The organism is Rugamonas sp. GW822-FHT03B10 (assembly GCF_058801745.1).
Window position 1 is genome coordinate 1 of sequence record NZ_JBXANP010000004.1, and the last position, 221,109, is coordinate 221,109.

Consider the following 221,109-nt stretch of genomic DNA (forward strand, 5'->3'; position numbering starts at 1 on the left):
GCCGGGAAGTTTTCGCTCTCGCCGATGTAGTGTTATCGACTCCTGATAATTGGTGCAGTCGTCTTCTGAAAATGACAGCCCCGATGCACGCCTATACCCCTGTAGATGTCGAACATTCAGTTCAACTATCTACATCCATGAAAGGGTATGAAATGGCAGTAATCGGATATGCTCGGGTCAGCACTGTCGAACAGACGCTAGACCTGCAGAAGGATGCGCTCACCGCCGCCGACGTAGTGTGCCTCTACGAGGAGAAGGCCTGTGGCAAGACGGCCGACAGGCCCGAGCTAGCGCAATGTCTCAAAGCATTGCGCGAGGGTGATACGCTTGTGGTTTGGCGCCTCGACCGCCTTGGCAGGAACCTGAAGGACTTGGTGCAAATCGTCGCTGACTTGGAAGCGCGCGGCGTGAAATTCAAATCGCTGACCGAATCGATTGATACCACCGGTCCAGCAGGCAAGCTCGTCTTCCATATGTTTGCAGCTCTCGCCCAGTTCGAGAGGGAACTGGTCAGAGAGCGAACGCTGGCGGGCCTGGTGGCAGCGAGAGCTCGGGGCCGCAACGGCGGCAGGCCGCCCGTTCTAAGAGCAAGTGAACAACGTATAGCACTTGCCATGATGAAGAATCGGGAAATGTCGGTTGCGGCAATAGCTGAGCACTTGGGCGTATCACGCTCAACGTTGTACAACCTGCAGAAAGACCGCAACCAGGCTAGCGGTCGCGGTTAACGCCCTATTCCGGCGGCGGTGTCGCCGCCGTGAAGTAAGCGCAAAAGGTCACGCCGGCGCCCAACCCTTTGCCTGTTCTTTCGACTCCAATTGCAACTTCTTAATTACGTCTTTGACGTCTTCCCCAGTCATGTTGGCGACTAAGAAGCCAATTCGCTTCGCCCCCTTCGCGGTGACGACGAAGGGGATGTCGCCCAGTCCCCACACGCTGTAATTTCGATTCTCTAACGCGTACTCGGCCTTCTTGGACGCCGGCTTGAGGTAGCCGCGATGAACCAGGCTGAGAATCCCAGACTCAGTCATGACGTCGCATTCGCGCGAATCGAAGGTCCGGAACGAGAACAGCCTATTGCTGAAGGCCCGGCTGTTGTAAGTCCCTTCCAAGCACATCAAGCCCAACACAAGCGCTTCCATTGGTGGCAAGGTCTCCGCCTCATCCGTGCCGGAATGCGCTTCAACTTTATTGGTGAAGTAAAGGCTCATCATCATTTTCAGGAATTGAGCGTTCGGGTTTGGTTTGGACTTGGTAGCCATGTTCGTAGGTCGAAAAAGAAAAACCCCATTTTACTATTGCCACACGGAAATCAACATATACTCAAGTCATGGAAGCAATTAACGATGCATGGTGGCAATTTTGTGGCTTCGGGCGGCGATTGCCCTGCGGTCGAAAAAGTGGTGGCAATTAGGTGGCAATTTTCAATTAATCTGCCACCAAACTGTAACGGCGCGGCGATTTTGGCACCGATTTGCGAATATTTTGGCGCTTGGCGATGCCTGCAAGCGCCAAAAATTACGTAAATTTCAGCCAGAGATGGCGGCCAATCGGACATGACGTTAGCGAGCTATTACCTCTGAGCAATATGCTAGACTTTAACGCTCAACAACCACCAGAGGGACGTTATGAGCAATACAATTTTTGGCTTACTTCAACAACACGCCCAGCCAAAAGGCGGAGTCTACGACGGATTGCGCATTCGCACGAAGAGCGGTGCCGAGTACGAAGGCTCTCTCGTCCACTGGAACTCCCTAAATACACCAAACCTGATTTGCATCACAGGTGAAATGGGACGACAAACCTTCGTAGAGCGCGAGTCGCTTGAATCGGTCACGGTCATCAATCCGGCACGCTAGCCCCAAGTGCTTTCTTGAGCACAAGGCCGGCGCTAATGCCGGCCTTTCCTTTCGTTAAAACAGGCTATCGGTCGCGGTCGCGTCCCAGTTACAGATCACCAGCTCCTTACTGGTTTCCGGCTGGCCATGGGTGTTAGATACGCTGTATTTGATGTCCAGGCCCAGCATATGCAGTCCGCTAAAAGCCTCGCGGATCGCCGGGTGGTCGTTGATCGACACCATCACCTTACCCTTACAGGTGCGCATGAACTCAGCCATCTGCACATACTCACCGAACGGGAAATCCACGCCATAGCCCTCGGTCTCCCAGTATGGCGGATCACAGTAGAAGAACGTGTGTGGCCGGTCATAGCGCTTCATGCAGTCCAGCCAGGTAAGGTTTTCCACATAGGTGCCGGACAGGCGCAAGTGCGCGGCACTTAACGCCTCTTCGATCCGGCACAGGTTGATCGGCGACCCGGTTGTCGCCGTGCCGAAGTTCTGGCCGCTGACCTTGCCGCCGAAGGCATGCTGCTGCAAGTAGTAGAAGCGCGCGGCGCGCTGGATATCGGTCAAGGTGCGCGTGTCGGTCAGCTGCTGCCATTTGAACACCTGGCGGCTGCTGATGGCCCACTTGAACTGCCGGACAAACTCCTCCAGGTGGTGCTGCACAACGCGGTAGAGGTTGATCAGATCGCCATTGATGTCGTTGATGACCTCGGTCGCGGCCGGGAACGGCCGCAGGAAGTACAGCGCCGCGCCGCCACAGAACACCTCGACGTAGCATTCGTGCTTAGGGAACAGTGGGATCAGCTTGTCGGCCAGGCGACGCTTGCCGCCGAGCCAGGGAATGATGGGGTTGGTCACTGCTTGGAACTCCATGTGGCGCTCGGTGGCGCTCTGGATCGGTGCTCGTGGCCCTCAGTTGATTTAAGACGTTGCAGCGCGGGCATTTGATATTGAGCCGGCTGTAGACGCCTTCACCTAACTTCTTGTGGCAGTTGCCACACCTGATTTCCTGCATTTAACGCCCCTGTGCTAAGATTCCGCCCCTCTGCAGAGTGGTGGAGCCTTGGTTTGTGCGCAGGTACTGACTGCAATCGAACGGTCGGCGGGGTGTTGACGCACCGCGCCGGCCGCTCCGTTCAAACTTCAACCGTTAAAACGTCGTTGGCTGTGCCACGCCGCGCGTCAGCGCCATGAAGCCTTGCTGCAGGTTGGTCGCGCCGATACTGATCCAGCGCTGGTCAAGCCCTTGCACCGCCTTCAGTTCGTCGACCAGCTGGCCAATGGCCGCGCCTGCTTCCTTCACCTTGTTCATCGCAGCAATTTCTTCGGCCGAAAGATCGCGATAGCCCTTGATCATCTTGTGCTGATTTTCCATGTTGCTCCTATAGGTTGGTACTGCGTTAAATCCCCGCCGACCGCGTACAGTGGTCGGGGTCAAGCTTGTCCAGCAGACGGCACAGCAGGCACCAGGTACGCCGCCCCTCGCGGCGCCCACGGTTTGCTCGGCTGGAAATGGTCTCGGTGTCGGCTCCGCCGGTTGTGGCATTGCCCACGCGGTCATAGGCGACGATGATGCGCCAAGCGCGCTGGCTTCCGACAACAATGGCTGTCAGCATCCAAAGCGAGGCGAACAGGTGCGCGACTTGACATGCCAAAAACAAGATTAAAAGCGTTATTCGGCGCACGGTTTTCCCTTATTGGATGATGCCCGTGAGGATCTGCGCCGGCCGATCCGCCGCGATCAGATTCTTCCCTGCCAGATAGGCCAGCGCCTCTTGGGTGGACTCCAGGCCCAGGTCAACAAACGTCAAGCGCGGATCGTTAACAATCTCGAAGAAGTCCTTAACAATAGGGTCTTCACTTGCCTTGATTGCGACACGCTCCTGTACTTTAAAGAGCAGCTTGAATTGAACTGGGCTGACCTTCGGCGCTTCCAGCTGATTAGCGGATGCCGTATTTTCGGCCGGCGGCAAGATGACCGTCCAATTGCCGGCGCCATCCACCTCACTACCCGGAGTCACATCATCCGGGCAAATTGAGAAAAGTTCAGCTACTTCCGAGTGGAAGCAATCGGTGATGACTACACCTGACGGAGGACAAAAAATCTCCATCACAGTGCCGTTTTCGATTCGTGCATATTTAGTCATGATTACCACTCCACAATAACAAGTCCGTCACCGCCAGATTGGGCACCAGCCGCAGCTCCACCGCCGCCACCACCACCAATTCCGCCACCGCCTTGACAAGTGCCTGCGGTATTTACGCCACCGCCACCGCCACCGATGCCACCAAAACCCGACCCTGTCGAAGTGCCGCCGGAACCGCCGCCACCGATGCCGCCGTTATAACCACTTCCGCCAGCACCGCCGCCGGTGAAACCGTCAAATGGGAAACGAATAACGGCGTTGATGGGATTCGAGGCGCCATTGGCACTGCTCGCGATATTGCCGATAATATCTGGCGCCCCTCTGCCAGTTGAATCAGGAAGCCCAAATGGAGACCCTCCAGCAGAGCTGTTTATACCGGTTAGGTCTCCGCCTCCTACGCCACCTCCGCCACTGAGCGAGTACGCTGCGCTTTTTCCACCATCCCCGAGCTGTGATCCTGCTCCACCGCCACCGCTGCCAGAAGATGCACCCGAAGCGCCGCCGCTTGCCTGGAAGGTGCCACCAGTTCCTGTCCCGCCAGTGGCCGAGGTAGCGCCGGTTTGCCCACCACCACCTCCAGTTGCACTGATCAATGCCCCGAACGATGAACTTCCTCCTGCAACGCCGCCGTTGACGGGGCCGCCAGCACCTACGGTGACCGTATAAGGAGTGCTTGGCGCGACGCTGAAGACACCGTGGGCGTACCCACCGCCGCCACCGCCGGTTCCGCTTGGCTTTCCACTGCCACCGGCACCGACTACCCTGACACGAATAGAGGTGATGCCAGCGGGGATGGTGAAAGTTCCGCTTTTCTGGAATACGCGCCAAAGACCATTGCCGAATTCCCCCATATATCCGGGAGGGGTGAGCTTGGTCCCAGTTGTCGTCGGAACGTTAAACGTCGGGGAAACATTTACGGTTTGTTGCGTTACCTGGCCCATTGTTTTCTCCTTACATACCGTGGGCGCGAACGCTCACGTTGGCTGTATCGCTACGCGCCCACACCTTTTCACCGGACGAGCATACTAATCCGGTGTCCTCAAGAATCCCGTTAGCGGCAACGCTAACGTCATAATCGACATAGTCAGTGGCTGCGGGGGCGCCGCCCGTGCCGATGGAGAGGCGCACCTTGACGACGGTAGCGTTTCTGTTCGCGAACCGGACATTGAATGTCTGGATGGTAGCTGCCGTGAACAGCAGCGTGTCAGCGCCACCAGCTGGAAGGTCGGCAGAGCCAAGTTTTCCTGTTGCCATTTAGATTTGCCCCATAAAGTAGAGTTGAGTGGAAGAAGTAACGGAAGCAGCTGCAAGCGCTTGCGCTTGTGCAAGCGTCACTGCGTGCTGCGATTGGGTTGCTGTGCCAACTTGCAGGGCGCCTCCGGTACAGCCAAGAAGCACCCAGGAATTGAGGGACGCGTTCCACATCACCTCGACCTCGCCACCAGTGACGATCTCTCCGCCCTGGAGAGCTGCATGTGCGCCGCCGACGATGGGCTTGGCGGCCATTGCGTTCGGTGCAAATGTGGTCGCACCAATGTTGCTCGCGGATGCCTTGAACGTGAGAATCATTCCATCGGTGAGCGTGGTGACGGCCGGTGTGTAGTTGGCTGCGTGCGCGTTGGCGGTGCCACTGCCAGCCGCATACACATTGCTGGAGTTCTGTACGCTGACCTTCGTGGCAGCATCGTCCATTTGATATTTAACGTTGACGCCATCACAGGCCACTGAATCGAGCGCGCCCTGGGAGATCAGGACGCCACTACCACCAGAGGCATAGCAGCCCACAGTGAAATTTCCGGTGGTTGCGTTGACAACGATCCACCGGCCGAATGCTGCAGGGACGATCAGGCTGGCGTTGCTGGTCAAGGCGCCCGTGACAACGATAAATCCGGGAGCAAGCTGCGCGGCGCTCAGGATGGTCGTGCCGCCGGTCGTGACCACATTCACGGAAGAGTTGTTTATCACCGATCGGATGCCGCCTAACAGCTGGTTGGACTGCCCAGCGTCTAAAGCAACGCCGGCCGCCGCGATGACGCTGACGATTTCCTCCTGAACGGAATTGAGCCACTGTGCTGTCACCACCGTGCCCTGAATGCCGTTAAACGGATCACCGTCGTGGAACAGCTGGTCTGATGAATTAATCCGCTGCATATCAATCTTCCAAATCTACAAATGAATAAGCCGCTTTGACGCTGTCCAGCCAAGCAAGCACCTGGCTGCGATCTGCGGAGGAAATGATCTGGCCGTTGCGCCGCAAACGGACACGCCAGTACCAACTGACCGCCGACGGGTTGTAGAGGCGGTCACCGCCAGCGTTCAAGCCAGCGAAGAAGCCGCGCGGCTCGTCGATGATGACGGTGTAGCCCGCCTGTTCCAGAAGCGCCTGGAAGTATGGTTTGGACATGCCACCCGTTTGCAACACCTTGGCCGTCAACCGGGCCTGGCGCTCCGGGATCGTCGTTGCGGACATCAAGCCCTGATCCGGCAGGCCGTAGACCCGTTCCCAATCGTCCAACAGTTGAACCGTAGTACGCGGGTCCATTTCCAGCAGCAGGTTGTTCGCCGCGTCCTGGACCAGGTCCAACTGGCGCGCCTCGGCGGCCAGGTCGCTGCTGAGCACTGGCGCCGCACGGTCGTAGGCATCCTGCGGCAGCAACAGCTTCAGGAAGTTGAGGTGCAGGCTCACGACAACACCACCGTGCCAAGTGCCGCCATCTGGACACTTGTCGCATCCACCACTGGCACCACCGAGGCACCAGGACTGGTCAGGTTGACGTCGGTAACACCTGGCACGTCGGTGATGATGGCCAGGACGCGGCTGCGCAGCACACCTTCCCCCGGCGCAAGGCCGGCAATGTATGCGGCCAGCGCGCTCTGCACGGTAGCCTGAACGTTCGCCAGCACCGTCCCCGGCAGCAGCGTGACCGTTGCCACGACATTGACCACCAGCAGCGTCGGTGTCAGCACCTGGCAGTCTCCGCCGGCCGGGTTGACGCTCTCGATGTAGGCTTTAACGGTGTTCTGCAGCGCTTGGGGTGCGGGCACGCCATTGGACAGGATGGCGATGTCCGTCGTGCCTAGGCCGCGCCGCAGCGGATAGCACCAGGCGGACGTTACGCCAGGCACTTCCATGGCCCAGCGCCGGTAGTCGTACTTATTGCCGCCAGCCGGCGGATGACGGAGCCTGTCCAGCAGCCGGCTAAGCAAGGATGTCGTGGTTTCGGTGTCCGTGCCGGCCAGCATCGTGACGACGGCCGCCGTGGAGGACACGCCAGCCGGCGCACTGGTCAAGGTCAGGGCCGTTTCGGCGGCCTGGTTGCCGGCGCTGCCGCTGGTGCTGGCCTGGGCTGCGAGGACCAGCGTGCCGTCGGCCGCGACATTGCCGAAGGACGTTGTGACGTAAGCCTGGCCGTCCAACGCCTTGCATTCGACGCCGGCATTGACCGCGCTGCCCGGCGCGCCAGTGAACGAAATGCTTCCCATGGCTGCGGTCGCTGGCTTGAGCGCCATCCCATAGAGCGAGGCATATTGCAGCAGCACGTCGTCGTCCGAGGTGTCCGGCATGATCTGCCGCCCGACCCAGGAAAGATTTTCGTACAGCCCCTCCACCGCTGCGGCGACCGCGTTGGCGCGCATGCGGAAGTCCGAGTCGGCGCCAACGGCCGCTTGTGGGTTTTGGTTCACGATGTCGCGCAGTATGTCGTCGCGGATCTGCTCGAATGTTCTTGCGATATATGGCATAGGGTTCCTGATCAGATGACTTTGAGTGCGTGCTGGAAGGTCTGCACTTCGCCCGAGGCCGCCGTGACCTGGATGGCCAGCAGCACCCGGCCGGCGCCTGTGCCGTCCTTGATCCTGCTGACCCCGATCTCGATATCCGTGGCGCGGCCGTCGTCGATCAGCGGCTGAAGCGCGGTTTTGGCATACTGCTTGGCCAGAACGCTGTAGCGCGCCATATCCTTCTCGCGCTCCAATTCGTGCAGGCGGCTGCCGAGGGTTGGATCGGCCCAGTAGCTGCCCAGTGGAACCACTAGGCGCAGATAGACCGCATTGGCCAGGCCGGCCATCGGATCGCGTACCGGCGATCCCTGCAGCAGCTGGTAATCGCTGACCGAAGGTGAAATGAAGATGTCCATCACATCACCTGGTCAGGTGTCGGCGAGGTGCCGTGGTGGTGGGCGTTGTAAGTGGCTCGCATGCCGGCCATCGACTTGCCGCCATGGTCCTTGATGTCGCCCTGGGCAACCAGGTCGCCCTGTATCGCTGCTGCGCCTTGCACCGACGCATTGCCCTTGGTGCTGAGGTTGCCGTCGTTGTCGATGTTGCCATCCACATTGAGGTTGCCGGTCATATGCACCAGTTCGGTCTCCATCGTGATCGAAGGCGTGTCCGTGATCTTGATGGGTAGGCCGGCGCCTTTCACGACGATGCCCTGGCGCGTTAAAACAACCTGTTGCCCCAGGTCGTCATAGATCGCGACCTCGCCGTTCTTCAGCCCTTTGAGTCGATACTGGGTATGCTCGGTGGCGATGACGATGCCATGCGCGGTCTTGCCGCCGATGGGCAGCACGATCAGCTGGGTACCGGCCAGCGGGACGGACGTAAAGCCGTAGTGCTGGACCAGCTCATTGTCCTGCAGCTGTTCGCCGGCCATGGCGTCGGCCTGCACCAGCTGGATGGGCGTGGTCGTGGCGATGTTCGTCAACACAGCGCGAAACGCGGTGCGGACGCGGCCCAGCGCCTTGTTGATCGCCCGGTTGATCAATTCACTGCTCATTTAACGTCCTCGAAAGTAATCACGTCGCCGGTCAGCTCATTACGGCCGCGGCGATGCTTGTTCTTGTGGGGATGGGCGGCAACGACCCACACGCCGTCTTCCTTGAGCGTCAGCTCGGTGGTCGTCCCGTATCCCCGGCTGCGCAGGAATTTGCGCGCCATCAGGAAGAACACGCCGTCGAGGTCGAGCAGATCGGATTTGATCCGCACGCGCTGGCCAGGTTGCCAGAGCTTGCCGTCGCCCGCCTCACCTGGTGCGTTGATACGATGCCCCTGGACGGTCGCTCGCACCTCGAAGCCCTTGAGGCGGGAATCGCCCATGAGCTTGGATGCGCGTTCATTGCAAAGCTGGGTGCTGTCGGTTTCATGGTCGACCACAATCTTCGGGCGTGGCCAGGTCACGCCGGTATCCTTGGCCGATCCTCGCAGGTTGTGCTTGCCGCCTTCTTCCTGGGTCGCATGCGTTTGGCCGAGCACAATGATTTCCGAGTACCGGTCGGCGACGTTGTCGGTGCGCTCCATCAGCTCAACGTTGCTGCCGTCCGCGTCGCAGACCAGAACGGCGACCGGAGGCGTCGAATAGTCGGGGCCGCCAACGACCAGCGTGCCGTCTGGATCGAACCATGGCCACAGTCCCTCCGCCTCGGCGGCGTTGCGCAGTATTTCCCAAGCAGTGTCGCCAGGCTCGACATTGATTTTCTCTCGCGTCACGCCACTGGCCGTCGTTTGAAGCCGCACCTTGCTGATGCCGAGCGGGCGGACAATCGATGTGACGATCTCGCGCAGCGTGCTCATCTTGCGTACAAACACAGGCGCCGAGCAGTCCACCAGTTGGGCTGCCATGTCCCGGCCGGCCAGCTGGTAGCTGCGCCCTGTCTTGCGGACAGCCTGCTTGATGTTGTCGATCCGCCCGGTCAGCACGACGTCGTCGCCGACGCTCACCTCGATCTGGGCGCCGGCCACCACGTTCGCCGGCAGCTTCTGATCGCGTGCCGCGATGGTGAACTGCCAGGCATCGGCCGGAATCAGTAGGTCGGAGTCGATCTCGTAGGCTTCCCACGTGCTATGCGCCTGGCCGCCGATCTTGAGGGAGACAACCTCGTCGTCGCGGTGCACGTTATTTTGCGTAGGCATTGAGCTTGTCTCCAGCGTTAAGTCCGTTCGGGCGGCGCAGGTTGTTCAAACGCAGCAGCTCAAGCGCGCGGCCGTGGTCCCCGTACCAGTTGTGTGCCAGCAGGCGCAGCGGCACGGGTGCCTCGACTGGTTTAACGATCAGCGCCGGGCGGGCATTGATCACGGCGCGACCGGATTCCTGCGCGGTGAGGGCGAGCGTCTTGAGCGGCTCCGTGATTGGCCTGGCCTGCTCTACGGTGTAGCGTGCGCGTACCTGTGCAACCGCATCGTTGATCGCCGCCCGGACCGTACTGACCATCTGCTCTACCTGATACGGCGTCAGACGCGGCGTGGCCGATTCCGACGCCAGCACGATGGCCAGCACCCGCGCCTTAACGATGGCGCGTTGGCACGCCACGTGCGCGGTCAGCAGCTGGGAGTCCGCCCGACTGTCGGCAGGCGAAACGGGATAGACGGACGAAGCCGGAACGGTGTAGGCCGGAGCGGCGCCAGGAGTACCAGGCAGCTGGCCGGCACCACTACTGGCCGGCACAAACACTGTCGAACTTGCCTGCGTAGCCTCCCAAGCGAGGTAGTTCGCCGGGCTGTTGGTGGTGCTCGAAACCACCGGCAGCAGGGAGTCGGACGACAGCAGACGGTCGACCTGGTTGAACGCTTTGTTGGCGAAGTTCTGCAGCGACTCCACCTCCAGGGGGATCTGGTCGACCAGCGCCTGACACAGCGCGGTGACGTCCGTGACGAAGCCCAGCACGTCCCGGATGGGATCGGTGATCGACGTCAGCACGCCGTGAACCTGGTTGTTGAGGGTCAGCAGGAATGTGACGGCCTGTTGGCGCAATGCGCTGATACGGCTGAGGGCGCTCATTGAGCCGGCGTCAGCCAGGCTGGTCAATTCGCCGCAGCCGTTGGTCAACTGCTCGCTGGCGCCTTCCTCCACGTCGTCGGCCGCATCGTCGATGGCGTCCGCCTTCTGGCTCGACAGTGCGCGGTCGAAGAAGGGCGCGGCGGTGACGGACTCCTCGAATTCAATGGTGATGGTGCAGGAATCCGGCGACTCCGCCAGGTGCGCGATGCGATAGCTCGACACCTGCATCGACTCCATGCGGCCGAATACAGGGTGCACCAGCGGGCCGGCGCCGCGCTGGTCAAGCACCTGCAGGAAGTTCTGCAGCTGGCTTTCGTAGTCATCCCCATAGACGATGGCGCGCACCGATGTCGTGCGGTCGTCCCGGCCCATGTCCTCGACGTCCGAGCCGTCCACATAGGGGTAGGAGTGACGGGCAAGCGAGCGCGTAACGCCGTCGTCGACGGACAGCATGTCGAATTCGACGCCACGGAAGCTGGCAGGTAGGAGATTGTCGGCCCAAGTCATGAGCGCAGCTTACGCGCGCGCATGACCGCCAATAAGGTGGATGGTGTTCGGGGGGAGCCTATCTCCCCCTATGGGAATAGGCTATTTCCGCAGTGCTTCGCGCTGCAGCCGGTTGTCAATCTCGGCCGCGATGTTGCCGTTCTCGACCGTCACGCGGACGTCGACGGGGATCGGCTTTTTGGTCAGTTCGTCCATGGCCTGCTTGTTGTGCTCGGACATCTTGTCGAACATCGCCGCCAGCTTCTCGCCGCCCCAGCTGCCGATGGCGCCGCCGATCATCATGCCAGGCACAGCGCCCACGCCGCCGAACAGGCCGCCGATGGCGCCACCTATCGCCGAGCCGGCAAATCCACCCACCGTGCTGCCGGCCACCCGCTTATATTCCTTGCGCTTGGTGTCGGCATCCATGTCACCGTCCGCCGCGATCATGCCGCCTTCGATCAGGCCCATGGTCAGCGCAACCGGGCCGCCTACCTTCATAGCACCCTTCATACCGCCCAGGAAGCTGCCGATCTTTCCTAAAGGCGGCTGGCCGGCGCTGGCAGGTGTTCGGCCGCGATTATTTGGCGGGGAAGCGGGGGTGTCCGGCGCACCGCCCTTCGGCGGCATGCGCTCGCGCTTGCCCTCCAGGATCTCCTTGGGCGAGAGCATGGAGGACGGGAAGTTCGTGACAAACACGCGCTGCACGCCCATGGCGCCGGCCAGCCCGCCCATGGCACCTTCGGCGACGCCGCCAGCCTTGCCAGCCGCGCCATTCTTCAGCCTGGCGTAGCCCAGCTTGCCGGCGAGCAGAGCGCCCGCACCGGCCAGCAGCGCCGTGCCCATGTTCTCGCTGGCCCAGCTGGTGACGCTGGCCGCCACCGAGGTAAAGCCAACTGCGGGCTTGCCGAGCGCAACCTTCTGCCGCTCGATTTCCGCGCCCTTGATCTTGCCTGGGTTTGACTGTCGCATTTCGACCAGGTTCTGCTTGAGCTGGCCGCTTTCCTTGGCGGCCTCGCCGCGCTTGACCATGGCCAGGAGGTTCGGGTCGGCGTCGGTGTCCTTCGCTTCCAGGGCGCGCATCATCTCAATCCAGAACATCCTGGTGTGCTGCTCTCGGAAACCGGCTTCGCCCAGCTTGAACGGATTGTCCAGCCCCTTCTGTTTCATCGCCTTCGCCAGGGCCACGATGCCTTCAACGCCGTCCTGGCCTTTGAAATGGCCCTGCTTGTCGAAGAAGCTCTTGAGGTCGATGCCCACATGCTTCAAGCCTTTAACGTAGTGCGGCGACGTCAAATCGGACAGGCCGTGCTCGGCCATCACCGTCACCTCGGACGGCGTCTGGACGGTGGCGTTGCGCATCAGGCGTTGCGTCAGCGCGCCCAGCAGGTTCAGACCACCCTCGCCACGCAGGCCAACGTTCTGGCCGGCGTTGAGCAGCAGCGGCGCCTGGCGGGCCATGTCCTTGGTCTCAAACCGGCCGCTGGTGGCGTGGTAATACAGCATGTCCAGCATCTGCGGAACGCGGTCTTCCTTGATGTTGCTCTTGGTGACCATGTCGAACACCATGTCGGCGATCTCGCCTGCAGGCGCCTCGAACACCTGGGCGGCGTTGGCCACGGCCGGCGCCAGTTTCTGGATCTGCTCGTTCTTCAAGCCCGCGTTGGCGAAGCGCTGGTGCATCTGCAGCACTTCCAGCGGACTGTTGAGCGAGTCCTTGGAGAGGTCCAGGGATGCCTTGCGCATCTGCGCCAGTTCCTTCGTGGTGGCCTGGGCGTTAAATTTAATCTTGAGCAGCGTGCGTTCGAATTCCAGGTTGTCGTCGATCACCGACTTGAGCGTGTTGGCGCCGACCATGGCGCCGTATGCGCCAGCGACCTGAGAGACGACACCGAAGCCGTTCATAGAAGCATGCACCTCGCGCGCCTTGCTGCTCAGCTCGGACAGCGCCTGGCGACCGCGCGCGCCCAGTTCGGTGAATTTGCGGCGGGCGCCGTCGATGCCGGCACCGAGTTCGCCGACACGGCGCTTGACTTCGCCAAGACCGCCACTCACGGCACTGCCGTTAAACATCATGGTCAGGGAGATCTGCAGGTTCCTGGACATCGTCGTGCTTTCTTGAAGCTGGCCGGGCTACGCGCAGCTGCGCGCGCCGGCCTGGTTAGGTGACCTAATTTGAGGATTGTGTACGGCGCCGGGTGCTGCGGAACCGACTGCGGGTGACGCCATTCTCGTCCTCGCCCTGGTCCGCGCCAGCATTCGCGGCCGCCTCGGCCAGCTCATCGCGCTCGGCGATGAGCATGGCCAGCAGGTAAAGCCATTCGCCCTGGGTCAGCTGGTTGGCTGGCTTGCCAAAGACAAAATAAGCCTTTTCAGCGTTACCGTACTTAAATCGTTCAATGAGGTCACCACGGGCTTTTTTTTGACTTCCTCCAGGAGGGCGGCGAACTCTTCTTCCGGCATGGTCTCTTCCCTGGGGGCGCATTGGCGTTCATGCTCCAGGTACTGCCCGATCAGGTAGGCTTTCTGGTCGCGGGAGAACGTGGAGCGGACGTTGTCCACCGCCTTGGCCACCCGCTCACCGCTATCCGGGTCCACCAGGGCGCGGAACAGCAGCTGGGACGACTTCTCGTGCTCGAAGGCTTCCGCCGACTCGGTGGCGAACTGGACGCCCTTGGCCTTCATGAACGCGAGCGTGGCCAGATCGGCGTCCAGGTAGTCCTGGTCGTTCAGGATGCGCAGGCCGAGCTTAACGCCGCCGAGTTCGATCGTCTTGAAGGTGCTGCCGCTAGCTTTCAGCTGTGCGAGGATGTCGGTCATTCAAACACCTTGCGCAGTGCGACCATGGTCAGGTCCTGTTTGGCTTCGCCGTCGACCTTGTACTTGCGGCCCACTTCCGTGGTAAAGCAGTCCAGGTAGGAGGTCCGCTGGCCCCCGCCCACCGGGTAGATGGTGATTTTGGCGCCGACGATGTTCGCCCAGTCCAGGTCGCCCGTCAGCGGGATCATGGCCGACACCTTCAGCTCAATGTCGCTGATGCCCTTGGTGTAGCCGCGTGCGCGGCCGGTCTTGTTCATCGACTTAACGACCTTGCGGCCGGTCTTTTCGGTGGTGTCGACGGTTTCGATATCGACTTCAACGCCGTCGACCTCCATAACGATCACCCCTTGATATTCTACGAGTGCCATAAGTGCTCCTATTGTGATTGAGACGGTTTCTACTTGCGCCAGGCGTTACAGGATCAGGTCGATCCGGCCGCCAAAGACGTGCAGGCCGTTGACGACGTCCGTCGGGATCTTGGCGTCCAGGCGATTCGGGTCTTGCGTATCGCGCTCCACGATCAGGCCGGACTTCCACAGGTCGACGTTCTCCAGGATTTCCAGCTCCTCCAGCTGGAGCATCACCGCCAGCAGTTCGGAGCGCACCTTGTCCGGCGTGCGGGCCGACAGCTTGTCGCGCGGGAAGCGAAGGGCGATGCGGTCGCGCATGGCTTTGCGGGTGTAGTCCAGGGTACGGATCGTGGTGATGTCGAGCAGCGAGATGTCCGGCACGCCGTTGGCGTCGAGCGTGTAGGTGGTCACCGCGCGTACAACCTGCACCTTATCGCCTGGGCCGACCTCGAAGGGGGTCACGCCGTTGGCCAGCGCGCTTTCCTGCTCGGCACGCGACAGGCGGTTGGCCAGCGGGATGATGCCGATGCCGCCCAGGGCCAGCGTATTGAGCGGACGCGCAGGATCTTCCTCGGACGCCATGAGCGCGGCATACGCCGCCGCCACCTCGAACGGCAGCGACAGGGTCGAAGGGACCAGACCCAGCAAGATCCGGCCGCTGTTGATGCTCGGCGCCAGGGTCGTCGCCTGTGCCAGCGTGCCGGTGTGGCCAGCGGTCGCGGTGGCGCCGCGCTGCTCCAGCGCGCCGGACACGCTGTCCAGGTGCGTGCGCAGCGCCTGCAGGTTGGTGACGTCGTTAAACGCCGAGGCGATGATGGTATGGCCGGCAGTGAAGACAATGGCCAGCGTTGCCGCGATGGTCGGATCGGTGGCGCCATTGGCCATGGCGACGACCGCAGCGGCGATGCCGGCGGCGCCGGTGGCCACCACCGAGGTCTTGATCTGGTTGCCCAGGGTGCCCTTATTCTTGGCGGTCAGCGTGACCACCCCGACCGCTGCAGCGGCCGTGACCGGCAGGTCGGGCCGGGCCGTGACGGCGGCGACGATGGCCGCCGCCACAATGGTGGGCGTGTCGGCGACGGCGACGGCTACGTTGACGACATCGTTGCCGATGGCGACGGCCAGCGTGCCTGGCGAGGTGGCAGCGCCGGTAATGGTGATGGTGCCAGTCGCGGCGACGGCGCCGCCGGCATCGTCCACGGCGATTGCCTGGACCGACATGCCCGGATAGGTACTGATGGCGGCCGAGGCCATCATGTGCAACTGGGAGCCGTAGCCGAAGTATTTGCCGGCGTCGGCATCGTTGAAAACATCGGTCAGCACGCCGGCCAGCACCTGGCCAGTGGCGGTACGTTGGCCGATCAGCAGCACCTTCTGGCTGTTCGCCGACAGGGTGCGGACCGCCAGGGCAGTGTTAAATTCAAAGTACTTGCCAGGCTTGCGGATGGAAGCCGGAATGGTGGAGAACGAAACGTTAGGGCTGGACATGCTTAGGCTCCCGTGGTGTTGGTGGAGGCGCCTTTCGGCGCTTTCTTACCGGCTGGTGCTGCGGCCGGATCGGTGTCGGAATCTTCCGCCAGCGGCGTTTCTGCAGGCGCGACCGGATCAGGCTGCTGCACCAGGTCGCCGTCCGCCAGGCGCCGCTGGTAGTAGGCGGAATCGGGCACCGCGACCGACTCGGCGTCATTGATGTAGGTGCGCGGCTTGTCTTCCATCGGAACGGTCAGGCCGGGGGCGGCTTGTACTTGCAACATCTTCATTGGTCCTCCTTGGTGAATGTGAATCGTCAGCCTTGCAGCGTGACCAGGTCGCTGGCGTCGGGATTGTCGTCGCCAGGCTTGAGGTTGTAGTTCAGGCCGACCCGCAGGAAGTCGACCTCATCGTCCGTCGGCTTGGTCACGACGTACTTGGTGTGCCATTCCTGAGCGAAGACGGCCAGGCCGTTGCTGCGCAGCCTGGTGTTGTAGAGCGTGCGCACCGCGCCGGGACGCAAGTAGTCGATCGCCAGTCCGAGATCCTGCATCAGTAGCAGGCTCTCAACGTCCTGCAGGATGGTATAGACGCCGACTTCGCCGGCAGGCCCGTCGTGCCGCGTCGTCCGCTCGCTGCGAACGCTGCGTGCGCCGCACATCACCGCGAAGGTTGCCGACTTCAGGAAGCGGTTCTCGCCTGCCTGTACCGGCTTTCCCGCGCCGGCAAACGTCACCCACACGGCGGGCAGGACGCGCACCACGTCGAACGTGTCATCGTCGAACTGTCCGCCGTAGCTCTCCACCGAGCGCAGATAGCGCATGCCGGCCGCCGTCTTGATCCGGTCGATGATGGCGGTCTCGATGTCTGCGATCATTCGTATCCACTCATGGAGTCGCAGGTGACGCGGCGCCGGCCGGCGCTGGTGCGCACGACCGGGCCGTTCTCTGCGGCGGCGCCGACAGTGCCGCCGGCCACGTCGATGCCCAGGCTCAAATCGCCTCGGCCGACCAGCGTTAAATACTTGATCGCCTGGTGATAGCGGTTCTGAATGTCGTCGGTGCAGGTCACATCCGTGCCGGTGAGGCGATAGCGCGCAATGTCGCAGGCGTAGCCGACCAGGAGTGCCGGTACAACGGCGAACGGCAAGGTGTAGCGCCCGGCCAGGTAGCCGCTGATCTCGGCGTCGGCGGCCGTCAGCGCCTGCTGCAGGACCACGTTATCAATCGCCCCCGTGAGGTCGCGGTCGGTGATCGCGACAACTTCGCGGGCGCCGAAGCGCGTGACCATGTCGGAGCTGGTGGCGAACATTGCGTCAGGCCGTGGTGGTGTCGCCGTCGTCGGCAATGGCGCCGACCTTCAACAGCGGGGCGGCGGTTTCGTCGTCCAGGTCAATCGGCTCGCCAGGCTCGTACAGCTGCTGGTCGTGGTTGACCGCATTGACAACGGTATAGGTTTTAACGCCGGACGATGCGTCGTTGTCCAGGTTCGCTGCGGCGTTGCTGTTGGTGCTGGGGGTGCCTTTTTTCGTGGCCATGATCGGTTCCAGTGCTGTAGTTGGTGTGACCCAACCTGGACTGTCCAGGCTGGGAACGGTGTTCCGGGCTACCGTTACGGGATGATGTTCTGGAAGAAGTAGCCCACGTCCGGCGCGCAGATCACTTCCTTGACCGACTCGCCGCAGCGGATGCGCACACCGCCGCGCAGGCCGCTTTTCGGCTCCGGGATGTCGCCGGCGATGCGGGTGCCGAATTGCGCGGTGAAGCCGTAGGTCGGTTGGCCGGTCATGGCCGCTTCGGTGTTGGAGTAGATCAGCGCGGCATGCTTGCCCCAGGTGCGGTTGTAGGCGGCTGGCTGGCCTTTGCGCGCCGTGTTCACGAATGCCGAGCCGATGCAGATTTCTTCCAGCTCCAGCAGTTCGGCCAGCTGCTCGCGCGAGATCGTACCGGCGCTCTGCTGCGACTTGTAGACGGCCTGCACGACCTTCGGGTGCTGGCGCAGCGCGGTCCAGCCGGCGCGGCCGATGACCAGCTTGTTGGGACGTACCAGCGGGGTATCCAGCGCGGCCAGCAGCGCGTTCAGCGGGTTGCTGTTGACGTAGTCGCTCCACTGCGAGGTGCCTGCCAGGGTCTGCTGCTGGCCGGCCAGGTAGTTGGCTGCGTTAAATACCGTGTTGGCCACGCGCACTTCGCGGTCCAGCAGGATCAGGTTCGACAGCAGCATGGTGCTGATCTGTTTCGGATCAATCGGGCCGCCCGATGCCGGCTTGGGCATTTCATCGAACGCCTGGATCTCGCTGTTCGGGATCAGGTCGTCCAGGCCGTAGTCGGCGCATTCGTCGGGTACGGGCGTGCCGCCGAAGTCCACCATGTTCGGCTCGGATTTGCGGCCGACCTTGGTTTGCGGCACGGTGTAGCCCTGGGTGGCGTCGTACTTGGTATAGGTGAACTTCATCCCGGTCGGGACACGCGGCAGCACCGCGTCGGCGATCAGCGAGTCCGCCTTGTTGGTATAGGCAATCGAAATTGCGGACAAGGTCGGGTTGATAGGAAATGCAGTGGTGGACATGAAGTCTCCTGGTAAAAAGCGTTAAAGAATCGTCTTCAATCGGTGCTGGGAGCGGCGCGGCCTTAGCCCTGGATCTGGCCGATGGACTGCATGAAGCGGATGATGTCGCCGGCAGCGGTCGCGGTTTCGAGGGTGCGCCCGGCGACGGAGGCGTTCACGCCTGCGGCCGGCGCCGCGACGATGGCGCGGCCGACGGCGTCCGAGGTGATGAACGAGCCGCGCGGGATGGCGGCGCCGGCCTCGACGTAGGCGACCTCGGCCAACTGGACGTCGCAGCGCTCATTGATGGCCGGGCCGATGTCCATGGTGGTGCCAATGATGAAGTCGGTGGACGCCGTGGCCACGGTGATGCGGTCGTCGGCGCTGCCCGGCTTGACCAGGCGGAAGGGAGGGATGGCCACGTCGGCGACGTAGTTCTTGGCCAGCTGCATGTTCGACATATATATGTGCTCCTGTGGATAAGTAAGGGGGTCAGGTGCGTGCGGTGACGCGGCTGACGGCTTCGGCGATGCTGATGGTGCGGCCGGCGCGCTGCTCGCTCTCCTGGAACTCGGTGGCCCGGGAGGCGATCACGCTCGGGTCTTCCAGATCCTTGCCGCCGGTACGGTCACGACCCAGTTCGCCGAACTCGACGATCTTCGGCTGGGCGGACAGCAGGGCTTTCACGGCGTCGACCATGGGCAACTGGCACGCCTTGCCGTCTTCCGAGAAGTCGATGCGGGAGTCCGAGCCGGCGCCGGTGATCGCAGCCAAGCCGTTCAGTACCGACGCGGCGTTGTCCTTCTGGGCCGGATGCAGCTTGCCGGCGGTTACCAGCTGCTCGCAGAACGAGGCGTTGGCTTGTTCCAGCTGGGCCTGCTCATGCTTGGCCAGCGCCGCTTCGCGCTTTGCGATGTCGTCCTGCGATGCCTTCAGTTGGGCGTTTTCCGCCTGCAAGGCGTCGATTTGCTCTTTCGTCAGAGACATGGGTGCTCCTGTGGTTGGTTGGGTGGTGGGGTCGGAAAATGCCGGCGCAGCGGTCTGCTCGGCGGTGTCGGATTCGGAGACTTCCTCGGCGGCGCGCTGCAACTGGTCGATCTGCCAGTTCGGGATCAGCTGGTCAGCCTTGTCGGCGCCGTCCTTGCCGATCACGTATTCGCGCAGGGAACGGAACATGCCGGCCAGGGACTGCCAGGCATAGCTCTGCTCGCTGAACTCGAACGACACGACCTTCTCATCGGCCTCGTTGAACTCGGGCGAGCGCAGCCCTTTGACTGCGGGCGGCTGCGCGCCCAGGAAGCCGACATGGCGCAGGTAATAGACACCCGGCACGGGATTGCTTGGCGAGTCGGGGGCGTAGAAGCTGGCCGAAATCTTCTTGAAGCGGCCGGCGCCGACCAGTTCGGCGAAGGCCGGGTCGATCTGCTGCGGTTCGGCATTCAAGGCGCCATCGGCGAACGACAGCGCCTTGACCCAGCCGTATGCGGGCAGATCGTGACGGGGATGCCCGACCACGATAGGCGCCTCATGCACAGCCGGGTCATACGCCGCGACAGTGGCCGCGACGTCCGATTCGGAGAAGTTGTGGGCATCGCCGCTGGCGGCGATGTGCTGGCCGGGTTTGAATATTTGGATAGGTTTCATGACGCCCATTGTGGGCATCGCGACCTATATAGATAAGGCGGATCAGGTTCGGGGGGAGTGTTCCTGGTGCGCTTTTTAGTCTAGCCGAGATGGGCTTTCGGTGGCAAGGAGGATGTCGCGTCGCCAGTGCGGCGCCAGCTTTGCATTCCGCTTCGATTTGGACCGCGTTAAACCCCCGTTAAGAACGGCGACGCGAAATTTTTGGTAGACAGGCATGGGGACGGGGCAAAAAAGGCTCTCCGGGCCGCACAGCTTTTTGCGCTCCTACCCCTGGATCAGGGAACTCAGGAAAGCGCTGACATCGGCCTCGATTGAGGTCGCAGCTTCAGGCTGCAGTTCGCCGTTGTGGTCGATGGGTAGGAACGGCCGCGCCGGTATTTTCGATCCTGGGTGGTTCACCTTCTTGACGACCCGCCCGTTGAAGGCGAGCGCCTGCTTGTTCTTCGGTAGGATCACATGCGGGCGGGTCTGGCCGCCCAGCTGGTGGATCGCGGCATAGACCACGTTGGTGCCGATGGTGACGCTGCTGTCTGTATGCGTGGCGGCGATGGAGTCGCGCAGCCGGCCGCTGTCCTGCAGGATCATTCCGCCTTTGCGGCGCTCGGACGGGTTTGTCAGGCCCAGCCAGCCTGGCCGGCCTTGCGCGAGGAAATTCTGCGCAGTGACGCTGGTCAGCGTGGCGCCGACCGTTGCCATCAATTCAGCAGGCCGCGTCAACCTTGCAATCGCATCGGCCAACAACGTTTCCGCCTGGCGGGAATCCACTTTGATGTCTAGCATACTGAATTGTCCTATAATTAGTTACGCCAGCCGTCGGAATCCTTCCGAACCCTTCCGCGCATGCGGTTGATGAGGTCTAGCGGGGGGGGATCCCCCGCGACTGGCCCCTATCTCAATCGCTTCAGCCGACTCCGTACTTCCCGATTGGCCTTGCTGTCGTCAGTCCTGAACAGTGTTAAAAAAAAGTTTTCCATGCCGTCCTGGGTTCGCTTTAACGCGGCCCTGTACAGCACGCCGTCGCGCGCCAGGTATACCAGACGCGCATCGCCTTGTTGGTAGACCTCGCCCTGGTCGAGGATGTCCGGGATCTTCTGGTAGTCCTCCAGCGTGACCTCCGGGTGCTTGTCGACGTGGGCGGCCAGCGATGCCGGCGACAGGTACACGGTCTGGGTCTTGGTGCCAATGGCCAGCATGTCCTGGGGCCGCAGCACCCCTACCGGGAAGTTCTCAGCGGACTGGCCGGCGAAGAAGCGCTCGAACGCCGGACCTTTTAACGCCCCACGTACATATTGCCGCGCCACCTGGTAGTTATATTTGTCCAGCTGCGGCTGGTAGGCCGCGAGCGCCACATTGCTATTCCAGCCCGGATCGGTACGGAAAGATCGCTCCATGCCTGGCAGACGCAGCTGCGTGACGGTGGCCGTGCCGGCGGCCGGGTTCCGGGTGGACACCGGCACCTCGACCTGACTGCTATGCCCCTTCGAGTAGGACACGGTATAGCCCTGGGCCTTCAGGTCGGCCGGCGACAGGTTGATGACCGTGCAGCGGCAGCGGAAACCGTTGGGAGGCCAGATCGTCTGCCAGATCGGATCATCATGGCGGAAAACCCGGCCATGAAGCGAACGGTGCGCCGGGCGCGTGCGACTGTCCAGGATGGCCGTATACATCCAGTACGGGTGCGACGCCGTCGTGCGGGCGAATTGCTGGTATTTGCCGGCCATGTAGGCGGTGCGCACGTTGGTGTCGAATATGAGCTGCAGACGCCGGGGCGAGCCGTACTGGATCGGGCGGGTCGAGTTCGGGTACATGGCCGTGATTTCGCCTGTGGTCGGGTCCACGGCCTTGCCCCACCATCCCTTTTGCTGCAGCAGCGGCGTCAGCCGCTCCTGGAACTGCCTGATCGTGGTACCGTCCGCCACCGCCGCCACCATGGCGTCGTGAATGTCCTGCAGCACGTCCAGCTTTTGGCAGTTGGCCACCGTGAAGGTACGCGCGTGCGCCTCCTGCCATACCTCCTGCCAGCCGCCGCTGGTCTGCAATCCCTTCGCCTGCAGGAACGAAATGGCGCGCTCGGGAGGCAGGCTGAAGGCGACGCGCAAGTCGGCAGACTTCATTTGGCGGTGCCCTCGGGCGCATCTGCTGCCTCACCCAGCACCTGGGAGACGAACTCGGCCTGGCCAAGCAGCTCGGTCAGCTTGTCGGTGTCCATCATCGGGTAGGCTTCGGCGATGACGTTAAAGGCGTCCTCGAACGAACTGGACTTGTTTAACGCTTCGATCAGTGGGCGCAGCAGCGTTTCCGCCAGCGACTGCAGCTTGCCGCTGCCATCGGCGATGGTCGTCGTCAGCGCCCCCTCAAGGGCGATCTGGCCGGCCAGGCGCTGCAGGTCGCTCTCCGCGAATTCCGCGTCCTTACTGGCCGGTAGCAAAATGCCCTCCATGGGCTTTTCGGCCACCGGAACGGCCTCCCATTCGCCGCCGTAGGTTTCATGCACGTACTTGAGCGTCGGCCGATAACCGATGTCAAAGATGTTCTTGTCGCGCTCCGACTTCGCCTTCAGGTCGGCAGGCTCCTCGACGATGCGTGAGATCCGGGGCACGCCCGCGCCCGGCATGTTCAGCTCGACCAGCCACTTGGCCAGGGTCGCGTTGAGCGTGTCCGACAGCAGATCCGCGTCGGCCTTGACCAGCTCGATCCGCACTTCCTTCTTGGTGATGGCAGCCGCCGCCAGTGCGCCACCCGCCTTGCCGCCGCCGCTGTCGCCCAGCACGATCTCCTCGATCTGTTCGTCCATGTAGCGCGCCATGCGCTCATAGGCGTCGCTGCTACCAGAGCGCGCGGCTTCCAGGAAGGCGACCGCCATGTTTTCCGGGATCGCGATGGCCGTATCTTGGGCGATGGACTCCAGCGCCTCCATCAGGGCGTCGATATCGGCGGCCGGTGCACCGGAAGGATGCTTGCCCACGGCGGTCGGGCTGGCGAACTTGTCCAGGAACACCATCCAGCTGGAGATGTTCTGGCGCTTGAAGAACGCTGGCCAGAACAACCTGGTGCCCAGGCCCAGGCCGAACGGGCTACCATCCTTGCCGCCGTAGCTGTGGACGATGAACTTGCGGTCGGGCAGCGCTTCGCCGATCATGAGATTTTCCCAGGTGAGCATGCGCAGCTTGTAATCGAGGTCGAAGGTGAAGCGGCGGGCGTTGCGCGGAATGACGCGGCCGATCACATACTCGGCGCCGTCCAGCGCCCAGATGATCTCGCCAACCGAGAAGCCCTTCAGGATGGCGTCCAGGGCGTTAAGCGTGACGGTGTCGAAATTGATGCGCGCCAGGTTGCGCTTGACCATGTCGGCCGCCGCCACATCGCGCGCGCCACTGCTGGCCGGGTCCACCTGCCATGGGCGGCCGATCACGGCCAGCTTGCGCTTCTGCATCGACGAGAACACCTTGGCGTCGCGTTCGATCTCGTCGTAGATCTTCAGGCCCTTGTTGCCGCCGCGCTGCAGCAGCGTGTCGTCCGTCTGCCGAAGAACGGAAGTGAAGAAGGGGTGGGTGATATCGCGCTGTACGGTGGCGATGACACTGGTGAGGGCTTGCTTGTCGGGTGTGCTCATTGTGGTTCCTGTGGGGGTTTAACGCTGGCTGGCGCGCCAGGCGTTAGCCGTTGACATAGTCGGACATGGATGAGCCGGCGCGGCGCCGGCCGCTCGACCGGTGCTCGAATCCGCCCAGGCGCGACACGAAGGCCATCCAGAGCATGTGCAGCGCGTCCGGGCCATCGTCATGGTCGGCCTTGGGGAAGTGGCGCAGCTGCTCGATGAGCGTGTTCTGCGAGCTGTGGACGCGGATCAGGCCATTGGCCATGTGCGGCTGCAGCGACTCGATGCGCAACAGCTTGTCGGCGTGCGGCGTCACCGCCACGGCCGGTACGGGGATGCCGCGCGCGGCGCTGCGTTTGATCAGCTCGGTGCGTAGGAACTCCTGGAACTGCACCGTTTCGATCACCCAGGTCAGGCAGTTGTACTCCTGCTGCAGCGCAATCACGTCCTCGATGATGCGATCCGGCAGGCGCTTGGCGATCCTGGCCTCGACCACATCCAGTACCCCCGTGACGCGGTTGCCGCCGCCGATGAGGATGGCGGACGGGTCACGCGACGCGCCGGCCTTTCCCAGGGAGGGATCGCAGGCGCCATAGAAGACCCATTCGTCCAGGCGGTTGACCCAGAACTGGATGCAGTTGGCGAACGGGGCGTCCTCGCCGCTGACGGGGTCGTTCTGCTGTTCGGAGTCGAACGCGGCTTTGCCGTCGCGGGCACGCTTGACCATCAGCTTGTAGAGGGTCGTTCCGCCTGGCCAGCAGATTTTTGCGCCTTCGTCCATGTCCCGCTTTTTCGCCTGGTAGAACGCCTGGGCGACTTCCTCGCCGTCGTTCAGCAGCATTTCGGTCCAGCGGTCCCACAGGTCCATCCTGGATGGCCACTGCTCGATGGCGCGGAACTTGATGCCGCGCCAGAGCTTGTTTGAGATGAGCCGGGACAGAACCGAGTCGTAGTGCAGGATCGTGCCGATGATGAACACGTCCAGGCTGTCGTCGGCGTAGCCTAGCGACAGCAGGCTCTTTAACACCCACGTCATCAGCTTGTCGCGCTGCTCAGGACTGCGCACGTTCTCGTCGTTTTCCAGGTCATCGCCGATGACCAGGTCGGGCCGGTACGGGCCATGGCGTCGACCGCGGATCTTCTTGCCCGAGCCGAACACCTCGACCTTGACGTCGTTGGCAGTGACGATCACGCCGACCTGCCATACGCGTCCCTGGCCCGTCGCCTCCGGGAAGTCCAGCAGCAGGCGGGGATTGAACTCCAGCTCGGCCTTGATGGCTTCGAGCATGGGCAGCGCCTGGTCGAGCGCGTCCATGACGATCAGCGGGTACTTCTTACGGCCGGTGACGATGCACCACAGCGTGCCGATCTGCGTGATGATGGTCGACTTGGCATGGCCACGCGGCGCGGCGACGGCGTCGTGATCGCCGATGTCGTTGTCCACCACGGCCTGGAAGCGGTCGAACAAGTAGTCGTGGACCGTCGCGGGATCGTGCTTGATGTAGTGCGGGAAATAGGTTTGCGCGAAGCTGCGGAACGAGGCGAAGGCCGCTTTGCGACGCACCTGGATCTGGCTCGGGTCCGGATCGAAGCCGTCGCACTCGGCCTCGATGGCCATGCGCATGCCGCTGGCCAGCGCCGCCAGTTCGGCGAGAAAGTCCTTTTTTGTCAGCTTGGCCATGGCTTATCCGTATGACTTGGCCAGCTCGTCGCCGAATGGCTCCAGCAGCTCGGCGAACGCGCTGGCGTGCTGCGGGTAGCGCTGGCGCACGAAGCTGGCCAGCTTTTGCACCACGTCCATGGCGGTGGCCAGCTCCGAGGTTTCGGGCAGGATGCGCTTGGAGGCCGCGACGGTCTTGTTAAAGGCATCGGCCAGGCTGGCGAGCAGTTGCACTTTAACGCCGGGGTTGAGATCGGCGCTGCGGGTAATTTCGTCCATGCTGGACTGGTATTGCGTGACCAGACCGGCCAGCATTTGCCGGCCGATGTCCTCGATGCTGCCACCGGCCATCAGCTGGGCGGCCTGGGCCTTCTCCCAGTCGTCGCCGACTTGGGCGGCTTGCGCTTTCCAGCGGCTGGCAGTGCCATACGACACGCCGCACTTTAACGCCGCCACCTCCAGGGACAGGCGGTCGAAGACGTAGGCGCGGCGGACCTTGTCGCGTACTTCCGGTGGATGCGCCATGCGTTACAGGCCCAGCTTGATCTTGGCGGCCATCACACCAACGGCCGCGATGGCGCCGGACAGGCCGCCTGCCGCAGCACCGTACATGACGGCCTGCTTTTTAACGTCTGCCAGCTGGGCGTCGATACCGTCCACCTTCTGGTCGATCTTGCGCAGCAGGCGCAGCTCCTCGCTGACTTCCTGGTTGGCGTTGTTCTGGGATGCGGTCATGGCTTATCGGCTTTCGTATCAAGTTTGTCGTAAATGCGGTCTACCTTGCGGTTCAGTTCGTGCATGACCTCCATCATCTCCAGTCGGCCATTGCTTATGTCCGACTTCGGCGCGAAGTCGCGCGTGCACTGAAGCTGGTAAGCGTGGAACTCGTCGGCCAGTTCCTTGTGGGACTTCTTGGCGCTGTCCAGATCGGTCTGCAGGCGGGTGATCCACAAGCGTATGAAGAAGCCCAGGCACAGCACCCCGATGCTGAACACGCCAGCGATGATCTGGGCGCCAGCGAGGTCAACGCTCATAGAAAGCCTTCTCGCGCTGCGTCTGGCACTCGACGCAGAACTGGCACCCTGGCATGGCCTGGCGGCGCTTGAGCGGGATTGGCTCGTCGCAGTCGGCGCATTCCACGGCACTATCGGCTGCCGTCAATTTGGCCAGGCCGGCACGATTGCGCTGCGCTGCCAGCGCCACCGCACGGTCTTGCTCTTCCTGCTCGGATGCACGGTCGAAAATGTCAGTCATCTTGTTTAACGGTAGGGGTTGGGGATGGCGCCGGCAGAGGCGCGAACCAATCGATCAGGTTTTGGAGGCGCTGGCGGCAGACGCCGTACTGCTCCTTGGCGACGATTGCCCAGCCGGCGACGTCGGCGTCGGTGGCGGCTTCTTCTTCGCCGTCGACGTCGGGATCGGTGGAAGCGGCGGCATCGGCTGACGCAGATCCGACGACGGTTGCGGGCAGGCCGCCAGGTGCGCTTCCTGCATCGGCGTTGAGCAGGCGGACAGCAGCAGCGGTAAGGCAAGCACGGCCAGTGGTAAGCGGTTTAACAGCACGGCGTTTCTCCTCGGAGAGTTGATGGAGTTGATCCTCGGTGTCGTGGAGCTTGCGCTCCAGCTGGTCAGAGCGCGCGGCAGCGACCTGGAGCCGGGACAAGGCGGCCGCGTCCGTTGCGGCGTGTGCCTGGGCGGTTGCCACCTGCAGGCTGCTCAGGTCGTCCTTGACGTTGTCGCGCTTCCAGCTTTCAAACGCACCACCGGCCAGCAGGCCAACTAGGAAGATCGCGGCGCAGAGGATGGCCTCGGCAACACGGCCAGGTGTATCGGTCATACGCCCTCCTGGACAACGCGCCGCCCCCAGCCGCTGTAGATCGGCTGCAGCTGGATCAGGATGCGTTTGGGATAGCCGAGGTTTTCGGCGCAGTGCATTGCCGCACGGCTGGCCCGACCGCAGGCCGCGTCGATGTCCACGCGGCGCGTCGACCCGGCGAGCGCCGCCTCGCGTTGCCAATGCCCCAGGCCACCGTTAAACGAACGGTCGGCGGCCCACAGGCGGTCGAACTCGCTGGCGCCGTGGACGCGGTCGTAGAGCCAGCGGTCGTAGCCGACCAGGGCGCGCATCGACCACACCGGGTTGCTGGGCTGGCAGTCTGCCGCCGAAAGAGCGTTGAGGTTGCACCACCAGGTAGCCGTGGCCGGCATGAACTGCCCCATGCCGCGCGCGCCGACCTTGGAGACTGCATTGGGATTCCAGCCGCTCTCCTGGTGGATCTGCGCCGCGAAGGCAGGGATCGGTGCGTCCAGGCCCCATACGGCATGCGCGGCGCGGGTCAGGTCGCCACGATATGCCAGTGCGGCGCGAGAAGGTGCCACCACTTCGGCGGCAGATGCTGGCAACGGAACCGCCATGCACAAAGTCAGGGCGCATGCCAGGCTGGCCAGCGCCGCCTTCATCCAATGCGAAGTGTGGCGGCGCATATTAGGCTCCCAGGCCCACGGCGATCATTGCGGCGGCCACAATCAGCGCGCGGCGGACCATCGAGACAGCAAACAGCATATCGTTTGGCGGCTCTGGATGATCGTCGAAAACCAGCGGCGTCTCGCTCGACGACATGGCGGTCGATTCGCTGCCCAGGAAGGAATCCGGCCGGGCGTAAGGGAACAGGCTACGGTCGAGCCAGTAACCGACCACGCCGGCAATGGCGATCAGGCTGATCTTGTAGATGCTGACCGGCAGCTGCTGCGGCGCCAGCTGGTAGATCACCGCGCACAGTGCGATGGCGATCAGCCACCATTCAATCATGCGTGGGGTTTTGCTCGACAGCCAGGTGCGAGCAGCTTTGACTGCGGTGGAGAAGCGCCAGGCGGCGCCGATGATGAACAGCAGGACCAACAACCAGAGGATGAATTTCATGACGCTCCTTGCGTGTGTGTAAAGGTGGAAACGAGTCGGGAGGAAACGTTGCCAGCTTACGCACGCGCGCGGAGTTGATTAAGGGGGTACGGGTTCGGGGGGAACCTTGGAAAGCAAAACGCCCCGAACGGGGCGAGGTGGGAATTAGAACAATGCGGCCTGGCGGTCTTCCTGCGATGCGCCGCATTCCGCAAGTATCTTCTGGATTGCGCGCTCTGTCATCAGATATTCTAAGGCCAATTGGCGCAGGGTTTTACCTTTAACGAATTTTTCGGCGATGTCGCGGTTACGCACCACGCGCAGCGCGCCGGCCGCGCGCGGGATGTCAAAGTGGTCCATCCCGCCAAACTCGGCTGCCAACTTGAGCGCCAGCTCGAAACCGATCATCTTGGCCAGGATATGGTCTGGCGTCATATTGACCGGCACATAGAGACGCACGCCGCCGTAGTTGCGCACCAGGAGCAGCGTCGCCTGCAGGCCGACGATGCCGGCGATCTGGCGCAGCTGCTGCGGCAAGTCTTCCAGCCGGACTTGTTCGGCGTGCAGTTCGATCTTCATGGCTACTCCCTTCCGTGGCGCCGCGCGTCGTAAGTCAATGCGGCGATGATTTTTAACAGGTCGGCCGGCTCGCACCAGTCGATCCGTTCGATGTTGCAGATGCGCTTGGCCATCGCGTCGGCGTAGGCCCAAGGCCGGCCGGCGGTGGCCAACTGCGCCTCGATCTTGCTGATGTAGCGCTGGCGCGGCGCCGCGACGGCGGGCTTGGCCCGGCCCGCCGTCTTGGCGACCACCTTGAAGCCGATCTTCTTGAAATGGTCGATCAGCGCTTTGCGGCCGGCGCCGTTCAGCTGGGCCGAGCTGGTCTTGCCCGTGACGGCGAGCAGGATGCTGCGGTAGTCGTCGTCTTCCAGCGCCAGAGCTTTCTTGGCCACGTGGATCATCGCCAGTTCGCTCTTGCGCGCTGCATCTGTCTTTACTGCTGGCATGGCTGTCCCTTCCGACCGTTGGGGTAGCGCCGCTCCATGTAGCAGGCCCGGCACGTGTTGTCGATGCCGTCACCGCCTTGTCTGGCGAAGAAGAACTCGGAGTCGGCCGGCCAGTAGTCGTTACAGCCGGAGCAGCGTTTGTACAGCTCGCCTTCCTGATACTGATACTTGCCGGTGACCAGTCCGGTGACCATCAGCATGGCCGATGGCGCAGCTGGTTTGTATTGAGCGCTCGTCATGGAGCCGAACTCAGGCAGTCAACGCAGGGTCTGCTTCGCTAGCCGCGCTGGCCGCGCGGATCGCCGCCGCCTCGTCCTTGTCAGCGACCGCGACCGAGTCACACACCTTGCAGAGGTGATTGATGGCTGCACGGCCAGAACTCCAGTCGGGCAAGTACACGGTGACCGAGCCGCTGAAGTATTCATGCTTGGCGACGTACCGCTTGCCGAGTTCCTTTTCAAGCTGCTTGCGTTTGGTCGGGCTGACATTGGGCCGCACAGACTTGCGCAGGAACTTGGCCTCAGGTGCCGGATCTTTTCCCCGGCACCAGGTGCCCTTAAAAAATCCGTTCACGTAGGTAGTCACCCGGTAGGAGAGCGCCTTGTAGCACTCCACTCGCAGCGACACCAGATTGCCGTCGCACATGAGATCGACGCTGCCCCATGGCCCGGACAACTTGCTGGCCAGTTCGTCCTTTTGCTCTTTGCTTAATTTCATTTTTTCCTCTCGGCTGCTCATCAGTACCAGGCAACCACGCCTGGCAGACCGCCCCGTTGTGGGGCCGGTTTCGCATTGGTCCGTCAGGCGACGGCACGTAGTATCATTTGGCGTTAAATTCTTCGAACAAACTAAAAATGGATAAGACGGAAGATTCGTTATTGATGCTTGAGGCTAAGATTCGGCTACTACAAGACCAATCAGATGCACAGACCCTTGTGATTGCTTGGCTGTTGCGCCGACTGGATAGAACCGCACCGCATAATAAGGACCGGCCTAGCCGCCGTTTCCTTCAGGACCAGATCCAGGCGATTTCCGACGATCCGAAATACGCTGAATATGTTGCCGAACTCGAAGCTCTCGCTGAGCATTACGACGGTTTCGTTGCTCATCCAGATATGTCACATCCAAATAAGTCGGAGTGACTTCCGGGCTTACGTTTGATTGTTCTTTACGTCGCTTTTTCATATCGTTTTTCTCCTGGCTGCTCATCAGTGCCAGGCAACCACGCCTGGCATACTGGATCACCTACTCCGTGATCCAGTTTCGCTTTAGGAATTAGTGAGCGCGTTTTCAACGCCCGAGAGTGCGGCTGCGATACCCTCATCACTACCGACCGCATAGTGGTTCGCCGACCGGCCGCAGAATGGGCAGTAGCTGGCGATGCATGGCATCTCCTTGCCCTTGGCGCTGCTGAAGCCCTTTCCCGTACCACGGACGACAAACGGGATGTTGATGGTGCTGCGCAGACCCATGTCTTCGGTCATTTGCATGCCAGTTGCCTGGCACTCGACACGGATGTTGTCGCCGGCTTTAGCCACGATGAACGGCGCAGCCGCCAAGTTGGCTTCGATTTTTTTAATGCAGTCGCAATTCATTTAATCCCCCGCCATGTCGAGGGTGATAGGACGGTACTTTCCGGACTCGCCGACCCGCTCGTAAATCCTGACGTAGCTCTTGCTGCCGGCCACCTGCAGGGCGTCGCCGATGGCGGTCATGGCGCTTTGCCATTCTTCGTCCTGGATCGGCAGGCGGCGCAGGCCGAGGACACGGCCGGTATTGATGTTGCCGGACTTGTCGACCTGGAAGGCGTCGTTGATCAGTACCTTGATTTCCGGCGTCGATCCCTCGCTCCAGCGCTGCAGGCACGCATCGATTAACGCCTTGGCCGCCTGCAGGCGTTCGTCGAAGACCAGCGTCTCCTGGATGGCGCGGATGACCTTGTAGTGACCGTCGTAGGACACCAGGCTGACGTTACCTTTCTCACCGCCGATCTTGACGTCGTACTCCTCGGCGGACATGGACACGAAGGCGGCGATATCGGCAAAGAAACTGGTCTTCGCTGCCGAGATCTGCTCGGCCAGCGCGTTGGCCTTGGCGACGATCTCCAGCACCAGGGAGTCGCGCGCTAGGTCAATTGGGCGGATCATCGACAGCGGCACCAGGCGGCCCTGGGCATCCTTCTTGTATTCTTCGGTTGGGGTTGCAGTGTTCATGAATTCTCTTTCGGCGGTAGTTGATGGATTAGGCTGCTTGTGCGGCGGACGACTCGGCCAACCAGGTGGCGTATACGCAGCCCTTCTTGTAGTCCTGGGCACCGCCCTTGTGCTCGGCGCGCAGCATGTACTTGATGACGTTTCCCTTCAGGAAGCCACGGAACTCCTCGGGCGTCAGCTTCGCGCGGAGGACGTCGATCACCTCGATGCCGCCCGAGGTGTAGTGGGCTGGCGAATGGACTGGATCGCCGGCCGATACCGACGCCGTTTCGTCGGCCGGCGCAGTTTCCGCCGGCTTGTCGGTGGCGCGCGTTTGCGTCCCCGTCGATGCGGCGGATCGGTCCGGGATGCAGTACACGTCGTCGATACGGACCACCTTGCCGCTTTTGATTTGCGGCTTGAGGTACTGCTCGATGGAGTACTTTTTAACGAGGCCCATCACGTTCATCAATGTTGCCCGGTCAGTGGGACCGTTCAGCACCAGGTAGTCCATAGCGATGGTCGACTTGCTGCGGCCCGCACTCGCATGGATTTTGGGCGCGGCCGGCGCCGTGGGAGCAGCGGCGACTGGCGCCGTGTGCGCGTGTGCCAGAGCTTCCGATTTAACGGTGACCACCGGTTCCTGCTTGTCCGCGCCCTGCTGGACAACGCCAGCCCAGCTGTAGGTCTTCGTTGGAAGACCGTTTGCTCCCGTGCCGTCGTCGGCCTGAATCACATCTTCGCGCACTGCCTGCGCCAGGATGCTCTCGACGATATCCATGTCGAGGTCGATCAGGTCGCTGATCTGCACGCTGCGAATGCCAGGCCGCTGCTTCACCAGCTCCAGCACTTTGTTTTTGTAGTTGCTCATGTTGACGCCTTTCGATGTGGGTTTAACTGTGATTAATGCGTGGCAGCCGGTGCTGGCGCCGCGACCTTGACCTGAACACGTGCGGCGATGAACTCGTCCATCAATCCCGCCAGCTCGGCGCCGCCGTTCAGATGCGCCACAGTCAGCTTGCTGAGCCATTGCGCCATGTCGCAGACGGTTTCCTCCATCGCCTTGCGCTCGGCCAGAGCGCCGCTAAGCGCAACCTCCATCAGCTCGTAGGTCGGCTGCTGTCCGGCCTCCAGCGCGGTGACCAGGTCCTGCTTCCAATTGCTGCTCATACGATCTCCTTATTAATTTGACGAAGTGCTGATTCCAGGGCTGCTTTCCGGATGGCGATGTATTGGCCGCGCTGGAAATACAGGTCCTGCGCGGCATGGCGGCCGTAGTCCACCGCCAGCATGAATTCCGCGACGGCGCGGCGGCGTTGTACTTCCAGACGGCGCAGCTGCCAGCGGACCACTGCGGCGCGCGCTTTCAAAAAAGTTTGACTAATATTCATCACGCCTCCTGTGCGTTAAACGTTAATGGCTGCCGCAGGTTGAGATTCGGTGGCGATCTGCGGTGCGCCGACCTCGGGAAGCGGCAGGGTGACCTTGTCGATGATGCCGGCCTGCTGCACAGGTTCGACAGGCTTTGAAATCACGATGGGCTGAGCCTGGGCCGGCGCCGCTGCTGGAACAGGCCGGGGCTTGTGGCTGCATTGCTGGCAGGCCTGCCAGTGCATCATCTGGAGCGGGTTATGGGTCGGTGCAGCGCACAGGGCATGTTCGCGGCAGTAGGCCGTGCCCACGTTGGTTCCGTTGTATGGGCATGGCAGCTGCTCGTAGGCGCGCCGGAATTCACGCTCGAAATTAACGGTGCTTGCCTTTCCCTTGCCGTACTCCCCCAGGCCGTTCATCACGGCCGACAAGGTAGACCGGCTGACGTCCATCTTTTCAGCCACGCGGGTCTTGTTGCTGGCGTTGACTTCGCGCTCCAGCGCCTTGAACCAATCCGATTCCATGTACTTACAAAACTTCATCTTCCGCTCCCTTTTCTTCAATCCACACCACACGGTTCCAATTCGGGTCATACACCTGCTTGGTGCGCTGGATCATCGGCGCCCTGGGGCCGCTCTCCATCTCGCGCTTTAGGCGGTAGCGGGCCAGCGCGGCACGTTTCCCATACACCGCCGGTTGCTCGCAGTCCAGGTAGCCGGCCGATGCCAACATCAGGACGTAGGTCTTGGCGGTCAGTTCCGGTACCACCTGGTTGGTGGTGCTGGCGAACGAGGCCAGCTCGCGGTAGTTGAAGGTCTGCCCCTTTAACACCCGCCGCAACGTGCCCCACATCGCCTCGTTGATGCCGCCCTGGACGATGACCTCGCCGGTCTTGGTGACGCGCGGCGCTTCAACGCCGTTGTCGCGCACCAGGCTGTAAGTGAAGCGCTGGCAGATACGGCCGACTGGTTCCTTGCCCACTACCACGACAAACCCCGCTTTACAGAGGGCCTTGACGTAGTCTTGGGCAATGCTGTCCGACACCTTCGCCGCGTGGGCGAGCTGTGCCTGGGTGAACCCTTCGCGAATCTTGCGGATCGCTTCCCATACCCGTTGGCGTGGCGGCTTGCCGCCTCGCATTTCCTGCTCGATAGGCTTTCTCGACATGCTCAGATTTTCCTTTTTGGGTGGGTGGCGGAAGGCAACGCGATCTTCTGCAGGGCGGCGAGGCTGATGCTGTCCATGCCCTGCGTTAAACAGGTTTCGTGGATCACGTTCAGGCACTTGGCCACCGACGAGATCGACCCCTTGGCGAAGGCCGTCAGCGCGCTCAGCGCGGCCGGCTCAAAGTCGATGCCAGGGCTGTAGATCGGTGCCAGCTTGGCCGTATCGTCGACCGTGGCATCCGCTGCCTCGGCCCAGGCTGAGACGCGGCGATACAGCTGCTTGAAGTCGGGGCGCGAGAGTTCGCTCGGCAGCTTCTCCTCGCCGACCAGCAGAATCGGGCATTGGGTGCTGTCGAAGATGGCGCGGGTGATCTGCGCCAGCACCGGGCGTTCGATGGCGCGGTTGAATTCATCCAGGATCAGCGTGCGGCGCGACGCGGCCAGCTGGCTGGTCACCATGTCGAACAAGTCCGGGATCGTGCAGCTCTTGTCGTGGTCGACCTTCATCTCGTCCAGGATCTTCTGGAGGAAGGTTTTCTTGGTCCACACCGGCTGCATCTGCACGAAGTAGGCGCGGGTCTCCATGGCCAGCACGTTGCTGGAGAAAGTCTTGCCCCAGCCCGATGGGCCATACAGCACGCCGATGCCGTCCATACCGACGCGGCGGTTGCTCAGCTGGTCGAGGGTGGTGGCGACCAGGTCAAACGTGGCTATGGCCGCGACGCCGCCCTTGGGGCGCGCCGGATTGGCCAGCTTGTCTTTTATCGAGAGGTTGCTCATAGTCGTTCCGTTTCAGTGTGGTTAGTTGGTCATGGACAGCACGGCGGCTACCGTGCTTTGTCCTTCTTGCATTGCCAGGTGCCGCTTGTAGAGCGACCGATGCTCGGATGTCTGCGGGTACGAGCCGTACCAGCGGTTGAGTTTTGCGTCGTCGAGATTGCCTCCCTCCTTCAACAGTTGATCGATCGCCAGCCACTTCTGGAAGCGCGCCTGTGGCGTTTCCGGTATGGCGATGACGTTGCTTTCCTCGGCCGGCTCCGCGCGCGCGGCCGGCGGGGTCCAGACTTGTTGGGTTTCCGATGCATCCAGCGGCACCAATTCCAGTTCGCGTTCGTTTGCCCATTTCTGGCGCAGCATGTCGATGCCGTCCGTGATGGTTACGCGCTCCATGACTTCCAGTGCTGGCATGCCTTTGCGCTCCGCATGGGCCTCGTCGAGCTTTACCTCAAGGCGTTTGACCTTGCTGGCCTCGCGCTTGTCGCGGGCTTTTTCCACGAAGGACTGCGGCATGTAGTCGCGCACGTTGGCGTCCAGCTCGGCGGTGCAGATCAGCCGGCCGTCGTCGGAATAGACCCAAATCGTTTGAGGGTCATGCAGGTCGTACGCCACCCGCAGCCGGTCGCCATGGAACTCCTCCAGGGCGGCGTTAAAGTAGCGGTTGGTGAACAGCTCGATCTCGCAGCGGCGGACCATGCGGGTGGTCTGCGGCCGGAACAGCGGGCGGGCGTCTTCCTCGGTGATTCGCTCCGGGACGAAGCCGTTGGCCTCGGCCAGCGCCCAGGCTTCGTCCGGCGACATGCGGCGGCGCCGGCCTGTGACCTGGTCCACCACCTTGGGCAGCGAGCGGTGTGGCTTGGCGTTGTAAGCTGCCGCCTTCTCGGCGCAGAATTCCAGGAACAGATGCCAAGGCATCAGCGGCGTCGCGGTGGCCTCGCCGGTCTTCCTCGCCAGCGCCTTGCGTGACATCTTGAATACCTGCTGTTTGGCCTGGCGGTCCATGTCGCGGCCGATGTAGCCTTGCACTTCTTTCGCCGCGTCCACCCAGATCGTCTTGTGCAGGCGCTCGATCACACCACGCGCCTGTGAGTTGTAGGGGAGGCTGTGAACCATGTCGGTGCCGAGGCGCGACAGCAGGCCGGTGGCGGTGTCGTTCATCATCTGGTTGACATAGCCCGAGCCGTTATCGACGTAGAGAATGGCTGGAATGCCGCCCGTTAAAGCCGAGACGCGGATCGCGTCCAGTACCGCCAGTGAGCTTTCAGCGAGGTCAACCGACCAGCCGATCAGGCGGCGCGTGGCGATGTCCACCACCGAGGTGATCTCCGGACGGAATGGGCGGCCGTGGAACGGGTGCTGCACCTCAGCGTCGAAACAATGGCCGTCGGCGCTGTAGATGTCCGACGGCAGCAGCTTGTCGAAGGCGCGGCGGATGAATTTCTTGATGGTCTTCAGCTCGCGGTCACCCATGCGGCCGTGCTGCAGCGCGACGGCACCGACCTTGTCCAGGAAGCGTCGCACCTGGTGGATACTCGGCAGGTCATCCTGATAGGTGGCGGCGAACTGGCGATATGCATGCTCCACCGTTGGCTTTTCGGGGCGCTGGTAGAACGCCATGAAGGCAGGTGCCCAAGCCGGCACGGTCATGTCGGCCGCGCGCTTCTTCGGCACCAGGGCACCACCCTTGTTGTAGTCGACGAAGCGCGCCAGGCTGCGCTCCGATGGCAGGCCGTCCGGGCTTTGGCGACCGCGTGCGTCCCTAGCCAGCTTGAGCATGGCCACCAGCTGCGGGCTGGCCTCGCCTTGGCGGGCCAGTACCAGCAGGTGGCGTGCGGCTTTCTTTAACGGGTAGCCGGTGCGGCCCATGATGGCGTTTAACGCTTCCAGTACACCCTTGCGTGCATCGCCGACGAGACTCTGCGCTTCCGTGTGGGCGACGGTCGCCTGGCTCAGTGGCATCGGCAGCGCTTGGGAGGGAACCGATGCTACAAGCTGCTGAGTGGCGCGGGCCTTGATGGCATCAAGGGTCGCAGCTGGCGGCATGAATTCCCTGCGTGTTCCGCCGACTCCTTTAGTCTCCACGTATTGCCACCCCTCTCGGGTAGCCTTGGCGAGCGCCTTGCCCTTGCTGGTTGGTATGCCAGGCAATTGCATGGACGCCAGTTCAGCTGCGCTGTAGTAGGTCTTAGAAATCACCTGAATCATTTTCTGACCTCGAACAGATCCAACTCTGGAGTGCCGGTTTTGAGCACGTTACTGCGTTGGTACGCTAGTTGGGTCAGTGTTCCTGTCAGGGCGGCCACGGTTTCATCCATGGCATCGCCGCGTTGATAGAAGCGAGCGAGCAAAGCCATCGCTTCGGCAAACGTGCATTGCACTTCAGATAGTTCCGTTACGCCAGCCTTTTTGCCGGCCGGGATGGCGACAACGACCTTGTCACCGCGCGCCAAGCACAGGTACTCGCTTACAAACGACGCGCCGCAGAAATCTTCAAACTGCCGGACCCGGTTTAACGGTATGGACGTATCCGAGAGCCAGCGATACAGTGTTTTCGCCTCCACGCCCATTAGGTCAGCCAATACCTTCACCGGCCGCCTGTTCTTTTCTGTCGAAAATTCGACGCATAACTCCATCGCCTCGCCGATGCTGCCTGGACGTACCGATTTCCATTGCCGATTTCGCATTGTCGTTTTTCTCCCTTCGAGAATCGCTTGAGTGGTTTTTGAAAGTGTTTCGCTCTAAGCTTTAACCCAATGCAGCGGCGTTAAGTGCGGAATGGTTGGCGGTGGAAAGTGTGGCGGAGCGTGCCAAAACAGGCGTAAAATTACGCTTTGCATAACGCTCCGGCCAGATATCCTCTGGCTTCATTTCGAGGGCAGCAGCGATGATTCGCTCTGCCTTAGCGTATGGTGCGTCCAAAGCTGACTTGAGCGTTCCAGGGCTCAGTTCGTTTTGACGCGACAGCTCACGCAGGGACCAGCCCCGTTTATGGAGGGCTGCTACAACGTCCGCCCGATGCCAATCAGCTTGGGCGGGTTTTTTTAACAGATTCGATACGCTCATGAGTAACCCCTATCAAGTAAGTACTAGAGCGTATCTTAAAGCGTGCCTAAGTGTGCCGTCAAGGAAGAATTGAGGGAACGCTTGATATTTTTCACCACCAAGCGAACCGTGTTATCAAGTCTTTGATTCTTAATGGTATTTATAAGTGTTTCTCTGTCTTGTTTAGGGAACGCTTTTGGGAACGCTCTCGACGGAGTAAGTGTGCCGATGACAAAACAATACTCAGCGTCAGAAATTGCGGCGATGAAGTTGCCGGGATTGCCGGCCACCAAGGCGCGTGTAATCCAGCGCGCAACAGCGGAAGGGTGGCCCTACGAGGAAGTGAAGGGTGTTGGCGGAACCAGGCGGATGTATTCTGTGCCGGCAAAATACCTGACGCCGGAAGGCACGTCGCTGGCTGCTCCGGCCGTAGCGAAGGTTATCGGCGCTATCGCGGCCGGTTCATCCAAGGTCGATCCAACGAAGCTGGAGCTTGCGATTCGTGCCTTAAGCGAGTGGGAGGTGGAGCGAAACGTTAAAGTCGACAGTGCCCGTAGGCCTGCGGTTATTGCCATTCTCTACGACTACTTGCAGAGCGCGGAATTCGAAGGTCAGGGCGAGGAGGCAATGGCGATGGTTTTAAGGGCGCTTGGATAGAATTGGATAGAATTGCCGCGTAGGAACGAGGCTACACTTGTTGCTTTTTATTAATATAATTTTCATTTATGAAACAACAAGAAAACGTACTACGAGCATTGAAGGGCGTCCTTGACGCAGCGGTCACAAGTGGCAATGAGATTCGACGGGCGTGCTGCACCTGGCTATCTGGCGCAGAGCGGGGGGAGTCCGCAAACGACGCGGTATTTCGACTTTATCCCGGCGACTGCCAACCGAAAGCCCGTCGTTATCGCGTCAAAAACAGCGCAAAAGTGATCGGAAGCATGCTGTTTTTCCTCAGTCGGTGCCAAAAGGCTGCCGACATCGAAACTAGCCGCCTGACCGCATGGTTGCTGGGTTCCAGGGCTTTTGTAGCCCTGATTCCCGGTGCCAATTCGATGACTCCCCCACACAAACGTGCAAATATAAGAAAATTTGATTTTTCCTAAGTCATTGATTTATAATGACTTACCCATTAACTGGGGTACGGTAATACACGAGGTTTGCCCGTTCGGGACGTAGAGGCCGGAGGTTCGAATCCTCTCACCCCGACCACAGAATTCCTCAAAAAAACAGCGGGCTGAGAGCCCGCTTTTTTGTTGGTCGACCGCGTTACGGCCAACCCGTGGCGCCGGCTGCGGAGAATTGCCATCTACGCCAGCAACAACCAGGCTATCAGCGCCGACAACACAAGAAACGGGAACGAGTAGAGGTGGAAGCGCAGCCACAAATGGCGCTCGGGCGTCATGCGCAACGCGATGATGTTGGCCAGCGAACCGATCGCGAGCCCGAAGCCACCCGCGTTGACGCCGTAGGCGATCACCTTGTACGCCGTTGAATACTGCACCAGCAGGATGGTCGCCGGCACGTTGCTGATGATCTGGGAGCCGAGCAAGGCGGTCAGGAACAGCTTCAGCTGCGTGAGTTGCGGGATCCCTTCGACCCACGTCTGCATGAACGGCATCTGCGACAGCAGGCGGATGTCGACAAACATGAGCATGAAAATCAGGATCAGGCACCAGTCGACTTTGGCGATGATCTCCCTGCAGAACAGCAGGACCGCGATCCCCACGCCAACCAGGCCCCAGCCGGGATGTCCCAGTTCCACCGCGACCAGGAACGCGGCATAGAGCAATGCGCAGGTCCGCAGCAGCGCGATCCGGTAGGACGTGGCGTCGTCCTTCAGCTCCGCGTGGATCGCTTGCTTCGGGAAGCACACCCACGTTGCCAGCAGCAACAGCGCGAAGACCGCCAGTGCGAGCGGCGCCATTTGCCACGTGAAGTCGGCGAAGGACAAATGCGAGCGCTGCCACAACAGGATGTTCTGCGGGTTGCCGATCGGGGTGAGCAATGAGCCGGCATTGACCGCCAACGCCTCAAAGATGACCAGCCGGCCAACCGGCAAGTTGCTGATACCGGTCAGGCCGACCGTCAGGGGCACGACGACGAACAGCGCGATGTCGTTGGTGAGCACGGTGGACAGCAAGGTCGACGCGCAGACGAGGAAGATCGCCAGCGCGCGTTCCTGTCGCAGGCGGTTGATGATGACCCGGCCCAGGTGTTCCAGATAGCCGCTGGCCTCGATCCCCGTGGTCAGTAACAACATCCCGGCGAGCGTCGCGATGGTGTTCCAGTCGACCCACGCCGGATAGTCGGCGAATGGGTGCGGCGACACGATGGACAGGACGATGGCGACCACCAGCAGGACGTGCATCATGCGGTCGCGGAGAAATGGTTTGCCGATCTGGCTGATGAAAGATGGGGTGCTGACTGGTGCGGTAATCTCAGGCATGGGGACTTTCTGGCATATAGAAGGCGCGCTTTCGGCACGCACTTGACGCATGATATCAGGCATGTTGAGGGCGAAGCGCTGGACGCGATGCGCGCCGTCTGTGTTTGAAGATGGACGCCGGGCAAATTTCCCGGTGGTTTTATGGCATCATCGCCGCACCCGCCACTTCCCGCCCCGTCCATGCCCGCCAGCTCACAGCCGCGCCCCCTCGACCTCAAGCGCCAGCTGCTGCTGCGGGTCAGCCTGTTCGCCCTGCTGGTGCTGCTGCTCAGCACCACCGTGGCCTTGCTCGAGGCGCGCCACCGCGTGCGCAGCGACATCGAGCGCACCGGCCATGTCATCGGCCAGCTCATCAGCGACGCCGTCGGGCGCAGCGACAACGCCTACAGCCGCCCGCTGGCCGCCTCCGACCTCGACCTGGCGCCCCTGCAGCCGATCGGCAAGCTGGTCAATTTTTGCCTGAGCCTGACCGACATTTATTCGCACCAGGTCGGCCAACGCTGTTTCGCCGGGACGACGCAACTGCCCGCCATACTGGACCGCATGATGCGCGCCGTCATCGGCGCGGACGCGGTCTACCAGGGCCCGGTCGGGCGCTTCCCCGGCATCACCGTCGGCCAGTTGACCGTCACGCCGAACTACGGGCGCGAGCTGCTGGACCTGGCCGGCAAGCTGGCCCAGTTGCTGGCGCTGACGGCCATGCTCCTGCTGTTGAGCTTCTTCGTCTACCGCCCCGTGCACAAGGCGCTGGCGCCGTCGGCCGACATCCTCGACACGCTGGGCCGGATGGAGGCCGGCGACCTGCGCGCGCGCATGCCGGCCTTCGCGCTGATCGAACTGAACCGCATCGGCGCGGCGTTCAACCACCTGGTCGACCGGCTCGAGCACACCATCCGCAGCCAGCAGCGTCTGGCGCACCGGCTGCTATCCGTGCGCGAGGAGGAACGGGCCCACCTCGCGCGCGAACTGCACGACGAATTCGGCCAATACCTGGCCTCGCTCAACGCCGAGGCGGCCTTCGCGCGCGAACTGGCGCAGGAGGGCGTGCCGGCGTTGCTGCCGTGCGCCGAGTCGATCGGCAAGACCAGCGGCCACATGATGGAAGTGCTGCAGCAGATCCTGCACCGGCTGCGCCCCAGCGGCCTGACGGAATTCGGCCTGCGGCCCAGCCTGCAGCAACTGATCGATGGCTGGAACGCGCGCTGCCGGGGGCGCACCGTGTTCACGCTGGACGCCGATGGCGCCCCGGCCGACCTGCCCGACGATGTCGCCGTCAGCATCTACCGCATCGTCCAGGAGAGCATCACCAACGCCGTGCGCCATGGCCACGCCACCAGGGTCGCCGTGACGCTGCGCCCGGACCACCCCGGCCTGCAACTGGAAATCCGCGACGACGGCCAGGGCGGCGCACAGCGCCCGGCGCCGCGCACGGCGGACCGCGGCGCCGGCGGCTACGGCCTGCTGGCCATGGAGGAGCGGGTACTGGCGCTGGGCGGCACGCTCCGGGTCCGGCCTGCGGAAGTCGGTGGCACGGTGGTCGGCGTGGCGCTGCCGCTGGCGGGACCGGACGGTACGTGCGTGAGCCCGGACGCGGGGACGCGCGTGTGCGCGGAGGCGCCATGATCCGCATCCTGCTGGTCGACGACCACGCCGTGGTGCGCGAAGGCTACCGCCGCCTGCTGGAACGGCGCCCCGACCTGTGCGTCGAGGCCGAAGCCGGCAGCGCGGAGGAAGCGCTGCAGCGCCTGCGCGGCGGGGAGCTCGAAGTCGACGTCATCGTGCTCGACCTGTCGCTGCCCGGCATGGGCGGTATCGAACTGATCCAGCGCATCGCCCAGCGCCAGCCGCAGGCGCGCATGCTGGCGTTCAGCATGCACCGCGATCCGCTGTTCGCGGCCCAGGCCTTGCGCGCCGGCGCGCTCGGCTATGTCACCAAGAGCAGCAGTCCCGATATCCTGATCGACGCCATCTACCGCATCGCGCGCGGCGAGAAGGTGCTGAGCCCCGACATCGCGCCGGACATCGCATTGAGCCTGCTGGGGCGCGACAGCAACCCGCTGGCCGAACTGAGTCCCCGCGAATTCGAGATCCTGCGCCTGCTGCTCGACGGCCAGGGCGCCGAACAGATCGGCAACACGCTCAGCATCAGCCCCAAGACGGTGCAGAACGGCCACTACCAGATCAAGGCCAAGCTCGGCGTGAAGTCGGACATCGAACTGACCCGGCTGGCCGTCAAGCTCAAGCTGATCGCCTGAGCGCCTGAGCGCACGCCGCCGCGATGGCGGCGGCGATTCCTTCCCGCGTCAGCCCGGCACGGCCGCCAACTGTGCCTGGTGCAGCTCGACCAGCATCGGGAACGTCACCGTCCCGATCGGATTGGCGGCGTCGTCGAGCAGCTCGTACAGCACGTCATCATCGGCCGGCCGGATGCTGAAGGCGATCACCACGTCCTGCTCGCCGCCGCCCTCCCGGTGCGGCAGTTCGCTGGCCGGCGACACGGTGTAGCTGCCGGCCGGGCGGATCTCGCGCAGGCTGCCGTCCGTCTCGTACAGCCGGTGTTCGCCCTGCAGCACCAGCGTGTGATTCAGCGCGCGGTGGCGGTGCAGCACGATCTGTCCGCGCGCGGGCAGCTTGAACAGCACATCGGCGATCCGGCTTTGGGTGTCGACCTGCAAGATGCTGTAGTAGAAGGCGGGCACGAATTCACCGAAGCGGGTCCATTGGATGGCGTGGTCGTCGAAGGGGCGGGTAGTCATCTGCATTATCTCCATGAAGTTGTGGGCAATTGCCGCCTGCATTACAACGCGGCACCGCCCTGCCCCGCCAGAGCGCTCTGCCCGCGCCGGCACGGGTGTTTTGCCCGCCACGGCCGCCCGCGCCCGCCGGGCAAGTTGCCCTCCTGGCGCCGGGCGGAATGCCGTAGCCGCCACCGTGGCGCGCCTTCTACGATGGATGCCATGGACGTGCAATCCCGCACGCCATGACATCCGAGGGGGCGACATCATGAAAAAAATCGTGCAGCTTGGCCTGCTGGCCATCGGCCTGAGCGCCGGCCACGCATACTGCGGCGACAACCGCTTTTGCGGCGGACAAGTCCAGCAGACCGGCGTGCCGGCCGACCTGGCCCACGTGGTCGGCGATCAGACCATCGAATACGCCGTGGACCACCCCGCCAGCGCGGTGGTGTGCAGCGCCGGCTACGAGGCGGCGAAGTGCGGCGACTTCGAATCGGCCCACCAGATTTTCGACAAGTGCATCGCCGCAGGCTATGTCGGCGCCATGGTGTGGAAGGCGTCCGCGCTGGAAAGCGGCGCCGGCGGCCGGACGCCCGATCCGGCCGCCGCCGCCGCCCTGGTGCGCCGCGCGGCCATGAGCGGCGACACCCCATACGCGACGCTGGCCAAGCTGGACTACGCCCGCATCCTGTTGCGCGGCAAAGGCGTGCCCAGGAACGAGGCCGAGGCGCGCACGTGGCTGGAGGCGGCCGCGCAGGCCGGCAACCAGGACGCGCTCGACATGCTGCGCAGCTGGCCGCCCGGCACGGCGCGCTGACGGACCGGGGCCGCACCGATTTCGTGCATTCCTGTTGGCATGCTTCTTGATAGAGAGTAGATGTGCATTCAACAGGGACGGTTCAACATGACGAGCTTCTTCAATGAAATGACCGCTGACGGACTGGCGCACACGGCCAGCGCCGGCATACGTGAACACTACCGCGAGTTCTGCGACTGGCTGCAGCGCCAGTCCGCCGACAGCATCGAGCGCAAGAAGGCCGAGGCCGACCTCACCTTCCGCCGGGTCGGCATCACCTTCGCCGTCTATGGCGACGATGCCGGCACCGAGCGGCTGATCCCCTTCGACACCATCCCGCGCATCATCCCGGCGGCCGAATGGCAGCAACTGCAGACCGGACTGGCGCAGCGGGTGAAGGCGCTCAACATGTTCGTGCACGATATCTACCACGCGCAGAACATCGTCAAGGCCGGCGTGATCCCGGCCGAGCAGATCTACCGCAACGCGCAGTACCGGCCCGAGATGCAGGGTGTGGACGTGGCCTCCGACATCTACGCCCACATCGCCGGGGTCGACATCGTGCGCGCCGGCCAGGGCGAGTTCTACGCGTTGGAGGACAATCTGCGCGTGCCGTCGGGCGTGTCGTACATGCTGGAGGACCGCAAGATGATGATGCGGCTGTTCCCCGAACTGTTCGCCCGCAACCGCATCGCGCCGGTCGACCATTACCCCGACCTGCTGCTCGACAACCTGCGCTCGGTCGCGCCCATGGGCGTGAACGATCCGACCGTGGTCGTGATGACGCCGGGCATGCACAACTCGGCCTATTTCGAGCATGCGTTCCTGGCCCAGCAGATGGGCGTGGAGCTGGTCGAGGGCAAGGACCTGTTCGTCAGCGCCAACACCGTGTTCATGCGCACCACGCGCGGCCCGCGCCGGGTCGACGTCATCTACCGGCGCCTGGACGACGACTTCCTCGACCCGCTCGCCTTCCGCGCCGATTCCTCGCTGGGCGTGCCGGGGCTGCTGTCGGTGTACCGCGCCGGCCGCGTCACGCTGGCCAACGCCATCGGCACCGGCGTGGCGGACGACAAGTCGATCTACCCCTTCGTGCCCGACATGATCCGCTTCTACCTGTCGGAGGAGCCGGTGCTGAACAACGTGCCGACCTACCAGTGCCGCCGCAAGGAGGACCTGGCCTACACCTTGGCCCACCTGCCCGAGCTGGTGGTCAAGGAGGTCCATGGCGCGGGCGGCTACGGCATGCTGGTCGGGCCGGCCGCGAGCAAGGCGCAGATCGAGGACTTCCGCCAGCGGCTGCTGGCGCGGCCGGACGGCTACATCGCCCAGCCGACGCTGGCGCTGTCGGCCTGCCCGACCTACGTCGAGCGCGGCATCGCGCCGCGCCACATCGACCTGCGCCCGTTCGTCCTGTCCGGCAAGACCATCTCGATGGTGCCGGGCGGCCTGACCCGCGTGGCGCTGCAGGAGGGCTCGCTGGTGGTGAACTCGTCGCAGGGCGGCGGCACCAAGGACACCTGGGTATTGGAACGTTAAGGAGACATCATGCTGAGCCGCACCGCCGACCACCTGTTCTGGATGGCGCGCTACACCGAGCGCGCCGAAAACACCGCCCGCATGCTCGATGTGAACGTGCAGACGTCCATGCTGCCGCAGTCAGACGCGGAGAACGCCCAGGGCTGGCGCGCCCTGCTGGGCATCTCGGAATTGCAGCACGCCTTCGACCACAAGCACCGCTCGCTGGCGGCGCGCGAGGTCATCGACTTCATGGTGCGCGATCCGGACAACCCGTCCTCCATCGTGGCCTGCCTGACCCAGGCCCGCGAGAACGGGCGCGCCGTGCGCGGCACGCTGACCACGGAGGTGTGGGAGATCCAGAACCAGACCTGGCTCGATATGCAGAAGCGCCTCGACAGCGATCTGCTGACGACCGACCCCTGCAAGTTCTTCGAATGGGTCAAGTACCGTTCGCACCTGTCGCGCGGGGTCGCGCTCGGCACCATGCTGCGCGACGAGGCGGCGCACTTCATCCGCCTCGGCACGTTCCTGGAGCGGGCCGACAACACCGCGCGCATCCTGGACGTGAAGTACCACAGCGGCGCCAAGGAGCACGGCGAAGGCCTGAGCCAGCGCGACTTCTATTACTGGGGCGCGCTGCTGCGCTCCGTGTCCGGCTTCGAGATCTACCGCAAGGTCTACCGCGACGTGATCACGCCGGCGCGCATCGCCGAGCTGCTGATGCTGCGCGCCGACATGCCACGCTCGCTGCTGGCCTGCATGGACGAGGTGGTGCAGCACCTGCACGCCGTGCGCAACGACGTGTCGGCCGACACCGAGCGCTTCGCCGGCCGCCTGCGCGCGCAACTGCAATTCGCCAACATCGACGACATCCTCGCCGCCGGCCTGCACGACACGCTGACCGAGTTCCTGGCCGACGTCTACGAACTGGGCAATCGCGTCAGCCGCGACTTCCTGGTGCCGTTGGCGGCCTGACCGAAAGCCGAGCCTATGCAACTGACGATACGCCACGAGACGCGCTACAGCTACACCACGCCGTTGGCCTACACCATCCAGCAGCTGCACCTGACGCCGCGCGTCGAGCCGCAGCAGCAGGCGCTGTCCTGGCACATCGCCATGCCGGGCCATGTGCACGCCTACACGGACGCCTTTGGCAACCTGTCGCACATGATGACGCTCGACAGCGCGCACCAGGCGCTGTCCATCGTCGCCTGCGGCACGGTCGAGACCACGGCGCCCGACCGCGGCCGCGTGCCGACCGGCGACGCGCTGTCGCCGCTGATCTTCACCGTGCCGACCGCGCGCACCGCCGCCACCCCCGGCATCCGGGAGCTGGCGGCATCGTGCCTGCCGGACGGCGCGGCCAGGACGCGCCACCTGATGTCGCTGGCCGAGCACATCTTTGGTGCGGTCCGGTATCAAAGCGGTGCGACGGCGGTCGACACCACGGCCAGCGACGCGCTCGCGCTGGGCCAGGGGGTGTGCCAGGACCACGCCCACCTGTTCCTGGCCTGCTGCCACGCCCAGGGCATCCCGGCGCGCTACGTGTCCGGCTACATCGACCCCGAGCACCGCGAGCACGCCGCCAGCCACGCCTGGGTCGACGCCTGGGTCGAGGACAAGGATTACAGCGGCTGGGTCAGCATCGACGTCACCCACGCCCGGCTGATGACGGACGCCTACTGCCGCCTGGCCGTCGGGCGCGACTACGACGGCGCGGCGCCCGTGCGCGGCGTGCGCTGCGGCGGCGGCACCGAGGCGCTGAGCGTCGACGTGCAGATCATCCCCCAATGAGCGGGTTTGAAATGACCACCCTTTTTGAGAAGAATCCCGAACCATGACTTATTGCGTGGGCATGCGCCTGAACGACGGGCTGGTGTTTCTCTCCGACTCGCGCACCAATGCCGGTGTCGACCAGGTCGGCACCTTCCGCAAAATGAGCGTGTTCGAGATACCCGGCGAGCGCGTGATGGTGATGATGACGGCCGGGAACCTGTCGATTTCGCAATCGGTCCGCCAGTTGGTGACGGAGCTGCGCGCCGACGATGGCCACAGCATCTGGAACGCGCCCACCATGCACGAGGCCGCGCGCCTGCTCGGGCAGGCCGTGCGCCAGGTGCATGCGCGCGACGCCACGGCGCTGGCCGAATTCGGCATCGAGTTCAACGTCAGCATCATCTTCGGCGGCCAGATCGGCGACGAGCGCTGCCGCCTGTTCCAGATCTACTCGGCCGGCAATTTCATCGAGTCACACGATGAGAACCCCTGTTTCCAGATCGGCGAGGCCAAGTACGGCAAACCCATCATCGACCGCGTGGTGACGCCGGCCACGACGCTGGACGACGCCGCCAAGTGCGCCCTGATCTCGATGGACTCCACGCTGCGCTCCAACATCTCCGTGGGCCTGCCGCTGGACCTGCTGGTCTACGGCAGCGGCGAGCTGGCCGTGACCCGGTTCGTCACCATCGACGAGCACAACCAGTATTTCCAGATGATCCGCAACACGTGGGGGCGGCAGATCAAAAGCGTGTTCGACGGCATCGACAATCCGGTGTGGAGCGCCGCGGCGGCGCCGTTCGCCGTCACGGTGCGCTGTGCCGGTACGCCCCCGGCGGACTGCCCGTCCAGCGCTTGAACGCGCGCTGGAAGGCGGCGCTGTCGGTGAAGCCCAGTTCCTGCGCCAGCGCCGCCAGCGCCACCGTGCTGGTGTTCAGGCGGTCGATCGCCAGGTCGCGCCGCAGTTCGTCCTTCAAGGCCTGGAACGACGTGCCCTCCGCAGCCAGCCGCCGTTGCAGCGTGGACGTCGCCACGTGCAGCGCGGCGGCCGTGGCGGCGAGGTCGGACCACGCGGGCTGCGTCGCCTGCAGATGCCCGCGCACCCGTGCGTTGGCCGATTCCTCGCCGCGCCGGGGCACGATGATCTGCGCCTGCGCGTCGGCCAGGAAGGCGCGCAGCGCGGCCTCGTCGCGCCGCACGGGGCTTTTCAGGCGGGCCGCGTCGAACCAGCAGGCCGACTGCGGCTGGCCGAAACGCACCGGCGCCGGGAACACCTTGTCGTAGCTGTCGATGTGGGCTGGGCAGGCGAACGCGAAATCGAAGCGGGCCGCCGGCAACTGGCCGCCGGCCAGCCACGCGAACAGGCGCCAGAACACGCGCAACAGCATCTCGTCGAGAAAATCCGGCCGCGCCGCGGCGGGGCCGAGGAAGCGCAGGGCCAGCCCGGCCAACGCCCCGTCGCGCGCGGGCTCCACCAGCACGTCGTCCTGCACCAGCCGGAACGTGCGGGCCACGCGGCGCATGGCCGTCTCCAGATCGGACGCGCCGAGGGCCGAACGCGCCATCAGGGCGAAACTGCCGCGCTTGAGCGGCCGTGACAGGAAACCGAGACTTTCGTCGTCGAGCCGCTCGATCAGCGCGCGGTACAGGGCGATGTACTGGGTCGCCGTCACGCGGGCGCCGGCTTGCGCCAGCAGCGCCGGGGCGATGCCGGCGTCGGCAAGGCAGGCGTCGCACGGCTTGCCGCGCGCGCGCACGCCGGCAAGCATGCCGTGCACCAGGGCGATGGGGACGGTGGCTGGAAGTGGCGGCATGGGGATCGGTGGGTGTCGTGGATAGAGGTCTTTTGCCATCACATCGGCGCGAGCTGCCATTGTTCGTGCGGCCGGCCGATTCTACTATGCGAAACCTGAACAGGACAAAACCCGCCCGGTCGTGCGCAAGCCAACTGGCGGGTGACTTTACGGACGGTATATGGACTTGATGAATGTAAAACGACGAGAATTTCTGATCGCGGCCGGCGCCACCCTCGGCGCGTCGCTGCTGTCGGCCTGCGGCGAGGATGCCAACGCGGGCGACACGGCCGACAATGGCGGCGCCGGGCCGGCCACGTCCGGCAAGATCATCGTGATCGGCGCGGGCATGGCCGGCCTGGCGGCGGCGCGCAAGCTGCGCGACGCGGGCAAGGACGTCCTCGTGCTCGAAGCGCGCGACCGCCTGGGCGGCCGCATCCTCACGTCGCAGAAGTGGGGCGACGCCAGCGTGGACCTGGGCGCCACCTGGATCCACGGCGCCGGGCCGGACAACCCCATCGCCGCCTTGGCCAGCAAGATCGGCGCGCGCCTGGCGAGCGCCGGGCTGGACAACGATCAAGCGTTCGACACCGACGGCACCAGGCTGGGCGCCGCCGCGACGGCGCAGATCGACACGCTGCGCACGTCGATCAAGGCGGCGCTGGCGGCGGCGCAGAAGGCCGACGCGGACGTGTCGGTGCAGGACGCGGTGCGCAATGGCCTCGGCTACGCGAACCGCCCGGCCGCCGACCGCAACCGCATCGACTTCCTGGTCAACACCACCATCGAGCATGAATACGGCGGCGAGGCGAACCGGCTCTCCAGCTACTGGTACGACAGCGGCGCGTCCTTCAGCGGCGACGACGCGCTGTTCCTGGACGGCTACCATGTGCTGATCGAGCATCTGGCGCAGGGATTGGACGTGCGCCTGGGCCAGGTGGTCAACCGGATCGACTGGTCGGCCAATGGCGACGCCACCGTGACGACGGGCGCGGGCACGTTCACGGCCCAGCGGGTGGTGGTGACGCTGCCGCTGGGCGTGCTGCAAGCGGGCGCCGTGGCGTTCTCCCCCGCCCTGCCCGTCGCCAAGCGGGCCGCGATCGCCGAGCTGGGCGTGGGCCTGCTCAACAAATGCTGCCTGCGCTTCCCGACCGCGTTCTGGGACACGCAGACGGACTGGCTCAATTACGTGCCCGACGGCGGCCACTACGGCCAGTGGGCGGAGTGGGTCAGCCTCGCGCGCCCCGCCGGCCAGCCGATACTGCTCGGCTTCAACGCCGCCGCCTTCGGCCGCGAGCTGGAAACCTGGAGCGACGGCGACATCGTGGCCAGCGCCATGGCCACGCTGCGCACCATGTACGGCCAGGCCATCCCGGAGCCGGTCGATGCGCTCATCACCCGCTGGGGCGCCGACCCCTACGCGCGCGGGGCGTACTCATGCAACGTGCTGGGCTCGACGCCGGGCATGCGCGCCGACCTGGCCGGCAACGTCAACGGCCGCCTGTTCTTCGCGGGTGAGGCCACCGAAAGCCAGTACTACCAGACCGTGCATGGCGCCTATTTGTCCGGCACGCGGGCGGCGGGGGAAATCCTCGCGCTGTGAAGCGCGCGCCGCCCGGCCCCGGGCGCGACACTTACCGCAGCTTGGGATTGAGCGTGTAGGTGCCGGTGATGCTGGCCTCGGCCAGCACATGGCCGGCGATCGCGCGGCGCACGGCCTGGCCGTCCATGGGACTGGTCTTCGGCAGCACGGGAATGTCGAGCGCATACAGCGTGAACACGTAATGGTGCAGCAGCGTGTCGTTCCACGGCGGGCACGGGCCGTCGTAGCCGTGGTAGTCGCCGCCCATCTCGCCGTCGCCGGCGAACCAGCCCGTGTAGTCGTTCACGCCATGGGCCATGCCATGCGGCGCGGCCGGGCCGGACTTGCCGCGCGGCGTGACGCGGTCGCTGTGGCTGCCGGCCGCGATCTCGCGCACGCCGGCGGGAATGTCGAGCAGCAGCCAGTGGAAGAAATCGACGCGCGGCAGGCTGGCCGGCACCTCGCGGCCTTCCTGGTTGACGTCGTCGCCACGGCTGGGCACGTCGGGATCGTGGCAGATCAGGACGAACGATTGCGTGCCGGCCGGCACCTCGCTCCACGCGAGCTGCGGATTGCGGTTGCTGGACAGCTTGATATGGCTGGCAGGGTCCATCACGGCGAACGCGCATTCGCCGGGGATGGGCTGTTGATCGGAGAAGCTGGTGCTGGTCAGTTTCATGGCGGGCCCACCTTTGCGGAATAATCGGATGTGATCCGAAAATTATAGCGCCTGGCGCCCCGCCTCAGGGTTTGTAGATGCCGGTGCCGAGGCAGAAATCATCGACCTTGACGACGTAGCTCTGCTTGGCTTCGACCGTGTTGGTGACGGGGTTGGGCCACTTGTAGTTGACCCAGCCCTTGCCCTCCTTGGAGTTGCAGGTCTTGAAGATCTCGCGGATCAGGTAGACGCCGTCCGCGTCGCGCATCTCCGACAGGTCCTTGCCGACGATCTTGGGATTCTTGCCATGCACCAGCTGGCCGGCCGTCACTTGCCTGGCGTTGAACATGAACAGGTACAGGTCGCCCTTCTTGTTGATGTCGCTGGTCGAGTTGAACGGGCTGGTCAGCGTGTTGAACTCGGTGATCGACTTCTCGGGGCCGTTCTTCTTCAGGTAATCGATGGCCTTGTTCACCAGCGCCACCGCGTCCTCGGCGTTGCTGCGCTCGACCGCGTGCGCCGGCAGCTGCCAGGCCGTGGCCAGCAAGGCCGTGGCCGCCACCTTCGCCATCATCCACTTGTTCATGTCATTCTCCCTGGTCCGCCGTCTGCGGCTATCGTTATGAAACCATGCTAAGCGGGTTCGCCGGACGCGTCAATGCAAAGTCGCCGGCCACGCCGCGCCTGTTGCGGCCGGCGCCAGTGATTTTCCATGAGGAAATAAAAAATACCAATAGTTGTCAAATTGATGCTACAGTAGACCCCATCCCCATCACCACCCGTCCCGACACGGCGGCCCGCGCCGAACGCAACGCCCATGCTGAGCCTGCACACCAACATGGCCTCGCTGTCCGCCCACGCCGCGCTTGGCCGCGCCCAGGGCGCGATGGCGCTCGCCGCCACCCGGCTGGGCACGGGCACGCGCATCAACTCGGCCATGGACGACGCCGCCGGGCTGCAGATCGCCACCCGTCTGGCCGCGCAGAGTCACGGCATGGCGGCGGCCGTGAGCAACCTGCAGAAGTCGCTGTCCCTGCTGCAGACGGCCGAGGGCGCGCTCGATGAGAGCGGCGCCATGTTGATCCGCATGAAGGACCTGGCCACGCAGGCCGCCGACGGCTCGTCCTCGGCGGCCGACCGCACCGCGCTGCAGGCGGAGTTCGCCGCGCTGAGCCACGAATTGAGCCATGTCTCCAACGGCACCACCTTCGGCGGCAGCAAGCTGCTGCTGGGCGACACGACGGCCGAGAAGGCCGCCGTCGCGGCCAGCGCCGCGACCGCCGCCGCCACCGCCGCCAGCGCCGCCGGCGCCCTGGCCACGACGCAGAACACCTACAACAACGCGCTCGCCAACGACCAGGCCAACTCCACCCCGGCCACCCGGGCCGCGCTGGCGGCCGCCGGCAACGCCGTCGCCAGCGCCACCAGCCTGGCCAACGCGACCGGGGCCGCCGCCACCGACGCCCAGACCTACGCCGCCGCCGTGGCGGCGGCGACCAGGGTCGATGGGGTGTTTTCCAAGCCGGTGCGCTTCCAGATCGGCGCCTCGACCGGCGAAACCATGACGGTCGACCTGACCACGCCGCTGGGCGCCATGCACGCGGCCCTGCACGCCGCTTCGTCGGTCTACGACACGTTCGGCATCCAGCGCAACGGCGACGGCGCCGACCTGCTGCTGGCCAGCACCGCATCGACCGCCATCGACAAGCTGCAGGACGCGATCGACGCCGTCGCCGGCGTGCGCGCCCTGCTGGGCGCGACCGCCAACCGGATGACCCATGTGCAGGACAACCTGGCGCACGCGCAGTTCGACACCGCCGTCGCCCGCGGCCGCATCGTCGGCACCGACTACGCCCAGGCGAGCGCCGACCTGCTGTCGAACCAAATGCTCATGCAGGCCGGCGGCGCCGTGCTGCGCCAGTCCAACGGCATCTCGGCGATGCTGATGTCGCTGCTGGGCTGACGCGCCCGCGCGCGCCGCGCGCGCGGCCGGCCCGGGTCCGTCGGACCGTCAGCGCGCCTTGGCCGGCATGTAGCGCCGCAGTTCCATCTTGCCGATCTGGGTCCGGTGCACCTCGTCCGGGCCGTCGGCCAGGCGCAGCGAGCGCGCGCCCGCGTAGGCCGGCGCCAGGAACGGGTCGGCCATGCCGGCGCCGCCGTGGACCTGGATCGCCCAGTCGATCACCTGGCACGCCATGTTGGGCGCGGCCACCTTGATCATGGCGATCTCCTTGGCCGCCACCTTGTTGCCCACCGTGTCCATCAGGTGCGCCGCGTTGAGCACCAGGAAGCGCGCCTGGTCGATCAGGATGCGGGCCTCGGCGATGCGCTCCAGCGTCACGCCCTGCTGCGCCAGCGGCTTGCCGAACGCGACCCGGCTCACGCTGCGCCGGCACATGTGCTCGAGCGCGCGCTCGGCCAGGCCGATCAGACGCATGCAGTGGTGGATGCGGCCCGGTCCCAGGCGGCCCTGGGCGATCTCGAAACCACGGCCCTCGCCCAGCAGCAGGTTGGACGCCGGCACGCGCACGTTCTCGAACACGATCTCGCTGTGGCCGTGCGGCGCGTCGTCGAAGCCGAACACGGGCAGTTGGCGCACGATGGTCACGCCGGGCGTGTCGCGCGGCACGATGATCATCGACTGCTGCTTGTGGCGGTCTGGGTTGTCGGGATCGGTCTTGCCCATGAAGATGAACACCTGGCAGCGCGGATCGCCGCCGCCGGACGACCACCATTTGCGGCCGTTGATCACATACTCGTCGCCGTCGCGCACGATGCTCGACTCGATGTTGGTGGCGTCGGACGAGGCCACGGCCGGTTCCGTCATGGCGAAGCAGGAGCGGATGCGGCCGTCGAGCAGGGGCTTCAGCCATTGCTCCTGGTGGGCCGGGGTGCCGTAGCGGGCCAGCACCTCCATGTTGCCGGTGTCGGGCGCCGAGCAGTTGAACACCTCGGCCGACCACAGCACGCGGCCCATGATCTCGCACAGCGGCGCGTATTCGAGGTTGGTCAGGCCGGCGCCCAGTTCGGACTCGGGCAGGAACAGGTTCCACAGGCCGGCCTCGCGCGCCTTGACCTTGAGGTCCTCGATCACGCGGGTGGGGATCCACGCGTTGCCGGCGGCGCGGTTGGCTTCCACCTCGGCGTAGTAGGCCGGTTCGGCCGGATACACGTGTTGTTCCATGAAGGCCGTCAGGCGGGCCTGGAGCTGCTGTACTTTCGGGCTGTATGCGAAATCCATGTCGGGTTCCTGGTTAGATGTAGGTGATGGCGCCGGCTTCGCCCAGCCATTCCAGATGGGCGTAGTTGTTCAGGGAGCTCAGGCTGATCTGGCCCGGCGTGTGGCGCAGCCGCGTGACGGCGCCGTTGGCCAGGCTCCAGTTGAGCGTGACGACCTGCTGGTCGGGCAGGCCAAGCAGATGCTGGGTCAGGGCCGCGATCACGCCGCCCGAGGTGAACACGATGCTGGCCTGCGACGGCGCGTCGGCGCCGGCCGCGAGCTGGGCCGCGTCGGCCTGGGCCGCCACGCGCACCAGCGCGTCCACGCAGCGCTGGCGGAACTGGGGCCAGCTCTCCACATAATCGTCGGCGTGCTGGCCGCCCATCCAGCGCAGCATGGCCTGCTCGAACAGGTCGCGGAACGCCAGCTGCGGCTGCGGCGATCGCGCCAGCAGGCGCTTGAACGCCTCGGTGTCGCCGAACTCGGGGCAGTGGCGCCGCAGCACCTGGTGGTGGTCGAATTCGGCGAAGTCGGTGTCGGTGCGCCATTCCGTCTCGTGCAGCAGGGCCTTGGGCAGCTCGGCCAGGCAGGTGTCGGCGCTCTGGCGGTGGCGCTGCATGCCGCCCACGACGACGCGGTGGAAACCCTGGCGCGTGTTGGCGAACCATTGGCCCAGCAGGCGCACCTGTTCGAATCCCAGTTCGGACAGCTGGTCGTAATTGGCGCTGCCGAATGACGCCTGGCCGTGGCGCACCAGATAAATTGTTCCCATGTCGTCCGCTCGTTCGTTTCAGAATAAGACACAGCTTACCGCCGCGCCTATAATTCATCAAATGAATAGTATTAATCGTCCTGTATAAATATCATGCATATATCCCGTGTCGACCTCAATCTGTTCATCGTGTTCGAAGCCATCTACGCCGAGGGCAGCCTCACGCGCGCCAGCCTCAAGATGAACCTCACGCAGCCGGCCATCAGCCACGCGCTGGGCCGTTTGCGCCAGCTGTTCGACGACCCGCTGTTCGAGCGCCAGGGCCACGTGATGGTGCCCACGCCGCTGGCGCGCTCCATCATCGAGCCGGTGCGGCAGGCGCTGCGCGGCTTCGAGGTCACGCTGAACGGGGTGGAACGCTTCGACCCGGCCAGCAGCGAGCGCACGTTCTCGGTGGCGCTGCGCGACGTGCTGGAGGCCAGCGTGCTGCCGCCGCTGATGGCCGAGCTGGCGCACGGCGCGCCGTCGGTGGGGCTGAACGCGCTGCAGGTGGGGCGGCGCGAACTCGAGAGCGAACTGGCGGCCGGCACGCTGGACGCGGCCATCGACATCCTGCTGCCGCTGTCGGCCGACATCCGCCACACGCGGCTGGTGCGCGACAACACGGTGGTGCTGGTGCGGCGCGACCATCCGCTGGTGCGAGGCGGGACGCTGGACATGGACACCTATCTGAAGCTCGAGCACATCATGGCCAGCTCGCGCCGGCGCGGGCCGGGGCTGGAGGATTTCGAGTTGAGCCGCATGGGGCTGCAGCGGCGCATCCGTCTGCGCTGCCAGCACTACTTCTCGGCCTGCCGCGTGGTCAGCCAGACCGACCTCGCGCTGACCATCCCGGAGCGGCTGGCGCAGGTGGTGAACCAGCAGTTCGACAACCAGATCCTGCCCTTCCCGCTCGCCATGCCATCGCTCGACATCTACCTGTACTGGCACGCCAACGTGGACAACGACCCGGCCAACGTGTGGCTGCGCGAGCGGTTGACGGCGGTGACGGCGACCTTGCCCGGCTAGGTCGCCATAAACCGGGGTCAGGTCATGCCATCACGCAACCACGCACATTGCGTGGTTGCGTGATGGCATGACCTGACCCCGGTTTTTCAGCAGCCGGCGGCGCCGCTGGACAGGCGTTGGACGGCGGCGCTGATGGCGTCGGCCAGCCGGCCGACCGCGCGGCGGTGGCCTTCCACCAGCGCGTCGTAGCCCGGCCCGACCTGCTCTTTCAGTTCGCTGCGGCAGGTCAGCACCTTGGGGCTGCCGGCCAGCCGCACGCTCCACACGGCGTCCAGCAGGGCGTACTGGCCCGGCGCCGATTCGAAGCGCTGCACGCTGGTGCTGATGCGGTAGATGGCCGCGTGCTCGGGCGTGGGCGTGCGGAACACGTCGATCGCGTGCAGCCGCGCCGTCAATGCCAGCGACAACGCTTGTCCCAGCTCGGGCCCCAGCGGCGCGGCCCACCGTTCCTGCTCCAGCAAATCGACGCGCCCCGCGCCGGTGCTCACCACCAGCTGGCTGCGCGCCACTTGCGGCGGCACGCTGGGCGCGAGCACTTCGATGAAGTACGGGGCGGCGGTGCTGCTGCTTCCGGCGGCGGCGGTGCTGCTGCTTCCGGCGGCGTCGCCGCTGCCGTTGTCGGCGGCGGTCCCCTGCTGTGCAACCGGCAGTCCGCTGCTCAAACTGTAGAAATGCTCGGGCGGCGCGCTGGCGCAGCCAGCCAGCGCCATCATCGATGCCAGCGCCAGCGCGCCTTGCGTGGCGTACGTCCGCATGGCCGATGGCGGCGCGGCGTTCAGGCGCCGCGCGGGGGACGTGGACCTCATTTGCGTTCTCCTTGTTTGCCCCGGATCAGCGCCTCGGGATGGCGCTCCAGGTAGTCCGACAGCGCGTTCAGCGATTGCAGCGTCTGCGTCAACTGCTGCAGCGCTTCGCGCAGGTCGGACTGCACCGGCGAGTCCTTTTGCAGCAGCACTTCGGCCGTGCCGAAGGTCTGGCGCGCCGCGCCCAGCGTCTGCTTCATTTCCGGCATCAGCTGCGCGTCCACCTGCTTGAACAGGGTGTCGGCGCTCTTGAGCGTGTCGCGCAGGTTGGCGCCGATCTCCGCGAATGGCACCTGGTCGAGCTTGTGGGCGATGCTGGCGATCTGGGTCTGCAGTTCGTCCAGGCTGTTGGGCACGGTCGGCATCACCATCGGGTACTGGCCCATGTCCAGCTTCACGTCGGGCGCTTTCGGGAAGAAGTCGAGCGCCACATACAGCTGGCCGGTCAGCAGATTCCCCGTGCGCAGCTGGGCGCGCAGGCCACGGCTCACCATGCGCTCCAGCACGACCTGGCCGGCGTTGCGGTCGGGGTCCGCCGCCATCGCCTGCTGGAAGCGCTTGCCCAGCCGTTCGGGATACATGTCCACCGTGACGGGCATGCGGAAGCTCTTCTTGGCCGGGTCGTATTCGACGCCGACCGAGCGCACCTCGCCCAGCACGATGCCGCGGAAGTCCACCGCCGCCCCCGGCGACAGCCCACGCAGGGACTGGTCGAAATACAGCACGGTGGTGATCGGCAGGCCGTCCGGCTCGCGCATGGCGCTGGCCTGGTCCGGCGCCAGCAGGAAGTTGGCGCCGGGCGGCGCCTCCGCCTCCGGCTTCTGTCCGCTGATCGATTCGAAGGCGAGGCCGCCCACCAGCAGCGCCGTCAGCGACTGCGTGTTGAGCTTGAAGCCGTTCGAGTCGAGCCGCACGTCCACGCCGCTGGCATGCCACCAGCGCGTGTTCTGGCCCACGTAACGGTCGTACGGCGCGTTGACGAACACCGTCATGCTCACGCCGCGCCCCTTGTCGTCCAGGTCGAAGCCGATCACCTGGCCGACCTGGATGCGGCGGTAGAACACGGGCGAGCCGACATCGATCGAGCCGAGGCTCTCGCCGTGCAGCGTGAACTGGCGGCCTTTCTGGTCGCCCGTCACCTGCGGCACGCGCTCCAGTCCCGTGAATTCGTCGCGGGTGACGGCCGACTTGCCGGCGTCCACGCCGATGTAGGCGCCCGACAGCAGCGTGCCCAGCCCCGACACGCCGCTCGCGCCCACGCGCGGGCGCACCACCCAGAAGCGCGTGTCCTCGGCCGTGAAGCGCCTGGCCTCCTTGCTCATGTCGATCGTCACCAGCACCTTGGACAGGTCGGGCGACAAGGAGATGGTGCGCACCAGGCCGATGTCGACGTCCTTGTATTTGACCTTGGTCTTGCCCGGCTCCAGCCCGTCGCCCGTGCGGAAGCTGACCACCACGGTGGGGCCCTGGTCCAGTATCGACTTGACCACCAGCGTGGCGCCGATCAGCGCGGCCAGCAGCGGCACCAGCCACACCAGCGACGGCAACCAGCGGCTGGCCTTTTCCACCACGGGCGCCGGCAGGTGGACGGCGCTCCCCTCGCCTTCAGGGCCTGTTTCTTCCATCGGTTTCTCCATTCGCTCCAAGATGATCCCATATCAGGCGCGGGTCGAACTGCATGGACGCCAGCATGGTCAGCACCACCACCGCGCAGAAGGCCAGCGCGCCGGGGCCGGCCGTGATCACGGCCAGCGCCTGGAAGCGCACCAGCGCCACCGTCAGCGTGATGACGAAGATGTCGAGCATCGACCAGCGCCCCACCAGCTCGACCAGCCGGTACAAGACGGTGCGCTGCAGGGGCCGCCAGCGCGAGCGGCGCTGCGCCGTCCACGCCAGCAGCGACAGCGCGGCCAGCTTCAGCACCGGCACCACGATGCTGGCGATGAAGATGATGGCCGCCAGCGCCGGCGAGCCGCTGTGCCAGAAGTAGATCACGCCGCTGATGATGGTGTCGTCCTGCTTGCCGAACAGGGAGTGCGTGACCATCACGGGCAGCACGTTGGCCGGGATGTAGAGGATGGCGGCGGCCAGCAGCAGCGCCCAGGTGCGGGCCACGCTGTCGGGCCGGCGCCGGTGCAGGACGGCGCCGCAGCGCGGGCAGCGCTGCTGTTCTTGTCGATGTTGGTGCTGATGCGGATATTGGTGCCGGTCCACGCACACCAGCCCGCACGCGTGGCAGGTGAGCGCGGGCGCGCGTCCGGCCAGCACGGGCGCCGGCGCCGGCAGCGCGGCGCCGCGCGCGCGGGCCTGTTCGTCGGCCAGGTTCCACAGGATGCGCGGGTCGAACGCGGTGACGATGGCCAGCATCAGCGTGAGCGCGCCGAAGGCGAACAGGCCGGGCCGGGGCTCGACCTGGGCCAGGCTGGTCATCTTGACGACGGTGATCAGGATGCCGATCATCAGCACCTCCGTCATGCCCAAGTGGCGCGCGGCGCGCACGGCGCGCAGCAGCCGGTGCAGGCCGGGTGGATGCAGGCCGGCGCGCAGGCTCAGGGTGACGTACAGCAGGCTGCCCAGCTCCACGGCCGGCAGCAGCATGGTGCACAGGAACACGATGGCCGCCACCACTTGCATGTTCTCGTTCCACAGCACGTGGATGGCGCCCAGCAGCGTGGCGCTGGCGCGCTGGCCGTTCACTTCGAGCGCGACGATGGGGGACAGTTGGGCGATGAGGAAGGTGAACGCGGCGCCGAGCACCAGGGCCGCCATGCGGTTGGCGTCGGAGCCGACGCCGCGGTAGAGGACGGAGCGGCAGCGCACGCAGCGCGCCTTCTGGCGCGGCGCGAGCGGGGGCCGGCGATGCAGCTTGCCGCAGTCATGACAGCTGATCAGTTCGTATCTATGCACGGTCACTCTCAGGCTGAGTCCAGCATGCATGATACGACAAGCGGCCGCGCCGTGGCGCGTCGCCGATTGGGCTGATCCCTCCCGACGCGCGCCGCCGTGTTACGCGGCCAGGAAATCGAACAGCGTCATGGCCACCACCTTGGTCGCCTTGCGCAAGTCCTCCAGCAGCAGCCGTTCGTCCGCCTTCTTGGCGTTCGACTCGGGCACGGTGCGCGGGCCGGCGCCGTACAGCACGGCCGGGATGCCCTGCTCGCCGTACAGGCGCGCATCGGCGTACAAGGGCGTGCCCTGGGCCGGGATGTCCTCGCCGATCACGGTCTTGGCGTTCTGCTGCAGCCTGGCCACAAGCTGTTCGCCGCCGGGCAGCGGACGCAGCGCGTGCGACAGCAGCAGGCGCTTGATCTCGACGCGGATGCCCGGTTCGCCGCGCACGGCGTCCTCGATCAGTGCGCGCACCTGGGCCTCCACCACCACCGGGTCTTCCTCGGGGATCATGCGGCGGTCCAGCTTCATCACCACCTTGCCGGGCACCACGTTGGTGTTGGTGCCGCCGTCGATGCGGCCCACGAGGATGGTGGGCGAGTCGATGCCGGGCACCTTGGATTTGACCTTCTTCAGTTCCGGCAGCTGGCCGTAGATGGCGTTGAGGATTTTGGTGGCCGCCTGCAGCGCGTCGTGGCCCGTCTCGGGCATGGCGCCGTGGCCGGACTTGCCGTGCACGGTGATCTCCAGTTGCAGGCAGGCGTTGTGCGCGGTGACGATGTTGTAGCTGAAGCCGGCGGCGATCACGACATCGGGCTTGGTCAGCTTTTGCTGCAGCAGCCAGCCCGGCCCCAGCAGGCCACCGAATTCCTCGTCATACGTGAAGTGCAATTCCAGCCCGCCCTTGAGCGGCACACCCAGCGCTTCGAGCGCGCGCACGGCGAAGATGTAGGTGGCGAAGTCGCACTTGGAGACGGCGGCCGCGCGGCCGTAGATGTAGCCGTTGTCGATCACACCGCCATACGGTGGATAGGTCCAGTTGTCGCCGGGCGGCACCACGTCGCCGTGCGCGTTCAGCGCCACGGTCGGGCCGCCCGGCTGGTAGGGCCGGCGCACGATCAGGTTGGTGATGGTTTCCATGCCGTAGTCGCGCACCACCTGCTCGGGCACGGCGTGCTTTTCCGCCTGCCAGCCGTAGGCCTTGACCAGTTCCGCCACCATGTCCGCATGGGGCGCGTTGTTGCCGGGCGGGGTGTCGGTCGGCACGCGCAGCACCTGCTGCAGCACGCCCACTTCCTCGTCGAAATGGGCGTCGATCCAGGCCGCCAGTTGTTCCTTTTGATTGCTCATCCCATTGTTCTCCTTGATGTTGGGGCGCGCTTACTTGGCGCCGGATTCGTACCAGGCCGCGATGGTGGCCCGCTCCGCGTCCGTCATATTGGTCAGGTTCCCGATCGGCATGGCCTTGAGCTGGACGGCCTGCTTGTAGATCTTCTCGGCGCTCTGGCGGATTTGCTGGTCGGTGTCGAGCACCATGCCCAGCGGCGCCGTGGCGAAGCCGGGCTGGGTGGGATGGGCCGAGTGGCAAGCCACGCAGCGCTGGGCGATGATGGCTTCGACCTTCTGGAAGGCGGCCGCCGGATCGGCCGACGGCGCCACGGCCACCGGCGCGGGCGGCGCGATGGCGACGGCAACGCCCAGCAGCAGGGCCACGCCGGCCACCGGGTAGCGCCACTCCACGCGGCCCTTGTGGCGCAGGTTGAAGAAGTGGCGGATCAACACGCCGGCCGCCATGATGAAGGCCAGCACCAGCCAGGCGTGGTCGTTCCGGTAGGTCATCGCGTAGTGGTTGCTGATCATGATGAACAGCACCGGCAGCGTGAAGTAGTTGTTGTGGACGCTGCGCTGCTTGGCCTTCTGGCCGTGCTTGGGGTCGGGCAGGCCGCCGGCCTGCATGGCCTCGACCATCTTGCGCTGGCCGGGAATGATCAGCATCAGCACGTTGCCGACCATGATGGTGCCGATCAGCGCGCCGACGTGGATGTAGGCCGCGCGTCCGCTCAGCACATGGGTCAGGCCGTAGGCCGCGGCGACGATCAGCGCGAAGATGACGATCCCGAACGGCAGCTCGCGCTGGCCCAGCGGCGAGCGGCACAACAGGTCGTACACGGTCCAGCCCACGACCAGCGTGCCGATGCCGATGCCGACCGCCTGCCAGCTGCCGATGTCGGCCACCTGCTTGTCGATCATCATGGCCTGGGCGTTGAAGTAGTAGGCGATGGTGAGCAGCGCGATGCCCGACAGCCAGGTGGTGTAGGCCTCCCATTTGAACCAGTGCAGTTCCTTGGGCAGTTCGGCCGGCGCCACCAGGTATTTTTGCGGGTTGTAGAAGCCGCCGCCATGGACGGCCCACAGTTCGCCGGACACGCCCTTCTTCGCCAGATCGGAACCCGGCGCGGGCGGGCGGATCGAATTATCGAGCCACACGAAATAAAACGAGGCACCGATCCAGGCGATGCCGGTGATGATGTGCAGCCAGCGCACGATCAGGTTGAGCCACTCGAGGCCATACGGGATCAGGTAGGCAAATGCGTCCATGCGTTCCTTGGGTAAGAGAAGTGGCGAATTTACAGAAGATAGTCGTATTTGGTTCCGGCAACATGAAGATTAGAGTATATTTAACATATCACCAAACATATATCGCACCATGCCCGCCTTGCCGCAACACCTGGACCTGCATTTGATCCGCATTCTCTATATGTTGCTGGTGGAGAAGAACGTGTCGCGCGTGGCGCTCAAGCTCAATCAACCGCAACCGTCGATTTCCGCCTCGCTGCGCAAGCTGCGCGAACTGACGGGCGACCCGCTGCTGGTGCGCGGCGCGCGCGGCATGGTGCCGACCCAGCACGGCGAGAGCCTGCTGGCGCCGGCCAAGCGCATCCTCGACGAGACGGAGAATCTGTTCGTCAAGAAGACGCCGTTCGTGCCGCAGGAGGAAGCGCGCGTGTTCCACATCGCCGCGCCCGATTATCTGGACAGCCAGTTCCTGCCCAATGTGGTGGCCCTGCTGCGGCGCGGCTCGCCGCTAAGCCGCATCAAGATCCACAGCCTGGGGCCCGGTTCCGACTACATCCGCCTGCTGTCGGACGGGGACATGGATCTGGTGATCGCCAACTGGGACGAGCCGCCCGAGCACCTGCACATGTCCAAGCTGTTCGAGGACCCGATCATCTGCGCCATGCGGGCCGACTGTCCGTACGCGATGCGCACCGGCAGCGAGGACATGACGCTGTCCGATTACCTGAACCTGCCGCACGTGCGGCCCACGCAGATGCTGCCCGGCTACCACGGCGTGATCGACTCTTACCTGGACGCGCAGGGCATGCAGCGCAATGTGATGGTGGAATCGGCCTACTTCGGGCTGATCCCCTACATGCTGACGCAGACCGATCTGGTGCTGACCACGGGCCGCCAGTTCTTGCGCTATTACGAGCGCAATCTGCCGCTCAAGACGTTCACCGTGCCCGTCAAATTCCCGGCCATGCGCTTCTACCAGTTGTGGCATGAGCGCGTGCACCAGGCGCCCGAGCACAAATGGCTGCGCGACCAGGTCAGCGCAGCGGCCCGCACGCTGCAGAAGTAAGCGGCGCTTATCAGCCACCGCATATAACCGCCACGCCTCCGGCACAATTTTTCTGGCGCGCGATGCGTCGGCGCGACACTGCTGTCCGTCGTTTTCGGTTAGGGCGCGCGATGGCGATGCGGTTAGTCGCACTTGCCGCGCAGTTTGGCCACGGCCACGAACGGCAATGCCAGCAGACCGAAGAAGACGTAGGTGGGCTGGAACTTCAAGCCGTCCGGGTGGAGGCAGCTTGGGATTTGGGCCTGGTCGAAGGCGGACGACAGGATGTCGGCTTCCGCACTACCACGGTACACCACACCGCCCGGCGCCACGCCCGGCTGCATCTGCTTGTTGGCCACTGCTTGCCGCTCGGCGGCAGCCTGGCGGTCGGCTTCCACCAGGGTTTCATGGATCGCTTCATGGATGACGGCTTCGGTCAATGGCGGATGGCTGGCGGCGAGTGCGGGCGCAAATGGATCAGCGGCGCTTGATACAGCGGCCTGCGCGGATGCGGATGCGGGCGGGGAGATTGGTGGCGGCACGGCACAGGCCGCGCTACTGAAAGCGGCCAGGGTGATAACGGCACAGACTTGAGCCAGACGTCGCATAGGGATCGGGAACACGCTAGGCCGCGCGACGGCGCCGCGCACACGAGCCATTTTTCACTATATATGCCGGCCACACAGCAGTTATCAAAAATAACACACTGTTACAATCCCCCCGTATCCGCCGGCACCACACGAGACATGCGGTTTCATAATAATGCTTATTGGAAAGATCAATTGGCTTTGCTTGTCGCGATGCAGCATAATTTATCTGTCTCCTCCAACTCCGTAAGAAGAATTGGATTTAGCCCGCCACCATGGCGGGTTTTTTTTTGTTCGTCGTCGCGCTCACGCGCGCCCGGTAGCGGCCAGACCAGACTCCACCAGATATACAATCTAAAAATAATGCTTATTGGAAATATAAATTGGCCACGCTTGCCGCGACGCAGCATAATGCAACTGTCTCCTCCAACTCCCTAAGAAGAATTGGATTTAACCCGCCCTCGGCGGGTTTTTTTTTGTCCAGTCATCAATCAAGGTACTGCTGCGGAGCGGCAGGCTCCGTGTGGATTCCATTCGATGTCTCCTTCTCGTTCGGCCATGCGGACGCAAAAAAGCCCGCGCATCTTGCGATGGGCGGGCGTTGCGCGGGCCACGGGTAAGTTAGCCAGCGGTGCGGGCGTTGTGCTTCTTGCGGTAGATCTTGTTGCTGCTGTGGTCCAGTTCCTTGTTCAGGTGGGCGCGTTCCTGGCGCGTCACCTTGCCGTCGGCCTCGGCCTTCACCTTGTCGGCCTCGATCTTCGCTTCGCGCTTCTGCAGATTCGCCGTTTCCTTGCCCGTCAGCTGGCCGCTGTTGATGCCCTGGTCGATGCGCATCTCCTGGCGTTCCTGGCGGGCGTCGATTTTCGGGGTGGCCGTGTTCTGGGCGAAAGCCGGCGCGATCAAGGTGGCCAGGGCAGCGGTCAACAGCACTTTATTGATCTTCATGTTCGTATCCTCTATCGTCGGGGTTGCGGGCAACGCGCCCATGCACACTCTAACGAAACACCGGCCGAACGGTGTACCGCCCAGCTGTAAGGGATGTAACGAGATGCTACGCCGCGCAGCCCCACCGCTAGCCGGCCACACCCGCCCGCTCCAGCATCGCGTGCAGCAGCACATTGCAGCCGGCCTCCAGATGCTCGGTCTTGGCGTCCTCGATCTCGTTGTGGCTGATGCCGTCCTTGCACGGGACGAAGATCATGCCGGCCGGCGCCACGCGCGCCGCGTAGATCGCATCGTGCCCTGCGCCGGACACCACGTCCATGGTCGAATACCCGAGCTTCTCCGTGGCCTTGCGCACGGCCCCCACGCAATCGGGATGGAACGGGCATGGCGGATAGTAGGACACGCGCTCGATCGTGATCCCCAACCCAGTCTCGCTGCGCGTGCGCTCGACGAAGGCCAGCATCTCCTCGTGCATGGCGGTGAGCAGCGCTTCGTTCTCGTTGCGCAGGTCGATGCTGAATTTGACTTCGCCCGGAATCACATTGCGGCTGTTGGGGAACACCTGCACCATGCCCACCGTGCCGCGTCCGTATGGCGGATAACGGTTGGCGATGGCCACCACCTCCTGCATGATCTTCGTGGCCACCTGCAGCGCGTCCTTGCGCAGCCCCATGGGCGTGGGGCCGGCGTGCGCCTCCATGCCGGTCACCACGCAGTCGTACCAGCTCAGGCCCATCACGGCCGGCACCACGCCGATCACCTTGTCGGCATCCTCCAGCACCGGCCCCTGTTCGATGTGGGCTTCAAAGTACGCGCCGATCGGATGCCGGCCCGGCACCTCGCTGCCCTTGTAGCCGATCCGTTCCAGTTCCTCGCCCACCGACTTGCCTTCCACGTCGCGCGCCGCGTAGGCCGTCTCCAGCGTGAAGGCGCCGCAGAACACACCGGAGCCCATCATCACGGGCACGAAGCGCGAGCCTTCCTCGTTGGTCCAGAACGCGACTTCGATCGGCGCCTCGGTCTCGATATTCAAGTCGTTCAGCGTGCGCACCACTTCCAGCCCTGCCAGCACGCCGTAGTTGCCATCGAACTTGCCGCCCGTCGGTTGGGTGTCGATATGGCTGCCCGTGACCACCGGCGGCAACGCGTTGTTGCGGCCGGCGCGGCGCATGAAGACGTTGCCGATCTGGTCCACCGTGACCGACAAGCCGGCGGCCTTGCCCCAGCCGACCACCAGATCGCGCCCCTGCCGGTCCAGGTCCGTCAGCGTCAGGCGCTTGACGCCGCCCTTCGGTGTGGCGCCGATACGCGCCAGTTCCATCAGCGCCGCCCACAGGCGTTCGCCATTGATACGCAATTCGCTCCGCAGTTCACTCCGCAGTTCGCTCATCTCTCGCTCCCCGATCAAGACTTGGCCGACACCGGCACAAAGGCCGGCCGCTCCACATAACGTCCCGCGCCCTCCTCCGCCGTCAGCACGCCACGGTCGAACACCACCTTGCCGGCGGCCAGCGTGGTGCTGGGGATGCCGCGCACGGTGCGCCCTTCAAACACGTTGAAGCCGCCCTTGGCGTGCTGGGTTTTGGCGCTGATGGTGCGCGTGCCTTCCGGATCCCACACCACGATGTCGGCGTCCGAACCCACCGCGATCACGCCCTTGCGCGGATACATGTTGAAAATCTGGGCCGCGTTGGCCGACGTCACGCGCACGAATTCGGACGGCGTCAAACGGCCCGTGTTCACGCCCGCGTCCCACACCACGGCCATGCGCTCCTCCACGCCGCCGCAGCCGTTGGGGATCTTGGTGAAGTCGTCCTTGCCGGCCGCCTTTTGGGCGGCGCAGAAGGTGCAGTGGTCGGTGGCCGTCGTATGCAGATTGCCTCCCTGCAGACCGTGCCACAGGGCGGCTTGATGGTGCTTGCTGCGGAATGGTGGGCTCATCACGTGGCCGGCCGCGAACTCGGGGTCGGCGCTGCGGTAGACGCTGTCGTCGATCACCAGGTGGCCGGCCAGCGCCTCGCCATACACGCGCTGGCCGTTGGCGCGCGCCCGCGCGATGGCTTCCAGCGATTCGGCGCACGATACGTGCACGATGTAGAGCGGCGTGTTGAGCACCCCGGCGATGGTGATGGCGCGGTTGGCCGCCTCCGCCTCCACGGCCGGCGGGCGCGATAGCGGGTGCGACGACGGTCCCGTCAAGCCCTGACGCAGCAAATCCTGCTGCAGCTGGAACACCAGTTCGCCGTTCTCCGCGTGCACGGTGGGAATGGCGCCCAGTTCCAGCGCGCGCCGGAAGCTGTTCACCAGCGTCTCGTCGTCGGCCATGATGGCGTTCTTGTAGGCCATGAAGTGCTTGAAGCTGTTCACCCCATGGTCGCGCACCAGGATGCCCATTTCCTCGCGCACGCTGTCGTCCCACCAGGTGACGGCCACGTGGAAAGTGTAGTCGCCGGCCGCCTTCTGGGCCCAACCGCGCCAGGTGTGGAACGCCTCCAGCAAGGATTGCTTCGGACTGGGGATGACGAAGTCCATGATGGTGGTGGTGCCGCCGGCCAGCCCGGCCGCCGTGCCGGTGAAGAAGTCGTCCTGGGTGACGGTGCCCATGAACGGCAGGTTCATGTGGGTGTGCGTGTCTATCCCGCCCGGCATCACGTACTGGCCGCGCGCGTCGATCACGCGCGCCGAATGGGGCGCTTCCAGGTTCTCGCCGACGGCGACGATCTTGTCGCCGTAGGTCATCACATCGGCACGGAACGCGCGGTCCGCGTTGACGACCGTGCCGCCGCGAATAATCATGGTCATAGGATGGTCCTCTCCGTTATGGCTGGGCCGCCGCGCGCATGGCCGGCAGCGCCTTGCCTTTCATCAGCACACCATACACCAGCGCCGAAATGGCGATGCCGACGAACCAGGCGTAGGTGTAGATGGTCTTGAAGCCGTCCGCCACGCCAGGGAAGGAGGTCGGGAAGGCCGCGTTCAAAAAGCCGGGGATGTTGGGCAGCACGCCGACCACGAAGGCCACCAGCGCCGCCGTGTTCCAGCCGTTGCCGTAGGAGTAGCTGCCGTCCTCGCGGTACAGCTGCGGCACGTCCAGTTCCGTTTTTCGCACCAGGTAGTAGTCGATGATCAGGATGCCGGCGATAGGGCCCAGCAGCGCGGAATAGCCGATCAGCCAGGTGAAGATGTAGCCCTGGGTCGATTCCAGTATCTTCCACGGCATCATCAGGATCGCGATCGAGGCCGTGATGTAGCCGCCCGTCTTGTACGAGATCAGCTTGGGCGCCAGCGAGGAGAAGTCGTAGGCCGGGCCCACCAGGTTGGCCGCCAGGTTCACGCTGACCGTGTCGATCAAGAGGATCAGCAGCGCCACCAGCACCGCCACGCCGGTCATGCGGCTGGCCACGTCGACCGGGTCCCAGATCGCCTTGCCGTACAAGACCACGGTGGCCGAGGTGACGATCACCGCCATCATGGCCAACAATCCCATGGGCACGGGCAGGCCGACCGACTGGCCGAGGATCTGGTCGCGCTGCGAGCGGGCGAAGCGGGTGAAGTCGGGGATGTTGAGCGCCAGCGTGGCCCAGAAGCCCACCATGGCCGTCAGCGAGGGCCAGAACGCGGACCAGAACTGGCCGGCCTTCTTGCCCCCCGCCACGAACTGCGACGGCGCCGACAGCAGGTCGCCGAAGCCGCCGGCCTTGTTGTAGACCCATCCCAGCAGCACGAAGCAGATCAGGATCTTGAGCGGCGCCGTGTAGGTCTCCAGTTTGCGGATCGCGTCCATGCCGTGCACGATGTACCAGAACTGGATGCCCCAGAAGGCCAGGAAGCACGCCAGCTGCGCGCCGTTGATGCCGAGACCCGCCAGCCTCGCGCCGCCGATCTCGCCGCCCATCATCACGCCCAGCAGCGTGTAGATCATCTGGCCGCCGAACCAGGTCTGGATGCCGTACCAGCCGCAGGCCACGATGGCGCGCATCAGCGCCGGCAGCCGCGCGCCGCTGGTGCCGAACGAGGACCGGGCCAGCACGGCGTACGGGATGCCGTACTTGGTGCCGGCGTGGCCGATGGCCAGCATCGGCAGCAGCACGATGGCGTTGGCCAGGAACACGGTCAGCACGGCCTGCCAGCCGGACATGCCGCCTTCGATCAGACTGGCCGACAGGGTGTAGGCCGGGATGCACATCACCATGCCCACCCACAGCGCGGCGAAGTGGTACCAGCGCCAGGTGCGTTGCGCCGCCGAGGTGGGCGCCAGGTCTTCATTCCACAGTTGCGTGCTGCCAGTCGGTTCTTCTCTCACGTTGCTCTCTCCTAGGGTTGATGACGGATCCGGCCCGGCCACCTGCGCGCGTCAGATGGCCGGGCCAGTGTATCCCAGTCTTTGCAATTTTTATACCTAACCCTGTCACCGCTGCGAACTAGTCCTGCGCCACCTCCGCCGCCGGCTCCTGTGCTGCGCCTTGTACCGCGCTTTGTGCTGCGCCTTGGACCGACTCTGCGCGCGGGTTGCGCGGGTCCTGGGTCCAGTTCATGTACGGTTTGCCCGTCTTCTGCGGCACCATCGTGATGCAGCCCTGCACCGGACAAGTGATTTCGCACAGGTTGCAGCCCACGCACTCCTCCTTGATCACCTCGTAGCGGCGCCCGCCTTGCTGGTCGATCAGCTGCGCGATCGACTGGTGCGACGTGTCCTCGCACGCCACGTAGCAGCGGCCGCACTGGATGCAATCGTCCTGGTTGATCTGGGCGATCACCTGGTAATTCATGTCCAGGTATTTCCAGTCCGTCGTGTTGGGCACGGCCTTGCCGGAGAATTCGCTGATGCTACGGTAGCCCTTCTCGTCCATCCAGCGCGACAGCCCGTCCTTCATCTCCTCGACGATGCGGAAGCCGTGCAGCATGGCCGCCGTGCACACCTGCACCGAACCGGCGCCGAGCGCGATGAACTCGGCCGCGTCGCGCCAGTTGCCGATGCCGCCGATGCCGGAGATGGGCAGGCCCGCCGTGGCCGGGTCGCGCGCGATCTCGGCCACCATGTTGAGCGCGATCGGCTTGACGGCCGTGCCGCAATAACCGCCGTGCGTGCTGGCCCCGCCCACGGCGGGGAAGGCCACCATACTGTCCAGGTCCAGGTGGGTGATGGAGTTGATCGTGTTGATCAGCGAGACGGCGTCCGCCCCGCCCTCCTTCGCGGCGCGGGCCGGCCCGCGGATGTCGGTGATGTTGGGCGTGAGCTTGACGATCACGGGCAGCTTCGAGTGCTTCTTGCACCAGCTGGTGACCATGCGCACGTACTCGGGCACCTGGCCCACGGCCGCGCCCATGCCGCGCTCGGGCATGCCGTGCGGGCAGCCGAAATTGAGTTCGATGCCGTCCGCGCCCGTCGCCTCCACCAGCGGCAGGATATCGGCCCACGCCTGCTCCTCGCACGGCAGCATCAACGACACGATCAGCGCGCGGTCCGGCCAGGCCTTCTTGACCTCGGTGATCTCGCGCAGGTTGATCTCCAGCGCGCGGTCGGTGATCAGCTCGATGTTGTTAAAGCCGATCACCTCGCGGTTCTTGCCGTAGTGGGCCGAATAGCGCGACGACACGTTGACAGCCGGCGGATCCTCGCCCAGCGTCTTCCACACCACGCCGCCCCAGCCGGCCTCGAAGGCGCGCACCACGTTGTAGGCCTTGTCGGTCGGCGGCGCGGACGCCAGCCAGAACGGATTGGGCGACTTGATGCCGCAGAATTCGATGCTCAGATCAGCCATGATGCAGCTCCTTGGTCGACGCCTTGGTCGATAACAGGTCGTGGTGGATGGCCAGCGCCGCCAGCTTGCCATGCTGGACGGCCTGCACCGTCAGGTCCTGCCCCGGCGCCACGCAGTCGCCGCCGGCGTAGATGCGCGGCAGGATGGTGCGGAACTGCTCGTCCACGTGGATCTTGTCGCCGTCGCGCTGCAGCGTTTTCGCCAGCGGATCGCCGATGCTGTCCGGGTCCATGCTCTGGCCGATGGCCTTGAAGATGGCGTCGGCCGCGATCTCGAACGTCTCGCCGGTGCCGGCCAGCCGGCCGTTGTTGAGCGCCGTCTTCTCGAAGCGCATGCCGCGCACGCGGCCCGCCTCGTCCAGCAGCACCTGCTGCGGCTGGGCCCAGGTGCGCATGCGGACCTGGTTCTCCTTGGCGATGTGCTGCTCGTGGCCGGTGGCGCTCATGGCGTCGAAGCCGCGCCGGTACACCAGCGTCACCTCCTCCGCGCCCAGCCGCTGGATCTGCACGGCCATGTCGATGGCCGTGTTGCCGGCGCCGATCACGATGGCGCGCGCCGGCACCGGCAGCTGCGACAGATCGTCGGCCTGGCGCAGCGCGGCGATGTAGTCGACGGCCGCCAACAGGCCCGGCGCGTCCTCGCCCGTCAGGCCCAGCCGGCGGCTGGCGCCCAGGCCCAGGCCGAGGAACACGGCGTCGTACTGGGCCTGCAAATCCTTCAGCTGCACGTTGCCGCCCAACGTATGGCCATGGCGGATCTCGATGCCGCCTATGCCGAGCAGGAACGCCACCTCCTTCTGCGCGAAGTCGTCCGTCAGCTTGTATTTGGCGATGCCGTATTCATTGAGGCCGCCCGGCTTTTCCCTGGCTTCGTAGATGACGACGTCGTTGCCCAGCATGGCCAGCCGGTGCGCGCACGACAGCCCGGCCGGCCCGGCGCCCACCACGGCGATCCTGCGGCCCGTGGCCGGCGCGCGCTGGAATGGATGCTGGGTGAACGTCATGTGGTCGATCGCGTAGCGCTGCAGCAGGCCGATTTTGACGGACTGGCCTTCGGCGTCGTGGTTGCGCACGCAGGCGTCCTCGCACAGGATCTCGGTCGGGCACACGCGCGCGCAGCTGCCGCCCAGGATGTTCTGTTTGAGGATGCCAGCGGCCGCGCCGTTCACATTGCCTTCGTGAATATTGCGGATGAAGCTGGCCACGTCGATCTCGGACGGGCAGATGCGCGAGCACGGCGCATCGTAGCAATACAGGCAGCGCGCGCTTTCAATGGCCGCCTGGCGCGCGTTGAGCGCCGGCGCCAGGTCGGTGAACTGCTCGGCCAGCGCGCTGCCCGATTGCCGGGACAGCGGCATGTACTTCAGGGATTCGATCATCATTGCACAATTCCTGACTTGGCTGGTTGACGGGACGCTTGAACCTCTGACCACTGATAAACGTGAGCACCCCGATAAACGTGAGCAGCACGTCGTTCCCGCCTGCGCGCGAACGACGGCCACTCTACTCTCGCTTCGACGGCTACTTCGACGACTCCTACTTCATCTGCGGGAACGAGAATTCCACGCCGGCGCTGGCCGTGTTCGGCCAGCGCTGCATCACGGCCTTGTGGCGCGTGTAGAAACGCACGCCCTCCGGGCCGTAGGCGTGATGGTCGCCGAACAGGCTGCGCTTCCATCCGCCGAAACTGTTGAAGGCCATGGGCACCGGCAGCGGCACGTTCACCCCCACCATGCCGACCTGGATCTGGCGCACGAACTCGCGCGCCACGCCGCCGTCGCGCGTGTAGATGGCCACGCCGTTGCCATACTCGTTGCGGTTGATCAGGGCCACGGCCTGGCCCACGTCGGGTGCGCGCAGCACGCACAGCACGGGGCCGAAGATCTCCTCCTTGTAGATGCTCATGTCCGGCGTCACATGGTCGAACAGCGTGCCGCCCACGAAGAAGCCGTTTTCGCGCCCGGCCACGTGGTAGTTACGGCCATCGACCACCAGCGTGGCACCCTGCTCCTGGCCTTCTCCGATCAGCTTCTCGATGCGCTCCTTGGCCGCGCGCGACACCACCGGGCCCATTTCCGCGCCGGCCGCCATCCCGTCGGCTATCTTGAGGGCGGCCGTGCGTTTGGCCAGCGCGCCGATCAGCTTGTCGCCGGCGTCGCCCACGGCCACCACCACCGAGATGGCCATGCAGCGTTCGCCGGCCGAACCGTAGGCCGCGCCCATCAGCGCGTCGATGGCCATATCCATGTCCGCGTCCGGCATCACCACCATGTGGTTCTTGGCCCCGCCCAGCGCCTGCACCCGCTTGCCGCTGGCGCAGCCACGCGCGTAGATGTATTCGGCGATCGGCGTGGAGCCGACGAAGCTGACGGCCTGCACCACCGGATGGTCGAGCAGCGCGTCCACCGTCACCTTGTCACCCTGCACCACGTTGAACACGCCATCCGGCAAACCGGCCTCCTTGAGCAGGCGCGCATGCAGCAGCGACGGCGACGGGTCGCGCTCGGACGGCTTGAGCACGAAGGTGTTGCCGCAGGCCAGGGCGACGGGGAACATCCACATCGGCACCATCACGGGGAAGTTGAACGGCGTGATGCCGGCCACCACGCCCAGCGCCTGGCGCATCGACCAGGCGTCGATGCCGCGCGAAATCTGGTCCGTGAATTCGCCCTTGAGCAGTTGCGGGATGCCGACGGCGAATTCCACCATCTCGATGCCGCGCGCCACCTCGCCCTGGGCGTCGGCGAAGGTCTTGCCGTGCTCGCGCGTGAGCATGGCCGCGAATTCGTCCGTATGCTGCTGGCACAGCTGCAGATACTTGAACAGCACGCGGGCGCGCGCCAGCGGCGGCGTGGCCGACCACGCGGGGAAGGCGGCGGCGGCGGCGGCGACGGCCGCATCCACTTCCTGCGCCGTGCCCAGCGCCACGCGCGCCACCGGCTCGCCCAAGGCCGGGTTGTACACGTCCGCATAACGGCCGCTGGTGGTGTCGGCCTTGGCGCCGTTGATGTAATGGGTGATGGTGTCGAGCATGGTCATGATGTTCCGTTCAGTTCAAGTCAGGTTGGGTCGCGCTCAGCCCAGCAGGCTGTCCGCTTCGACATAGTGGTAGCCGAGGCCATGCGCCACCGCCTCGTAGGTGACGTGGCCGTGGCAGACGTTCAGGCCGTTCTTCAAATGGGGGTTGGCGCGCAGCGCCTTCTGCCAGCCCTTGTCGGCCAGCGCCAGCGCGTGGCCGATGGTGGCGTTGTTGAGCGCGAAGGTGGAGGTGCGCGCCACCGCGCCCGGCATGTTGGCCACGCAGTAGTGCACCACGCCGTCCACCATGAAGGTGGGCTGCTCGTGGGTGGTCGGATGCGAGGTCTCGAAGCAGCCACCCTGGTCGATGGCCACGTCCACCACCACGGCGCCCTGCTTCATGTGCGAGATCATGGCCGCCGTCACCAGCTTGGGCGCGGCCGCGCCGGGCACCAGCACGCCACCCACCACGAGGTCGGCGTCCAGCACCGCCTCCTCCACCGTGTGCGCGTTCGAGTACATGGTGCTGACGCGGTTGCCGTAGATGAGGTCGAGCTGGCGCAGGCGATCGATGTTCTTGTCGAGGATGGTCACGCGCGCGCCGATGCCGACCGCCATCTGCAGCGCGTTGGTGCCGACCACGCCGGCGCCGATGATGGCGATGTGGCCGGGCGCCACGCCGGGCACGCCGCCCAGCAGCAAGCCCATGCCGCCCTTGGACTTCTCCAGGTGGGCGGCGCCGGCCTGGATCGCCATGCGGCCGGCCACCTCGCTCATGGGGGCCAGCAGCGGCAGGCCGCCATTGGGGCCGGTGATGGTTTCGTAGGCGATGCAGACGGCGCCGGAGGCGACCAGCGCGCGCGTCTGCTCCGGGTCAGGGGCCAGGTGCAGATAGGTGTACAGGATCTGGTCGCGGCGCAGCATCGCGCATTCCTCCGGCTGCGGCTCCTTCACCTTGACGATCATCTCGGCCCGCGCGAAGATCTCCGCCGCCGAGTCGAGGATGGTCGCGCCCGCGCCCTCGTACATCCCGTCGGTCAGGCCGATGGCGACGCCGGCGTTCCGCTGCACCAGCACCTGGTGGCCGCGCAACACCAGTTCGCGCACGCTGGCCGGCGTCAGGCCCACGCGCGACTCCTGGTTCTTGATCTCCTTCGGTACGCCTACTAGCATGCTGTTCTCCTCGCTGTTATTGGAAGAAGTACCACCACCGGGGTCAGGTCATGCGAATCGGAAACCGGGGGCGGCCCGCTGTCGTCATTGCGCTCGCTGCAAACCGGGGTCTGACCCCTTGCCCCGCTGCAAACCGGGGTCTGACCCCTTGCCCCCGCTTGCCCCGCTGCAAACCGGGGTCAGACCCCTTACCCCCGGGGTCAGACCCCTTACACCTTGCTCCCGTTGCCGCGTCAGGCCAACTCTTTCAGCACCTTGGCCAGCTTGCCGAACAACTCGTCGATGTGTTTTTTCTCCAGCACCAGCGGCGGCGACAGGGCGATGATGTCGCCCGTGGTGCGTATCAGCACGCCGTCCGCGAACGCCTTCTTGAACGCGTCGAACGCGCGCGCGCCCGGCTTGCCAGCGATCGGCTCCAGTTCGATGCCGGCGATCAGGCCGATGGTGCGGATGTCGATCACGTGCGGCAGGCCGCGCAGCGAATGCACGGCGTCCTCCCAGTACGACTGCAGGCTGGCCGCGTGCTCGACGATCCGCTGTTCGCGGAACACCTCCAGCGTGGCCAGCGAGGCGGCGCAGGCCAGCGGGTGGCCGGAATAGGTGTAGCCGTGGAACAGTTCGATGCCGGCCGGCGCCTGCATGAAGGCCTCGTACAGGAAGGGCTTGGTGAACACGGCGCCCATTGGCACCACGCCGTTGGTCAGGCCCTTGGCCGTCGTCATCAGGTCCGGCTCCACGTCGAAGTAGTCGGCCGCGAACGGCGTCGTCAGGCGGCCGAAGCCCGTGATCACTTCGTCGAAGATCAGCAGGATGCCGTGCTTGGTGCACAGTTCGCGCAGGCGCTTCAGGTAGCCCTTGGGCGGGATCAGCACGCCGGTCGATCCGGCCACCGGCTCCACGATCACGGCCGCGATGGTGGACGCGTCGTGCAGCGCGACGATGCGTTCCAGCTCGTCGGCCAGGTGGGCGCCGTATTCGGGCTCGCCGCGCGTGAACGCGTTCTTTTCCAGATTGTGCGTGTGCGGCAGGTGGTCCACGTAGGGCAGCATGGCGCCATACGGCTTGCGGTTGCCGGCGATGCCGCCCACCGAGATGCCGCCGAAGCCGACGCCGTGGTAGCCGCGCTCGCGGCCGATCAGCCGGGTGCGCGTGCCCTCGCCGCGCGCGCGGTGGTAGGCCAGCGCGATCTTAAGCGCCGTGTCCACCGCCTCGGAACCGGAGTTGGTGTAGAACACGTGGCCGAAGCGGTGGTTGGTGTACTCCATCAGCCGTTCGGCCAGGTCGAAGGCGGCCGGGTGGCCCATCTGGAAGGTGGGCGCGAAATCGAGCTGGCCGATCATCTCGCGCACGGCGGCCACGATCTTGGGCTGCGCGTGGCCGCATGGGACGCACCACAGGCCGGCCGTGCCGTCCAGGATGGTGTTGCCGTCCACGTCCTTGTAGTACATGCCTTCGGCCGACACCAGCAGCCGTGGATGGACCTTGAAATCGCGGTTGTTCGTGAATGGCATCCAGAAGGACGCCATGGATGCCGGGCGGGTTTCATTCATGTCTGACTCCAGTTGCGTGGGACGACGCCGCGCTGCGCGCGCATCGTAAAAATAATTTACCAGTTGGCAAAATGATGATGCAATAATAGACAGCGCAATAACTATGGCACAGATACACAAATATCAAAACGCGCCAACCGTACAGGCGGCAAAAACACTACAGTTTTGTTCGGCGCAACATGAAGGAGAACATGGATGGGGGACGCGGACACTGCGCCCGATCAGCACCCGGCCACGCCGCCCGGCAACGGCTGGCCCGTGGTGGCCATTGCGCGCGGCGGCAAGGGCAGCCTGGTGGACCAGATCGTGGCCGCCATCAGCGCCCTGGTGGGCCGGCGCGAGTTGCGCGTGGGCACCAAAATGCCGTCCGTGCGGCAATTCGCCAAGTGTAATGGTGTCAGCACCTTCACTGTGGTGGAGGCCTACGACCGGCTCGTGACGCTGGGCCTGCTTTCCTCGCGGCGCGGCTCCGGCTACTTCCTGGCCCGCCAGGACGTGCCGGCCGCGCTGCTGCCGGCGCCGTTCCACCCGACCCCGGCCGCCATCGACGCGCTCACGCCGGAACTGTACTCGGGCATGTCGGACGCGCTGCCGGTGGGCGCCGGCTGGCTGCCGCCCGAGTGGTATGGCGAGGATACCATCCTCGACGCCGTGCGCCACGCCATGCGCATCCCGGCCAACCGGCTGCGCGGCTACGGCCATCCGCTGGGTTTCCCCACGCTGCGCCAGCACATGGCCGCCACGCTGAGCGAGGACCTGGTCGCGGTCGAGCCGGAGCAGATCCTGCTCACCCACGGCGCCACCCACGCGTTCGACCTGATCCTGCGCACGCTGACCAAGCCGGGGGACACGGTGCTGGTCGAGGACCCCGGCTACAGCAACCTGCTGTCGCTGATCCGCCACCACGGCTGTGTGGCCGTCGGCATCGCGCGCGGCGAACAGGGGCTGGACATGGAGCAGCTGGCGGCCCAGGCCAGGGCCACCCAGCCCAAGCTCATGTTCGTCAACACGGCCCTGCAAAACCCGCTCGGCACCTCGCTCAGCGCGGCCCAGGCCCACCGCCTGCTGGCCCTGGCCGAGCAATTCGACTTCTGGCTGGTGGAGGACGACATCTACCGCGAGCTGGCGCCGCGCGGCGAGGCGTCGCTGGCGGCCATGGACGGGCTGCGGCGCGTGATCCGGGTCGGCAGCTTCTCCAAGACGCTGTCGCCGGTGCTGCGGGTGGGCTCGATCTGCGCCTCGTCCTCGCTGCTGCCCGAACTGCTGCGGGTGAAGATGCTGGCCGGCCTCACCACGTCCGAGATCAACGAGCGCGCCGTGTACCACGCCATCACGGCGCGCCCCTACAAGCGCATGGTGGAACGGCTGGTCGCCCAGCTCGACGCCGGGCGCGAGCGCACCATGGTCCTGCTGCGCGAGGCGGGCATGGCGCCGCTGGCGCGCCCGCGCGGCGGCATGTTCGTCAGCGCCGGCTGGCCGGACGCGCCCACGCCGGAGTGGAACGGCAAGGTGGTGGCCGAACTGGCGCTGAAGGCCGGCATCCTGCTCTCGCCCAACGACTTTTTCCTGCTGCGCCCCGCCGAGACGATCTGGTTCCGCTTCAACGCGGCCTACGCCGACCGCCCGCAACTGCTGCAATTCCTGCGCTCGATACGCCCGAGCTGAAAGACGCCACCATGCCGAACCCCAAACCAACGACCAGCCCCGCGCCCCGCCACAGCCGGCGCGCCCTCAACCGCGACCGACTGGAGGCCGACATCGCCGCCGAAGCCGTGCGCGTGTTCGCCGAATGCGGCTACGAAGGCACCTCGATCGCCACCGTGGCCGAGAACGCGGGCCTGTCCAAGCAGAACCTGATGTACTACTTCCCGTCCAAGCAGGCCCTGTACCAGCGCGTGCTCGACAACGTGCTCGACGAATGGCTGGAGCGCATGGAGAACCTGGCCGACCCCGGCCAGGAGCCGCAGGACGTGCTGCGCGCCTACGTGCAGGCCAAGCTGCGCTTCTCGCGCGAGCAGCCATGGGCCTCGCGCGTGTACGCGATGGAGGTGATCGGCGGCGCGCCCCTGTACGGCGCCCAGATCCAGAACCGCGTGGTGCCGTTGCTGCGCAAGGATATCGACGTGTTCGAGCACTGGATCGCGGCCGGCAAGATCGCCCCCATCAACGCCACCCACCTGCTGTTCGCGATCTGGGCCATGACCCAGTCCTACGCCGACTTCTCGACCCAGATGGCGCTGGTGCTCGGTCGCAAGCAGCTGACCCGCAAGGATTTCGACGACGCGGAAAAGCTGATCGTGGACATGGTGCTGGCCGCCATCCGGGTGCCGCCGGCCGCCGTGCCGCCGCCGGCCGTGGCCAGTCCCGGCTAAACTGCTCCTTTCACAACGTTGACCGCCATGCCCGTGTTCGAACCCATCCCCCTGCAAACGCCGCGCCTGACCCTGCGCTTCCTGGAACCGTACGACGCCGACGCCCTGTTCGCCATCTACGCCGACCCGCGGGCGATGCGCTACTGGAGTTGCGCGCCGTGGCGCGAACTGGGCCAGGCCGCCAGCCACATCACCACCTCGCGCCAGCATTACGAAAGCGGCGAATCGCTGCGCCTCGCCGTCACGCTGGCCGCCAGCGGGGAGTTGATCGGCACGGCCACGCTGTACAGCTTCCACCGCGCCAACCGGCGCTGCGAGATCGGCTACATGCTGTCGCGCGCGCACTGGGGCCAGCGCTACATGCCCGAAGCGCTGGCGGCACTGATCGACTACGGCTTCGACCAGCTCGACCTGCACCGCATCGAAGCCGACCTGCATCCGGAAAACGGGGCCTCGGCCACCATCCTGGAACGGCTGCATTTCCGCCAGGAGGGTCGGCTGCGCGAGCGCTGGTTCGTGGACGGCGAACTGTCCGACAGCGTGATCTACGGTCTGCTGCGCGGCGACTGGCAGGCCGCACGAGGCAACGACACCCGCGGTAGACCAGGGTCAGACCCGAGGGTCAGACCCTAACGCCCCTGACGCCAGGCGCGGGCGAGCCGGCGCGCCATTCATCGCGCGTTGCCGCAGGCCATGCCCCGCTACGCGCAATTGGTCGGATAGCGCTGTCGCCGCCGCCCCGGCTGCACTACATTGACGTCATCGGCCATCTTTCAGAAGGAGTTGCCAGATGAGTAAAATGACCCGCCAGAGCGTGCTCGACGTCCTCAACGAAGTGGGCACGGCCTTCCTGCATACGGCACGTTACGGCGCGCGCACGCTGCAGCGCATGTCGTGGCCGGCGCTGCTGCTGGCCTGCGTCCTGATGGCCATGATCCTGACCCTGCTGCCGCTGGCGCTGCTGCTGTTCACGGCCTTCCTGCTGCTCAAGCTGGCCGTGGGCGCCTGCCTCCTCGAACGCCACAACAAGGCCCGGCCGCCGGAGCGCCATCCGTGACGGCGGCCAAGCGCGCCCCGGGCCGCGTGCTGGGCTTCCTGCGCGAACTGGGCGACACGGCCAGCGCCCTGTGGTGGCGCTTTTTCGACTGGCTGGCCCAGGTGGCATGGCGCAAGCTGATCATCATCTGGGTGCTGGTGCTGCTGCTGGACCTGACCCCGTTCGGCCAGCCCGAGCAGGCGCTGGCCTTCATACTGGCCTCGTTCGGGCTCAAGGTGCTGGCCGGCGGCAAGCGCAAGGCGGAGCTGGAGGCGCGCCAGGCCTCGGCCCACGCGGGCGAGGAGACGCTGGAACGACGGCTGGTGGAGGCCCGGCTGGCGGCCCTGCAAGCGCAGGTCGAACCGCACTTCCTGTTCAACACCCTGGCCCTGATCGGCCAGCTGATCGAAACCGATCCGCCCGAGGCGGCCCGCATCCACGCCCACCTGATCGACTACCTGCGCGCCACCCTGCCGCAGATGCGCGCCAAGGGCAACGGCACGCTGGGCCGGCAGCTCGACATGGCGCGCGCCTACCTGGCCATCATGCAGGCGCGCATGAAGGCGCGGCTGGCCGTGTCGATCGACGTGCCGGCCGAATTCCACAGCGCCAGCTTCCCGCCCATGATGCTGCAGATCCTGATCGAGAACGCCATCAAGCACGGGCTGGAACCGAAGATCGAAGGCGGCCGCATCGACATCCGCGCCAGCGTCACGGGCCAGCAGCTGCAGGTGGACGTGATCGACGACGGCGTGGGCTTTTCGGCGCACGCGGGCGACGGCATGGGCCTGGCCAATGTGCGCGAACGGCTGCAACTGCTGTACGGCCCGCGCGCCGAACTGGTGATCGAGGCGCCGTTGACGGGCGGCGCGCGCGCCACGATACGGCTGCCGTACGCGCCCGACATCTTCGCCAGGGGGCCGGCATGAATCCGCAACTGCGCGCCACGGCGCTGATCGCCGACGACGAGGACGCCATGCGCGACCAGCTGCGTACGCGCCTGCGCGAGGCGTGGCCGGCGCTGGAGATCGTGGCCGAGGCGGCCAACGGCATCGAGGCCGTGGCGCTGGCCGGCCAGCACCAGCCCGACATCGTGTTCCTCGACATCCGCATGCCGGGCCTGTCGGGCATCGAGGCGGCCCGCATGCTGTTCAACCGCTGCCACCTGGTGTTCGTGACGGCCTACGACCAGTACGCGATCGAAGCGTTCGAACAGGGCGCGCTCGACTACGTGCTCAAGCCGGCCGGCGGCGAACGGCTGAAAACCACGTGCGCCCGCTTGCAGACGCGGCTGGGCAGCCAGCCGGCCAACATCGAGCAGCAATTGACGGCCCTGCTGCGCGGCCAGCACGGCGGCAAAGCGGGAGGGAAACCCGAGTACCTGCGCTGGATCCAGGCCGTGGTGGGCAGCAGCCTGCGCATGATCAGCACGCGCGAAGTGCTGTTCTTCCGGGCCGACGAGAAATACACGCGGGTGCAGACGCCGCAGTCCGAAGTGCTGATCCGTAAAACGCTGAAGGAACTGGCCGACGAGCTCGACCCCGACGAGTTCTGGCGCATCCATCGCTCCACGCTGGTGCGCGTGGACGCCATCGAGGAAGTCACGCGCGACTTGCGCGGCCGGCAGATGGTGCGTGTACGCAACTTTCCCGAATTGCTGGAAGTGAGCCGGGGCCACGCCCACCTGTTCCAGCAGATGTGACCGCGCGCCGGTTGTGGCGGCGCCCCCGCTGGTCTATATTGGAGCCAGCCACCGGGTTCACCGCCCAATCGCCGTCCATCTGAGCGATATCAACACGGCCCCCACGCGGGCCGGCCGAGGCGAACCCCCTGGGCCTGGTCACGATCGAAGCAGTTCCACACCAGATTGGGAGAGCACCATGTCCACGATACCGAAGGCCACCAAGGCCACCGTCATCCCCTGCATGCGCTACCGCGACGCGCCGGCCGCCATCGAATGGCTGTGCGACACGTTCGGCTTTGTCAAACAACTGGTGGTGCCCAACGACGACGGCACCATCGCCCATGCCCAGCTTTCGTACGGCAACGGCATGATCATGCTGAGCTCCGTGTTCGACACGGAATATGGCCGCCTGATCCGGCAACCGTCCGACAAGGACAAGGCCGTCACGCAAAGCGCCTACCTGATCGTCAACGACGCCGACCTCGTGTACGGCCGCGCGCTCGAAGCGGGCGCCCACATCCTGCTCGACATCAAGGACGAGGACTACGGCGGACGCGGCTTCACCTGCCGCGACCCGGAAGGCCACCTGTGGAGCATCGGCACCTACGATCCATGGCAGGGTTGAGGGCGAGGCGGGCGCACCGGCGCGCGCGACGCGCGTCCGGCGCGGAACTCAGCCCAGCGCCGCGACCAGCGCCGCGTCGGCCACCTGCGTGGGGCGGATGCGGATCACGTCGCGGTACAGCGGCGGCAAGCCCGCGCACAGGGCGGCCAGCGCGTCCGCGTCCATGCGCGCACGCACATACTGGAACTGGGCCGGATTGGCCGGCGGCAGCGGGCCTTCCATGGTCGAGCCATACGCGCCCAGCTCCATGAAACTGAGGGCGCTCCCGTCCGGCCCCTGCGCGAACACGAAGGTGCCGTCCCTGGGATGACCGAGGTACTGGCGCACCTCGTCGCGCTGGTTCGGCGTGGCGTCGGCCATCAACTGGTGGCGCAGGCGCGCGTAGGCGCGCGTGGTCTCCATGAACGCCGTGCGGATGCCGGACCCGCCCCGGCTGCCGGGCAGGCAAAGCAGCAGGTTGCCGAACGCGTCGAGCAGCGCCACGGCGTCGCCCGCGCCGCCGCGCGCGCGGTCCTCGTCCATGGCGCGCCGCAGATAGGGGGCCAGGTCGGCGTCCGGCTGCTGCGGCGTGCAGCGGTAGGTGAGCGCGTCGGGATAGACGGCCTTGAGCGCGCGCACGATCGCATGGTCGGGCGCCAGCGTGGCCGGGCACTTGAGCTGCGCCTGCGGCAGATCCGTGTTGAACAGCGCCGTCACCTCCTCCTCGGTGGCCTCGAACACGAGCGAGCACAAAGCCTGGGTCGGTTCCGACACGGTCTTGCCGATGAAGAAGGGCTTGGTCGCCGCGCCCGTGGCGGGGCGCGCATACTGCGACGATCCCAGCACGGCCGGGTAGCTGAACGTGGCGCCGGCCTGTGCGCGCAACGGCGCCGGCAGCGACGGGAAGGTGGCGCTGGCGTCGAAGTTGATGCCGGCCTGCCGGTCCGGCGCGGCCGCCACCACGTTGAAGCCGGCGGCCAGGATGGCGCCGCTGCACATGCAGCACGGATCGAGCGAGGTGACGATGGTGATGTCGTGCGGCGCGGGCAGTTCCCTGCCCTTCGCCAGTTCCGAGAAATACCAGTCGACCAGCTGGCGTTCGCCGTGGGCCGTGGGATCGTAGACCAGGCCGTTGCGGATCACGTTGTTATGCACCGACATCAGCACCGCGCCGTGCTGGTCGAGCATCACCCCGCCCACGCCGAACGTGCCCTGGGTTTTGGCCGCGATGGCCTCGGCCGCCGCGATGGCGACGGCAGCCTGCACGTCGACGGTTTTCCTGAGCGCCAAGATGCTTACTTCTTTTTCAGGTCGGCGCCGCCGAAGGCGTTGGGCAGCTGGGCCGCCGCCGTCGTCTCGAACACGTCGCCCTTCAGGTTGCTCAGCACCACAGGCAGCTCGTTGCCGCCCAATTCCAGGATCACCTGGCGGCAGGCGCCGCACGGGGCGATGGGGCCGTCCGTCTCGCCGATCACGGCCAGCTTGTCGAAGTCGCCGGGCTGGTAGCCATGCGCGAAGGCGCTGAAGAAGGCCGTGCGCTCGGCGCAGTTGCACAGGCCATAGGACGCGTTCTCCACGTTACAGCCGTGGAACACGCGGCCGTCGTGGCACAGCAGCGCCGCGCCCACCTTGAAGTTCGAGTATGGCGTGTAAGCCTTGAGGCGCGCAGCGGCCGCCTCGGCGATCAATTGTTCGTTGTTCATCAGCATTCTCTCAATTGGGGACGTAACACAATATCGCGGCAAGCGCCGAAAACCAGGGTCAGACCCAAGGGTCAGACCCTTTAGCTGCGTTTGCATCTAATTGTGTTACGTCCCGGTTTTTATTGCGGGCGGATCGCGCGGTAGATCACGGGGTTGGCGGCCGGCGCGGCGTCGGCGATATGATACGCGGCCTGGATCTCACGCACCGCTTGCTGGGCCGCCGCTTCCGTGCGCGCGTGCACCATGGCCAGCGGCTGGCCCGCTTCGATGCGCTCGCCCAGTCCCGCCAGTTCCGTCAGGCCGACGGCGAAGTCGATGCCGTCGCTCGGACGACGGCGGCCGCCACCGAGGCTGACCACGGCCAGGCCGATGCCACGGCAGTCGGTGCCGGCCGCGTAGCCGGCCTTGGGCGCCGGCACGGGCACCACGATAGGCGCGCGCTCCAGGTGACGGTCCGGATTTTCCAGCAGGTCGGCCGGGCCGCCCAGCGCCACCACCATGCGTGCGAAACGGCTGGCCGCTTCACCACTGTCGAGCGCCGCCTGCAGTTTGGCGCGCGCCGCCGTCTCGTCGGCGGCCAGGCCGCCCAGCACCAGCATCTCGGCGCACAGCGCCATCGTCACCTCGTGCAGGCGCGCGGGACGCGCGCGGCCCGTCAGGTAGTCCATCGCGCCGCGCACTTCGAGCGCGTTGCCGGCGTAGGGCGCCAGCGATTCGTTCATGTCCGTCAGGATGGCCGAAGTGCGCATGCCGGCGCCATTGCCGACCGTGACGATGCTCTGCGCCAGCTCCAGCGATTTCTCGTAGGTCGGCATGAAGGCGCCGCTGCCCACCTTGACGTCCATCACCAGCGCGTCCAGCCCGGCCGACAGCTTCTTCGACAGGATGGAGCCGGTGATCATGGCCACCGATTCCACCGTGGCCGTGACGTCGCGAATCGAATAGAAGCGCTTGTCGGACGGCGCCAGCGAGGAGGTCTGGCCGATGATGGCCACGCCCACCTCGCGCACCACCTGGCGGAAGCGCGCGTTGTCGGGCACCGTGCAGTAGCCGGGGATGGCGTCGAACTTGTCGAGCGTGCCGCCGGTGTGGCCGAGGCCGCGGCCGGAGATCATGGGCACGTAGCCGCCGCACGCGGCGATCATGGGGCCGAGCAGCAGCGACACCACGTCGCCCACGCCGCCGGTGGAGTGCTTGTCCAGCACGGGGCCGGGCAGGTTCAGCGAGCGCCATTCCAGCACTTCGCCCGAGTCGCGCATGGCCAGCGTGAAGGCCACGCGCTCGTCCATGGTCATGTCGTTGAAGAACACGGCCATGGCCAGCGCGGCGATCTGCCCTTCGCTGACGCTGCCGTCCGTGATGCCGCGCACGAAGAACTGAATCTCCTCGGCGCTCAGCGCGCCGCCATCACGCTTTTTGCGGATGATCTCTTGGGTTAAAAACATGCGATGCTCCGCTTGAAAAATCATTGTTCTGAAAGTGGGGCCGGTGGCCGCCATCTTGTCCTGCGTGGCCGGTTGTCGGTCGCCGGTGTCGCACAGGCCTTAAACCAGGGTCAGACCCAAGGGTCAGACCCTTTCGCTTCCGCCGCTTAGACGCCGTATGGGATCCAGATGTTCTTCACCTGCGACGCGTGCGCGAGGACGGCGCGGCCACCTGCCTGGGCCGCGCTGTACCAGTCGCGTCCCCTGACGCCGCCCACCCAGGTGCGCTTGAGCGTGCCGGCCGACAGGCGCTCCACTTCGGCGCAGCCTTCCGCCGAGCCGTCGTGGCGCCACACGGCGTCGATGTCGGCGTGGGTGGCCAGCGTGCGCGCCAGTTCGTCGGCGCTGCCGGTGACGATGTTGACCACACCGCCCGGCAGGTCGGACGTGTCGAACACCTGGTACATGTCGGTGGCCGACAGCGGATGCGCTTCCGACGGCACCACCACCACACGGTTGCCCAGCGCGATGGCCGGCGCCACCAGCGAAATGAAGCCCAGCAGCGGCGCCTCGTTCGGGCACACGATGCCGATCACGCCCACCGGCTCGTTGAGCGCCACGGTGATGCCGTGCATCGGCGGCTGGTGCGCCTGGCCGTCGTACTTGTCGGCCCACGCGGCGTAGTAGAACAGGCGCTCGATGGCGGCCTGCACTTCGCGCTCGGGATTTTTGGCGCCCGTCATGGCGGCTATGCGGGCCGCGAATTCTTCGCCGCGCGCGGCCAGATTCTCGGCGATGTAGTACAGCACCTGGGCGCGGTTGTGCGCCGTGGCCTTGGTCCAGCCGCCGGCCTTGTGGGCCGCTTCCACGGCGTTGCGGATGTCCTTGCGGTTGCCCTCGCCCACCTCGGCCAGCAGCTCGCCGTTGGCGCCGTGGATGGCGCGGCTGTAGGCGCCGTCGGGGCGCGCCTGCTTGCCGCCGATGTACAGCTTGGCCGTGCGGTCGATGCCGAACGGGCTGTCTTGCGGGGCCGACGCGTTTGCTTTGGCGTTGGCCTTGGCCTGCGCTTCCACCAGCGGTGCGGCCGGGCGCGCGTCCTCCGACAGCGCCGTCAGGTATTCGTACATGCCTTCGCGGCCACCCTCGCGGCCGAAGCCCGATTCGCGGTAGCCGCCGAAGCCGCACGCGGCGTCGAACTGGTTGGCGGTGTTGATCCACACCACGCCGGCCTTGATCTGCGGCGCCACGTCCAGCGCCAGGCTGATGTTCTCGGTCCACACGCACGAGGCCAGGCCGTACACGGTGTTGTTGGCCAGTTGGACCGCCTCGGGCGGGGTGCGGAAGCTCATCGCCACCAGCACCGGGCCGAAGATTTCAGCCTGGGCCACGGCGGCCGCCGTGGAGGCGCCCGTGATCAGCGTGGGCGGGAACCAGGAGCCGTCAGCCGGCAGTTCGCAGGCCGGCTGATAGATGGTGCAGCCCTCGGCGCGGGCCGATTCCACCAGACCAGCGATGCGCTGGCGCTGCACCGGGTCCACCAGCGCGCCGATGTCGATCGACTTGTCGAGCGGGGAACCGAGCGTCAGCTTGTCCATGCGGGCACGCAGCTTGGCCAGGAATTTGGCCTCGACCGATTCCTGCACCAGCAGGCGCGAACCGGCGCAGCACACCTGCCCCTGGTTGAACCAGATCGAATCGACCAAGCCTTCCACGGCCGCATCCAGATCGGCGTCCTCGAACACGATGAACGGCGATTTGCCGCCCAGTTCCAGCGACAGCTTCTTGCCGCTGCCTGCCGTGGCCACGCGGATCGCGCGGCCCACTTCCGTCGATCCCGTGAAGGCGATCTTGTCGATGCCGGGATGCTTGACGATGGCCTCGCCCACGCGGCCGTCGCCGGTGACGATGTTGACCACGCCGGCCGGCACGCCGGCCTGCACGCACAGTTCGGCGAACAGCATGGCCGTCAGCGGCGTGAACTCGGCCGGCTTGAAGACGACGGTGTTACCGGCCGCCATGGCGGGCGCGATTTTCCAGGCCAGCATCAGCAGCGGGAAGTTCCACGGCACGATCTGGCCCACCACGCCCACGGCGCGGTAGTCGGCGAATTCCTCGGCCTGCAGCTGGGCCCAGCCGGCGTGGTAGTAGAAATGACGCGCGGCCAGCGGCAGGTCGACGTCGCGCGTTTCGCGGATGGTCTTGCCGTTGTCCAGCGTTTCGAGCACGGCGAACAGGCGCGCGTGCTTTTGCAGCAGCCGCGCCAGCGCGTACATCACGCGCGCGCGGCCATGGCCGCCCAGCGCCTGCCAGCCCGGCTGGGCGCGGCGGGCGGCGGCCACGGCGCGCTCCACGTCCGCGTCCGTGGCCTGGGTCAGGTCGGCCAGCTTGCCGCCGTCGGCCGGGTTGGCCGAGGCGAACAACTCACCCGGTTCGCTCCAGGCGTTGTCGATGAACAGGCCGAAGGTGCGGCCGCGCTGTTCCAGCCAGGCTTGCGCTTCCTTGGTGCTCTCGGGTGCTGGGCCGTATTCCATGGTGTTGAGAATCTCGTTAATAGTGGGCATGACGAATCCGTTGTGATCTTAGGGTTGCGCGTGGCGGTGGGCGGCCGAGTAAGCACCGGTGACGTAGTGCTCGATCTGGCGCTCGATGTCCGTCAACAGGCTGGACGCGCCGATGCGGAACAGGTGCGGCTGCAGCCATTCGTTGCCCAGTTCTTCCTTCATCAGCGTCAGGTACTGCAGCGCGGCCTTGGCCGTGCTCACGCCGCCGGCCGGCTTGTAGCCGATCTTGAAGCCGGTCTGCTCATGGTAGTCGCGGATCGCGCGCACCATCGTCAACGAAACGGGGATGGTGGCGTTGACGGGCTCTTTGCCGGTGGAGGTCTTGATGAAGTCCGCGCCCGCCATCATGCACACCCACGAGGCCTTGGCCACGTTCTCCAGCGTGACCAGTTCGCCCGTGGCCAGGATGGCCTTCACGTGCGCTTCGCCGCAAGCCTGACGGTAGGCCACCATCTCGTCGTACAGCGCCTGCCAGTTCCCCGTCAGCACGTGCTGGCGCGTGATCACGATGTCGATCTCGGAGGCGCCGGCGGCCACCGACAGTTCGATCTCGCGCACCTTGGTCTCCAGGCTGGTCAGGCCGGCCGGGAAGCCGGTGGAGACGGCGGCGATCGGCAGGCGGCCCTGCAGCACCTGCGCGGCCGGCTTGATCATCTCGTGGTAGACGCACACGGCGCCGGTCGTCAGCGGGTAATCCTGCAAGCCCATGGCCTGCACCAGGTCGGCGCGCAGCGGGCGCAGCGCCTTGCGGCACAGGCGCTCGACGCGGCCCGGCGTGTCGTCGCCCGACAGCGTGGTCAGGTCGATCAGGCCGATGGCCTTGACCAGCCACGCGGCCTGGTATTCCTTCTTGACCGTGCGGCGGTTGGCCAGGCTGGCCGCGCGGCGGTCGGCGGCGGCCTTGTTGATGTGGATGTGGTTGATCCAGCCCAGGTCGAGGGGGACCGCTTCGTTGCGCTTGAAGCCGGGGACAGTGCTCATAACAGGTTGCTTCCGTTCGAAAGAGGTTGGACGCCGAGGTGGTTGGCCACGGTCTGGCCGATGTCGGAGAAGGATTCGGAGATGCCCAGCGCGCGCGGCTGCACGCCGGGGCCGAAGAAGATCATCGGGATGTGTTCGCGCGTGTGGTCCGAGCCGGTCCAGGTGGGGTCGCAGCCATGGTCGGCCGTCACCACCACCAGGTCGCCCTCGCGCAGCTTGGCCATGAACTCGGGCAGGCGCGCATCCATCTCGTGCAGCGCGTTCGAGTAGCCGGCCACGTCGCGGCGGTGGCCGAAGGCCTGGTCGAAGTCGACGAAGTTGACGAAGGTGAGCGCGCCGTCGCCGGCCTCGTCGGCCACCTTCAGCAGCGCGTCGAACAGGGCCATGTTGTCGGCGCCCTTGACCACGCGCGACACGCCCTGCGCGGCGAAGATGTCGCTGATCTTACCGAGCGCGATCACCTCGCCGCCGCCGTCCTTCACGTGGTCCAGCAGCGTGGGCGCGGGCGGCGCGACGGCGTAATCGTGGCGGTTGGTGGTGCGCGTGTACTTGCCGTTGGCGCCCACGAACGGGCGCGCGATCACGCGGCCGATGTTGTACGGTTCGACCAGCTTGAAGGCGATCTCGCACAGCTCGTACAGGCGTTCGAGGCCGAACGACTCCTCGTGCGCGGCGATCTGCAGCACCGAGTCGGCCGAGGTGTAGATGATCGGTTTGCCAGTGGCCACGTGCTCGTCGCCGTGCTTGTTGATGATCTCCGTGCCGGAGGCGTGGCAGTCGCCCAAGAAACCGGGCACCTTGCCCAGTTCCCGCAGGCGGGCCGTCAGCTCGGACGGGAACGAGGGCACGGTGCGGGGGAAGTAGCCCCAGTCGAATTCCACCGGCACGCCGGCGATCTCCCAGTGGCCGCTCTGGGTGTCCTTGCCGGTCGAGCGCTCGCGGGCGGCGCCGTAGGCGGCCGTGAAACCGTCGCGCTGGTTGAAGCCCTCGGCCCACTGGCCGCAGGCCGTGTGGGCGGCGGCGGCCAGGCCCAGTTTTTCCAGCGTCGGCATGTTCATCGGGGTGCCGGCCTTGGCGGCCCAGGCGGCGATGTGGCCGAAGGTGTTGGCGCCGGTATCGTTGTACTTGGCGGCGTCCGGCGTGGCGCCGAGGCCGAAGGAATCCAGCAGGAGGATAAATGCGCGTTTCATGATGTGCTCCGGGACGGCTAAGACTAAGTGTTCAGTGTAGGCCCATGGCCCAAAAAACAAAGGGGCGGACCAGGCCGCCCCACAGGGATTTACGCTTGCGGCGTTTTCGCCACGTTGGCCAGGAAGCCCAGTATCAGCTCGATCAGCGACTTGGCGCCCACGGCCGCGTATTTCAGCGTCTGCTCGTGCGACAGCGGGAACGGCGACAGCCCCTCGGCCAGATTGGTGATGACGGACACGCCCACCACCTTCAGGCCGCAATGGCGGGCCGACACCACTTCCGGCACCACCGACATGCCCACCACGTCGGCGCCCAGCGTCTTGAAGGCGCGGATCTCGGCAGGGGTCTCGAAGTTCGGGCCGGCGTAGGCGATGTACACGCCTTCGTGGATGGTGATGCTCTTTTCGGCGGCCGTCGCCTGCAGCAGCTTGCGCAGGTCGGCGTCGTAGGCGTTGGCCATGCTGAAGAAGCGCGGGCCGAAACGCTCGTCGTTCGGGCCGATCATCGGCGTGCCGGGCAGGTAGTTGATGTGGTCGGTCAGCGCCACCAGCGAGCCGGCGTCCACTTCCGTGCGCAGCGAACCGGCCGCGTTGGTCACGAACAGCATCTCGCAGCCGAGCAGCTTCATGGTGCGCACGGCCGACGTCATCACGCCCAGGCCATAGCCTTCGTACACGTGGCCGCGGCCTTTCATGCACACCACCGACACGCCGGCCAGCGTGCCGATCACCAGTTCGCCGGCGTGGCCGTGCACGGTGCTGATGGGGAAACCGGGCAGTTCATCGTAGCTGATGGTCACCGCGTCCGTCATCTGTTCGGCCAGCACGCCGAGGCCCGAACCGAGGATCATCGCGATGCGCGGCTTGAAGTCGGCCGGGATGCGCGCGCGCACGATGGCGGCGGCCTGGAATGGGGAATTATTAGACATGGATATCCTCGTTTTTATCTGTCGTGATCGGTAATGTTCGGAATGGTCGATGCTGTGTTGCCCTGCGCGCGCAGCGCAGTCTGGCCGGGCGCCGGGCGCCGCTACAACAACTACGGGTGATGCGGATGTGTTGCGGGTACAAAGTTGCGGATCAAAACTGGTTGAACGACACTATGCCTGATCGTTATATGTATGGCAAATACCATTTTTCTTCATCATTTATATACGCAATGAATAAATAGGCGCGATTCGGAGCCTGCACAATTGACAGGCAGAAAACATTTGTTTAGGATTGAAAACAAAAGTTTAACGCCACGGCCATGACGGAACCCTCGAAAAAGGAACAGCTGTACCAGCTGATCCGCGCCAACCCCTTCATCTCCCAGCAGGACCTGGCCATCGAGCTGCGCCTGTCGCGGTCGGCCGTGGCCGGTCATATCGCGGGCCTGATCCGCGAACGCCGGCTGCTGGGCCGGGCCTACGTGCTGCCCGACAAACGCCCCATCGTCTGCATCGGCGCGGCCAACCTGGACCGCAAGCTGCGCACGCTGGCGCCGCTGCAACTGGGCACTTCCAACCCGGCCAGCGCCGAGGAAGTGTTCGGCGGCGTGGCCCGCAACATCGCGGAAAACCTGACCCGGCTCGCCATCCCCGCCGCCCTGCTGACGGCGCTGGGCACCGACGCGGCCGGACGCGCGCTGGCCGACCACGCCGAGGCGGCCGGCATCGACCTGCGCGGCACGCTGCAGGTGGTCGACTGCGCCACCGGCACCTACACGGCGGTGCTGGACGCGGGCGGCGAGATGACGGTGGCGCTGGCCGACATGGCCCTGTACGACCGCCTCACGCCGGCCTTCCTGGCCAGCCGCCAGCCGCAACGCTCGGCCGCCGCCATGACCGTGGCCGACCTGAACCTGCCGCGCGACAGCGTCGCCCTGCTGCTGGCCGACGCCCGCCAGGACGCCGTGCCGCTGGTGATCGTGGCCGTGTCGCAGCCGAAGATGGCGCGCCTGCCGGCCGACCTGCACGGCCTGCGGCTGCTGATCCTCAACCGCGGCGAACTGGAAGCGCGCGTGGGCCGCGCCCTGCCGACGGCCGACGACGTGGCCGCCGCCTGCCGCGAGGTGCAGGCCCAGGGCGCGCGCGACGTGATCGTCACCTGCGGCGGCGAAGGCGTGTTCCACACCACGGCCGGCCAGGGCCCGCTGGCCTGGCTGCCGGCCCGCCGGGTCGCGGTGGTGGACGTGACGGGCGCCGGCGACGCGTTCGCGGCCGCCGTCTGCTGGTCGCTGTACCAGGGCAGCGACGACCTCGGGCTGGCCTGCCGGCGCGGCCTGAAGGTGGCCGCCATGACGCTGGAAAGCCCGGACACCGTCTCGCCCGTGCTGGCGGCCGACGTGCTCGACGAGATCAACGACTTCGACCTGCCACCCGTGACCCTGCCCGTCTTCCCCGCGCCGGGCGCGCCCGCCCCGCCGCCAACGCCACGCTAACGCCACCCCAACGCCACCCCAACGCCACCCACAGGAGCGACACCATGCACCCCTACCTCTCGTTCTCGCCCGAAGTGGCGGCCGCCCGCGCCGCCGGCAAAGCCATCGTGGCGCTGGAATCGACCATCATCTCGCACGGCATGCCGTATCCGCAGAACGTGGAGATGGCGCGCGAAGTGGAACAGATCATCCGCGACGGCGGCGCCGTGCCGGCCACCATCGCCACCATCGACGGCAGGATCTGCATCGGCCTGTCGCCCGGGCAGCTGGAGCTGCTGGCCACGGCGCCGGACGCCATGAAGGTGAGCCGGCGCGACCTGCCCTACGTGCTGTCGCAGGCGAAGCTGGGCGCCACCACGGTGGCCGCCACCATGATCTGCGCCCGGCTGGCCGGGATCGAGGTGTTCGTCACGGGCGGCATCGGCGGCGTGCACCGCGGCGCCGAGACCAGCTTCGACATCTCGGCCGACCTGCAGGAACTGGCCCGCACCTCGGTGGCCGTGGTGTGCGCCGGCGTCAAATCCATCCTCGACATCGGCCTCACGCTCGAATACCTGGAGACGCACGGCGTGCCGGTGGTGAGCGTGGGCCAGCCCGGCTTCCCGGCCTTCTTCACGCGCGAGAGCGGCCACCAGGCCGACTTCCAGCTCGACACGGCGGCCGAACAGGCGGCCTTCATCCGCACCAAGTGGGAACTGGGGCTGGACGGCGGCGTGGTGGTCAGCAACCCGGTGCCGCAGGCGCAGGCCATGCCCAAGGCGGAGATCGACGCCATCACGGAACAAGCGCTGGCCGAGGCGGCGCAGCGCGGCATCACGGGCAAGCAGGTCACGCCGTTCCTGCTGGGCCGCATCAAGGACTTGACGGCCGGGCGCAGCCTGGCCACCAACATCGCGCTGGTGAAGCACAACGCGCGCGTGGGCGCGGCGCTGGCCTGCGCCATGCGCGCCCATCCCGCCACCCGCTGACTGATGCCCGGAGCGCGCCACGCCATGTCCATCGACCTCAAACAGTTGCGCTACTTCCTGGCCGTGGCCGAGGAAAAAAGCTTCAGCCGGGCGGCCGAGCGGCTGCACATCTCGCAGCCGCCGCTGAGCCAGCAGATCATGAAGCTGGAGGCGGAACTGGGCGTGCGCCTGTTCGCCCGCACCACCCGCACCTTCGAGCTGACGGTGGCCGGCAAGGCGCTGATGCAGGAGGCGACCGAGCTGCTGGCGCGCATGCGCATGACGATCGACACCATCCGCCAGATCGACCGCGGCGAGGTGGGACGGCTGCGGGTGGGCATCGTGGGCTCGGCCATGTGGGGGCCGATACCCAGCCTGCTCGAGGAATTCCAGACCAAGTACCCGCGCGTGACGTGGACCCTGCACGAACTGGGCCCCACCGTGCAATACGAGGCGTTGCGCGCCAAGCAGGTGGACGTCGGTTTCTGGCGCGAGCCGAAGCTGGGCGACGATGAACTCAAGCGCGACAACCTGCGCCAGGAACTGTGCTACCGCGAGAACGTGTGCGTGGCCATCAACGATCACCACCCGCTGGCCGCGCGCGCCGAGATCGACCTGATGGACATCGCCCAGGAGCCGATGCTCACGCTGGCGCTCGACAAGTCCTCGTTCCCGCGCTACCTGATCGAATGCTGCGTCAAGGCCGGCTTCCAGCCGACGATATTCCAGGAGGCGAACGAGCCGCAGACGCTGCTGGCCATGGTGGGCGCGGGGCTGGGGGTGACCCTGCTGCCGGAGACGACCAGCCGCATCGGCTGGCCCGGCGTGGTGTTCGTGCCGCTGCGCGATCCGCCGTCGGCCAACCTGTACATCACCTACCCGGCCAACGACGACGCGCCCGTGGTGCGCGCCTTCCTCAACATCATCAATCCGCCGGCGCAGGGCGAGGACTGACGGTCGCGACGGCGCCAGCCCGGCCCCTCACGCCACCATCACGCAATTGCGCCCGCCGTTCTTGGCGCGGTACAGGGCCTGGTCGGCCCGCAGCAGCAGGCGCGAGATGGAGTCGGCGGCGCCCGGATCGAGCGCCGCCACGCCCACGCTGATGGTCACGCCGTAGTGGCGGCCGTCGTCGCCGCGCAGCGGCAGCGCGGCCACCGAGGCGCGCAGCCGCTCGACCAGCTCGACGGCCAGTTGCGGCTCCGTGTCGGTCAGCAGCAGCACGAATTCCTCGCCGCCGAAACGGGCGATCAGGTCGGCGCCGCGCATGCCGCTGCCCAGCACGTCCGCGACGGCCACCAGCGCGCGGTCCCCCGCCAGGTGGCCATGCTCGTCGTTGATGCGCTTGAAGTGGTCGATGTCGAGCATGCACAGCGTCAGCTTGTTGCCGTAGCGGTGCGCGCGCTCGATCTCGTGCGCGATCCACTCCATCATGCGGCGCCGGTTCGGCAGTCCGGTCAGCTCGTCCGTGCTGGCCCGCAGTTCCAGCTCCGCGTTGGCGCTGCGCAGTTCGCGCGTGCGGTGCTCGACGCGCGCCTCGAGCTGCCGCCGCTCGTCGATCAGGGCGCGGTGCAGCCGCAGCGCGCGGCGCGCCAGCGCGAAGCAGAACATGGCCGGCAACGGCAGCCACGTGAGGGCGCCATTGAAGTGGATCGCGTCGTTGACGCCGGCCGGCAGCGTATAGCCCCAGTGCCCCTGCAGCCACGGCGCGAGCAGCGGGTCCCACAGCCGGTTGACCAGGTCGATGAACAGGGACGGCACCAGCCCGAACATGAGCAGCAGACCATCCTGGCTGTCATGCTCGCCGCGCCGCCAGCTCAGCCATCCGCCCAGCATAATCAGCGATTCGACCACCATGTCCTGCCCGTTCTCGAACGCGAAGCGGTCCATGTGCGGCATGGGCAGCGGCACGCCGGCCAGCGCCAGCAGCGCCCAGCCGAGCAGCGCGGCGTCGACGGCGATCACGGCGTACAGCGCGCGCGCCAGCCACGCGCTGCTGCGCCCGAAACGGCCGAAGTGCATGGCCAGCCAGCACAGCAGGCAGGTCGAGAGCGGCGTGGCCAGTTGCCACAACCAGCCGCAGTCCACGTCCAGCAGCAGCACGTCCAGCCGCGCGTAGGACAGCAACGACAGGCCCAGCGCGAACGAATAGCCGGCGTATTCGCCGAATTCGCGTTCGCGCAGGGCCAGGCCGAAGGCGGCCGTGAACATGGTCGACGTCAGCAGCAGCGTGGCCGCCAGCAGCGTCGTCATCAGGGTGCGCTGCTGCGCCGGCAGCACGGCCTCCCACGGGCCCTGGCCGCGCGCGATCACGCGCTCGGGGAAGGCGGGATTGGACGACACCAGTTGCAGATACAGGGGGCCGGCGCGCAGGTCGGCCAGCGGCAGCAGCAGGCGCCAGCCCTGGTCCAGGGCGCCGCCGGCTTCGGCGCCGGCGGCGCCCATCGGCAACGGCTGGCCGCCGCCATCGAACAAGGTCATGCGCAACATGGTCGAGTGTTGCAGCACCAGATAGTCGTGCTCCGCGCCCGGCGCCGCCGCCGGCCCGGTCAGCGCGACGCGCAGCCAGCAGGTCTGGCCGCGCGCGACCAGGGCGCCGGCGTCGGGCAGGGGCAGCCAGTCCGCCGCCTGCCTGGCCGCGGCTTGCCAATCCGGCGGCGGACCGCAACGGTAGTCGAGCCGGGTCGATGCCGGCTGCGCCTGGCATAGCAGAGGCAACAGCGCGGCCCACGACAACACGAAGGCGATGGTGACGCGGCGAAGTCTGCTCAACATGGATCCGTTCTTGGAGGAGGCTGCCGGACGGAATGCGCGGCAACTTACATTAACAACAAGAACGATTATAGCGCGCCGGTTAGCGCGCCGGCGCCGGCCCTGGCCCCCTGCCCCCAGCCGCGATCACAGGTGTTGCGGCAGCCCCACCAGCTTGTCCGGATTGCGGACGATGAAGACGGCGACGATGCGGCCGTCCTCGATGGTGAACGACTGCGCCGATTCGAGCGCGCCGGCCACATAGCGCAGCAGCCCCGGCTCGCCGTTGATGCGCGCGCCGCGGTATGCCACCCGCGCCGGGAACTGGTGCTCCAGCGACCAGTACACGCCCGCCACCCGTCCCGCCCCTTGCAGCATGTGCAGGAAGGACTTGACCTTGCCGCCGCCGTCGGCCACCAGTTTGACGTCGTCGGCCATCATCGCCTTCATGGCGGCGCGGTCGCCGCTGGCCGCCGCTTGCATGAAGCGCGCCAGCAGCGCGCGGTGGGTGTCGCCCGGCACGGCGAAGCGCGGCTGCTCCTGTCGCACCCGCGTCCGGGCCCGGTGCACGAGCTGGCGGCAACTGGCCTCAGTCTTGCCGAGCATGGCCGCGATGTCGGCGTAGTCGTGCTCGAACACCTGCCGCATCAGGAAGGCGGCGCGCTCCTCGGGCGCCAGCCGCTCCAACACCCACATGAAGGCCAGCGACACGTCGCTCGCCAGCTCGGCGGCGCTTTCGGGCGTGTCCTGGTCCAGCGCCACCAGCGGCTCCGGCAGCCACCAGCCCACGTAGCTGTCGCGCTCGGCCTGGCGGCTGCGCAGGCGGTCGATGGCCAGCCGGGTGGCGATCGTCACCAGCCACGCCTCGGCCGATTGCACGTCCTCGCGCGCGCCCGCGTGCCAGCGCAGCCATGCGTCCTGCACCACGTCCTCGGCGTCGGCCCGTATGCCGAGCATGCGGTAGGCGATGGAGAACAGGCGCGGGCGCAGCGCGGCGAAGGTCTGCTCGTCGGAGGTGGAGGTGGTGGCGTAGGTGTGGGCGGGATCGTTCATGGCGCGTCGGTCGGGCGGCGGTGCAAGGAGACGGCGCCGCCCGGGACGATTGTAGTCCCGGACGGCGCCGCTGTCGGCGTTTCTTCAAGCGTGCTCACATGCCTGGCGGCGGCACTTCCGGGATCTGGTTGCGCAGGGCCAGGTTGAGCATGTTCCAGCCCCGGATGGCGGCCACGGCGAAACTGAGCTCGGCGATCTCGTTCTGGCTGAAATGCTGCTGCACCTCGGCGAAGGCGGCGTCGGTGGCGTCGTGCTGGGGCAGCGCGTTGACGGCTTCGGCCCAGCCCAGCGCGGCCCGCTCGCGGGGGCTGAAGAACGGCGCCTCGCGCCAGCCGGCGATGGCGTTCAGGTGGCGCGGCTCGGCCTCCTGCTTGATCAGGTCGCGCCAGTGCATGTCGATGCACACGCCGCAGCCGTTGATCTGGGAAATGCGCAGCTGCACCAGCTCGACCAGACGGGCGCCCAGCGAGCTTTGTTTGACCGAGGCCGACAGGTTGATCATGGCCTTCATGTTGGCCGGGGCCAGCGTGAAGAAGGGGATGCGGGGGGCGTGCTGTGACATGGCGGTACCTTTCTCGTGGTGGCGGCGGGCGCCCATTGCGCCTGCCCTCCCCCATTAGACGGACCGGCCGCGCCGCTTGTGACAGCGCCGCCCATTTTTTTTCGCCGCCATGATCGGGACGGCGGGACGGCCGGGCGGCGGGGCGGCCCGGCGGCCTCAGTGCGTCACCCCGCCCGCCTCGCGCAGGTCGACGTCGTAGGCCAGCACCGTGCGCACGGCGATGCGCAGGCCCTCGATCATGTCGGTCAGCCGCATGCTGGGCGCGCCCGGGTGGCGCGCGGCCTGCTGCGGCAGGTAGGGCACGTGGATCAGGCCGGCGCGCATGGTGGTGCCCCAGTCGGCCGCCTGGTGCATCAGGCTGTAGAACACGTGGTTGCACACGAAGGTGCCGGCCGACTGCGACACGGACGCCGGCAGGCCGGCCTCGCGCAACTGGTGCACGATGGCCTTGATGGGCAGCGTGGAGAAGTAGGCGGCCGGGCCGCCCGCCACCACGGGCACGTCCACCAGCTGGCGCTTGCGGTTGTCGGCGATGGGCGCGTCGTCGACGTTGATGGCGATGCGCTCGACCGTCATGTCGACCCGGCCGCCGGCCTGGCCCACCATGATCACGATGCTGGGCTGGACTTCCTCCACGTACTGGTGCAGCAGCTTGCTGGCCACGCCGAACGCGCACGGCAACTGGCGCGCCACCACCGTGAAATCGCCCTCCTGCCAGTCGCCCAGCACGCGCACGGCCTCCCACGACGGGTTGATGTCCTCCTTGTTGAACGGTTCAAAGCCGGTCAACAATATGAATTTGTTCATGCATTTCGCTCCAGTTACCGATACATCAGAAAATACAACAGGCCGACGTTGACGGCCAGCAGCGGCAAGGCGGTCGGCAGCTGCGCCTTGATCACGCCGTGCTTGTCGTCCAGCTCCAGCAGGGCCGCCGGCACGATGTTGAAGTTGGCCGCCATCGGCGTCATTAGGGTGCCGCAGTAGGCGCTGAACATGCCGATGGCCGCCATCACGGCCGGATCGGCATGGTACACGCCCACCAGCACGGGGATGCCGACACCGCCCGTCATCACGGGGAACGCGGCGAAGCCGTTGCCCATCACGATGGTGAACAGCGCCATGCCCACGCAGTACACGGCCACCGCCGCCAGCCGCGTGTCGAGCGACAGCCACTGGGTGACGACATGGGCCACGGCCTTGCCCACGCCGGCCTGCACGAACAACAACCCCAGCACGGCCAGCATGTGCGGCAGCACCACGGCCCAGCCCATGCCGTCGACCAGCCGGCGCGCCTCGCGCAGCGCCTGCAGCGGCGTGGCGCGGGTCAGCCAGCAGGCCGCGCCCACGGCCAGCAGCGCGCCGCAGCCCAGGCTCACCAAGGTCAGGTTCTTCGCCTCCAGCAGCGGCTGGCCGCCCAGTTGCGCGTGCTTGAGCAGCGTGGCGCCGGCGATGGTGACGGCCGGGATCAGCAGCGCCGGCAGCAGCAGCCGGTGCCCGAGGCGCCGCGCGCTGGCGGCCCGTTCGCCGGCCGCGCGCTCGCCGTGGCGCCCCGGCAGCACGCCGCCCAGGCCGGCCAGCAGCGCCATCGCCACCATGGCCAGCCCCACCGCCTGCGGCGGCAGCCGCTCGCCGGCCAGGTAGACCAGCGCGTACAGGCCCCAGAACAGGGCGGCCGCGTGGCGCCGCGGGTGGTGGCGGTCGCGCAGCGTCATGACGGCGATCAGCGCCAGCATGGCGCCCACCACCAGGTAGAAATAGTCGAGCATGATGGTCATGCGCCGTCCCCGGCCGCCGACCCGCCCCGCCCGTCGCCGGCGCGCGCCGGCTGCGCCGGTTGCGCCGCCGATGCCGCAGGTGGCGCCGCAGCCACGGGTGGCGCCGCAGCCGCAGGTGGCACCGATGCCTCCGGTGGCGCCGATGCCGGCGCGTGCTGCGTCGCGGCCACGCGCGCCAGCGCCTGCGCGCCCTCGCGCGCGATGCGCGCGTCGAGCCGGCGCAGCCGCCAGGCGTGGATCACGAACGCGCTGACGGCCGTCGGTATGCCCCACAGCGCCATGCGCAGCGGATCGACCTCCAGCCCTTCGCCGCGCAGGATGGTCTGCATCAGCACGATGGCGCCGAAGGCGACGAAGATGTCCTCGCCGAAGAACAGGCCGACATTGTCGGTGGCGGCGGCCATGGCGCGGATGCGCTGGCGCAGCGCGTGGCCCAGGCCCGGATGGCGGGCGGCGGCCACCCCCTCGGCCATCGGCGCCACCAGCGGGCGCACCATGGTGGGGTGGCCGCCCAGGCTGGTCAGGCCGAAGGCGGCGCTCAGTTCGCGCACCAGCAGGTAGGCGATCAGCAGCCGGCCCGTGGTGGCCGAGCGGATCCGCGTCACGACGGCCTGGGCGTGCTCGCGCAGGCCGTAGCGTTCGAGCAGGCCGATGGCGGCCAGCGGCAGCAGCAGGATCAGGGGCAGGTTGCGGGTCTTGACGAAGGCCGTGCCCAGCGCGGCCAGCCACTCGCCGGGCGGCATGGCGACGGCCGCGCCGGTGGCGGCGCAGGCGGCCACCACCACCAGCACCGGATGCGCGCGCAGCGCGAAACCGGCCACGATCACGGCCACCCCGGTCAACGGCCACAGATTGACGGCTGCCTGCATGCGCGCTCCTTTCCACGGAAAAATGCTGGCATGATCTTACCCCAGCCGGCCGCCGGCGCGTGGGACGGACGCGCCAAACGGCCCGTCCGTCACGGCGGCGCGGCGACAAAATAATCAAAAAAGCAAAAAATCTCTTTGACAGGCACAATTTAGCACGCTAATATTTATCCAACTACTAATCAAACGAGACACCACCATGTTGGAACTCAAGGATCTACCCAGCTTCGATACCTTGTCGCAGTTCGCCAAGCTCTATCCCAATCCCGATATCGACGGGGTGCAAACGTGGCTGCTGCTGTCGCGCAGCTGCAGCGACATGATGGCCGAGTTCGAAGTGAACCTGGCGCGCCATGGCCTGTCGCAGACCAAGTTCTTCGTGCTGCTGCTGCTCAAGCGCAGCCCGGGCGGGCTGGGCGTGGGACGGCTGGCCGAGGGGGTGAGCGTGTCCTCGCCCACCATGACCGGCATCGTCGACCGCCTCGAGCAGGCCAAGCTGTGCCGGCGCGAGCAGGACGTGGGCGACCGCCGCGCCTGGGTGGTGCGGCTGCTGCCGGCCGGCGAGGCGCTGCTGGCCGAAGCCCTGCCCGAGCATTACAACTGGGTGGCGCAACTGATGGGCGTGTTCAGCCCCCAGGAGCGCGAGCAATTGCGCGGCCTGATGCGCAAGCTCAACGCCAGCATGGCCGACATCAAGGCCGTGGCCGCCTGATGCGGCCGGGCCGGGCGGCCATCGCCGCGCGGCCCGGGTGGCGGATTTTTTTTTGCATAAAATATTTAGCCAGCTACATAGTTCAACGCTATTTTTATGCTAATATTGAAACTGTGATTAAAAAGTAACTAATTGGGAAGTGACCGATTCGACCCGCTGGCGACGCCAGTTTTTTTTGAATTATTTACTTAGCCTGCTACATAGTTACTACCTAAATAAAAGCCGTCGTATTAATAGCCAACGAAAGGATAGACAATGAAACATCCGGTTGCCGTGTTGACCCTGCTGGCGCTGTGCGGCCTGGCCGCCGTCTCCCAGCTCTACCTGCCGCTGCCGCTGCTGGGCCAGATCGGCCGCCAGTTCGGGCTCGACGCGGCCGGCGCCGGGGCCGCGCTGGGCGCGTTCAGCTTCGCCTACGCCAGCGGCTTCCTGCTGTTCGGCCCGCTGTCGGACCGGATCGGCCGCAAGCCCGTCATGGTGGGCGGCCTGCTGGCGTTGACGGTGGCCACTGTGCTGCTGAGCCAGGCCAGCACGCCGGCCGGGCTGTACGCGGGCCGCGCCCTGCAGGGCCTGGCCACGGCCGCCTTCCCGCCGGCCGCGCTGGCCTTCCTGGCCGAAGCGCTGCCGGGCCGGCTGCGCCTGTGGGGCCTGGCCTGGCTAAGCACGGGCTTCCTGCTGGCCGGCCTGGTGGGCCAGATCTACGGCGGCCTGGCCGGCGCCGCCTACGGCTTCGGCTGGGCCGTGGCCCTGCCCTGCCCGATCTATCTGGCCACGGCCTGGATGCTGGCCCGCCTGCCGCAGGAACTGCGCGCCCCTGTCACCACCCCGCTGCTGGCCAGCTACAGCGGCCTGCTGCGGGTGCTGCGCCAGCCGGCGCTGCGCACCGTGTACGGCGCCGCCCTGCCCCTGATGATGAGCTTCGTGGCCTTCTACCTGGGGCTGGACCACCACCTGGGCGCCGCGCTGCGGGCCGCCAACCTGAGCCCGCTGACCGTGCGTGCCCTGGCCCTGCCCGGCTTCCTCATGCCGCTGGCCGTGGCCGTGCTGCTGCCCCGCTTCGGCGCCCAGCGCATGGTGAGCGTGGGCCTGGCGACGGCCGCCGCCGGGCTGGCCACGGCCGCCGTGGCCGGCGCCACGGGCGACCACCTGGCCGCCACGCTGGCCGCCAGCGTGCTGTTCGTGGCCGGCGTGGGCATCAGCGTGCCGAGCCTGATCGCCCGCACCAGCGCCCTGGCCGAGGCCAGCTGGCGTGGCCAGGCCGTGTCGCTGTACACCTTCGTGCTGTTCAGCGGCGCCAGCCTCGGCCCGTGGCTGGCCGGCGCGGCCGCCCGGCTGCCGGCCGGCCAGTTCTTCGGCTGCCTGGCCCTGCTCGTGACCGCCGCCCTGATCATCAGTTTGCCCACCGGCCGCTTGGCCGCCGGCGCCGCCGTGGCGCCCCGCTGAGCGCCCCCTTCCTCAAGGAGAACCAGGATGAAACCGAACACCAACGCCGCCAACGACCGCGACCCGCATGACCAGGACCAGCCGCTGCCCGTGCGCCTCGATGCGCGCCTGCGCCCGCCGGCCGGCTTCGAGAAGCTGGCCAGCGTCAACCCGGTCACGCTGGACGGCGCCCCCGCCTGGCACTTGCGCTACGAGCGCGGCGACGGCCGCAACGGCGGCCTGGGCGGCGAACACTACAGCATGGTGCTCTCGCCGTCGGGCCGGCTGCTGGGCAAGACGTGGTTCAGCGCGGCCCAGTGCCACGGCGCGCTGCCGAGCGTGGCCCAGGCCCAGCGCATCGCCCATTCCTATCTGGAGCAGCAGGCGCCGGACCTGCTGCCGGGCATGGCGCTGCAATGGGTGCAGCCGCACGACGAGACGCTGCGCACCGCGACGGCCGACGGCCAGCCCCGCCAGCACACGCTGACGGGCATGAAGGTCAAGTGCCGCAACGAGAACGACGGGCGCTACTTCTGGGTCATCGTCGGCGCCGACGGCGTGGTGCTGACCTTCGAACGCGACATCGTATGGGATTTCACACGCAGCCTGCGCCAGACGGAGAAATGGCTGCATGACAGTTGGTTGATGGGGCACGCCGCCCTGGCTTGAGCATGGCGCTTCGGACCGAAGGCATTCGTTTTTTTTCCATTCACTTTTAATAGGAGGATTTTATGAACCTGCAACTCGTCATCGCTGAAGAATTCAACAAATTCGTACAAAAACCTGGCGTGCTGGCCTACAACAGCCTGCTCGACCAGCTGCGCCACAACCGCGTCGAGGCGCTGCGCGGCAAGACGCTGGTGGCCGGCCAGGGCTTGAGCGGCATGCAGATCGACCACGCCTACTGCCTGGCCATCAGCCTGGGCCTGGGCCAGGAATTCGCCTGCTGGAACGAGTTGAACCGCCACAGCCGCGCCGGCCATGCGCTGTCGCACAAGCACCAGGACCAGAACGTGCTGATCTCGGTGCCGCGCAAGATCGACGACAGCCACTTCGAGGCCGACCTGCTGATCGACGCCCGTGGTGAACTGATGCTCGACCACCTGACCGGCCTGCACGTGCAGGGCATGGTGCTGACGGAAGCGTGCCGCCAGATGTTCATCGCCACCACGGAGGCGCACTGCATGGGCGCCGACGCGCCGGCCAAGCGCTACTTCGTGATCAACGAGATGAACATGCGCTTCCTGCAGTTCGCGTTCCCGCTGCCGGCCACCATCCGCTACACGCTGCTGGACCTGCAGCGCCCGCGCGCGGACCGGGTCAGCGTGGTGGCCGACATGGAGGTGTGGCAGAACGGGCGCGCGGTGGCCGGCATGGCCGTCAAGTTCGGCGTGTTCGACGACGCCTACCTGGGCCCGCGCGAGAACCAGCTGGCCGACCAGGCGCTGTCGCACAGCATGGACCTGCTGATGGCCGACCTGATCTCGCGCGGCCTGGGCCAGCCGGCCGCCACCCCGGCCGCCGCCGTGGCCCTGACGGCCTGACCTTCCACCGCAACCGGCCGGCGCGCCCGCGCGCCGGCCCACAGGAGAACCGCATGTCCCGCAATCGCTACGCCTTCTTCGACGTCGACGAGACCCTGATCGACCAGAAGAGCATGTTCACCTTCCGCGCCTTCTACCTGCGCGAACGGCTGGGCCCCGTGCGCGGCGCGCTGGCCGACTGGCTGGCCCAGCGCCACCTGCGCGCGCTGCTGCGCCAGGGCCGCGAACGGTCCGAAGTGAACCGCGCCTACTACCGCGCGTTCCGCGGCCACGAGCAGCAGGCGCTGGCGGCCAGCGCGCGGCGCTGGTTCGCGCAAGCGTCGACCCGGCCCGGCTTCTACATCGCCCCCGTGCTGCGCGCGCTGCGCCGCCACCAGGCCAACGGCGTGCAGCCGGTGTTCGTGTCCGGCTCGGCGCTGGAGATCATCCAGCCGCTGGCCGACGCGCTCGGCGTGCAGCACCTGCTAGTCAACCGCATGGCCGTCGCCCACGGCCGCTACACGGGCGAGCTGCTGGCGCCGCAGACCATCGGCGCCGGCAAGCGCGAGGCGGTGGACGCCTTCCTGGCCGCCCACGGCGCCGATGGCGAGCAGTGCTACGGCTACGGCGACCACCACTCGGACCTGCCGCTGCTGGAGGCCGTGGGCCACCCGACCGTGGTGGCGCGCGAGCTGTCGATGCTGACGCTGGCCAACCAACGCGGCTGGCCGGTGCTGATCCCCCATCCCACCATGTAAGGAGCATCCCATGTCTATCCGCATTTCCGCCCTGAGCCGCCTGGTGCTGCTGACCGGCCTGGCCCTGTGGCTGAGCATCGCCGTGTTCAACAACCTGACCGATCCGGGCACCAACCGCCAGCTGCTCGGCCACATGCTGTCGATGGACCTGCTGCGCGGCGAGCCGGTGCTGGGCAACGGCCTGGCGTGGCACGCCTGGCCGGTGGACCACGTGCCCACGCTGCTGTACGCGGTGGCCACGGTGCAGGTGACGGTGGCCGCCGCCATGTGGCTGGCGGCCCTGCTGTTCGCCCGCGCCGGCTGGAGCGGCAAGCTGCGCCAGTTGCGCCAGGCCCGCAGCGCCGGCGTGCTGGCCCTGTCCGGCTTCCTGCTGCTGTGGCTGTGGTTCGCCTGCGGCGGCCTGTGGTTCGGCTACTGGATCAAGCAGGGCGCCGTGCAGTCGGTGCACCTGACCATGATCCTGATCGCGCTGGGCGCCCTGCTGTACGTGCAAAGCGCGCCGGTGGCCGAAGCCCCGCTGCACAACGCCTGACACCGAAACAACGCGACACGAAGAACTGAAGGAGAACCGACATGAAACCGTCCCTTGCCATCCCGGCCGTGCTGGCCGCCCTGCTGCTGGCCGGCTGCGCCAGCCCCGGTCCGCAACGGCCGCTGGCCGCGCCGCTGGCGGCCGATGCCGTGGCCACCGGCGCCAGCGCCGCGCTGGGCGACTGGCCGGCCAGCGACTGGTGGCGCGGCTTCCACGACGCCCAGCTCGATGGCCTGATCGCCCAGGCCATCGCCGGCGCCCCCGGCCTGGCCGAGGCGCGCGCCCGGCTGGAACGGGCCGACGCCGTGCTGCAGGCGCGCCGCGCCGACGGCGGCCCGGAACTGGGCGCCGACGCGGCCGCCGCCCGCCTGCGCTACAGCGGCAACGGCGCCGTGCCGCCGGCGCTGGCCGGCACCAGCCACACCTCGGCCGCGCTGACGCTGGGCTTCCGCTACGAATTCGACTTCTGGGGCCAGAACGGGGAACGGGTGGCGGCCGACCTGTCGCGCGCCGACGCGGCCCGCATCGAGGCCCGCGCCGCCGAGGCCACGCTGGCCGGCGCCGTCGCCCACAGCTATGTGGAACTGGCGCGCACCGAACAACAACTGGCGCTGGCGCGGCGCCAGGTGGAACTGCGCCAGCGCGAAGTGACGCTGCGCCAGGCCCGCATGCGCACCGGCCTCGACACGGAAGTGGAATGGCGCCAGGCGCTGGCCGAGGTGCCGATGGCGCAGGCGGGCGTGGCCCAGCTGGCCAACCAGGCCACGCTGCTGCGCCACCAGCTGGCCGCGCTGGCCGGCGCCGGCCCCGCGTTCGGCGAGGCGCTGGCCGCGCCCGCGCTCAGGCTGGACCAGCCATTGACGCTGCCGGCCCGGCTGGACGCCGACCTGGTGGGCCGCCGCCCCGAGATCGTGGCCCAGCGCCTGCGGCTGGACGCGGCCGGCCACGACGTGGCCGCCGCCCGCGCCGACTTCTATCCCAACATCGACCTGACGGCCAGCGCCGGCCTGGCCGCGCTGGACGCCGGCAGTCTGCTGCAGGGCAACAGCCGCCTGTTCGGCTTCGGCCCGGCCGTGCACCTGCCGCTGTTCGACGCCGGCCGCCTGCGCACCGGGCTGGCCATGCGCCACGCCGACTACGCGCTGGAGGTGGCGCGCTACAACCGGCTGGTGATCGCCGCCATGCGCGACGTGGCCGACCAGGTGGCCACCTGGCGCGCGCTCGACAGCCGGCTGGCCTCGCACGGCAGCGCCGTGCGCGAGCTGGACGCGGCCGAGAAGGCGGCTAGCCAGCGCTACCGGCAAGGCCTGTCGAGCTACCTGGTGGTGCTCGGCGTGCAGCAGCGCCAGCTGGCCCAGGCCCAGGCCGACGCCGACCTGCGGGCGCGCCGCCTGCAGACGGCGATCCGCCTCAACCACGCACTGGGCGACGGTGTGGCGCTGGGCGCCGCGCCGGCCCAATCCTGACCCTCTTTTTGATCGGAGACCGACATGACTACCCAAGCCCCCGCCGTGCCCAACCAGGCCGTCGCCCCGAACGCCACCCACGCCCCCGCCACGGCGCCGGCCGCGCGCCGCAAGACCATGCTGGTGGCGCTGGCCGCCGCGCTGGCCGTGGCCGCCGTCGGCTACGGCGGCTACTGGTACACGAGCGCCCGCTTCCAGGTCTCGACCGACGACGCCTACGTGGCCGGCAACGTGATCCAGCTCACGCCCCAGGTGGCCGGCACCGTGGTGGCGATCCACGCCGACGACACCAACTTCGTGCGGGCCGGCACCGTGCTGGCCCAGCTCGACCCGACCGACGCCAGGCTGGCGCTGGAGAAGGCCAAGACCCAGCTGGCCCAGACCGTGCGCCAGACCGAGGCGCTGTACCTGAACCAGGCCGCCCAGGCGGCGGCCGTGGCGCTGCGCGAGGCCGAGCTGCGGCGCGCGCGGGCCGACCTGGCCCAGCGCAGCGTGCTCAAAGGCAGCGGCGCCGTGTCCGAGGAGGAGATCCGCCACGCCGAGGATGGCGCGCGCACGGCGGCCGCCGCGCTCGAGGCGAGCCGCCAGCAGCTGGCGGCCAGCCGCGCGCTGGCCGGCGCCGGCGCCGTGCGCGAGCACCCGGCCGTGGCGCAGGCCGTGGCGGCCCTGCAGGAAGCCCAGTTGACGCTGGACCGCACGGCCATCATCGCGCCCCAGAGCGGCTACGTGGCGCGGCGCAGCGTGCAGATCGGCCAGCGCGTGGCCGTCGGCGCGCCGCTGCTGGCCGTGGTGCCGCTGGACCAGCTGTGGGTGGACGCCAACTTCAAGGAGAGCCAGCTGCGCGCCATGCGCATCGGCCAGCCGGTCAAGCTGACGGCCGACCTGTTCGGCCACAGCGTGGTGTACCACGGCCGCGTGGCCGGTCTGGGCGCCGGCACCGGCAGCGCGTTCTCGCTGCTGCCGGCCCAGAACGCGACGGGCAACTGGATCAAGGTGGTGCAGCGCCTGCCGGTGCGGGTGGCGCTGGAGCCGTCCGAGGTGGCGGCCCATCCGCTGCGGGTCGGCTTGTCGATGGTGGCCGAGGTGGACGTGTCCGAACAGGGCGGCGCGCAACTGGCCGGCGCCGTCAGCGGCGCGCCCGTGGCCCAGACCAGTGTGTATCAAGCCCGCTCCGGCGTGGCCGACATCGCCAACGACATCGTGCGCGCCAACCTGCTGCGCTAACCGGAGTATCGCCATGACCACCGCCTCCGCCACCAACTCAAACGCCCCCGCCGCGCCGGCCACGCCGGCAGCGCCAGCATCACCGGCGGCACCGGCCGTGCCGCCGCCGCTGACGGGCATGCGCCTGGTGTTCGCCTCCATCGCGCTGGCGCTCGCCACGTTCATGAACGTGCTCGACATCACCATCGCCAACGTGTCGATCCCGTCCATCGCCGGCGACATCGGCGTGTCGGCCAGCCAGGGCACGTGGATCATCACCTCGTTCGCCGTGGCCAACGCCATCGCCGTGCCGCTCACCGGCTGGCTCACCCAGCGCTACGGGCAGGTGCGCCTGTTCGTGGCCGCCGTGCTGCTGTTCGTGCTGGCCTCGCTGCTGTGCGGCCTGGCCACCAACCTGGAAAGCATGATCGTGTTCCGCATCATGCAGGGCGCCGTGGCCGGCCCCATGATCCCGCTGTCGCAGGCGCTGCTGCTGCAAAGCTATCCGAAGGAGAAGTCCGGCATGGCGCTGGCCATGTGGGCCATGACCACCATGATCGCGCCCGTGATGGGGCCCATCCTGGGCGGCTGGATCTCGGACAACATCTCGTGGCCGTGGATCTTCTACATCAACATCCCCACCGGCCTGTTCGCCGCCTGGCTGACCTGGCTGCTGCTGCGCGAGCGCGAATCGGCGCGCGTGAAAAAGCCGATCGACGGCGTGGGCCTGGGCCTGCTCGTGGTGTGGGTGGGCTGCCTGCAGGTGATGCTCGACAAGGGCAAGGAGCTGGACTGGTTCAGCTCCCCCGAGACGGTGGTGCTGGGCCTGACGTCGGCCATCGCCTTCGCCGTGTTCGTGATCTGGGAGACGACGCACGAGCATCCTATCGTGGACCTGAGCCTGTTCAAGGGCCGCAACTTCTCGATCGGCACGCTGGCGCTGTCGCTCGGCTATGGCGTGTTCTTCGCCAACCTGGTGCTGCTGCCGCTGTGGCTGCAGCAGTTCGCCGGCTACACGGCCACCTGGGCCGGCATCGTCAGCGCGCCGGTGGGGATCCTGGCGCTGCTGCTGTCGCCGCTGGTGGGCAAGCACATCGGCCGCTTCGACGTGCGCTGGCTGGCCAGTTTCGCCTTCCTTGTGTTCGCCGTCGTGTGCTGGCTGCGCTCGCAGTTCAACATGCAGGCCGACGTGGCCACCATCATGCTGCCGCAGCTGATCCAGGGCGCGGCCATGGCCACCTTCTTCGTGCCGCTGACGGCGCTGGCCCTGTCCGGCTTGCCGCCAATGCGGCTGGCGGCCGCCTCCGGCCTGTGCAACTTCGCCCGCATCACGGCCGGCGCGTTCGGCGCCTCGGCCGCCAGCACCCTGTGGGACGACCGCGCCAGCCTGCACCACGTGCGTCTGGCGGAGGCCGTGTCGCCGTATGCGCAGGCCACCCAGGACACGCTGGAGCGTTTGTCCCAGCTCGGTTATTCGGCCGCCCAGTCGTGGCAGCTGCTGGAACGCCAGGTCAACACGCAGGCCTACATGCTGGCCGCCAATGACCTGTTCTGGGGTTCGGCCCTGCTGTTCGTGCTGCTGATCGGCGTCGTCTGGCTGGCCCGGCCCGTGGCCGCCGCCGGCAAGGTCGACGCGGGCGGCGCCCACTGAACGATTTATACCGTTTTTTGCTTCACCGCTTTTTGCTTCACCGTTGTTCTCTCAACCGCAGTACTCATTCACGACAGGAGCTACATCATGAAAACCACCGCATGGATCGCCACGTTGATCATCACCGCCGCCAGCGCCACCGCCTTCGCCGCCGACGCCCCCGACACCACGCGCGCCGACGCCGGCGGCTCGTCGTCGGCCACCGCAGCAACCCAGCAGGAGTCGGCCGGCCTGACCCGCGAACAGGTGCGCGCCGCCCTGTTCGAAGCCCGCAGCAAGGGCGAAGTGCCGGAAACGGAAGCGGACATGGACGTGGCGCAGATCCGCAAGCACCGTCCGCAAGGCCGCTGAGCCGTCAAGCCACTAAGCCGTTGTGATTCGGAAGATGCGGCAGACGCTGCAAACGGGACGTAACACAATGAAGCCGCGAATCGCGGAAATCGTGTTACGTCCCCAATTCGCTTGGACAGGGATGGAGTAGCCCATTTCGGTCTCCGTCTAAAATGTCTAAATCAGGTTAGAACGCTCTGGATCATTCTAAGCCGCTCTAAAACTCTCTATCACTCTCTAAAAATGCCTGAGAAAAGCCGCCGATTTTTCTAAAACGCTCTAATTTCAATTGCCTGCTACTGATATTTAGACCGCTGTAGAGTGGAGTAGTTCAATCTCTTTCGAAGTAGAAGCAGATAGAGCGTTTTAGACGTTTTAGAGCGCCTGCCGAAAAACGCGCAACAAGGTACAAATAGGCGGGGCGCCAAGGCCAGATAGGAAAACAGTCCGCGCACCTTGCGGCGCGCGGGCTGCGGACGGAACGACCAGACGGCTGCGGCTTAGAAGTTGACCTTGAACGTGGCGCCCCAGGTGCGCGGCTCGTTCAGCATGCCGGTCAGGTTGTCGAAGTCGATGGCGCCGATCAGCACCTGCTTGTCGGTGATGTTGCGGCCAAACGCGGCCACCTCATACTTGCCGCCGTTCCAGCGGTAGCCGGCGCGCAGGCCGCCTTCCGTCAGCGGCTTGGCCTTGTACTCGGGCGCCTCGTACAGGAAGAAGTTGTAGCTGCTGCGGTAGGTCCAGTCGGTGTAGGCATAGAACTCGCCGTCGCCGATCTCCTTGCTGTACTTGAGCGTGAAGTTCAGCTGGGTCTTGGGCGCGCGCGGCAGCGGGTTGCCGTCGACCCGCGAGGTGCCGGGCACCGCCGGATTCATATTGGTCGGCGAGCAGCCCGAGGCCGCGTTGTTTGTGTAGTTGCCGCAGTACTGGACGAACAGGTTCTTGTCCTTGATCTCCGTGTCGTTGTAGCTGCCGCCCAGCGTCATGCTGAACGCGTCGCTCAGGTTGGCCTGGAAGTCCACCTCCATGCCCTGCCCGGTCACCTTGTCGGCGTTGACCAGCTGGTTCATGTTGACGGAACCGCTGCCGGCCGTCAGCTGCTTGTCCTTGACGCGGTACTGGAACAGGCTGGCCGACAAGCGGGCCCGCTTGTTGAACAAGTCCTGCTTGATGCCGGCCTCGTACGACAGCGCCTTCTCCGCGCCGGCGAACGACGGCTTGTCGGTCAGGCCGAACAGGCGGCCCTGCATGCTGGGCGCGCGGTAGCCGGTGGCGATGCGGCCGAACAGGTTGGTGGTCTTGTCCAGTTCGTAGGTGCCGCTCACGTCCCAGCTCACGTTGTGCGAGGTGTTGTCGATCTCGTTGAAGGACGACTGCGGCGGTTCCACGCGGCTGGCCGTGAAGTTCTTCTTGTCGCTGGTGTAGCGCAGGCCGCCGCGCAGCTTGAGCTTGTCGGTGACGGTGTAGTTGAGCGAGCCGAACGCGGCCCACGACTTGGCGTCCTGGGTCTGGGTGGCGTAATTGGGCGACAGGGGATTGCCCGGCGTGAGCGAATCGAAGGCGATGCTGTCGATGCGGATATGCTCGTCGAAGTAGAACAGGCCGGCGATCCACTGCAGCGGGCCCTTGTAGTTCGACTCGGCGCGCAGCTCCTGCGAGAACTGGCGGTGGCTGGGCAGCAGGTCGGCCGTCTCGACCGGGAACGGGATCACGCCCGGGCCGCTCGGCTGGGCGCCGATCACGGGGCCGCAGAACAGCGTGCAACCGAAGCCGCCATCGACGTCGCCACGGCTGTAGAAGTCCAGCGTCTCGTAGCCGGTGATCGAGTGCAGCGTGATGTCGTCCGCGTTGTACTTGAGGCGGATGTTGCCGCCCTTGGTGGTCAGGCGCTGGTAGTTCTGGCCGTCGGTCGGATACGAGCCGTAGTCGAAGCCGTCGACCAGGTCGTTCGTGCCCTTCTTGATGATGTTGGCGCGGAACAGGGTGGCGCTGCCGTGGTAGTCGCGCTCATGGTAGTTGAACAGCGCGCTGAAAGCCTTGTTCGGCTGCACCAGCGCCTGCAGGCGGAAGGCCTGGTCGCCATAGCCTTCGAAGTCCTGGGTGCCGGTGTTGGGATTGGGGTTGGTGTTGTGCACGCGGTTGCCGCGGTGCTGGCTAGTGCCCGCGAAGCGCAGCGCGACCGTGTCGCTGACGGGGAGGTTGAACATGCCCTCGGCCGTCTTGGCCGAGTAGTTGCCGATGCCCAGCGTCAGCGAGCCCTCCTGGCGGAACACGGGCCGGGCCGAGTCGAACTTGATCACGCCGGCCGGCGAGTTGCGGCCGAACAGCGTGCCCTGCGGGCCGCGCAGCACCTCGATCTGGTCCACGTCGAACACGGGGAAACCCTTGAGCATGGCGTTTTCCTGCACGATGTCGTCCATCACCAGGCCCACGGGCTGGGAGGCGTTCAAGTCGAAGTCGGTGTTGCCGAGGCCACGGATGTAGAAGCGGGGGAAGGTGCGGCCGTAATCGGACTCCACGTTCACGCTGGGCGAGCGGCCGGCCAGGAAGCGGATGTCGGCCGCGCCCGAGGTCAGCACGTCGAGCTTGTCGCCCTTGAGGGTGGCGATCGACATCGGCACGTCCTTGATGTTCTCGGCCCGGCGCTGGGCCGTCACGATCACCGTCTCCAGCTGGCCCGGCCCGCTCTGTTCGGCGGCCGGCGCGTCCTGCGCCGCCACTTCGTCGGCCATGGCCGCGTGCAGCGGGAAGGCGCCGGCCACGGCCAGCGCGATCAGCGTGCGGGTGGCGAAACCATTACTTTTTCTTATCATGAGTGCAACTCCCAATTGGTCCAACACCTGTTAAAAATGCCATCCCCCCGGCCGGATGGGCCGGGTAGTGGACCATGCTAGCATGAAAAAAAATGACAGAAAATCAGCAAGCGCCCACAAATATTCATATCCATTTCGTATAAATAACGAAATAAAATCGTATTTGTCGAACATATCTGGGCTGTAGCATAGTAGGGGACGGCCCCGGCACGGGCGCGGCCGGCGCCCGCGCGGCGCCGCCCCGGGAAGCGGCTGTCATTGTTGCCTTTCCGACAGGACTAATTTTTTTCCGAACGGACAAAAAAGCAACAACCGTCGACCATCGCGGCGGCAGGCCGCTGTTGCCGCCCCGCGACAACGGCGATGCAAACTTGGGTAATGTATAACTTTTTCGCGCCGCGCCGGCGGACCGCCCCGTTTCCGAGGAAAGCCTCTAAACACGGGCCGCGCAGGGGCCAGGAGGCGGATTAAATGTTGCCAAATTAGATGTTTCGGCCAATAAAAATATACAATACCGATCTTCCAGGAGCCTATTCATGAAACTTTTACCCATTAGTTTGACGATCGCGGCGTGCGCCGCGGCTGGCGCGTGCGCCGGCGCGTCCGCGGCTGCCCCTAAGCTGGGCATCGTGTATGACGCGGGCGGCAAGTTCGACAAATCGTTCAACCAGTCCGCCTTTGAAGGCGCTTCGCGCTTCAAGAAGGAAACCAACATCAACTTCATCGAAGTCCAGGCGTCCAGCGACACCCAGGCCGAGCAGATGCTGCGCGGCCTGGCCCGCAAGAACCTCGACCTGATCGCCTCGATCGGCTTCGCCCAGACCCAGGCCGTGCAGAAGGTGGCCAAGGAATTCCCGAAGGTGCACTTCGTGCTGATCGACGGCGTGGCGCAGGGCGCCAACGTCAATTCCGTCACCTTCAAGGAGCAGGAAGGCTCCTACCTGGTCGGCGTGGCCGCCGCCATGGCCTCCAAGTCCAAGAAGCTGGGCTTCGTGGGCGGCATCGACATCCCGCTGATCCGCGCCTTCGCCTGCGGCTATGAGCAGGGCGCCAAGGCCACCTATCCCAAGGTCGAGGTGATCCAGAACATGGTCGGCACCACGGCCGCCGCCTGGAACGACCCGGCCAAGGGCGGCGAGCTGGCCCGCTCGCAGTTCGACCGCGGCGTGGACGTGGTGTTCGCCGTGGCCGGCGGCAGCGGCATGGGCACGCTGCAGACGGCCAAGGAGAAGGGCAAGCTCGGCATCGGCGTCGACTCCAACCAGAACCACCTGTACCCGGGCGCCATCCTGACCTCGATGGTCAAGCGCGTCGACAACGCCATCTACGACTCGTTCATGCAGATGAAGAACGGCACCTGGAAGGCCGGCGTCACGGCCAAGGGCCTGAAGGAAGGCGGCGTGGACTGGGCGCTCGACGAGTACAACCGCAAGCTGATCACGCCCGAGATCGAAAAGCGCGTGCTGGGCGCGCGCAAGGACATCATCGACGGCAAGGTCAAGGTGGTCGACTACCGCGCCGCCAACCACTGCCCCGTCTAATCCCACGCTCCATGACCTGACGCGCCGCCGGGGTGATCCCCCGCGCGGCGCGTTTTAACTACTTACGCCTATGCAGCCAGCAGTTGAATTTCGCGCCATCTCCAAGCAGTTTGGCGCCGTGCGGGCGAACGCCGATGTCTCGTTCGCCATCGCCAAGGGGTCGATCCACGGCCTGGTGGGGGAGAACGGCGCCGGCAAGTCCACCCTGATGAGCATCCTGTACGGCTACTACCGGGCCGACGGCGGCCAGATCCTGCTCGACGGCCAGGTCCGGTCCATCCGCACCAGCCAGGAGGCGATCGCGCTCGGCATCGGCATGGTGCACCAGCACTTCATGCTGGTCGAGAACATGACGGTGCTCGACAACGTGATGCTGGGCGCCGAGGGCGGCTTCAAGCTGGCCGCCCGGCGCGCGGCCGTGGAGGCCGAGCTGCGCGCCATCTGCGCCCGCTACCGGCTCGACGTCGACCCGCTGGCCACCATCGCCGAGCTGTCGGTGGGCGCCCAGCAGCGCGTCGAGATCCTCAAGCAGATCCACCGCAGCGCCAACATCCTGATCCTCGACGAGCCGACGGCCGTGCTGACGGCCCAGGAGACGGCCTCGCTGTTCGACATCCTGCGCCTGTTCAAGGAGCAGGGCAAGACCATCATCCTGATCACCCACAAGCTGCAGGAGATCCTCGACGTCACCGACACCGTCACCGTGATGCGCGGCGGGCGCGTGATCGGCGCCGTGCCCACGGCCGGCACCAGCAAGGAGCAGCTGGCCAACATGATGGTGGGCCGCCCGATCGAGAACAACCTGCCGCGCGCGCCGTACAATCCGGGCGCGCCGGTGCTGACGGTCGAGGACCTGCAACTGCGGGACGGGCAAGGCGTCAAGCTGCTGGCCGACATCGGCTTCACGCTGCGGGCCGGCGAGATCGTCGCCATCGCCGGCGTGTCCGGCAACGGCCAGAGCGAGCTGATGGAGATCCTGGCCGGCATGCGCCTGCCCTCCTCGGGCAAGCTCAGCTACCTGGGCCGCGAGCTGCCGTACGCCAGGCGCCACGACGCCGACGGCCTGCCGCGCGCGTTCCGCGAACTGGGCATCGCCCACGTGCCCGAGGACCGGCTGCGCGACGGCGTGGTGAAAAGCTTCTCGGTCATGCACAACACCATCCTCGGCTACCAGGACAAGCTCAAGAACCGCTGGGGCCTGCTCGACTTCAAGGCCATCGCGGCCCGCTGCGCCGGCCTGATGCAAAAGTTCGACGTGCGCCCGGCCAATGGCGATCTGCGCATCGGCCTGCTCTCGGGCGGCAACCAGCAGAAGGTGGTGATCGCGCGCGAAGTGCTGGCCCAGCCCAAGCTGATGCTGGTGGGCCAGCCCACGCGCGGGGTCGACATCGGCACCATCGAGTCCATCCACAGCCAGCTGCTGGCATTGCGCGACGCCGGCGTCGCCATCCTGCTCGTGTCGGTCGAACTGGAGGAGGTGCGGGCGCTGGCCGACCGCATCCTCGTCATGTGCGGCGGCCGCATCACGGGCGAACTGAACATCGACGAATTCGACACCACCCGCATCGGCCTGCTGATGGGGGGCATGCACACATCATGAACAACCACGACCTGCCACGCTGGGCCACGGCCTTCGTCCTACCCCTGTTGAACCTGCTGTCGGCCATGCTGGTCGCGGCCGGCGTCATCTACCTGCTCGGCGAAAGCCCGGGCGAATCGCTGGGCATCCTGCTCAACAGCGCCATCCTCAACCCGGAGGGGCTCGGCTACACGCTGTTCTACGCCTCGACCTTCGTGTTCACCGGCCTGGCCGTGTCGATCGCCATGCAGGCCGGCCTGTTCAACATCGGCGCCGAGGGCCAGATGTATTTCGGCGGGCTGGGCCTGACGCTGGCCGTGCTGGCCTGCGACAGCACCTTGCCGGCCTGGGCCCTGATCCCGGCCGCCATCGCCGGCGCCGCCCTGTTCGGCGCGCTGTGGGCCTTCGTGCCCGGCTACCTGCAGGCCAGGCGGGGCAGCCACATCGTCGTCACCACCATCATGTTCAACTTCATCTGCGCCTCGCTGATGAACTTCATCATCGTCAAATACCTGATCCCGGCCGGCGAGCAGAACACGGCCAGCCGCGCCTTCGCCGACGCCGCCGCCATGCCGCTGCTGAACCGGTGGCTGCCGGTGCTGGGCGAGACCCCGCTCAACCTGAGCTTCATCATCGCGCTGGCGGCGCTGGCCGTCTACGGCGTCGTCGTCAACCGCTCGGCCTGGGGCTACAAGCTGCGCACCGTGGGCCAGAACCCGCACGCGGCCCACTACGCCGGCATCGGCCTGTCGGGCATGGTGATCACGGCGATGCTGATCTCGGGCGCGCTGGCCGGCCTCGGCGCCGTCAACTCCATCCTCGGCTCGACCCACTACCTGAGCCTGAACTTCGTGGGCGGGGCCGGCTTCGTCGGCATCGCCATCGCGCTGATGGGGCGCCAGCACCCGGTCGGCATCCTGCTGTCGGCCGTGCTGTTCGGCGCCCTGATCCAGGGCGGCTTCGACCTGTCGCTGGAAAAACCGAACATCCCCACCGAAACCTTCATCTTCATCCAGGGCCTGATCATCCTGTTCTGCGGTGCGATGGAATACTTCTACGCGCCGGCCATCATCGCCGTGCTCAAGCGCAAGAAAGGCTGACCATGACCTTCGCCGACCTCCACCTCGACAGCGTGCTCGTCTCGACCGTGCGCAACGCGCCGGTGCTCATCTTCGCCGCCATGGCCGGCCTGTTCGCCGAACGCTCGGGCGTGATCGACATCGGCCTCGAGGGCAAGATCCTGGCCTCGGCCTTCGTCTCGGCCGCCGTCGCCTTCGCCACCCAGAACCCGTGGTACGGGGTGGCGGCCGGCGTGGCCGTCTCGGTCGCGCTGGCCATGCTGCAGGCCTACGTGGCCATCACCCAGAAGGGCAACCAGCTGGTCGGCGGCATCGCCATCAACATCGCCATGAGCGGCCTGACCTTCGTGCTGGCCCAGTTCTTCTTCCAGCAGGGCGGCCGCACGCCGGACCTGGGCCAGGCCCGCCTGTTCGACGTGGTGCTGCCCGGATCAAGCGCCGTCGAGAACATCCCCTTCCTGGGCTGGCTGTACGCGCACCTGGTCGGCGGCCACTCGGTGCTGGTCTACCTGGCGTTCGCCCTGGTGCCGCTGGTGCACTGGGTGCTCTACCACAGCCGCTTCGGCCTGCGCCTGCGCGCCTGCGGCGAGAACCCGCACGCGGCCGACGCGGCCGGCGTGAGCGTGGCGCGCCAGCGCTACCTGGCCATGCTGGTGGCCGGCGTGCTGTGCTCGTTCTCGGGCGCCTACCTGTCCATCGTGCAGAGCGGCTTCTTCCTGCGCGACATGTCGGCCGGCGCCGGCTACCTGGCCCTGACGGCCATGGTGTTCGGCAACTGGCGCCCCGTGTACACCTTCCTCGGCTGCCTGATGTTCGGCTTCTTCGGCGCCGTGCAGATCCAGATCGAGGGCGTGGAGCTGCCCGTGGTGGGCCGCATCCCCGGCTCGCTGATCCAGATGGTGCCCTACGTGGTCACGGTGGTCGTGCTGGCCGGCCTGATGGCCAAGTCGGTGGCGCCCAAGGCGCTGGGCACGCCGTTCGTCAAATCGCGCTGAACTGCGCTGAGCCGCGTTTCCGCCGGGCACGTCCCGCGCGGGCCGGCTTGATTTGACGCGCGCTCCGGCCTGCCAAGGCGGGCGTATGATGGACTTCCGCGATGCCGGGTCCGGCCATCGCCCCGCCCACCGCACAGGAGGTCATCATGTCCAAGTCCAGCCAAGGTCACCCGCCCCGGCCCATGCACGCGCCGCCATCGAAAGTCGACACCGTCAGCAAGCAAAAGCAGCAGGCCGAACAGGCCGAAGTGGCGGGCCGCCACAAGAACGCGGGCCGCAACGACAACATCGGCCACAAGACCTCGCGCTGACGGCGGCGCTGCGATGCGGCGATGCCGCGGCGCCTGAGCGCTGTGGCGCTGTGGCGCTGTGGCGCTGTGGCATTTTGGTGCTTTGGCGCTTCGGCGCCGTTGAGCCGCCTCGCTCTATCGCTGGGTGCGCAGGTAGGCCAGCAGGTCGGCGATCTGCTGCGCATCGCTGATGCCCCAGAAGCGCATGCGCGTGCCCGGCACCACATCGCCTGGGCCGCGCAGGAAGGCAGCCAGGGTCTGCTCGTTCCACACGATGCCGGACTGGCGCATCGCGTCCGAATACTTGTAGTCGGTGGTGGACGCGGCGCGCCGGCCGAGCACGCCATTGAGCTGCGGTCCGAAGCCGCCGCGCGCGGACGGCCCCACCTGATGACAGGACGCGCACTTCCTGAACGAGGCCTTGCCGGCCTGCACGTTTCCAGCCCGCTCGTTGCCGGCCTGCACGTTGCCGGCCGCCTTGGCCGCCAACGGCATGCCGGCGTGGATCTGCAGCGCCAGCAGGGCCAACGCCGCCGGCCATTGTCTTCTCTTCATCACATCCCTCGCCACCACGTCCAGCGCGCCGATCGCGCGCCCCGCCATTATGCCTTGACCTGACGCGGGGCAACGACACTTGCACCAGAGTAGAAAGCCGTGTCACACTTGGCCTGGCATTCACCATCAACATGGCATGGTATGGAGCATATCGACAACTGGCGCATCGCGCTCTGGCGGCTGGCCCTGCTGGCGGCCCTGTGCCTGCCCGGCATCCGGGCCCACGCCTACGACCGGCTGGTCTACCCCTTGTCGCTGGGCGTGGACAGCCGCTATGAATACGACTGGGCCGTGCTGCGCATGGCGCTCGACAAGAGCCGCGCCCAGTTCGGCACCTACAGCGTGCACCAGGCCACCACCTCCATGTCGCCGGCCCGCATCACGCAGGAATTGCTGATGCCCACCGGCCACATCAACATCCTGGTGCGGGCCACGGCGCCCGCACTGGAGCGGCAATTCCTGCCGGTGCGCATCCCCGTCGACCGCGGCCTGCTCGGCTACCGGGTGTTCCTCGTGCGGCGCGACGACCTGCCCCGCTTCGCGGCCGTGCGCTCGCTGCGCGAGCTGCGCACGCTGCGCGCCGGCCTGGGCAAGGACTGGATCGACGTGCCGGTGCTGCGCGCGGCCGGCCTGCCGACCGAGGAAGGCTCGGCCTACGAGGGCTTGTTCTCGATGCTGGAGGCGGGCCGCTTCGACTATTTCTCGCGCGGGGTCGACGAGGCGCTGCGCGAATACGACGAGCGCCGCGCCAGCCACCCGAAGCTGGCCATCGAACCGACCCTGCTGCTGCACTATCCGCTGCCGCGCTACTTCTTCCTGCGGCGCGACGCCGAAGGCAAGCGGCTGGCCGCCCGCATCGAGGCCGGGCTGGAAACCATGGTGCGCGACGGCTCGCTCAACGCCCTGTTCCAGCAGTACAAGGGCGCCACCATCGCCGCCGCCAACCTCAGGCAGCGCCGCGTGCTGACCCTCCACAACCCCACGCTGTCGCCGGAAACCCCGCTGTCGCGCAGCGAACTGTGGTACGACCCGCTCAACGGCAAGTGAGCGCGGCCGCCGGCGTCGGCGCGCGCGCCGGCCGCCGGGCACCTCAAGGCCAGATCGCCTGCAACAACGCGGCCAGATGATAGCCAGCCTTGGTCAGCTGGTCGCGGGCGATGGCCGAACTGGGCACCGGATAATCGTCCGGCACCGTCAAGCCCCACACGTCGTACGTCTCGCCGTCGCGGCCCGTCTGGTGGCCGATGGCGCCCGGCGTCGCGTCGCCATAGGCCAGTCTGGCCACGGCCAGGCCGTCGTCGGCCCACTGGTAAGGCCAGCTCACGGGCGCGCCCGTGTTGGCGGCCACCGCCGGCCGCGCCGCGATCATCGCCTGCGCGAACTGTCTGGGCGTGCGCGCGCCGCTGCGGCGGAACGCGTAATCGACCACGGTCGTGTCCCAATAGGTGTGGAAGGGCTGGGTCGGCGATTTCGGCGGCGTCCACGCGGGCGGCTCGTCGGCCGGACGCGGCAGCGGCGGCGGGATCAAACGGGCGCCGGCCGCGCCCATGCGCGCATCGTCGAGCAGCAGGTTGTTGCCGCCGCGCGCGTCGAACATGTTGACGGCATCGACCTGCCCATGGCGCTCGGGCACCACGAAGCCCCCTGCCCGGCCCACGTACGCCGCGCCCACGTGCAGCGGCTGGTGGATGTCGCCCACCAGGTGCACGGCCAGCAGCAGCGCCTGGCGCTGGCTGAAGTGGTGCGGGTTGCTGGCCTCGTCGTCGCGTCCCTGCAGCACGGCGATGGCCTGCTTGAGCGTTTGCACGATGTCGTCGTCGGCCGTGCCGACCGCGCGGTCGCGGTAGTGCGGCAGCTGGAACGGCACGTCCGTGTAGTGGTACTGGCCGTGGTGCGGATTGGCGGCCGTGTAGGCTTGCATCTCGGCCGTCTGGGGCCCGCAGAACGTACCCTTCACGCAGTCGGCCCAGTTGGCGGCCTGCTCCAGCGTCTCGCCGGGCGGCAGCAAGGCCGCCACCTGCCGCTCGGCGGCGCTGCCGGCGATCAGCTGGGCGGCCATGGCGGCCACGGCGCGGTGGCCGTCGCTGCCCCAGGCCAGCGCCTTGCCGGCCATGGCCACGCCGGCCACCGCCAGCGCGGCGGCGAGCAGGCGCCGCTTCATTGCGGGCTGCCCTTGGCCGGTCTGGCGTAGACCTTGTTGATGTCGAGCGGCTGCGCGTACGACGAGCTCCACGTCTGCTCATGCAGGGCCGCCAGCCGCTGCGCCATCTGCGCGTTGCGCATCACCACCTCCAGGTTGCGCGACAAGTCCAAATAGCCGCCCGCCCAGTTGCTGGTGCCGACCCAGGCCAACTGGTCGTCGATCACCATGATCTTGCTGTGGATGACGCGCGCGAACGGGATGAAGCCGGTCGAGGCCACCGGCAGCGTCACCACGCGCACCTCCACGTTGGGCAGCACGGCCAGGCTTTTCAGGTACACCTGCTCCGGTTCCTCCAGGTTCCAGTTCGACACCAGCAGCTTGACCTTCACGCCGCGGTTGGCGGCGCTGCGCACGGCGTTGTCGATCACGGCGTAGTACGGGCGCGTGCCCTTGGGACCGTAGCTGAGCGGCGCGTAGTCGAGCAGCTGGATGCGCACCTCGCGCCGGGCCGACGCCAGCAGGGCCGGCAAGCCGGTCTCCGAGTCGCCCACGCCGGCCGGGTTGTAGCGGTTGGGGCTGGCCAGCAGGAAGGCGTCCTGGTTCAGGTCGGCCGCCACCGTGTGCGCGTTCAGCACGGGCGCCTGCAGGCCCTGGGCCGCCAGCGCCTGCGCGCGCCAGTCCTGGTCGAACACGGCCTGCACCTGGGCCACGATGCGCGGCTCGGTGATGCGCAAGCCCGTCTCGTGGATATGCTCGAACGAGCGCCAGTCGAAATTCTGGCTGCCCACATAGGCCGTGGCGCGGTCCACCACCAGGTATTTGGCGTGCAGGATGCCGTTGCCGGTCAGCTGGTTGAAGTCGATGATGTGCAGTTCCAGGTTCGGGATCGCCTTCAGCCGCTCGATGGTGGCCGCGTCCGACAGGCGCACGCCCTTCTGGTCCAGCAGGAAGCGGATATGCACGCCGCGCCGGCCGGCCGCCTCGAGCCGCGCGAGCACGCGCTCGAACGCGCTGCCGGGGTGGCCGACGACATAGAACTGGCCCAGCACGATCTCCTTGCGGGCCTGGTCGAACAGCTCGCACCAGACGGTGGCCGGATCGCGCAGGTCGGCGTTGACCAGCGTCGTTTCGCGCGGCGCCGTTTGCACCAGCTCGAAGCCGGGGATGGAGAACGCCGCATGGGCCAGCGAGGCCGTGCCCAGCAGCGCGGACAATAACAGGGAAGAAGTCAGACGACGCATCATGGTCCTTATGGTTGCGGGGCGCGCTGGATGCGGCCCTGGGAAAGTTTGCTGCCGGCCGGCTTGCCCAGCTGGTCGCGCCGGGTCAGATAGGCGGCCATCGCGTCGCTCAGGTAGATGCCGGTGCTGGCGCGGCTGCGGCCACTGGTGAACAGCGGGAAGAAGTCGCCGCCCTCGGCCAGGAAGTTGTTGGTCGCCACCCGGTACGGGCTGTCCGGCTCCAGCGGCACGCCGTGCAGGGTCACGCTGCCCGGCACCACGCGGCTGCCGGCCGGCAGATTGGGATTCCACTGGTAGCTGAAGCCATCGGACACCTGCAGCAGCGGGCGCTTGCCGCCATCGCCGCCCTGCCACTGCTGCTCCAGCAGCGCCACGACCTGCGCGCCCGTCAGGTTCATCACCACCACCGTGTTCGCGAACGGCAGCACGGTCTGCACCTGGCCCAGGGTCACGCGGCCATCGGCGCCGGCCGCCAGATCCTGGCGCATGCCGCCCACGTTGGTGAACGCCAGCTGGGCGCCGAACGGCGTGCCGGCCTGCAGCAAGGCGTCGGCCACCAGGTCGCCCAGCGGCGACTCGTCCACGTCATCCTTGTCCAGCGGGACCACGGGCACGGCCAGCCGCCCCACGGGCCGGGCCAGCGCCGCCGCGCTGCGCGCGCGGGCGCGGGCCAGGTAGGCCTCCAGCGCCGGATCGGCCGGATAGCGGCCGGCCAGCATCACCTCGTTGCTGGCGCTGACTTCGCGCACGCGGTTGCTGGCCGTGTCCACCGTGAGCCGGATGCGCGACAGCACATGGCCGGCCGTCTCGGCCTGCGTCACCACGCGCCCGTCCACCTGGCACAGGTAGCCCTTGTGCGTGTGGCCGCTGACGACGAGGCGGATGGCCGGATCGAGCCGCTTGACGACGTCCACGATGGGGCCCGTCAGATGCTCGCAGCCGGGCCGGTCGAAATCATCGGTGGTGCGCCCGCCCTGGTGGATCAGCACCACGAACACGCCCACGCCCTGCTTGCGCAGTTCCGGCAGCACGGCGTTGATGGCGCTGGCCTCGTCGGTGAAATCGAGCCCGCTCACGCTCGACGGCAGCGACAGCGCCGCCGTGTCCTTGAGCACGGCGCCGATGAAGGCCACGCGCACGCCGTGCGCCGTCTCGATCTTATAGGCCGGCACGATGGGCTTGCGGGTCACCATGTCGATCACATTGGCGGCCAGGTAGCTGAAATGCGCGCCGCCGTAATTGGGCGCGAACCGGCACGCCTTGTCGGCGCGCGGCGAGACGCAGCCGCCCTTCTGCTGGCGCAGCAGCTCGGCGCGGCCGAGGTCGAACTCATGGTTGCCGAGCGCGCTGGCGCGCAAGCCCAGCAGGTCGAGCGCGCCGAGGGTCGGCTCGTCGGCCCACATGGCCGAGATCGACGGGCTGGCGCCGACCAGGTCGCCGGCGCCCACCAGCAGCAGCTCGCTGTCGTCCTTGCGCCACGCCTGCAGGGCCGCGCCCAGCGTGGCGATGCCGCCGGCCTGCGCCGTCGTCTCGCCGCGCGCGCGGGCGCTGGAGTAGGTGAAGGCGCTCGGCTCCAGGTTGCCGTGGAAATCGTTGAGCGCCACCAGGTTGACGACGGCCGTGTGCGGCGGCGCGGGCGGCGGGCTGGCGCAGGCGGCCAGCAGGGCCGCCAGCGCGGCGGCGGCCAGGGGACGGAGGAAAGTAGTCATCGCATCATTATATGAAACAAAACACCGGGGTCAGGTCATGCGTTGGGACAAGAGTCATGTCCCAACGCATGACCTGACCCCGACAAAAAAACGGCTGATGTCGCCATCAGCCGTCCGGTCTTGCCTAGCTACGCATCGGTACGCTTAGAACTCGTACTTGACGGTGGCCTGGATCGCCCACTGCGATTCGCCTTTGACCTGGCGGGTATCGAGCGTTTCCACGTCACGCACCTTGTAGATGTAGCGGCCCTGCGCGTCCAGGCCGACGTAGTCGACGAAGCTGCGGGCCTGGCCGCCGGCGGGCTGGAAGCCCACTTCGTTGATGCGGCCCCACTTCTTGTTCAGCAGGTTGCCGACGTTGAAGATGTCGAGCGTGAGCGAACCCTTGTGGTCCTTGAAGAAGCCCGGGATCTCCTGCTTGATGCGCAGGTCGACCGAGTTGGTCCAAGGCGAGAAGTCCGAGTTGCGGCTGACGACGCCGCCGGCGGCCTTCTTCAGCACCGAATTGGCGTTGACGATGGACCAGAACTTGTCCTCGTTGGCGTGGCTGGTGGCCGTGTCGCCGGCGAACACCACCTGGCCCGAACCGGGCGCGGACGGGATGTACATCAGGTCGTTGCCGCCCTGGCTGTCGCCGTTCAGGTCGTTGTTGACGGTCCAGCTGTAGGGCTTGCCGCTGCGGCCCTCATAGAACATGCCGAAGGTGGTCTTGTAGGAACCGAAGAAGCGCTTCTGGAAGTTGACCAGGGCGTTGATGCGGTTCTTGACCAGGTAGGCCGAGTTGGCGGCCACTTCCTCGTTCGGGTTGAAGATCGAGCGGCCGTTGAAGGTCGAACCCGAGGTCGACGAGGTCAGCGGCGACACTTCCGTCGCGTCCGAGTAGGTGTACGACACCGACCAGTTCAAGCCGTTCGTCATCGGACGGCTCAGCGACAGCGTGGCCAGGTTGCTGCTGCCCTTGTCGGTGCCGGCGGCCACCAGCACGTTGCCGAAGGCGGTGTTGCTGAGCGCCTTGTTGCGGGCGCCGGTGCAGGTGGCGCCGTTGCTGACCATCACGCCGGAGGCCGTCCAGCAGGCCGGGTTGTACGCTTGCGCCGAGTAGTACAGCGCGCGGCCGTCGGTGCCGGTCTTGGTCGGCGTGCCCAGGTTCAGGCTCTGATAGTAGATGCCGTCGTGCACCTTGGTGTTCAGGTACTCGGCGCCGAACACCAGGCCGAACCATGGCAGTTCCGTGTCAAACGCGATGTTGGACTTCCACACGGAAGGCTGCTTGAGGCCGGGCGCCAGCGCGTCCACGTTGGCCTGGGCGCTCACGCCGGGCAGGCTGGTCAGCTGCTTGTTGATGTCGGGGCTGAAGTTGCCGTCCGTCGTGGGGCAGGCGCCCGAGCCGCCGCACACCACGTTGTGGGTGGCCACGCCGGGGTTGGAGAACGGGTTGGACAGCCACACGGTGGCCGCCGCGCCCTGGAACAGGCCGGTGCCGCCGCGCACCTGCGTCGGACGCGCGCTGTCGAACGTGTAGTTGAAGCCGGCGCGCGGCTGCCACAGTTGCTGGCCGTCGAAGGTGACGGTGTTGTCCAGGCCGAAGCCGCCGGTCTGGCGCGCACCCGTGGCCGGGTTGCCGGCCACCATGGGCGCGGCGGCGGCGGCGTTGCGCAGCGGACGGCCATCCACATGGGCCGTGTCCAGACGCACGCCGTAGCTCAGCGTCAGGTTCTTGGTGGCGCTCCACGTGTCCTGCACGAACAGGCCGTAGTTCTTCATGCTGAAGCGGGCGATGGCGTCGTCCAGCGTCAGGCCCTCGTTGGGCACCTGCAGCGTGTACGACGACGGCCGGCCGCGGCTGAAGTTCTCCAGCACGGCTTGTTCGATCTGGCCGTTGGTGGCTTTGCCGCAGTCGAGCGTGCCGGCGGCCGCGAACGAGTAGGCCAGCTTGTTGATGCAAGAGAAGGTGTAGTTGCCCCAGACGTTCTGCAGGAACGCGTTGTACACGTCGTTCTTCTGGTAGTCGCCGCCGAACTTGACTTCATGGTCGCCCAGCGTCCAGTTGGCGCCCAGGTAGCCATCCACGGTCTTGGTGTTGAGGATGTTGCGCTGGTAGCTGTTGTCGGTGCCGAACGACAGCGTGCGGCTGGCCGTGGAGACGCCGGCCGGCGTGCCGTCCGGCGTGGGTCCGGTGAACGACAGGTTGATCAGCGGCAGTTGCGAATTCAGGCTGGGCACGCGGTCGTAGTCGCGCTGCGACAGTTTGACCTCGGTCGAGAAGGTCGGGGTCCAGTCGGCGGTCCATTGCGCCACCTTGGTCTCGATGGTCTTGCCCTGGTTGAACCAGCGCGAGTTGAGCGAGATGCCCGACTTGTCCAGGCCGGAGAACTGCGGCTCTTCCTGCTTGGTCTTGGACCAGCGGAACATGGCGCGGTGGTTGTCGTTGATGTTCCAGTCCAGCTTGACGAGGCTGTCGTCCACGTTCAGGGCCGAATTGCCCGGCGTGGCCGAGGTGCCCACGTCGAAGCCGTACTGGTTCTTGGCGATGGCGGTGGCGCCGGCGATGGCCGAGTTGGTGATGCCGACGTTGGTCAGCGGGCTGCCGATCGGGCCGAACGCGGGCGCGGCGCGGGTCGATTCCAGCTTCTCGTAGGCGGCGAAGATGAACAGCTTGTCCTTGATCAGCGGGCCGCCCACGGTGGCGCCCTTGGTGGTCTCCTTGAACGGGGCCGGCGCGTAGTAGCTGTCGGTCGCGGCGTTGTAGCGGTCGCCGGCCAGCGAATCGTTGCGGAACACGTAGTACACGCTGCCGTGCACCTTGTTGGTGCCGGACTTGGTGACGGCGTTGATGTTGCCGCCCGTGTAGCCCTTCTGGGTCACGTCGTAGTTGGCCACGTTGACCTGCACCGACTGGATCGCCTCGATCGAGATCGGCTGCTTGGCCGTCGGGCTGCCGTTCGACTCCAGGCCGAAAGTGTCGTTGACGGCCACGCCGTCGATGGTCAGCGAGTTGTAGCGCGAGTTCTGGCCGGCCACGGACATTTCGCCGCGCTCCTTGTCGGTCTGCGACACGCGGGGGTCGGCGCGCGCATAGTCCTGCAGGTTGCGGTTGATCGAACCCTGGATGTCGAGCTCGGTGCGGCCGATGCTGGTGCCGGTGCCCATGGTGGTCTTGGAGAACTTCTCGGAACGGCCGCCGGCCACGCCGGCGATGGTCACGGTCTGCATCGCCGGCGCGCCCAGCGTGGCGTCCACGTTGGCGGTCTCGGCCAGCTGGATGAACACGTTCTCGCGCTTCTCCGTCACGCCGTCCTTGGTGATGGTGATCGTGTACGGACCGCCGGTGCGCAGGCCGCGCGCCACGTAGCGGCCTTCCGCGTCCGTCACCACGTTGTTGACCGTACCGGATTCGGTGTGGACGATGGTGACGACGGCGCCGCTGGCCGGCTTGCCGTCGGCGGCCGAGATGCGGCCGCCGATGGCCGAGGTGGTGTTCTGCGAGAAGGCGGGCGCTGCCGCGAGGGCGATGGACAGGCTGAGCGCGATCTGCGTGAGCCGGAGCCGTTTGTGATCAATCATGGTGGTACCCCAAAATAGACGAATAGTTATATGGAAATCCGCGCGGATAGCGGGAATCCCTCTTTACTGTGCTGCAACTGGTAAGCCGCGTGGCCGCGTGGCCGAACATCTGCCGCTGCGCGCCATGCCTGGCGCCGGCCCTGCGGGCGCAACGCACAAGTGTAACGGTTCAATATTTCACGGTAATGACAGCTTTATGGCAACGTTGCTCATAAAGAAAATGGCGCCGAAAAGCGCCGCCGAACACCATCAACACCGCATGTCAGCCCATCCCCTGGCTATTACGGAAACAAAAATATTGCATTTTTGGATAATTTCGTCCCACTATGCATGATGGCAAATTGGTTGACAAATACGATTTATCTTAGGGATTAAGACGACGAACAAATAAATAGAACCGGAAAACGCATGACGGACTGGAAACAAAGGCAAGGCCGGGGCTGCCGGGCGCGATTATAGTTCAGGCCATATGACCATGAAAATAATTCATCTTTGAAAAGGCGTGAAACTAGAGGAAGTCCACCAAATTGATGTCGTGGGAAGGCAACGCCGTGCCGGCGCCGCCTCACCGTGTCGCCTGGAACGGCTGTTTGTTACTTGCGCTTGGGCTCGGCGGCCGCGATGGCCGCTTCGAAGCTGGCGAACCTGCCATCGAGCGCCTTGAGCAGGCGCTGCTTGTCGGCCGGCGCCAGGAAGGCGTAGCGCAGGCTGTCGTAGGACAGCTTCTTCACTTCCGCGTAGTCGGGCCGGTAGCGGGCCGCGTACAGCACGTATTCGCCCGACAGGTTGTTGCGCGACACGCCCGCGTCATCGGTGGCCAGCACGAACGGCACGCCATACTTGCGGTACAGCGTGACCGGATGGGCCGCGCCCTTGATGCCGAGGATGAAGTCGTTGCTACTCAGGTTGACTTCGACGGCGATGCCCTTGTCATGCATGGTTTTCATGATGGCCAGCGGATCGCTCTCATGGGCGATGTCCATGCCGTGGCCGATGCGGCTGGCGCCGGCCACCTCCACCGCGTCCTTGATGTGGAAGGTCAGCCCCTCGGGCGGCACCATGCCCAGCGCCAGCTCGCCGGCGTGCAGCGCCAGCTTGACGTTCGGATACTTGGATTTCAGGAACTTGAACATCTGCATGTGCATCGCATAGTCGCGCATCGCCACATGCACGCTCTCCTGCCCCACGATGTTGACGCCCACGATCCGCGGGCTCAGCGCCGCCAGCTTGAAGCTCGACACCATGGACGCGAACACCTGCGACGGCGACAGGAAACGCAGCACGAACGGCTGGTAGCGCATGGTGAACCGGGCGTCGTCGATGCCGGCGCTGCCCTTGTCGAGGTTGTCCAGATAGGACGCGATCCACTGCTGGTAGCCCTGCTCGTGCTCGAGCTGCGCGCTGTACGCTTCCAGCGCCGCATCCGTCACGCCGTGGGCCAGCGCCTCGCGGTCGAAATCGTCGTTGTGGGTGAACGGCGCCAGCTCGAAGATGGTCTCGATGTAGCTCAGGTTTTCCTGGATGGCGCGCTGCTTGAGGCGCTGCAGGCCGTCCTGGGCGTTGCTCGACGCCACCGGGCCGAAATAGGCGAAGGTGTCGAAGAACTGGCGGTCGGGCGGCGACTGGTTGCCGCTGTGGTTGTAAAAGTCCTTGTCCGACCAGTGCTGCAGCACTTGGGCCAGCAGGGTGTTGTCGCCCATCACCTGCTGCCCCGTCACGCACGCGCGCTCGGCGGCCGGTTTGGCCTGCTCGGCGGCGATGACGGCCTTGTCCGTCTCGATCCGGTAGCTGGCGCGGTTGACGCAGTAGTGCTGCAGGTCGACCCACTCCAGGTACTGCTCGGCGTAGATGGCGCCCGAATAGTGGTGGTGCAGGTCGCCGCCCTTGGGCATCATGGTGAAGAACATGGTCAGCTCGGCCAGTTTGGGCTCGCTGCCGGCCACCAGCGCGGCGAAATGGCGCTTGGTGATCGCTTCGTTGCGGGCGGCGGTGCCGGCGGCATGGGCGCCAGCGGCGGCATGGGCCGCGTGCGGCATGGCGCAGGCGACGAGGACGGCGGCGGCGGGCAGCATCAGGCTGGCGATTTTTCTTGGCATGCGGTGGTCTCGCTAAGGTTGGACGTCGAACATCAGGCAGCGTCGCGCACGTGGACCCGGTTGCCGGCCGCGTAGGTGGCGGCCACGGCGCGGTCGTCGCCCAGCAGCGCCAGCGCGAACAGCAACTCCTCCAGGCTGGCGCAGTGGCTGCTGCGGCGCTGCAGCAGCGGCGTGGCCTGCGGATCGAGCACGATGAAATCGGCCTCCGCGCCCGGCGCGAAACCGCCGATCGTGCCCTCCAGCCCCATGGCGCGGGCCGCGCCCAATGTGGCCAGGTAGAACATGCGCAGGGCCGGCAGATAGCTGCCCGTCAAGCGCGCTACTTTATAGGCTTCATTCATTGTTTGCAACATTGAAAACGACGTGCCGCCGCCCACGTCCGTGGCCAGCGCCAGGCGCATGCCGGCCCGGTCGGCCCGCGCGAAATCGAACAGGCCGCTGCCCAGGAACAGGTTGGAGGTGGGGCAGACGGCGGCCGCCGCGCCGGTGGCGGCCATGCGCGCGCGGTCGTCGTCGTCCAGCCACAGGCAGTGGCCGTAGACGGCGCGCGGGCGCAGCAGGCCGCAGCGCTCGTACACGTCGAGGTAGCTGCGCGCCTGCGGGAACAGTTCACGCGCCCAGCGGCATTCGTCGGCGTTCTCCGCCACGTGGCTTTGCACGAAGGTGTCTGGCCAGGCCGCGGCCAGTTCGCCGGCCAGCCGCAGCTGGGCCTCGCTGGACGTGGGCGCGAAGCGCGGCGTGATGGCGTACAGCGCGCGGCCGTGCTTGTGCCAGCGCCGGATCAGCGCCTCGCTGTCGCGCGCGCCCGCCTCGGCCGTGTCGCGCAGCCATTCGGGGCAGTGGCGGTCCATCAGCACCTTGCCGGCCACCATGCGCAACTGGCGCTGCTCGGCGGCCGAAAACAGGGCGTCCACCGAGGCCGCGTGCACGGTGCAGTAGACCATGGCCGTGGTGGTGCCGCAACGCAGCAGCTCGTCGAGGAAGAACTCGGCCGTGCCGGCCGCGTGGGCCGGATCGTCGAAGCGGCGCTCGGTCGGGAAGGTGTAGGTTTCCAGCCATGGCAGCAGGCCCGGCGCCGGCGAGGCGATCATGTCCGTCTGCGGGTAGTGGACGTGGGTGTCGATGAAGCCGGGTGTGATCAGCTTGCCGCTGTAGTCGTGCAGCGGCGTGCCCGGCGCCAGCGTGGCGTGCAGCGTTGGATAGTCGCCGGCCGCCACCACCCTGCCATCGTCGACCAGCAACAGGCCATCCTCGTGCCAGCTGTGGGCCTGCTCGCTGAACGCGGGATCGTCGTGGAAATGCAGCAGGCTGGCGCGGTAGGCTTGCATCGGCGTCCCCGTTCAGTGGGCCGCGCGCACGGCCGTGACGGCGCGCAGGATGGCCTCGCAGGTGGCCGGCGCGTCCAGCGGCGGGCGCACGCGGTGCTGCCCCACGCTGGAGATGGCGTCGCGGATGGCGAAGAACACGGAGAACGGCAGCAGCAGCGGCGGCTCGCCCACGGCCTTGGAGCGGTGGATGCTGTCCTCCACGTTGGCGTTCTGGTACAGGCGCACGTGGAATGCGTCCGGGCAGTCCGAGACGGCGGGGATCTTGTAGGTCGACGGCGCATGCGTCATCAGCTTGCCGTCCGCGTTCCACCACAGTTCCTCCGTCGTCAGCCAGCCCATGCCCTGGATGAAGGCGCCCTCCACCTGGCCCATGTCGATGGCCGGGTTGAGCGAACGGCCCGCGTCGTACAGCAGGTCGGCCCGCAGCAGCTTCCATTCGCCCGTCAGCGTATCGACCACCACTTCGGACACGGCCGCGCCGTAGGCGTAGTACGAGAACGGGTGGCCCTGCATGGCGACCGGATCCCAGTGCAGGCCGGGCGTGGCGTAGAAGCCGTCCGACCACAGCTGGACCCGCGTCAGATAGGCTTGCCGCACCAGCTCCGTGAACGGCAGCACCTGGCCGTTCACGTGCACCTGGTTGCCGCAAAAGCGCACGGCGCCGGCCGCGCCGCCGTACACGCCGGCGGCCAGCACGGCCAGCCGCTCGCGGATGCGGCGCGCCGCGTCCTGCGCCGCCTTGCCGTTCAGGTCGGCGCCGGTGGAGGCGGCCGTGGCCGAGGTGTTGGCCACCTTGGCCGTGTCGGTGGCCGTCGCCCGCACCCGGTGCAGGTCCAGCCCGAGTTCGTGCGCCACCACCTGCATCACCTTGGTGTTGATGCCCTGCCCCATCTCGGTGCCGCCGTGGTTGACCAGCACCGAGCCGTCCCCGTACACATGCACCAGCGCGCCCGCCTGGTTCAGATGGGTGACATTGAAGGCGATGCCGAATTTGACGGGGGTGAGCGCGATGCCCTTCCTGAGCACCGGGCTGCGCTCGTTGAACTGGGCGACGGCGGCCCGGCGCACGCGGTAGTCGCTGCCGCGTTCCAGATCGGCCACCAGGTCGGCGATCACGTTGTCGACGATGGTCTGGCCGTACGGTGTGACGTTGCGTTCGCTGACGCCGTAGAAATTGCGGCGCCGCACGTCGAGCGGGTCGAGGCCCAGATGGCGCGCGATGTCGTCGATGATGTATTCGATGGCGAGCGCGCCCTGCGGCCCGCCGAAGCCGCGGAACGCCGTGTTGGACTGGGTGTTGGTCTTGCCGCAGGCGGCGCGGATCTCCACGTCCGACAAAAAGTAGGCGTTGTCGAAGTGGCACACGGCGCGCGTGGCGACGGGGCCGGACAGGTCGGCCGAATAGCCGGCCCGCAAGGTCATGTCCACGCGCGCGGCCAGGATGCGGCCGTCCGCGTCGTAGCCGGCCTCGTATTCGTAGTAGAAGCAATGGCGCTTGCCGGTGACGAGCATGTCGTCGTCGCGGTCGGCCCGCAGCTTGACGGGGCGTTGCAGCCGGTGCGCGGCCAGCCCGGCCAGCGCCGCCCACAACGCCGACTGCGACTCCTTGCCGCCGAAGCCGCCGCCCATGCGCCGGCATTCGACCTGCACCTGGTGCGACGCCAGCGCCAGCGCGTGGGCCAGCACGTGCTGCATCTCGCTCGGGTGCTGGGTCGAGCAGTGCACCAGCAGGCACTGGTCCTCGCGCGGGATGGCGTAGGCCACCTGGCCCTCCAGGTAGAAGTGCTCCTGGCCGCCCACGAACAAGCGGCCGCGCACCTTGTGCAGGGCCAGGTCCAGCGCGCCCTGGCAATCGCCCCGTTGCAGCAGCATGGGCGGCAGCACGTGCGCGCGCGCGTCGCGCGCCTGCTGCGGGGTGAAGATGGCGGGCAGGTCGGCATAGGTGACGCTGGCGAGGCGCGCCGCGCGGCGGGCGTGGTCGTGGGTGTCGGCCACCACCACGAACAGCGGCTGGCCCACGTACAGCACTTCGCCGTCGGCCAGGATGGGATCATCGTGCATGATCGGGCCGCATTCATTCACGCCGGGGAAGTCGCGCGCCGTGTAGGCGGCCACCACGCCGGGCGCGGCCAGCACCGGGGTCAGGTCCAGCGCCACGATGGTGGCGTGGGCCCGCGCCGACAAGCCCAGCGCCGCGTGCAGCGTGCCCTGGAGTTCCGGCAGGTCGTCGGTGTAGGTGGCTCGGCCCAGCACGTGCAGCCGGGCCGACTCATGGGCGCTGGGCAGGCCCACGGCGCTCCATGCGGTGGCGTGGCGCTCCGTTGCGCCGGCGTAGTTCATGGCGGGCTCCTTTCCATCGCGGCGAGCGTGAAAGCGACAGGCGGCCGGGCCGGCCGCCTGCGACGGCGCCCCCCGGCCGGGCCGGGGGCACTACGCCATCATACGCCCGAATCGCAGCGACCGGCCGCCGGTCCGGCCGCGATCAGCCAACGAACGGATGGTGGTGGTGCCAGTGTTCGGCGATGTCGATGCGGCGCGTGATCCAGACCTGCTCGTGGCTTTGCACGTAGTCGAGGAAGCGCGCCAGCGCGGCGGCGCGGGCCGGGCGCCCCACCAGCCGGCAGTGCAGGCCGATCGACAGCATCTTCGGCTGGTTCAGGCCATTGGGGTCGCCCTCCGCGTACAGCACGTCGAACGCGTCCTTCAGGTAGTCGAAGAACTGGGTGCCCGAGTTGAAGCCCTGCATGGCGGCGAAGCGCATGTCGTTGGTGTCGAGCGTGTAGGGCACGATCAGCTGCGGCGCCACGGCCGGCCGGCCGTTGGCGTCCGTGTAGTCGACCTGCTGCCAGAACGGCAGGTCGTCGCCGTAATGGTCGGCGTCGTAGCGGAAGCCGCCGTGCTCCACCACCAGCCTGCGGGTGTTGGGCGAGTCGCGCCCCGTGTACCAGCCTTGCGGCGCGCTGCCGGTCAGCTCCTTGATGATGGCCACGGCTTCGTGCATGTGCGCGCGCTCGGTCGCCTCGTCCATGTTCTGGTACGAGATCCAGCGCAGGCCGTGGCAGGCGATTTCATGGCCCAGTTGCCGGAACGCGGCCACCGCCTCCGGGTTGCGCTTGAGCGCCATGGCCACGCCGAAGACGGTCAGCGGCAGCTTGCGCTCCTCGAACATGCGCAGCAGCCGCCACAGGCCGGCCCGCGAACCGTATTCGTAGATCGACTCCATGCTCAGGTGGCGGTTGGGGAAGGCGGCCGCGCCGATGATCTCCGACAGGAAGGTCTCCGACGCCGGATCGCCATGCAGCACGTTGTTCTCGCCCCCCTCCTCGTAATTGAGCACGAACTGCAGCGCCACCCTGGCCTTGCCCGGCCAGTTGGGATGCGGTGGGGTGCGGCCGTAGCCGATCATGTCGCGCGGGTAGTTGTCGTAGGTTGTCATCGTCAGTCAGCAAGAAAGAGAAGCAATGAAGGATATATGGCGCATCATATATTGCTCCGACAGCCCCAGTATATGATTTGCTACATAGACACCACCGCCCAAACATATATGGAGGAGAAACCATGGGTAAGCTTAGTACGCACGTGCTCGACATCACCGTCGGCAAGCCTGGCGCCGGCGTGAACGTGGCGCTGTACGCCGTCGGACCGGCCGGCAGGACCTTGCTGAAGACCGACGTCACCAACGCCGACGGCCGTTGCGCGCCGCTGCTCGAAGGCGACGCCATGCGGGTCGGCCAGTACGAGCTGGTGTTCGGCGCCGGCGACTACTTCGCGGCCCGGGGCGTGGACCTGCCCTCGCCGCGCTTCGTCGACCAGGTGACGCTGGCGTTCGGCATCGCCAGCGCGGACCAGAACTACCACGTGCCGCTGGTGGTATCGCCGTGGGCGTATTCCACCTACCGCGGCAGCTGACCGCCCCGCCGCGCGCGTGCGACGCGCGCAACGCTAGCGAATTGATAGCATCAGCCGCCACGGGCTGCGCGCCCGTGCGTGTTGCCACAGACCAACTTCCGATCAAGAATGATCCGATTCCCTGCTGCACAAAGCCCGATTCCGTAGCATGATGTTGGTCAATGAGCGGCCGGCGCCCGTCGTTTGCCGCTTGCATACCAACAGTCAGGAACCTTCGTGCGGCTGCCACCGGGGACTCGCGACATCATGCTCGACCAAGCAGAAATCTCCATCGACCAATTGCGGGTGGGCCTGTACGTGCACCTGGACTTGAAATGGTTCGAGCATCCGTTCGCGTTCAGCCACTTCAAGATCAAGGACGAGGAACAGATCCAGGTGCTGCGCGGCCTGGGCTTGCACAAGGTGCGCATCAGCCCGGCCCTCAGCGATCCGGGCGCCCTGGCGGGACCGGCGGCCGGCGCCGGTGCCGGCGTGCCCGGCGGCGGGGCCGCGCCGCCCGCCCCGCCCCCCGCCCCGGCCCTGTCATCCATGCAGCAGGCCAAGCGCGCCATGGTGGAGCGCATCCACCAGCAGCGCGAGCAGGCCGGCCAGATCGAGAAGGCCTTCCTCGACGCAGCGCGCACCATCCGTTCCATCGAGACCAACCTGTTCAGCAAGCCGGCCGCCAGCGTGGCCCAGGCCACCGAGCTGGTGACGCAGATCGTCGACTCCATCCTGTGCGCGCCCGAGCTGGCGATCCACGTGATGGGCGACAAGGTGGGCGGCGAGGAGATGTACCTGCACTCGCTCAACGTGACCATGCTGGCCATGATGATCGCGCGCGACATCCAGCTGCCGCACGCCGTCATCTCCCTGCTGGGCATGGGCGCGCTGCTGCACGACATCGGCCACAAGAACGTGTCCGACAAGATCCTCAACAAGTCCGAGCCGCTCACCCGCGCCGAGCAGAACGCCTACCAGCTGCATTGCCAGTACGGCGCCGATATGGCCCGGGAGCTGGCGCTGGCGCCGGCCGTGGCCGCCATCATCCGCGACCACCACGAACTACACGACGGCAGCGGCTACCCGCGCGCGCTCAAGGGCGAGGCCATCAGCGTGCTGACCCGCATCGTCTCGATCGCCGACCATTACGACGAGCTGTGCAACCCGGCCCACCCGGGCGCCGCCCTCACCCCGCACGACGCGCTGTCGCAGATGTTCGCGCGCCAGCGCGACAAGTTCGACCCCAAGCTGCTGCAGATCTTCATCCGCTGCCTGGGCGTGTACCCGCCCGGCACCGTGGTGCAGCTGTCGAACGGCGTGCTCGGCATGGTGGCCACCGTCAACACCAGCAAGCCGATGAAGCCCATCGTCGTCATCTACGACGCGGCCGTGCCCAAGCACGAGGCGATCCTGGTCGACATGGAGCGCGAGACCAGCCTGAACATCGTCAAGTCGCTCAAGCCGGCGCAGGTGCCGCAGGACGTGCTGCTGTACCTGAGCCCGCGCAAGCGGGTCAGCTACTACTTCGACGCCAGCACGGCCGGCCAGGGGGCCGCCGCCGCATGAGCCCCCGCAGCCTCCAGCAACTGATGCTCGACCACAGCCCGCACATGATGCTGCTGGTCGAGCCGCGCAGCCTGCGCATCATCGGCGCCAACCGCGGCGTGGCGCAGACGCTGGGCTACCCGGAGGACGCGCTGCCCGGCATGGCCATCACCGACATCGAAAGCTCGCTACCCGACGTGTTCTACTGGGAGGACGTGCGCAACGGGCTGTGCCAGGACATCGAGGCCCAGGAAGGCGAATACCGCTGCGCCGACGCCAGCATCATCACGGTGGCCAAGTCGGTGCGCGTGATCGAGCACGACGGCGCGCCATTGCTGCTGGTGCAGGCGCGCGACATCCGCCACGAGCGCCAGGTGGAGGAAATGCTGGAGCAGACGCTGTCGCAGCTGCGCGCCACGCTCGAATCGACCGGCAACGGCATCCTGGTGCTGGACTGGCGGGGCAAGATCGCCAGCATGAACCGCCTGTTCAGCAATATGTGGGGGGTGCCGGCGGCGCTGCTCGACGCGCGCGACGACGGCGCCATCCTGGCCTTCCTGTCGGACCAGGTGGCCGAGCGCGCGCTGTGCCGCGGCCTGCTCAGCGCCGTGGTCAGCGAGGACGAGACCGAACACCTGCTGCGCCTGCACGACGGGCGCGTGTTCGAGTGCCGCGCCCGCCCGCAGTACCTGGGCGAGCGCATCGTGGGCCGGGTGTTCAGCTACACCGACATCACGGAGCGCGAGCGGGCCGAGGCGGCGCTGCGCGAATCGCGCGACCAGCTCGAGGCGCGGGTGCTGAGCCGCACGGCCGACCTGCAGCGCGCCAACGCCACGCTGGAGACGGAGAAGGCCTGCCAGCAGGAGCTGATCCGCAAACTGAACGAGGCCCAGAACCAGCTGCTGCAGTCGGAGAAGATGGCCTCGATCGGCGTGCTGGCGGCCGGGGTGGCGCACGAGATCAACAACCCGATCGCCTTCGTCAACTCCAACCTGAACGCGCTGCAGCAGTACGGGCGCGACATGCTGCGCCTGCTCGACGCCTACGAGGCCGGCGCGGGGGCGCTGGCGCCCGCGCAGCTGGCCGCCATCGAGGGCCTGAAGCGCGAGATCGACGCCGAGTTCCTGCGCGAGGACCTGGGCAACCTGCTCAACGAATCGCGCGAGGGGCTGGAGCGGGTGATGCGCATCGTGCAGGACTTGAAGTACTTCTCGCACGTCGACAGCAGCGGGCTGGTGCCGGCCAACCTGGAACAGGGCCTGGACAGCACGCTCAACGTGGTGTGGAACGAGATCAAGTACAAGGCCGAGGTGGTCAAGGAATATGCCGGCATCGCCCAGGTCACGTGCTTCCCGTCGCAGCTGAACCAGGTGTTCATGAACCTGCTCGTCAACGCCGCCCACGCCATCGAGGAGCGCGGCCGCATCACCGTGCGCACCGGCGGCGGCGACGGCCACGTGTGGGTCGAGGTGGAGGACAGCGGCAGCGGCATCGCGCCCGAGCTGCTGGGGCGCATCTTCGAACCGTTCTTCACCACCAAGCCGGTCGGCAAGGGCACGGGGCTGGGGCTGTCGCTGTCGTACGGCATCGTGCAGAAGCATGGCGGACGCATCGACGTGCGCAGCGAACTGGGCAAGGGATCCGTGTTCCGCGTGGTGCTGCCGCTCGAGCGCGCCATGGCGGACGAGGACGCGGCCGGCGCCGTGCAGTGACGACGCCGCCACGGGCGAACTTGCATCGCCACCGGCCTTGCCTTAAAATCCAGAACTCCATGGCCGCGTTCCGGGCCATCCCGCCCTGGCCCGGCCGTTGTATGCCGGCCAGTCCCCCATGCAAGATTCTTGACGGTGACATTTGGATACCGTGCCGTTCTGGGTGCAACTGCTTGCGCTCGCCCTCCTGATACTGTGTTCGGCCTTTTTCGCGATGGCGGAGACGGCCCTGATGGCGGCCAACCGCCACCGCCTGCGCCACCTGGCCAAGCGCGGCAGCCGTGGCGCCAGCACCACGCTGTGGCTGCTCGAACGCACCGACAAGCTGCTGTCGCTGGTGCTGATCGCCAACACCCTGATCAACGCCATGGCCACCGCGCTGGTGACGGCCATCGCCATCGCCACCTTCGGCCACGACGACAACGTGATCACCATCTCCACCAGCGTGGTGGCGTTCCTGCTGATCGTGTTCGCCGAGATCTCGCCCAAGGTGATCGGCGCCACCTACCCGGAGAAGATCGCGCTGCCCACCAGCATGGTGCTGAAGCCGCTGATGGCGGCGGCCAAGCCGCTGATCTGGTTCGTCAACCTGTTCGTCAGCGTCGTGCTCAAGCCGCTGCGCATCAAGGACGGCGCGCGCCAGCACGACGCCCGCCTGTCGCCCGAGGAGTTGCGCTCGATCGTGCTGGAGGGCGGCAACTTCATCCCGCAGAAGCACAAGAGCATCCTGCTCAACCTGTTCGACCTGGAGACCATCTCGGTCGAGGACATCATGACGCCGCGCTCGCAGATCGAGGCGCTCGACCTGGCGCTGCCGGTGGACGAGATCAAGCACGAGCTGACCACCTGCTACCACAACAAGCTGCCCGTCTACGAGGGCGAGATCAACCAGATCGTCGGCATCCTGCACGTGCGCAAGGCCGTGGCCCTGCTCAACCAGGAGCAGGAGCTGACGGTCGAGCACTTCCGCGCCCTGCTGACGGCGCCCTACTTCATCCCGCAGGACACGCGCGTGTTCACCCAGCTCCAGTATTTCCAGGAGAACCGCGAACGGCTGGGCATCATCGTCGACGAGTACGGCGAGGTGCAGGGCCTGGTCACGCTGGACGACATCATCGAGGAGATGATAGGCGAATTCACCACCTCCATGCCCGGCGCCGCCCGCGCCGACAGCTTCGACTGGAACGAGCATGGCGAATGCCTGCTGGAGGGCGCCACGGCATTGCGTGACATAAACAAGCGTCTGGGATTAAACTTCCCGTTGGACGGGCCGAAAACCCTGAACGGGATGATGCTGGAATTGTTGCAGGAAATCCCGGAGTCGCCCATCAGCGTCAAGATCGGCCAGTGCGTGATCGAGGTGGTGCAAGTGCAGCACCAGTCGATCAAAGTGGTGAAATTGATACGTCCGGGCGGCAAGCGCGCTTCCTGAGCGCAACGGCCGCAGCCCCGCCGTTGCGGGCCTCCCGCCCCGCGGACGCGCGGCGGACGCCACGGCGCGGCATAGATTGTTGCTGCACGGCAACGAGTTGCTTTACAAACTTGATCCGCAAGGGCATTATCCGACGGGTAGTTGAGGGCCAGGCTGCCCCTGTCCGCTCCACCATCCCGACACCAATCCGAACAGCGCTCCTATGGCAGCAGTCCTCCCTAACGCGGCGCCCAGCACCTCCTTGCCGGGGCTGGCCCGCGCCCTGATGCAAGCCGGACGCCTGAGCGCCCAGCAGGCGGAGGCGCTGCAAAAAAAAGCGCTGACCGAGAAGCTGCCGTTCATCGACGCCGTGCTGGCCGGCGGCATCATCGACGCGCCCGCGCTGGCCGCGTTCTGCGCGGAGACCTACGGCTACCCGCTGATCGACCTGGCCTGCCTGAACCTGGAGGCGCTGCCGCCCAAGAGCATAGACGGCAAGCTGATGTACACCCAGCGCGTGGTGGCGCTGGCCAAGCGCGGCAACAAGATGTCGGTCGCCATCTCGGACCCGACCAACACCCAGGCCCTGGACCAGATCAAGTTCCAGACCGAATCGGCCGTCGAGCCCGTCATCGTGGCCCACGACGCGCTGCTCAAGCTGCTGGCCACGCTCAGCAAGAGCGCCGAGCAAAGCCTGAGCGAACTGGCCGGCGAGGAACAGGACATCCAGTTCGCCGAGGACGACAACCCGGCCACCACGGCCGCCGCCGACCAGGCCGCCAGCGAGGTGGAGGACGCGCCCATCGTGCGCTTCCTCAACAAGATGCTGATGGACGCCGTCAACATGGGCGCCTCCGACCTGCACTTCGAGCCGTTCGAGAAGTTCTACCGGATCCGCTTCCGGGTCGACGGCGTGCTGATCGAGCATGCCCAGCCGCCGATCTCGATCAAGGAGAAGCTGGTGTCGCGCATCAAGGTGCTGGCCAAGCTCGACATCTCGGAGAAGCGCATCCCGCAGGATGGCCGCATGCGCCTGATCGTGTCGCCGACCAAGACCATCGACCTGCGCATCTCGACCCTGCCCACGCTGTTCGGCGAGAAGACCGTGATGCGGATCCTGGACGCGACCCAGGCCCAGATGGGCATCGACGCGCTCGGCTACGACCCGGACCAGAAGGCGCTGCTGCTCGACGCCATCCACCGCCCGTACGGCATGGTGCTGGTGACGGGACCGACCGGCTCGGGCAAGACGGTGTCGCTGTACACCTGCCTGAACGTGATCAACCAGCCCGGCATCAACATCTCCACGGCCGAGGACCCGGCCGAGATCAACCTGCCGGGCGTGAACCAGGTCAACGTCAACGACAAGGCCGGCCTGACCTTCCCGGTGGCCCTCAAGTCGTTCCTGCGCCAGGATCCCGACATCATCATGGTCGGCGAGATCCGCGACCTGGAGACGGCCGACATCGCCATCAAGGCGGCCCAGACCGGCCACATGGTGTTCTCCACGCTGCACACCAACGACGCGCCGTCGACCCTGACGCGGCTGATGAACATGGGGGTGGCGCCGTTCAACATCGCCTCGTCCGTGATCCTGATCACGGCCCAGCGCCTGGCGCGCCGCCTGTGCACGTGCAAGCAGCCGGTCGAGATCTCGCCGGAGCTGCTGATCAAGGCCGGCTTCCAGCCCGAGGAGCTGGACGGCAGCTGGAAACCGTACGGCCCGGTCGGCTGCGAGCGCTGCAACGGCGGCGGCTACAAGGGCCGGGTCGGCATCTACCAGATCATGCCGATCACGCCGGCCATCGAGGCGCTGATCCTGGCCAGCGGCAACGCCATGCAGATCGCGGCCCAGTCCGAGGCCGAGGGCGTGAAGTCGCTGCGCCAGTCGGGCCTGGTCAAGGTCAAGAGCGGCCTGACCAGCCTGGAAGAAGTACTCGGCTGCACCAACGAATAGGAAAGCGACCATGGCCACATCGAGCGGCACCCCGATCAAGGAATCCATCTTCTCCTGGGAGGGCAAGGACAAGACCGGCAAGACCGTGCGCGGCGAGCTGCGCGCCGGCGGCGAGGCCGTGGTCAACGTCACGTTGCGCCGCCAGGGCATCATGGTCACCAAGATCAAGAAGAAGGTCTACCGCAGCGGCAAGAAGGTGACCGACAAGGACATCTCGCTGTTCACGCGCCAGCTGGCCACCATGATGAAGGCCGGCGTGCCGCTGCTGCAGTCGTTCGACATCGTCGGCAAGGGCCACGCCAACCCGTCCGTGTCCAAGCTGGTGCTGGACCTGCGGGCCGACATCGAGACCGGCACCAGCCTGAACCAGGCGTTCCGCAAGTTCCCGCTGTACTTCGACCCGCTGTTCTGCAACCTGGTGGGCGCCGGCGAACAGGCCGGCATCCTGGAGGACCTGCTGACCCGGCTCGCGATCTACAAGGAGAAGACGCTGGCCATGAAGGCCAAGATCAAGTCGGCCCTGATGTACCCGGTGTCGATCCTGGCCGTGGCCTTCATCGTCACGGCCGTGATCATGATCTGGGTGGTGCCGGCCTTCAAGGAGGTGTTCAAGAGCTTCGGCGCCGACCTGCCCGCGCCCACGCTGGCCGTGATGGCGATCTCGGAATTTTTCGTCAAGTGGTGGTACGTGATCTTCGGCGCCATCTTCGGCGGCCTGTATTTCTTCTTCCGCGCCTGGCAGCGCTCGCTCAAGGTGCAGCGCTTCATGGATGTCACCCTGCTGAAACTGCCCGTGTTCGGCGAGGTGATCCGCAAGGCCACCATCGCGCGCTGGACCCGCACCCTGTCGACCATGTTCGCGGCCGGCGTGCCGCTGGTCGAGTCGCTCGACTCGGTGGGCGGGGCGGCCGGCAACGCCGTCTACCTGGACGCCACGCGCCGCATCCAGAGCGAGGTCAGCACCGGCGTCAGCCTGACGGTGGCCATGCAGAACGCCGACGTGTTCCCCAACATGGTGACGCAGATGGTGTCGATCGGCGAGGAATCGGGTTCGCTCGACGCCATGCTGGGCAAGGTGGCCGACTTCTACGAGGAGGAGGTCGACGAGGCCGTCGCTTCGCTGTCGAGCCTGATGGAGCCGATGATCATGGTGATCCTGGGCGTGCTGATCGGCGGCCTGGTGATCGCCATGTACCTGCCCATCTTCAAGCTCGGCTCCGTGGTCTGACGGTGGCGTGGGGCCGCGCGGCGGCCCCATGCCAGCCAGGAATGCATTACACTCGACCCGTGACAATAACGACGCCCCCAGGGCGCAACTCCCCATCGTGCAAACTACCCTGTTCTTCGCCCCGCCCGCCAACCTCGTCGTCAGCCTGATCGCGGCCCTGTTCGGGCTCATGTTCGGCAGCTTCCTCAACGTCGTCATCCACCGCCTGCCGAAGATGATGCAGCGCGAATCGGACAACTACGTGGCCACGGAAAGCGGCAAGGAGCCGCCCCACACCGACCGCTACAACCTGGTCGCGCCGCGCTCGGCCTGCCCGCACTGCGGCCACCAGATCACGGCGCTGGAGAACATCCCCGTGCTCAGCTACCTGGTCCAGCGCGGCAAGTGCAGCGCCTGCAAGGCGCCGATCTCGGCCCGCTACCCGGCCGTGGAACTGCTGACGGCGGTGCTGTCGGGCCTGATGGTGTGGCACTTCGGCAGCGGCTGGGCCGGCCTGGCCGCCATCTTCTTCGTGTGCGCGCTGGTGGCCATGACCTTCATCGACTTCGACACCCAGATGCTGCCGGACGACCTGACCTTCCCGCTGCTGTGGGCCGGCCTGCTGCTCAACGTCAACGCCACCTTCGTGCCGCTGCAGGACGCCGTGATCGGCGCGGCGGCCGGCTACCTGGCGCTGTGGTCGATCTACTGGCTGTTCAAGCTGGCCACGGGCAAGGAGGGCATGGGCTACGGCGACTTCAAGCTGCTGGCCGCGCTCGGTGCGTGGATGGGCTGGGCCATGCTGCCGGCCATCATCCTGCTGTCGTCGGTGGTGGGCGCCGTGGTCGGCATCTGCCTGATCGTGTTCGCGCGCCACGGCCGCCACAACCCGATCCCGTTCGGCCCCTACCTGGCGGCGGCCGGCCTGATCGCCCTGCTGTGCGGCAAACAACTGTCGGGCTTCACGTCCGGCCTGCTGGGCTGACATGGGCGGCCCGCCCCGCTTCACGGTCGGCCTGACGGGCGGCATCGGCAGCGGCAAGAGCACGGTGGCCGAGCTGTTCGCCGCGCGCGGCGCCACCATCGTCGACACCGACCAGATCGCCCACAGCCTGACGGCGCCCGGCGGCGCGGCCATGGCCGACATCGTGGCCCGCTTCGGCCCCGAATACGCGGACGCGGCCGGCGCGCTGGACCGGGCCCGCATGCGCCAGCTGGTGTTCGCCGACCCCGACGCCAAGGCCGGCCTGGAGGCCATCCTGCACCCGCGCATCCGGGCCGCGACCGAGGCGGCCGCGGCCGCCGCCAGCGGCTGCTACGTGATGCTGGCCATCCCGCTGTTGGTGGAATCGGGCTCATGGCGTGCGCGGGTGTCGCGCGTGCTTGCGGTAGACTGCCCGGAAACGGTTCAGCTGGCCCGGGTGATGGCGCGCAACCACTTGCCAGAAGCGCAAGTGCGGGCCATCATGGCGGCACAGGCCACGCGCCGGCAGCGGCTGGACGCGGCCGACGACGTGATCGTCAACGACGGCGGCCTGGACGCGCTGACGCCCCAAATCGACCGTCTGCACCGCCTATATCTGACTTTTTCGAGCGGAATGGCGCCAAACGGGCCCCAAGGTTTGTAATTTTGCTTCGCTTGCTTCAAAATCACGGGATTATCAGCGGGTCCACACATAGAGGGATGTTATTTTGATCGTCTACGAATATCCTTTCAACGAACGCATACGTACCCTGTTGCGGTTGGAGGACCTGTACGAGAAATTCAAGTTCTTTGTGCATCAAGAACACCCGATGCAGCACCATGTCGCGCTGGCCACCATCTTCGACATGCTGGAGGTGGCGGGCCGGGCCGATCTCAAGTCGGACCTGCTGCAGGAGCTGGAACGCCAGCGCCAAAGCCTGCTGGGCTACCGCATGAACCCCAACGTCCAGGCCGAGACGCTGGACGCCATCCTGGGCGAGCTGGACGCCGTCAGCGGCGCGCTGGTGGCGGCCCAGGGCAAGACCGGCCAGAACGTGCGCGACAACGAATGGCTGATGTCGATCCGCGGCCGCACCATCATCCCCGGCGGCGCCTGCGAATTCGACCTGCCGTCCTACTACGCGTGGCAGCAGCGCAGCGCCGAACAGCGCTTCAACGACATCGCCAACTGGTTCGCCCCGCTGGCGCCGCTGTTCGACGCGCTGGCCCTCGTGCTGCGCCTGCTGCGCGACTCGGGCGGCCCGGTCAAGATGATCGCCGTGGCCGGCAGCTACCAGCAGATGTTGCAGGGCAAGGTGTACCAGATGCTGCGCCTGACGCTGGACGAGACGCTGGGCGCCATCCCCGAGATCTCGGCCAACAAATACATGCTGTGGGTGCGCTTCACCACCCAGGGCGGCGACCTGAAACCCAAGCCGCTGGAAGACGATGTACCATTCGAGCTCACGCTCTGTAATTTTTGATGGATCGCTATGACCGTTGTTGATTGCCCCACCTGCGGCGCCAAAGTGGAATGGAAGCCGGAGAACAAATTCCGCCCGTTCTGCTCGGAACGCTGCAAACAGATCGACCTGGGCGCCTGGGCCGAGGAAAAATACACCATCCCCGCCGCGCCGCCGGTCGATCCGCTCGACCAGGAATAAGCCGCGCGCTCAGCCGTAGCGCACCTGCTCCAGCCATTCCAGCAACGGGATGGTCGCCGGCAGCAGCGGTTCCACCCCCACCGCCCCCTGCCACGCGAACGCCTGCCCTTCCAGGCTTTGCGGCTCGCCTTCCCAGTCGCGGCTGATGAAGAAATGCAGCCGCACGTGCGCGTGCGGATACACGTGCTCGATGCCACACCATTCCTCGGCGCTGCGGATGGTCAGCCCCAGTTCCTCGACGAATTCGCGCTTGAGCGCCTGCAGCACCGTCTCGCCCGGATCGACCTTGCCGCCGGGGAATTCCCAGTAGCCGGCGTAGGGCTTGCCTTCGGGACGCTGGCCCAGCAGCACGTCGCCGTTGGGCCGCACCAGGACGCCGACGGCCACGTCGATCGGGCGCGCGCCGCCGTTCAGGCCACCGCCGCCGCTCACGCCATTGCCACCGCTCATGCCGCGCCGTCCCGCGGCAGCTTGCCGGCGTGATCCTTGGCGAACTGCCAGGCCACCCGGCCCGAACGCGAACCGCGCTGCAGGGCCCAGCGCAGGGCGTCGGCGCGGGCGGCTTCGATCTGGGCCGCGTCGCAACCGAAAGAAGTCAGCCAGTGGGCCACGATGTCGAGGTAGTCGTCCTGCTTGAACGGGTAGAACGACAGCCACAGGCCGAAGCGCTCGGACAGCGAAATCTTCTCCTCCACCGTCTCGCCCGGATGCAGGTCGCCATCCTCGTCGTGCTGGTAGCTGGCGTTGTCGGACATGCGCTCGGGCATCAGGTGGCGGCGGTTCGAGGTGGCGTAGATCAGCACGTTGTCCGACTGGGCGGCCACGCTGCCGTCGAGCGCCACCTTGAGCGCCTTGTAGCCGCTCTCGCCCTCCTCGAACGACAGGTCGTCGCAGAAGATGATGAAGCGCTCGGGGCGGCCCGCCACCAGGTCCACGATGTCGGGCAGCTCGGCCAGGTCGGCCTTGTCGACCTCGATCAGGCGCAGGCCGTCGGCCGCGAACTGGTTCAGACAGGCCTTGATCAGCGACGACTTGCCGGTGCCGCGCGCGCCCGTCAGCAGCACGTTGTTGGCCGGACGGCCGGCCACGAACTGGCGCGTGTTCTGTTCGATCTGGGCCTTCTGCGGGCCGATGTTGTGCAGGTCGGTCAGCGCGATGGTCGAGGCGTGCGCCACGGCCTGCAGGTAGCTGGCGCCGCTGTGGTGGCGGCGCCAGCGGTAGGCGTAGCCGAGCCGCCAGTCCGGCGCGCGCGGGGTCTGCGGCAGGATGGCCTCGACCCGCTGCAGCAGCGCCTCGGCCCGCACCAGGAATTGTTCCAGTGGCGTCGTCATGATCAGGAACGGTAGTCGGCGTTGATGGTCACGTAGTCGTGCGACAGGTCGCAGGTGTAGACGGTGGCGGCGGCCGCGCCGCGCGCCAGCTTGACGCGCACCGTGATCTCGCTTTGCGACATCACGCGCTGGCCGTCCTCCTCCTTGTAGTCGGGATTGCGGCCGCCATCCTTGGCCACCCACACGTCGTCCAGGTAGAGGTTGAGGCGGCTCACGTCGAGGTCGTCCACGCCGGCGTAGCCGATGGCGGCCAGGATGCGGCCCAGGTTGGGGTCGGACGCGAAGAACGCCGTCTTGACCAGCGGCGAGTGGCCGATCGAGTAGGCGATCTTGCGGCATTCGGCCACGTCCTTGCCGTCCTCCACCGTGACGGTGATGAACTTGGTGGCGCCCTCGCCGTCGCGCACGATCGCCTGCGCCAGGAACAGCGCCAGGTCGGTCACGGCGGCCGCCAGTTGCGCGTACTCGGGGCTGTCGACGGAACTGACCTCCAGCGTGCCGGCGCCGGTGGCGATCAGCATGAAGGAATCGTTGGTCGAGGTGTCGCCGTCGATGGTGATGCAGTTGAAGCTGAGGTCGGCCACCTGCTTGACCAGCACGTCCAGCACGGGCTGGGCGACCTTGGCGTCGAACGCCAGGAAGCCGAGCATGGTCGCCATGTTGGGCTTGATCATGCCGGCGCCCTTGCTGATGCCCGTCAGCGTGACCGCGTGGCCGGCCACGTCGACCCGGCGCGAGGCGGCCTTGGGCTGGGTGTCGGTGGTCATGATGGCTTCGGCCGCATTGAACCAGTTGTCGGCCCGCAGGCCGGCCACGGCTTGCGGCAGGCCGGCCACGATCTTGTCGACCGGCAGTTGCTCGAGGATCACGCCGGTCGAGAACGGCAGGATCTGCTGCGCCTCGCAGCCGAGCAGGCCGGCCAGCGCGGCGCAGCTGGCGTTGGCGGCGGCCAGGCCGGCCTCGCCCGTGCCGGCGTTGGCGTTGCCGGTGTTGACCATCAGCGCGCGGATCGGCTTGCCGCCGGCCTGCGCGGCCGCCAGGTGGGCCTTGGCCACCTGCACCGGCGCGGCGCAGAAACGGTTGAGCGTGAACACCCCGGCCACCGTGGCGCCCGGCGCCACCTGCAGCACCAGCACGTCCTTGCGGTTGGGCTTTTTGATGCCGGCTTCGGCGTAGCCGATGGCGACGCCCGCGACGGGCTGGAGGTCGGCGGCGAGGGGCTTGGGGGAGTTGACGGCCATGGTATGTTCTCGTGCTAGGGATGGAGGGAAAAAGGTAGCCGCTATTGTAATCCCTCGCGCGCGAAATGTTGGCGCGCCGTGTGGCCGCCGGCGCGGCCAGGGCGCCGCCGGCCGGGCGCCGCCATCGACCGCCGGCCACCGGCCGGAACATGATAAAAATACATGCCATATCAATAATTTATTGATCCCGCAGCGGAATGCGGCGGCTTTTAAGCCGGAAAAACGACAAAAAAATAGAACACTCATTCTATTTCCCTCTTGAACAACAGATGCCATGCGGAAATTCGTCTAATGTGACGCCTGCGTGCGCTACAAGCGTGCCGCGACCGACAGGCGTACTGCGCCATACGACAGAGCGCCGAGAACAATAAAGAACCCAACGGAATCCAAGAATGAAAAAACAACTGTTATTAGCAAGCATCCTGGCCGCCTTCGGCGCGTCGACCGCGCAAGCGGGCACGCTGGGCGATGGCGACCTGAGCATCAGCGGCTTCGGCACGCTGGGCGTGGCCAAGAGCAACACCGACCAGGCCCAGTTCGCCCGTTACAACCAGGCCGAAGGCGTCGGCGACAAGGCCCGCATCGGCCTCGACAGCAACCTCGGCCTGCAGGCCACGTACAAGTTCAACGACCAGCTGTCGGGCACGGTGCAGGTGCTGACCCGCAAGAACACCAGCCCCACCTTCACCACCGACCTGACCTGGGCCTTCCTCAAGTACAAGCTCAGCGATGAACTGAACGTGCGCGTCGGCCGCGTGGTGGTGCCGACCTTCCTGATCTCGGACTACCAGAACGTGGGCTACGCCAACACGATGATGCGTCCGCCGATCGAACTGTACGGCCAGAACACGCTCGAGAACGTGGACGGCGGCGACGTCAACTACCAGCACGCCTTCGGCGACGTCAACTTCACGGCCCAGGCCTTCGCCGGCGTCAGCCGCGGCAAGCTGTTCATCCCGACCGGCGCCGGCTCCGTGGCCACCTACCGCGCCCCGGCCGGCGGCATCACCCTGGCCGCCGAATACGGCCCGTTCCAGTTGCGCCTGGCCCACGCGCGCGCCAAGCTGACCACCAACGACCTGACCCCGGTCAACAACCTGACCAACCTGCTGACCAAGGTCGGCTTCCCGGCCCTGGCCAACGACCTGAGCCTGACCCCGGGCAAGAAGATCGCGTTCACCTCGGTCGGCCTGACCATGGACTGGAACAACATCCTGCTGCAATCGGAGTACGCGCAGCGGCGCGACAAGGACGCCGTGTACGTGCCCGACACCAACGCCTGGTACGCGCTGGCCGGCTACCGCGTCGGCAAGGTGCTGCCGTACTACGCCCACGCGGCCGTCACCGGCGCCGGCAGCTCGGTCACCGTGCCGGCCACGCTGCCGGCCAACAGCCCGCTGGGCGCGACCGTGCGCGGCCTGCTGGTGTCCACCGAGCAAAGCTCGGACCTGATCGGCGTGCGCTGGGACTTCGCCAAGAACGTGGCGGCCAAGTTCCAGGTCGACCGCGTCAAGCCGAAGGTCAAGTCCGGTTCGCTGATCTTCGTCCAGCCGGCCGCCGGCATCACCAACAGCGTGACCGTGGTTGCGGCCGCGCTTGACTTCGTATTCTGATCGGGAGCCCTTCGATGAAATCCATGATGACTTCTTTGCTGCTGGCCGCCCTGGCCGCGGCTGCGCTGCCGGCCTCGGCTGAAACCGTTGTGATCGTCAGCCAGAAGAACCCGGCCACGCGCATGTTCTCGGAACAGGCGGCCCAGTTCTTCCTCGGCAAATCGACCATGTTCACCCCCGTCGACCAGGCCGAAGGCTCGCCCATCCGCGCCGAGTTCTACCACAAGGTGGCCGACAAGGACGCGGCCCAGGTCAAGGCCATCTGGTCCAAGCTGGAGTTCACCGGCAAAGGCACGCCGCCCAAGGAGTACCACTCCGACGCGGAAGTGCGCAAGGCCGTGGCGGCCGACCCCAAGGCCATCGGCTACATCAGCAAGGCGGCCGTCGATGACAGCGTGAAAGTGATCCTGACGCTGCCGTAAGCGCCGCGGCGCTTGCCACACAACGCCCGGCCCCGAGCCGGGCGTTGTCTTTTCCAGAACGCGGTCGCGCTGATTTTGTCCTGGACGGCGCTGAAAAAACCACAGTTTTCACACCGGGGCCGCAATTCGACACATTCTAGATTTATGCCTCAAGGAAATTCGTCTAAGGTAACACCTAAGCGGACATGGCTGCGGCAGCGATCCTGAGCACACCACATCCGCAAGCACCAGACAAGAATTTCTCGACGTAAGAGACAACAAGAGGGGACTTATGAAGAAACTCGTTATCGCAAGTGCATTATTCGCGGCATTCGGCGGCGCCCACGCGGGCGCGCTGGACGACGGCAATCTCACCATCGGCGGCTTCGGCACGCTGGGCGTGGCCCGGGCCGACACCGACAAGGCGCAGTTCACCCGCTACAACCAGGCCGAAGGCGTGGGCGACAAGGCCCGCATCGGCCTCGACACCAACCTCGGCCTGCAGGCCAGCTACAAGATCAACGACCAGCTGTCGGGCACGGTGCAGGTGCTGACCCGCAAGAACACCAGCCCCACCTTCACCACCGACCTGACCTGGGCCTTCCTCAAGTACAAGATCAACGACGAGCTGAACGTGCGCGTGGGCCGGGTGGTGATCCCGACCTTCCTGATCTCGGACTACCAGAACGTGGGCTACGCCAACACGATGATGCGGCCGCCGATCGAGATGTACGCCCAGGATCCGATCGAAGGCGCCGACGGCGCCGACTTCAATTACCAGCACGCGTTCGGCGACACCAACTTCACGGCCCAGGGCATCGTCGGCGTCAGCCGCGGCAAGCTGGTGCTGGCCGGCGCCAACACCGTGGCCACCTACCGCGCCCCCGTGCTCGGTCTGAGCGTGGCCGTCGAGCACGGCCCGGTCACGCTGCGCGCGGCCCACGTGGAAGCCAGGATGAGCAGCAACGACGTGGCCCCGCTGAACCAGCTGCAAGGCGTGCTGACCAAGGTCGGCTTCCCCACGCTGGCCTATGACCTGGGCGTCAACAACACCAAGAAGGTGGCGTTCACGGCCGTGGGCGCCCTGCTGGACTGGAACAACATCGTCGGCCAGGCCGAATACGGCATGCGCCGCGCCAAGGACCCGGTCTACATCCCCGACAACAACGCCTGGTACGCGATGGTGGGCTACCGCATGGGCAAAGTGCTGCCCTACTACGCGCACTCGGCCATCACCCAGCATGGCCGCTCGGTGACGCTGCCGGCCGGCTTCCCGCCCGCCGGCGCCCTGTTCGCCACCGTCGACAGCCTGCTGACGTCGGCCGAGCAGACCACCGACCTGATCGGTGTGCGCTGGGACTTCGCCAAGAACGTCGATCTGAAGGTCCAGCTCGACCGCGTCAAGCCGAAGACCAAGACCGGCACGCTGATCAACGGCCCGGCGGCGGGATTGAAGGACACGGTCAACGTGGTGGCCGCTTCGCTCGACTTCGTGTTCTGATGGGGGGGATGCCATGAAACTGCTGATCCAAGCCTCCCTGCTGTGCGCCCTGTCCGCCACCGCCCTGTCGGCCGGCGCCGAAACCGTGGTGATCGTCAACAAGGCCAATCCGGCCACGCGCATGTTCTCGGAGCAGGCGTCCCAGTTCTTCCTGGGCAAATCGACGATGTTCACGCCGATCGACCAGGCCGAGGGCTCGCCCATCCGCGCCGACTTCTACCACAAGGCGGCCGACAAGGACCCGGCCCAGGTGAAGGCGATCTGGTCCAAGCTGGTGTTCACCGGCAAGGGCACGCCGCCCAAGGAGTACAGCTCCAACGCCGAGGTCAAGAAAGCCGTTGCTGCCGATCCCAAGGCAATCGGTTATATTGACAAGTCGGCAGTGGATGATACCGTCAAGGTCATCCTGACCCTGCCGTAAGAGCCGGCGTCATCCGCGCCCGCGCCCCGTTCCGGGAGCGCGGGCGCTGTCTCGTCCGGCGTCGATTGGCTGGCAAGGGAGGCAAGTGTTGAGTCTATCGCTGCGCGCGAAATTTCTGCTGCTCAGTGCCGTGGTGCAGGCGCTGGTGGTCGGTCTGCTGATCTGGAACAGCCTGCGGCTGATGGACGGCGCCGTCAGCAAGAACGCGGAACGGGTGGCCCATGAGTACGCCGTCACCCTCAATCTGTCGCTCGGCCCCTACGCCACGCGCGGCAAGCTGGCCGAGCTCAGCAACTATCTGGCCGAGATGCTGGCCGATCCCAACGACAGTTACCTGCGCTACTTGGTCGTGCTCGACGCCGAGCGCCGCCCCCTGCTCGAGGTGGGCACGCGCGCGCCCACCCTGCCGTTCGCGCTGGCCGCCAACCGCGGGCTGCAAGGCCAGACCGTGCGCACCTACGACGACGGCCACACCCTGCACGCGCGCACCCCGCTGCTGCTGCAGGACAACAAGGTCGGCTCGCTCAACTTCGGCCTGTCCACGCGCGACCTGCAGCAGTCGCGCGACGAGGTGATGTGGCAGGGCGGCGTGATCTCGCTGGCCGGCCTGGTGCTGGGCGTGGCCCTGTTCTACCTGTTCACCCACGGCATCGGCAAGCGGCTGCAGGCGCTGACGGGCCAGACCCGCCAGCTGGCGCCGGGCCTGGAGGCCGTGGCGCCGCAGGCGCCGCGCCGCGAAGGCGACGAGATCGACCAGTTCTCGCGCTCGCTGAACGCGATGAGCGCCGCGCTGCGCCAGCGCGTGGCCCAGCTCGAACAATCGCAGCAGCGGCTGTCCGAATCGGAGGCGCGCTTCAAGACCCTGTTCGACATGGCGCCGCTGCCGCTGAGCGTGACCGATTTCGACGGCCACATCATCGCCGCCAACCAGGCGCTGACGCGCACCTTCGGCCACCCCGTCGGCGACCTGATCGGCAAGCGCTCGGACCAGCTGTCGTTCTGGGCCAGCATGCGCGAGCGCGACCGCCTGTGGGACATCTTCCTGCGCGACGGCAGCGTGCAGGGCGACGTGGCCGGCGTGCTGCTGCCCGACGGCAGCGTGGGCAGCGTGGCCATCTGGTCCTCGACCCTGGTGCTCGACGGACGCCAGGCCATCATCTGGGCCCTGCTCGACCTGACCGAGGAGCTGAACGCCAAGCGCGAACTGAAGGACCTGAACGTGTCGCTCGAGAGCCGGGTCAGCGAACGCTCGGCCGCGCTGGAGCGGGCCAACGCCGACCTGAGCGCCGCGCTCGACACGCTGCGCCAGACCCAGCACGAACTGCTGGCGTCGGAGAAGATGGCCTCGCTCGGCTCGCTGGTGGCCGGCATCGCCCACGAACTGAACACGCCGATCGGCAACAGCCTGCTGGCCTCGACCACGCTGGGCGACCGCGTGCACGCGTTCGACGCGCTGGTGGCCGGCGGCAACCTGCGCCGTTCCGAACTGCTGCAATACCTGGACGAGGTGCGCCTGGCCAGCGAGCTGATCTCCGGTTCGCTGCGCAAGGCGGCCGACCTGATCTCGTCGTTCAAGCAGATCGCCGTCGACCAGACCAACGACCAGCGGCGCGAATTCGACCTGGCCACGGCCGTGCACGACACGGTGGCCACCTACATGCCGCGGCTGCGGCGCGCCGGCTGCGCGGTGCGCATGGCCGTGCCCGAGGGCATCAAACTCGACTCCTACCCGGGCGGCCTGTACCAGATCCTCAACAACCTGCTCAACAACGCGCTGGCGCACGCGTTCGAGCAGCGCGCCAGCGGCCACATCACGATCGAAGCGGGCGCGGCCGAGGACGACATGGTGGACCTGGTGTTCAGCGACGACGGCGCCGGCATGACGGAGGACGTGCTGCGCCACGTGTTCGACCCCTTCTTCACCACCAAGATGGGCCAGGGCGGCACGGGGCTGGGCATGAACATCGTCTACAACATCGTCACCGGCGTGCTGGGCGGGCGCATCGCCATCGACTCCACGCCCGGCACCGGCACCACCGTCCACATCACGATCCCGCGCGAGGCCCCCCAGCGCGACGCCGCCCGCTAAGCAAAACAAAACCGGGGTCAGGTCATGAGTTCACGCAACTTGCGTGAATTCATGACCTGACCCCGGTTTATTTGCCGCCGACGCGGATCAGGCCAGCTTGCCGTGGCAGGCCTTGTACTTCTTGCCGCTGCCGCATGGGCATGGATCGTTGCGGCCCACCTTCACGCCCATGTTGAGCAACGGTTCGCCGGTGGCCGGTTCGGCGTTGGCCGCGGGCGCCAGCAAGTCCTCGGGCGCCGCGTTCGGGTTGAAGTCGGCGTGCTGGTAGTGCACATTGCCCACGTGCGGCTGCTGCAGGGCAGCCTCGGCCGCGTCGATCTCCTCGCGCGACTGGATGCGCACCGTCATGATCAGGCGCACCACTTCGTTCTTGATCATGTCCAGCATCTGGCCGAACAGCTCGAACGCTTCGCGCTTGTACTCCTGCTTGGGGTTCTTCTGCGCGTAGCCGCGCAGGTGGATGCCCTGGCGCAGGTGGTCGAGCGCGGCCAGGTGCTCGCGCCAGTGGCTGTCCACGCTTTGCAGCATGACGTTGCGCTCGAAGCCGCCGAACGCCTCCTTGCCCACGATGTCGATCTTGGACTGGTACAGCGCGTCGGCCGCGGCCAGCACACGTTCGAGGATGTCCTCGTCCGTCAGGTTCTGCTCCGATTCGAGCATGGCGCGCAGCGGCAGTTCGATCTGCCACTCGGCCGCCAGCGCCGCCTCCAGGCCCTTGATGTTCCACTGCTCTTCCACCGACTCGGCCGGCACGTATTCGCGCACCATGTCGGTGAAGGCGCCGTGGCGCAGCGACTGGATCAGCTCGGCGATGTCGACGCTCTCCAGCAGCTCGTTGCGCTGCTGGTAGATGACCTTGCGCTGGTCGTTGGCGACGTCGTCGTATTCGAGCAGTTGCTTACGGATGTCGAAGTTGCGCGCCTCGACCTTGCGCTGGGCCGACTCGATCGAACGCGACACGATGCCCGCCTCGATCGGTTCGCCTTCCGGCATCTTCAGGCGGTCCATGATGGCGCGCACGCGGTCGCCGGCGAAGATGCGCAGCAGCTGGTCGTCGAGCGACAGGAAGAAGCGCGAGGAGCCGGGGTCGCCCTGGCGCGCGGCACGGCCGCGCAGCTGGTTGTCGACCCGGCGCGACTCGTGGCGCTCGGTGCCGACGATGTGCAGGCCGCCGGCCGCCACCACCTGGTTGTGCAGCGCCTGCCAGCCGTCGCGCAGTGCCTGCGCCTGGGCCGCCTTGTCGGCGTCGCTCAGCTCGGCGTTCGCCTCGATGACGCGGATCTGCCCCTCCACGTTGCCGCCCAGTACGATGTCGGTGCCGCGACCGGCCATGTTGGTGGCGATGGTGATGGCCTTGGGACTGCCGGCCTGGGCGATGATCTCCGCCTCGCGCGCGTGCTGCTTGGCGTTCAGCACGTTGTGCGGCAGGCCGCCCTTGGTCAGGATGCCCGACAGCAGCTCGGAGTTCTCGATCGAGGTGGTGCCCACCAGCACCGGCTGGCCGCGCTCGTAGCACTCGCGGATCTCCAGCATCATGGCGTTGTACTTCTCGGCCGACGACTTGTACACCTGGTCGTGGCGATCCTTGCGCTGCGATGGACGGTTGGGTGGGATGACGACCGTCTCCAGGCCGTAGATCTCCTGGAATTCGTAGGCTTCCGTGTCGGCCGTGCCGGTCATGCCGGCCAGCTTGCTGTACATGCGGAAGTAGTTCTGGAACGTGATCGAGGCCAGGGTCTGGTTCTCGTTCTGGATCTTGACGCCTTCCTTGGCCTCCACCGCCTGGTGCAGGCCGTCGGACCAGCGGCGGCCCGTCATCAGGCGGCCCGTGAACTCGTCGACGATGATCACTTCGTTGTTCTGCACCACGTAGTGCTGGTCCTTGAAGTACAGCGCGTGCGCGCGCAGGGCCGCGTACAGGTGGTGCACCAGCGTGATGTTGGCCGAGTCGTACAGCGAGGCGCCCTCGGGCAGCAGGCCCATCTTGGTCAGGATCGCCTCGGCCTTCTCGTGGCCGGCCTCGGTCAGCAGCACCTGGTGCGCCTTCTCGTCCTTGGTGTAGTCGCCGGGGACTTCGACCTTGCCCTTGCCGTCCGGGGTTTCCTCGCCGATCTGCTGGGTCAGCAGGCGCGGCACTTCATTGATCTTGTAGTACAGGTCGGTGTGGTTCTCGGCCTGGCCGGAGATGATCAGCGGGGTGCGGGCCTCGTCGATCAGGATCGAGTCCACCTCGTCGACGATGCCGAAGTTCAGCACGCGCTGGACGCGGTCGCGGGCCTCGAACACCATGTTGTCGCGCAGGTAGTCGAAGCCGAATTCGTTGTTGGTGCCGTAGGTGATGTCGGCGTTGTACGCGGCCTGCTTGGCGGCGTGCTCCATCTGCGACAGGTTGATGCCGGTCGTCAGGCCCAGCCAGCCATACAGCTTGCCCATGGTGTCGGCGTCGCGCTGGGCCAGGTAGTCGTTGACGGTCACGATGTGCACGCCCTTGCCGGCCAGCGCGTTCAGGTAGGCCGGCAGCGTCGCCGTCAGCGTCTTGCCCTCGCCCGTGCCCATCTCCGCGATTTTGCCGTAGTGCAGAACCATGCCGCCGATCAGCTGCACGTCGAAGTGGCGCATCTTGAACACGCGCTTGCTCGCTTCGCGGCAGACGGCGAACGCCTCGGGCAGGATCGCGTCCAGCGACTCACCGTTGGCGATGCGTTGCTTGAAGGCGGGCGTCTTCGCTTGCAGCTCGGCATCCGACAGCTTTTCAATGACAGGCTCGAGCGCATTGATCTCGCGTACCGTTTTTTGGTATTGCTTGAGCAGCCGCTGGTTGCGGCTACCGAAAATCTGGGTCAGTAATGACATGCTTGAATTCTTGAAAAAACGCCGTTAAAAAAAGCTCTGTTGGTGAAAGTTGCCTTACCGCACGGAGTTCGACTATGGCAAAAGACGATGATTTTATCATGCGCAGTCGTCCACATTGGGGTATTGGCCTGTATAACAATAGCCCAAATCAGAACAATGCCACAAAATCAACACATTTTGTGGGCGCGTAGCCGAGGGTAGCGCGCAATTGCTGCATGGCCGTGACAGCGGCAGGCACGGATGGGCCGGCTTGTGATATGTTTCGGCCCATGCGATTCAACTCCTCCAACCTGTCCCTGAGGCGACCCACGGCCGTCGGCGCCACCGATTTCCTGCGGCGCGACGACAAGATGGCCGCGCTGCTGCCGGCCATCGAGCGCATGGCCTCGCTGCAGCGCGACTGCGCGGCGGCCCTGCCGGCCATGTTCCAGTACGTGGAAATCCTGTCGTTCGAGGACGGCCAGTTGCTGCTGGCCACGCCCAACGCGGCGCTGGCGGCCAAGCTCAAGCAGCAGGTGCCCAAGCTGCAGGAGACGCTGGCCCGGCGCGGCTGGCAGGTGGCGGCGGTCAAGCTGCGGGTGCAGATGGTGAAGGCGGCCGAGATCAAGGAACAGATGCGGGCGCTGTCGCTGCCCGAGGCGGCCGTGGCCGCGTTCGACGAGCTGGGCCACACGCTCGAGCAGACCACCCACAACGCCGGCCTGATCGAAGCGCTGCAACGGATGGTGGCCCGCCGCCGCCAGGGTGGCGGCTAGGGCAAAAAATCTTAAGTTAGCGCCCACTCACGCGCCATCTGGCGCAGATACGACGGTGGCGCCGCCTCGTTGGTGTCGAACGAGACGATCTCATACGCTTCCGGATGCTTGAGCAGCTCCAGCAGCAGCTGGTTGTTGAGCGCGTGGCCGGACTTGTGCGCCTCGTAGCTGGCCAGCAAGGGATGGCCTACCAGGTACAAATCGCCGATGGCGTCCAGGATCTTGTGGCGCACGAATTCGTCGTCGTAGCGCAGGCCGTCCGAATTGAGGATGCGGTACTCATCCATCACGATGGCGTTTTCCAGCGAGCCGCCGCGCGCCAGGCCTATGCCGCGCAGCATTTCCACGTCCTGCATGAAGCCGAAGGTGCGCGCGCGCGCCACGTCGTGCACATACGACACGTCGCCGAAATCGACCTGGGCCCGCTGGCTGGTGCCATCGACGGCCGGGTGGTTAAATTCGATGAAAAAGTCTAATTTAAAACCGTTGTAAGGCGACAACCGCGCCCATTTTTCCTTGTCGCCGACGCCATCGCGGATCTCGACCGGCTTCAGCACGCGGATGAATTTCTTGGCCGCCGGCTGTTCCTGCACGCCCGCCTGCTGCAACAGAAACACGAACGACGAGGCCGAGCCATCCATGATGGGGATTTCCTCGGCGCTCACGTCGATGTACAGGTTGTCGATGCCCAGGCCGGCGCAGGCCGACATCAGGTGCTCGACCGTGGACACGCGCGCGCCATCCTTGACCAGCACGGACGCCATGCGGGTGTCGCCCACGGCCATGGCGCTGGCGGGGAAATCGACGATGGGATCCAGGTCCACGCGGCGGAACACGATGCCCGTATCGGGCGCGGCCGGGCGCAGGGTCAGCTCGACCTTGGTGCCGGAATGCAGGCCCACGCCGGTGGTGCGGACCAGTTGTTTGATGGTGCGTTGTTTAAGCATCCCGCGATTATAGCGAAGTTGGGCCAGCCACGTTTCCGCCCTGTTGCCCGCCAATCACGGATGTTCCGCCTCCGCATGCACGGCCTCATGCCGCACCAGGTAGATGCCGCTGGCCACGATGATCAGCGCGCCGAGCACCGTGTAGCCGTCCGGCAGCGTGTGCCACAACAGCCAGTCGATGGCCACGCCCCAGGCCAGGGCCGAGTATTCGAACGAGGCCACGGTGGAGGCCTTGCCCTTGCTGAATGCCTCCGTGATGGCCAGCTGGCCGAAGAAGCCGCTCAGCGCCAGCGCCACCAGCACCAGCCAGTCCTCCTGCCGCACCGGCACCCAGACGCCGGCCGCCATGGCCAGCCCGCCGGCGGCCATGATCAGCAGATACCAGAACATCATCGATTCGCTGTTGTCGGTGCGGGCCAGCACGCGGCTGGCGATGGCCGACACGGCGTAGCAGGCCGCCGCCCCCAGAATCGACAGGCCGCCGACCGACAGGAAACCCGTCCCTTCCGGCCGCAGCACCACCAGCACGCCGATCATGCCGACCACAATGGCGGCCCACTGGGCGCGGCCCACCTTCTCCTTCAGCACGAACACGGACAGGGCCGCGATCAGCGACGGCGCGATGAAGAAGATCGAATACGCCTCGGCCAGCGACAAGTTGCGCAGGCCGAACGCGAACATGGTCAGCATGCCGATGCCGAGCGCGCCACGGAACAGGTGCATGGACCAGCGCACATGGAGGATGCGCGCGAACGCGCCCCTGTAAGCCATGTAGGCGCACAGCAGCGGCAGCGAGCACAGCGCGCGCAAGGCCGTCACCTGCATGGCCGGGTAATGGGCCGACAACACTTTCATGGCCGTGTCCATCAGCGAGAACATGGCCACGGCGATCAGCATGGCGTAAATGGCGTGCAGGTTTTCCCTGCGGGAGACGATGACGGCGGACAGGGCGGGCCTCTTGAATAACGGTGGCCGCTGCGATGGTGGGACGCGGCCGCATGGAACGTCATCATGGCGACGTCCAGAGCCAGCAGCGGCGGCGTGTGGCCAGCGCTCCGGGAAATTATAGCAAGGAGGAAATATTTTTGCTGGGCGCGCCGGCGCCGTGGCGGTGCCCGGTTGCGCAATTTGCCCACATTCAACCCGATTGCTGCTGTATGGCAAACCCGTTGATGGTAAGCTGAAATGACTGCAAGTTGATCGATTATTCTGAGGAGATGCGCATGGCGCTTGAAGCAGCGACCCGGGAAGAATTGCAATCGATACTCGCGCAACTGAAAGAAGCACTCAACTACCACCAGGCGTGGTACGGGGCCTTGGTCCGCACACTGGTTTGCGGGCTGCCGGGCGACAAACGCGATGTCGGCGAACTGGCCCACACCGAGTGCCGGTTCGGCCAATGGTTTTACGGCGAGGCCCCCGACGAACTGCGCAACCATCCTGGCTTCATCGCCATGGGCGAAGAACACCAGCGCTTGCACCAGCTGGCCAAGCAGCTGCTGGTTGCCGCCAGCGGCGGCAACCACATCGCCACGCTCGACTACGATAACTTCTCCAACGCGCTCGACCGGATGCGGCTGGAAATCAGCTCCCTCGAACGGGAGTTGGAAAATTCGCTGTTCAATCACGACGCGCTGACCGGCGCGATCACCCGCTACGAAATCCTGCCGACCTTGCGCGAACAACAGCAGGTGGAGAAGCGCCAGACCCAGGCCTGCTATATCGCGATGCTGGACTTCGACCATTTCAAGGCGGTCAACGACCGCTACGGGCATCCGGCGGCGGACCGGGTGCTGGCGACCACCATCCACTATCTGATCAAACAGCTGCGCCCCTACGACAAGGTGTTCCGCTACGGCGGGGAGGAGTTCCTGCTCTGCATGCCCTACGCCGAATCGGCCATGAGCTTCGAGCGCATCGATCTGCTGCGCGCGCAGATCGCCGCGCTGCCCATCGACATCGGCCGCGAGGAACCTGCGCACATTTCCGTCTCCATCGGTCTGACCCAACTCGACCCGGAGCTCCCGGCGGCGACCTCGATCGAACGCGCCGACAAGGCGCTCTATGCGGCGAAAGCGGCGGGGCGCAACTGCGTGCGGGAATGGCACCCGTCGATGTGATGGCGGCCGCAGCACGGGACCAGCGGCGGCGCCGCAGCCACTGCGGCCACTGCACCTGAGCACATGGCTTAGCCGGACGCGGGCAGCAGCATCACCAGTTTCAGGTCCGGGCGCTGGGCCGGGTGCAGCGTGACCTGGCTGAACGTGTGCTCGACGCCGGCCGCGTCGCGGAAGCGGCGCGCGCCGCCCTCGCGGCCGACCACGTCCTGCAAGGTCCACAACTGGGCGAACTCCGCGCTGGCGGCCTCCAGTTCCGCGATCAGGCTGGCCAGCGGTTCCTGGGCCGCGTGGCGGCCCGTGTCGGCGCGGAACTCGGCCACCAGACGGCGCGCCCGCTCCGGCCAGTCCACCGTCAGGCTACGCGCCTGGGGCTGCAAAAACATGAAACGCAGCAGATTGGGCGCGCCCGCCGTCGCGCCGTCCAGCCAGCCGCGCAGCAGGGCGGCCGCATCGGCGTTCCAGGCCAGCGCGTCCCACTGGCGGTCGAGGATGTAGGCCGGGGCGTTGATGGCGCGCACCAGCGCGTCCAGCCCCTGCCCGGCCGCGCCCGCGTCGAAGTCATGTTGCGGATCGAGCCGGCCGGCCAGACTGAACAGGTAAGCGCGCTCGGCCACCGACAGCCGCAGCACGTCGGCCAGCCGGGCCAGCAGGCGGGCCGAGGCCGCCACCGGCCGTCCCTGCTCCAGCCACGTGAGCCAGGTGGGGCTGACGTCGCACAACTGGGCCAGCTCCTCGCGCCGCAGGCCGGGCGTGCGCCGCCGTCCGCCGCCGGGCAGGCCGGCGCTGGCAGGGGTGACGCGCTCGCGGTGGGCGCGGATGTAGTCGCCGAGGGTGGTGTGCATGGTAGTGTTTATACCAGTATAAGTCCTTGTCTTGTTACAGGATAGGAATTTGCCTATTCTGACGCTTCCCCACCACACGAGGAAGCCACCATGAAACAGCAAGCCGTCATCGTTGAGCAATTTGGCAATACCGCGCAAGCCTACCTGAGCAGCGCCGTCCACGCGCAGGGCGCGGACCTGGGCGCCATGCATGACATCGCGCGCAAAATGGCCCTGCCCCGCGTGCTGGATCTGGGCTGCGGCGCCGGCCACGCCAGCTTCGCCGTGGCGCCCGTGGCGCAGTCCGTGGTGGCGTTCGACCTGTCGCAGGCCATGCTGGACGTGGTCACGCAGGCGGCGGCCGACCGTGGTCTGGAGAACATCCGCACCCAGCAGGGCGACGTGGGCCAGCTGCCCTTCCCCGGCGCCATCTTCGACCTGGTGGTCACGCGCTTCTCGGCCCACCACTGGCTGGACGTGCCGGCCGCGCTGCAGGAAGCCTGGCGTGTGCTGCGCCCGGGCGGCAAGCTGGTGATCGTGGACATCGTGGCGCCCGCGTCGGCCCTGTGCGACACCACCCTGCAGGCCGTGGAACTGCTGCGCGACGGCTCGCACGTGCGCGACTACCGGCTGTGCGAATGGGGCCACAAGCTGACCATGGCCGGCTTCGCCCACCGCATCGACAGCCAGTGGAAACTGGAGATGCGCTTCGCCGAATGGGTGGCGCGCATGCGCACGCCTGCCCTGCGCGAGCAGGCCATCCGCAGCCTGTGGGATTCCGCCCCGCGCGAGGCGCGCGACTACTTCGCCGTGCAGGCCGACCACTCGTTCGCTATCGACGCGGCGATGTTCGTGGCTTGCAAGCAGGAGGAAGAGATTTACTGATCGATTAAGGGCGCTTCTTCACGGGTAACGCTTTTTCGCGTGAACGACATTCAATGCAATCACGGTGTCCGCGTCCTCAAGCAAGATCACGATGTAGTTGCGATGCGCGACGAACTCAACCGTTCCCTTGACGCGGCCACGGCGGCGGGGGAAGTTCGGATCAGCTAGTCGGTCAACCTGCGCATCGATGCGCCCCCAAAGTTTGGTTGCGGCTTGCGGACTGTCGCGGGCGACGAAACGCCAGATGTCATCCAGATCGCTTAGATAGGTCGCGGTCCGGATGACCCGCTTCATGATGTAGCGAGCCGCGACAGTCTATCTGCCTTGATCTTGTCCCACTCCTCCTTCGAATAGGTAGGATTGGAACCGTCGCGCAAGCCCGCCAACGCGATTTCCACCTTATCCTGTAACCAGGAATCGTAAGTACAGTCGGCCTCGGCCGCCTCCGGCACCCAGGCTGCGTATTCCACGCGCACTTGCTCGATGCCGGTCCCACGCAACAACGATAATGCATCGCGCGGATCCACAAAGCGCTGCACATCGCCGCCGGCGTCAGCCAGCACGAAGATACCATCGGCCGTTTCGATCCAGACCTGAAACCCCACACCCTGCGCGCGTAGTGTCACCGCTGCGGTCAAACCGGCAAGCACGCGTACGCGCAATTCGTCAGGTGTCAGCAGTTGGCTCATCTTCTCGACGCACAAAAACCATGGATAAGCCTAGATCATACGCCTGTCCTATCACACCAGCCGCAGCGCTCGAATCGGCTTTGCCCATCATCAAAGACGCGCCGCAACCGGGATGACATCGCCAAAAAAACGGCGCCGCGGCGCCGTTTTTTTTTGCAGTTGGTGCAGCTGGAATTACAGCTGGCCCAGCAGCGTTTCCGCGTTCGACACTTCGAACTTGCCGCCCTGCTCCACGTTGAGCTGCTTGACGACGCCGTTCTCGACCAGCATCGAGTAACGCTGCGAGCGGGTGCCCATGCCGAACTTGCTGAAGTCGGCGTCCAGGCCCAGCGCCTTGCTGTAGGCGGCGTTGCCGTCGGCCATCATGCGCACGATGCCGGTCGCCTTCTGGTCGCGGCCCCAGGCGCCCATCACGAACGCGTCGTTGACGGAGATGCACCAGATCTCATCCACACCCTTGGCCTTCAGTTCGGCCGCGTGCTTGACGTAGCCGGGCACGTGCTGCGCCGAGCAGGTCGGGGTGTAGGCGCCCGGCAGGCCGAAGATGGCGATCTTCTTGCCCTTGACCAGGTCTTGCACGTTGAACGTGTTGGGGCCCAGTGCGCAACCTTCCGTTTCGGTTTCGATGTATTCCGACAGGCTGCCTTCTGGCAGGGTATCGCCGATCTTGATGGTCATGTTTGACTCCTCTGTTCTGAATTTGAAATAAAAAAACCGCGCCTCGGCGCGGTGTGCTCCGGCATAGAACGTGCAGTATGCCTGAAGCGCGGTGATTCTGCTGGAAGACGCAAAAACGGCGCCCGCCCCGCTTTCAAGCCTGCGGGCCGGGCGCCGCCACGCATCTTAGTCAGCCTGCTTGCGCAGGAAGGCCGGGATGTCGTAGGTTTCCATGCCGTTCTTCTGCAGCGCCTGCACCTGCTCGGACGCCGTCTCGCGACGCCACACGGCCGGGGCCTTCATGCCGTCGTAGGCGGCATTGCCCAGACCGGCGGCCGCGCCCACCGACACCGAAGTGGCAGCGGCGCCACCGCCCAGCGCGGCCGATGGCATCAGCGGGCTGTTGTGGGTGCCGGTGCGCAGCATCTGCTGCGGCACCAGTTGCACGTGCTTCTTGGCCTTGCCCAGGCCGGTGGCGACCACGGTCACGCGGATGTTGTCACCCATGTCGTCGTCGTAGGCGATACCCTGGGCGATGGAGGCGTCCGGTGCGGCGAAGGCGCGCACGGCGGCCATCACTTCCTTGATCTCCTTGCCCTTCAGGCCACGGCTGGCGGTGACGTTCACCAGCACGCCGCGCGCACCCGACAGGTCCACGCCATCCAGCAGCGGCGAGGCCACGGCTTGTTCAGCCGCGATGCGGGCGCGGTCCACGCCGGAGGCGGTGGCCGTGCCCATCATGGCCTTGCCCTGCTCGCCCATGATGGTCTTGACGTCGTTGAAGTCGACGTTGATGTGGCCCGGCACGTTGATGATCTCGGCGATGCCGGCCACCGCGTTGTTGAGCACATCGTCGGCGTGCTGCAGCCATTCGATCAGCGATTCGTCCTCATAGATCTCTTCCAGCTTCTCGTTCAGGATCACGATCAGCGAGTCGACGTTGGCCGACAGCTGTTCCAGGCCCTCGTCGGCGATGTCCATGCACTTCTGGCCTTCGTGCGAGAACGGCTTGGACACCACGGCCACGGTCAGCGCGCCCAGTTGCTTGGCCACTTCGGCCACGATCGGCGCGGCGCCGGTGCCGGTGCCGCCGCCCATGCCGGCGGCGATGAACACCATGTGCGCACCGCGCAGCGAATCCTCGATGCGCTGGCGCGATTCCTCGGCCAGCTTGCGGCCGACGTCAGGCTTCATGCCTGCACCCAGGCCGGTCTCGCCGATCTGGATGATGTTGTCGGCCTTGGAGGTCGACAGGGCCTGGGCGTCGGTGTTGGCGGCGATGAACTCGACGCCCGACATGCCCTTGTTGATCATGTGTTGAACTGCATTGCCACCTGCTCCGCCGACGCCGACGACCTTGATGACGGTTCCCAAAGCTGCGTTATCGACCATATCAAACTCCATGATGTGCTCCTATCAGTATGCGGTTTCCAAGCGCCAGGCCTCATATCTTTTAGGAGAACTGGAGATTGAAAACTGCGGTTGAATTATATAAATTGTTTAGCTAAATGTATTGGAATCGCCGTACTAAAAACCACAAACCACACTGCACCAACCGAATCTACTGCCGACCTTTACCACTTGACCTGCACTGCTTAAAAATTACCGAGGAACCATTCCTTCATGCGCTGCCAGACCGCCTTCACCGAACCATCCTGGCGGGTCACGATGTGGCCGCGCAGGTACTGCTTTTTCGCTTCCAGCAGCAGGCCCAGCACCGTCGCGTAGCGCGGGCTGCGCACCACGTCGGCCAGCTGGCCACGGTAGTCGGGCGTGCCGAGGCGGGCCGGCTTGAGGAAGATGTCTTCCGCCATCTCCACCATGCCCGGCATGATGGAGGTGCCGCCCGTCAGCACGATGCCCGACGACAGCACGCCTTCGTAACCGGATTCGCGCACCACCTGGTGCACCATCGCGAACAATTCCTCCACGCGCGGCTCGATCACGGCCGCCAGCGCCTGGCGCGACAGGTTGCGCGGACCACGGTCGCCCAGGCCCGGCACTTCCAGCGATTCGCCCGGATCGGCCAGCACCTGCTTGGCCACGCCGTAGCGGATCTTGATTTCCTCCGCCTCCGAGGTCGGCGTGCGCAGCGCCATCGCGATGTCGTTGGTGATCTGGTCGCCGGCGATCGGGATCACGGCCGTGTGGCGGATCGCGCCGTCCGAGAACACCGCCACGTCGGTGGTGCCGCCGCCGATGTCGATCAAGACCACGCCCAGTTCCTTCTCGTCCGGGGTGAGCACGGCGTCGGCCGAGGCCATCGGCTGCAGGATCAGGTCCGACACCTCCAGCCCGCAGCGGCGCACGCACTTGACGATGTTCTGCACGGCCGACACGGCGCCGGTGACGATGTGCACCTTCACCTCCAGCCGGATGCCGCTCATGCCGATCGGCTCGCGCACGTCCTCCTGGCTGTCGACGATGAATTCCTGCGGCACCGTGTGCAGCAGCTGCTGGTCGGTGGGGATGTTGACCGCCTTGGCCGTCTCGATCACGCGCGCCACGTCGGTGGCCGTCACTTCCTTGTCCTTGATGGCCACCATGCCGCTGGAATTGAAGCTGCGGATATGGCTGCCCGCGATGCCGGCGTAGACGTTGCGGATCTTGCAGTCGGCCATCAGCTCGGCCTCCTCCAGCGCGCGCTGGATGGATTCCACGGTGGCCTCGATGTTGACGACCACGCCCTTCTTCAACCCCTTCGATTCGTGCTGACCCAGCCCGATCACCTCGTGGCGTCCGTCGGACATCACCTCGGCCACCACCGCCACCACTTTCGAGGTGCCGATGTCGAGGCCGACGATCAGGTTTTTAGCGTCTTTTGTCATTTCTCTCGCCTACTGTATGTGCTTGCTGATTGGCTTTAAGTTATTGGTCTGTTTGCCCTGCTTCATTACTGCCGGTCGCGCCTTCGGTCTGGCGCCTTCGGCCGGTATCTTCAGATCGGCCGCGCTCAGCGCCAGGCCGTTCTGGTACCGCATGTCGATGGTCTCGATATTCTGCAAATGGGACACCAGCTGCGGATAGATGCCCAGCAGCCGGTCGACCCGTTCCTTCAACGTGGTGGGCGTCTGTTCGCGTCCCAGCGCCACGCTCATGCCGTTGTCGAGCTTGACGGTCCACGCGTAGCGGCCCGACAGCGACAGCGCCTCCGGCACCAGCTTGAGCGGCGCGAACCACTGGCGCAGTTCCTCGAAGCGCGACAGCACTTCCTTCTCGCTGCCTTCCGGTCCATCGAATTCGGGCAGCGCGTGGTCCTCCTCGGCCTCGGCCAGGTTGGCCGTGAACACGTCGCCCTTGGTCGACAGCAGCCGGCCATCGGCGCCCCAGGTGCCCAGCGCCTCATGCTCCTCCAGCGCCACGATCAGCTGGTCCGGCCATTCGCGGCGCACGGTGGCGCGCCGCACCCAGGGCACCGACTCGAACGCCTGCCGCACCGTGTCCAAATTGGTGGTGAAGAAGTTGCCCTTGATCCGGCCCAGCGCGTTGTTGCGCAGCGTGAGCTGGCTCACATGGCGCAGTTCCCCGTCGCCGGCCAGGCTCTCCACGCGGATGGTGCGCAGGTTGAACATGGGCCGCTGCGCCAGCCACCAGACGCCGGCGGCCAGGCATGCCAGCAGCGCCAGGGCGAAGATGCCGTTGGCGGTAGCATTCAAGGCTTTAGCGTCCTGCCACATGCGCTTACTCCTTGCCCTTGGCCGGCGCGGCCATCTTCAGGCGCGCCGAGCGCAGGATTTCCACGCACAGCTGCTCGTAGCTGATGCCGGTCGCGCGCGCGGCCATCGGCACCAGCGAATGGGTGGTCATGCCGGGCGAGGTGTTCACCTCCAGCAGGAACGGTTTGTTGTCGCGCTCGCGCAGCAGCACGTCGACCCGGCCCCAGCCCTCGCAACCGAGCGCGCGGTAGGCCTCCACGGCGATGCGCTGCATCTCGGCCGTCGTGGCCGCGTCCAGCGCGGCCGGGCAGTAGTACTTGGTGTCGTCCGTGAAGTACTTGTTCTGATAGTCGTAATTGCCTTCCGGCGCGACGATCTCCACGATCGGCAGCGCACGCGCGGTGGCGCCCTGCCCCAGCACGGCCACCGTGAATTCGCGGCCCGTGACGAATTCCTCGGCAAGCACGGAATCGTCGAGCGCGGCGGCCGTGTCGTAGGCGGCCTTGAAGGCGTCGGCCGCCACCACCTTGGTGATGCCGATGGTCGAACCCTCATGCGGCGGCTTGACGATCAGCGGCAGGCCCAGCTCGGCCGCCACCTTGTCGAGGTCCGAGTTCGCGTCCAGCACCGCGTATTTGGGCGTCGGCAGGCCGTGCATCAGCCACACGATCTTGGTGTAGATCTTGTCCATGCCCACGGCGCAGGCCATCACGCCGCTGCCCGTGTAGGGGATGCCCAGTTGTTCCAGCGCGCCCTGCAGGCTGCCGTCCTCGCCGAAGCGGCCGTGCAGCGCGATGAACACGCGGTCGAATTTTTCCGCCGCCAGCTCGGCCAGCGAGCGCAGGCCGGGATCGAAGGCGTGGGCGTCCACGCCCTGGCTTTGCAGCGCCTGCAGCACGCCGGTGCCGGACATGATGGATACCTCGCGCTCGGCGGAGCGGCCGCCGAACAGCACGCCGACCTTGCCCAGCGCCTTAGCCTCAGTTGGAGTCATTTGGTTCACGTTCAGACCTTCGGATAGTTAGTCAGTTTGGCCGGGACGCCGCTGATCGAGCCTGCGCCCATGGTGATGACGACGTCGCCGTCGCGCACCACGCCCATGATGGTTTCCGGCATGTCGCCGATCGCCTCAACAAAAATTGGTTCCGTCTTGCCGCGCGCGCGCAGCGCGTGGGCCAGCGCGCGGCCGTCGGCGGCCACGATGGGCGCCTCGCCGGCCGCGTAGACCTCGGCCAGCACCAGCACGTCCACGCTGCCCAGCACCTTCACGAAGTCCTCGAACAGGTCGCGGGTGCGGGTGTAGCGGTGCGGCTGGAACGCCAGCACCAGGCGGCGGCCCGGATACGCGGCGCGCGCGGCGGCCAGCGTCACTTCCGTTTCGACCGGGTGGTGGCCGAAGTCGTCCACCAGGGCGAAGGTGCCGCCGCCCGGGATGGCGATGTCGCCATAACGGGTGAAGCGGCGGCCCACGCCGGCGAAACCGGCCAGGCCGGCCTGTGTGTCCTTGTCGGCGATGCCGATCTCGCGTGCGATGGCGACGGCCGAGCAGGCGTTCTGCACGTTGTGCATACCGGGCTGGTTGAGCACCACGTCCAGGTCGGGATAGCCTTCCTGCAGCACCGTGAAGTGCATCTCCACGCCCACGGCGCGGGCGTTCACGGCGCGCACTTCGGCGTCCGGGTGGAAGCCGTAGGTGGTCACCGGCTTGGTCACGTGGGGGATGATGGCGCGCACGTGGGGGTCGTCGATGCACAGCATGGCGCGGCCGTAGAACGGCAGGCGGTGCGTGAAGTGGACGAAGGCCTGCTTGAGCTTTTCGAAATCGTGCTCGTAGGTTTCCATGTGATCGGCGTCGATGTTGGTGATGACTTCGATCATGGGGGTCAGGTTCAGGAACGAGGCGTCCGACTCGTCGGCCTCGGCCACCAGGTAGTCGCCCGTGCCCAGTTTGGCGTTGGCGCCGGCGCTGGTCAGGCGGCCACCGATGACGAAGGTGGGATCGAGCCCGCCCTGCGCCAGCACGGACGCCACCAGGCTGGTGGTGGTGGTCTTGCCGTGGGTGCCGGCGATGGCGATGCCGCGCTTGAGGCGCATCAGTTCACCGAGCATCACGGCGCGCGGCACGATGGGGATCTTGCGGGCGCGGGCGGCCACCACTTCCGGATTGTCCTGCTGGACGGCGGTGGAGGTGACGACGGCGTCGGCGTTGCCGATGTTCTCGGCCGCGTGGCCCTGGTGCACGGTGGCGCCCAGCGACGCCAGGCGCTGCGTGACGGCGTTGCTGCCCAGGTCCGAGCCGGTGACGGTGTAGCCCAGCGTGAGCAGCACTTCGGCGATGCCGCTCATGCCGCTGCCGCCGATGCCGACGAAATGAATGTTCTGTACTTTGTGTTTCATGTTAATTGTTCCAATACTTGTGCGATCGCGTCGTTGGCGTCGCGCTTGCCGGCCTGCTTCGCCGCCTGGGCCATGGTCTGGCAGGCGGTGCGGGTCAGCGTTTCCAGCAAAGTCGCCAGGCTTTGCGGATTCATCTCCGTCTGCGGCATGTGGATGGCCGCGTTCTGCTTGGCCATCCATTTCGCGTTGTCGCGCTGGTGGCTGGTGGTCGACGCCACCAGGGGCACCAGCACGCTGGCCACGCCGGCCGCCGTCAGTTCCGACACGGTGATGGCGCCGGCGCGGCAGATCACCAGATCGGCCTGGGTGTAGGCGTGGGCCATGTCGTCGATGAAGTCGACCACGTTGGCCTCCACGCCGGCCTGCGCGTACGCGGCGCGCAGCGCGTCGATGTTCTTCTTGCCCGACTGGTGCGTCACCTGCGGACGCAGCGCGGCCGGGATCAGCGCCAGCGCGGCCGGCAGGTTGTCGTTCAGCGCCTTGGCGCCCAGGCTGCCGCCCACCACCAGGATGCGCAGCGGGCCTTCGCGGCCGGCGAAGCGCTGCTCGGGGCCGGCCATGTCCAGGATCTCCTTGCGCACCGGGTTGCCGGTGACGACGGCCTTGCCGGCGGCGCGGCCGAATTCGGCCGGGAAGCCGAAGCACACGCGCTGCGCCAGCGGCGTCAGGGTTTTGTTCGACAGCAGCAGGGCCGCGTCGGCGTTCACCAGCACCAGCGGCACGCCGCGCAGGCGCGCCATCATGCCGCCGGGGACGGTGACGTAGCCGCCCATGCCCAGCACCACGTCGGGCTTGCGTTTGCCGATGTAGCCGAAGCAGGCCGCGAAGCCGGCCAGCATCTTGAAGGCGCCGGCCACGGTGTGCTTGAGGCCCTTGCCGCGCATGCCGGAAAAGTCGATCGCGTCCATCGCGATGCCGTGCTTGGGCACGATGTCCTGCTCCATGCCGTGCGCCGTGCCCAGCCAGCTCACCTCCCAGCCGCGCGCGCGCATGGTCTGCGCGATCGCCAGGCCGGGGAAAATGTGGCCGCCGGTGCCGGCTGCCATGATCATCAATCGTTTCATAATCTGCCACCACGCATCAGGACCCGGTTCTCGTAGTCGATCCGGAGCAGGATCGCGAGTCCGACGCAGTTAATCACCACCCCCGTGCCGCCATAGCTCATCAGCGGCAGGGTCAAGCCCTTGGTCGGCAGCAGGCCAAGGTTGACACCCATATTGATAAACGTCTGCACCCCGATCCAGATGCCGATGCCCTTGGCCGTGAGGCCGGCGAAGGTCTGGTCGATGGCGATGGCCTGGCGGCCGATGTCGAACGAGCGCTTGACGATCCAGTAGAACATCGCGATCACCACCAGCACGCCGACCAGGCCCAGCTCCTCGCCGATCACGGCCAGTAGGAAGTCGGTGTGGGCTTCGGGCAGGTAGTGCAGCTTTTCCACGCTGCCGCCCAGCCCCACGCCGAAGATCTCGCCGCGGCCGAAGGCGATCAGCGAGTGCGTCAGCTGGTAGGCCTTGTTCAGCGCATTGTCTTCCTGCCACGGATTGAGGTAGGCGAAATAGCGCTCGCGCCGGAACTTCGACAGCGCGATGATGGAGATGAAGATCGTCACCAGCACGGCGCCGATGCCGCCGAACCAGATCGCGTTGATCCCGCCCAGGAACAGGATGCCCATGGCGATGCAGACGATCACGCCGAAGGCGCCCAGGTCCGGCTCCAGCAGCAGCAACAGGCCGACGAAGCCGACCGCCGCCGCCATCGGCATGAAGCCCTTGGTCAGCTTGTGCATGTATTCCTGCTTGCGCACCGTGTAGTCGGCCGCGTACAGCACGGCCACCACCTTCATCAGCTCCGACGGCTGCAGGTTGATCACCTTGAGCGAGAGCCAGCGGCGCCCGCCGTTGACCACCACGCCCAGGCCGGGAATGAGCACCAGTACCAGCAGCACCAGTGTGCCGATGAACAGGTAGGGCGCGGCCTTCTGCAGGTCGGCGATGCGGATGCGGAACACGAACAAGCCGGCGACCAGCGACACGGCGATGAACAGCGCCTGGCGGGTGAGGAAGTAGGTGTTCTGCCAGCGCACATAGTTGGCGAACTTGGGCGAATCGGGCAGCGAGATCGAAGCCGAGTACACCATCACCATCCCCAGCAGCATCAGCAGCAGCGTGACCCACACCAGCGGCTGGTCGTATTCCATCATCTTGGACTGCCGCGCGCGACTGCCCACCGGCATGGAGGCCGGTGGTGCGTTGAAGCGGAATGGCAGCTGGAAGGCCATCAGATCTCCTGTCCCGCGTCGAGCGCGATGTCGCGCACGGTGTCGATGAACACCTGCGCGCGGTGCGCGTAGTTCTTGAACATGTCCAGGCTGGCGCAGGCGGGCGACAGCAGCACGGCGTCGCCGGCTTGTGCCAGCGCGCTGGCGCGCTTGACGGCCTGCGGCAGGTCGGCGCAGTCCTCCAGAACCACGCCCGTCTCGGCCAGCGCGGCGCGGATGGCCGGCGCGTCGCGACCGATCAGCAGCACGGCGCGCACGTAACGGGCCACCGGGTCGGCCAGCGGCGCGAAGTCCTGGCCCTTGCCGTCGCCGCCGGCGATCAGCACCAGCCGCTGATTCTCGCCCGTGAAGCTCTTGCCCAGACCGATCAACGCGGCCACGGTGGCGCCCACGTTGGTGCCCTTGCTGTCGTCGTAGTATTCGATTTCGTTGATGGCCGCCACCAGCTCCACGCGGTGCGGCTGGCCATGGTATTCGCGCAGGCCGTGCAGCAGCGGCGCCAGCGGCAGGCCGATGGCGCGGCACAGGGCCAGCGCGGCCAGCGCGTTGGCGGCGTTGTGCTGGCCGCGCACCTGCAGCGCGTCGACCGGCATCAGTTTCTTGAGCACGCATTCGACCGGCTCCGGGGCCGGATCGTTCTTGCGGCGCTTCTTGCGTTCCACTTCCTCGCCCGGCTCGGCCGAGGCCAGCCAGAAGATGCCGCGCTCGTTGAGCAGGCCGAGGCAATCGGCGTGCTGCGGCGCGTCGGTGCCGAAGGTGATGTTCTCGCCCGTGGGGTCCTGCATGCGCATCACGGCCGCGTCGTCGCGGTTCAGCACGCGCACGGTGTCGGCGCCGAAGATGCGCTGCTTGTCGGCCGCGTAGGCGGCCATGTCGCCGTGCCAGTCCAGGTGGTCCTGGGTCACGTTGAGCACCGTGGCGGCGTCGGCCTGCAGGCTGTAGGTGGTGTGCAGCTGGAAGCTTGATAACTCAAGGACCCACACTTGCGGCAGTGCGTTTTCTTCGGAGGGCGCGTCCAGCACCTCGCGCAGCACGTCCAGCGCGGCCGGGCTGATATTGCCCGCCACGCGCACCGTGTTGCCGGCGCGTTCGCACAACTGGCCGACCATGCTGGTGACGGTGGTCTTGCCGTTGGTGCCGGTGATGGCGATGACTTTCGGCGCGTAGCCGCGTTCGTCCTTGAGCGCCGTCAGGGCCTGGGCGAACAGTTCGATCTCGCCCCAGACGGGGATGGCGCGTTCGGCGGCGGCCGGCACGATGTCGGCCAGCTCGCGGTTGGGCGCCAGACCGGGGCTGACGGCCACGAAGTCCGCGCCGTCGAGCAGCGCGGCGTTGAACGGGCCGGCGATGAATTCCACGTCCGCCACGGCGGCGCGCAGCGCGGGCAGGCGCTCGGGCGCCTCACGCGTGTCGGCCACGCGCACGCGCGCGCCGGCGCGGGCCAGCCACAGCGCCATCGCCAGGCCGGATTCCCCCAGCCCCAGTACCAGTGCGGTTTTGCCTTCGTAGTTCATCAGCGCAGCTTCAGGGTGGTGAGTCCGACCAGGACCAGCATCATCGTGATAATCCAGAACCGTACGACGACCTGGGTCTCTTTCCAGCCTTTTTGTTCGAAGTGGTGGTGCAGCGGCGCCATCAGGAACACGCGGCGGCCCACGCCATAACGCTTCTTGGTGATCTTGAACCAGCCCACCTGGATGATGACGGACACGGTTTCGGCCACGAACACGCCGCCCATGATGAACAGCACGATCTCCTGGCGCACGATGACGGCCAGCGTGCCGAGCGCGCCGCCCAGCGCCAGCGCGCCCACGTCGCCCATGAACACCTGCGCGGGGTGGGTGTTATACCAAAGGAAGGCCAGGCCGGCGCCCGTCAGCGCGCCGGTGAAGATGATCAATTCGCCCGCGCCGGGAATGTGCGGGATGAACAGGTACTTGGAATAGGTGGCGCTACCGGTCAGGTAGGCGAACAGGCCGAGCGCCGCGCCCACCATGATGGTCGGCATGATGGCCAAGCCATCGAGGCCGTCCGTGAAGTTGACGGCGTTGCTGGTGCCGACGATCACGCAGTAGGTCAGTGCGATGAAGCCCCACACGCCCAGCGGATAGCTGATGGTCTTGAAGAACGGCACGATCAGGTCGGCCTTGGGCGGCAGATCCATCGAGAAGCCCGACTGCACCCACGCGAAGAACAGCTCGAACACCTTGCCCGCGTTGGGCGCGGACACCGAGAACGCCAGGTACAGCGCGGCGCTGATGCCCACCAGCGACTGCCAGAAGTATTTTTCAGCCGAGCGCATGCCCTCCGGGTCCTGGCGCACCACCTTGCGGTAGTCGTCCACCCAGCCCACGGCGCCGAAGCCCAGCGTGACCACCAGCACGGGCCAGATCAGACGGTTCGACAGGTCGCACCACAGCAGCGTGGAAGTGCCGATGGCGATCAGGATCAGCACCCCGCCCATGGTCGGCGTGCCGTGTTTTTTCAGGTGGGTCTGCGGACCGTCCGTGCGCACGGCCTGGCCGTACTTCATGGCGGTCAGCTTGCGGATCACGGCCGGACCGGCGCCCAGGCCGATCACCAGCGCCGTGATGGTCGCGAACACGGCGCGGAAGGTGATGAAGTTAAAGACCCGCAAAGGTCCAAGGTCCTGCTGAAAATATTGCGCGAGCCAAAGCAGCATGATTAGTGACTTTCCTTGTTAGCTTGTTGCGATCCAATCAAATGCTGCACGACCCGTTCCATCTTCATGAAACGGGAGCCCTTGATCAATACGGTTGCATCCGGCGTGATGACGGCGTCGAGCGCCGCCAGCAGATCGCCGAACTGTTCAAAATGACGAATGGACGCGCCGTGCATATGGCGCGCCAGCTCGCCCGTCGCGAGCACCTGTTCGATGCCCATGCTCTGCGCGTAAGCGCCGATTTCCTCGTGAAACTCGCGGCCCTTGCTGCCCACTTCGCCCATGTCGCCCAGCACCAGGATGCGCGGCGCGGCGGCTTTCGCCAGCACGGCTATGGCGGCGCGCACGGAATCCGGATTGGCGTTGTAGCTGTCGTCGATGACGACGGCGCCGTTGGCGGCGGCCTTCTTCTGCAGCCGGCCGGCCACGGGCGCGAACGCCTCCAGCCCGAGCCGGATGGCGGTGGCCGAAATACCGGCCGCATAGGCGCAGGCGGCGGCGGCCAGCGCGTTGCGCACGTTGTGCTCCCCGGCCGCCTGCAGGCGCACGAAGAACGGCGTGGCGGCGGCGTCATGGCCGATGGTGACGGTCAGTTCGCTGCCGAAGTCGCCGGCGCGGTAGGTGCAGCTGACGTCCGCCTGCGGCGCCAGGCCGAAGGTGACGGTGCGGCGCGTGCCGGCCAGTGCTTGCCACAGCGGCGTGAACTCGTCGCCATGGGGGAACACGGCCACGCCGTCCTCGCCCAGGCCGGCCAGCACGGCGCCGTTCTCGCGCGCCACGGCCTCCACCGTGTGCATGAATTCCTGGTGTTCGCGCTGGGCGTTGTTGACCATGGCGACCGTGGGTTCGGCGATGGCGCTCAGGCGGGCGATCTCGCCCGGATGGTTCATGCCCAGTTCCACCACGGCGGCGCGGTGGCCCGCCTCCAGCCGGAACAGCGTCAGCGGCACGCCCACTTCGTTATTCAGATTGCCGCGCGTGGCCAGGCGCGCGTCCTCGCCGCCGCAGGCCTCGGCCAGGATGGACGCGATCATTTCCTTGACCGTGGTCTTGCCGTTGCTGCCGGTGACGCCGATCACGGGCACGCTGAACTGGCGGCGCCAGTAATTGGCGATGCGGCCCAGCGCCACCAGCGTGTCCGGCACGACGATGGCCGGCAGGGTCCAGCCGTCCGGCAGACGCTCGGCCACCACGGCCGCCACGCCCTGCTGCGCCACTTGCGGCAGGAAGTCGTGGGCGTCGAACACCTCGCCGCGCAGGGCGACGAACAACGCGCCGGCGGCCGCCTTGCGGCTGTCGGTGGAAACGCCGTCGAACGCCGTGTTGGCGTCGTTGACGAGCGTGGCGCCGGGAATGGCGCCCGCGAGCTGGGCCAGCGTGGCGCGCATCAGTTCGGCCTCATCATGGTCAGGCGGGCCGACAGGGCCAGCTGGGCGTGGTCGGCGTCGGAGAACGGCAGCTTCTTGCCCTTGATCTCCTGGTACGGTTCATGGCCCTTGCCGGCCAACAGGATCACGTCCGGCTTGGCCGCGTGCTTGATGGCCAGCAGGATGGCGGCGGCGCGGTCCTCCACCGTCTGCAGCGCGGACGACGGGTGCTGCTGGTCCATGCCGGCCACGATCTGGGCGATGATGGCGTGCGGGTCTTCGCTGCGCGGATTGTCGCTGGTGACCAGCACGTGGTCGGCCATCTGCGCGATCCTGCCCATCTGCGGGCGCTTGCCCGGATCGCGGTCGCCGCCGCAGCCGAACACGCACCACAGCTGGCCACCACGTTCCTGCGCCACCTGGCGCAAGGCTTGCAGCGTTTTTTCCAGCGCGTCCGGCGTGTGGGCGTAGTCGATCACCACCATCGGCGCGTCCTGGCCACCCACCTGCTGCATGCGGCCGGGGGCCGGGCGCAGCGATTCGATGGCGTCCAGCGCGGCGCGCAGGCCCATGCCTTTGGCCAGCAACGCGCCCAGCACGCCGAGCGCGTTGCTGATGTTGAAGTGCCCCACCAGCTGGGTCTTGACCTGGGCCGCGCCCAGCGCGCAGTCGAGATGGAATTCGGTGCCGGCGGTGCGGCTGCTGCGGAACTGGCTGGCGCGCAGCATCAGCACGCCGGGCAGGTCGGGCACGCTGGCCGCATCGGCCAGCGTGTAGCCGATCACGGGGATGGCGCCGGCCAGCTTGCCCTGCACATGGGCGGCCAGTCGCAGGCCCATCGGATCGTCCAGGTTGATCACGGCCGTCTTCAGGCCGGGCCAGTCGAACAGTTTGGTCTTGGCCGCCTCATACGCCGCCATGTCGCCGTGGAAGTCCAGGTGGTCGCGCGTGAGGTTGGTGAACACGGCCACGTCGAAGTGCATGCCGGCCACGCGGCCATGCTCCAGGCCGATGGACGACACTTCGATCGCCAGCGACGCGGCGCCGGCGTCGCGCGCCCCGGCCAGCGTGCGGGCCAGCAGCACCGCGTCCGGCGTGGTGTAGCCGGTGACATCGTATTCCGCCTCGGCGCGCCCCTTGTACAGGCCCACGCCCAGCGTGCCCACCACGGCGGCCGTCTCGCCGCCGCGCGACAGGGCCTGGCCCAGCCACACGGCGCTGGAGGTCTTGCCGTTGGTGCCGGTCACGCCCACGGTGAACATGGCGCTGTCGGGCTGGCGGTAGAAGGCGTGCGCGATCAGGCCGGCGCGCGCCTTGAGCTGCTCGACCGTGATGTAGGGCACGGCCCACGCGGGGTTCCACGTCAAGCCGGCCGGGTCCAGCACCACCAGCGCGGCGCCGGCCTCGATGGCCGCATCAATAAAGCTGCGCCCATCGCCGGCGTCGCCGGGATAGGCAAAGAACACATCGCCCACCTTGATGCGGCGCGAGTCGGACGCCAGCTGCGCCGTGGGCGCCAGCTTGCGGATCGCGTCGGCGATCGTCAACGGGTCGAAGTTGGAAGAAGTCGTCACATTTTCCCCTGTTCGGAATTCTCAGGAATGATGATATGGGTCACGTTGGCGTCGGGCGTGATGTTCTTGGCTCGCAGCACGTTGGCCGCCAGCGTGGAGAAAATGGGGCCGGCCACGTCGCCGCCCACGTGCACCGCGCCGCCCGGCTCGTCGATCATCACGGCGATCACGAAACGGGGGCTGGACATGGGCGCCATGCCCACGAAGTTGCCGATGTATTTGGTCTGCGAGTAGCGGCCGTTGATGACTTTTTGCGCGGTGCCGGTCTTGCCGCCCGTGCGGTAGCCGGGCACCTGGGCCTTCTCCGCCGTGCCGCCCGGCATCGTCACCATCTCCAGCATGTCGCGCATCTCGGCCGCCGTCTGCGCGCTCACCACGCGCGTGCCGACGGGCGGCTCGGTCACCTTCTGGAACGACAGCGGGATGATGTCGCCGTCGCGGGCGTAGATCATGTAGGCGCGCGCCAGCTGGATCAGCGACACGGAAATACCCTGGCCGAAGCTCATGTTGGCCTGCTCGATCGGGCGCCACGATTTGTAGGGACGCACGCGGCCGGCCACGGCGCCGGGGAAGCCCCACTTGGGCTGCTGGCCCAGGCCCACCTTGGTGAACATCTCCCACATCTCCTGGGGCGGCATCTGCAGCGCCATTTTCGAGGTGCCGATGTTGGACGACTTCTGGATCACCTGCTGCACCGTGATCACGCCGTGCGGGTGGGTGTCGTGCACCACCTTGTCGCCGATGGCGTAGTAGCCGGGGCCGGTGTCGATCAGCGTGAGCGGCTTGACGCGCTTGGTGTCGAGCGCCAGGCCCACCGTGAACGGCTTGAGCGAGGAACCGGGCTCGAAGGTGTCCGTCATCACGCGGTTGCGCAGCTGCTCGCCCGTCAGCGCGCGGCGGTCGTTGGGGTTGTAGGACGGCCAGTTGGCCAGCGCCAGCACTTCGCCCGTGTGCACGTCCAGCACCACGGCGGCGCCGGCCTTGGCCTTGAACTTCTCGACCGCGTCCTTGAGCTGGGTGAAGGCGATGTACTGGATCTTGCTGTCGATCGACAGCGTCAGGTCCTTGCCGTCGTGCGGCTCGCGCACCGAGCCGATGTCCTCGACGATGTGGCCGAGGCGGTCCTTGATCACGCGCCGGCTGCCCGGCACGCCCATCAGCGTCTTCTGCTGCGCCAGTTCCATGCTCTCCTGGCCCACGTCCTCGACGTTGGTGAAGCCCACCACGTGGGTGGCCACTTCGCCCTGCGGGTAGAAGCGCTTGTATTCCTTGCGGGTCTGGATGCCCTCGATGCCGAGCTTGGTGATCTGGTCGGCCACGTCCTGCTCCACCTGGCGTTTCAGGTACACGAAGCCGCGGTCGGAATCGAGTTTCTTCTTCAGCTCGGCGTCGCTCATCTCCAGCAGCCTGGCCAGCGCCTTGAGTTTTTCCGGCGGCGCCTGCTGCACGTCGTCCGGGATGGCCCAGATGGCCTTGACGGGGATCGACGAGGCCAGCACCTGGCCGTCGCGGTCGGTGATCTTGCCGCGCGTGGCCGGCAGGTCCAGCGTGCGCGCGTAGCGGATCTCGCCCTGCTTTTGCAGGAACTGGGTCGACAGGCCCTGCAGCCAGGCGGCGCGCCCGGCCAGCAGCGCGAACGCGGAGAACAGCACGAACAACACCACGCGCGAACGCCACACCGGCAGGCGCACGGCCAGCACGGGGTTCTTCGAGAACGGCACGCCCTTGGAGGCCGCTACCCGGGAGACGGAGGCGTTGGAGGCGCGCTTCATTTGCCCTCTTCCGGCGACAGGTACTGGGTGCGGGTGGCCGTCAGCGGCACCATGTTCAGGTCACCGCGCGCGATCTGCTCGATGCGGGCGTGCTTGCCCAGCGTGGACTGGTCCAGCTGCAGCTGCGCCCATTCGATGTCGAGCTGGCGCGCCTGCGACTGGCTGCGTTCCAGTTCGATGAACAGGTGGCGCGCCTGGTATTGGGCGTTAACCAGCGACAGGCCGCAAGCGACCAGCAACGCCGTCAGCACCAGGTTGATCTTGCCGCTCATGGCGCCCCCTCCGGCAACGGCAGGCGGCGCGCCACGCGCATCACGGCGGACCGGGCGCGCGGGTTGGCGTCCACCTCGGCGTCGGACGGCTTGGTCTTGGCGATCAGCTTGAGCAGCGGCTGTGGCAGGTCGACGGCGCGGATCGGCAGTCGGCGGTCCGGCTGCGGCACGTTGGCCTTGGACGCGAAGAAGCGCTTGACCATGCGGTCCTCCAGCGAGTGGAAGCTGATGATGGCCAGGATGCCGCCCGGCGCCACGCAATCGAAGGCCTGCGCTAGTCCGGCCTCGAGGTCTTCAAGCTCTTTATTGATGAAAATCCGGATAGCCTGAAAGGTACGGGTGGCCGGATCCTTGCCCTTTTCCCGAGTCTTGACCGCGCCTGCCACGATGCCGGCAAGCTGTCGTGTGCTTGAAATTGGCTCGACTGCCCGGCGAGCAACAATCGCCTTTGCAATCTGAAAAGCAAACCGTTCTTCCCCATATTCTCTGATCACCTTTTCCAGTGTCTGTTCGGATTCTGTGGCGAGCCACTCGGCCGCCGACATGCCGCGCGTGGTGTCCATGCGCATGTCGAGCGGGCCATCGTTGCGGAAGCTGAAGCCGCGCGCCGCGTCGTCCACCTGCGGCGAGGAGATGCCCAGGTCGAGCAGGATGCCGTCCACCTGCGCCACGCCGCGCTCGGACAGGGCCGCGCGCATGGTGGCGAAGCTGTCGTGCACGATGGTGAAGCGCGGGTCGGCCACCTGTTCGGCCGTGGCGATGGCCTGCGGGTCCTTGTCGAAGGCGATCAGGCGCCCCCGCGGGCCCAGGCGCGACAGGATCAGGCGGCTGTGGCCGCCGCGGCCGAAGGTGCCGTCCACATAGACGCCGTCGGCGCGCGCGCCCGTCAGGGCCAGCGCGTCGACCGCTTCATCGAGCAGCACCGTACGATGCTGAAATTCCGGCACCGCCGTAGTCGTCATGGCGGGGCCTTAGAAAGAGAAGTTGGCGAGAACATCGGGAGTGCCGGCTTCGATCGCCTGCTGCTCTTTTTCCGCCAGTTTGGCGGCATCCCAGATTTCAAAATGGCTGCCCATGCCGATCATCATGATCTCGCGCGACAGCCCGACGGCGTTGCGCAGTTCGGGCGAGATGAGCACGCGGCCGGCGCTGTCGAGTTCGACGTCGCAGGCGTTGCCGAGGAAGATGCGTTGCCAGGCCCGGGCCGACATGGGCCAGGCGGCGATCTGTTCACGGTGGCTTTCCCACACGGGGCGGGGGAAGAACAGCAGGCAGCCGTCCGGGTGTTTGGTCAGCGTGAGTCGGCCTTCGCACTGGATGGCCAGCGCGTCACGGTGCTTGGCAGGGATGGACATCCTGCCTTTGGCATCGAGACTGATTGCGGACGCGCCTTGAAACACGGGAATTACCTTTGACCTCAGATTGGTTAGCGGAGCGGAAATCGCCATCTTTCGTTGCATCTCCCTCCGCCGCTAAGTCAGAGGGAAAATCCCACAAAAAGACACTTTTTCACACAGATGCCCACTTTAGAGGATGGAAGATGGGTGGTCAAGCGCTTTCGCCCAACCGAAACATGGATTTTATTAATGAAATTAAGGACTTAGCGTACTTCCTTGAAGCCGGCTCGCGAAAAAATATATTGAGAAATTAGATACTTATAGAACTTTGTGAATGTGCTACCTCATCTATGCACGAGCTTTCCGCTGTGCCGGAGGGCAGTAAATGTTGGATGAAAATAATTAAATTAAATGCATACAGTTGCCAGTAGCCAACATCAAAGTAGCATTCCGGCAACAAGCCGGAGCATGGGGCGGAACGGCCGCAAGCCGGGAGGAAAAAGTGTGATTTTTGGAGAGAATGACCAGCCTGTCGCGCCTGGCGCGCATTTCGCGGATTGGGAGACCTTCAACACTGCACTATCGATACCACGGTTTGTTGCCCATATTTTCAGCATGCGGCGCGACAGCATGCGGACAGCTTGTATAGACAACATTGTCTGACGAGCCAACCGGCATGCGGCGCCGGCCGCGCCACTTCCGCCATTATACGGAATCGGCGGACGGCCCCGCGCACCACTGCGCGCGCGGGTCGCGCGCGCGGGCACGGCCCGCTGTCAGGCCGGCGTTTCCCAGCCGCGCGAACGCTCGACGGCGCGCGCCCACTGCGCCAGCAGCGCGGCGCGCTGGTCGGCCCCCATCCGCGGCAGGAAGCGGCGCTCGCACCGCCATTGGGCCGTGATCTCCTCCTGCGTGTCCCAGAAGCCCACGGCCAGGCCGGCCAGGTAGGCCGCGCCCAGCGCCGTCGTCTCCGTCACCTGCGGCCGCACCACGGGCACGCCCAGCAGGTCGGCCTGGAACTGCATCAGCAGGTCGTTGCGGGCGGCGCCGCCGTCGGCCCGCAATTCCGTCAACGGGATGGCCGCGTCCTTCTGCATGGCCGCCAGCAGTTCGGCGCTCTGGAACGCGATCGCCTCCAGCGCCGCGCGCGCGATGTGGCCCTTGTGGCTGCCGCGCGTGAGGCCGACGATGGTGCCGCGCGCGTATGGATCCCAGTGCGGCGCGCCAAGGCCGACGAAGGCCGGCACCATGTAGACGCCGCCGCTGTCGGGCACGCTGGCGGCCAGCGCCTCCACCTCGGCCGAGTTCTGGATGATGCCGAGGCCGTCGCGCAGCCACTGCACGGTGGCGCCGCCCATGAACACGCTGCCTTCGAGCAGGTAGTCGGTGCGGCCGTCGACGCGCCAGCCCACCGTCGACAGCAGCCGGTTGCGCGACACGACGGGGTGGCGGCCCGCGTGCATCAGCATGAAGCAGCCGGTGCCGTAGGTGTTCTTGACCATGCCCGGCTGGTGGCAGGCCTGGCCGAAGGTGGCGGCCTGCTGGTCGCCGGCGATGCCGGCCACGGGGATGGCGCCGCCGAACAGGCCGTCGCGCGTGCTGCCCACCTCCTCGCTCGACGACACCACCTGCGGCAGCATCTGCTCGGGAATGTCGAACAGGTCCAGCATGTCCTGGTCCCAGCGCATCAGGTGGATGTTGAACAGCATGGTGCGGGCCGCGTTGCTGACGTCCGTCACGTGGCGTCCCGTGAGCTTGTAGACCAGCCAGCTGTCGATGGTGCCGAAGGCCAGCGCACCGTGGCGGGCCCGCTCACGCGCGCCGGGCACGTGGTCGAGCAGCCATTTGAGCTTGGTGGCGGAAAAATAGGCATCGAGTTCCAGGCCCGTGACGTCGGCCACCAGCCTGGCCTTGCCGTCCGCGCGCAGCTGGGCGCAGTAGTCGGCCGTGCGGCGGTCCTGCCACACGATGGCCGGCGCGATCGGTTCGCCCGACTTGCGGTCCCACACGACGGTCGTCTCGCGCTGGTTGGCGATGCCGATGGCGCGCACGTGGGCGCTGTCCACATGCAGCTCGTGCAGCACCTTGCGGGCCACGGTCAGCTGGCTGTTCCAGATTTCATTGGGATCGTGCTCGACCCAGCCGGGCTGGGGATAGTGCTGGGGGAATTCCTGGGCCGCGCTGGCGCAGATACGGCCGTGGTGGTCGAACAGGATGGCGCGCGAGCTGGTGGTGCCCTGGTCCAGGGCCAGTATGTATTGTGTCATCGGCATATCCCCTGGCGTCGCCACACCGGACATGCGCACGCACCAGCGGGTGGCCGCCGTGTTAAGCAAAGAAGTACAACAGAATTCAGTTGAAGCAAGCCGATAGGCCGGATTTTGTTACGGCGCGGGCGAACCCGCGCTATGACAGCCATTCCTCTAGGCGCCGAATTACTCCGGCGCTCAAGCTTCCTACCCGCACGCTCCGCGAGCAGCATCATCGCGTGCCTATTTGGAATTGCACCAGGTGGAGGTTACCGCGTTTCACCGTAACTTAATACGCTCGTCTCTGTGGCCCTGTTCCTCGCCTTATACCCCCGGCTTGCGCCGGAAGGCTTTCAGCGGACGGCCGTTAACCGTCACCCCGCTCTATGGAGTCCGGACCTTCCTCCCGCCGGGCATTACGCACCGGCCAGCGGCTGTCTGGCTTGCTTCAACCGCTATTGTACCGCGCCGGCCGCCAAATCTGAAATTTGGTGTCGCCATTAGAAAAGCCGCCCCCCGCGCAGCGTCTTAGAATGGGGCTGCCGGCGACCATCCCGCTCGCCCCCACGATAAGGTTATACCATGACCCATCCCCCCCGCACCGGCGGCCAGATCCTGGTCGACGCCCTGAAGATCCACGGTGTCGACACCGCCTTCGGCGTGCCCGGTGAAAGTTATCTCGACGTCCTCGACGCGCTGCACGACTCCAGTATCCGCTTCATCATCAACCGCCAGGAGGGCGGCGCCGCCTTCATGGCCGACGCCTACGGCAAGATGACGGGCAAGCCCGGCATCTGCTTCGTCACCCGCGGTCCGGGCGCCACCAACGCCTCGATCGGCGTGCACACGGCCTACCAGGACTCGTCGCCCATGATCCTGTTCATCGGCCAGGTCGGCAGCGACTTCACCGACCGCGAGGCGTTCCAGGAGATCGACTACCGCCGCATGTACGGCCAGATGGCCAAGTGGGTGGCCCAGATCGACCGCGCCGACCGCATCCCCGAATACATCGCGCGCGCGTTCCAGGTGGCCACCAGCGGCCGCCCCGGCCCCGTGGTGCTGGCGCTGCCGGAGGACATGCTGACCAGCGTGGCGGCCGTGGCCGACACGGCCCGCTACCAGCCGGTGCAGGCGTCGCCCTCGGCCGACCAGATCGCGCGCGTGCGCACCATGCTGGCCGGCGCCAAACGGCCGCTGGTGCTGCTGGGCGGCGGCGGCTGGGACAAGCAGGCCTGCGCCGACCTGCGCGCCTTCGCCGAGGCCAACGCCCTGCCCGTGGCGTGCGCGTTCCGCTTCCAGGACCTGCTCGACAACGCGCACCCGAACTACGTGGGCGACGTGGGCATCGGCATCAACCCCAAGCTGGCCGCGCGCGTGCGCGAGGCGGACGTGATTCTGGCCATCGGTCCCCGTCTGGGCGAGATGACCACCGGCGGCTACAGCCTGCTCGAATCGCCGGTGCCGAAGCAGCACCTGATCCACATCCACGCCGACGCCGAGGAACTGGGCAGCGTGTACCAGGCCGCGCTGATGATCAACAGCGGCATGCCGCAGGCCTGCGCCATGCTGGCCGCGATGGCGCCGGTGGACGCCGGCGCGTGGCGCGCCAGCGTGGCCGAGGCCAAGGCCGAACTGCTGGCCTACCAGGAGCAGCCGCCCATCTTCAGGGACGGCAAGGCCCCGCTCGACCTGTGGCAGGTGGTGCAGCAAATCCGCGCCATCGCGCCGGCCGACACCATCATCACCAACGGCGCCGGCAACTACGCCACCTGGGCCCACCGCTTCCACCGCTACGGCGGCATGCGCACCCAGCTCGCGCCCACCAGCGGCGCCATGGGCTACAGCGTGCCGTCGGGCGTGGCGGCCAAGCTGGTGGCGCCCGAGCGCACCGTGATCACCTTCGCCGGCGACGGCGAGTACATGATGAACGGCCAGGAGCTGGCCACGGCCGTGCAATACAAAGCGGGCGTGGTCGTCATCGTGTTCAACAACGGCATGTTCGGCACCATCCGCATGCACCAGGAGCGCGACTATCCGGGCCGCGTGTCGGGCACGGTGCTGCACAATCCGGACTTCGCGGCGCTGGCCCGGGCCTACGGCGCCCACGGCGAGACGGTGACGGAGACGGCCCAGTTCGGGCCGGCGCTGGAACGGGCGCTCGAACATGCGCGCGGCAAGCGGCTGCCGGCCGTGATCGAGCTGCGCTACGACGGCGACCTGATCACGCCGGGCGCCACCCTGTCCACCATCCGCGCCAACGCGCTGGCCGCCCGCGCGGCGCAGCAGTGAGCATGCTAAGTTAAACGATCAGGACCCGAGTGCGTCGTTCCCGCGCACGCGGGAACCCATAGAACGCCTGTGGCGTTGGGGTCTGACCCCTGACACTGGGGTCTGCCCCCTGACGCTGGGGTCTGACCCCGGTTTTGACGTTGGGGTCTGACGTTGGGGTCTGACCCCGGTTTTAAGGGGTCTGACCCCGGTTTTGACGTTGCGGACTGCCCCCCGGTCCGCTGCGCCCCCCGGCCTCAGGCCTGCGAGCCCGGCAGCGGCTCGGCAGCGGGCTGGCGCTGCTGCTGCTGCGGCTGCGGCTGCGGCTGCGGCTGCGGCTGCGGCTGCGGCTGCGGCAGCTGAGGCGGCAGCGGCAGCGGCGCCGGCGGCGACGCCGGCTTGCCGCCCTCGTTTTTCAGCATCGGCGGCTCGTCCTCGCCATGGCCGTCCACCGGCGCCGGGCCACCGTCCGCGTCCCCGGCGGCCGGCTTGCGCGGCGTGGGACAGGCACGGCAGACACCTGGCTTGCGGCCGAAATCGACCACCCTGGACAGCCGCATCGGCGCCGAACCATCTTCGCAGTAGGCGCCGTCGAGCACCAGCGTATTGCCATCGTCGGACAGCTTGCCGCCGATGGTGCGCTCATCCTCGCCCGGCGGCGTGACGACGAAATACAACTGACGGCCGCGCGGATCGACATTCACGTCGCTGGCCACGACGGGCCAGCTCAGCCCCCCGGCCGTGTATTCGTAGATCACCGTGTCGACTTCCGCGAAGCGCTGCAGCGTGATGCGCTGGCCGCCGAATTCGCCGCTGTCCGGATGCAGGCACAAATCGGAAAACACCAGCATGCCGTAACGGGGCAAGGTGGCGGCGGGACGGTGCGCCACCTTGGGCGCGGCCAGCGCGGCGCAGGACGCGAGCAGGATCAGACAGGCCAGCGCGGCGCGGCCGGCGGAACGGGTGGGCATCATGGTGGAAACGGAAATGATAGGAGGGAACATTCTACCGCCTGGCGGACGCCGGCGGTGGCGGACGGCGCGAAACGGCCCGTAAACGCAGATCGGCCGCGCGAACGCGGCCGATCTGTCATCTAAATCCGAACTAGGCGGAAATTAGAAGTTGTGCTTCAGGCCAACGTTGAAAGCCTTGTCGCCCGAACCGGCTTCGGTGTTGTTGCCAACGGTGTAGAACGCGCCGTTCTTGTTCTTGATCTTGGCGTAAGCGACGTAGGCGCTGGTACGCTTCGACAGAGCGTGGGTGTAGCCGATGGCCCACTGGTCAGCGTCTTGGTTAGCGGCCAGCTTGTCGTTCTTACGGGTGAACGAAGCGATCACGCTGCCGGCTGGGCCGACTGGCACGGTGGCGCCAACCAGGATGTTGTTGCTGTCAACGACAGGCGACAGCTGCGACAGCTGGCCCTTGTCACGGCCGTAGGCGAAGAAAGCCTTGGCGACGTGGAAGTCGTAGTTCACGGCCAGCAGGGAGTTGTGGCCCATAGGCGCGTCCACTGCGGTGTCGTTGTTACGTGCGTTGTAAGCGAAGCTGGCGTTCAGAGGACCGTTCGAGTAGCCAACCGAACCACCGATCTGACGCTGCGCCTTGTTCGAGCCAGCTTGCTCGCCCACTGCGTACGACAGTTCAGCTTGCACGCCGTTCAGCGAAGGCGAGCGGTAGGTCACGGCGTTGCTGTTGCGGGTCAGGGTGTCCTGGGTCGCGAACAGGTTTTTAGCGGTACCAGCCAGGCCCAGGGCGAACGGGTCAGCCACTTGGCCCAGGGTCTCGTAGTACGGGGTGTACTGACGGCCCAGCAGCACGGTGCCGGCTTCTTTCGAGACCAGACCAACGTACGATTGACGGTTGGCGATCGAGCCAGCCACGTCGGACGCGCCGGTGTCGGTCTTGACGCCCGATTCCAGGACGAACACGGCGCTCAGACCGCCGCCCAGATCTTCGGTGCCCTTGAAGCCCAGACGCGAAGCGGAAGCCACGCCCGAGGTCACTTTGGTCACGGTACCGGCCGCACCACCACGCTCGCTCACGATGCCGGCATCAACGGTACCGTAGATCGTCACGTTCGACTGAGCGAAGGCAACGTTGCTCATTGCGCCCAGGATTGCGATGGAGATAAGAGATTTTTTCATTACGTAATTCCTTCAGTTGTGTTGCGGGTAAAAAGGTAAAGCTAGTGCTACGCCTAAATTCGGTGCTTATCGGCGCCGGTTGGGGCGTCGTTTATGCGTGAGGGCATTCTCCCCAGCTGCCACGTTGCTGTCCTTGTTGCCGGACGCGTTCACATTGTGTTGCGGCCGATTTAATCGATGCCGGCTTTATCGCGGTGCTTGTGGCACCGGAGGCGGCACTATACTGACGCTTTGACCATCCATCAAGTGTAAAAACGCTCATGTTGGACCTCGCCAGCGGCGATCTCCGTCATGTCACCGGGCTGGATTTTCAAAAACAGCAATATTTTACCGCATCGCAATATATTCTGCCGAGGCAGCCCACTAACTTCTCAAATCCGCACAGATGAACTTGGTGCGGCGCCCGGCGAACCGGACCGCCTGAAGCTGCTGCAATTGAAAAATGCATCAGTGTCGGACTAAGCAAAAATAGCTACATTGCTATTTCTGGCTGTATTTTATACCGAACCCTGGCATGGCACACTTATACCAAGTGCGTAGAAGCCGCCTTGCCCGGAGAATGTTTGGCAGTTTCCACAGGCAAACAGGGTGCCCGACCGACTTTGTCTATAGTAAGAGTGCTCAATTAATGAAATAAATTCTGTCCGTACGGCAAGCTGCTGCGACGCAGCAGCAATTTGTAAGCAATTGCTACTTGTTGTCGATAGGCGACAGAATTGGCCGGGCCGCCCCCCCGCCACGGGTGGCCGGCCGGGGTCACGAGGGGATGGAGCCGACCCGTCAACATGAATTGCCTTCATAAAAACGGCGAACGGGCCGAGGGCGTCGCGCCCCGGCAGCGATTTAACAATTGACCGCCCGCGCGGCGTCGCCGGCGACGCCGCCATGGACGGCCGGATGCGCGGCCCAGGCGCGCCGCGCCGGGCACACCGCGCCCTGCTCCGCCGCCGCTTTCCGCTTTTTTTTCGGGTCCGGCGCAATTTTTTTGTCCATGGCAAATTCCAAGCATTTGCAGTATTTTTGTGATTAGTTCTTCATGTCAACAGTGTGTCGTGGACAAGGTTCTATACTGTGGATAAGTGGGGCCTTGACGCGGGGCGCGGTGGGCACTTTCTTCGCCGAAACGAGGTTAGAATGCAGATCGCGTCCCGGCGATGTTGCTGCCGGCGGCGCTCAACCGAGACCGAACCGATGCCGTCATACAAGGCCCCCGAACCATGTGCGAACACTAGCGTCTACCCGATCCCCGTAGCCGCACAAGCTGATGAAAACTAACGCCCATACCCTGCCCGTTTCGAGCACCATCAGCGACGTCGAGCGCGACACCGGCGTGGCCAAGGAAACCTTGCGGGTCTGGGAACGGCGCTACGATTTTCCGCAGCCGCTGCGCGACGCCCACGGCGAGCGCGTCTACCCGGTCGAACAGGTGCGCAAGCTGCGCCTGGTCAAACGCCTGATCGACCTGGGCTTCCGCCCCGGCAAGGTGATCGCCTGCAGCGCCGAGGAATTGCAGGCCATGGCCGAGCACGCCGTGCGGCCCGGCCCCGGCCTGTCCCACCCCCATCCCGATCAACAGCAGTTGCTGGACTTGTGCAAGGCGCACGACATGGACGCCCTGCGCCGCCGCCTGTCGCAGGCACTGCTGGTGATGGGCCTGAAGAGTTTCGTGATCGACCTGGTGGCGCCGCTGACGCGGCTGGTGGGCGAGGCGTGGGCCAGCGGCCAGCTGGCCGTGTTCGAGGAACACCTGTACACGGAGACGCTGAAGATGGTGGTGCGCAACGCCATCTTCTCGGTGCCCCAGGCCAACGCGGCCAGCATCGGCGCGCCGCGCATCATCCTCACCACCCTGCCGCAGGACCGCCACAGCCTGGGCCTGCTCATGGCCGAGGCCATGTGCGTGGTGGAGGGGGCGTACTGCGTGTCGCTGGGCGTGCAGACCCCGCTGCAGGAGGTGGTCGACGCGACCCGCGTGCTGCAGGGCGACATCGTGGCCCTGTCGTTCTCGGCCTCGATGAATCCGCGCCAGGCGCTCGACAGCCTGGCCGAGCTGCACATGCGCCTGCCCGAGGACACCGAACTGTGGGCCGGCGGCAATAACGCGGCCTTACGCCGGCGCAATCCCAAGTTCGTGCGGGTGCTCAACCTGGCCGACATCGGCCACGCCATCGCCGAATGGCGTTTGCGCCATCCGCGCCACAACGCCCTCGCCAGCTGAGCCGGGCCGCGCCGGCGCGGCCGGCGGACCTCCGATCTTGCCATTCAGACAGCCCGGGCGGGCCGGACCGCCTTGTGCTCTGGTAAAATATCGCCATTCCCTGTGTCCGGCGCCGCCGGCCATCCGCTTGAAGCGCCTTCAACCACACACCCATGTTTAGTTTCTTCAAGAAAAAACCCGTCGTTCCCGAAGCACCGCCCGCCGCCACGCCGGCCCCCGTCCCTCCCGTTGCCCCCGCGCCCGCCGTCCCGCCCGCCGCCACCGCGCCGGCGGCCGGCCCGGCCAGCGCCGCGGCCGCCGCGCCATTGCTGGCGGTGGAGGAGCCGGCGCCGCGCAAATCGTGGATCTCGCGCCTGAAGGCCGGCCTGTCGAAGACCTCGGCCAACCTGTCCATCCTGTTCGTGGGCGCCAAGATCGACGACGACCTGTACGATGAACTGGAGGCGGCCCTGCTGATGGCCGACGCCGGCGTCGAGGCCACCCAATACCTGCTCGACGCGCTCAAGCGCAAGGTCAAGGAGGACAAGCTGCTGGACGCGGCGGCCGTCAAGGCCGCCCTGAAGACGCTGCTGATCGACCTGCTGACGCCGCTGCAGCGCCCGTTCGAGCTGGGCCGCCACCAGCCGCTGGTGATGATGATCTCCGGCGTCAACGGCGCCGGCAAGACCACCACCATCGGCAAGCTGGCCAAGCACATGCAGTCGCACGGCCAGTCGGTGCTGCTGGCCGCCGGCGACACCTTCCGCGCCGCCGCCCGCGAGCAATTGATGGTCTGGGGCCAGCGCAACAACGTCACCGTGATCTCGCAGGCCTCGGGCGACCCGGCCGCCGTCTCGTTCGACGCCGTGCAGTCGGGCAAGGCGCGCGGCATGGACGTGGTGATGGTGGACACGGCCGGCCGCCTGCCGACCCAGCTGCACCTGATGGAGGAATTGAAGAAGATCAAGCGCGTGATCGGCAAGGGCATGGACGGTGCGCCCCACGAGACGCTGCTGGTGATCGACGGCAACACGGGCCAGAACGCGCTGGCCCAGGTCAAGGCCTTCGACGACGCGCTGCAGCTGACGGGCCTGGTCATCACCAAGCTCGACGGCACGGCCAAGGGCGGCGTGCTGGCCGCCATCGCGCGCGTGCGCCCGGTGCCCGTGTACTTCATCGGCATCGGCGAGAAGATTGAAGACTTGCAGCCCTTCGTGGCGGCCGATTTTGTCGAAGCCCTGCTCGGATAAGCCTATGATTGAATTCCAGAACGTCACCAAACAATATTCCCCCGACGCCACCGCGCTCAGCGGCGTGTCGCTGACGGTAGAGAAAGGCGAACTGGTCTTCCTGGCCGGCCCCTCGGGCGCCGGCAAATCCACCCTGCTGAAGATGATCGCGGCCATGGAGCGCCCCAGCGCCGGCCGCGTGCTGGTCAACGGCCAGGACGTGGGCCGCATCAAGCCGGCCGGCCTGCCGTTCCTGCGCCGCAACCTGGGCCTGATCTTCCAGCAGCAGCGCCTGCTGACCGACCGTTCCGTGCTCGACAACGTGATGCTGCCGCTGCTGGTGACGGGCGCGCCGCGCGCGGCCGCCGAGCAGCGCGCCCGCGCCGCGCTCGACAAGGTCGGCTTGCTGGACCGGGCGCTGGGCCAGCCGCTGGCCCTGTCGGGCGGCGAGCAGCAGCGCGTGTCGATCGCGCGCGCCATCGTCAACCGGCCCCAGATCATCCTGGCCGACGAGCCGACGGCCAACCTCGACCGCGCCAGCGCCAACCAGGTGCTCGACGCGCTCAAGGCCTTCCATTCCGTGGGCGTGACCTGCCTGATCTCCAGCCACGACGAGCAGATGCTGGACGCGGCCGCCCGCGTGATCCACCTCCACCATGGCCGCGTGGACGGCCAGCCCGACGCGGGAGCGCAAGCATGAGCAACTGGTTACGGCAACACGGCTTCGCGCTGGCGGCGGCCCTGGTCCACGTGCGCCGCGCGCCCGGCAGCTTCCTGTTCAACATCGTCGTGGTGGCCATCGCGCTGGCGCTGCCGTTCGCCGGCGTGACCCTGCTCGACAACGTGCGCCCCATGTCCGAGCAGCTGTCGGTCGATCCCGAGGTCAGCGTGTTCCTCAAGCAGGACCTGGCGCGCGCCGACGCCGAGGCGATGGCGGCCACGCTGCGCCAGCTGGTGGCCGACAAGCAAGCCAAAATCATCTTCACCGCGCGCGAGAAGGCGCTCGAGAACCTGAAGACCAAGAGCGGCCTGTCCGACGTGCTCGGCACGCTGGGCGAGAACCCGCTGCCCGACAGCTACGTGCTCAAGCTCGACGCGTTCCGCAACGCCCAGGCCGGCGGCGACGTCGACGCGCTGGCCGACCAGATCCGCGCCCTGCCCGGCGTGGACACGGTGCAGGTCGATTCGGCCTGGGTCAAGCGGCTGGCCGCGCTGATCAAGGTGCTGCGGCTGGCCCTGCTGCTCTTGGCCGCCACGCTGGGCACGGTGGTGGTGGCCGTCGTGTTCAACACCATCCGGCTGCAGGTGATGACGCAGCGCGACGAGATCATCGTCTCCAAGCTGATCGGCGCCACCGACGCCTTCATCCACCGCCCGTTCTATTACACGGGCGCCCTGCTGGGCCTGTGCGCGGGCGCCGTGGCGCTGGGCGCCGTGGCGCTGGCGCTGCGCCCGCTCAACACGGCCATCGCCGAGTTCGCCCGCCTGTACGCGTCCGAGTTCCAGCTCACGCCGCTGCCGCCGCTGGCCATCGCCGCCCTGCTGGCCGTGTCGGCCGGGCTGGGGCTGGTGGGCGCCGTGCTGTCCGTGCAGCGCCACCTGTCGCGCCTCGACTGAAGCGGGCGGCCGCGCCCGCCCGGCCACGCAATGCCCCAACCGTGCGTTCGCGCACGGTTTTTCTCGCCGCACCGGCCTACAATTAAGTTCCGCTTAAGCTCGCCACCGCATGCTGATCGCGTCGTCAGCTGCGGTGTGTTGCCATTGTGAATGTGACGCCCACATCCCGCGCCGGCCCGTGCCGGCGCGGGATACGCAAACGCCATGAAGCGCTGAAAAACGATAGTATTTTTACTATCAAAGCGATTATGGATGGCGATTGGCACTCATCGACGGAGAGTGCTAATATACGAAACATCGTGGGGCCGGATATTCTTTGAAGCAATTTCTTAGCGCAAGAATGACCGGCATCCTCAAGCATGACCGCAGCGGGTAACAAACGGTAACTTCGGATGTGAACAGCCCGGCTGCATGGCACATTGACACTTAGCAATATCAGCTAGCGAGGAATTACATGAATATGATGTCCGCACCGAACGCGTTGGTCCCGGCCACCAACCGTGCTCTGGGCCTCGGGTTCACTGGCAACCTGGGCAACCTGGACGCCTATATCTCGGCCGTCAATCGCCTGCCGATGCTGTCGCACGACGACGAAGTCTCGCTGGCGCGCCGCCTGAAGGAAAAGAACGACCTGGGCGCAGCCCAGGAGCTGGTGCTGTCGCACCTGCGCCTGGTGGTGTCGATCGCGCGCGGCTACCTCGGCTACGGCCTGCCGCACGCCGACCTGATCCAGGAGGGCAACATCGGCCTGATGAAGGCCGTCAAGCGCTTCGACCCCGACCAGGGCGTGCGGCTGGTGTCGTACGCCATGCACTGGATCAAGGCCGAGATGCACGAGTACATCCTCAAGAACTGGCGTCTGGTCAAGGTGGCCACCACCAAGGCCCAGCGCAAGCTGTTCTTCAACCTGCGCAGCCACAAGCAGGGCCTGGACGCGATGACGCCGTCGCAGATCGATGGCCTGGCCAAATTGCTGGACGTGAAGCGCGAGGAAGTGATCGAGATGGAAACCCGTCTGAGCGGCCGCGACATCGCGCTCGAATCGCCGACCGACGACGAGGACGACAAGTTCGCGCCGATCGCCTACCTGTCGTCCGAACAGAGCGAGCCGACCCGCGTGCTGGAAGCGGAGCAGGTCACGCGCCTGCAGTCGGAAGGGCTGGAGACGGCGCTCGGCAAGCTCGATCCGCGCTCGCGCCGCATCGTCGAAGCGCGCTGGCTGGCCAACGACGACGGCTCCGGCGCCACGCTGCACACGCTGGCCGACGAGTTCGGCGTGTCGGCCGAGCGCATCCGCCAGATCGAATCGGCCGCGCTCAAGAAGATGAAAGGCGCGCTGGCCGCCTACGTGTAAGGCCCGCCGGCCGCAGCGCCCGCCACCATGCCGCCCCGCGTCCGCGCCGGGCGGCATTTTTTCTGGCGCGGCGCGCGCTGCGTGTACCATGACCGACGCGCCGTCGACAGGCGGCGCCGTCCGTGCGCCGCCGGCGCGCGGCATTTGTTACTCTCGATTTGTTAGTCTCGTCGCCTTCCTGATTGAAAGGATACGCATGAACAGCAAGTTGTCGCGCCGTCGCTGGTGCCATTTTTCCCTGCTGCTGGCCCTGGCCGGCTGCGGCGCGCGCGCCAGCGACGGCGCGCCGCCCGCGCCGCCCGCCCCCGCCAACCTGACCGTCGCCCTGACCCAGGGCCAGAGCGCCACCGTGGCGCCGGGCACCGTGCTGCGGCTCGAACGGGTCAACGACAGCCGCTGCCGCGTGGGCGCCGTGTGCGTGTGGGCCGGCTACATCAGCTACACCTTCACCCTCACCAAGGGCGGCGCCAGCGCCAGCTTCGTGCTGGCGGCCGACATGCCCGGCGCCAGCACGACCGCGAGCCAGAACGGCCTGACCTTCACCCTGCTCGGCGTGGACCCGGACAGCGTGCCGCACATGAAGGCGCCGGTGCCCGACTACCGGGTCAGCGTGCGCGTGACCGGACTAAGGGCCAATTAAGAATCGGTGAAGATACTGGCAACACTTTCCACATCCAACAGGGAGACATCATGCAAGGCTGGATACGCGCCAACAAAGGGTTCCTGCTGTTCCTCACGCTGTTCGGCATCTTCCGCACGGCCGTGGCGGACTGGAATCCGATCCCGTCGGCCTCCATGCATCCCAACCTGCTGGAAGGCGACGTGGTGCTGGTCAACCGCCTGGCCTACAACGTCAAGCTGCCGCTGACCGACATCGTGCTCGGCCACACGGGCGAGCCGCAACGCGGCGACATCGTCACCTTCAGCTCGCCCCAGGACGGCACGCGCCTGATCAAGCGCCTGATCGCCGTGCCCGGCGACCGGGTCGAAATGCGCGACGAGCAGCTGATCATCAACGGCCAGCCGGCCAGCTACGCCGTGCTCGGCGACGGCCACGAGACGGTGGGCGCGGCCGGCACGCTGCGCACGGTGCGGCTGCGCGAAACCATGGCGGCCGGCGCGGCCGCCCCGCACGCCATCCAGCTGCTGCCGCAGGTGAACGCGCGGCGCAACTTCGCGCCCGTCACGGTGCCGCCCGACCAGTACCTGATGCTGGGCGATAACCGCGACAACAGCGCCGACTCGCGCTACATCGGCCTGGTGCCGCGCGCGCTGCTGATCGGCCGCGCCGTGCGCGTGCTGGCCTCGGCCGACATCGAGGGCAACTGGCATCCGCGCACGGAGCGCTTCGGCATGGACCTGTACGGCCCGCACTGACGGCTTTCCGGCCCGGCCGGCAGCCGCGATGTTATGATCCTGTCAAACTTATCATTACATTAGCCGGCCAGCCCCGACCGCGACGCGCCGGCGGCCGCCGGCGCGGAGCCAACCATGATTGAATTTGCAGGCCTGTCCAAGGTCTACGGCGGCTTCCAGGCCGTCAAGCCCTTGTCGCTGACGGTGCGGCGCGGCGAAGTATTCGGCTTCCTCGGTCCCAACGGCGCCGGCAAGACCACCACCATCCGCATGATGATGGGCATCCTCGTGCCCAGCGCCGGCCAGGTGCGCATCAACGGCATCGATTGCCACGGCGCGGCCCACGAGGTCAAGCGCCACGTCGGCTACCTGCCCGACACGCCGGTGTTCTACGACTACCTGCGCGGCCGCGAAATCCTGCAATTCGTGGCCGAGATGCACGGCTACGAGCGCGCCGAGGCGGCCCGCCGCGGCGCGCGCCTGCTGGCCGAATTCGGGCTGGCGGAGGCGGGCGAGGACTACGCCGTCAACTATTCGCTGGGCATGAAGAAGCGCCTCGGTCTGGCCTGCGCGCTGGTGCATGAACCGGCCGTGCTGATCCTCGACGAGCCGATCAACGGCCTCGATCCGCGCGCCGCGCGCGAGGTGCAGGAACGGCTGCTGGCCGCCGCCGCGCAAGGCACCACCATCTTCGTCTCCACCCATCTGCTGGACATGGCCGAGAAGCTGTGCGACCGGGTCGGCATCATCCACCACGGCAAGCTGGTGGCCACCGGCACGCTGGACGAGATTCGTGGCGAAATTCGTGGCGACGCCTCGGCCGCCGCCTCGCTGGAGGACGTGTTCCTGCAGATCACGGCCGGCGACGACGGCGTCGCGCCATGATGGCGGCGCCGTCGCACGGCCGCGCCATGCTGCTGATGGCGCGCCTGCGCCTGACGCGGCTGGCCAACCAGGCCGACGCGCTGCTGTTCCGCGCGTTCCGGCGCAAGCAGGCAGGCCGCGCGGCCACGCCGGGCAAGCGCCGCAACTCGTGGCTGCTGGCCGTGCTGGTCGCGCTGCTGTTCGGCTTCTCGTTCACGCAACTGGCCCGTAATGCGGTGCTCAACCTGCACTGCCATGTCGACGCCGCGTGCACCGTCACCGACGCCCCCGACGCCACCTACATCGCGCTGGAAAAGAGCGCGGTCAGCCTGGCCGCCGCGCCGTTCAGCTCGCACCTGGCCAGCGCACTGACCATGATGCTCGCCTTGCTGCTGTTGGCCAGCATCCTGATCGCGCTGGGCAGCCGCGAGCTGGCCCAGGCCGATTCGGACCTGGAATGGCTGGTCACATTGCCCGTGCGCCGCAAGACGCTGCTGTGGGGCCGCGTGCTCGAACGCAGCGTGAGCAATCCCGCCGCCCTGTTCGCGCTGCTGCCGCTGTGCGGCCTGCTGGCCTGGTATTCGGGCCTGCGCTGGAGCCTGCCGCTGGCCGTGCTGGCGATGGCGGCCCTGCTGCTGCCGCTGACGGCCCTGTGCCACACGCTGGCCGACACGGGCCTGCGCCTGTGGCTGCCGCCCGCCCAGCTGCGCAACCTGCAAGCGCTCACCGGCCTGGCCTCCATGCCCATCCTCTATTTCGTGATGGCGCTCGGCATGCCCAAAGGCGTCAGCTTCCCCGTCGAATGGGCCGCCGCCTGGCCCGCCTGGACCGTGTGGACCCCGCCCGGCCTCATGATCCAGCTGCTGCAGGCGGCCACCCCGGGCCGCGCCGGCGCGCTGGCGGCGCTGCTGCTGGCCCAGGTGGGGCTGCTGCTGGCGGCCGGCGTGGCGCTGCTGGGATTCCAGTTGCGCCACGGCGTGGTGGCCTCCGGCGCGCGCGCGAGCGGACGCGCCGGCGCGCGGGCGGCCATGGGCGGTCGCGCGACAGCGGGCGTCGTCCACGCCGCCGCGCCGCGCGCCGGCGGGCGCGCGCTGCTGTCCCCGGTCAAGCGGCGCGAATTGCGGCTGCTCGCGCGCGACCGCAACTTCCTCGTGCAAAGCCTGCTGCTGCCGGTGGTGATCATCGGCACCCAGATGCTGTTCAACGGCGCCCTGCGCGACCTCGGCGAATTCGCCCGCAATACCACCATGGTGGCCGCCGTCGCCTTCGGCATCGGCAGCTACGTGATGATGCTGTCGGCGTTCCAGACCCTCAACAACGAGGGGCCGGTGCTGTGGATGCTGTACACCTTCCCCCGCACCGTGGAGAGCGTGCTGCGGGAAAAGGCGCAGCTGTGGGGCATGCTGGCCATGGCCTATCCGATCGGCGTGTTCGGCTTTGCCATCCATGCCGGCGCGGTCCCGGACTGGCGACTGGCGGGGCTGCTCATCCTCGTGCTGGCCGGCATGCCGATCTTCGCCGTGATCGCCGTGGCGCTGGGCGTGTTCGCCTGCGACCCGCTGGCGCCGGACGTGCGCACCCGCGTGCGGCCCAGCTACGTCTACCTGTACATGCTGCTGGCCAGCTTCTACGTGTATTGCGTGTCCACCAGCGTGTGGTCGCAAAAGCTGGTGGTGATGGTGCTGTGCGGCGCGCTGGCGCTGGCCCTGTGGCAGAAGGCGCGCGACGAGCTGCCCTATCTGCTGGACCCGAGCGCCGCACCGCCGGCCCGCGTCTCCACGGCCGACGGCCTGATGGCGGCCACCGCCTTCGCCATCCTGCAAGCGCTGATCGGCATGGTGTTGAGCGATGGGCCGGGCAAGATCGGGCTGCAAGGCATGACGCTGGCGTTCGCCCTGGCCGGCGCCATCGTGTATGGCTGCACGCGGCTGATCTACTGGCGCAACAAGACGGCCGGGGTGCCGGCCATCGTGCGTGGCGGCGACGCCCGGGCCGCCGCGCTGGCCGGCCTGGCCGCGGCCGCGCCGGCCATCGCCGTGGGACTGGCCTACCTGACGGCGCTGCGCCATAGCGCGCTGGCGCCGGCGCTGGCCGCCGCCACGGCCGGCGCCGGCGTCCATCCGGGCTGGATGCTGGCCCTGACCGTGCTGGCCGCGCCGCTGTGCGAGGAGTTCATCTTCCGTGGCCTGATCTTCGGCGGCCTGCGCCGTTCGATGGGCGCGCTGCCGGCCACGCTGGTCAGCGCGGCCGTGTTCGCCATCGTCCACCCGCCGCTGTCGATGCTGCCGGTGTTCGTGCTGGGACTGTGCGCGGCGTGGAGCTACGAGCGCGGCCAGCGCTTGCTGGCGCCCATGCTGGCGCACGCGCTGTACAACGCGGCCGTCGTGTCGTGGCAGTTGTGGACGTAGGCGGCTGGGCTCAGGCCGTGGCGGGCGCGCCCGCCACGGCCTGCGCGCGGCGCAGCCGTTCGCGGCAATTGCCGAGATAGGTGCGCATGGCCGCGCGCGCGGCCTCGGGATCCTGGCGCGCGATCGCGTCGTAGATGTCTTCGTGTTCGCGGTAGATGCGCTGCAGGCAATCGACTATCGTGCCTTGCCCGGCATGGGCAATCTGGGCCGGCGCCAGGTGGGCGCGCGGGATGATGGCCTGCCCCAGGTCGGTCAGCAAATCGACGAAATAACGGTTGCCGGTGGCCTCCGCGATCAGCAGGTGGAAACGCTGCTCGGCCTCGACCGACACGCCCGGTAGTCCGGCCCCGCTCAGGATGCGGCGCAGCGCCGCCTCCATCTGCGCCGCCTGCTGCGCGCTGCGGCGGGTGGCGGCCAGCCAGGCCGCCTCCGTCTCCACGCTGATGCGCAGTTCCAGCACGGCCAGCAGGTCGGCCACGCTGTGCACGGCGCCGGCGGCCACGCTGAGCCGGGCCGGCTGCGGCGCCAGCACGAAGGTGCCCACGCCATGCCGGGTCTGCACCAGGCCCGACGCCTGCAAGTGCGAGATCGCTTCGCGCACGACGGTGCGGCTCACGCCATGCTGTTCCATGATGTCCGATTCGGCCGGCAGCTTGTCGCCGGGCTTGCAGTCGCCGCTGCGGATGCGCGCGGTGAGGCTCTCCACCACGCCCTGCGCGAGGTTGCGCGGCTTCTTGCGGGGCACGAACAGGGGGGCGGGTACGGTGAGGGACATGACACGGATGGGCGGTGACGGGCCCGCCCATTATAGCAGCGCGTATCTTAAGATTGTTTCAGACCAGCAGCGCCGCGCTCATGGACCTGGCGTCGGCCGCCGACTGGCGCAGCACGTCCTCCAGCCGGCCGTTGTCGCGCACATAATCTTCCAGCGCGGGATCGGCGGCCGCGTCGGCGGGCGGCGCCAGCGGCGAAGCGACGGGCGCCAGCCGCTTGGCCAGCAGCAGCGTGTCGCGCAGGCCGGCCGGCGGCGGCGACAGCGTGGCGCCGCGCAGCGCGCCGATGGGCAGCGCCACCGGCTCCGGAATGGCCAGCTTGCGCATCATCTCGCGCGTGATGATCTCCTGGGCCGCCCCCATCCACTCGGCCGGATCGTCGAGCAGGCCGGGCATCTCGTCGGCGCGCGACAGCAGGTAGAAGCCGCCCGCCTCGTGCACGATGCCCGCGAACAGCGCCGTATCGGCGTCGCAGGCCGTCACGTGGCGCGCCAGCACGTGGGCCAGCGCGGCCACGTGGGCCGTGTGGCGCCACAACTGCTCGGCCATCGCCCGCAGGTGGGGGTCGCGGATCCTGCTGCCGAACTGGCGCACCACCATGGCCGCCGCCATCGTGTACAGGTTGCGGAAACCGACCCGCAGCACGGCCGCGCGCACGCCCGTGACGGGCGGGCCGCCGCGGTTGAAGACCACGGAATTGGACAGCGCCACCGCGCGCGCGGCCAGCCGCGGTTCGGCCAGCACTTTGCGCACCACGTCGTCGGTGGCGCAATCGGGATCGTTCAGCGCCAGTTGCAGGCGCAAGGCCGCGTTGACGCTGGTCGGAAAAACCAGCTCCCCGCGTGCAGCCTGGTCGACGATCTGGGCGAAGTCCTTTAGTTTTTCCATGGAAATATTATACCCGCGCCCGTCCCCCGTCGGACAAGCGCCGGGGACGGCCGCGTGCGTGCCAGCAACACCCGGCCGGACGACCGTCAGGACGTCAGCCACCTGCGATAACGTCGCGTGTGCAGGCTGGCCCGCAGTTGGTCGGTCAGCAGCGTGTACAAGGGATTCAGCGCGCCGCTGCCGCTGCCGCCGGCGCCCAGCGCGCGCATGCGGCGGCGCACCAGCGCCATGCTGGCGATGCTGCCCAGCGTCTTGTCCTTCCAGTCCACCGGCTGCGCGTCGACCACCGGCGTCTGGCCGGCACGCCATTGCCGGGGCAAGTCCGGCGCCACCGACAGCGCGGTGGCGACGCCGACGACAGCCACGCCGCTGGCCAGCACCTGTTCGGCGATCTCGCGGCGGGCGATACCGCCGGTCGTCATGACCGGCATACGGGCGACGGCCGCCAGCGCCTTGGCGAATTCCAGGAAATAGGCTTCGCGCGCCAGCGTGCGGCCGTCCGCCGTGCGCCCTTGCATGGCGGGGCTTTCGTAGCTGCCGCCGGACAGCTCGATCAGATCGACCGGCAACGCGTTCAACAGCAGCACGACCTGGCGCGCATCGTCCTCCGAGAATCCACCGCGCTGGAAGTCGGCGGAATTCAGTTTGACCGCCACGCAGAATTGGGGCGAAACACGCTCCCGCACCGCGCGCACCACCGCCACCAGCAGACGCGCGCGGTTGGCCAGGCTGCCGCCCCATTCATCGTCGCGCCGGTTCGTGAGCGGCGACAGGAATTGCGACAGCAGATAGCCATGCGCCGCATGAATCTGCACGCCGTTGAAACCGGCTTGTTCCGCCGCGTGCGCGGTGTCGGCGAAGCGCCGGATCACCTCCGCGATGTTGGCCGCGCTCATGGCCTGCGGCTGCGCGAACAATTTGCTGTGTTTGCCCAGATCCAGCGCCACGGCGGAGGGCGCCCACGCCAGCCCGCCCATATTGGCCATCACCTGGCGGCCCGGATGATTAATCTGCATCCACACTTGCGCGCCGTTTTGCCGCGCCGCTTGCGCCCACGTCCTGAACGGCGCCAATGGCGTGTCCGCTTCCAGCGCGATGGTGGCGGGCCCGGTCAGCGCGCGGCGGTCGATCATCACGTTGCCGGTGATGAGCAGCCCCGCGCCGCCCTGGGCCCAGCGCTGGTACAGACGATCAATGGCGGCGCCGGGCAGTTGGCCCGCTTCGGCCATGCTCTCCTCCATCGCGGCCTTGGCCACGCGGTTGGGAAGCTGGGTGCCATTCGGCAGGGTGAGGGGATCGAAGAGCATCGGCATGTCCAAATTTGTGGGGAAGATGGACAATGCTAAGATTAAAGTTCACTTCAAGGTCAAGCGAAAAATGAAAATCGGCGAACTGGCGCGGCGCGCGGGCATCTCGGCATCGGCGATCCGCTATTACGAACAGGCGGGCCTGATGCCCCAGGCCGAGCGCGGCGCCAATGGCTACCGGGTCTATGGCGAGGCCGCGCTGGAGCGCATCCGTCTGATCCGGATCGGCCAGAACCTGGGCTTCACGCTGGAGGCGATACTGGCCGTGACGAAGCTGGAGGGGCCGGCGCTGAAGGATGGCCTGTTGAAGAACCTCGACGCGCGCCTGCAGGACATCGAGCACATGATGCGGACCCTGACCGAGCAGCGCGCCTCGCTGGAGCGCACCAGGCAGGAGGTCGAAACCGCCTGGGCCAACGGTGAATGTCCCGGCAGCCTCTGAACAGCCGCCGCGCGTGCGGGACGATGACCGATGGCCCGGGCGTGGACGATCACAGGTGCGGCGCGATCAGCGGCAGCAAGTCGTCGAAGGTGCGCCCGCTGGCGTTCTCGCCGATGGCGTGCATCTTCCACTCGCCGTTGTGGCGGTACACCTTGGCCATGATCTGCGCCGTGTGCGGCCCCTGCACCGACAGGTTGAAGCGCGCCACCTCCTTGCCGCTGGCCGCGTCGAGCAGCCGGCAGTAGGCGTTCTCCACCTGCGCGAAGCTCTGCCCCGTGAAGCTGTTGACGGTGAAGACGAGACTGCGCACGCCCATCGGCACCTGGCCCAGGTCGACGTTGATCTGCTCGTCGTCGCCATCGCCGGCGCCGGTGCGGTTGTCGCCCGTGTGCACGATGCTGCCGTCGCGGCTGCGCAGCTGGCGGAACCAGATCACGTCCAGCGGGCGGTTGGCCTCGTCGAACATCACGCACGAGGCGTCCAGGTCGACCGCCTCGCTGCGGGCGCCGAAGCCGAAGAAGCCCTTGCTCTTGATGGCGTCCCAGCCCAGGCCCATGACGACCCGGCCCAGGGTGGCGCCGGCTTCCTTGTCCAGCGAGATCTTCTGGCCTTTTTGCAGATTGACTGACATTGCTGTTTCCTTTCGATTGAAATTGCGGACGCGCGCCTTATTGCTGGCGGCGCTGGGTCCAGTTCAGGAAGGCTTCCCGGTTGCGCGAGCACACCAGCACCTTGCCCTGGCCGGAGAAGCGCAGCACCATGCCCTCGCCGCTGGTCTGACTGTTGATCAGATTGCCGATGAAGCCGCCGCTGCCGCCGGTGGTGATGGACATCTCGTAGCGCAGCGCGCTGTCCCAGCACACCACGTGCGAATTGTCGATCACCACGTCGCGCCCCGGCGCCACCTCCAGCTGGGAGATGGAGCCGAAGCCCGACACCACCACCTGCCCGGCGCCGGCCGTCTCGGTGATGAAGAAGCCGCCGCTCTGGGCGAACAGCGCGTTGCCCAGGTTCTGGGTGCGCACCCGCAGCTCGACGCCGTCACTGGCGGCCACGAAGGCGCCGTCGCTCAGCATGTACTGGCGCGGCCCCACGTCCACCACCTGCATGGCGCCCGGCAGCGTGGGCGACAGCAGGCAGTCGCCGGCGCCGCGCACGGCCTCGATGTGCTGCTGGAAGAACGATTCGCCGTTGGCGAAGCGGCGCATCAGCGCGGCGCCGATGCCGCCGGTGACCTTGCCGCGCAAGTCCAGCGCCGCCTCCATCATCACCATCGCGTCCGACTCGCAGTAGATCTTTTCGCCGTGCGCGAGCGACACGTGCAGGAACGGGTCGACGTCCCCGGTAACCGTAAATGCTGGCATGGTATTCCTTCCTGAAACTCGTCTTTTATACCGTTGATACCGTTTATACCGTTTATACGCTCACGCCGAACGACGACGCCAGCGGCCCCAGGCCACCCTTGAAGCCCTGACCCACGGCCTTGAACTTCCAGTCGCCGCCGTTGCGGTACACCTCGCCGAACACCATGGCCGTCTCGGCCGAGCCATCCTCGGACAGGTCGAAGCGGGCGATCTCCGCGTTGCCGCTGGCGTTCACGCAGCGCACGAAGGCCTTCTGCACCATGCCGAAATTCTGGCGCCGCGCATCGGCGTCGTGGATCGTCACGCAGATGGCGATGCGGTCCACGTTGGCCGGCACTTCGGCCAGGTTGATGGTCACCGTCTCGTCGTCGCCATCGCCGGCGCCGGTGCGGTTGTCGCCCGAGTGGGCCACCGAGCCCTCCACCGACTTGAGGTTGTTGTAGAAGACGAAGTCGGCGTCGCCGCGCACTTTGCCGTCGGCCTTGAGCAGGAAGGCCGAGCCGTCCAGGTCGAACGCGTTGCCGTCCGTGGCGCGCACGTCCCAACCGAGGCCGATCACCATCTTCGACAGACCGGGGGCTTCCTTGCTCAGATTGACGTTGCCGCCTTTTTGCAGACTGATTGCCATGATGTGTTACTCCTGTTTGGTTGTATGAGCACCTGGCCGCATGGGCCTGTACCACTTGCACGCGGCGGGCCGGTGCCTGATGCCCGCCGCGTTGTCAAACTTGTGCGTGATGCCTCGTCACGCCGCCAGCGCCTGCACCTGCTGCTTGCGCCGGTGGCGGATCGAGGACCACAGCGAGGCGGCGATGAAGGCCACGCCGACCAGACCCGTGAACACCTCGGGGATGTGGAACTTCATGCTGGCCAACATGATCAGCGCCAGGATGCCGATCGCGTAGTGGGCGCCGTGTTCGAGGTACACGAATTCATCGAGCGTGCCCTGCTTGACGAGGAACACCGTCAGCGAGCGCACGAACATGGCGCCGATGGCCAGGCCCAGCATGATGATCACCACGTCGGTCGTGATGGCGAACGCGCCGATCACACCGTCGAAGCTGAACGAAGCGTCCAGCACCTCCAGGTACAGGAAGCCGCCGATGCCGCCGCGCTTGATCAGGTCACCGACGTTGCTGCCGTTCTCCTCCTTCTCCAGCAGGCTGCTGACGGCGTCCACGCCCACGTAGGTCAGCACGCCCCACAGGCCCGACACCAGCACCACCAGCTTCTGCGCCGGCTCCACCAGCGTCAGGCTGGCCAGCAGCGCGCCCAGCGCCACCATCACCGAGATCGACGACACCTTGCCCAGCGCACCCAGTTTCTGTTCCACGTGGCCCAGCCAGTGCAGCTCCTTGTCCTCGTCCAGCAGGAAGTTCAGGAACACCAGCAGCAGGAAGATGCCGCCGAAGGCCGCCACTTCCGCGTGGTGGTTGGTCAGGTGCGTCGAGTAGGCGGCCGGGTCGTTCAGCGCCAGGTGCCACACTTCCATCAGCCCCAGGTCGGCGGCCATGGCCACGATCACCAGCGGGAACAGCAGGCGCATGCCGAACACGGCGATGATGATGCCCACGCCCAGGAACAGCTTTTGCCAGAAGGCGTCCCACGTTTTCAGCACGGAGGCGTTGACCACCGCATTGTCGAACGACAGCGAGACTTCCATCACGCCCAGGATGGCCGCGATGCCGATGGCCGACAGCGCGCCGGCCCATCCCGTATGTTCATAACCCCACCATCCGGCCGCCACCAGGCAGACGAAGGTGACCAGCAGAGACACCTTGAAGTGTTTCATCGCTTTACCCCGTTGTTGTCAAGAATGGGATGCAGTGTAGGGCCAGGCGGGGAATTAAAAAATAGAAGATAATTGAAGTATTACTTCGTAAAAACAGAAGATGAAAACAACCGGACTCAATTTCCGCCACCTGTATTTTTTCTGGATGGTGGCCAAGGAAGGCAGCGTGACGCGCGCGGCCGAGCGTCTGGGACTGGCCGTGCAGACGGTCAGCATGCAGCTGGCGTTGCTGGAACAGTCGGTGGGCAAGCAGTTGCTGGAGCCGCAGGGACGGCGGCTGGCGCCGACCGAGGCGGGCCGCGTGGCGCTCAGTTATTGCGACCAGATTTTCCTGCTCGGCGACCAGTTGCAGGACGCGCTCGATGAAACGGACGCGGGCAAGATGCGGCTCACGGTCGGCATCTCCGACTCGCTGCCCAAGCTGATCGCGTTCCGGCTGCTGGAGGCGACCCAGCGCATGGGCCAGCAGGTGAAGCTGGTGTGCCTGGAGGATGAATTCGAATCGCTGCTGGCCGACCTCGCGCTCAACAAGCTGGATGTGGTGCTGACCGACCGCGCCGTGCGCCCCGGCGGCGGCCTGCGCGTGTTCAGCCACCTGCTGGGCGAAAGCGGCATGCAGTTGTTCGGCGTGCCACGACTGGCGCGCAAGGTGCGGCGCAACTTCCCCGCCAGCCTCGATGGCGCGCCGCTGCTGCTACCGACCCGCAACAACGCGCTGCGCGGACGCATCGACGCCTGGCTGGTGCAGCACGGCGTGCGGCCCGACGTGGTGGGCGAGTTCGAAGACAACGCCATGCTCAACACCTTCGGCCGCAACGGGCTGGGCCTGTTCTTCGCGCCGTCGGCGCTGGCGCACGACATCCAGGAGCAGTTCGGCGCCGTGCTGGCCGGCGACGCGCCGGAACTGCGCGAACAGTTCTACGCCATCTCCAACGAGCGCAAGATCAAACACCCGGCCGTGGAGGCCATCCTGTCGGCCGTGCACAGCGGGCCGTTCGCTGTCGCGCAGTAGGCACGGCCAGGCCGGCGCCGCATCGCGCCATATCGCGCCACATCAAACGGCGGCCCCGGCGCGCGCGAAAATTGCGCAGTCCGGGCGCCGGGTCGGATAAGATGCAGGTTTCGACCGCCCGCCCCCGCGCGCTTCTATGCAAAACCTTCTGCTTGTCCTGCTCGCCCTCGTCCTGGTCGCGCTCAACGGCTTCTTCGTGGCGGCCGAATTCGGCATCGTCACGCTGCGCCCCACCCGCATCCGCGCCATCGCCAAGAGCCAGGGGCTGCGCGGGCGCACGCTGGCCAAGGTGCACGGCCAGCTCGACACCTACCTGTCGGCCTGCCAGCTCGGCATCACGCTGGCCTCGCTGGGCCTGGGCTGGATCGGCGAGCCGGCTTTCGCGGGCCTGCTGGAGCCGCTGTTCGCCGCCCTCGGCGTGACGTCGCCGCAGCTGATCCACGGCGTGGCCTTCGCGCTGGCGTTCACCGTCATCTCCTTCCTGCACATCGTGGTCGGCGAGCTGGCGCCCAAGTCGCTGGCGATCCGCATGCCCGAGGCGATCGGCCTGTGGAGCGCGCTGCCGCTGTACGGCTTCTACTGGGCCATGTACCCGGCCATCTGGCTGCTCAACGCCAGCGCCGGCATGGTGCTGGGTCTGGTGGGCCTGTCCGGCAAGGGCGGCCACGAGACGCACTACTCGGTCGATGAACTGAAGCTGATCCTGCGCAGCAACCAGCCGGGCCAGAAGTACAGCAAGGACGAGCGCAACATCCTGGCCCACTCGCTCGAATTCAGCGAATTGTCGGTGTCGGACCTGATGCGGCCCATCAATGAGGTGATCGCGCTGCACGCCGATCTGCCGCTGGAGGAAAACCTGCAAACCATGCTGCGCAACCGATTCAGCCGCTACCCGTATTACGACGCGGACGGCGAGACGGTGCTCGGCGTGATCCACTTGAAGGACCTGTTTTTCGCCCAGCAATCGGGCAAGCCCGTGACGGACCTGGCGCCGCTGCTGCGGCCGGTGGAGACCATCTCCGCGCGCACGCCCGCGCTCGAGCAGTTCCGCCGCTTCCGCGACGGCGCGCCCCACTTCGCGCTGATCGGCGAAAAGGGCAAGCGGCCGCTGGGCTTCATCACGCTCGACAATCTGCTGGGCGCCATGGTGGGCGAGATCCACGACGAATTCCGGCTCAACGAGAACGACTGGCTCAAGCAGCCCGACGGCACGCTGGTGGGCAAGGCCAGCCTGCCCATCTTCTCGCTGGAGCGGGCGCTGGGCATCGACATCGAGAACGAGGAGCTGGGGCTGGATGAAGTGGAATCGGTGGGCGGCCTGCTGATGCTCAAGCTGGGCGACATCCCCAAACAGGGCCAGCGCGTGAGCTTCCGCTACTTCGACATCGTGGCCAGGAAGATGACGGGCCCGCGCATCCTGCTGGTGAAGGTGATCCCCAAGACGCCGCCGTCCGACGACACGGACGACCTGGATTAACCGGCCGTGGGGGCGTCGCCCCAGTGCCGCAGCAGGCCCAGGGCCACGGCCAGCAGCGTGGGGCCGATGAACAGGCCGACGAAGCCGAACGCCAGCACGCCGCCCATCACACCGAGCAGCACGAGGATGAACGGCAGGCTGCTGCCACGGCTGATCAGCATGGGCTTGACGACGTTGTCCACGCCGCTGATGGCGAAGAAGCCCCACACCAGCATGAACACGCCCCACCCCGTGTGGCCCTCGTTGAACAGCCAGACGGCGGCGCCGCCCCAGATCAGCGGCGGCCCCACCGGCACCAGCGACAGCACGAAGGTGGTGATCGACAGCAGCGCCACGGCCGGCACGCCGGCCAGCGCCAGCCCGATCGCCGCCACGCCGGCCTGCGCCAGCGCCGTGCCCAGCAGGCCGTACATCACACCGCGCACGGTGCGGCTCACGGTGTCGGCCACGGCCTCGCCCTGCTCGCCGATCAGTTTGCCCATGCCGCCGCGCACCAGCGCCACGAGGGCCTGGCCGTCGCGGTACAGGAAGAAGCACACGAACACGGCCAGGCTGACCTGGGCCACGCCGCGCCCCAGCACCAGGCTGCTGCCCAGCAGCAGGCGGCGTGCCGGTTCCAGCAGGCGCTGCGCCAGCGCGATCAATTCCTCGCGGCTGGCCACCAGCTTGCGCAGGTAGGCGTCGGCCTGCTCGCCCACCAGCGGCAATTGCTTGAGCCACGGCGGCGGGACGATGGTGCCGTCGTCGAGGGCGGCGCGCACCTGGTCGAAATAGCTGGCGGCGTTGTCGGCCACGCTCCAGGCCACCAGCGCCAGCGGCACCAGGATCACCAGCGTGAGCGAGGTGGTCATCAGCGCGGCGGCCAGCGTGCGCCGCCGGCGCACGCGGTGCAGCAGCCACAGGTACAGCGGCCAGCTGGAAATGGCGATGGCGGCCGCGAACAGGATCGCGGCCAGGAACGGCCGCAGCACGACCAGGCAGCCGAGGATCAGCAGCACGACGGCGGCCAGGCGGGTGTAGGGTTGGAAGCGCTGCTCCATGCATTCCCCGGTCGGTTGGACGGCGGGCGGCGCGGCGCCGCCCGGTCAGGCTGTCAGTTCAGCAGCAGCTTGAGGTCGTGCACGATGGGCTCGGGACCGAGGCCGTGGCGCACGAACAGGCGCAGCTTGCCCGTCTTGTCGAACACGTAGCTGCCGGCCGTGTGGTCGACCGTGTAGCTGTCCTTGGTCTTGCCCGGCACCTTGGCGTAGAACACCTTGAATTCCTTGGCCACGGCGGCCGTCTGCTCGGGCGTGCCATACAGGCCGATGAAGCGCTTGTCGAACGCGGGCACGTACTGGGCCAGCAGCGCCTGGGTGTCGCGCTCGGGATCGACGGTCACGAACAGCACCTGCACCTGGTCCGACAACGGGCCCAGCGCCTGCATCACGCTCTCCATCTCGGCCATCGTGGTCGGGCACACGTCCGGGCACTGGGTATAGCCGAAGAACATCACCACGGCCTTGCCCTTGAAGTCGGCCAGCTTGCGCGGCTTGCCGGTGTGGTCGGTCAGCGCGAAATCGTGCGCGTAATCGAGGCCGGACAGGTCGGTGTTCTTGAATTCCACTTTCGGCAGCGCGGGCTTTTCGCCGCAGCCGGCCAGCGGAGCGGCGGCCAGTACGGCCAGCGTCAACGTAGCGAACAGTTTTTTCATGGTGTGCGTTAGAACTTGAAGTAGTGGTCCACCAGCAGCGCGGCGAACAGCAGCGACAGGTAGATGATGGACCAGGTGAAGGCCTTGCGGGCAATCAGGTCCGTGTAGTGACGGTAGATTTTCCACGCATGGTGCAGGAACACGGCGTTCAGCACCACGGCGCTGGCCAGGTAGATCAGGCCGCTCATGTGGACGGCGAACGGCAGCAGGGTGGTGGCGGCCAGCGCGATCGTGTAGAGCAGCACGTGGAACTGGGTGAACGGCAGGCCGTGCGTGACGGGCAGCATGGGCAGGCCGGAACGGGCGTAGTCGTCGCGCCGGTACATGGCCAGCGCCCAGAAATGCGGCGGGGTCCAGACGAAGATGATCAGCACCAGCAGCCACGCTTGCATCGGCACGTCGTTGGCCACGGCGGCCCAGCCCAGCGCCGGCGGCATGGCGCCCGACAGGCCGCCGATGACGATGTTCTGCGGCGTGGCCGGCTTGAGGATCATGGTGTAGATCACCGCGTAGCCGACGAAGGTGACGAAGGTCAGCCACATGGTCAGCGGGTTGACCAGCGCGTACAGGATCCACATGCCGGCGCCGCCGATGATGGCCGAATACAGCATGGTCTCGCCCACGCTCAGCTCCCCCGTGGCCACCGCGCGGCGCGCCGTGCGCGCCATGCGCGCGTCGATCTCGCGCTCGGCCAGGCAGTTGACGGCGAACGCGGCGCCGGCCAGCAGCCAGATGCCGAGGGTGGCGGCCACCACCACGCGCCAGTCGGGCATGCTGTCGGTGGCCAGGAACATGCCGATCACGGCGCAGAACACGGCCAGTTGGGTCACGCGGGGCTTGGTCAGCGTCCAGTATTGGGCGAAGCGGTTGCTGGTCTTATGGGTGGCGGTGTGGGTCGTCATTAGTGGTGTCTGGCAGCGGAGGCTTGCGGGAATACGGCGCTGGCGGCTGCCTTCTGCGCGATCTCGAATTGGAACTTAGCCCGGTAGTTTAACATGGTCAGCAACAACACCAGCAGCGCCGCCCCGGCGTTGTGCAGCACGGCGATGGCCAGCGGATAGTTGAGGAAAATAGTGGCCACGCCCGTGCACAGCTGCAGCGCCAGCACCACGGCGATGGCGCGCGCCGTCTTGTGCAGGGCCGTGTGGCCCCAGGCGCGCCAGGCCGTGTAGCCGGCCACCAGCGCCACCACGAACGCGAAGTTGCGGTGCACCCAGTGGATGGCCGTCAGCGCGGCGAACGGCAGGTAGTGGCCGGCGGCCGTCTTGCCCAGCGCGCGCCACAGCGTGAAACCGTGCTCGAAGTCCATCTCCGGCACCAGCTTGCCGCCGCACAGGGGGAAGTCGGTGCAGGCCAGGGTGGCGTAGTTGGTGCTCACCCAGCCGCCCAGCGCCAGTTGCACAAGCAACAACACACCGGACAGCGCGGCCAGCAGGCGGATGTTGCGCATGGCCGGCGGCGAGCCGGTCACCGCGCGCACGGGGGCGACCAGCTGGTCCTGGCGGCCGCCATACCACGTGAGCAGGGCCAGCAAGCCCATGCCCAGCAGCAGGTGGGTGGTGACGATCACGGGTTGCAGCTTGAGCGTGACGGTCCAGGCGCCGAACGCGCCCTGCAGGCAGACGAACGCCAGCAGCGCCGTGGGCAGCCACGGCGCGTACTCGGCGCGGCCGCGGTCGCGCAGCCAGTGGCGCCACGACTGCGCCACCATGGCCACGATCAGCACCCCGATCGCCATGGCCAGGTAGCGGTGGATCATCTCGATCCAGGCCTTGGCCACCGTCACGGGGCCGCTCGGCAGCAGCGTCTCGGCGGCCTGGATCTGCTCATGGGCCAGGAAGGGATTGGCCGTGCCGTAGCAGCCGGGCCAGTCGGGGCAGCCGAGGCCGGAGTCCGTCAGGCGCGTGAAGGCGCCGAACACGATCAGGTCGAACGTGAGGAACACGCACACCCACACCAGCTTGCGGTATTTGTTGGTGTCGGACGAGGTCCACACGATGGACAGCGGCAGCAGGGCCACCAGCAACGCGGTGATGGCCATTTGGGGCAAGGTGGCGGCATGCATGATGGTTCAACCTATGGCGGAAGCCTTGAGCAGCTTGGCCAGGTCCTTCTTCACCTTGGCCATTTTGTCGATGTCGGACGAGACGGCGTGCGCCGGGAAGCGCATCATCAGGTTGCCCAGCGGGTCGATCAGGAACACGTGCTCGCTGAGCGGGCCGTCCGTGCCCGGCGGCAACCATTTCTCCACGACGCCGGCCGGCGCGCGCAGCATGCGGGTGCCGTCGTTCACGCGCAGCAGCATGGTGTCGAGCGGCGCGTCGTCGGTGATCAGCCAGACCCGCTCGATGCGCTCCATGTCCTTGCCCTGCATGGTGCGCAGCTGGCGCATGGCGAACAGCTGGTCCTGGCAAACCTGCTGGCAGTCGGACGGGCCCACCTTGAGCATGATCCACTTGCCCTTGTAGTCGTCCAGCGTGGCCGGCTTGCCGTCCAGCGTGGTGCTGGCCATGGCCGGAATCGGGTACTGGCGCGGGTCGATCAGGTCGCCGTAGTTGGTGCGGCCGCTCGGTTTGATCACGTAATAGGTGAAGTAGGAGGCGATCAGCGGCGCCGCGCACACGGCCAGCACGGCCAGCAGCTTCCAGCGTCCGCGCGCCATTTGTCCGGCGGCCGGGTCGATATTGGCCGTCTTATTGTCCACTGCTTTTTCCACGTCGGTATCCATTCCACACATAAAAGATGATGGCCATCGCCGCCAGTGCATACCACTGGAAGGCGTAGCCGCGATGTTTGTCCACGCCCAGCGCCGGCGCCGGCCAGTCGCGCACCAGCGCCGCGTCGTCCGGCCCGGCGGCGCCGGCCTGCTCGACCACGAACGGCGCCAGCGCCAGGCCGCTGGCGGCGGCCACCTGGGCCGGGTCCGCGTTCTGCACGATGGCGCCCGGACGCAGCGCGGGCGCGGCGCCCAGCTGCATCACATGGCCCGCGTTCTGGCGCGCCACGCCTTCCAGCGTGACGGTGCCGGCCGGGGTGGCGTAATCGGGCAGCCTGTCGCGCCGCACCGGGTCGCGCGGCAGCCAGCCGCGCGCCACCAGCACGGCGCTGTCCGTGCCGTCCAGCCGGAACGGCATCAGCACGTAAAAGCCGGCGCGGCCCTGGTACGGCCGGTTGTCCAGATACAACGGCCAGCCGGCCACGAACCGGCCGCGCGCGCGCACGCGGCGGAATTCCACGGCGGCCGGCGGCACGGGGCGCCCGTCCAGCACCAGCGGCGCGGCGGCCGCCCCCTGCGCCAGCAGCGCCTGCAGCGCCAGCTTCTCGGCCGCGCGCCGTTCCTGCCAGTTGCCGAGCGCGACGCCGAGCGCCGCCACCAGCACGGTGGCCGCCAATGGGATTAGTTTAAACCGGAAGGCGATACGCATTACAATGGGTGCCTCAAATCTCACTACAGTCTAACGCGCCATGAAAATCGCCGTCGCCATCGCCTTCATCCTGATCATCGGCAGCCTGGCTTCGGCCCTGTTCTTCCTCATGCGCGACAAGGGCAAAAGCAACAACACGGTGCGCGCGCTGGCCGTGCGGGTGGGGCTGTCGATCACGCTGTTCCTGCTGATCCTGCTGGCCCACAAGCTCGGCTACATCCAGCCCACCGGCATCCGCCAGTAATCCGCCAACCATCCGCCGGTACGCCGCCCGTACGCCCTGCCCCGCCACGAAAAAAGCCGCATCCGGGACTGCCCCGCATGCGGCTTTTCAGCTTCGCGGCTGGCGCGCCGCGAACCATTATAACGCCCGCTTACAACCAGTAGACGACCACGTACAGGGCCAGCCACACCACGTCCACGAAGTGCCAGTACCAGGCCGCGCCTTCGAAGGCGAAGTGGTGGTCGGGCGTGAAGTGGCCCTTCAACACGCGGTACAGCACCACCGACAGCATGATGGCGCCCATGGTCACGTGGAAGCCGTGGAAGCCGGTCAGCATGAAGAAGGTGGAGCCGTAGATGCCCGAGGTCAGCTTCAGGTTCAGCTCGCTGTAGGCGTGCATGTACTCGAAGGCCTGGAAGCCCATGAAGGTCGCGCCCAGCAGGATGGTGAGGAACAGCCAGAACGCGGTCTTGCCGCGATGACCGGCGCGCAGCGCGTGGTGCGAGATGGTCAGCGTCAGGCCCGAGGTCAGTAGCAGCGCCGTGTTCAGGGTCGGGATCGGGAACGGACCCATGGTCTTGAATTCCTGGATGGTGCCGGCCGGACCCGCGTTGCCCCAGTGGGCGGCGAAATCAGGCCACAGGATCTTGTGGTCGAGGTCGCCCAGCCACGGCATGGTGATGCTGCGCGCGTAGAACAGGGCGCCGAAGAAGGCGCCGAAGAACATCACCTCCGAGAAGATGAACCAGCTCATCGACCAGCGGTAGGAATGGTCGATGCGCTGGCTGTACAAGCCCTTCTCCGACTCGCCGATGGCGTCGCCGAACCAGAAGTACAGCACCGTGATGATGCCGGCCAGGCCGATCAGGTTGACGGTCGGGCCCCACGACACGTCGTTCACCCAGGCCGACGCGCCGGCCATGGTCAACAACAGCGACAGGCCGGCCAGCAGCGGCCACCTGGATGGACCAGGCACGAAATAGTACGGTGCCGAGGCGTTTTGTGAACTCATCTTCATCTCCCTAAATCAACTGTATGCGTGAATACTGCGCTTATTTTGCAACGACAAATTTAACGATCGTGATCAGCAGCGCGATGAACAGGGCCACCGAAATCAGGCCGGCGATGATGACGTGCACCGGATTCAGTTTAGCCGAATCGGTGTCGAAATCGCTCTTGCGGCGCAGGCCGAAGAACGACCAGAACACGGCTTTCATCGAATACAGGAACGATGCCTGCCGCTGCGGTTTCTTCACTTCATCCATCGCGCCCACCTTGTTCACTTCGAGGCCGTCTTGTCCAGACCGGCGATTTCAAAAAACGTGTACGACAGCGTGATCGTCTTCACATCCCTGGGCAGGGCCGGGTCGATGTAGAACACCACCGGCATCTGCCGCGCCTCGTTCGCCTTCAGGGTCTGCTGCTTGAAACAGAAGCATTCCACCTTCTTGAAGTGCGGCGTGGCGCTTTGCGGCGCGTAGCTGGGGATGGCCTGGGCCTGCACCGTGCGCGGCTGGGTGTTGACCACTTCATACAACACCGTCTGCAACTGGCCCGGATGGACCTTGACGCTGGCCACCACGGGGCGGAAACGCCACGGACCCTGCGCGTTGCCGTCGAACTCCACGGTGATGGTGCGGCTCATGTCCACCTGGGTGTTCTGGTCCAGGCTCACCGTGCCATCCTTCTGGGTCAGCACGTTGATCCCCAATACTTCGCAGATCTGCTTGTAGACGGGGATCAGCGCATAGCCGAAGCCGAACATCATCACGGCGATGACGAGCAGCTTGCCCAGCAACTGCCGGTTCAGGCCACGGGTTTCCTGGTCCATGGCCACGTCAGCTCAGCCAGATGTGCTTGACGAACACGGACACGAAGAACACCAGCGCCACCGACGCCAGGATCAGGCCGGTCCTCACATTGTTTGGTTTATTCGCTTGCGACATGGTTTCCTACTCACTGCGTGAACGATCGTTGGCGGACCGCCGGCTGGCGGCCCGCCGTGGCCATCACTTGACGGTCGGTGGCGTTTCGAAGGTGTGGAACGGGGCCGGGCTCGGCACGGTCCACTCCAGGCCCTCCGCGCCGTCCCATGGCTTGGTCTCGGCCTTCTTGCCGCCACGGATGGTCGGCAGCACCACGCAGAACAGGAAGAACACCTGCGACAGGCCGAAACCGAAGGCGCCGATGGAGGCGATCATGTTGAAGTCGGTGAACTGCGCCGGGTAGTCGGCGTAGCGGCGCGGCATGCCGGCCAGGCCCAGGAAGTGCATCGGGAAGAAGGTGATGTTGAACGTGATCAGCGACAGCCAGAAGTGCAGCTTGCCCATGGTCTCGTTGTACATGTGGCCGGTCCATTTCGGCGACCAGTAGTAGAAACCGGCGAACAGCGCGAACAGCGAGCCGGCCACCAGCACGTAGTGGAAGTGGGCCACCACGTAGTAGGTGTCCTGCAGCTGGATGTCGATCGGGGTCACGGCCAGGATCAGGCCGGTGAAGCCGCCCATGGTGAACACGAAGATGAAGCCGACCGCGAACAGCATCGGCGTCTCGAAGGTCATGGAGCCCTTCCACATGGTGGCGATCCAGTTGAACACCTTCACGCCCGTGGGCACGGCGATCAGCATGGTGGCGTACATGAAGAACAGCTGCGACGTCACCGGCATGCCGGTGGTGAACATGTGGTGGGCCCAGACGATGAACGACAGGATGGCGATCGAGGCGGTGGCGTACACCATCGAGGCGTAGCCGAACAGCGGCTTGCGGGCGAACGCCGGCAGGATCTGCGACACGATGCCGAACGCCGGCAGGATCATGATGTACACCTCGGGGTGGCCGAAGAACCAGAAGATGTGCTGGTACATGACGGGGTCGCCGCCGCCGGCCGCGTTGAAGAACGAGGTGCCGAAGTGGCGGTCGGTCAGGGTCATGGTGATGGCGCCGGCCAGCACGGGCATCACGGCGATCAGCAGGTAGGCCGTGATCAGCCAGGTCCAGCAGAACATCGGCATCTTCATCAGGGTCATGCCGGGCGCGCGCATGTTGAGGATGGTGACGATGATGTTGATCGAACCCATGATGGACGAGGCGCCCATCAGGTGCATGGCGAAGATACCCATGTCCATGCCGATGCCCATCTGGCTCGACAGCGGCGCGTACAGCGTCCAGCCGGCGGCCGTGGCGCCACCGGGCACGAAGAACGACGACGCCAGCAACAGCGCGGCCGGCGGCAGCAGCCAGAACGAGAAGTTGTTCATGCGCGCGAAGGCCATGTCGGAGGCGCCGATCTGCAGCGGGATCATCCAGTTGGCGTAGCCGACGAAGGCCGGCATGATGGCGCCGAACACCATCACCAGGCCGTGCATGGTGGTCAGCTGGTTGAAGAATTCAGGCTGAAAGAACTGCAGGCCGGGCTTGAACAGCTCGGTGCGGATCATCAGCGCCAGCACGCCGCCCGACAGCAGCATGATGAAGGAGAACCACAGGTACAGCGTGCCGATATCCTTGTGGTTGGTGGCGAACAACCAGCGCGACAGACCGTGCGGATGGTCGTGCGCGTGGTCGTGCGCGTGGTCGTGCGCGTGATCTTGTGCGTGATCCAAAGTGCTTGTGCTCATGTAAGTCCCCTAATTACTTGCGTGCAGCCAAGACTTCGGCTGGTTGAACGATGTTCTCGGCGGCCTTGTTCGACCAGTTGTTGCGGGTGTAGGTGATGACAGCCGCAATTTCCGTATCCGACAGTTGTTTCCATGCTGGCATCTCGCCAGGGAACTTGCCGCTCTTCTTGCCGTTCAGCAGAACGTGGATCTGGTCCGCCTTGGGGCCGTTGACGACGGGCGAGCCGTCCAGCGCGGCGAAGGCGCCGGGCAAGCCCTTGCCGGTGGCCTGGTGGCACACGACGCAGTTGGTGGCGTACACCTTCTCGCCCTTGGTCTTCAGTTCATCGATGGTCCACACCTTGCTTGGATCCTCGGCCAGCGCGGCCATCTCCTTGAGCTTGCCGTCGACCCAGACCTTGTACTCGTCTTCCGTCACGACCTTGACCACGATGGGCATGAAGGCGTGCTCCTTGCCGCACAGTTCGGCGCAGTTGCCGCGGTAGGTGCCGGTGTGCTCGGCCTTGAACCAGGTGTCGCGCACGAAGCCGGGGATGGCGTCCTGCTTGACGGCGAAGGCGGGGATGGACCAGGCGTGGATCACGTCGTTGGCCGTGGTGACGATGCGGATCTTCTTGTTGACCGGCACCACCACTTCATTGTCGACTTCGATCAGGTAGTTCTCGCCGCGCGGCTGGGTCGGCGCCACGCCGGGCGCGCCCACTTGCGAGCGGGGGGTGGACAGGTTGGACAGGAAGGAGATGCCCTGGCCCTCGCCCTTCAGGTAATCGTAGCCCCATTTCCACTGCATGCCGGTGGCCTTGATGGTGATGTCGGCGTTGGAGGTGTCCTTCATGCCGACCACGGTGCGGGTGGCGGGCAGCGCCATGCCGATCACGATCAGGAACGGCACCACGGTCCAGGCGATCTCGACGGCGGTCGATTCATGGAAGGTGGCTGGCTTGTGGCCCAGCGACTTGCGGTGCTTGATGATCGAATAGAACATCACGCCGAACACGGCGACGAAGATGACCATGCAGATCACCATCATCCAGGTGTGCAGGCTGTAGACTTCGGTCGCGATCTGGGTCGCCGGTGCCTGCAGGTTCAGTTCGCGCACCATGGGACCGCCGGTACCGCCCGTTGCCGCCGTGTAGGTGCCGGCCGCCACCGGGGCGTCGGCCGCCCACGTTGGCATGCCCGCCGCTGAGATCAGCAGCCCGAGCATCAACGATTGAAGTCGCTTTGCATGTTTCATGTTTTCCCCAACCACCAAAAAAAATGGATTATTTTTTTTAAAACGGCGTGAAGATTCGATGAGTTGAACCGCCGCCGCTCCTTAAACACCTTCAGATCCGGCCCGGCGCGCCCGCAAAAAACATCAGGCTGCCCATAAACAGAATCTTGATATTTCGCCAAGCGTATCCAATAGTACTATCAGAAGCCCGGCCTGCACTAGCAATTACTCTTCGCCTCCCCCGACGCCGCCTATATCAGGTGGGCGATGTCAAGACATGACAAAATTAGTCAACGATTATATAGAACAAAAATGACTTCCATCAAGGAATAATCCAATTTCTCATAGTGGCAGCGCAGCATTTATGCGCACCGGATGTGCATGGAATGTGCGTGGGAAGGCCTCCCGTCGACCGCCCCGGCGTGGTCGGTGCGGCAACGGCGCAACGGTGGCGCCGTGCCAAAATAGCATGGAAGGGAATGCGGGGGCGCGCGGCGCGCGCCGTGCGGTCAGCGCGGCTTGCGCGGCAGATCGAAGCGGATGATGGCCTCGCCCGTGGACGTCACGCGCGGGGCGGGACGGAAGGCGTGGCCGTAGATGATTTCAAATGACAGGCCCAGCTTGCCGTCGGCGCGGCGGCCGCGCTCGAGCGCGGCCAGCATGCGGGCCCAGGCCTGACGGCCCATCAGCCCGCGCCGGCGCGTGGCCAGCGGATTGCCGCCCCAGGCCCGCACATCGGCCAGCAGCGCCTGCGGCGTGTCGTAGGTGACGGTGATGACCTCCATGTCCAGCACCGGCGTGGCGAAGCCCGCCTCGACCAGCTGGTCGCCGAAGTCGTGCATGTCGACGAACGGCAGGCCATGGGGCGCCATGTCCACCTCCTCGAAGGCGGTGCGCACTTCCTTGAACGTGTCGGGCCCGAAGCACGAGAACATTAGCAAGCCGTCGACCTTGAGCACGCGGCGCCACTCGGCGAACACGCGGTCCGGCTGCGGATGCCAGTGCAGCGCCAGGTTGGACCACACGAGGTTGACGGCGCCCGGCCCCAGCGGCAGCGCCGCGAAGTCGCCGCACACCAGGTCCACGCCGGTCTTGGCCGGCAGCAGCTTGCTCATCAACTGATTGATGGCGCCGGGCCGCGCCGCGCGCGCGCGGGCCGCGCCCACCATGGCCTCGGCCGCGTCCAGCCCCACGATCTGGGCCGCCGGATACGCTTTCTGCAACGTTGCCAGATCGGCACCCTCGCCGCAGCCGGCGTCGAGCACGCGCTGCGGCGACAGTTTGATCAGGCCCAGCCTGTCATGCATGCGCGCGGCGATCTCGCGCCGCAGGAAGTCGGATGGTTGCACCCGCTGCGGGCGGGCGAAGGCGGCGCGCACGCGCGCCAGGTCGATGGGCGCGCTGAGCTTGGGCGCGGAGGCAGGCACTTGCATGGTTCTTAATTAGGAGCGGTGAAGATGCGATAATGTCGGCAGTGTACATGGTTGTAGCCAAACGCGATGCCGACCACCCCGCCACCGCCGCGCCCGCCACCGCCAGCCAGCGCCCGCGCGCTGCTGCGCCGGGCCGGCACGGCCCTGCTGCACGGCCTGCTGCCCACGGCGTGCGCACTGTGCGGCGCAGCATGCGCGGACACGCTGTGCGCGCCCTGTGCCGCCCAGTTCTTCGGCCATGGCGGCCGCCACAGCGCGGCGCGCTGCCGCCAGTGCGCCAATCCGCTGCCCGTCCGCAGCGACGACACCGCCGGCAACGGCGACGCGGCCAGCCTGTGCGCCGGCTGCCTGCTGCACCGGCCCGCGTTCGACGTCACCGTGGTGGCCGCCGATTACGCCATGCCGCTCGACCAGCTGGTGTTGCAGTTAAAATTCGGCCACCGGCTGGCGCACGCCGCCCTGTTCGCCCGCCTGTTGCGCGACGCCGTGCTGGAGCGCCCCGGCTTCGCGCTGCCGGCCGTGCTGTGCCCGGTGCCGCTGGGACCGCAACGGCTGGCCGAACGCGGCTACAACCAGGCGCTCGAAATCGCCCGTCCGCTGGCGCGTCTGCTGGGCGTGGCGCTGGCGCCGCGCCTGGCCTGCCGCGTGCACGACACGCCGGCGCAAAGCAGCGTCGCGCCCGGCCAGCGCAGCGCCAACGTGGCCCACGCGTTCGCCGTGACCGATCCGGCGCTGGTCGAAGGCCGCCACATCGGCATCGTCGACGACGTGATGACCAGCGGCCAGACGCTGCACGCGCTGGCCGCCACCTTCAAGCGTTACGGCGCCGCGCGCGTGAGCAACCTGGTGTTCGCGCGCACGCCGCCCCATTGAATTTTTTTAGGAGAAGCACCTTGTTCCACGTCGTCCTCGTCAATCCGGAAATCCCGCCCAACACGGGCAATGTGATCCGCCTGTGCGCCAACACGGGCGCCCAGTTGCACCTGATCGAACCGCTGGGCTTTCCGCTGGAGGACTCGAAGATGAAACGGGCCGGCCTCGACTACCACGAGTACGCGCAAATGCGGGTGCATCCGAACTGGGAGGCGTTCCTGGCCGCCGTGCGGCCGGACCCGGCCCGCATGTTCGCCATGACCACGCACGGCTCCTCGCCGTTCGCCAGCGCCAGCTTCCGGCCCGGCGACGTGTTCGTGTTCGGCTCCGAAACGCGCGGCCTGGACCCGGCCCTGCGCGAATCGTTCCCGCCGGCCCAGCGCATCCGCCTGCCGATGCGGCCCGACAACCGCAGCCTGAACCTGTCGAACACGGTGGCCGTGGTCGTGTTCGAAGCGTGGCGCCAGAACGGCTACGCCGGCGGCGCCTGAATCCGGGCGCGGCGCCGGCGCTCAGTCCAGGAACCGGGCCGGGCCGGCGTCGAACAGGCGCTTGTGTTCGGCCATGCAGAAATAGTAGGTGCGCCCGCGATAAACGGAGGTCGGTGCCGTCGCCCTGTCCACATCCATTTCACATACGACGCAACACGGGTGTTGCGCGGTCGATACCCGCCGCTTGGCGTACGCCATGTTGGCATCGGGGTGCAACCAGCCCTGGCCCTGGTATTCGAGGTGGTCGGCCGTGCGCAGCGCCACGTCACGGCCGCAATACCGCTCCACCACCCGCAGCGCCAGGTCGATGCCGGACGACAGCCCGCCGGCGGTGGCGAGCTTGCCCGACTCGACATAGCGCGCGCCACGCTTGAGCACGATGTCGGGGAAATCCATCTGGAATTGCACATAGGCGCTGTGGTGCGTCGTCGCGGTCCGGCCCGACAACAGCCCGGTCCGGGCC

The 221,109-nt window shown here is 66.5% G+C and carries 223 protein-coding genes, 3 other RNA genes and 1 pseudogene (1 of these 227 only partly in view); 77 read left to right on the forward strand and 150 right to left on the reverse strand.

What is annotated here, in order from left to right; genetic code table 11:
• Positions 1-152: 152 nt before the first annotated feature.
• A complete protein-coding gene (locus AC1RQG_RS07930) occupies positions 153-728 on the forward strand; it encodes a recombinase family protein (protein WP_493130729.1) in 576 nt (191 codons plus the stop codon).
• Between the two features lie 48 nt (positions 729-776).
• On the opposite strand, the gene AC1RQG_RS07935 is transcribed toward AC1RQG_RS07930, so the two are convergent.
• The gene (locus tag AC1RQG_RS07935) at positions 777-1,262 is read right to left on the reverse strand and encodes a hypothetical protein (protein ID WP_493130048.1); all 486 of its coding nucleotides are present in this window, start codon (positions 1,260-1,262) and stop codon (positions 777-779) included.
• Positions 1,263-1,628: 366 nt separating this feature from the next.
• Here AC1RQG_RS07935 and AC1RQG_RS07940 point away from each other — a divergent pair, with 366 nt between their 5' ends.
• Positions 1,629-1,859 carry a hypothetical protein gene (locus AC1RQG_RS07940; RefSeq protein ID WP_493130050.1) on the forward strand — a complete coding sequence of 77 codons (231 nt, stop codon included), beginning with the start codon at positions 1,629-1,631 and terminating at the stop codon, positions 1,857-1,859.
• A gap of 54 nt (positions 1,860-1,913) precedes the next feature.
• Here the strand turns inward: AC1RQG_RS07940 and AC1RQG_RS07945 are convergent, their stop codons facing one another.
• The 40 genes from AC1RQG_RS07945 to AC1RQG_RS08140 all read right to left on the reverse strand — a co-directional run bounded on the left by AC1RQG_RS07945 (position 1,914) and on the right by AC1RQG_RS08140 (position 30,043).
• Positions 1,914-2,705, reverse strand: coding sequence for a DNA adenine methylase (locus tag AC1RQG_RS07945; RefSeq protein WP_493130052.1), 792 nt, complete (start codon positions 2,703-2,705; stop codon positions 1,914-1,916).
• Positions 2,632-2,862: a Com family DNA-binding transcriptional regulator gene (locus tag AC1RQG_RS07950; RefSeq protein WP_493130054.1), complete on the reverse strand. Its 231-nt coding sequence runs from the start codon at positions 2,860-2,862 to the stop codon at positions 2,632-2,634. The genes AC1RQG_RS07945 and AC1RQG_RS07950 overlap by 74 nt, the downstream gene beginning before the upstream one ends.
• Positions 2,863-2,997: 135 nt before the next feature.
• Positions 2,998-3,222: an Acb2/Tad1 domain-containing protein gene (locus tag AC1RQG_RS07955; protein WP_493130056.1), complete on the reverse strand. Its 225-nt coding sequence runs from the start codon at positions 3,220-3,222 to the stop codon at positions 2,998-3,000.
• A gap of 319 nt (positions 3,223-3,541) precedes the next feature.
• Positions 3,542-3,994 (reverse strand): hypothetical protein, encoded by a 453-nt coding sequence (locus AC1RQG_RS07960; protein ID WP_493130058.1) that lies wholly within the window; start codon positions 3,992-3,994, stop codon positions 3,542-3,544.
• A 2-nt stretch (positions 3,995-3,996) separates the two neighbouring features.
• A complete protein-coding gene (locus AC1RQG_RS07965; RefSeq protein ID WP_493130059.1) occupies positions 3,997-4,935 on the reverse strand; it encodes a glycine-rich domain-containing protein in 939 nt (312 codons plus the stop codon).
• A 10-nt stretch (positions 4,936-4,945) separates the two neighbouring features.
• Positions 4,946-5,248 carry a hypothetical protein gene (locus AC1RQG_RS07970; protein ID WP_493130060.1) on the reverse strand — a complete coding sequence of 101 codons (303 nt, stop codon included), beginning with the start codon at positions 5,246-5,248 and terminating at the stop codon, positions 4,946-4,948.
• The gene (locus AC1RQG_RS07975; protein WP_493130062.1) at positions 5,249-6,145 is read right to left on the reverse strand and encodes a hypothetical protein; all 897 of its coding nucleotides are present in this window, start codon (positions 6,143-6,145) and stop codon (positions 5,249-5,251) included. It abuts the gene before it with no gap.
• A 1-nt stretch (position 6,146) separates the two neighbouring features.
• Positions 6,147-6,680 carry a putative phage tail protein gene (locus tag AC1RQG_RS07980; protein WP_493130063.1) on the reverse strand — a complete coding sequence of 178 codons (534 nt, stop codon included), beginning with the start codon at positions 6,678-6,680 and terminating at the stop codon, positions 6,147-6,149.
• Positions 6,677-7,735: a baseplate J/gp47 family protein gene (locus tag AC1RQG_RS07985; RefSeq protein ID WP_493130065.1), complete on the reverse strand. Its 1,059-nt coding sequence runs from the start codon at positions 7,733-7,735 to the stop codon at positions 6,677-6,679. Before AC1RQG_RS07985 ends, AC1RQG_RS07980 begins: the two co-directional genes overlap by 4 nt.
• Before the next feature lie 11 nt (positions 7,736-7,746).
• Positions 7,747-8,130 (reverse strand): phage GP46 family protein, encoded by a 384-nt coding sequence (locus tag AC1RQG_RS07990; protein WP_493130067.1) that lies wholly within the window; start codon positions 8,128-8,130, stop codon positions 7,747-7,749.
• On the reverse strand, positions 8,130-8,771 hold the full coding sequence (locus AC1RQG_RS07995; protein ID WP_493130069.1) for a phage baseplate assembly protein V: 642 nt from the start codon (positions 8,769-8,771) through the stop codon (positions 8,130-8,132). Before AC1RQG_RS07995 ends, AC1RQG_RS07990 begins: the two co-directional genes overlap by 1 nt.
• Positions 8,768-9,904, reverse strand: a complete 1,137-nt coding sequence (locus AC1RQG_RS08000; protein WP_493130070.1) for a phage baseplate assembly protein — start codon at positions 9,902-9,904, stop codon at positions 8,768-8,770. Before AC1RQG_RS08000 ends, AC1RQG_RS07995 begins: the two co-directional genes overlap by 4 nt.
• The gene (locus AC1RQG_RS08005; protein WP_493130071.1) at positions 9,888-11,276 is read right to left on the reverse strand and encodes a DNA circularization protein; all 1,389 of its coding nucleotides are present in this window, start codon (positions 11,274-11,276) and stop codon (positions 9,888-9,890) included. Before AC1RQG_RS08005 ends, AC1RQG_RS08000 begins: the two co-directional genes overlap by 17 nt.
• An 81-nt stretch (positions 11,277-11,357) precedes the next feature.
• A complete protein-coding gene (locus AC1RQG_RS08010) occupies positions 11,358-13,361 on the reverse strand; it encodes a phage tail tape measure protein (protein ID WP_493130073.1) in 2,004 nt (667 codons plus the stop codon).
• Positions 13,362-13,586: 225 nt separating this feature from the next.
• Positions 13,587-14,075, reverse strand: coding sequence for a hypothetical protein (locus tag AC1RQG_RS08015; protein WP_493130074.1), 489 nt, complete (start codon positions 14,073-14,075; stop codon positions 13,587-13,589).
• The gene (locus tag AC1RQG_RS08020) at positions 14,072-14,443 is read right to left on the reverse strand and encodes a phage tail protein (protein WP_493130076.1); all 372 of its coding nucleotides are present in this window, start codon (positions 14,441-14,443) and stop codon (positions 14,072-14,074) included. The genes AC1RQG_RS08015 and AC1RQG_RS08020 overlap by 4 nt, the downstream gene beginning before the upstream one ends.
• 45 nt (positions 14,444-14,488) lie before the next feature.
• Positions 14,489-15,913: a phage tail sheath C-terminal domain-containing protein gene (locus tag AC1RQG_RS08025; RefSeq protein WP_493130077.1), complete on the reverse strand. Its 1,425-nt coding sequence runs from the start codon at positions 15,911-15,913 to the stop codon at positions 14,489-14,491.
• A gap of 2 nt (positions 15,914-15,915) precedes the next feature.
• Positions 15,916-16,185: a DUF2635 domain-containing protein gene (locus AC1RQG_RS08030; RefSeq protein ID WP_493130079.1), complete on the reverse strand. Its 270-nt coding sequence runs from the start codon at positions 16,183-16,185 to the stop codon at positions 15,916-15,918.
• Between the two features lie 26 nt (positions 16,186-16,211).
• A complete protein-coding gene (locus tag AC1RQG_RS08035; protein ID WP_493130081.1) occupies positions 16,212-16,772 on the reverse strand; it encodes a phage protein Gp37 in 561 nt (186 codons plus the stop codon).
• Positions 16,769-17,206, reverse strand: coding sequence for a gp436 family protein (locus tag AC1RQG_RS08040; RefSeq protein WP_493130083.1), 438 nt, complete (start codon positions 17,204-17,206; stop codon positions 16,769-16,771). Before AC1RQG_RS08040 ends, AC1RQG_RS08035 begins: the two co-directional genes overlap by 4 nt.
• A gap of 4 nt (positions 17,207-17,210) precedes the next feature.
• Positions 17,211-17,432 carry a hypothetical protein gene (locus tag AC1RQG_RS08045; protein WP_493130085.1) on the reverse strand — a complete coding sequence of 74 codons (222 nt, stop codon included), beginning with the start codon at positions 17,430-17,432 and terminating at the stop codon, positions 17,211-17,213.
• Positions 17,433-17,506: 74 nt separating this feature from the next.
• Positions 17,507-18,463 (reverse strand): phage capsid protein, encoded by a 957-nt coding sequence (locus tag AC1RQG_RS08050; RefSeq protein ID WP_493130086.1) that lies wholly within the window; start codon positions 18,461-18,463, stop codon positions 17,507-17,509.
• Between the two features lie 62 nt (positions 18,464-18,525).
• Positions 18,526-18,903: a DUF2190 domain-containing protein gene (locus AC1RQG_RS08055; RefSeq protein ID WP_493130088.1), complete on the reverse strand. Its 378-nt coding sequence runs from the start codon at positions 18,901-18,903 to the stop codon at positions 18,526-18,528.
• 31 nt (positions 18,904-18,934) lie between these two features.
• Positions 18,935-20,086, reverse strand: a complete 1,152-nt coding sequence (locus AC1RQG_RS08060; RefSeq protein WP_493130089.1) for a peptidase — start codon at positions 20,084-20,086, stop codon at positions 18,935-18,937.
• A 264-nt stretch (positions 20,087-20,350) separates the two neighbouring features.
• Positions 20,351-20,866 carry a phage virion morphogenesis protein gene (locus tag AC1RQG_RS08065; protein WP_493130091.1) on the reverse strand — a complete coding sequence of 172 codons (516 nt, stop codon included), beginning with the start codon at positions 20,864-20,866 and terminating at the stop codon, positions 20,351-20,353.
• Between the two features lie 107 nt (positions 20,867-20,973).
• Complete coding sequence (locus AC1RQG_RS08070) at positions 20,974-22,200, reverse strand: phage head morphogenesis protein (RefSeq protein ID WP_493130093.1); 1,227 nt, start codon at positions 22,198-22,200, stop codon at positions 20,974-20,976.
• On the reverse strand, positions 22,197-23,699 hold the full coding sequence (locus AC1RQG_RS08075; RefSeq protein ID WP_493130095.1) for a DUF935 domain-containing protein: 1,503 nt from the start codon (positions 23,697-23,699) through the stop codon (positions 22,197-22,199). The genes AC1RQG_RS08070 and AC1RQG_RS08075 overlap by 4 nt, the downstream gene beginning before the upstream one ends.
• A gap of 43 nt (positions 23,700-23,742) precedes the next feature.
• Complete coding sequence (terL, locus tag AC1RQG_RS08080) at positions 23,743-25,365, reverse strand: phage terminase large subunit (RefSeq protein ID WP_493130097.1); 1,623 nt, start codon at positions 25,363-25,365, stop codon at positions 23,743-23,745.
• A gap of 3 nt (positions 25,366-25,368) precedes the next feature.
• Positions 25,369-25,869: a DUF1804 family protein gene (locus AC1RQG_RS08085; protein WP_493130099.1), complete on the reverse strand. Its 501-nt coding sequence runs from the start codon at positions 25,867-25,869 to the stop codon at positions 25,369-25,371.
• A gap of 3 nt (positions 25,870-25,872) precedes the next feature.
• On the reverse strand, positions 25,873-26,079 hold the full coding sequence (locus AC1RQG_RS08090) for a hypothetical protein (protein ID WP_493130101.1): 207 nt from the start codon (positions 26,077-26,079) through the stop codon (positions 25,873-25,875).
• The gene (locus tag AC1RQG_RS08095) at positions 26,076-26,378 is read right to left on the reverse strand and encodes a hypothetical protein (RefSeq protein WP_493130103.1); all 303 of its coding nucleotides are present in this window, start codon (positions 26,376-26,378) and stop codon (positions 26,076-26,078) included. The genes AC1RQG_RS08090 and AC1RQG_RS08095 overlap by 4 nt, the downstream gene beginning before the upstream one ends.
• The gene (locus tag AC1RQG_RS08100; RefSeq protein WP_493130105.1) at positions 26,368-26,598 is read right to left on the reverse strand and encodes a TraR/DksA C4-type zinc finger protein; all 231 of its coding nucleotides are present in this window, start codon (positions 26,596-26,598) and stop codon (positions 26,368-26,370) included. The genes AC1RQG_RS08095 and AC1RQG_RS08100 overlap by 11 nt, the downstream gene beginning before the upstream one ends.
• The gene (locus AC1RQG_RS08105) at positions 26,591-27,181 is read right to left on the reverse strand and encodes a hypothetical protein (RefSeq protein WP_493130107.1); all 591 of its coding nucleotides are present in this window, start codon (positions 27,179-27,181) and stop codon (positions 26,591-26,593) included. The genes AC1RQG_RS08100 and AC1RQG_RS08105 overlap by 8 nt, the downstream gene beginning before the upstream one ends.
• Positions 27,178-27,828, reverse strand: coding sequence for a transglycosylase SLT domain-containing protein (locus tag AC1RQG_RS08110; RefSeq protein ID WP_493130109.1), 651 nt, complete (start codon positions 27,826-27,828; stop codon positions 27,178-27,180). Before AC1RQG_RS08110 ends, AC1RQG_RS08105 begins: the two co-directional genes overlap by 4 nt.
• Before the next feature lies 1 nt (position 27,829).
• Positions 27,830-28,264 carry a putative holin gene (locus AC1RQG_RS08115; RefSeq protein WP_493130111.1) on the reverse strand — a complete coding sequence of 145 codons (435 nt, stop codon included), beginning with the start codon at positions 28,262-28,264 and terminating at the stop codon, positions 27,830-27,832.
• Between the two features lie 144 nt (positions 28,265-28,408).
• Positions 28,409-28,822, reverse strand: a complete 414-nt coding sequence (locus tag AC1RQG_RS08120; RefSeq protein WP_493130112.1) for a Mor transcription activator family protein — start codon at positions 28,820-28,822, stop codon at positions 28,409-28,411.
• 2 nt (positions 28,823-28,824) lie between these two features.
• Positions 28,825-29,250 carry a gp16 family protein gene (locus AC1RQG_RS08125; protein ID WP_493130113.1) on the reverse strand — a complete coding sequence of 142 codons (426 nt, stop codon included), beginning with the start codon at positions 29,248-29,250 and terminating at the stop codon, positions 28,825-28,827.
• Positions 29,238-29,489, reverse strand: coding sequence for a hypothetical protein (locus AC1RQG_RS08130; RefSeq protein WP_493130114.1), 252 nt, complete (start codon positions 29,487-29,489; stop codon positions 29,238-29,240). Before AC1RQG_RS08130 ends, AC1RQG_RS08125 begins: the two co-directional genes overlap by 13 nt.
• Positions 29,490-29,499: 10 nt before the next feature.
• Positions 29,500-29,967: a hypothetical protein gene (locus AC1RQG_RS08135; protein ID WP_493130116.1), complete on the reverse strand. Its 468-nt coding sequence runs from the start codon at positions 29,965-29,967 to the stop codon at positions 29,500-29,502.
• Between the two features lie 7 nt (positions 29,968-29,974).
• Positions 29,975-30,043: hammerhead ribozyme type II (locus AC1RQG_RS08140), an RNA gene on the reverse strand.
• A gap of 61 nt (positions 30,044-30,104) precedes the next feature.
• Between AC1RQG_RS08140 and AC1RQG_RS08145 the strand changes: the two genes are divergently transcribed.
• Entirely contained in the window at positions 30,105-30,392 is a 288-nt protein-coding gene (locus tag AC1RQG_RS08145; RefSeq protein WP_493130118.1) for a hypothetical protein, read from the forward strand.
• Positions 30,393-30,445: 53 nt separating this feature from the next.
• Here AC1RQG_RS08145 and AC1RQG_RS08150 read toward each other — a convergent pair.
• The 12 genes from AC1RQG_RS08150 to AC1RQG_RS08205 form a co-directional block, all read right to left on the reverse strand.
• An RNA gene (locus AC1RQG_RS08150) (hammerhead ribozyme type II) lies at positions 30,446-30,519 on the reverse strand.
• Positions 30,519-30,845 carry a hypothetical protein gene (locus AC1RQG_RS08155; protein WP_493130120.1) on the reverse strand — a complete coding sequence of 109 codons (327 nt, stop codon included), beginning with the start codon at positions 30,843-30,845 and terminating at the stop codon, positions 30,519-30,521. The genes AC1RQG_RS08150 and AC1RQG_RS08155 overlap by 1 nt, the downstream gene beginning before the upstream one ends.
• Positions 30,846-31,463: a DUF3164 family protein gene (locus AC1RQG_RS08160; RefSeq protein ID WP_493130122.1), complete on the reverse strand. Its 618-nt coding sequence runs from the start codon at positions 31,461-31,463 to the stop codon at positions 30,846-30,848.
• A gap of 28 nt (positions 31,464-31,491) precedes the next feature.
• Complete coding sequence (locus AC1RQG_RS08165; protein ID WP_493130124.1) at positions 31,492-32,313, reverse strand: DUF3310 domain-containing protein; 822 nt, start codon at positions 32,311-32,313, stop codon at positions 31,492-31,494.
• A 32-nt stretch (positions 32,314-32,345) separates the two neighbouring features.
• A complete protein-coding gene (locus AC1RQG_RS08170) occupies positions 32,346-32,612 on the reverse strand; it encodes a hypothetical protein (protein WP_493130126.1) in 267 nt (88 codons plus the stop codon).
• Positions 32,609-32,833, reverse strand: coding sequence for a hypothetical protein (locus tag AC1RQG_RS08175; RefSeq protein ID WP_493130128.1), 225 nt, complete (start codon positions 32,831-32,833; stop codon positions 32,609-32,611). Before AC1RQG_RS08175 ends, AC1RQG_RS08170 begins: the two co-directional genes overlap by 4 nt.
• A 15-nt stretch (positions 32,834-32,848) precedes the next feature.
• On the reverse strand, positions 32,849-33,355 hold the full coding sequence (locus AC1RQG_RS08180) for a MarR family transcriptional regulator (protein ID WP_493130130.1): 507 nt from the start codon (positions 33,353-33,355) through the stop codon (positions 32,849-32,851).
• Complete coding sequence (locus AC1RQG_RS08185) at positions 33,342-33,980, reverse strand: hypothetical protein (RefSeq protein ID WP_493130132.1); 639 nt, start codon at positions 33,978-33,980, stop codon at positions 33,342-33,344. Before AC1RQG_RS08185 ends, AC1RQG_RS08180 begins: the two co-directional genes overlap by 14 nt.
• Positions 33,981-33,982: 2 nt before the next feature.
• Positions 33,983-34,759 (reverse strand): AAA family ATPase, encoded by a 777-nt coding sequence (locus AC1RQG_RS08190; RefSeq protein ID WP_493130134.1) that lies wholly within the window; start codon positions 34,757-34,759, stop codon positions 33,983-33,985.
• A gap of 21 nt (positions 34,760-34,780) precedes the next feature.
• A complete protein-coding gene (locus AC1RQG_RS08195) occupies positions 34,781-36,961 on the reverse strand; it encodes a Mu transposase C-terminal domain-containing protein (RefSeq protein ID WP_493130136.1) in 2,181 nt (726 codons plus the stop codon).
• A complete protein-coding gene (locus tag AC1RQG_RS08200; protein WP_493130138.1) occupies positions 36,958-37,440 on the reverse strand; it encodes a hypothetical protein in 483 nt (160 codons plus the stop codon). The genes AC1RQG_RS08195 and AC1RQG_RS08200 overlap by 4 nt, the downstream gene beginning before the upstream one ends.
• 61 nt (positions 37,441-37,501) lie before the next feature.
• On the reverse strand, positions 37,502-37,819 hold the full coding sequence (locus tag AC1RQG_RS08205; RefSeq protein WP_493130140.1) for a helix-turn-helix domain-containing protein: 318 nt from the start codon (positions 37,817-37,819) through the stop codon (positions 37,502-37,504).
• A gap of 207 nt (positions 37,820-38,026) precedes the next feature.
• Between AC1RQG_RS08205 and AC1RQG_RS08210 the strand changes: the two genes are divergently transcribed.
• Together AC1RQG_RS08210 and AC1RQG_RS08215 are read left to right on the forward strand one after the other, a co-directional pair.
• Entirely contained in the window at positions 38,027-38,455 is a 429-nt protein-coding gene (locus AC1RQG_RS08210) for a DNA-binding protein (RefSeq protein ID WP_493130142.1), read from the forward strand.
• A gap of 68 nt (positions 38,456-38,523) precedes the next feature.
• Positions 38,524-38,904 (forward strand): hypothetical protein, encoded by a 381-nt coding sequence (locus tag AC1RQG_RS08215; protein ID WP_493130144.1) that lies wholly within the window; start codon positions 38,524-38,526, stop codon positions 38,902-38,904.
• A gap of 203 nt (positions 38,905-39,107) precedes the next feature.
• Here AC1RQG_RS08215 and AC1RQG_RS08220 read toward each other — a convergent pair whose 3' ends face one another.
• Positions 39,108-40,247, reverse strand: coding sequence for an SLC13 family permease (locus AC1RQG_RS08220; protein WP_493130145.1), 1,140 nt, complete (start codon positions 40,245-40,247; stop codon positions 39,108-39,110).
• A gap of 180 nt (positions 40,248-40,427) precedes the next feature.
• Between AC1RQG_RS08220 and AC1RQG_RS08225 the strand changes: the two genes are divergently transcribed.
• A complete protein-coding gene (locus tag AC1RQG_RS08225) occupies positions 40,428-41,870 on the forward strand; it encodes an ATP-binding protein (protein ID WP_493130147.1) in 1,443 nt (480 codons plus the stop codon).
• On the forward strand, positions 41,867-42,502 hold the full coding sequence (locus tag AC1RQG_RS08230) for a response regulator (RefSeq protein ID WP_493130149.1): 636 nt from the start codon (positions 41,867-41,869) through the stop codon (positions 42,500-42,502). Before AC1RQG_RS08225 ends, AC1RQG_RS08230 begins: the two co-directional genes overlap by 4 nt.
• A 48-nt stretch (positions 42,503-42,550) precedes the next feature.
• On the opposite strand, the gene AC1RQG_RS08235 is transcribed toward AC1RQG_RS08230, so the two are convergent.
• Positions 42,551-43,003: a cupin domain-containing protein gene (locus AC1RQG_RS08235; protein ID WP_493130151.1), complete on the reverse strand. Its 453-nt coding sequence runs from the start codon at positions 43,001-43,003 to the stop codon at positions 42,551-42,553.
• 247 nt (positions 43,004-43,250) lie between these two features.
• Between AC1RQG_RS08235 and AC1RQG_RS08240 the strand changes: the two genes are divergently transcribed.
• From AC1RQG_RS08240 to AC1RQG_RS08260, 5 genes are all read left to right on the forward strand, one after another.
• Positions 43,251-43,799, forward strand: coding sequence for an SEL1-like repeat protein (locus AC1RQG_RS08240; protein WP_493130153.1), 549 nt, complete (start codon positions 43,251-43,253; stop codon positions 43,797-43,799).
• A gap of 87 nt (positions 43,800-43,886) precedes the next feature.
• Entirely contained in the window at positions 43,887-45,317 is a 1,431-nt protein-coding gene (locus AC1RQG_RS08245) for a circularly permuted type 2 ATP-grasp protein (protein WP_493130731.1), read from the forward strand.
• A 9-nt stretch (positions 45,318-45,326) separates the two neighbouring features.
• Entirely contained in the window at positions 45,327-46,274 is a 948-nt protein-coding gene (locus AC1RQG_RS08250; protein ID WP_493130155.1) for an alpha-E domain-containing protein, read from the forward strand.
• Between the two features lie 15 nt (positions 46,275-46,289).
• Positions 46,290-47,093, forward strand: coding sequence for a transglutaminase family protein (locus tag AC1RQG_RS08255; RefSeq protein ID WP_493130156.1), 804 nt, complete (start codon positions 46,290-46,292; stop codon positions 47,091-47,093).
• 43 nt (positions 47,094-47,136) lie between these two features.
• Positions 47,137-47,934: a proteasome-type protease gene (locus AC1RQG_RS08260; protein WP_493130159.1), complete on the forward strand. Its 798-nt coding sequence runs from the start codon at positions 47,137-47,139 to the stop codon at positions 47,932-47,934.
• On the opposite strand, the gene AC1RQG_RS08265 is transcribed toward AC1RQG_RS08260, so the two are convergent.
• Entirely contained in the window at positions 47,882-48,889 is a 1,008-nt protein-coding gene (locus tag AC1RQG_RS08265) for an AraC family transcriptional regulator (protein ID WP_493130161.1), read from the reverse strand. The genes AC1RQG_RS08260 and AC1RQG_RS08265 overlap by 53 nt on opposite strands.
• A 160-nt stretch (positions 48,890-49,049) precedes the next feature.
• Between AC1RQG_RS08265 and AC1RQG_RS08270 the strand changes: the two genes are divergently transcribed.
• On the forward strand, positions 49,050-50,471 hold the full coding sequence (locus tag AC1RQG_RS08270) for a flavin monoamine oxidase family protein (RefSeq protein ID WP_493130163.1): 1,422 nt from the start codon (positions 49,050-49,052) through the stop codon (positions 50,469-50,471).
• A 31-nt stretch (positions 50,472-50,502) separates the two neighbouring features.
• On the opposite strand, the gene AC1RQG_RS08275 is transcribed toward AC1RQG_RS08270, so the two are convergent.
• Positions 50,503-51,129, reverse strand: a complete 627-nt coding sequence (locus AC1RQG_RS08275) for a YbhB/YbcL family Raf kinase inhibitor-like protein (RefSeq protein WP_493130165.1) — start codon at positions 51,127-51,129, stop codon at positions 50,503-50,505.
• A gap of 64 nt (positions 51,130-51,193) precedes the next feature.
• Complete coding sequence (locus AC1RQG_RS08280) at positions 51,194-51,694, reverse strand: cache domain-containing protein (protein ID WP_493130167.1); 501 nt, start codon at positions 51,692-51,694, stop codon at positions 51,194-51,196.
• A 231-nt stretch (positions 51,695-51,925) separates the two neighbouring features.
• On the opposite strand from AC1RQG_RS08280, the gene AC1RQG_RS08285 reads away from it, so the two are divergent.
• Positions 51,926-53,071 carry a flagellin N-terminal helical domain-containing protein gene (locus AC1RQG_RS08285; RefSeq protein WP_493130169.1) on the forward strand — a complete coding sequence of 382 codons (1,146 nt, stop codon included), beginning with the start codon at positions 51,926-51,928 and terminating at the stop codon, positions 53,069-53,071.
• A 48-nt stretch (positions 53,072-53,119) separates the two neighbouring features.
• Here the strand turns inward: AC1RQG_RS08285 and AC1RQG_RS08290 are convergent, their stop codons facing one another.
• Positions 53,120-54,349: an acyl-CoA dehydrogenase family protein gene (locus tag AC1RQG_RS08290; RefSeq protein ID WP_493130171.1), complete on the reverse strand. Its 1,230-nt coding sequence runs from the start codon at positions 54,347-54,349 to the stop codon at positions 53,120-53,122.
• Between the two features lie 13 nt (positions 54,350-54,362).
• Complete coding sequence (locus AC1RQG_RS08295) at positions 54,363-55,100, reverse strand: histidine phosphatase family protein (RefSeq protein WP_493130173.1); 738 nt, start codon at positions 55,098-55,100, stop codon at positions 54,363-54,365.
• A 93-nt stretch (positions 55,101-55,193) separates the two neighbouring features.
• Here AC1RQG_RS08295 and AC1RQG_RS08300 point away from each other — a divergent pair, with 93 nt between their 5' ends.
• Positions 55,194-56,108, forward strand: coding sequence for a LysR family transcriptional regulator (locus tag AC1RQG_RS08300; protein ID WP_493130175.1), 915 nt, complete (start codon positions 55,194-55,196; stop codon positions 56,106-56,108).
• Positions 56,109-56,194: 86 nt separating this feature from the next.
• On the opposite strand, the gene AC1RQG_RS08305 is transcribed toward AC1RQG_RS08300, so the two are convergent.
• The 5 genes from AC1RQG_RS08305 to AC1RQG_RS08325 form a co-directional block, all read right to left on the reverse strand.
• The gene (locus tag AC1RQG_RS08305; protein WP_493130177.1) at positions 56,195-56,914 is read right to left on the reverse strand and encodes a PqiC family protein; all 720 of its coding nucleotides are present in this window, start codon (positions 56,912-56,914) and stop codon (positions 56,195-56,197) included.
• Positions 56,911-58,536: a PqiB family protein gene (locus AC1RQG_RS08310; RefSeq protein ID WP_493130179.1), complete on the reverse strand. Its 1,626-nt coding sequence runs from the start codon at positions 58,534-58,536 to the stop codon at positions 56,911-56,913. Before AC1RQG_RS08310 ends, AC1RQG_RS08305 begins: the two co-directional genes overlap by 4 nt.
• Positions 58,517-59,818 (reverse strand): paraquat-inducible protein A, encoded by a 1,302-nt coding sequence (locus AC1RQG_RS08315; RefSeq protein ID WP_493130181.1) that lies wholly within the window; start codon positions 59,816-59,818, stop codon positions 58,517-58,519. The genes AC1RQG_RS08310 and AC1RQG_RS08315 overlap by 20 nt, the downstream gene beginning before the upstream one ends.
• 99 nt (positions 59,819-59,917) lie before the next feature.
• Positions 59,918-61,150, reverse strand: coding sequence for a M20/M25/M40 family metallo-hydrolase (locus tag AC1RQG_RS08320; protein ID WP_493130183.1), 1,233 nt, complete (start codon positions 61,148-61,150; stop codon positions 59,918-59,920).
• Positions 61,151-61,180: 30 nt separating this feature from the next.
• Complete coding sequence (locus tag AC1RQG_RS08325) at positions 61,181-62,398, reverse strand: urate hydroxylase PuuD (RefSeq protein ID WP_493130185.1); 1,218 nt, start codon at positions 62,396-62,398, stop codon at positions 61,181-61,183.
• Positions 62,399-62,507: 109 nt separating this feature from the next.
• Here AC1RQG_RS08325 and AC1RQG_RS08330 point away from each other — a divergent pair, with 109 nt between their 5' ends.
• Complete coding sequence (locus tag AC1RQG_RS08330; protein WP_493130187.1) at positions 62,508-63,443, forward strand: LysR family transcriptional regulator; 936 nt, start codon at positions 62,508-62,510, stop codon at positions 63,441-63,443.
• 122 nt (positions 63,444-63,565) lie between these two features.
• Here the strand turns inward: AC1RQG_RS08330 and AC1RQG_RS08335 are convergent, their stop codons facing one another.
• The 11 genes from AC1RQG_RS08335 to aptA form a co-directional block, all read right to left on the reverse strand.
• Positions 63,566-63,862: a hypothetical protein gene (locus tag AC1RQG_RS08335; RefSeq protein WP_493130189.1), complete on the reverse strand. Its 297-nt coding sequence runs from the start codon at positions 63,860-63,862 to the stop codon at positions 63,566-63,568.
• A gap of 338 nt (positions 63,863-64,200) precedes the next feature.
• Positions 64,201-64,419: a hypothetical protein gene (locus AC1RQG_RS08340; RefSeq protein WP_493130191.1), complete on the reverse strand. Its 219-nt coding sequence runs from the start codon at positions 64,417-64,419 to the stop codon at positions 64,201-64,203.
• Between the two features lie 211 nt (positions 64,420-64,630).
• Complete coding sequence (locus tag AC1RQG_RS08345) at positions 64,631-64,954, reverse strand: hypothetical protein (protein WP_493130193.1); 324 nt, start codon at positions 64,952-64,954, stop codon at positions 64,631-64,633.
• 127 nt (positions 64,955-65,081) lie between these two features.
• The gene (locus AC1RQG_RS08350; RefSeq protein ID WP_493130195.1) at positions 65,082-66,344 is read right to left on the reverse strand and encodes a Zn-dependent hydrolase; all 1,263 of its coding nucleotides are present in this window, start codon (positions 66,342-66,344) and stop codon (positions 65,082-65,084) included.
• Between the two features lie 14 nt (positions 66,345-66,358).
• Positions 66,359-67,756, reverse strand: coding sequence for a dihydropyrimidinase (gene hydA / locus AC1RQG_RS08355; protein WP_493130197.1), 1,398 nt, complete (start codon positions 67,754-67,756; stop codon positions 66,359-66,361).
• A gap of 16 nt (positions 67,757-67,772) precedes the next feature.
• Positions 67,773-69,257 carry an NCS1 family nucleobase:cation symporter-1 gene (locus AC1RQG_RS08360; protein WP_493130199.1) on the reverse strand — a complete coding sequence of 495 codons (1,485 nt, stop codon included), beginning with the start codon at positions 69,255-69,257 and terminating at the stop codon, positions 67,773-67,775.
• Between the two features lie 118 nt (positions 69,258-69,375).
• A complete protein-coding gene (preA, locus tag AC1RQG_RS08365; protein ID WP_493130201.1) occupies positions 69,376-70,716 on the reverse strand; it encodes an NAD-dependent dihydropyrimidine dehydrogenase subunit PreA in 1,341 nt (446 codons plus the stop codon).
• Positions 70,709-72,097, reverse strand: coding sequence for an NAD(P)-dependent oxidoreductase (locus AC1RQG_RS08370; protein ID WP_493130203.1), 1,389 nt, complete (start codon positions 72,095-72,097; stop codon positions 70,709-70,711). The genes preA and AC1RQG_RS08370 overlap by 8 nt, the downstream gene beginning before the upstream one ends.
• A 154-nt stretch (positions 72,098-72,251) precedes the next feature.
• The gene (locus tag AC1RQG_RS08375; RefSeq protein ID WP_493130205.1) at positions 72,252-73,754 is read right to left on the reverse strand and encodes a CoA-acylating methylmalonate-semialdehyde dehydrogenase; all 1,503 of its coding nucleotides are present in this window, start codon (positions 73,752-73,754) and stop codon (positions 72,252-72,254) included.
• 36 nt (positions 73,755-73,790) lie between these two features.
• The gene (gene ald, locus AC1RQG_RS08380; RefSeq protein ID WP_493130207.1) at positions 73,791-74,906 is read right to left on the reverse strand and encodes an alanine dehydrogenase; all 1,116 of its coding nucleotides are present in this window, start codon (positions 74,904-74,906) and stop codon (positions 73,791-73,793) included.
• A gap of 233 nt (positions 74,907-75,139) precedes the next feature.
• Positions 75,140-76,456 (reverse strand): omega-aminotransferase AptA, encoded by a 1,317-nt coding sequence (gene aptA / locus AC1RQG_RS08385; RefSeq protein WP_493130209.1) that lies wholly within the window; start codon positions 76,454-76,456, stop codon positions 75,140-75,142.
• Between the two features lie 195 nt (positions 76,457-76,651).
• Between aptA and AC1RQG_RS08390 the strand changes: the two genes are divergently transcribed.
• The 7 genes from AC1RQG_RS08390 (at position 76,652) to AC1RQG_RS08420 (ending at position 82,173) form a co-directional block, all read left to right on the forward strand.
• The gene (locus AC1RQG_RS08390; protein ID WP_493130211.1) at positions 76,652-78,121 is read left to right on the forward strand and encodes an aminotransferase-like domain-containing protein; all 1,470 of its coding nucleotides are present in this window, start codon (positions 76,652-76,654) and stop codon (positions 78,119-78,121) included.
• 11 nt (positions 78,122-78,132) lie between these two features.
• Positions 78,133-78,828: a TetR family transcriptional regulator C-terminal domain-containing protein gene (locus AC1RQG_RS08395; RefSeq protein ID WP_493130213.1), complete on the forward strand. Its 696-nt coding sequence runs from the start codon at positions 78,133-78,135 to the stop codon at positions 78,826-78,828.
• Between the two features lie 27 nt (positions 78,829-78,855).
• Positions 78,856-79,461 carry a GNAT family N-acetyltransferase gene (locus AC1RQG_RS08400; RefSeq protein WP_493130215.1) on the forward strand — a complete coding sequence of 202 codons (606 nt, stop codon included), beginning with the start codon at positions 78,856-78,858 and terminating at the stop codon, positions 79,459-79,461.
• 157 nt (positions 79,462-79,618) lie between these two features.
• Positions 79,619-79,885 (forward strand): hypothetical protein, encoded by a 267-nt coding sequence (locus AC1RQG_RS08405; RefSeq protein WP_493130217.1) that lies wholly within the window; start codon positions 79,619-79,621, stop codon positions 79,883-79,885.
• The gene (locus tag AC1RQG_RS08410) at positions 79,882-80,793 is read left to right on the forward strand and encodes a sensor histidine kinase (protein ID WP_493130219.1); all 912 of its coding nucleotides are present in this window, start codon (positions 79,882-79,884) and stop codon (positions 80,791-80,793) included. Before AC1RQG_RS08405 ends, AC1RQG_RS08410 begins: the two co-directional genes overlap by 4 nt.
• Complete coding sequence (locus tag AC1RQG_RS08415) at positions 80,790-81,566, forward strand: LytR/AlgR family response regulator transcription factor (protein ID WP_493130221.1); 777 nt, start codon at positions 80,790-80,792, stop codon at positions 81,564-81,566. The genes AC1RQG_RS08410 and AC1RQG_RS08415 overlap by 4 nt, the downstream gene beginning before the upstream one ends.
• A gap of 178 nt (positions 81,567-81,744) precedes the next feature.
• On the forward strand, positions 81,745-82,173 hold the full coding sequence (locus tag AC1RQG_RS08420; protein WP_493130223.1) for a VOC family protein: 429 nt from the start codon (positions 81,745-81,747) through the stop codon (positions 82,171-82,173).
• A gap of 48 nt (positions 82,174-82,221) precedes the next feature.
• On the opposite strand, the gene AC1RQG_RS08425 is transcribed toward AC1RQG_RS08420, so the two are convergent.
• From AC1RQG_RS08425 to xapA, 7 genes are all read right to left on the reverse strand, one after another.
• Complete coding sequence (locus tag AC1RQG_RS08425; RefSeq protein ID WP_493130225.1) at positions 82,222-83,442, reverse strand: nucleoside deaminase; 1,221 nt, start codon at positions 83,440-83,442, stop codon at positions 82,222-82,224.
• 5 nt (positions 83,443-83,447) lie between these two features.
• Positions 83,448-83,855, reverse strand: coding sequence for a cytidine deaminase (locus AC1RQG_RS08430; protein ID WP_493130227.1), 408 nt, complete (start codon positions 83,853-83,855; stop codon positions 83,448-83,450).
• Positions 83,856-83,974: 119 nt separating this feature from the next.
• Complete coding sequence (gene deoA / locus AC1RQG_RS08435) at positions 83,975-85,300, reverse strand: thymidine phosphorylase (protein ID WP_493130229.1); 1,326 nt, start codon at positions 85,298-85,300, stop codon at positions 83,975-83,977.
• Positions 85,301-85,446: 146 nt separating this feature from the next.
• Positions 85,447-87,840 carry an aldehyde dehydrogenase family protein gene (locus AC1RQG_RS08440; protein WP_493130231.1) on the reverse strand — a complete coding sequence of 798 codons (2,394 nt, stop codon included), beginning with the start codon at positions 87,838-87,840 and terminating at the stop codon, positions 85,447-85,449.
• 18 nt (positions 87,841-87,858) lie between these two features.
• The gene (gene deoC, locus AC1RQG_RS08445; protein ID WP_493130233.1) at positions 87,859-88,821 is read right to left on the reverse strand and encodes a deoxyribose-phosphate aldolase; all 963 of its coding nucleotides are present in this window, start codon (positions 88,819-88,821) and stop codon (positions 87,859-87,861) included.
• The gene (locus tag AC1RQG_RS08450; protein ID WP_493130235.1) at positions 88,818-90,011 is read right to left on the reverse strand and encodes a phosphopentomutase; all 1,194 of its coding nucleotides are present in this window, start codon (positions 90,009-90,011) and stop codon (positions 88,818-88,820) included. Before AC1RQG_RS08450 ends, deoC begins: the two co-directional genes overlap by 4 nt.
• 89 nt (positions 90,012-90,100) lie before the next feature.
• A complete protein-coding gene (gene xapA, locus AC1RQG_RS08455; protein WP_493130237.1) occupies positions 90,101-90,940 on the reverse strand; it encodes a xanthosine phosphorylase in 840 nt (279 codons plus the stop codon).
• A 320-nt stretch (positions 90,941-91,260) separates the two neighbouring features.
• Between xapA and AC1RQG_RS08460 the strand changes: the two genes are divergently transcribed.
• The 3 genes from AC1RQG_RS08460 to AC1RQG_RS08470 are packed head-to-tail and all read left to right on the forward strand — an operon-like array spanning position 91,261 to position 94,334.
• Positions 91,261-92,433: a carbohydrate kinase gene (locus AC1RQG_RS08460; RefSeq protein WP_493130239.1), complete on the forward strand. Its 1,173-nt coding sequence runs from the start codon at positions 91,261-91,263 to the stop codon at positions 92,431-92,433.
• Positions 92,434-92,477: 44 nt separating this feature from the next.
• Positions 92,478-93,401, forward strand: a complete 924-nt coding sequence (locus tag AC1RQG_RS08465) for a pseudouridine-5'-phosphate glycosidase (RefSeq protein WP_493130241.1) — start codon at positions 92,478-92,480, stop codon at positions 93,399-93,401.
• Between the two features lie 24 nt (positions 93,402-93,425).
• A complete protein-coding gene (locus AC1RQG_RS08470) occupies positions 93,426-94,334 on the forward strand; it encodes a LysR family transcriptional regulator (protein WP_493130243.1) in 909 nt (302 codons plus the stop codon).
• Between the two features lie 27 nt (positions 94,335-94,361).
• Here the strand turns inward: AC1RQG_RS08470 and AC1RQG_RS08475 are convergent, their stop codons facing one another.
• The 6 genes and pseudogenes from AC1RQG_RS08475 to AC1RQG_RS08500 all read right to left on the reverse strand — a co-directional run.
• Positions 94,362-96,155, reverse strand: a complete 1,794-nt coding sequence (locus AC1RQG_RS08475) for a GGDEF domain-containing protein (RefSeq protein WP_493130245.1) — start codon at positions 96,153-96,155, stop codon at positions 94,362-94,364.
• A 123-nt stretch (positions 96,156-96,278) separates the two neighbouring features.
• Positions 96,279-97,184: an RNA polymerase sigma-70 factor gene (locus AC1RQG_RS08480; RefSeq protein ID WP_493130247.1), complete on the reverse strand. Its 906-nt coding sequence runs from the start codon at positions 97,182-97,184 to the stop codon at positions 96,279-96,281.
• Between the two features lie 94 nt (positions 97,185-97,278).
• Positions 97,279-97,746, reverse strand: a complete 468-nt coding sequence (locus AC1RQG_RS08485) for a carboxymuconolactone decarboxylase family protein (RefSeq protein ID WP_493130249.1) — start codon at positions 97,744-97,746, stop codon at positions 97,279-97,281.
• A 156-nt stretch (positions 97,747-97,902) separates the two neighbouring features.
• Complete coding sequence (gene pcp, locus AC1RQG_RS08490; protein ID WP_493130251.1) at positions 97,903-98,553, reverse strand: pyroglutamyl-peptidase I; 651 nt, start codon at positions 98,551-98,553, stop codon at positions 97,903-97,905.
• A 14-nt stretch (positions 98,554-98,567) separates the two neighbouring features.
• Entirely contained in the window at positions 98,568-99,524 is a 957-nt protein-coding gene (locus AC1RQG_RS08495; protein ID WP_493130253.1) for a DUF979 domain-containing protein, read from the reverse strand.
• 137 nt (positions 99,525-99,661) lie between these two features.
• Positions 99,662-100,393: pseudogene (locus AC1RQG_RS08500) on the reverse strand (DUF969 domain-containing protein); the annotation flags it as partial.
• Positions 100,394-100,589: 196 nt separating this feature from the next.
• Between AC1RQG_RS08500 and AC1RQG_RS08505 the strand changes: the two are divergent.
• The 10 genes from AC1RQG_RS08505 to AC1RQG_RS08550 all read left to right on the forward strand — a co-directional run bounded on the left by AC1RQG_RS08505 (position 100,590) and on the right by AC1RQG_RS08550 (position 110,008).
• Positions 100,590-101,102: a MarR family winged helix-turn-helix transcriptional regulator gene (locus tag AC1RQG_RS08505; RefSeq protein ID WP_493130255.1), complete on the forward strand. Its 513-nt coding sequence runs from the start codon at positions 100,590-100,592 to the stop codon at positions 101,100-101,102.
• A gap of 255 nt (positions 101,103-101,357) precedes the next feature.
• On the forward strand, positions 101,358-102,545 hold the full coding sequence (locus AC1RQG_RS08510) for an MFS transporter (RefSeq protein ID WP_493130257.1): 1,188 nt from the start codon (positions 101,358-101,360) through the stop codon (positions 102,543-102,545).
• Positions 102,546-102,572: 27 nt separating this feature from the next.
• Entirely contained in the window at positions 102,573-103,193 is a 621-nt protein-coding gene (locus tag AC1RQG_RS08515) for a hypothetical protein (RefSeq protein WP_493130259.1), read from the forward strand.
• Positions 103,194-103,255: 62 nt separating this feature from the next.
• Positions 103,256-104,068, forward strand: coding sequence for an AfsA-related hotdog domain-containing protein (locus AC1RQG_RS08520; RefSeq protein WP_493130261.1), 813 nt, complete (start codon positions 103,256-103,258; stop codon positions 104,066-104,068).
• Positions 104,069-104,121: 53 nt separating this feature from the next.
• Positions 104,122-104,805: an HAD family hydrolase gene (locus AC1RQG_RS08525; RefSeq protein WP_493130263.1), complete on the forward strand. Its 684-nt coding sequence runs from the start codon at positions 104,122-104,124 to the stop codon at positions 104,803-104,805.
• A 10-nt stretch (positions 104,806-104,815) separates the two neighbouring features.
• Positions 104,816-105,337: a DUF2165 family protein gene (locus tag AC1RQG_RS08530; protein ID WP_493130265.1), complete on the forward strand. Its 522-nt coding sequence runs from the start codon at positions 104,816-104,818 to the stop codon at positions 105,335-105,337.
• A 41-nt stretch (positions 105,338-105,378) separates the two neighbouring features.
• Positions 105,379-106,803 carry an efflux transporter outer membrane subunit gene (locus AC1RQG_RS08535; protein WP_493130267.1) on the forward strand — a complete coding sequence of 475 codons (1,425 nt, stop codon included), beginning with the start codon at positions 105,379-105,381 and terminating at the stop codon, positions 106,801-106,803.
• 24 nt (positions 106,804-106,827) lie between these two features.
• Complete coding sequence (locus AC1RQG_RS08540) at positions 106,828-108,027, forward strand: HlyD family secretion protein (RefSeq protein ID WP_493130269.1); 1,200 nt, start codon at positions 106,828-106,830, stop codon at positions 108,025-108,027.
• A gap of 118 nt (positions 108,028-108,145) precedes the next feature.
• Positions 108,146-109,657, forward strand: coding sequence for a DHA2 family efflux MFS transporter permease subunit (locus tag AC1RQG_RS08545; protein ID WP_493130733.1), 1,512 nt, complete (start codon positions 108,146-108,148; stop codon positions 109,655-109,657).
• Between the two features lie 87 nt (positions 109,658-109,744).
• Positions 109,745-110,008 (forward strand): DUF4148 domain-containing protein, encoded by a 264-nt coding sequence (locus AC1RQG_RS08550; RefSeq protein WP_493130271.1) that lies wholly within the window; start codon positions 109,745-109,747, stop codon positions 110,006-110,008.
• A 479-nt stretch (positions 110,009-110,487) separates the two neighbouring features.
• Here AC1RQG_RS08550 and AC1RQG_RS08555 read toward each other — a convergent pair whose 3' ends face one another.
• A complete protein-coding gene (locus tag AC1RQG_RS08555) occupies positions 110,488-112,800 on the reverse strand; it encodes a TonB-dependent receptor (protein ID WP_493130273.1) in 2,313 nt (770 codons plus the stop codon).
• 536 nt (positions 112,801-113,336) lie between these two features.
• Between AC1RQG_RS08555 and AC1RQG_RS08560 the strand changes: the two genes are divergently transcribed.
• The 5 genes from AC1RQG_RS08560 (at position 113,337) to AC1RQG_RS08580 (ending at position 118,305) form a co-directional block, all read left to right on the forward strand.
• The gene (locus tag AC1RQG_RS08560) at positions 113,337-114,341 is read left to right on the forward strand and encodes a BMP family lipoprotein (RefSeq protein ID WP_493130275.1); all 1,005 of its coding nucleotides are present in this window, start codon (positions 113,337-113,339) and stop codon (positions 114,339-114,341) included.
• Positions 114,342-114,411: 70 nt separating this feature from the next.
• Positions 114,412-115,941 (forward strand): ABC transporter ATP-binding protein, encoded by a 1,530-nt coding sequence (locus tag AC1RQG_RS08565; protein WP_493130277.1) that lies wholly within the window; start codon positions 114,412-114,414, stop codon positions 115,939-115,941.
• Positions 115,938-117,020, forward strand: coding sequence for an ABC transporter permease (locus AC1RQG_RS08570; protein WP_493130279.1), 1,083 nt, complete (start codon positions 115,938-115,940; stop codon positions 117,018-117,020). The genes AC1RQG_RS08565 and AC1RQG_RS08570 overlap by 4 nt, the downstream gene beginning before the upstream one ends.
• 2 nt (positions 117,021-117,022) lie before the next feature.
• Complete coding sequence (locus AC1RQG_RS08575; protein WP_493130281.1) at positions 117,023-117,994, forward strand: ABC transporter permease; 972 nt, start codon at positions 117,023-117,025, stop codon at positions 117,992-117,994.
• 146 nt (positions 117,995-118,140) lie between these two features.
• Positions 118,141-118,305 carry a hypothetical protein gene (locus AC1RQG_RS08580; protein WP_493130283.1) on the forward strand — a complete coding sequence of 55 codons (165 nt, stop codon included), beginning with the start codon at positions 118,141-118,143 and terminating at the stop codon, positions 118,303-118,305.
• A gap of 114 nt (positions 118,306-118,419) precedes the next feature.
• Here the strand turns inward: AC1RQG_RS08580 and AC1RQG_RS08585 are convergent, their stop codons facing one another.
• Positions 118,420-118,779 carry a c-type cytochrome gene (locus AC1RQG_RS08585; RefSeq protein WP_493130735.1) on the reverse strand — a complete coding sequence of 120 codons (360 nt, stop codon included), beginning with the start codon at positions 118,777-118,779 and terminating at the stop codon, positions 118,420-118,422.
• A 201-nt stretch (positions 118,780-118,980) separates the two neighbouring features.
• On the opposite strand from AC1RQG_RS08585, the gene AC1RQG_RS08590 reads away from it, so the two are divergent.
• Positions 118,981-119,886, forward strand: coding sequence for a hypothetical protein (locus AC1RQG_RS08590; RefSeq protein ID WP_493130285.1), 906 nt, complete (start codon positions 118,981-118,983; stop codon positions 119,884-119,886).
• Between the two features lie 43 nt (positions 119,887-119,929).
• Here AC1RQG_RS08590 and AC1RQG_RS08595 read toward each other — a convergent pair whose 3' ends face one another.
• From AC1RQG_RS08595 to AC1RQG_RS08610, 4 genes are all read right to left on the reverse strand, one after another.
• The gene (locus tag AC1RQG_RS08595) at positions 119,930-121,000 is read right to left on the reverse strand and encodes a S1/P1 nuclease (RefSeq protein WP_493130287.1); all 1,071 of its coding nucleotides are present in this window, start codon (positions 120,998-121,000) and stop codon (positions 119,930-119,932) included.
• Positions 120,997-122,223: a phospholipase D-like domain-containing protein gene (locus AC1RQG_RS08600; RefSeq protein ID WP_493130737.1), complete on the reverse strand. Its 1,227-nt coding sequence runs from the start codon at positions 122,221-122,223 to the stop codon at positions 120,997-120,999. The genes AC1RQG_RS08595 and AC1RQG_RS08600 overlap by 4 nt, the downstream gene beginning before the upstream one ends.
• An 8-nt stretch (positions 122,224-122,231) precedes the next feature.
• Positions 122,232-123,932, reverse strand: a complete 1,701-nt coding sequence (locus AC1RQG_RS08605; RefSeq protein WP_493130289.1) for a bifunctional metallophosphatase/5'-nucleotidase — start codon at positions 123,930-123,932, stop codon at positions 122,232-122,234.
• Between the two features lie 144 nt (positions 123,933-124,076).
• The gene (locus AC1RQG_RS08610; protein WP_493130291.1) at positions 124,077-127,496 is read right to left on the reverse strand and encodes a TonB-dependent receptor; all 3,420 of its coding nucleotides are present in this window, start codon (positions 127,494-127,496) and stop codon (positions 124,077-124,079) included.
• A gap of 97 nt (positions 127,497-127,593) precedes the next feature.
• Here AC1RQG_RS08610 and AC1RQG_RS08615 point away from each other — a divergent pair, with 97 nt between their 5' ends.
• Positions 127,594-127,830, forward strand: coding sequence for a hypothetical protein (locus tag AC1RQG_RS08615; protein WP_493130293.1), 237 nt, complete (start codon positions 127,594-127,596; stop codon positions 127,828-127,830).
• A gap of 259 nt (positions 127,831-128,089) precedes the next feature.
• Here AC1RQG_RS08615 and AC1RQG_RS08620 read toward each other — a convergent pair whose 3' ends face one another.
• The 4 genes from AC1RQG_RS08620 to puuE all read right to left on the reverse strand — a co-directional run bounded on the left by AC1RQG_RS08620 (position 128,090) and on the right by puuE (position 134,356).
• Complete coding sequence (locus AC1RQG_RS08620) at positions 128,090-129,592, reverse strand: adenosine deaminase (RefSeq protein ID WP_493130294.1); 1,503 nt, start codon at positions 129,590-129,592, stop codon at positions 128,090-128,092.
• A 32-nt stretch (positions 129,593-129,624) separates the two neighbouring features.
• Positions 129,625-130,920: a guanine deaminase gene (gene guaD, locus AC1RQG_RS08625; RefSeq protein WP_493130296.1), complete on the reverse strand. Its 1,296-nt coding sequence runs from the start codon at positions 130,918-130,920 to the stop codon at positions 129,625-129,627.
• 12 nt (positions 130,921-130,932) lie between these two features.
• Positions 130,933-133,260 carry a xanthine dehydrogenase molybdopterin binding subunit gene (gene xdhB / locus AC1RQG_RS08630; RefSeq protein WP_493130298.1) on the reverse strand — a complete coding sequence of 776 codons (2,328 nt, stop codon included), beginning with the start codon at positions 133,258-133,260 and terminating at the stop codon, positions 130,933-130,935.
• A gap of 142 nt (positions 133,261-133,402) precedes the next feature.
• Positions 133,403-134,356, reverse strand: a complete 954-nt coding sequence (gene puuE, locus AC1RQG_RS08635) for an allantoinase PuuE (RefSeq protein ID WP_493130299.1) — start codon at positions 134,354-134,356, stop codon at positions 133,403-133,405.
• Between the two features lie 122 nt (positions 134,357-134,478).
• Between puuE and uraH the strand changes: the two genes are divergently transcribed.
• The 10 genes from uraH to AC1RQG_RS08685 all read left to right on the forward strand — a co-directional run bounded on the left by uraH (position 134,479) and on the right by AC1RQG_RS08685 (position 145,271).
• Entirely contained in the window at positions 134,479-134,829 is a 351-nt protein-coding gene (gene uraH / locus AC1RQG_RS08640; RefSeq protein ID WP_493130301.1) for a hydroxyisourate hydrolase, read from the forward strand.
• A 246-nt stretch (positions 134,830-135,075) separates the two neighbouring features.
• Entirely contained in the window at positions 135,076-136,377 is a 1,302-nt protein-coding gene (locus AC1RQG_RS08645; protein ID WP_493130303.1) for an HD-GYP domain-containing protein, read from the forward strand.
• Complete coding sequence (locus AC1RQG_RS08650; RefSeq protein ID WP_493130305.1) at positions 136,374-138,068, forward strand: ATP-binding protein; 1,695 nt, start codon at positions 136,374-136,376, stop codon at positions 138,066-138,068. The genes AC1RQG_RS08645 and AC1RQG_RS08650 overlap by 4 nt, the downstream gene beginning before the upstream one ends.
• A gap of 142 nt (positions 138,069-138,210) precedes the next feature.
• The gene (locus tag AC1RQG_RS08655; RefSeq protein WP_493130307.1) at positions 138,211-139,500 is read left to right on the forward strand and encodes an HlyC/CorC family transporter; all 1,290 of its coding nucleotides are present in this window, start codon (positions 138,211-138,213) and stop codon (positions 139,498-139,500) included.
• A gap of 202 nt (positions 139,501-139,702) precedes the next feature.
• On the forward strand, positions 139,703-141,436 hold the full coding sequence (gene pilB / locus AC1RQG_RS08660; RefSeq protein ID WP_493130309.1) for a type IV-A pilus assembly ATPase PilB: 1,734 nt from the start codon (positions 139,703-139,705) through the stop codon (positions 141,434-141,436).
• Positions 141,437-141,446: 10 nt separating this feature from the next.
• Positions 141,447-142,664 (forward strand): type II secretion system F family protein, encoded by a 1,218-nt coding sequence (locus AC1RQG_RS08665; RefSeq protein WP_493130311.1) that lies wholly within the window; start codon positions 141,447-141,449, stop codon positions 142,662-142,664.
• A gap of 169 nt (positions 142,665-142,833) precedes the next feature.
• A complete protein-coding gene (locus tag AC1RQG_RS08670) occupies positions 142,834-143,628 on the forward strand; it encodes a prepilin peptidase (protein WP_493130739.1) in 795 nt (264 codons plus the stop codon).
• A 1-nt stretch (position 143,629) separates the two neighbouring features.
• Complete coding sequence (gene coaE, locus AC1RQG_RS08675) at positions 143,630-144,271, forward strand: dephospho-CoA kinase (protein ID WP_493130313.1); 642 nt, start codon at positions 143,630-143,632, stop codon at positions 144,269-144,271.
• A gap of 64 nt (positions 144,272-144,335) precedes the next feature.
• A complete protein-coding gene (gene zapD, locus AC1RQG_RS08680) occupies positions 144,336-145,091 on the forward strand; it encodes a cell division protein ZapD (RefSeq protein ID WP_493130315.1) in 756 nt (251 codons plus the stop codon).
• A gap of 9 nt (positions 145,092-145,100) precedes the next feature.
• The gene (locus AC1RQG_RS08685) at positions 145,101-145,271 is read left to right on the forward strand and encodes a DNA gyrase inhibitor YacG (protein ID WP_493130317.1); all 171 of its coding nucleotides are present in this window, start codon (positions 145,101-145,103) and stop codon (positions 145,269-145,271) included.
• 9 nt (positions 145,272-145,280) lie between these two features.
• Here the strand turns inward: AC1RQG_RS08685 and mutT are convergent, their stop codons facing one another.
• From mutT to argJ, 3 genes are read right to left on the reverse strand one after another with little or no spacing between them, the layout of a single operon-like run.
• The gene (mutT, locus tag AC1RQG_RS08690) at positions 145,281-145,721 is read right to left on the reverse strand and encodes an 8-oxo-dGTP diphosphatase MutT (protein WP_493130318.1); all 441 of its coding nucleotides are present in this window, start codon (positions 145,719-145,721) and stop codon (positions 145,281-145,283) included.
• Positions 145,718-146,602, reverse strand: coding sequence for an ATP-binding protein (locus AC1RQG_RS08695; RefSeq protein WP_493130320.1), 885 nt, complete (start codon positions 146,600-146,602; stop codon positions 145,718-145,720). Before AC1RQG_RS08695 ends, mutT begins: the two co-directional genes overlap by 4 nt.
• Positions 146,603-146,604: 2 nt before the next feature.
• Positions 146,605-147,843 carry a bifunctional glutamate N-acetyltransferase/amino-acid acetyltransferase ArgJ gene (gene argJ / locus AC1RQG_RS08700; protein WP_493130322.1) on the reverse strand — a complete coding sequence of 413 codons (1,239 nt, stop codon included), beginning with the start codon at positions 147,841-147,843 and terminating at the stop codon, positions 146,605-146,607.
• 392 nt (positions 147,844-148,235) lie between these two features.
• Here argJ and AC1RQG_RS08705 point away from each other — a divergent pair, with 392 nt between their 5' ends.
• The 5 genes from AC1RQG_RS08705 (at position 148,236) to AC1RQG_RS08725 (ending at position 153,868) form a co-directional block, all read left to right on the forward strand.
• Positions 148,236-149,456, forward strand: coding sequence for a porin (locus AC1RQG_RS08705; RefSeq protein WP_493130324.1), 1,221 nt, complete (start codon positions 148,236-148,238; stop codon positions 149,454-149,456).
• A gap of 23 nt (positions 149,457-149,479) precedes the next feature.
• Positions 149,480-149,878, forward strand: coding sequence for a type 2 periplasmic-binding domain-containing protein (locus AC1RQG_RS08710; protein WP_493130326.1), 399 nt, complete (start codon positions 149,480-149,482; stop codon positions 149,876-149,878).
• A 271-nt stretch (positions 149,879-150,149) separates the two neighbouring features.
• Positions 150,150-151,358, forward strand: a complete 1,209-nt coding sequence (locus AC1RQG_RS08715; RefSeq protein WP_493130328.1) for a porin — start codon at positions 150,150-150,152, stop codon at positions 151,356-151,358.
• A 13-nt stretch (positions 151,359-151,371) separates the two neighbouring features.
• Positions 151,372-151,779: a type 2 periplasmic-binding domain-containing protein gene (locus AC1RQG_RS08720; RefSeq protein ID WP_493130330.1), complete on the forward strand. Its 408-nt coding sequence runs from the start codon at positions 151,372-151,374 to the stop codon at positions 151,777-151,779.
• 88 nt (positions 151,780-151,867) lie between these two features.
• Entirely contained in the window at positions 151,868-153,868 is a 2,001-nt protein-coding gene (locus AC1RQG_RS08725; RefSeq protein ID WP_493130332.1) for a sensor histidine kinase, read from the forward strand.
• A gap of 87 nt (positions 153,869-153,955) precedes the next feature.
• On the opposite strand, the gene secA is transcribed toward AC1RQG_RS08725, so the two are convergent.
• Complete coding sequence (gene secA, locus AC1RQG_RS08730) at positions 153,956-156,721, reverse strand: preprotein translocase subunit SecA (protein ID WP_493130334.1); 2,766 nt, start codon at positions 156,719-156,721, stop codon at positions 153,956-153,958.
• A gap of 269 nt (positions 156,722-156,990) precedes the next feature.
• Here secA and AC1RQG_RS08735 point away from each other — a divergent pair, with 269 nt between their 5' ends.
• Positions 156,991-157,476 carry a hypothetical protein gene (locus AC1RQG_RS08735; RefSeq protein WP_493130336.1) on the forward strand — a complete coding sequence of 162 codons (486 nt, stop codon included), beginning with the start codon at positions 156,991-156,993 and terminating at the stop codon, positions 157,474-157,476.
• 11 nt (positions 157,477-157,487) lie between these two features.
• On the opposite strand, the gene lpxC is transcribed toward AC1RQG_RS08735, so the two are convergent.
• Both lpxC and AC1RQG_RS08745 read right to left on the reverse strand, forming a co-directional pair.
• Complete coding sequence (lpxC, locus tag AC1RQG_RS08740; RefSeq protein ID WP_493130338.1) at positions 157,488-158,423, reverse strand: UDP-3-O-acyl-N-acetylglucosamine deacetylase; 936 nt, start codon at positions 158,421-158,423, stop codon at positions 157,488-157,490.
• Positions 158,424-158,477: 54 nt separating this feature from the next.
• A complete protein-coding gene (locus AC1RQG_RS08745) occupies positions 158,478-159,320 on the reverse strand; it encodes a DMT family transporter (RefSeq protein ID WP_493130340.1) in 843 nt (280 codons plus the stop codon).
• A gap of 326 nt (positions 159,321-159,646) precedes the next feature.
• On the opposite strand from AC1RQG_RS08745, the gene AC1RQG_RS08750 reads away from it, so the two are divergent.
• Positions 159,647-160,543: a diguanylate cyclase gene (locus AC1RQG_RS08750; protein ID WP_493130342.1), complete on the forward strand. Its 897-nt coding sequence runs from the start codon at positions 159,647-159,649 to the stop codon at positions 160,541-160,543.
• A gap of 68 nt (positions 160,544-160,611) precedes the next feature.
• Here the strand turns inward: AC1RQG_RS08750 and AC1RQG_RS08755 are convergent, their stop codons facing one another.
• Entirely contained in the window at positions 160,612-161,385 is a 774-nt protein-coding gene (locus AC1RQG_RS08755) for a helix-turn-helix transcriptional regulator (RefSeq protein ID WP_493130344.1), read from the reverse strand.
• A gap of 90 nt (positions 161,386-161,475) precedes the next feature.
• Here AC1RQG_RS08755 and AC1RQG_RS08760 point away from each other — a divergent pair, with 90 nt between their 5' ends.
• Positions 161,476-162,249 (forward strand): class I SAM-dependent methyltransferase, encoded by a 774-nt coding sequence (locus AC1RQG_RS08760; protein WP_493130346.1) that lies wholly within the window; start codon positions 161,476-161,478, stop codon positions 162,247-162,249.
• An 18-nt stretch (positions 162,250-162,267) separates the two neighbouring features.
• Here AC1RQG_RS08760 and AC1RQG_RS08765 read toward each other — a convergent pair whose 3' ends face one another.
• From AC1RQG_RS08765 to rnpB, 20 genes are all read right to left on the reverse strand, one after another.
• On the reverse strand, positions 162,268-162,543 hold the full coding sequence (locus AC1RQG_RS08765) for a type II toxin-antitoxin system RelE/ParE family toxin (RefSeq protein ID WP_493130348.1): 276 nt from the start codon (positions 162,541-162,543) through the stop codon (positions 162,268-162,270).
• Complete coding sequence (locus tag AC1RQG_RS08770) at positions 162,540-162,938, reverse strand: hypothetical protein (RefSeq protein WP_493130350.1); 399 nt, start codon at positions 162,936-162,938, stop codon at positions 162,540-162,542. Before AC1RQG_RS08770 ends, AC1RQG_RS08765 begins: the two co-directional genes overlap by 4 nt.
• A gap of 174 nt (positions 162,939-163,112) precedes the next feature.
• Positions 163,113-163,616: a peroxiredoxin gene (locus AC1RQG_RS08775; protein ID WP_182160508.1), complete on the reverse strand. Its 504-nt coding sequence runs from the start codon at positions 163,614-163,616 to the stop codon at positions 163,113-163,115.
• A 165-nt stretch (positions 163,617-163,781) separates the two neighbouring features.
• Positions 163,782-164,999, reverse strand: a complete 1,218-nt coding sequence (gene ftsZ, locus AC1RQG_RS08780; RefSeq protein WP_493130352.1) for a cell division protein FtsZ — start codon at positions 164,997-164,999, stop codon at positions 163,782-163,784.
• A 191-nt stretch (positions 165,000-165,190) separates the two neighbouring features.
• A complete protein-coding gene (ftsA, locus tag AC1RQG_RS08785; protein ID WP_173593949.1) occupies positions 165,191-166,423 on the reverse strand; it encodes a cell division protein FtsA in 1,233 nt (410 codons plus the stop codon).
• 9 nt (positions 166,424-166,432) lie between these two features.
• Complete coding sequence (locus tag AC1RQG_RS08790) at positions 166,433-167,272, reverse strand: cell division protein FtsQ/DivIB (protein ID WP_493130354.1); 840 nt, start codon at positions 167,270-167,272, stop codon at positions 166,433-166,435.
• 4 nt (positions 167,273-167,276) lie between these two features.
• Positions 167,277-168,245 (reverse strand): D-alanine--D-alanine ligase, encoded by a 969-nt coding sequence (locus tag AC1RQG_RS08795; RefSeq protein WP_493130356.1) that lies wholly within the window; start codon positions 168,243-168,245, stop codon positions 167,277-167,279.
• 11 nt (positions 168,246-168,256) lie between these two features.
• Positions 168,257-169,648 carry a UDP-N-acetylmuramate--L-alanine ligase gene (murC, locus tag AC1RQG_RS08800; protein WP_493130358.1) on the reverse strand — a complete coding sequence of 464 codons (1,392 nt, stop codon included), beginning with the start codon at positions 169,646-169,648 and terminating at the stop codon, positions 168,257-168,259.
• Positions 169,645-170,712, reverse strand: a complete 1,068-nt coding sequence (gene murG, locus AC1RQG_RS08805; RefSeq protein WP_493130360.1) for an undecaprenyldiphospho-muramoylpentapeptide beta-N-acetylglucosaminyltransferase — start codon at positions 170,710-170,712, stop codon at positions 169,645-169,647. Before murG ends, murC begins: the two co-directional genes overlap by 4 nt.
• The gene (gene ftsW / locus AC1RQG_RS08810; protein WP_493130361.1) at positions 170,709-171,929 is read right to left on the reverse strand and encodes a putative lipid II flippase FtsW; all 1,221 of its coding nucleotides are present in this window, start codon (positions 171,927-171,929) and stop codon (positions 170,709-170,711) included. The genes murG and ftsW overlap by 4 nt, the downstream gene beginning before the upstream one ends.
• Entirely contained in the window at positions 171,929-173,443 is a 1,515-nt protein-coding gene (murD, locus tag AC1RQG_RS08815) for a UDP-N-acetylmuramoyl-L-alanine--D-glutamate ligase (RefSeq protein WP_493130363.1), read from the reverse strand. Before murD ends, ftsW begins: the two co-directional genes overlap by 1 nt.
• Entirely contained in the window at positions 173,443-174,612 is a 1,170-nt protein-coding gene (mraY, locus tag AC1RQG_RS08820) for a phospho-N-acetylmuramoyl-pentapeptide-transferase (RefSeq protein WP_493130365.1), read from the reverse strand. The genes murD and mraY overlap by 1 nt, the downstream gene beginning before the upstream one ends.
• A 2-nt stretch (positions 174,613-174,614) precedes the next feature.
• Entirely contained in the window at positions 174,615-176,000 is a 1,386-nt protein-coding gene (locus tag AC1RQG_RS08825) for a UDP-N-acetylmuramoyl-tripeptide--D-alanyl-D-alanine ligase (protein ID WP_493130367.1), read from the reverse strand.
• Complete coding sequence (locus tag AC1RQG_RS08830; RefSeq protein WP_493130369.1) at positions 176,000-177,553, reverse strand: UDP-N-acetylmuramoyl-L-alanyl-D-glutamate--2,6-diaminopimelate ligase; 1,554 nt, start codon at positions 177,551-177,553, stop codon at positions 176,000-176,002. The genes AC1RQG_RS08825 and AC1RQG_RS08830 overlap by 1 nt, the downstream gene beginning before the upstream one ends.
• Positions 177,550-179,325, reverse strand: coding sequence for a peptidoglycan D,D-transpeptidase FtsI family protein (locus AC1RQG_RS08835; protein WP_493130371.1), 1,776 nt, complete (start codon positions 179,323-179,325; stop codon positions 177,550-177,552). Before AC1RQG_RS08835 ends, AC1RQG_RS08830 begins: the two co-directional genes overlap by 4 nt.
• Positions 179,322-179,597 carry a cell division protein FtsL gene (gene ftsL, locus AC1RQG_RS08840; RefSeq protein WP_182160497.1) on the reverse strand — a complete coding sequence of 92 codons (276 nt, stop codon included), beginning with the start codon at positions 179,595-179,597 and terminating at the stop codon, positions 179,322-179,324. Before ftsL ends, AC1RQG_RS08835 begins: the two co-directional genes overlap by 4 nt.
• Positions 179,594-180,559, reverse strand: a complete 966-nt coding sequence (gene rsmH / locus AC1RQG_RS08845; protein WP_493130374.1) for a 16S rRNA (cytosine(1402)-N(4))-methyltransferase RsmH — start codon at positions 180,557-180,559, stop codon at positions 179,594-179,596. The genes ftsL and rsmH overlap by 4 nt, the downstream gene beginning before the upstream one ends.
• 9 nt (positions 180,560-180,568) lie before the next feature.
• Positions 180,569-180,997, reverse strand: a complete 429-nt coding sequence (mraZ, locus tag AC1RQG_RS08850) for a division/cell wall cluster transcriptional repressor MraZ (protein ID WP_182160495.1) — start codon at positions 180,995-180,997, stop codon at positions 180,569-180,571.
• 713 nt (positions 180,998-181,710) lie between these two features.
• Complete coding sequence (glpK, locus tag AC1RQG_RS08855; protein ID WP_493130376.1) at positions 181,711-183,201, reverse strand: glycerol kinase GlpK; 1,491 nt, start codon at positions 183,199-183,201, stop codon at positions 181,711-181,713.
• 87 nt (positions 183,202-183,288) lie between these two features.
• An RNA gene (gene rnpB / locus AC1RQG_RS08860) (RNase P RNA component class A) lies at positions 183,289-183,633 on the reverse strand.
• A 132-nt stretch (positions 183,634-183,765) separates the two neighbouring features.
• Between rnpB and AC1RQG_RS08865 the strand changes: the two genes are divergently transcribed.
• Entirely contained in the window at positions 183,766-185,472 is a 1,707-nt protein-coding gene (locus tag AC1RQG_RS08865) for a thiamine pyrophosphate-binding protein (RefSeq protein ID WP_493130378.1), read from the forward strand.
• 236 nt (positions 185,473-185,708) lie between these two features.
• Here the strand turns inward: AC1RQG_RS08865 and AC1RQG_RS08870 are convergent, their stop codons facing one another.
• The 3 genes from AC1RQG_RS08870 to AC1RQG_RS08880 form a co-directional block, all read right to left on the reverse strand.
• Positions 185,709-186,455: a hypothetical protein gene (locus AC1RQG_RS08870; RefSeq protein ID WP_493130380.1), complete on the reverse strand. Its 747-nt coding sequence runs from the start codon at positions 186,453-186,455 to the stop codon at positions 185,709-185,711.
• A gap of 111 nt (positions 186,456-186,566) precedes the next feature.
• Positions 186,567-187,595, reverse strand: coding sequence for a porin (locus AC1RQG_RS08875; protein ID WP_493130382.1), 1,029 nt, complete (start codon positions 187,593-187,595; stop codon positions 186,567-186,569).
• An 843-nt stretch (positions 187,596-188,438) separates the two neighbouring features.
• Positions 188,439-188,588, reverse strand: a complete 150-nt coding sequence (locus AC1RQG_RS08880; protein ID WP_493130384.1) for a hypothetical protein — start codon at positions 188,586-188,588, stop codon at positions 188,439-188,441.
• A gap of 271 nt (positions 188,589-188,859) precedes the next feature.
• Between AC1RQG_RS08880 and AC1RQG_RS08885 the strand changes: the two genes are divergently transcribed.
• From AC1RQG_RS08885 to AC1RQG_RS08925, 9 genes are all read left to right on the forward strand, one after another.
• Positions 188,860-189,813 (forward strand): MerR family transcriptional regulator, encoded by a 954-nt coding sequence (locus AC1RQG_RS08885; protein WP_493130386.1) that lies wholly within the window; start codon positions 188,860-188,862, stop codon positions 189,811-189,813.
• A gap of 152 nt (positions 189,814-189,965) precedes the next feature.
• A complete protein-coding gene (gene ftsY / locus AC1RQG_RS08890; RefSeq protein WP_493130388.1) occupies positions 189,966-191,042 on the forward strand; it encodes a signal recognition particle-docking protein FtsY in 1,077 nt (358 codons plus the stop codon).
• Between the two features lie 4 nt (positions 191,043-191,046).
• The gene (locus AC1RQG_RS08895; RefSeq protein ID WP_493130390.1) at positions 191,047-191,721 is read left to right on the forward strand and encodes a cell division ATP-binding protein FtsE; all 675 of its coding nucleotides are present in this window, start codon (positions 191,047-191,049) and stop codon (positions 191,719-191,721) included.
• Entirely contained in the window at positions 191,718-192,638 is a 921-nt protein-coding gene (ftsX, locus tag AC1RQG_RS08900) for a permease-like cell division protein FtsX (RefSeq protein ID WP_493130392.1), read from the forward strand. The genes AC1RQG_RS08895 and ftsX overlap by 4 nt, the downstream gene beginning before the upstream one ends.
• Positions 192,639-193,098: 460 nt before the next feature.
• Positions 193,099-193,992, forward strand: coding sequence for an RNA polymerase sigma factor RpoH (gene rpoH / locus AC1RQG_RS08905; RefSeq protein WP_493130741.1), 894 nt, complete (start codon positions 193,099-193,101; stop codon positions 193,990-193,992).
• A 196-nt stretch (positions 193,993-194,188) separates the two neighbouring features.
• Complete coding sequence (locus AC1RQG_RS08910) at positions 194,189-194,632, forward strand: hypothetical protein (protein WP_493130394.1); 444 nt, start codon at positions 194,189-194,191, stop codon at positions 194,630-194,632.
• A gap of 50 nt (positions 194,633-194,682) precedes the next feature.
• A complete protein-coding gene (lepB, locus tag AC1RQG_RS08915) occupies positions 194,683-195,369 on the forward strand; it encodes a signal peptidase I (protein ID WP_493130396.1) in 687 nt (228 codons plus the stop codon).
• Positions 195,370-195,483: 114 nt separating this feature from the next.
• Positions 195,484-196,233 (forward strand): ABC transporter ATP-binding protein, encoded by a 750-nt coding sequence (locus AC1RQG_RS08920; protein ID WP_493130398.1) that lies wholly within the window; start codon positions 195,484-195,486, stop codon positions 196,231-196,233.
• The gene (locus tag AC1RQG_RS08925; protein WP_493130400.1) at positions 196,230-198,620 is read left to right on the forward strand and encodes a CPBP family intramembrane glutamic endopeptidase; all 2,391 of its coding nucleotides are present in this window, start codon (positions 196,230-196,232) and stop codon (positions 198,618-198,620) included. The genes AC1RQG_RS08920 and AC1RQG_RS08925 overlap by 4 nt, the downstream gene beginning before the upstream one ends.
• A gap of 10 nt (positions 198,621-198,630) precedes the next feature.
• Here AC1RQG_RS08925 and AC1RQG_RS08930 read toward each other — a convergent pair whose 3' ends face one another.
• From AC1RQG_RS08930 to AC1RQG_RS08940, 3 genes are all read right to left on the reverse strand, one after another.
• The gene (locus AC1RQG_RS08930) at positions 198,631-199,395 is read right to left on the reverse strand and encodes a FadR/GntR family transcriptional regulator (RefSeq protein WP_493130402.1); all 765 of its coding nucleotides are present in this window, start codon (positions 199,393-199,395) and stop codon (positions 198,631-198,633) included.
• A 58-nt stretch (positions 199,396-199,453) separates the two neighbouring features.
• Entirely contained in the window at positions 199,454-200,281 is an 828-nt protein-coding gene (locus AC1RQG_RS08935) for an HDOD domain-containing protein (RefSeq protein ID WP_493130404.1), read from the reverse strand.
• 86 nt (positions 200,282-200,367) lie between these two features.
• Positions 200,368-201,588 (reverse strand): NADH:flavin oxidoreductase/NADH oxidase family protein, encoded by a 1,221-nt coding sequence (locus tag AC1RQG_RS08940; RefSeq protein ID WP_493130406.1) that lies wholly within the window; start codon positions 201,586-201,588, stop codon positions 200,368-200,370.
• 4 nt (positions 201,589-201,592) lie between these two features.
• Here AC1RQG_RS08940 and AC1RQG_RS08945 point away from each other — a divergent pair, with 4 nt between their 5' ends.
• Positions 201,593-202,030 carry a MerR family transcriptional regulator gene (locus tag AC1RQG_RS08945; RefSeq protein ID WP_493130408.1) on the forward strand — a complete coding sequence of 146 codons (438 nt, stop codon included), beginning with the start codon at positions 201,593-201,595 and terminating at the stop codon, positions 202,028-202,030.
• Positions 202,031-202,079: 49 nt separating this feature from the next.
• Here AC1RQG_RS08945 and AC1RQG_RS08950 read toward each other — a convergent pair whose 3' ends face one another.
• The 4 genes from AC1RQG_RS08950 to AC1RQG_RS08965 all read right to left on the reverse strand — a co-directional run bounded on the left by AC1RQG_RS08950 (position 202,080) and on the right by AC1RQG_RS08965 (position 205,186).
• Complete coding sequence (locus AC1RQG_RS08950) at positions 202,080-202,661, reverse strand: TerD family protein (protein ID WP_493130410.1); 582 nt, start codon at positions 202,659-202,661, stop codon at positions 202,080-202,082.
• A 37-nt stretch (positions 202,662-202,698) separates the two neighbouring features.
• The gene (locus tag AC1RQG_RS08955) at positions 202,699-203,394 is read right to left on the reverse strand and encodes a TIGR00266 family protein (protein WP_493130412.1); all 696 of its coding nucleotides are present in this window, start codon (positions 203,392-203,394) and stop codon (positions 202,699-202,701) included.
• 52 nt (positions 203,395-203,446) lie between these two features.
• A complete protein-coding gene (locus tag AC1RQG_RS08960; protein WP_493130414.1) occupies positions 203,447-204,022 on the reverse strand; it encodes a TerD family protein in 576 nt (191 codons plus the stop codon).
• Between the two features lie 117 nt (positions 204,023-204,139).
• Positions 204,140-205,186 carry a DUF475 domain-containing protein gene (locus AC1RQG_RS08965; RefSeq protein WP_493130416.1) on the reverse strand — a complete coding sequence of 349 codons (1,047 nt, stop codon included), beginning with the start codon at positions 205,184-205,186 and terminating at the stop codon, positions 204,140-204,142.
• 100 nt (positions 205,187-205,286) lie between these two features.
• Between AC1RQG_RS08965 and nhaR the strand changes: the two genes are divergently transcribed.
• Positions 205,287-206,198, forward strand: a complete 912-nt coding sequence (gene nhaR, locus AC1RQG_RS08970) for a transcriptional activator NhaR (RefSeq protein ID WP_493130418.1) — start codon at positions 205,287-205,289, stop codon at positions 206,196-206,198.
• A gap of 136 nt (positions 206,199-206,334) precedes the next feature.
• On the forward strand, positions 206,335-207,675 hold the full coding sequence (locus AC1RQG_RS08975) for a hemolysin family protein (protein ID WP_493130420.1): 1,341 nt from the start codon (positions 206,335-206,337) through the stop codon (positions 207,673-207,675).
• On the opposite strand, the gene AC1RQG_RS08980 is transcribed toward AC1RQG_RS08975, so the two are convergent.
• The 6 genes from AC1RQG_RS08980 to AC1RQG_RS09005 are packed head-to-tail and all read right to left on the reverse strand — an operon-like array spanning position 207,672 to position 212,793.
• Positions 207,672-208,715 (reverse strand): AI-2E family transporter, encoded by a 1,044-nt coding sequence (locus AC1RQG_RS08980; RefSeq protein WP_493130422.1) that lies wholly within the window; start codon positions 208,713-208,715, stop codon positions 207,672-207,674. The two genes, AC1RQG_RS08975 and AC1RQG_RS08980, sit on opposite strands and share 4 nt — an antisense overlap.
• A gap of 53 nt (positions 208,716-208,768) precedes the next feature.
• Complete coding sequence (locus AC1RQG_RS08985) at positions 208,769-209,368, reverse strand: SCO family protein (protein WP_493130424.1); 600 nt, start codon at positions 209,366-209,368, stop codon at positions 208,769-208,771.
• An 8-nt stretch (positions 209,369-209,376) separates the two neighbouring features.
• The gene (gene cyoE, locus AC1RQG_RS08990) at positions 209,377-210,270 is read right to left on the reverse strand and encodes a heme o synthase (protein WP_493130425.1); all 894 of its coding nucleotides are present in this window, start codon (positions 210,268-210,270) and stop codon (positions 209,377-209,379) included.
• Complete coding sequence (locus AC1RQG_RS08995) at positions 210,270-211,433, reverse strand: COX15/CtaA family protein (protein WP_493130426.1); 1,164 nt, start codon at positions 211,431-211,433, stop codon at positions 210,270-210,272. The genes cyoE and AC1RQG_RS08995 overlap by 1 nt, the downstream gene beginning before the upstream one ends.
• A 6-nt stretch (positions 211,434-211,439) precedes the next feature.
• Positions 211,440-212,030: an SCO family protein gene (locus AC1RQG_RS09000; RefSeq protein ID WP_493130743.1), complete on the reverse strand. Its 591-nt coding sequence runs from the start codon at positions 212,028-212,030 to the stop codon at positions 211,440-211,442.
• Positions 212,031-212,061: 31 nt separating this feature from the next.
• Positions 212,062-212,793 carry an SURF1 family protein gene (locus AC1RQG_RS09005; RefSeq protein ID WP_493130428.1) on the reverse strand — a complete coding sequence of 244 codons (732 nt, stop codon included), beginning with the start codon at positions 212,791-212,793 and terminating at the stop codon, positions 212,062-212,064.
• A gap of 40 nt (positions 212,794-212,833) precedes the next feature.
• Here AC1RQG_RS09005 and AC1RQG_RS09010 point away from each other — a divergent pair, with 40 nt between their 5' ends.
• Entirely contained in the window at positions 212,834-213,037 is a 204-nt protein-coding gene (locus AC1RQG_RS09010) for a twin transmembrane helix small protein (protein ID WP_493130430.1), read from the forward strand.
• Positions 213,038-213,167: 130 nt separating this feature from the next.
• Here AC1RQG_RS09010 and AC1RQG_RS09015 read toward each other — a convergent pair whose 3' ends face one another.
• The 7 genes from AC1RQG_RS09015 to AC1RQG_RS09045 all read right to left on the reverse strand — a co-directional run bounded on the left by AC1RQG_RS09015 (position 213,168) and on the right by AC1RQG_RS09045 (position 219,282).
• Positions 213,168-214,028 (reverse strand): cytochrome c oxidase subunit 3, encoded by an 861-nt coding sequence (locus AC1RQG_RS09015; RefSeq protein ID WP_493130432.1) that lies wholly within the window; start codon positions 214,026-214,028, stop codon positions 213,168-213,170.
• Between the two features lie 40 nt (positions 214,029-214,068).
• Positions 214,069-214,281 carry a DUF2970 domain-containing protein gene (locus AC1RQG_RS09020; protein WP_493130434.1) on the reverse strand — a complete coding sequence of 71 codons (213 nt, stop codon included), beginning with the start codon at positions 214,279-214,281 and terminating at the stop codon, positions 214,069-214,071.
• Between the two features lie 14 nt (positions 214,282-214,295).
• Positions 214,296-214,847 carry a cytochrome c oxidase assembly protein gene (locus tag AC1RQG_RS09025; protein ID WP_493130436.1) on the reverse strand — a complete coding sequence of 184 codons (552 nt, stop codon included), beginning with the start codon at positions 214,845-214,847 and terminating at the stop codon, positions 214,296-214,298.
• A 7-nt stretch (positions 214,848-214,854) separates the two neighbouring features.
• Complete coding sequence (locus tag AC1RQG_RS09030) at positions 214,855-214,962, reverse strand: cytochrome oxidase small assembly protein (RefSeq protein ID WP_220456333.1); 108 nt, start codon at positions 214,960-214,962, stop codon at positions 214,855-214,857.
• A gap of 63 nt (positions 214,963-215,025) precedes the next feature.
• The gene (ctaD, locus tag AC1RQG_RS09035) at positions 215,026-216,633 is read right to left on the reverse strand and encodes a cytochrome c oxidase subunit I (protein ID WP_493130438.1); all 1,608 of its coding nucleotides are present in this window, start codon (positions 216,631-216,633) and stop codon (positions 215,026-215,028) included.
• A 13-nt stretch (positions 216,634-216,646) separates the two neighbouring features.
• Positions 216,647-217,870: a cytochrome c oxidase subunit II gene (coxB, locus tag AC1RQG_RS09040; protein ID WP_493130440.1), complete on the reverse strand. Its 1,224-nt coding sequence runs from the start codon at positions 217,868-217,870 to the stop codon at positions 216,647-216,649.
• A gap of 488 nt (positions 217,871-218,358) precedes the next feature.
• A complete protein-coding gene (locus AC1RQG_RS09045) occupies positions 218,359-219,282 on the reverse strand; it encodes a methyltransferase domain-containing protein (protein WP_493130442.1) in 924 nt (307 codons plus the stop codon).
• Between the two features lie 66 nt (positions 219,283-219,348).
• Here AC1RQG_RS09045 and AC1RQG_RS09050 point away from each other — a divergent pair, with 66 nt between their 5' ends.
• A complete protein-coding gene (locus AC1RQG_RS09050) occupies positions 219,349-220,155 on the forward strand; it encodes a ComF family protein (RefSeq protein WP_493130444.1) in 807 nt (268 codons plus the stop codon).
• Between the two features lie 20 nt (positions 220,156-220,175).
• Positions 220,176-220,646: a tRNA (uridine(34)/cytosine(34)/5-carboxymethylaminomethyluridine(34)-2'-O)-methyltransferase TrmL gene (gene trmL, locus AC1RQG_RS09055; protein ID WP_493130446.1), complete on the forward strand. Its 471-nt coding sequence runs from the start codon at positions 220,176-220,178 to the stop codon at positions 220,644-220,646.
• A gap of 21 nt (positions 220,647-220,667) precedes the next feature.
• Here the strand turns inward: trmL and AC1RQG_RS09060 are convergent, their stop codons facing one another.
• Positions 220,668-221,109, reverse strand: the 3' end of a protein-coding gene (locus AC1RQG_RS09060; protein WP_493130448.1) for a DJ-1/PfpI family protein. 452 nt of this gene lie beyond the right edge of the window; the window shows 442 of its 894 coding nt (coding positions 453-894); its start codon lies off the right edge, out of view; it ends in the stop codon at positions 220,668-220,670.

What these genes read in the sequence shown, in the direction of transcription:
- cyoE (WP_493130425.1), bottom strand. Translation starts at nt 210,270, where the DNA reads ATGACGACCCACACCGCCACCCATAAGACCAGCAACCGCTTCGCCCAA.
- deoC (WP_493130233.1), bottom strand. Translation starts at nt 88,821, where the DNA reads ATGAGCACTGTCCCCGGCTTCAAGCGCAACGAAGCGGTCCCCCTCGAC.
- AC1RQG_RS08940 (WP_493130406.1), bottom strand. Translation starts at nt 201,588, where the DNA reads ATGCTCTTCGATCCCCTCACCCTGCCGAATGGCACCCAGCTTCCCAAC.
- AC1RQG_RS08720 (WP_493130330.1), top strand. Translation starts at nt 151,372, where the DNA reads ATGAAACTGCTGATCCAAGCCTCCCTGCTGTGCGCCCTGTCCGCCACC.
- AC1RQG_RS08330 (WP_493130187.1), top strand. Translation starts at nt 62,508, where the DNA reads ATGCCCGCCTTGCCGCAACACCTGGACCTGCATTTGATCCGCATTCTC.
- AC1RQG_RS08460 (WP_493130239.1), top strand. Translation starts at nt 91,261, where the DNA reads ATGACGGAACCCTCGAAAAAGGAACAGCTGTACCAGCTGATCCGCGCC.
- ctaD (WP_493130438.1), bottom strand. Translation starts at nt 216,633, where the DNA reads ATGAGCACAAGCACTTTGGATCACGCACAAGATCACGCGCACGACCAC.
- coaE (WP_493130313.1), top strand. Translation starts at nt 143,630, where the DNA reads ATGGGCGGCCCGCCCCGCTTCACGGTCGGCCTGACGGGCGGCATCGGC.
- AC1RQG_RS08225 (WP_493130147.1), top strand. Translation starts at nt 40,428, where the DNA reads ATGCCCGCCAGCTCACAGCCGCGCCCCCTCGACCTCAAGCGCCAGCTG.
- AC1RQG_RS08965 (WP_493130416.1), bottom strand. Translation starts at nt 205,186, where the DNA reads ATGAAACACTTCAAGGTGTCTCTGCTGGTCACCTTCGTCTGCCTGGTG.
- AC1RQG_RS08925 (WP_493130400.1), top strand. Translation starts at nt 196,230, where the DNA reads ATGATGGCGGCGCCGTCGCACGGCCGCGCCATGCTGCTGATGGCGCGC.
- AC1RQG_RS08070 (WP_493130093.1), bottom strand. Translation starts at nt 22,200, where the DNA reads ATGAAGTCTGCCGACTTGCGCGTCGCCTTCAGCCTGCCTCCCGAGCGC.
- AC1RQG_RS08550 (WP_493130271.1), top strand. Translation starts at nt 109,745, where the DNA reads ATGAAAACCACCGCATGGATCGCCACGTTGATCATCACCGCCGCCAGC.
- AC1RQG_RS08765 (WP_493130348.1), bottom strand. Translation starts at nt 162,543, where the DNA reads ATGAAGCGGGTCATCCGGACCGCGACCTATCTAAGCGATCTGGATGAC.
- terL (WP_493130097.1), bottom strand. Translation starts at nt 25,365, where the DNA reads ATGGCCAAGCTGACAAAAAAGGACTTTCTCGCCGAACTGGCGGCGCTG.
- AC1RQG_RS08520 (WP_493130261.1), top strand. Translation starts at nt 103,256, where the DNA reads ATGAACCTGCAACTCGTCATCGCTGAAGAATTCAACAAATTCGTACAA.
- AC1RQG_RS08865 (WP_493130378.1), top strand. Translation starts at nt 183,766, where the DNA reads ATGACCCATCCCCCCCGCACCGGCGGCCAGATCCTGGTCGACGCCCTG.
- murC (WP_493130358.1), bottom strand. Translation starts at nt 169,648, where the DNA reads ATGAAACACAAAGTACAGAACATTCATTTCGTCGGCATCGGCGGCAGC.
- AC1RQG_RS08985 (WP_493130424.1), bottom strand. Translation starts at nt 209,368, where the DNA reads ATGAAAAAACTGTTCGCTACGTTGACGCTGGCCGTACTGGCCGCCGCT.
- AC1RQG_RS08545 (WP_493130733.1), top strand. Translation starts at nt 108,146, where the DNA reads ATGCGCCTGGTGTTCGCCTCCATCGCGCTGGCGCTCGCCACGTTCATG.
- deoA (WP_493130229.1), bottom strand. Translation starts at nt 85,300, where the DNA reads ATGTTTTTAACCCAAGAGATCATCCGCAAAAAGCGTGATGGCGGCGCG.
- AC1RQG_RS08020 (WP_493130076.1), bottom strand. Translation starts at nt 14,443, where the DNA reads ATGGCACTCGTAGAATATCAAGGGGTGATCGTTATGGAGGTCGACGGC.
- AC1RQG_RS08130 (WP_493130114.1), bottom strand. Translation starts at nt 29,489, where the DNA reads ATGACGAGCGCTCAATACAAACCAGCTGCGCCATCGGCCATGCTGATG.
- mutT (WP_493130318.1), bottom strand. Translation starts at nt 145,721, where the DNA reads ATGAGCGGTGGCAATGGCGTGAGCGGCGGCGGTGGCCTGAACGGCGGC.
- AC1RQG_RS07950 (WP_493130054.1), bottom strand. Translation starts at nt 2,862, where the DNA reads ATGCAGGAAATCAGGTGTGGCAACTGCCACAAGAAGTTAGGTGAAGGC.
- AC1RQG_RS08010 (WP_493130073.1), bottom strand. Translation starts at nt 13,361, where the DNA reads ATGTCCAGGAACCTGCAGATCTCCCTGACCATGATGTTTAACGGCAGT.
- AC1RQG_RS07975 (WP_493130062.1), bottom strand. Translation starts at nt 6,145, where the DNA reads ATGCAGCGGATTAATTCATCAGACCAGCTGTTCCACGACGGTGATCCG.
- AC1RQG_RS08055 (WP_493130088.1), bottom strand. Translation starts at nt 18,903, where the DNA reads ATGTCGAACATGCAGCTGGCCAAGAACTACGTCGCCGACGTGGCCATC.
- AC1RQG_RS08835 (WP_493130371.1), bottom strand. Translation starts at nt 179,325, where the DNA reads ATGAAGCGCGCCTCCAACGCCTCCGTCTCCCGGGTAGCGGCCTCCAAG.
- AC1RQG_RS08515 (WP_493130259.1), top strand. Translation starts at nt 102,573, where the DNA reads ATGAAACCGAACACCAACGCCGCCAACGACCGCGACCCGCATGACCAG.
- AC1RQG_RS08975 (WP_493130420.1), top strand. Translation starts at nt 206,335, where the DNA reads ATGCAAAACCTTCTGCTTGTCCTGCTCGCCCTCGTCCTGGTCGCGCTC.
- AC1RQG_RS09025 (WP_493130436.1), bottom strand. Translation starts at nt 214,847, where the DNA reads ATGGACCAGGAAACCCGTGGCCTGAACCGGCAGTTGCTGGGCAAGCTG.
- AC1RQG_RS08450 (WP_493130235.1), bottom strand. Translation starts at nt 90,011, where the DNA reads ATGAAACGCGCATTTATCCTCCTGCTGGATTCCTTCGGCCTCGGCGCC.
- AC1RQG_RS08320 (WP_493130183.1), bottom strand. Translation starts at nt 61,150, where the DNA reads ATGAGCAATCAAAAGGAACAACTGGCGGCCTGGATCGACGCCCATTTC.
- rsmH (WP_493130374.1), bottom strand. Translation starts at nt 180,559, where the DNA reads ATGACGACTACGGCGGTGCCGGAATTTCAGCATCGTACGGTGCTGCTC.
- ald (WP_493130207.1), bottom strand. Translation starts at nt 74,906, where the DNA reads ATGCTAGTAGGCGTACCGAAGGAGATCAAGAACCAGGAGTCGCGCGTG.
- AC1RQG_RS08475 (WP_493130245.1), bottom strand. Translation starts at nt 96,155, where the DNA reads ATGTTGAGCAGACTTCGCCGCGTCACCATCGCCTTCGTGTTGTCGTGG.
- AC1RQG_RS08505 (WP_493130255.1), top strand. Translation starts at nt 100,590, where the DNA reads ATGTTGGAACTCAAGGATCTACCCAGCTTCGATACCTTGTCGCAGTTC.
- AC1RQG_RS08620 (WP_493130294.1), bottom strand. Translation starts at nt 129,592, where the DNA reads ATGCCAAGAAAAATCGCCAGCCTGATGCTGCCCGCCGCCGCCGTCCTC.
- AC1RQG_RS08050 (WP_493130086.1), bottom strand. Translation starts at nt 18,463, where the DNA reads ATGTCCACCACTGCATTTCCTATCAACCCGACCTTGTCCGCAATTTCG.
- AC1RQG_RS08605 (WP_493130289.1), bottom strand. Translation starts at nt 123,932, where the DNA reads ATGACTACTTTCCTCCGTCCCCTGGCCGCCGCCGCGCTGGCGGCCCTG.
- argJ (WP_493130322.1), bottom strand. Translation starts at nt 147,843, where the DNA reads ATGGCCGTCAACTCCCCCAAGCCCCTCGCCGCCGACCTCCAGCCCGTC.
- aptA (WP_493130209.1), bottom strand. Translation starts at nt 76,456, where the DNA reads ATGAATGAAACCCGCCCGGCATCCATGGCGTCCTTCTGGATGCCATTC.
- AC1RQG_RS08155 (WP_493130120.1), bottom strand. Translation starts at nt 30,845, where the DNA reads ATGAATTGCGACTGCATTAAAAAAATCGAAGCCAACTTGGCGGCTGCG.
- AC1RQG_RS08375 (WP_493130205.1), bottom strand. Translation starts at nt 73,754, where the DNA reads ATGACCATGCTCGACACCATCACCCATTACATCAACGGCGCCAAGGCC.
- AC1RQG_RS07940 (WP_493130050.1), top strand. Translation starts at nt 1,629, where the DNA reads ATGAGCAATACAATTTTTGGCTTACTTCAACAACACGCCCAGCCAAAA.
- AC1RQG_RS08065 (WP_493130091.1), bottom strand. Translation starts at nt 20,866, where the DNA reads ATGCTAGACATCAAAGTGGATTCCCGCCAGGCGGAAACGTTGTTGGCC.
- AC1RQG_RS08120 (WP_493130112.1), bottom strand. Translation starts at nt 28,822, where the DNA reads ATGAAGATCGAACTGCACGCCGAACAAGTCCGGCTGGAAGACTTGCCG.
- AC1RQG_RS08525 (WP_493130263.1), top strand. Translation starts at nt 104,122, where the DNA reads ATGTCCCGCAATCGCTACGCCTTCTTCGACGTCGACGAGACCCTGATC.
- AC1RQG_RS08870 (WP_493130380.1), bottom strand. Translation starts at nt 186,455, where the DNA reads ATGTTCCCTCCTATCATTTCCGTTTCCACCATGATGCCCACCCGTTCC.
- ftsY (WP_493130388.1), top strand. Translation starts at nt 189,966, where the DNA reads ATGTTTAGTTTCTTCAAGAAAAAACCCGTCGTTCCCGAAGCACCGCCC.
- AC1RQG_RS08920 (WP_493130398.1), top strand. Translation starts at nt 195,484, where the DNA reads ATGATTGAATTTGCAGGCCTGTCCAAGGTCTACGGCGGCTTCCAGGCC.
- AC1RQG_RS08950 (WP_493130410.1), bottom strand. Translation starts at nt 202,661, where the DNA reads ATGTCAGTCAATCTGCAAAAAGGCCAGAAGATCTCGCTGGACAAGGAA.
- AC1RQG_RS08210 (WP_493130142.1), top strand. Translation starts at nt 38,027, where the DNA reads ATGACAAAACAATACTCAGCGTCAGAAATTGCGGCGATGAAGTTGCCG.
- AC1RQG_RS09050 (WP_493130444.1), top strand. Translation starts at nt 219,349, where the DNA reads ATGCCGACCACCCCGCCACCGCCGCGCCCGCCACCGCCAGCCAGCGCC.
- AC1RQG_RS08395 (WP_493130213.1), top strand. Translation starts at nt 78,133, where the DNA reads ATGCCGAACCCCAAACCAACGACCAGCCCCGCGCCCCGCCACAGCCGG.
- AC1RQG_RS08695 (WP_493130320.1), bottom strand. Translation starts at nt 146,602, where the DNA reads ATGACGACGCCACTGGAACAATTCCTGGTGCGGGCCGAGGCGCTGCTG.
- AC1RQG_RS08745 (WP_493130340.1), bottom strand. Translation starts at nt 159,320, where the DNA reads ATGCTGATCGCCGTGGCCATGTTCTCGCTGATGGACACGGCCATGAAA.
- AC1RQG_RS08590 (WP_493130285.1), top strand. Translation starts at nt 118,981, where the DNA reads ATGGAGCATATCGACAACTGGCGCATCGCGCTCTGGCGGCTGGCCCTG.
- AC1RQG_RS08400 (WP_493130215.1), top strand. Translation starts at nt 78,856, where the DNA reads ATGCCCGTGTTCGAACCCATCCCCCTGCAAACGCCGCGCCTGACCCTG.
- AC1RQG_RS08430 (WP_493130227.1), bottom strand. Translation starts at nt 83,855, where the DNA reads ATGAACAACGAACAATTGATCGCCGAGGCGGCCGCTGCGCGCCTCAAG.
- AC1RQG_RS08560 (WP_493130275.1), top strand. Translation starts at nt 113,337, where the DNA reads ATGAAACTTTTACCCATTAGTTTGACGATCGCGGCGTGCGCCGCGGCT.
- AC1RQG_RS09005 (WP_493130428.1), bottom strand. Translation starts at nt 212,793, where the DNA reads ATGCGTATCGCCTTCCGGTTTAAACTAATCCCATTGGCGGCCACCGTG.
- AC1RQG_RS08005 (WP_493130071.1), bottom strand. Translation starts at nt 11,276, where the DNA reads ATGACTTGGGCCGACAATCTCCTACCTGCCAGCTTCCGTGGCGTCGAA.
- AC1RQG_RS08540 (WP_493130269.1), top strand. Translation starts at nt 106,828, where the DNA reads ATGACTACCCAAGCCCCCGCCGTGCCCAACCAGGCCGTCGCCCCGAAC.
- AC1RQG_RS08390 (WP_493130211.1), top strand. Translation starts at nt 76,652, where the DNA reads ATGGGGGACGCGGACACTGCGCCCGATCAGCACCCGGCCACGCCGCCC.
- AC1RQG_RS08710 (WP_493130326.1), top strand. Translation starts at nt 149,480, where the DNA reads ATGATGACTTCTTTGCTGCTGGCCGCCCTGGCCGCGGCTGCGCTGCCG.
- murG (WP_493130360.1), bottom strand. Translation starts at nt 170,712, where the DNA reads ATGAAACGATTGATGATCATGGCAGCCGGCACCGGCGGCCACATTTTC.
- AC1RQG_RS08105 (WP_493130107.1), bottom strand. Translation starts at nt 27,181, where the DNA reads ATGACCGATACACCTGGCCGTGTTGCCGAGGCCATCCTCTGCGCCGCG.
- AC1RQG_RS08125 (WP_493130113.1), bottom strand. Translation starts at nt 29,250, where the DNA reads ATGCCAGCAGTAAAGACAGATGCAGCGCGCAAGAGCGAACTGGCGATG.
- AC1RQG_RS08795 (WP_493130356.1), bottom strand. Translation starts at nt 168,245, where the DNA reads ATGACTCCAACTGAGGCTAAGGCGCTGGGCAAGGTCGGCGTGCTGTTC.
- ftsX (WP_493130392.1), top strand. Translation starts at nt 191,718, where the DNA reads ATGAGCAACTGGTTACGGCAACACGGCTTCGCGCTGGCGGCGGCCCTG.
- AC1RQG_RS08325 (WP_493130185.1), bottom strand. Translation starts at nt 62,398, where the DNA reads ATGGACGCATTTGCCTACCTGATCCCGTATGGCCTCGAGTGGCTCAAC.
- AC1RQG_RS08955 (WP_493130412.1), bottom strand. Translation starts at nt 203,394, where the DNA reads ATGCCAGCATTTACGGTTACCGGGGACGTCGACCCGTTCCTGCACGTG.
- lepB (WP_493130396.1), top strand. Translation starts at nt 194,683, where the DNA reads ATGCAAGGCTGGATACGCGCCAACAAAGGGTTCCTGCTGTTCCTCACG.
- nhaR (WP_493130418.1), top strand. Translation starts at nt 205,287, where the DNA reads ATGAAAACAACCGGACTCAATTTCCGCCACCTGTATTTTTTCTGGATG.
- AC1RQG_RS08090 (WP_493130101.1), bottom strand. Translation starts at nt 26,079, where the DNA reads ATGACCGCATCCCAGAACAACGCCAACCAGGAAGTCAGCGAGGAGCTG.
- AC1RQG_RS08610 (WP_493130291.1), bottom strand. Translation starts at nt 127,496, where the DNA reads ATGATTGATCACAAACGGCTCCGGCTCACGCAGATCGCGCTCAGCCTG.
- AC1RQG_RS08290 (WP_493130171.1), bottom strand. Translation starts at nt 54,349, where the DNA reads ATGGATTTCGCATACAGCCCGAAAGTACAGCAGCTCCAGGCCCGCCTG.
- AC1RQG_RS08705 (WP_493130324.1), top strand. Translation starts at nt 148,236, where the DNA reads ATGAAAAAACAACTGTTATTAGCAAGCATCCTGGCCGCCTTCGGCGCG.
- AC1RQG_RS07970 (WP_493130060.1), bottom strand. Translation starts at nt 5,248, where the DNA reads ATGGCAACAGGAAAACTTGGCTCTGCCGACCTTCCAGCTGGTGGCGCT.
- AC1RQG_RS07930 (WP_493130729.1), top strand. Translation starts at nt 153, where the DNA reads ATGGCAGTAATCGGATATGCTCGGGTCAGCACTGTCGAACAGACGCTA.
- AC1RQG_RS08110 (WP_493130109.1), bottom strand. Translation starts at nt 27,828, where the DNA reads ATGCGCCGCCACACTTCGCATTGGATGAAGGCGGCGCTGGCCAGCCTG.
- AC1RQG_RS08825 (WP_493130367.1), bottom strand. Translation starts at nt 176,000, where the DNA reads ATGCGCGCCACGCTGGCCCAGCTCGCGGGCGCCATTCCCGGCGCCACG.
- pilB (WP_493130309.1), top strand. Translation starts at nt 139,703, where the DNA reads ATGGCAGCAGTCCTCCCTAACGCGGCGCCCAGCACCTCCTTGCCGGGG.
- AC1RQG_RS08200 (WP_493130138.1), bottom strand. Translation starts at nt 37,440, where the DNA reads ATGCGAAATCGGCAATGGAAATCGGTACGTCCAGGCAGCATCGGCGAG.
- AC1RQG_RS07985 (WP_493130065.1), bottom strand. Translation starts at nt 7,735, where the DNA reads ATGCCATATATCGCAAGAACATTCGAGCAGATCCGCGACGACATACTG.
- AC1RQG_RS08930 (WP_493130402.1), bottom strand. Translation starts at nt 199,395, where the DNA reads ATGTCCCTCACCGTACCCGCCCCCCTGTTCGTGCCCCGCAAGAAGCCG.
- AC1RQG_RS08485 (WP_493130249.1), bottom strand. Translation starts at nt 97,746, where the DNA reads ATGTCACAGCACGCCCCCCGCATCCCCTTCTTCACGCTGGCCCCGGCC.
- AC1RQG_RS08235 (WP_493130151.1), bottom strand. Translation starts at nt 43,003, where the DNA reads ATGACTACCCGCCCCTTCGACGACCACGCCATCCAATGGACCCGCTTC.
- AC1RQG_RS08565 (WP_493130277.1), top strand. Translation starts at nt 114,412, where the DNA reads ATGCAGCCAGCAGTTGAATTTCGCGCCATCTCCAAGCAGTTTGGCGCC.
- AC1RQG_RS08910 (WP_493130394.1), top strand. Translation starts at nt 194,189, where the DNA reads ATGAACAGCAAGTTGTCGCGCCGTCGCTGGTGCCATTTTTCCCTGCTG.
- AC1RQG_RS08145 (WP_493130118.1), top strand. Translation starts at nt 30,105, where the DNA reads ATGGATAAGACGGAAGATTCGTTATTGATGCTTGAGGCTAAGATTCGG.
- AC1RQG_RS08135 (WP_493130116.1), bottom strand. Translation starts at nt 29,967, where the DNA reads ATGAAATTAAGCAAAGAGCAAAAGGACGAACTGGCCAGCAAGTTGTCC.
- AC1RQG_RS08035 (WP_493130081.1), bottom strand. Translation starts at nt 16,772, where the DNA reads ATGATCGCAGACATCGAGACCGCCATCATCGACCGGATCAAGACGGCG.
- AC1RQG_RS08735 (WP_493130336.1), top strand. Translation starts at nt 156,991, where the DNA reads ATGCGATTCAACTCCTCCAACCTGTCCCTGAGGCGACCCACGGCCGTC.
- AC1RQG_RS08495 (WP_493130253.1), bottom strand. Translation starts at nt 99,524, where the DNA reads ATGACCATCATGCTCGACTATTTCTACCTGGTGGTGGGCGCCATGCTG.
- AC1RQG_RS08555 (WP_493130273.1), bottom strand. Translation starts at nt 112,800, where the DNA reads ATGATAAGAAAAAGTAATGGTTTCGCCACCCGCACGCTGATCGCGCTG.
- AC1RQG_RS08595 (WP_493130287.1), bottom strand. Translation starts at nt 121,000, where the DNA reads ATGAAGCGGCGCCTGCTCGCCGCCGCGCTGGCGGTGGCCGGCGTGGCC.
- AC1RQG_RS08405 (WP_493130217.1), top strand. Translation starts at nt 79,619, where the DNA reads ATGAGTAAAATGACCCGCCAGAGCGTGCTCGACGTCCTCAACGAAGTG.
- AC1RQG_RS08790 (WP_493130354.1), bottom strand. Translation starts at nt 167,272, where the DNA reads ATGTGGCAGGACGCTAAAGCCTTGAATGCTACCGCCAACGGCATCTTC.
- AC1RQG_RS08115 (WP_493130111.1), bottom strand. Translation starts at nt 28,264, where the DNA reads ATGAAATTCATCCTCTGGTTGTTGGTCCTGCTGTTCATCATCGGCGCC.
- AC1RQG_RS08670 (WP_493130739.1), top strand. Translation starts at nt 142,834, where the DNA reads ATGTTCGGCAGCTTCCTCAACGTCGTCATCCACCGCCTGCCGAAGATG.
- puuE (WP_493130299.1), bottom strand. Translation starts at nt 134,356, where the DNA reads ATGACAACCTACGACAACTACCCGCGCGACATGATCGGCTACGGCCGC.
- AC1RQG_RS09045 (WP_493130442.1), bottom strand. Translation starts at nt 219,282, where the DNA reads ATGCAAGTGCCTGCCTCCGCGCCCAAGCTCAGCGCGCCCATCGACCTG.
- AC1RQG_RS08875 (WP_493130382.1), bottom strand. Translation starts at nt 187,595, where the DNA reads ATGAAAAAATCTCTTATCTCCATCGCAATCCTGGGCGCAATGAGCAAC.
- AC1RQG_RS08195 (WP_493130136.1), bottom strand. Translation starts at nt 36,961, where the DNA reads ATGATTCAGGTGATTTCTAAGACCTACTACAGCGCAGCTGAACTGGCG.
- AC1RQG_RS08270 (WP_493130163.1), top strand. Translation starts at nt 49,050, where the DNA reads ATGGACTTGATGAATGTAAAACGACGAGAATTTCTGATCGCGGCCGGC.
- AC1RQG_RS08185 (WP_493130132.1), bottom strand. Translation starts at nt 33,980, where the DNA reads ATGTCGAGAAAGCCTATCGAGCAGGAAATGCGAGGCGGCAAGCCGCCA.
- AC1RQG_RS08755 (WP_493130344.1), bottom strand. Translation starts at nt 161,385, where the DNA reads ATGCACACCACCCTCGGCGACTACATCCGCGCCCACCGCGAGCGCGTC.
- AC1RQG_RS08510 (WP_493130257.1), top strand. Translation starts at nt 101,358, where the DNA reads ATGAAACATCCGGTTGCCGTGTTGACCCTGCTGGCGCTGTGCGGCCTG.
- AC1RQG_RS08165 (WP_493130124.1), bottom strand. Translation starts at nt 32,313, where the DNA reads ATGAGCAACTACAAAAACAAAGTGCTGGAGCTGGTGAAGCAGCGGCCT.
- AC1RQG_RS08880 (WP_493130384.1), bottom strand. Translation starts at nt 188,588, where the DNA reads ATGGACAAAAAAATTGCGCCGGACCCGAAAAAAAAGCGGAAAGCGGCG.
- AC1RQG_RS08275 (WP_493130165.1), bottom strand. Translation starts at nt 51,129, where the DNA reads ATGAAACTGACCAGCACCAGCTTCTCCGATCAACAGCCCATCCCCGGC.
- AC1RQG_RS08060 (WP_493130089.1), bottom strand. Translation starts at nt 20,086, where the DNA reads ATGAAACCTATCCAAATATTCAAACCCGGCCAGCACATCGCCGCCAGC.
- AC1RQG_RS08415 (WP_493130221.1), top strand. Translation starts at nt 80,790, where the DNA reads ATGAATCCGCAACTGCGCGCCACGGCGCTGATCGCCGACGACGAGGAC.
- AC1RQG_RS08665 (WP_493130311.1), top strand. Translation starts at nt 141,447, where the DNA reads ATGGCCACATCGAGCGGCACCCCGATCAAGGAATCCATCTTCTCCTGG.
- AC1RQG_RS08015 (WP_493130074.1), bottom strand. Translation starts at nt 14,075, where the DNA reads ATGACCGACATCCTCGCACAGCTGAAAGCTAGCGGCAGCACCTTCAAG.
- AC1RQG_RS08650 (WP_493130305.1), top strand. Translation starts at nt 136,374, where the DNA reads ATGAGCCCCCGCAGCCTCCAGCAACTGATGCTCGACCACAGCCCGCAC.
- AC1RQG_RS08190 (WP_493130134.1), bottom strand. Translation starts at nt 34,759, where the DNA reads ATGAGCAACCTCTCGATAAAAGACAAGCTGGCCAATCCGGCGCGCCCC.
- AC1RQG_RS08075 (WP_493130095.1), bottom strand. Translation starts at nt 23,699, where the DNA reads ATGAGCACACCCGACAAGCAAGCCCTCACCAGTGTCATCGCCACCGTA.
- AC1RQG_RS09030 (WP_220456333.1), bottom strand. Translation starts at nt 214,962, where the DNA reads ATGTCGCAAGCGAATAAACCAAACAATGTGAGGACCGGCCTGATCCTG.
- AC1RQG_RS08040 (WP_493130083.1), bottom strand. Translation starts at nt 17,206, where the DNA reads ATGTTCGCCACCAGCTCCGACATGGTCACGCGCTTCGGCGCCCGCGAA.
- AC1RQG_RS08715 (WP_493130328.1), top strand. Translation starts at nt 150,150, where the DNA reads ATGAAGAAACTCGTTATCGCAAGTGCATTATTCGCGGCATTCGGCGGC.
- AC1RQG_RS08760 (WP_493130346.1), top strand. Translation starts at nt 161,476, where the DNA reads ATGAAACAGCAAGCCGTCATCGTTGAGCAATTTGGCAATACCGCGCAA.
- murD (WP_493130363.1), bottom strand. Translation starts at nt 173,443, where the DNA reads ATGAACTACGAAGGCAAAACCGCACTGGTACTGGGGCTGGGGGAATCC.
- AC1RQG_RS08575 (WP_493130281.1), top strand. Translation starts at nt 117,023, where the DNA reads ATGACCTTCGCCGACCTCCACCTCGACAGCGTGCTCGTCTCGACCGTG.
- xdhB (WP_493130298.1), bottom strand. Translation starts at nt 133,260, where the DNA reads ATGAACTACGCCGGCGCAACGGAGCGCCACGCCACCGCATGGAGCGCC.
- xapA (WP_493130237.1), bottom strand. Translation starts at nt 90,940, where the DNA reads ATGTCTAATAATTCCCCATTCCAGGCCGCCGCCATCGTGCGCGCGCGC.
- AC1RQG_RS08305 (WP_493130177.1), bottom strand. Translation starts at nt 56,914, where the DNA reads ATGAGGTCCACGTCCCCCGCGCGGCGCCTGAACGCCGCGCCGCCATCG.
- AC1RQG_RS08205 (WP_493130140.1), bottom strand. Translation starts at nt 37,819, where the DNA reads ATGAGCGTATCGAATCTGTTAAAAAAACCCGCCCAAGCTGATTGGCAT.
- ftsW (WP_493130361.1), bottom strand. Translation starts at nt 171,929, where the DNA reads ATGGCCTTCCAGCTGCCATTCCGCTTCAACGCACCACCGGCCTCCATG.
- AC1RQG_RS08945 (WP_493130408.1), top strand. Translation starts at nt 201,593, where the DNA reads ATGTCCAAATTTGTGGGGAAGATGGACAATGCTAAGATTAAAGTTCAC.
- AC1RQG_RS08775 (WP_182160508.1), bottom strand. Translation starts at nt 163,616, where the DNA reads ATGACCATCAAGATCGGCGATACCCTGCCAGAAGGCAGCCTGTCGGAA.
- AC1RQG_RS08160 (WP_493130122.1), bottom strand. Translation starts at nt 31,463, where the DNA reads ATGAACACTGCAACCCCAACCGAAGAATACAAGAAGGATGCCCAGGGC.
- AC1RQG_RS08285 (WP_493130169.1), top strand. Translation starts at nt 51,926, where the DNA reads ATGCTGAGCCTGCACACCAACATGGCCTCGCTGTCCGCCCACGCCGCG.
- AC1RQG_RS08100 (WP_493130105.1), bottom strand. Translation starts at nt 26,598, where the DNA reads ATGACTGACATTTTCGACCGTGCATCCGAGCAGGAAGAGCAAGACCGT.
- ftsA (WP_173593949.1), bottom strand. Translation starts at nt 166,423, where the DNA reads ATGACAAAAGACGCTAAAAACCTGATCGTCGGCCTCGACATCGGCACC.
- AC1RQG_RS08240 (WP_493130153.1), top strand. Translation starts at nt 43,251, where the DNA reads ATGAAAAAAATCGTGCAGCTTGGCCTGCTGGCCATCGGCCTGAGCGCC.
- AC1RQG_RS08580 (WP_493130283.1), top strand. Translation starts at nt 118,141, where the DNA reads ATGTCCAAGTCCAGCCAAGGTCACCCGCCCCGGCCCATGCACGCGCCG.
- AC1RQG_RS08045 (WP_493130085.1), bottom strand. Translation starts at nt 17,432, where the DNA reads ATGGCCACGAAAAAAGGCACCCCCAGCACCAACAGCAACGCCGCAGCG.
- AC1RQG_RS09020 (WP_493130434.1), bottom strand. Translation starts at nt 214,281, where the DNA reads ATGGATGAAGTGAAGAAACCGCAGCGGCAGGCATCGTTCCTGTATTCG.
- AC1RQG_RS08750 (WP_493130342.1), top strand. Translation starts at nt 159,647, where the DNA reads ATGGCGCTTGAAGCAGCGACCCGGGAAGAATTGCAATCGATACTCGCG.
- AC1RQG_RS07935 (WP_493130048.1), bottom strand. Translation starts at nt 1,262, where the DNA reads ATGGCTACCAAGTCCAAACCAAACCCGAACGCTCAATTCCTGAAAATG.
- AC1RQG_RS08685 (WP_493130317.1), top strand. Translation starts at nt 145,101, where the DNA reads ATGACCGTTGTTGATTGCCCCACCTGCGGCGCCAAAGTGGAATGGAAG.
- AC1RQG_RS08440 (WP_493130231.1), bottom strand. Translation starts at nt 87,840, where the DNA reads ATGCCCACTATTAACGAGATTCTCAACACCATGGAATACGGCCCAGCA.
- hydA (WP_493130197.1), bottom strand. Translation starts at nt 67,756, where the DNA reads ATGACCATGATTATTCGCGGCGGCACGGTCGTCAACGCGGACCGCGCG.
- AC1RQG_RS08030 (WP_493130079.1), bottom strand. Translation starts at nt 16,185, where the DNA reads ATGAAGATGTTGCAAGTACAAGCCGCCCCCGGCCTGACCGTTCCGATG.
- AC1RQG_RS08585 (WP_493130735.1), bottom strand. Translation starts at nt 118,779, where the DNA reads ATGCCGTTGGCGGCCAAGGCGGCCGGCAACGTGCAGGCCGGCAACGAG.
- AC1RQG_RS08470 (WP_493130243.1), top strand. Translation starts at nt 93,426, where the DNA reads ATGTCCATCGACCTCAAACAGTTGCGCTACTTCCTGGCCGTGGCCGAG.
- AC1RQG_RS09010 (WP_493130430.1), top strand. Translation starts at nt 212,834, where the DNA reads ATGAAAATCGCCGTCGCCATCGCCTTCATCCTGATCATCGGCAGCCTG.
- lpxC (WP_493130338.1), bottom strand. Translation starts at nt 158,423, where the DNA reads ATGCTTAAACAACGCACCATCAAACAACTGGTCCGCACCACCGGCGTG.
- AC1RQG_RS08935 (WP_493130404.1), bottom strand. Translation starts at nt 200,281, where the DNA reads ATGGAAAAACTAAAGGACTTCGCCCAGATCGTCGACCAGGCTGCACGC.
- AC1RQG_RS08350 (WP_493130195.1), bottom strand. Translation starts at nt 66,344, where the DNA reads ATGAGCGAACTGCGGAGTGAACTGCGGAGCGAATTGCGTATCAATGGC.
- AC1RQG_RS08310 (WP_493130179.1), bottom strand. Translation starts at nt 58,536, where the DNA reads ATGGAAGAAACAGGCCCTGAAGGCGAGGGGAGCGCCGTCCACCTGCCG.
- AC1RQG_RS08530 (WP_493130265.1), top strand. Translation starts at nt 104,816, where the DNA reads ATGTCTATCCGCATTTCCGCCCTGAGCCGCCTGGTGCTGCTGACCGGC.
- AC1RQG_RS08995 (WP_493130426.1), bottom strand. Translation starts at nt 211,433, where the DNA reads ATGCATGCCGCCACCTTGCCCCAAATGGCCATCACCGCGTTGCTGGTG.
- AC1RQG_RS08465 (WP_493130241.1), top strand. Translation starts at nt 92,478, where the DNA reads ATGCACCCCTACCTCTCGTTCTCGCCCGAAGTGGCGGCCGCCCGCGCC.
- uraH (WP_493130301.1), top strand. Translation starts at nt 134,479, where the DNA reads ATGGGTAAGCTTAGTACGCACGTGCTCGACATCACCGTCGGCAAGCCT.
- AC1RQG_RS08300 (WP_493130175.1), top strand. Translation starts at nt 55,194, where the DNA reads ATGCATATATCCCGTGTCGACCTCAATCTGTTCATCGTGTTCGAAGCC.
- AC1RQG_RS08340 (WP_493130191.1), bottom strand. Translation starts at nt 64,419, where the DNA reads ATGCTGCGTCGCGGCAAGCGTGGCCAATTTATATTTCCAATAAGCATT.
- AC1RQG_RS07965 (WP_493130059.1), bottom strand. Translation starts at nt 4,935, where the DNA reads ATGGGCCAGGTAACGCAACAAACCGTAAATGTTTCCCCGACGTTTAAC.
- AC1RQG_RS08095 (WP_493130103.1), bottom strand. Translation starts at nt 26,378, where the DNA reads ATGAGCGTTGACCTCGCTGGCGCCCAGATCATCGCTGGCGTGTTCAGC.
- AC1RQG_RS09000 (WP_493130743.1), bottom strand. Translation starts at nt 212,030, where the DNA reads ATGGCGCGCGGACGCTGGAAGCTGCTGGCCGTGCTGGCCGTGTGCGCG.
- AC1RQG_RS08480 (WP_493130247.1), bottom strand. Translation starts at nt 97,184, where the DNA reads ATGAACGATCCCGCCCACACCTACGCCACCACCTCCACCTCCGACGAG.
- AC1RQG_RS08245 (WP_493130731.1), top strand. Translation starts at nt 43,887, where the DNA reads ATGACGAGCTTCTTCAATGAAATGACCGCTGACGGACTGGCGCACACG.
- AC1RQG_RS08265 (WP_493130161.1), bottom strand. Translation starts at nt 48,889, where the DNA reads ATGCCGCCACTTCCAGCCACCGTCCCCATCGCCCTGGTGCACGGCATG.
- rpoH (WP_493130741.1), top strand. Translation starts at nt 193,099, where the DNA reads ATGATGTCCGCACCGAACGCGTTGGTCCCGGCCACCAACCGTGCTCTG.
- AC1RQG_RS07990 (WP_493130067.1), bottom strand. Translation starts at nt 8,130, where the DNA reads ATGGACATCTTCATTTCACCTTCGGTCAGCGATTACCAGCTGCTGCAG.
- AC1RQG_RS07955 (WP_493130056.1), bottom strand. Translation starts at nt 3,222, where the DNA reads ATGGAAAATCAGCACAAGATGATCAAGGGCTATCGCGATCTTTCGGCC.
- AC1RQG_RS08255 (WP_493130156.1), top strand. Translation starts at nt 46,290, where the DNA reads ATGCAACTGACGATACGCCACGAGACGCGCTACAGCTACACCACGCCG.
- AC1RQG_RS08260 (WP_493130159.1), top strand. Translation starts at nt 47,137, where the DNA reads ATGACTTATTGCGTGGGCATGCGCCTGAACGACGGGCTGGTGTTTCTC.
- AC1RQG_RS08250 (WP_493130155.1), top strand. Translation starts at nt 45,327, where the DNA reads ATGCTGAGCCGCACCGCCGACCACCTGTTCTGGATGGCGCGCTACACC.
- AC1RQG_RS08230 (WP_493130149.1), top strand. Translation starts at nt 41,867, where the DNA reads ATGATCCGCATCCTGCTGGTCGACGACCACGCCGTGGTGCGCGAAGGC.
- secA (WP_493130334.1), bottom strand. Translation starts at nt 156,721, where the DNA reads ATGTCATTACTGACCCAGATTTTCGGTAGCCGCAACCAGCGGCTGCTC.
- AC1RQG_RS08600 (WP_493130737.1), bottom strand. Translation starts at nt 122,223, where the DNA reads ATGCGTCGTCTGACTTCTTCCCTGTTATTGTCCGCGCTGCTGGGCACG.
- AC1RQG_RS07995 (WP_493130069.1), bottom strand. Translation starts at nt 8,771, where the DNA reads ATGAGCAGTGAATTGATCAACCGGGCGATCAACAAGGCGCTGGGCCGC.
- AC1RQG_RS08085 (WP_493130099.1), bottom strand. Translation starts at nt 25,869, where the DNA reads ATGGCGCATCCACCGGAAGTACGCGACAAGGTCCGCCGCGCCTACGTC.
- pcp (WP_493130251.1), bottom strand. Translation starts at nt 98,553, where the DNA reads ATGAACAAATTCATATTGTTGACCGGCTTTGAACCGTTCAACAAGGAG.
- AC1RQG_RS07960 (WP_493130058.1), bottom strand. Translation starts at nt 3,994, where the DNA reads ATGACTAAATATGCACGAATCGAAAACGGCACTGTGATGGAGATTTTT.
- AC1RQG_RS08025 (WP_493130077.1), bottom strand. Translation starts at nt 15,913, where the DNA reads ATGTCCAGCCCTAACGTTTCGTTCTCCACCATTCCGGCTTCCATCCGC.
- AC1RQG_RS08170 (WP_493130126.1), bottom strand. Translation starts at nt 32,612, where the DNA reads ATGAGCAGCAATTGGAAGCAGGACCTGGTCACCGCGCTGGAGGCCGGA.
- AC1RQG_RS08345 (WP_493130193.1), bottom strand. Translation starts at nt 64,954, where the DNA reads ATGAAGATCAATAAAGTGCTGTTGACCGCTGCCCTGGCCACCTTGATC.
- AC1RQG_RS08220 (WP_493130145.1), bottom strand. Translation starts at nt 40,247, where the DNA reads ATGCCTGAGATTACCGCACCAGTCAGCACCCCATCTTTCATCAGCCAG.
- AC1RQG_RS08535 (WP_493130267.1), top strand. Translation starts at nt 105,379, where the DNA reads ATGAAACCGTCCCTTGCCATCCCGGCCGTGCTGGCCGCCCTGCTGCTG.
- AC1RQG_RS08215 (WP_493130144.1), top strand. Translation starts at nt 38,524, where the DNA reads ATGAAACAACAAGAAAACGTACTACGAGCATTGAAGGGCGTCCTTGAC.
- AC1RQG_RS08280 (WP_493130167.1), bottom strand. Translation starts at nt 51,694, where the DNA reads ATGAACAAGTGGATGATGGCGAAGGTGGCGGCCACGGCCTTGCTGGCC.
- AC1RQG_RS08895 (WP_493130390.1), top strand. Translation starts at nt 191,047, where the DNA reads ATGATTGAATTCCAGAACGTCACCAAACAATATTCCCCCGACGCCACC.
- coxB (WP_493130440.1), bottom strand. Translation starts at nt 217,870, where the DNA reads ATGAAACATGCAAAGCGACTTCAATCGTTGATGCTCGGGCTGCTGATC.
- AC1RQG_RS08370 (WP_493130203.1), bottom strand. Translation starts at nt 72,097, where the DNA reads ATGATGATCGAATCCCTGAAGTACATGCCGCTGTCCCGGCAATCGGGC.
- AC1RQG_RS08570 (WP_493130279.1), top strand. Translation starts at nt 115,938, where the DNA reads ATGAACAACCACGACCTGCCACGCTGGGCCACGGCCTTCGTCCTACCC.
- AC1RQG_RS08180 (WP_493130130.1), bottom strand. Translation starts at nt 33,355, where the DNA reads ATGAAGTTTTGTAAGTACATGGAATCGGATTGGTTCAAGGCGCTGGAG.
- mraY (WP_493130365.1), bottom strand. Translation starts at nt 174,612, where the DNA reads ATGCTGCTTTGGCTCGCGCAATATTTTCAGCAGGACCTTGGACCTTTG.
- AC1RQG_RS08645 (WP_493130303.1), top strand. Translation starts at nt 135,076, where the DNA reads ATGCTCGACCAAGCAGAAATCTCCATCGACCAATTGCGGGTGGGCCTG.
- AC1RQG_RS08770 (WP_493130350.1), bottom strand. Translation starts at nt 162,938, where the DNA reads ATGAGCCAACTGCTGACACCTGACGAATTGCGCGTACGCGTGCTTGCC.
- glpK (WP_493130376.1), bottom strand. Translation starts at nt 183,201, where the DNA reads ATGACACAATACATACTGGCCCTGGACCAGGGCACCACCAGCTCGCGC.
- preA (WP_493130201.1), bottom strand. Translation starts at nt 70,716, where the DNA reads ATGGCTGATCTGAGCATCGAATTCTGCGGCATCAAGTCGCCCAATCCG.
- AC1RQG_RS08980 (WP_493130422.1), bottom strand. Translation starts at nt 208,715, where the DNA reads ATGGAGCAGCGCTTCCAACCCTACACCCGCCTGGCCGCCGTCGTGCTG.
- AC1RQG_RS09015 (WP_493130432.1), bottom strand. Translation starts at nt 214,028, where the DNA reads ATGAGTTCACAAAACGCCTCGGCACCGTACTATTTCGTGCCTGGTCCA.
- ftsL (WP_182160497.1), bottom strand. Translation starts at nt 179,597, where the DNA reads ATGAGCGGCAAGATCAACCTGGTGCTGACGGCGTTGCTGGTCGCTTGC.
- AC1RQG_RS08885 (WP_493130386.1), top strand. Translation starts at nt 188,860, where the DNA reads ATGAAAACTAACGCCCATACCCTGCCCGTTTCGAGCACCATCAGCGAC.
- AC1RQG_RS08000 (WP_493130070.1), bottom strand. Translation starts at nt 9,904, where the DNA reads ATGCCTACGCAAAATAACGTGCACCGCGACGACGAGGTTGTCTCCCTC.
- ftsZ (WP_493130352.1), bottom strand. Translation starts at nt 164,999, where the DNA reads ATGGAGTTTGATATGGTCGATAACGCAGCTTTGGGAACCGTCATCAAG.
- AC1RQG_RS08175 (WP_493130128.1), bottom strand. Translation starts at nt 32,833, where the DNA reads ATGAATATTAGTCAAACTTTTTTGAAAGCGCGCGCCGCAGTGGTCCGC.
- AC1RQG_RS08295 (WP_493130173.1), bottom strand. Translation starts at nt 55,100, where the DNA reads ATGGGAACAATTTATCTGGTGCGCCACGGCCAGGCGTCATTCGGCAGC.
- AC1RQG_RS08960 (WP_493130414.1), bottom strand. Translation starts at nt 204,022, where the DNA reads ATGGCAATCAGTCTGCAAAAAGGCGGCAACGTCAATCTGAGCAAGGAA.
- AC1RQG_RS08420 (WP_493130223.1), top strand. Translation starts at nt 81,745, where the DNA reads ATGTCCACGATACCGAAGGCCACCAAGGCCACCGTCATCCCCTGCATG.
- guaD (WP_493130296.1), bottom strand. Translation starts at nt 130,920, where the DNA reads ATGCAAGCCTACCGCGCCAGCCTGCTGCATTTCCACGACGATCCCGCG.